This window comes from Pseudomonas sp. F3-2, from assembly GCF_038804275.1.
Lineage (GTDB): Bacteria > Pseudomonadota > Gammaproteobacteria > Pseudomonadales > Pseudomonadaceae > Aquipseudomonas.
The window spans coordinates 1,601,712-1,830,587 of record NZ_CP152388.1; the positions used below are offsets into that span (position 1 = coordinate 1,601,712).

Annotated in this window: 193 protein-coding genes, 9 tRNA genes, 3 rRNA genes and 3 pseudogenes (2 of these 208 running past the window's edge); 99 read left to right on the forward strand and 109 right to left on the reverse strand. The window is 60.5% G+C overall.

Annotated features, from left to right (window positions below; genetic code table 11):
- The 7 genes and pseudogenes from dkgB to AAGQ88_RS07340 form a co-directional block, all read right to left on the reverse strand.
- Window positions 1-645: the 5' portion of a 2,5-didehydrogluconate reductase DkgB gene (gene dkgB / locus AAGQ88_RS07310; RefSeq protein ID WP_285425030.1), read on the reverse strand. The gene continues 159 nt to the left of window position 1, outside the view; only the first 645 of its 804 coding nucleotides appear in the window; it begins with the start codon at window positions 643-645; its stop codon lies beyond the left edge, outside the window.
- A 245-nt stretch (window positions 646-890) separates the two neighbouring features.
- Window positions 891-1,013: pseudogene (locus tag AAGQ88_RS07315) on the reverse strand (acetyl-CoA C-acyltransferase); the annotation flags it as partial.
- A gap of 70 nt (window positions 1,014-1,083) precedes the next feature.
- Window positions 1,084-1,623, reverse strand: coding sequence for a PaaI family thioesterase (locus AAGQ88_RS07320; protein ID WP_342654867.1), 540 nt, complete (start codon window positions 1,621-1,623; stop codon window positions 1,084-1,086).
- A gap of 233 nt (window positions 1,624-1,856) precedes the next feature.
- Window positions 1,857-2,417, reverse strand: a complete 561-nt coding sequence (locus AAGQ88_RS07325) for a DUF1003 domain-containing protein (RefSeq protein ID WP_285425028.1) — start codon at window positions 2,415-2,417, stop codon at window positions 1,857-1,859.
- 127 nt (window positions 2,418-2,544) lie between these two features.
- On the reverse strand, window positions 2,545-2,751 hold the full coding sequence (locus AAGQ88_RS07330) for a hypothetical protein (RefSeq protein ID WP_093460533.1): 207 nt from the start codon (window positions 2,749-2,751) through the stop codon (window positions 2,545-2,547).
- A 120-nt stretch (window positions 2,752-2,871) separates the two neighbouring features.
- Window positions 2,872-3,354 carry a transcription elongation factor GreAB gene (locus tag AAGQ88_RS07335; RefSeq protein WP_342654868.1) on the reverse strand — a complete coding sequence of 161 codons (483 nt, stop codon included), beginning with the start codon at window positions 3,352-3,354 and terminating at the stop codon, window positions 2,872-2,874.
- Between the two features lie 26 nt (window positions 3,355-3,380).
- Window positions 3,381-3,776, reverse strand: a complete 396-nt coding sequence (locus tag AAGQ88_RS07340; protein WP_342654869.1) for a hypothetical protein — start codon at window positions 3,774-3,776, stop codon at window positions 3,381-3,383.
- A gap of 115 nt (window positions 3,777-3,891) precedes the next feature.
- Here AAGQ88_RS07340 and earP point away from each other — a divergent pair, with 115 nt between their 5' ends.
- Together earP and AAGQ88_RS07350 are read left to right on the forward strand one after the other, a co-directional pair.
- Window positions 3,892-5,040, forward strand: a complete 1,149-nt coding sequence (gene earP, locus AAGQ88_RS07345) for an elongation factor P maturation arginine rhamnosyltransferase EarP (protein ID WP_342654870.1) — start codon at window positions 3,892-3,894, stop codon at window positions 5,038-5,040.
- A gap of 87 nt (window positions 5,041-5,127) precedes the next feature.
- The gene (locus AAGQ88_RS07350) at window positions 5,128-5,697 is read left to right on the forward strand and encodes an elongation factor P (RefSeq protein WP_093460519.1); all 570 of its coding nucleotides are present in this window, start codon (window positions 5,128-5,130) and stop codon (window positions 5,695-5,697) included.
- Window positions 5,698-5,938: 241 nt separating this feature from the next.
- On the opposite strand, the gene AAGQ88_RS07355 is transcribed toward AAGQ88_RS07350, so the two are convergent.
- The 3 genes from AAGQ88_RS07355 to AAGQ88_RS07365 form a co-directional block, all read right to left on the reverse strand.
- A complete protein-coding gene (locus AAGQ88_RS07355) occupies window positions 5,939-6,958 on the reverse strand; it encodes an alpha/beta hydrolase (protein WP_342654871.1) in 1,020 nt (339 codons plus the stop codon).
- A gap of 25 nt (window positions 6,959-6,983) precedes the next feature.
- Complete coding sequence (locus AAGQ88_RS07360; RefSeq protein WP_093460513.1) at window positions 6,984-7,403, reverse strand: organic hydroperoxide resistance protein; 420 nt, start codon at window positions 7,401-7,403, stop codon at window positions 6,984-6,986.
- 470 nt (window positions 7,404-7,873) lie between these two features.
- A complete protein-coding gene (locus tag AAGQ88_RS07365) occupies window positions 7,874-8,347 on the reverse strand; it encodes a MarR family transcriptional regulator (protein WP_285425025.1) in 474 nt (157 codons plus the stop codon).
- Window positions 8,348-8,562: 215 nt separating this feature from the next.
- On the opposite strand from AAGQ88_RS07365, the gene AAGQ88_RS07370 reads away from it, so the two are divergent.
- Window positions 8,563-9,309, forward strand: coding sequence for a sulfite exporter TauE/SafE family protein (locus AAGQ88_RS07370; protein WP_285425213.1), 747 nt, complete (start codon window positions 8,563-8,565; stop codon window positions 9,307-9,309).
- Between the two features lie 7 nt (window positions 9,310-9,316).
- Here the strand turns inward: AAGQ88_RS07370 and AAGQ88_RS07375 are convergent, their stop codons facing one another.
- Entirely contained in the window at window positions 9,317-10,171 is an 855-nt protein-coding gene (locus AAGQ88_RS07375) for a LysR substrate-binding domain-containing protein (protein WP_093460503.1), read from the reverse strand.
- 97 nt (window positions 10,172-10,268) lie between these two features.
- On the opposite strand from AAGQ88_RS07375, the gene AAGQ88_RS07380 reads away from it, so the two are divergent.
- Both AAGQ88_RS07380 and AAGQ88_RS07385 read left to right on the forward strand, forming a co-directional pair.
- Window positions 10,269-10,502 (forward strand): DUF1127 domain-containing protein, encoded by a 234-nt coding sequence (locus tag AAGQ88_RS07380; RefSeq protein ID WP_093460500.1) that lies wholly within the window; start codon window positions 10,269-10,271, stop codon window positions 10,500-10,502.
- Window positions 10,503-10,594: 92 nt separating this feature from the next.
- Window positions 10,595-11,842: a winged helix-turn-helix domain-containing protein gene (locus tag AAGQ88_RS07385; RefSeq protein ID WP_342654872.1), complete on the forward strand. Its 1,248-nt coding sequence runs from the start codon at window positions 10,595-10,597 to the stop codon at window positions 11,840-11,842.
- 207 nt (window positions 11,843-12,049) lie between these two features.
- On the opposite strand, the gene AAGQ88_RS07390 is transcribed toward AAGQ88_RS07385, so the two are convergent.
- Complete coding sequence (locus tag AAGQ88_RS07390) at window positions 12,050-13,396, reverse strand: 3-deoxy-7-phosphoheptulonate synthase class II (protein WP_285425021.1); 1,347 nt, start codon at window positions 13,394-13,396, stop codon at window positions 12,050-12,052.
- A 125-nt stretch (window positions 13,397-13,521) separates the two neighbouring features.
- Here AAGQ88_RS07390 and AAGQ88_RS07395 point away from each other — a divergent pair, with 125 nt between their 5' ends.
- The gene (locus AAGQ88_RS07395) at window positions 13,522-14,277 is read left to right on the forward strand and encodes a spermidine synthase (RefSeq protein WP_285425020.1); all 756 of its coding nucleotides are present in this window, start codon (window positions 13,522-13,524) and stop codon (window positions 14,275-14,277) included.
- Here AAGQ88_RS07395 and AAGQ88_RS07400 read toward each other — a convergent pair whose 3' ends face one another.
- Window positions 14,278-15,069, reverse strand: a complete 792-nt coding sequence (locus AAGQ88_RS07400; protein WP_342654873.1) for a crotonase/enoyl-CoA hydratase family protein — start codon at window positions 15,067-15,069, stop codon at window positions 14,278-14,280.
- 382 nt (window positions 15,070-15,451) lie between these two features.
- Here AAGQ88_RS07400 and AAGQ88_RS07405 point away from each other — a divergent pair.
- Window positions 15,452-17,162: pseudogene (locus tag AAGQ88_RS07405) on the forward strand (DEAD/DEAH box helicase).
- 851 nt (window positions 17,163-18,013) lie between these two features.
- Here AAGQ88_RS07405 and AAGQ88_RS07410 read toward each other — a convergent pair.
- A complete protein-coding gene (locus AAGQ88_RS07410; RefSeq protein ID WP_342654874.1) occupies window positions 18,014-18,781 on the reverse strand; it encodes a class III extradiol ring-cleavage dioxygenase in 768 nt (255 codons plus the stop codon).
- A 103-nt stretch (window positions 18,782-18,884) separates the two neighbouring features.
- Between AAGQ88_RS07410 and AAGQ88_RS07415 the strand changes: the two genes are divergently transcribed.
- Window positions 18,885-19,541 carry a thiopurine S-methyltransferase gene (locus tag AAGQ88_RS07415; protein WP_285425016.1) on the forward strand — a complete coding sequence of 219 codons (657 nt, stop codon included), beginning with the start codon at window positions 18,885-18,887 and terminating at the stop codon, window positions 19,539-19,541.
- A gap of 125 nt (window positions 19,542-19,666) precedes the next feature.
- On the opposite strand, the gene htpX is transcribed toward AAGQ88_RS07415, so the two are convergent.
- Together htpX and AAGQ88_RS07425 are read right to left on the reverse strand one after the other, a co-directional pair.
- On the reverse strand, window positions 19,667-20,554 hold the full coding sequence (gene htpX, locus AAGQ88_RS07420) for a protease HtpX (protein WP_093460471.1): 888 nt from the start codon (window positions 20,552-20,554) through the stop codon (window positions 19,667-19,669).
- Between the two features lie 284 nt (window positions 20,555-20,838).
- Window positions 20,839-22,050 (reverse strand): pyridoxal phosphate-dependent aminotransferase, encoded by a 1,212-nt coding sequence (locus tag AAGQ88_RS07425; RefSeq protein ID WP_093460468.1) that lies wholly within the window; start codon window positions 22,048-22,050, stop codon window positions 20,839-20,841.
- Between the two features lie 193 nt (window positions 22,051-22,243).
- Here AAGQ88_RS07425 and msrB point away from each other — a divergent pair, with 193 nt between their 5' ends.
- Both msrB and AAGQ88_RS07435 read left to right on the forward strand, forming a co-directional pair.
- Entirely contained in the window at window positions 22,244-22,642 is a 399-nt protein-coding gene (msrB, locus tag AAGQ88_RS07430; protein ID WP_285425015.1) for a peptide-methionine (R)-S-oxide reductase MsrB, read from the forward strand.
- Between the two features lie 105 nt (window positions 22,643-22,747).
- Window positions 22,748-23,233 (forward strand): glutathione peroxidase, encoded by a 486-nt coding sequence (locus AAGQ88_RS07435; RefSeq protein ID WP_285425014.1) that lies wholly within the window; start codon window positions 22,748-22,750, stop codon window positions 23,231-23,233.
- A 42-nt stretch (window positions 23,234-23,275) separates the two neighbouring features.
- On the opposite strand, the gene AAGQ88_RS07440 is transcribed toward AAGQ88_RS07435, so the two are convergent.
- Window positions 23,276-25,597, reverse strand: a complete 2,322-nt coding sequence (locus tag AAGQ88_RS07440; protein WP_342654875.1) for an ATP-binding protein — start codon at window positions 25,595-25,597, stop codon at window positions 23,276-23,278.
- Between the two features lie 103 nt (window positions 25,598-25,700).
- Here AAGQ88_RS07440 and AAGQ88_RS07445 point away from each other — a divergent pair, with 103 nt between their 5' ends.
- Window positions 25,701-26,594 (forward strand): ATP-binding protein, encoded by an 894-nt coding sequence (locus AAGQ88_RS07445; protein WP_285425012.1) that lies wholly within the window; start codon window positions 25,701-25,703, stop codon window positions 26,592-26,594.
- Window positions 26,591-27,073: a GAF domain-containing protein gene (locus tag AAGQ88_RS07450; RefSeq protein WP_342654876.1), complete on the forward strand. Its 483-nt coding sequence runs from the start codon at window positions 26,591-26,593 to the stop codon at window positions 27,071-27,073. Before AAGQ88_RS07445 ends, AAGQ88_RS07450 begins: the two co-directional genes overlap by 4 nt.
- A 108-nt stretch (window positions 27,074-27,181) precedes the next feature.
- Here the strand turns inward: AAGQ88_RS07450 and AAGQ88_RS07455 are convergent, their stop codons facing one another.
- Window positions 27,182-27,955, reverse strand: coding sequence for a hypothetical protein (locus AAGQ88_RS07455; RefSeq protein WP_093460451.1), 774 nt, complete (start codon window positions 27,953-27,955; stop codon window positions 27,182-27,184).
- 264 nt (window positions 27,956-28,219) lie between these two features.
- Between AAGQ88_RS07455 and AAGQ88_RS07460 the strand changes: the two genes are divergently transcribed.
- The 6 genes from AAGQ88_RS07460 to AAGQ88_RS07485 all read left to right on the forward strand — a co-directional run bounded on the left by AAGQ88_RS07460 (window position 28,220) and on the right by AAGQ88_RS07485 (window position 32,232).
- Window positions 28,220-28,295: transfer RNA gene (locus AAGQ88_RS07460), tRNA-Glu, on the forward strand.
- A gap of 2 nt (window positions 28,296-28,297) precedes the next feature.
- Window positions 28,298-28,373 (forward strand) — tRNA-Gly (locus tag AAGQ88_RS07465).
- A 102-nt stretch (window positions 28,374-28,475) separates the two neighbouring features.
- Window positions 28,476-28,551: transfer RNA gene (locus AAGQ88_RS07470), tRNA-Glu, on the forward strand.
- Window positions 28,552-28,555: 4 nt separating this feature from the next.
- Window positions 28,556-28,631, forward strand: a tRNA-Gly gene (locus tag AAGQ88_RS07475).
- 285 nt (window positions 28,632-28,916) lie between these two features.
- Complete coding sequence (locus tag AAGQ88_RS07480) at window positions 28,917-29,900, forward strand: ABC transporter substrate-binding protein (protein WP_342654877.1); 984 nt, start codon at window positions 28,917-28,919, stop codon at window positions 29,898-29,900.
- Window positions 29,901-29,943: 43 nt separating this feature from the next.
- Complete coding sequence (locus tag AAGQ88_RS07485; protein WP_342654878.1) at window positions 29,944-32,232, forward strand: molybdopterin guanine dinucleotide-containing S/N-oxide reductase; 2,289 nt, start codon at window positions 29,944-29,946, stop codon at window positions 32,230-32,232.
- A gap of 33 nt (window positions 32,233-32,265) precedes the next feature.
- Here AAGQ88_RS07485 and AAGQ88_RS07490 read toward each other — a convergent pair whose 3' ends face one another.
- From AAGQ88_RS07490 to AAGQ88_RS07510, 5 genes are all read right to left on the reverse strand, one after another.
- Window positions 32,266-33,447 (reverse strand): acyl-CoA dehydrogenase family protein, encoded by a 1,182-nt coding sequence (locus tag AAGQ88_RS07490; RefSeq protein WP_342654879.1) that lies wholly within the window; start codon window positions 33,445-33,447, stop codon window positions 32,266-32,268.
- On the reverse strand, window positions 33,444-34,814 hold the full coding sequence (locus tag AAGQ88_RS07495; protein ID WP_285424521.1) for an LLM class flavin-dependent oxidoreductase: 1,371 nt from the start codon (window positions 34,812-34,814) through the stop codon (window positions 33,444-33,446). Before AAGQ88_RS07495 ends, AAGQ88_RS07490 begins: the two co-directional genes overlap by 4 nt.
- Window positions 34,815-34,835: 21 nt before the next feature.
- Complete coding sequence (locus tag AAGQ88_RS07500) at window positions 34,836-35,846, reverse strand: ABC transporter substrate-binding protein (protein WP_342654880.1); 1,011 nt, start codon at window positions 35,844-35,846, stop codon at window positions 34,836-34,838.
- A gap of 687 nt (window positions 35,847-36,533) precedes the next feature.
- Window positions 36,534-38,114, reverse strand: coding sequence for a rhodanese-related sulfurtransferase (locus AAGQ88_RS07505; RefSeq protein WP_342654881.1), 1,581 nt, complete (start codon window positions 38,112-38,114; stop codon window positions 36,534-36,536).
- Window positions 38,111-38,719 carry a cysteine dioxygenase gene (locus AAGQ88_RS07510; protein WP_342654882.1) on the reverse strand — a complete coding sequence of 203 codons (609 nt, stop codon included), beginning with the start codon at window positions 38,717-38,719 and terminating at the stop codon, window positions 38,111-38,113. The genes AAGQ88_RS07505 and AAGQ88_RS07510 overlap by 4 nt, the downstream gene beginning before the upstream one ends.
- Window positions 38,720-38,920: 201 nt before the next feature.
- Here AAGQ88_RS07510 and AAGQ88_RS07515 point away from each other — a divergent pair, with 201 nt between their 5' ends.
- Together AAGQ88_RS07515 and AAGQ88_RS07520 are read left to right on the forward strand one after the other, a co-directional pair.
- Window positions 38,921-39,826, forward strand: a complete 906-nt coding sequence (locus AAGQ88_RS07515; protein ID WP_342654883.1) for a LysR family transcriptional regulator — start codon at window positions 38,921-38,923, stop codon at window positions 39,824-39,826.
- Between the two features lie 140 nt (window positions 39,827-39,966).
- Window positions 39,967-40,767 (forward strand): class II aldolase/adducin family protein, encoded by an 801-nt coding sequence (locus tag AAGQ88_RS07520; RefSeq protein WP_285424516.1) that lies wholly within the window; start codon window positions 39,967-39,969, stop codon window positions 40,765-40,767.
- A gap of 108 nt (window positions 40,768-40,875) precedes the next feature.
- Here AAGQ88_RS07520 and AAGQ88_RS07525 read toward each other — a convergent pair whose 3' ends face one another.
- Window positions 40,876-41,964, reverse strand: coding sequence for an LLM class flavin-dependent oxidoreductase (locus AAGQ88_RS07525; RefSeq protein ID WP_342654884.1), 1,089 nt, complete (start codon window positions 41,962-41,964; stop codon window positions 40,876-40,878).
- Between the two features lie 296 nt (window positions 41,965-42,260).
- Here AAGQ88_RS07525 and AAGQ88_RS07530 point away from each other — a divergent pair, with 296 nt between their 5' ends.
- The gene (locus AAGQ88_RS07530; RefSeq protein ID WP_285424514.1) at window positions 42,261-43,310 is read left to right on the forward strand and encodes an ABC transporter substrate-binding protein; all 1,050 of its coding nucleotides are present in this window, start codon (window positions 42,261-42,263) and stop codon (window positions 43,308-43,310) included.
- Between the two features lie 45 nt (window positions 43,311-43,355).
- On the opposite strand, the gene AAGQ88_RS07535 is transcribed toward AAGQ88_RS07530, so the two are convergent.
- The 4 genes from AAGQ88_RS07535 to AAGQ88_RS07550 form a co-directional block, all read right to left on the reverse strand.
- Window positions 43,356-43,766 carry a PA2817 family protein gene (locus AAGQ88_RS07535; protein ID WP_093460416.1) on the reverse strand — a complete coding sequence of 137 codons (411 nt, stop codon included), beginning with the start codon at window positions 43,764-43,766 and terminating at the stop codon, window positions 43,356-43,358.
- Between the two features lie 64 nt (window positions 43,767-43,830).
- Complete coding sequence (locus tag AAGQ88_RS07540; RefSeq protein ID WP_093460413.1) at window positions 43,831-44,034, reverse strand: hypothetical protein; 204 nt, start codon at window positions 44,032-44,034, stop codon at window positions 43,831-43,833.
- Window positions 44,035-44,227: 193 nt separating this feature from the next.
- Window positions 44,228-44,980: a UDP-2,3-diacylglucosamine diphosphatase gene (gene lpxH, locus AAGQ88_RS07545; RefSeq protein WP_093460410.1), complete on the reverse strand. Its 753-nt coding sequence runs from the start codon at window positions 44,978-44,980 to the stop codon at window positions 44,228-44,230.
- Window positions 44,977-45,480: a peptidylprolyl isomerase gene (locus tag AAGQ88_RS07550; protein WP_093460407.1), complete on the reverse strand. Its 504-nt coding sequence runs from the start codon at window positions 45,478-45,480 to the stop codon at window positions 44,977-44,979. The genes lpxH and AAGQ88_RS07550 overlap by 4 nt, the downstream gene beginning before the upstream one ends.
- A 284-nt stretch (window positions 45,481-45,764) precedes the next feature.
- Between AAGQ88_RS07550 and AAGQ88_RS07555 the strand changes: the two genes are divergently transcribed.
- A complete protein-coding gene (locus tag AAGQ88_RS07555) occupies window positions 45,765-47,462 on the forward strand; it encodes a glutamine--tRNA ligase/YqeY domain fusion protein (protein WP_285424510.1) in 1,698 nt (565 codons plus the stop codon).
- A gap of 24 nt (window positions 47,463-47,486) precedes the next feature.
- Complete coding sequence (gene cysS / locus AAGQ88_RS07560; RefSeq protein WP_285424509.1) at window positions 47,487-48,869, forward strand: cysteine--tRNA ligase; 1,383 nt, start codon at window positions 47,487-47,489, stop codon at window positions 48,867-48,869.
- A 263-nt stretch (window positions 48,870-49,132) separates the two neighbouring features.
- Here the strand turns inward: cysS and AAGQ88_RS07565 are convergent, their stop codons facing one another.
- Window positions 49,133-50,995: a sigma-54-dependent Fis family transcriptional regulator gene (locus tag AAGQ88_RS07565; RefSeq protein ID WP_342654885.1), complete on the reverse strand. Its 1,863-nt coding sequence runs from the start codon at window positions 50,993-50,995 to the stop codon at window positions 49,133-49,135.
- Between the two features lie 343 nt (window positions 50,996-51,338).
- Between AAGQ88_RS07565 and AAGQ88_RS07570 the strand changes: the two genes are divergently transcribed.
- The 6 genes from AAGQ88_RS07570 to AAGQ88_RS07595 all read left to right on the forward strand — a co-directional run bounded on the left by AAGQ88_RS07570 (window position 51,339) and on the right by AAGQ88_RS07595 (window position 57,480).
- Window positions 51,339-52,433 (forward strand): ABC transporter ATP-binding protein, encoded by a 1,095-nt coding sequence (locus AAGQ88_RS07570; protein ID WP_093460394.1) that lies wholly within the window; start codon window positions 51,339-51,341, stop codon window positions 52,431-52,433.
- A complete protein-coding gene (locus AAGQ88_RS07575) occupies window positions 52,433-53,563 on the forward strand; it encodes an ABC transporter ATP-binding protein (RefSeq protein WP_342654886.1) in 1,131 nt (376 codons plus the stop codon). Before AAGQ88_RS07570 ends, AAGQ88_RS07575 begins: the two co-directional genes overlap by 1 nt.
- On the forward strand, window positions 53,556-54,422 hold the full coding sequence (locus tag AAGQ88_RS07580; RefSeq protein WP_093460387.1) for a sugar ABC transporter permease: 867 nt from the start codon (window positions 53,556-53,558) through the stop codon (window positions 54,420-54,422). The genes AAGQ88_RS07575 and AAGQ88_RS07580 overlap by 8 nt, the downstream gene beginning before the upstream one ends.
- Before the next feature lie 28 nt (window positions 54,423-54,450).
- Window positions 54,451-55,251: a carbohydrate ABC transporter permease gene (locus AAGQ88_RS07585; protein ID WP_093462481.1), complete on the forward strand. Its 801-nt coding sequence runs from the start codon at window positions 54,451-54,453 to the stop codon at window positions 55,249-55,251.
- A gap of 12 nt (window positions 55,252-55,263) precedes the next feature.
- Window positions 55,264-55,536 carry a DUF2160 domain-containing protein gene (locus AAGQ88_RS07590; RefSeq protein WP_274135013.1) on the forward strand — a complete coding sequence of 91 codons (273 nt, stop codon included), beginning with the start codon at window positions 55,264-55,266 and terminating at the stop codon, window positions 55,534-55,536.
- 171 nt (window positions 55,537-55,707) lie between these two features.
- Window positions 55,708-57,480: an ABC transporter substrate-binding protein gene (locus tag AAGQ88_RS07595; RefSeq protein WP_342654887.1), complete on the forward strand. Its 1,773-nt coding sequence runs from the start codon at window positions 55,708-55,710 to the stop codon at window positions 57,478-57,480.
- An 84-nt stretch (window positions 57,481-57,564) separates the two neighbouring features.
- Here the strand turns inward: AAGQ88_RS07595 and folD are convergent, their stop codons facing one another.
- The gene (gene folD, locus AAGQ88_RS07600; protein ID WP_342654888.1) at window positions 57,565-58,419 is read right to left on the reverse strand and encodes a bifunctional methylenetetrahydrofolate dehydrogenase/methenyltetrahydrofolate cyclohydrolase FolD; all 855 of its coding nucleotides are present in this window, start codon (window positions 58,417-58,419) and stop codon (window positions 57,565-57,567) included.
- Between the two features lie 308 nt (window positions 58,420-58,727).
- Between folD and AAGQ88_RS07605 the strand changes: the two genes are divergently transcribed.
- From AAGQ88_RS07605 to AAGQ88_RS07645, 9 genes are all read left to right on the forward strand, one after another.
- A tRNA-Arg gene (locus AAGQ88_RS07605) sits at window positions 58,728-58,804 on the forward strand.
- 61 nt (window positions 58,805-58,865) lie between these two features.
- Window positions 58,866-58,941, forward strand: a tRNA-His gene (locus AAGQ88_RS07610).
- 57 nt (window positions 58,942-58,998) lie between these two features.
- A tRNA-Leu gene (locus AAGQ88_RS07615) sits at window positions 58,999-59,083 on the forward strand.
- 374 nt (window positions 59,084-59,457) lie between these two features.
- A complete protein-coding gene (tig, locus tag AAGQ88_RS07620) occupies window positions 59,458-60,768 on the forward strand; it encodes a trigger factor (RefSeq protein ID WP_342654889.1) in 1,311 nt (436 codons plus the stop codon).
- A 90-nt stretch (window positions 60,769-60,858) separates the two neighbouring features.
- On the forward strand, window positions 60,859-61,500 hold the full coding sequence (clpP, locus tag AAGQ88_RS07625) for an ATP-dependent Clp endopeptidase proteolytic subunit ClpP (protein ID WP_093462477.1): 642 nt from the start codon (window positions 60,859-60,861) through the stop codon (window positions 61,498-61,500).
- A 106-nt stretch (window positions 61,501-61,606) separates the two neighbouring features.
- Window positions 61,607-62,890: an ATP-dependent Clp protease ATP-binding subunit ClpX gene (gene clpX, locus AAGQ88_RS07630; protein WP_093460373.1), complete on the forward strand. Its 1,284-nt coding sequence runs from the start codon at window positions 61,607-61,609 to the stop codon at window positions 62,888-62,890.
- A 183-nt stretch (window positions 62,891-63,073) separates the two neighbouring features.
- On the forward strand, window positions 63,074-65,470 hold the full coding sequence (gene lon, locus AAGQ88_RS07635) for an endopeptidase La (RefSeq protein WP_093460370.1): 2,397 nt from the start codon (window positions 63,074-63,076) through the stop codon (window positions 65,468-65,470).
- 139 nt (window positions 65,471-65,609) lie between these two features.
- Window positions 65,610-65,882: an HU family DNA-binding protein gene (locus tag AAGQ88_RS07640; protein ID WP_003183171.1), complete on the forward strand. Its 273-nt coding sequence runs from the start codon at window positions 65,610-65,612 to the stop codon at window positions 65,880-65,882.
- Between the two features lie 243 nt (window positions 65,883-66,125).
- Window positions 66,126-68,000 (forward strand): SurA N-terminal domain-containing protein, encoded by a 1,875-nt coding sequence (locus AAGQ88_RS07645; protein ID WP_342654890.1) that lies wholly within the window; start codon window positions 66,126-66,128, stop codon window positions 67,998-68,000.
- 273 nt (window positions 68,001-68,273) lie between these two features.
- Here AAGQ88_RS07645 and fabI read toward each other — a convergent pair whose 3' ends face one another.
- The 8 genes from fabI to gloB all read right to left on the reverse strand — a co-directional run bounded on the left by fabI (window position 68,274) and on the right by gloB (window position 79,219).
- Window positions 68,274-69,068, reverse strand: a complete 795-nt coding sequence (gene fabI, locus AAGQ88_RS07650) for an enoyl-ACP reductase FabI (RefSeq protein ID WP_285424501.1) — start codon at window positions 69,066-69,068, stop codon at window positions 68,274-68,276.
- An 18-nt stretch (window positions 69,069-69,086) separates the two neighbouring features.
- Window positions 69,087-70,697: an ABC transporter ATP-binding protein gene (locus AAGQ88_RS07655; protein WP_285424500.1), complete on the reverse strand. Its 1,611-nt coding sequence runs from the start codon at window positions 70,695-70,697 to the stop codon at window positions 69,087-69,089.
- A gap of 1 nt (window position 70,698) precedes the next feature.
- Window positions 70,699-71,718 carry an ABC transporter permease gene (locus AAGQ88_RS07660; protein ID WP_093460358.1) on the reverse strand — a complete coding sequence of 340 codons (1,020 nt, stop codon included), beginning with the start codon at window positions 71,716-71,718 and terminating at the stop codon, window positions 70,699-70,701.
- A gap of 1 nt (window position 71,719) precedes the next feature.
- A complete protein-coding gene (locus AAGQ88_RS07665) occupies window positions 71,720-72,793 on the reverse strand; it encodes a microcin C ABC transporter permease YejB (protein WP_093460355.1) in 1,074 nt (357 codons plus the stop codon).
- 1 nt (window position 72,794) lies between these two features.
- Window positions 72,795-74,675, reverse strand: coding sequence for an extracellular solute-binding protein (locus AAGQ88_RS07670; protein ID WP_342654891.1), 1,881 nt, complete (start codon window positions 74,673-74,675; stop codon window positions 72,795-72,797).
- Window positions 74,672-76,501, reverse strand: coding sequence for an extracellular solute-binding protein (locus AAGQ88_RS07675; protein ID WP_342654892.1), 1,830 nt, complete (start codon window positions 76,499-76,501; stop codon window positions 74,672-74,674). The genes AAGQ88_RS07670 and AAGQ88_RS07675 overlap by 4 nt, the downstream gene beginning before the upstream one ends.
- A 222-nt stretch (window positions 76,502-76,723) precedes the next feature.
- Window positions 76,724-78,340, reverse strand: a complete 1,617-nt coding sequence (locus AAGQ88_RS07680; RefSeq protein ID WP_285424496.1) for a LysM peptidoglycan-binding domain-containing protein — start codon at window positions 78,338-78,340, stop codon at window positions 76,724-76,726.
- Window positions 78,341-78,439: 99 nt separating this feature from the next.
- Complete coding sequence (gene gloB / locus AAGQ88_RS07685) at window positions 78,440-79,219, reverse strand: hydroxyacylglutathione hydrolase (RefSeq protein WP_342654893.1); 780 nt, start codon at window positions 79,217-79,219, stop codon at window positions 78,440-78,442.
- Window positions 79,220-79,330: 111 nt separating this feature from the next.
- On the opposite strand from gloB, the gene AAGQ88_RS07690 reads away from it, so the two are divergent.
- From AAGQ88_RS07690 to AAGQ88_RS07705, 4 genes are all read left to right on the forward strand, one after another.
- Window positions 79,331-80,089 carry a methyltransferase domain-containing protein gene (locus AAGQ88_RS07690; protein WP_093460343.1) on the forward strand — a complete coding sequence of 253 codons (759 nt, stop codon included), beginning with the start codon at window positions 79,331-79,333 and terminating at the stop codon, window positions 80,087-80,089.
- 42 nt (window positions 80,090-80,131) lie between these two features.
- Entirely contained in the window at window positions 80,132-80,584 is a 453-nt protein-coding gene (gene rnhA, locus AAGQ88_RS07695; RefSeq protein ID WP_285424494.1) for a ribonuclease HI, read from the forward strand.
- Between the two features lie 254 nt (window positions 80,585-80,838).
- Window positions 80,839-81,582, forward strand: a complete 744-nt coding sequence (dnaQ, locus tag AAGQ88_RS07700) for a DNA polymerase III subunit epsilon (protein ID WP_342655758.1) — start codon at window positions 80,839-80,841, stop codon at window positions 81,580-81,582.
- Between the two features lie 76 nt (window positions 81,583-81,658).
- Window positions 81,659-82,225 carry a GNAT family N-acetyltransferase gene (locus AAGQ88_RS07705; protein WP_342654894.1) on the forward strand — a complete coding sequence of 189 codons (567 nt, stop codon included), beginning with the start codon at window positions 81,659-81,661 and terminating at the stop codon, window positions 82,223-82,225.
- Between the two features lie 54 nt (window positions 82,226-82,279).
- Here the strand turns inward: AAGQ88_RS07705 and AAGQ88_RS07710 are convergent, their stop codons facing one another.
- Window positions 82,280-82,492, reverse strand: coding sequence for a hypothetical protein (locus tag AAGQ88_RS07710; RefSeq protein ID WP_093462469.1), 213 nt, complete (start codon window positions 82,490-82,492; stop codon window positions 82,280-82,282).
- Window positions 82,493-82,807: 315 nt separating this feature from the next.
- Between AAGQ88_RS07710 and AAGQ88_RS07715 the strand changes: the two genes are divergently transcribed.
- Together AAGQ88_RS07715 and AAGQ88_RS07720 are read left to right on the forward strand one after the other, a co-directional pair.
- Window positions 82,808-83,374, forward strand: coding sequence for an NAD(P)H-dependent oxidoreductase (locus AAGQ88_RS07715; protein ID WP_285424492.1), 567 nt, complete (start codon window positions 82,808-82,810; stop codon window positions 83,372-83,374).
- 166 nt (window positions 83,375-83,540) lie between these two features.
- On the forward strand, window positions 83,541-88,874 hold the full coding sequence (locus AAGQ88_RS07720; protein ID WP_342654895.1) for a DUF6543 domain-containing protein: 5,334 nt from the start codon (window positions 83,541-83,543) through the stop codon (window positions 88,872-88,874).
- Here AAGQ88_RS07720 and AAGQ88_RS07725 read toward each other — a convergent pair.
- The 4 genes from AAGQ88_RS07725 to AAGQ88_RS07740 form a co-directional block, all read right to left on the reverse strand.
- Window positions 88,862-90,013: an acyl-CoA dehydrogenase family protein gene (locus tag AAGQ88_RS07725; protein WP_342654896.1), complete on the reverse strand. Its 1,152-nt coding sequence runs from the start codon at window positions 90,011-90,013 to the stop codon at window positions 88,862-88,864. The genes AAGQ88_RS07720 and AAGQ88_RS07725 overlap by 13 nt on opposite strands.
- Window positions 90,014-90,016: 3 nt before the next feature.
- Window positions 90,017-91,111 carry an enoyl-CoA hydratase/isomerase family protein gene (locus tag AAGQ88_RS07730; RefSeq protein ID WP_342654897.1) on the reverse strand — a complete coding sequence of 365 codons (1,095 nt, stop codon included), beginning with the start codon at window positions 91,109-91,111 and terminating at the stop codon, window positions 90,017-90,019.
- Window positions 91,112-91,489: 378 nt separating this feature from the next.
- On the reverse strand, window positions 91,490-93,637 hold the full coding sequence (egtB, locus tag AAGQ88_RS07735) for an ergothioneine biosynthesis protein EgtB (RefSeq protein WP_342654898.1): 2,148 nt from the start codon (window positions 93,635-93,637) through the stop codon (window positions 91,490-91,492).
- Between the two features lie 170 nt (window positions 93,638-93,807).
- A complete protein-coding gene (locus tag AAGQ88_RS07740) occupies window positions 93,808-94,164 on the reverse strand; it encodes a DUF427 domain-containing protein (RefSeq protein ID WP_342654899.1) in 357 nt (118 codons plus the stop codon).
- 378 nt (window positions 94,165-94,542) lie between these two features.
- Between AAGQ88_RS07740 and AAGQ88_RS07745 the strand changes: the two genes are divergently transcribed.
- The 3 genes and pseudogenes from AAGQ88_RS07745 (at window position 94,543) to AAGQ88_RS07755 (ending at window position 98,836) form a co-directional block, all read left to right on the forward strand.
- Entirely contained in the window at window positions 94,543-95,718 is a 1,176-nt protein-coding gene (locus tag AAGQ88_RS07745) for an XdhC family protein (protein WP_342654900.1), read from the forward strand.
- 273 nt (window positions 95,719-95,991) lie between these two features.
- Complete coding sequence (locus AAGQ88_RS07750) at window positions 95,992-97,671, forward strand: MFS transporter (RefSeq protein ID WP_342654901.1); 1,680 nt, start codon at window positions 95,992-95,994, stop codon at window positions 97,669-97,671.
- A pseudogene (locus tag AAGQ88_RS07755) lies at window positions 97,668-98,836 on the forward strand (HlyD family secretion protein). Before AAGQ88_RS07750 ends, AAGQ88_RS07755 begins: the two are co-directional and overlap by 4 nt.
- 18 nt (window positions 98,837-98,854) lie before the next feature.
- Here the strand turns inward: AAGQ88_RS07755 and AAGQ88_RS07760 are convergent.
- Complete coding sequence (locus AAGQ88_RS07760; RefSeq protein WP_342654902.1) at window positions 98,855-99,397, reverse strand: cytochrome b; 543 nt, start codon at window positions 99,395-99,397, stop codon at window positions 98,855-98,857.
- Between the two features lie 675 nt (window positions 99,398-100,072).
- On the opposite strand from AAGQ88_RS07760, the gene AAGQ88_RS07765 reads away from it, so the two are divergent.
- The 6 genes from AAGQ88_RS07765 to AAGQ88_RS07790 all read left to right on the forward strand — a co-directional run bounded on the left by AAGQ88_RS07765 (window position 100,073) and on the right by AAGQ88_RS07790 (window position 106,141).
- On the forward strand, window positions 100,073-100,813 hold the full coding sequence (locus tag AAGQ88_RS07765) for an SDR family oxidoreductase (RefSeq protein ID WP_342654903.1): 741 nt from the start codon (window positions 100,073-100,075) through the stop codon (window positions 100,811-100,813).
- Window positions 100,814-100,855: 42 nt separating this feature from the next.
- A complete protein-coding gene (locus tag AAGQ88_RS07770; RefSeq protein WP_342654904.1) occupies window positions 100,856-102,043 on the forward strand; it encodes a hypothetical protein in 1,188 nt (395 codons plus the stop codon).
- A 138-nt stretch (window positions 102,044-102,181) separates the two neighbouring features.
- Window positions 102,182-103,099, forward strand: coding sequence for a DUF72 domain-containing protein (locus tag AAGQ88_RS07775; protein ID WP_342654905.1), 918 nt, complete (start codon window positions 102,182-102,184; stop codon window positions 103,097-103,099).
- A gap of 77 nt (window positions 103,100-103,176) precedes the next feature.
- Window positions 103,177-103,890, forward strand: a complete 714-nt coding sequence (locus AAGQ88_RS07780; protein WP_342655759.1) for an endonuclease/exonuclease/phosphatase family protein — start codon at window positions 103,177-103,179, stop codon at window positions 103,888-103,890.
- Window positions 103,887-105,137, forward strand: a complete 1,251-nt coding sequence (gene clsB / locus AAGQ88_RS07785) for a cardiolipin synthase ClsB (RefSeq protein ID WP_342654906.1) — start codon at window positions 103,887-103,889, stop codon at window positions 105,135-105,137. Before AAGQ88_RS07780 ends, clsB begins: the two co-directional genes overlap by 4 nt.
- On the forward strand, window positions 105,134-106,141 hold the full coding sequence (locus AAGQ88_RS07790; protein ID WP_342654907.1) for a lysylphosphatidylglycerol synthase domain-containing protein: 1,008 nt from the start codon (window positions 105,134-105,136) through the stop codon (window positions 106,139-106,141). The genes clsB and AAGQ88_RS07790 overlap by 4 nt, the downstream gene beginning before the upstream one ends.
- A 1,297-nt stretch (window positions 106,142-107,438) precedes the next feature.
- On the opposite strand, the gene AAGQ88_RS07795 is transcribed toward AAGQ88_RS07790, so the two are convergent.
- Together AAGQ88_RS07795 and AAGQ88_RS07800 are read right to left on the reverse strand one after the other, a co-directional pair.
- Entirely contained in the window at window positions 107,439-108,752 is a 1,314-nt protein-coding gene (locus tag AAGQ88_RS07795) for a PAS domain-containing methyl-accepting chemotaxis protein (protein ID WP_285424477.1), read from the reverse strand.
- A 224-nt stretch (window positions 108,753-108,976) separates the two neighbouring features.
- Window positions 108,977-109,900 (reverse strand): MurR/RpiR family transcriptional regulator, encoded by a 924-nt coding sequence (locus AAGQ88_RS07800; protein ID WP_285424476.1) that lies wholly within the window; start codon window positions 109,898-109,900, stop codon window positions 108,977-108,979.
- Window positions 109,901-110,133: 233 nt separating this feature from the next.
- On the opposite strand from AAGQ88_RS07800, the gene iolC reads away from it, so the two are divergent.
- From iolC to AAGQ88_RS07870, 14 genes are all read left to right on the forward strand, one after another.
- Complete coding sequence (iolC, locus tag AAGQ88_RS07805; protein ID WP_342654908.1) at window positions 110,134-112,071, forward strand: 5-dehydro-2-deoxygluconokinase; 1,938 nt, start codon at window positions 110,134-110,136, stop codon at window positions 112,069-112,071.
- A 52-nt stretch (window positions 112,072-112,123) separates the two neighbouring features.
- Window positions 112,124-113,044 carry a myo-inosose-2 dehydratase gene (iolE, locus tag AAGQ88_RS07810; RefSeq protein ID WP_285424474.1) on the forward strand — a complete coding sequence of 307 codons (921 nt, stop codon included), beginning with the start codon at window positions 112,124-112,126 and terminating at the stop codon, window positions 113,042-113,044.
- 2 nt (window positions 113,045-113,046) lie between these two features.
- Complete coding sequence (gene iolB, locus AAGQ88_RS07815; RefSeq protein ID WP_342654909.1) at window positions 113,047-113,856, forward strand: 5-deoxy-glucuronate isomerase; 810 nt, start codon at window positions 113,047-113,049, stop codon at window positions 113,854-113,856.
- A gap of 22 nt (window positions 113,857-113,878) precedes the next feature.
- Window positions 113,879-115,378: a CoA-acylating methylmalonate-semialdehyde dehydrogenase gene (locus AAGQ88_RS07820; protein ID WP_342654910.1), complete on the forward strand. Its 1,500-nt coding sequence runs from the start codon at window positions 113,879-113,881 to the stop codon at window positions 115,376-115,378.
- Between the two features lie 204 nt (window positions 115,379-115,582).
- On the forward strand, window positions 115,583-117,514 hold the full coding sequence (iolD, locus tag AAGQ88_RS07825) for a 3D-(3,5/4)-trihydroxycyclohexane-1,2-dione acylhydrolase (decyclizing) (protein WP_342654911.1): 1,932 nt from the start codon (window positions 115,583-115,585) through the stop codon (window positions 117,512-117,514).
- 161 nt (window positions 117,515-117,675) lie between these two features.
- Entirely contained in the window at window positions 117,676-118,695 is a 1,020-nt protein-coding gene (locus AAGQ88_RS07830) for a Gfo/Idh/MocA family oxidoreductase (protein ID WP_342654912.1), read from the forward strand.
- A 254-nt stretch (window positions 118,696-118,949) separates the two neighbouring features.
- Window positions 118,950-119,189 carry a hypothetical protein gene (locus AAGQ88_RS07835; RefSeq protein ID WP_285424468.1) on the forward strand — a complete coding sequence of 80 codons (240 nt, stop codon included), beginning with the start codon at window positions 118,950-118,952 and terminating at the stop codon, window positions 119,187-119,189.
- A 58-nt stretch (window positions 119,190-119,247) separates the two neighbouring features.
- Window positions 119,248-120,177 (forward strand): sugar ABC transporter substrate-binding protein, encoded by a 930-nt coding sequence (locus AAGQ88_RS07840; protein ID WP_342654913.1) that lies wholly within the window; start codon window positions 119,248-119,250, stop codon window positions 120,175-120,177.
- 83 nt (window positions 120,178-120,260) lie between these two features.
- Entirely contained in the window at window positions 120,261-121,829 is a 1,569-nt protein-coding gene (locus AAGQ88_RS07845; protein WP_342654914.1) for a sugar ABC transporter ATP-binding protein, read from the forward strand.
- 67 nt (window positions 121,830-121,896) lie between these two features.
- Window positions 121,897-122,919, forward strand: coding sequence for an ABC transporter permease (locus tag AAGQ88_RS07850; protein WP_093462452.1), 1,023 nt, complete (start codon window positions 121,897-121,899; stop codon window positions 122,917-122,919).
- 320 nt (window positions 122,920-123,239) lie between these two features.
- Window positions 123,240-123,644: a TraR/DksA C4-type zinc finger protein gene (locus tag AAGQ88_RS07855; RefSeq protein ID WP_093460262.1), complete on the forward strand. Its 405-nt coding sequence runs from the start codon at window positions 123,240-123,242 to the stop codon at window positions 123,642-123,644.
- Between the two features lie 176 nt (window positions 123,645-123,820).
- Window positions 123,821-125,425 (forward strand): methyl-accepting chemotaxis protein, encoded by a 1,605-nt coding sequence (locus AAGQ88_RS07860; protein ID WP_342655760.1) that lies wholly within the window; start codon window positions 123,821-123,823, stop codon window positions 125,423-125,425.
- A gap of 265 nt (window positions 125,426-125,690) precedes the next feature.
- Window positions 125,691-127,160, forward strand: coding sequence for a DUF2235 domain-containing protein (locus tag AAGQ88_RS07865; RefSeq protein WP_342654915.1), 1,470 nt, complete (start codon window positions 125,691-125,693; stop codon window positions 127,158-127,160).
- Window positions 127,161-127,280: 120 nt separating this feature from the next.
- Window positions 127,281-127,469: a hypothetical protein gene (locus AAGQ88_RS07870; protein WP_342654916.1), complete on the forward strand. Its 189-nt coding sequence runs from the start codon at window positions 127,281-127,283 to the stop codon at window positions 127,467-127,469.
- 27 nt (window positions 127,470-127,496) lie between these two features.
- On the opposite strand, the gene AAGQ88_RS07875 is transcribed toward AAGQ88_RS07870, so the two are convergent.
- The gene (locus AAGQ88_RS07875) at window positions 127,497-127,733 is read right to left on the reverse strand and encodes a DUF2789 domain-containing protein (protein ID WP_342655761.1); all 237 of its coding nucleotides are present in this window, start codon (window positions 127,731-127,733) and stop codon (window positions 127,497-127,499) included.
- A gap of 348 nt (window positions 127,734-128,081) precedes the next feature.
- Here AAGQ88_RS07875 and AAGQ88_RS07880 point away from each other — a divergent pair, with 348 nt between their 5' ends.
- A complete protein-coding gene (locus AAGQ88_RS07880; RefSeq protein WP_342654917.1) occupies window positions 128,082-128,549 on the forward strand; it encodes a hypothetical protein in 468 nt (155 codons plus the stop codon).
- Window positions 128,550-128,613: 64 nt separating this feature from the next.
- Here the strand turns inward: AAGQ88_RS07880 and AAGQ88_RS07885 are convergent, their stop codons facing one another.
- The 6 genes from AAGQ88_RS07885 to AAGQ88_RS07910 are packed head-to-tail and all read right to left on the reverse strand — an operon-like array spanning window position 128,614 to window position 134,698.
- A complete protein-coding gene (locus tag AAGQ88_RS07885) occupies window positions 128,614-128,979 on the reverse strand; it encodes a Na+/H+ antiporter subunit G (protein WP_342654918.1) in 366 nt (121 codons plus the stop codon).
- Window positions 128,976-129,254 (reverse strand): K+/H+ antiporter subunit F, encoded by a 279-nt coding sequence (locus tag AAGQ88_RS07890; protein WP_093460244.1) that lies wholly within the window; start codon window positions 129,252-129,254, stop codon window positions 128,976-128,978. Before AAGQ88_RS07890 ends, AAGQ88_RS07885 begins: the two co-directional genes overlap by 4 nt.
- Window positions 129,251-129,739 (reverse strand): Na+/H+ antiporter subunit E, encoded by a 489-nt coding sequence (locus AAGQ88_RS07895; RefSeq protein ID WP_342654919.1) that lies wholly within the window; start codon window positions 129,737-129,739, stop codon window positions 129,251-129,253. The genes AAGQ88_RS07890 and AAGQ88_RS07895 overlap by 4 nt, the downstream gene beginning before the upstream one ends.
- On the reverse strand, window positions 129,736-131,415 hold the full coding sequence (locus AAGQ88_RS07900; RefSeq protein ID WP_285424459.1) for a monovalent cation/H+ antiporter subunit D: 1,680 nt from the start codon (window positions 131,413-131,415) through the stop codon (window positions 129,736-129,738). Before AAGQ88_RS07900 ends, AAGQ88_RS07895 begins: the two co-directional genes overlap by 4 nt.
- Complete coding sequence (locus AAGQ88_RS07905; protein WP_081568723.1) at window positions 131,412-131,756, reverse strand: Na+/H+ antiporter subunit C; 345 nt, start codon at window positions 131,754-131,756, stop codon at window positions 131,412-131,414. The genes AAGQ88_RS07900 and AAGQ88_RS07905 overlap by 4 nt, the downstream gene beginning before the upstream one ends.
- On the reverse strand, window positions 131,756-134,698 hold the full coding sequence (locus tag AAGQ88_RS07910; RefSeq protein WP_285424458.1) for a monovalent cation/H+ antiporter subunit A: 2,943 nt from the start codon (window positions 134,696-134,698) through the stop codon (window positions 131,756-131,758). The genes AAGQ88_RS07905 and AAGQ88_RS07910 overlap by 1 nt, the downstream gene beginning before the upstream one ends.
- 206 nt (window positions 134,699-134,904) lie before the next feature.
- Here AAGQ88_RS07910 and tusA point away from each other — a divergent pair, with 206 nt between their 5' ends.
- A complete protein-coding gene (gene tusA / locus AAGQ88_RS07915; RefSeq protein ID WP_342654920.1) occupies window positions 134,905-135,159 on the forward strand; it encodes a sulfurtransferase TusA in 255 nt (84 codons plus the stop codon).
- A 75-nt stretch (window positions 135,160-135,234) separates the two neighbouring features.
- A complete protein-coding gene (pdxB, locus tag AAGQ88_RS07920; protein WP_342654921.1) occupies window positions 135,235-136,377 on the forward strand; it encodes a 4-phosphoerythronate dehydrogenase PdxB in 1,143 nt (380 codons plus the stop codon).
- Between the two features lie 81 nt (window positions 136,378-136,458).
- Here pdxB and AAGQ88_RS07925 read toward each other — a convergent pair whose 3' ends face one another.
- Window positions 136,459-136,632, reverse strand: coding sequence for a PA1571 family protein (locus tag AAGQ88_RS07925; RefSeq protein ID WP_177182088.1), 174 nt, complete (start codon window positions 136,630-136,632; stop codon window positions 136,459-136,461).
- Between the two features lie 323 nt (window positions 136,633-136,955).
- Here AAGQ88_RS07925 and AAGQ88_RS07930 point away from each other — a divergent pair, with 323 nt between their 5' ends.
- Window positions 136,956-138,734 carry an ABC transporter transmembrane domain-containing protein gene (locus AAGQ88_RS07930; protein ID WP_342654922.1) on the forward strand — a complete coding sequence of 593 codons (1,779 nt, stop codon included), beginning with the start codon at window positions 136,956-136,958 and terminating at the stop codon, window positions 138,732-138,734.
- 337 nt (window positions 138,735-139,071) lie between these two features.
- Here AAGQ88_RS07930 and AAGQ88_RS07935 read toward each other — a convergent pair whose 3' ends face one another.
- Together AAGQ88_RS07935 and AAGQ88_RS07940 are read right to left on the reverse strand one after the other, a co-directional pair.
- Window positions 139,072-139,359, reverse strand: coding sequence for a pyrimidine/purine nucleoside phosphorylase (locus AAGQ88_RS07935; RefSeq protein WP_285424454.1), 288 nt, complete (start codon window positions 139,357-139,359; stop codon window positions 139,072-139,074).
- An 88-nt stretch (window positions 139,360-139,447) separates the two neighbouring features.
- On the reverse strand, window positions 139,448-139,990 hold the full coding sequence (locus AAGQ88_RS07940) for an exonuclease domain-containing protein (protein ID WP_342654923.1): 543 nt from the start codon (window positions 139,988-139,990) through the stop codon (window positions 139,448-139,450).
- A gap of 304 nt (window positions 139,991-140,294) precedes the next feature.
- Here AAGQ88_RS07940 and AAGQ88_RS07945 point away from each other — a divergent pair, with 304 nt between their 5' ends.
- Window positions 140,295-140,927, forward strand: a complete 633-nt coding sequence (locus AAGQ88_RS07945) for a TetR/AcrR family transcriptional regulator (protein ID WP_342654924.1) — start codon at window positions 140,295-140,297, stop codon at window positions 140,925-140,927.
- Window positions 140,928-141,016: 89 nt separating this feature from the next.
- Window positions 141,017-141,847: an ABC transporter substrate-binding protein gene (locus tag AAGQ88_RS07950; protein WP_285424451.1), complete on the forward strand. Its 831-nt coding sequence runs from the start codon at window positions 141,017-141,019 to the stop codon at window positions 141,845-141,847.
- A 120-nt stretch (window positions 141,848-141,967) separates the two neighbouring features.
- Here the strand turns inward: AAGQ88_RS07950 and AAGQ88_RS07955 are convergent, their stop codons facing one another.
- Both AAGQ88_RS07955 and eat read right to left on the reverse strand, forming a co-directional pair.
- Complete coding sequence (locus AAGQ88_RS07955) at window positions 141,968-142,135, reverse strand: DUF2897 family protein (RefSeq protein WP_093469957.1); 168 nt, start codon at window positions 142,133-142,135, stop codon at window positions 141,968-141,970.
- Between the two features lie 171 nt (window positions 142,136-142,306).
- Window positions 142,307-143,671, reverse strand: coding sequence for an ethanolamine permease (gene eat, locus AAGQ88_RS07960; RefSeq protein ID WP_342654925.1), 1,365 nt, complete (start codon window positions 143,669-143,671; stop codon window positions 142,307-142,309).
- 442 nt (window positions 143,672-144,113) lie between these two features.
- On the opposite strand from eat, the gene pyrF reads away from it, so the two are divergent.
- Window positions 144,114-144,812, forward strand: coding sequence for an orotidine-5'-phosphate decarboxylase (gene pyrF / locus AAGQ88_RS07965; RefSeq protein WP_342655762.1), 699 nt, complete (start codon window positions 144,114-144,116; stop codon window positions 144,810-144,812).
- Window positions 144,813-144,923: 111 nt separating this feature from the next.
- Here the strand turns inward: pyrF and AAGQ88_RS07970 are convergent, their stop codons facing one another.
- Entirely contained in the window at window positions 144,924-146,063 is a 1,140-nt protein-coding gene (locus AAGQ88_RS07970) for a glycerophosphodiester phosphodiesterase (protein ID WP_342654926.1), read from the reverse strand.
- Window positions 146,064-146,491: 428 nt separating this feature from the next.
- Between AAGQ88_RS07970 and AAGQ88_RS07975 the strand changes: the two genes are divergently transcribed.
- The 4 genes from AAGQ88_RS07975 (at window position 146,492) to AAGQ88_RS07990 (ending at window position 150,081) form a co-directional block, all read left to right on the forward strand.
- Window positions 146,492-147,424 (forward strand): 2-hydroxyacid dehydrogenase, encoded by a 933-nt coding sequence (locus tag AAGQ88_RS07975; RefSeq protein ID WP_285424449.1) that lies wholly within the window; start codon window positions 146,492-146,494, stop codon window positions 147,422-147,424.
- Window positions 147,425-147,483: 59 nt separating this feature from the next.
- Window positions 147,484-148,248, forward strand: coding sequence for an SDR family oxidoreductase (locus tag AAGQ88_RS07980; protein ID WP_342654927.1), 765 nt, complete (start codon window positions 147,484-147,486; stop codon window positions 148,246-148,248).
- 141 nt (window positions 148,249-148,389) lie between these two features.
- On the forward strand, window positions 148,390-149,079 hold the full coding sequence (locus tag AAGQ88_RS07985) for a fumarylacetoacetate hydrolase family protein (protein WP_342654928.1): 690 nt from the start codon (window positions 148,390-148,392) through the stop codon (window positions 149,077-149,079).
- 96 nt (window positions 149,080-149,175) lie between these two features.
- Window positions 149,176-150,081 carry an AraC family transcriptional regulator gene (locus AAGQ88_RS07990; RefSeq protein ID WP_093469934.1) on the forward strand — a complete coding sequence of 302 codons (906 nt, stop codon included), beginning with the start codon at window positions 149,176-149,178 and terminating at the stop codon, window positions 150,079-150,081.
- Between the two features lie 49 nt (window positions 150,082-150,130).
- Here the strand turns inward: AAGQ88_RS07990 and AAGQ88_RS07995 are convergent, their stop codons facing one another.
- A complete protein-coding gene (locus AAGQ88_RS07995) occupies window positions 150,131-151,000 on the reverse strand; it encodes a LysR family transcriptional regulator (protein ID WP_342655763.1) in 870 nt (289 codons plus the stop codon).
- A gap of 104 nt (window positions 151,001-151,104) precedes the next feature.
- Here AAGQ88_RS07995 and AAGQ88_RS08000 point away from each other — a divergent pair, with 104 nt between their 5' ends.
- Together AAGQ88_RS08000 and AAGQ88_RS08005 are read left to right on the forward strand one after the other, a co-directional pair.
- On the forward strand, window positions 151,105-151,836 hold the full coding sequence (locus tag AAGQ88_RS08000; RefSeq protein WP_342654929.1) for a CTP synthase: 732 nt from the start codon (window positions 151,105-151,107) through the stop codon (window positions 151,834-151,836).
- Window positions 151,833-152,159 (forward strand): antibiotic biosynthesis monooxygenase, encoded by a 327-nt coding sequence (locus AAGQ88_RS08005; protein ID WP_285424444.1) that lies wholly within the window; start codon window positions 151,833-151,835, stop codon window positions 152,157-152,159. The genes AAGQ88_RS08000 and AAGQ88_RS08005 overlap by 4 nt, the downstream gene beginning before the upstream one ends.
- Here AAGQ88_RS08005 and AAGQ88_RS08010 read toward each other — a convergent pair.
- Window positions 152,147-153,718 carry an MFS transporter gene (locus tag AAGQ88_RS08010; RefSeq protein ID WP_342654930.1) on the reverse strand — a complete coding sequence of 524 codons (1,572 nt, stop codon included), beginning with the start codon at window positions 153,716-153,718 and terminating at the stop codon, window positions 152,147-152,149. The two genes, AAGQ88_RS08005 and AAGQ88_RS08010, sit on opposite strands and share 13 nt — an antisense overlap.
- Before the next feature lie 150 nt (window positions 153,719-153,868).
- Between AAGQ88_RS08010 and AAGQ88_RS08015 the strand changes: the two genes are divergently transcribed.
- On the forward strand, window positions 153,869-154,357 hold the full coding sequence (locus tag AAGQ88_RS08015) for a MarR family winged helix-turn-helix transcriptional regulator (protein WP_342654931.1): 489 nt from the start codon (window positions 153,869-153,871) through the stop codon (window positions 154,355-154,357).
- Between the two features lie 51 nt (window positions 154,358-154,408).
- Here the strand turns inward: AAGQ88_RS08015 and AAGQ88_RS08020 are convergent, their stop codons facing one another.
- The 3 genes from AAGQ88_RS08020 to AAGQ88_RS08030 form a co-directional block, all read right to left on the reverse strand.
- Window positions 154,409-155,827: a TIGR00366 family protein gene (locus AAGQ88_RS08020; protein WP_342654932.1), complete on the reverse strand. Its 1,419-nt coding sequence runs from the start codon at window positions 155,825-155,827 to the stop codon at window positions 154,409-154,411.
- Window positions 155,828-156,114: 287 nt separating this feature from the next.
- Window positions 156,115-156,771: a CoA transferase subunit B gene (locus tag AAGQ88_RS08025; RefSeq protein ID WP_285424440.1), complete on the reverse strand. Its 657-nt coding sequence runs from the start codon at window positions 156,769-156,771 to the stop codon at window positions 156,115-156,117.
- Window positions 156,772-156,915: 144 nt separating this feature from the next.
- Entirely contained in the window at window positions 156,916-157,617 is a 702-nt protein-coding gene (locus AAGQ88_RS08030; RefSeq protein WP_285424439.1) for a CoA transferase subunit A, read from the reverse strand.
- Window positions 157,618-157,865: 248 nt separating this feature from the next.
- On the opposite strand from AAGQ88_RS08030, the gene AAGQ88_RS08035 reads away from it, so the two are divergent.
- The 3 genes from AAGQ88_RS08035 (at window position 157,866) to AAGQ88_RS08045 (ending at window position 160,940) form a co-directional block, all read left to right on the forward strand.
- Window positions 157,866-158,750, forward strand: coding sequence for a LysR family transcriptional regulator (locus AAGQ88_RS08035; RefSeq protein ID WP_093469907.1), 885 nt, complete (start codon window positions 157,866-157,868; stop codon window positions 158,748-158,750).
- A 339-nt stretch (window positions 158,751-159,089) separates the two neighbouring features.
- Window positions 159,090-160,460: a gluconate:H+ symporter gene (locus AAGQ88_RS08040; protein WP_285424438.1), complete on the forward strand. Its 1,371-nt coding sequence runs from the start codon at window positions 159,090-159,092 to the stop codon at window positions 160,458-160,460.
- A 204-nt stretch (window positions 160,461-160,664) separates the two neighbouring features.
- Window positions 160,665-160,940, forward strand: a complete 276-nt coding sequence (locus AAGQ88_RS08045) for a hypothetical protein (RefSeq protein ID WP_285424437.1) — start codon at window positions 160,665-160,667, stop codon at window positions 160,938-160,940.
- Between the two features lie 96 nt (window positions 160,941-161,036).
- Here AAGQ88_RS08045 and ssuE read toward each other — a convergent pair whose 3' ends face one another.
- Complete coding sequence (gene ssuE, locus AAGQ88_RS08050) at window positions 161,037-161,618, reverse strand: NADPH-dependent FMN reductase (RefSeq protein ID WP_342654933.1); 582 nt, start codon at window positions 161,616-161,618, stop codon at window positions 161,037-161,039.
- Between the two features lie 108 nt (window positions 161,619-161,726).
- Here ssuE and AAGQ88_RS08055 point away from each other — a divergent pair, with 108 nt between their 5' ends.
- A complete protein-coding gene (locus AAGQ88_RS08055; protein ID WP_342654934.1) occupies window positions 161,727-161,999 on the forward strand; it encodes a hypothetical protein in 273 nt (90 codons plus the stop codon).
- Window positions 162,000-162,014: 15 nt separating this feature from the next.
- Here the strand turns inward: AAGQ88_RS08055 and AAGQ88_RS08060 are convergent, their stop codons facing one another.
- From AAGQ88_RS08060 to AAGQ88_RS08135, 16 genes are all read right to left on the reverse strand, one after another.
- Complete coding sequence (locus tag AAGQ88_RS08060) at window positions 162,015-163,097, reverse strand: polysaccharide biosynthesis/export family protein (protein WP_093469893.1); 1,083 nt, start codon at window positions 163,095-163,097, stop codon at window positions 162,015-162,017.
- 161 nt (window positions 163,098-163,258) lie between these two features.
- On the reverse strand, window positions 163,259-164,671 hold the full coding sequence (locus AAGQ88_RS08065; RefSeq protein WP_342654935.1) for an undecaprenyl-phosphate glucose phosphotransferase: 1,413 nt from the start codon (window positions 164,669-164,671) through the stop codon (window positions 163,259-163,261).
- Between the two features lie 13 nt (window positions 164,672-164,684).
- The gene (locus AAGQ88_RS08070) at window positions 164,685-165,908 is read right to left on the reverse strand and encodes a glycosyltransferase family 4 protein (protein WP_285424433.1); all 1,224 of its coding nucleotides are present in this window, start codon (window positions 165,906-165,908) and stop codon (window positions 164,685-164,687) included.
- Between the two features lie 99 nt (window positions 165,909-166,007).
- Window positions 166,008-167,048, reverse strand: coding sequence for an acyltransferase (locus AAGQ88_RS08075; RefSeq protein ID WP_285424432.1), 1,041 nt, complete (start codon window positions 167,046-167,048; stop codon window positions 166,008-166,010).
- Between the two features lie 9 nt (window positions 167,049-167,057).
- Complete coding sequence (locus tag AAGQ88_RS08080; RefSeq protein ID WP_342654936.1) at window positions 167,058-168,179, reverse strand: glycosyltransferase family 1 protein; 1,122 nt, start codon at window positions 168,177-168,179, stop codon at window positions 167,058-167,060.
- Window positions 168,180-168,282: 103 nt separating this feature from the next.
- Window positions 168,283-169,605, reverse strand: a complete 1,323-nt coding sequence (locus tag AAGQ88_RS08085; protein ID WP_285424430.1) for a hypothetical protein — start codon at window positions 169,603-169,605, stop codon at window positions 168,283-168,285.
- 101 nt (window positions 169,606-169,706) lie between these two features.
- The gene (locus AAGQ88_RS08090; protein WP_342654937.1) at window positions 169,707-170,960 is read right to left on the reverse strand and encodes a glycosyltransferase family 4 protein; all 1,254 of its coding nucleotides are present in this window, start codon (window positions 170,958-170,960) and stop codon (window positions 169,707-169,709) included.
- Window positions 170,957-171,958, reverse strand: coding sequence for a glycosyltransferase (locus AAGQ88_RS08095; RefSeq protein WP_342654938.1), 1,002 nt, complete (start codon window positions 171,956-171,958; stop codon window positions 170,957-170,959). The genes AAGQ88_RS08090 and AAGQ88_RS08095 overlap by 4 nt, the downstream gene beginning before the upstream one ends.
- Window positions 171,959-172,104: 146 nt before the next feature.
- Complete coding sequence (rfaH, locus tag AAGQ88_RS08100) at window positions 172,105-172,629, reverse strand: transcription/translation regulatory transformer protein RfaH (protein WP_342654939.1); 525 nt, start codon at window positions 172,627-172,629, stop codon at window positions 172,105-172,107.
- 6 nt (window positions 172,630-172,635) lie between these two features.
- Window positions 172,636-173,436, reverse strand: a complete 801-nt coding sequence (locus AAGQ88_RS08105) for a WbqC family protein (RefSeq protein WP_285424428.1) — start codon at window positions 173,434-173,436, stop codon at window positions 172,636-172,638.
- Window positions 173,437-173,463: 27 nt separating this feature from the next.
- Entirely contained in the window at window positions 173,464-175,683 is a 2,220-nt protein-coding gene (locus tag AAGQ88_RS08110; protein ID WP_093469862.1) for a polysaccharide biosynthesis tyrosine autokinase, read from the reverse strand.
- Window positions 175,684-176,136: a low molecular weight protein-tyrosine-phosphatase gene (locus AAGQ88_RS08115; protein ID WP_093469859.1), complete on the reverse strand. Its 453-nt coding sequence runs from the start codon at window positions 176,134-176,136 to the stop codon at window positions 175,684-175,686.
- On the reverse strand, window positions 176,126-177,055 hold the full coding sequence (locus AAGQ88_RS08120; protein ID WP_342654940.1) for a glycosyltransferase family A protein: 930 nt from the start codon (window positions 177,053-177,055) through the stop codon (window positions 176,126-176,128). The genes AAGQ88_RS08115 and AAGQ88_RS08120 overlap by 11 nt, the downstream gene beginning before the upstream one ends.
- 3 nt (window positions 177,056-177,058) lie before the next feature.
- Entirely contained in the window at window positions 177,059-178,573 is a 1,515-nt protein-coding gene (locus AAGQ88_RS08125) for an oligosaccharide flippase family protein (RefSeq protein WP_342654941.1), read from the reverse strand.
- Window positions 178,574-178,618: 45 nt separating this feature from the next.
- Window positions 178,619-179,740 (reverse strand): DegT/DnrJ/EryC1/StrS family aminotransferase, encoded by a 1,122-nt coding sequence (locus AAGQ88_RS08130; protein WP_342654942.1) that lies wholly within the window; start codon window positions 179,738-179,740, stop codon window positions 178,619-178,621.
- An 84-nt stretch (window positions 179,741-179,824) separates the two neighbouring features.
- Window positions 179,825-180,619 carry a hypothetical protein gene (locus tag AAGQ88_RS08135; protein ID WP_342654943.1) on the reverse strand — a complete coding sequence of 265 codons (795 nt, stop codon included), beginning with the start codon at window positions 180,617-180,619 and terminating at the stop codon, window positions 179,825-179,827.
- An 883-nt stretch (window positions 180,620-181,502) separates the two neighbouring features.
- Between AAGQ88_RS08135 and AAGQ88_RS08140 the strand changes: the two genes are divergently transcribed.
- Window positions 181,503-183,311, forward strand: coding sequence for an aminopeptidase P family protein (locus AAGQ88_RS08140; protein ID WP_342654944.1), 1,809 nt, complete (start codon window positions 181,503-181,505; stop codon window positions 183,309-183,311).
- A 60-nt stretch (window positions 183,312-183,371) separates the two neighbouring features.
- Here AAGQ88_RS08140 and AAGQ88_RS08145 read toward each other — a convergent pair whose 3' ends face one another.
- Both AAGQ88_RS08145 and rhtA read right to left on the reverse strand, forming a co-directional pair.
- Window positions 183,372-183,662 carry a hypothetical protein gene (locus tag AAGQ88_RS08145; protein ID WP_093469841.1) on the reverse strand — a complete coding sequence of 97 codons (291 nt, stop codon included), beginning with the start codon at window positions 183,660-183,662 and terminating at the stop codon, window positions 183,372-183,374.
- Between the two features lie 181 nt (window positions 183,663-183,843).
- Window positions 183,844-184,728: a threonine/homoserine exporter RhtA gene (gene rhtA, locus AAGQ88_RS08150; RefSeq protein ID WP_342655764.1), complete on the reverse strand. Its 885-nt coding sequence runs from the start codon at window positions 184,726-184,728 to the stop codon at window positions 183,844-183,846.
- 618 nt (window positions 184,729-185,346) lie between these two features.
- Here rhtA and AAGQ88_RS08155 point away from each other — a divergent pair.
- The 5 genes from AAGQ88_RS08155 (at window position 185,347) to rrf (ending at window position 190,548) form a co-directional block, all read left to right on the forward strand.
- A 16S ribosomal RNA gene (locus tag AAGQ88_RS08155) occupies window positions 185,347-186,883 on the forward strand.
- A 64-nt stretch (window positions 186,884-186,947) separates the two neighbouring features.
- Window positions 186,948-187,024: transfer RNA gene (locus tag AAGQ88_RS08160), tRNA-Ile, on the forward strand.
- Between the two features lie 26 nt (window positions 187,025-187,050).
- Window positions 187,051-187,126, forward strand: a tRNA-Ala gene (locus AAGQ88_RS08165).
- A gap of 256 nt (window positions 187,127-187,382) precedes the next feature.
- Window positions 187,383-190,275, forward strand: a 23S ribosomal RNA gene (locus AAGQ88_RS08170).
- A 157-nt stretch (window positions 190,276-190,432) separates the two neighbouring features.
- Window positions 190,433-190,548 (forward strand): 5S ribosomal RNA (gene rrf / locus AAGQ88_RS08175).
- The 16S, 23S and 5S rRNA genes sit together here with 2 tRNA genes alongside, the layout of an rRNA operon.
- A 129-nt stretch (window positions 190,549-190,677) precedes the next feature.
- On the opposite strand, the gene queD is transcribed toward rrf, so the two are convergent.
- Window positions 190,678-191,034 carry a 6-carboxytetrahydropterin synthase QueD gene (gene queD / locus AAGQ88_RS08180; RefSeq protein WP_285426063.1) on the reverse strand — a complete coding sequence of 119 codons (357 nt, stop codon included), beginning with the start codon at window positions 191,032-191,034 and terminating at the stop codon, window positions 190,678-190,680.
- A 101-nt stretch (window positions 191,035-191,135) separates the two neighbouring features.
- A complete protein-coding gene (locus tag AAGQ88_RS08185; protein ID WP_342654945.1) occupies window positions 191,136-192,218 on the reverse strand; it encodes a patatin-like phospholipase family protein in 1,083 nt (360 codons plus the stop codon).
- 154 nt (window positions 192,219-192,372) lie between these two features.
- Here AAGQ88_RS08185 and AAGQ88_RS08190 point away from each other — a divergent pair, with 154 nt between their 5' ends.
- The 6 genes from AAGQ88_RS08190 to AAGQ88_RS08215 all read left to right on the forward strand — a co-directional run bounded on the left by AAGQ88_RS08190 (window position 192,373) and on the right by AAGQ88_RS08215 (window position 198,041).
- Window positions 192,373-192,681, forward strand: a complete 309-nt coding sequence (locus tag AAGQ88_RS08190) for a PepSY domain-containing protein (protein WP_342654946.1) — start codon at window positions 192,373-192,375, stop codon at window positions 192,679-192,681.
- Window positions 192,681-193,010, forward strand: coding sequence for a PepSY domain-containing protein (locus AAGQ88_RS08195; protein ID WP_342654947.1), 330 nt, complete (start codon window positions 192,681-192,683; stop codon window positions 193,008-193,010). Before AAGQ88_RS08190 ends, AAGQ88_RS08195 begins: the two co-directional genes overlap by 1 nt.
- Window positions 193,010-193,678, forward strand: a complete 669-nt coding sequence (locus AAGQ88_RS08200; protein WP_342654948.1) for a response regulator transcription factor — start codon at window positions 193,010-193,012, stop codon at window positions 193,676-193,678. Before AAGQ88_RS08195 ends, AAGQ88_RS08200 begins: the two co-directional genes overlap by 1 nt.
- Window positions 193,675-195,030 carry an ATP-binding protein gene (locus AAGQ88_RS08205; protein ID WP_342654949.1) on the forward strand — a complete coding sequence of 452 codons (1,356 nt, stop codon included), beginning with the start codon at window positions 193,675-193,677 and terminating at the stop codon, window positions 195,028-195,030. Before AAGQ88_RS08200 ends, AAGQ88_RS08205 begins: the two co-directional genes overlap by 4 nt.
- A gap of 104 nt (window positions 195,031-195,134) precedes the next feature.
- Window positions 195,135-196,814: a methyl-accepting chemotaxis protein gene (locus AAGQ88_RS08210; RefSeq protein WP_342654950.1), complete on the forward strand. Its 1,680-nt coding sequence runs from the start codon at window positions 195,135-195,137 to the stop codon at window positions 196,812-196,814.
- Window positions 196,815-196,976: 162 nt separating this feature from the next.
- Window positions 196,977-198,041 (forward strand): AI-2E family transporter, encoded by a 1,065-nt coding sequence (locus tag AAGQ88_RS08215; protein ID WP_285426057.1) that lies wholly within the window; start codon window positions 196,977-196,979, stop codon window positions 198,039-198,041.
- Between the two features lie 66 nt (window positions 198,042-198,107).
- Here the strand turns inward: AAGQ88_RS08215 and nuoN are convergent, their stop codons facing one another.
- The 24 genes from nuoN to cspD form a co-directional block, all read right to left on the reverse strand.
- Window positions 198,108-199,565, reverse strand: a complete 1,458-nt coding sequence (gene nuoN, locus AAGQ88_RS08220; protein ID WP_285426056.1) for an NADH-quinone oxidoreductase subunit NuoN — start codon at window positions 199,563-199,565, stop codon at window positions 198,108-198,110.
- A gap of 7 nt (window positions 199,566-199,572) precedes the next feature.
- Window positions 199,573-201,105 (reverse strand): NADH-quinone oxidoreductase subunit M, encoded by a 1,533-nt coding sequence (gene nuoM, locus AAGQ88_RS08225; protein ID WP_342654951.1) that lies wholly within the window; start codon window positions 201,103-201,105, stop codon window positions 199,573-199,575.
- A gap of 52 nt (window positions 201,106-201,157) precedes the next feature.
- Window positions 201,158-203,005 (reverse strand): NADH-quinone oxidoreductase subunit L, encoded by a 1,848-nt coding sequence (gene nuoL / locus AAGQ88_RS08230; RefSeq protein WP_093466792.1) that lies wholly within the window; start codon window positions 203,003-203,005, stop codon window positions 201,158-201,160.
- A complete protein-coding gene (gene nuoK / locus AAGQ88_RS08235; RefSeq protein ID WP_093466794.1) occupies window positions 203,002-203,313 on the reverse strand; it encodes an NADH-quinone oxidoreductase subunit NuoK in 312 nt (103 codons plus the stop codon). Before nuoK ends, nuoL begins: the two co-directional genes overlap by 4 nt.
- Before the next feature lie 4 nt (window positions 203,314-203,317).
- Window positions 203,318-203,818 carry an NADH-quinone oxidoreductase subunit J gene (gene nuoJ / locus AAGQ88_RS08240; RefSeq protein WP_062380728.1) on the reverse strand — a complete coding sequence of 167 codons (501 nt, stop codon included), beginning with the start codon at window positions 203,816-203,818 and terminating at the stop codon, window positions 203,318-203,320.
- A 9-nt stretch (window positions 203,819-203,827) separates the two neighbouring features.
- Window positions 203,828-204,376 (reverse strand): NADH-quinone oxidoreductase subunit NuoI, encoded by a 549-nt coding sequence (gene nuoI / locus AAGQ88_RS08245; protein ID WP_042559871.1) that lies wholly within the window; start codon window positions 204,374-204,376, stop codon window positions 203,828-203,830.
- Window positions 204,377-204,387: 11 nt separating this feature from the next.
- Window positions 204,388-205,380: an NADH-quinone oxidoreductase subunit NuoH gene (gene nuoH, locus AAGQ88_RS08250; protein WP_093466798.1), complete on the reverse strand. Its 993-nt coding sequence runs from the start codon at window positions 205,378-205,380 to the stop codon at window positions 204,388-204,390.
- The gene (nuoG, locus tag AAGQ88_RS08255) at window positions 205,377-208,094 is read right to left on the reverse strand and encodes an NADH-quinone oxidoreductase subunit NuoG (protein ID WP_093466800.1); all 2,718 of its coding nucleotides are present in this window, start codon (window positions 208,092-208,094) and stop codon (window positions 205,377-205,379) included. The genes nuoH and nuoG overlap by 4 nt, the downstream gene beginning before the upstream one ends.
- Window positions 208,095-208,231: 137 nt before the next feature.
- Complete coding sequence (gene nuoF, locus AAGQ88_RS08260; RefSeq protein ID WP_342654952.1) at window positions 208,232-209,590, reverse strand: NADH-quinone oxidoreductase subunit NuoF; 1,359 nt, start codon at window positions 209,588-209,590, stop codon at window positions 208,232-208,234.
- Complete coding sequence (gene nuoE, locus AAGQ88_RS08265; RefSeq protein ID WP_093466804.1) at window positions 209,587-210,084, reverse strand: NADH-quinone oxidoreductase subunit NuoE; 498 nt, start codon at window positions 210,082-210,084, stop codon at window positions 209,587-209,589. Before nuoE ends, nuoF begins: the two co-directional genes overlap by 4 nt.
- Window positions 210,085-210,086: 2 nt before the next feature.
- On the reverse strand, window positions 210,087-211,868 hold the full coding sequence (nuoC, locus tag AAGQ88_RS08270; protein ID WP_342654953.1) for an NADH-quinone oxidoreductase subunit C/D: 1,782 nt from the start codon (window positions 211,866-211,868) through the stop codon (window positions 210,087-210,089).
- A 74-nt stretch (window positions 211,869-211,942) separates the two neighbouring features.
- Window positions 211,943-212,617, reverse strand: a complete 675-nt coding sequence (locus tag AAGQ88_RS08275) for an NADH-quinone oxidoreductase subunit B (RefSeq protein WP_007929186.1) — start codon at window positions 212,615-212,617, stop codon at window positions 211,943-211,945.
- 10 nt (window positions 212,618-212,627) lie between these two features.
- Window positions 212,628-213,041 (reverse strand): NADH-quinone oxidoreductase subunit A, encoded by a 414-nt coding sequence (locus AAGQ88_RS08280; RefSeq protein ID WP_062380742.1) that lies wholly within the window; start codon window positions 213,039-213,041, stop codon window positions 212,628-212,630.
- A gap of 488 nt (window positions 213,042-213,529) precedes the next feature.
- On the reverse strand, window positions 213,530-214,855 hold the full coding sequence (gene aceA, locus AAGQ88_RS08285; protein WP_093466808.1) for an isocitrate lyase: 1,326 nt from the start codon (window positions 214,853-214,855) through the stop codon (window positions 213,530-213,532).
- A gap of 86 nt (window positions 214,856-214,941) precedes the next feature.
- On the reverse strand, window positions 214,942-215,124 hold the full coding sequence (locus AAGQ88_RS08290; RefSeq protein ID WP_285426052.1) for a hypothetical protein: 183 nt from the start codon (window positions 215,122-215,124) through the stop codon (window positions 214,942-214,944).
- Between the two features lie 1,023 nt (window positions 215,125-216,147).
- Window positions 216,148-216,936 (reverse strand): secretin N-terminal domain-containing protein, encoded by a 789-nt coding sequence (locus AAGQ88_RS08295; protein WP_342654954.1) that lies wholly within the window; start codon window positions 216,934-216,936, stop codon window positions 216,148-216,150.
- 165 nt (window positions 216,937-217,101) lie between these two features.
- A complete protein-coding gene (locus AAGQ88_RS08300; RefSeq protein ID WP_342654955.1) occupies window positions 217,102-217,527 on the reverse strand; it encodes a GNAT family N-acetyltransferase in 426 nt (141 codons plus the stop codon).
- Window positions 217,520-218,686, reverse strand: coding sequence for a cupin domain-containing protein (locus AAGQ88_RS08305; protein WP_093466814.1), 1,167 nt, complete (start codon window positions 218,684-218,686; stop codon window positions 217,520-217,522). Before AAGQ88_RS08305 ends, AAGQ88_RS08300 begins: the two co-directional genes overlap by 8 nt.
- A gap of 84 nt (window positions 218,687-218,770) precedes the next feature.
- Complete coding sequence (purB, locus tag AAGQ88_RS08310) at window positions 218,771-220,141, reverse strand: adenylosuccinate lyase (protein WP_285425804.1); 1,371 nt, start codon at window positions 220,139-220,141, stop codon at window positions 218,771-218,773.
- Window positions 220,142-220,274: 133 nt separating this feature from the next.
- The gene (gene hflD / locus AAGQ88_RS08315) at window positions 220,275-220,895 is read right to left on the reverse strand and encodes a high frequency lysogenization protein HflD (protein WP_074755312.1); all 621 of its coding nucleotides are present in this window, start codon (window positions 220,893-220,895) and stop codon (window positions 220,275-220,277) included.
- Window positions 220,895-222,025, reverse strand: a complete 1,131-nt coding sequence (gene mnmA / locus AAGQ88_RS08320; protein ID WP_342654956.1) for a tRNA 2-thiouridine(34) synthase MnmA — start codon at window positions 222,023-222,025, stop codon at window positions 220,895-220,897. The genes hflD and mnmA overlap by 1 nt, the downstream gene beginning before the upstream one ends.
- 281 nt (window positions 222,026-222,306) lie before the next feature.
- Entirely contained in the window at window positions 222,307-222,747 is a 441-nt protein-coding gene (locus tag AAGQ88_RS08325) for an NUDIX hydrolase (RefSeq protein ID WP_285425801.1), read from the reverse strand.
- 202 nt (window positions 222,748-222,949) lie between these two features.
- Window positions 222,950-225,175: an NADP-dependent isocitrate dehydrogenase gene (locus AAGQ88_RS08330; RefSeq protein ID WP_342654957.1), complete on the reverse strand. Its 2,226-nt coding sequence runs from the start codon at window positions 225,173-225,175 to the stop codon at window positions 222,950-222,952.
- A 657-nt stretch (window positions 225,176-225,832) separates the two neighbouring features.
- On the reverse strand, window positions 225,833-226,108 hold the full coding sequence (gene cspD / locus AAGQ88_RS08335; RefSeq protein ID WP_285425798.1) for a cold shock domain-containing protein CspD: 276 nt from the start codon (window positions 226,106-226,108) through the stop codon (window positions 225,833-225,835).
- Window positions 226,109-226,324: 216 nt separating this feature from the next.
- On the opposite strand from cspD, the gene clpS reads away from it, so the two are divergent.
- Both clpS and clpA read left to right on the forward strand, forming a co-directional pair.
- The gene (gene clpS, locus AAGQ88_RS08340) at window positions 226,325-226,687 is read left to right on the forward strand and encodes an ATP-dependent Clp protease adapter ClpS (RefSeq protein ID WP_074755300.1); all 363 of its coding nucleotides are present in this window, start codon (window positions 226,325-226,327) and stop codon (window positions 226,685-226,687) included.
- 29 nt (window positions 226,688-226,716) lie between these two features.
- Window positions 226,717-228,876, forward strand: partial view of an ATP-dependent Clp protease ATP-binding subunit ClpA gene (clpA, locus tag AAGQ88_RS08345; RefSeq protein ID WP_285425797.1) — the 5' portion only. The gene runs 111 nt beyond the window's last position; the window shows 2,160 of its 2,271 coding nt (coding positions 1-2,160); its start codon is at window positions 226,717-226,719; its stop codon lies off the right edge, out of view.

Below are 228,876 nucleotides of genomic sequence, written 5' to 3' on the forward strand. Positions count from 1 at the left end.
ACCCAGCTGCATCGCCCAGGCCAGGGTGACCTGCGCCGGCGTCGCGTCATTGCGCCGTGCGATTTCCTCGATCACCGGGTCTTTCAAGACCTCGCCATAGGCCAGGGTCATGTACGAGGTGATTTTGATCCCGTGCTGTCTGGCGAAATCAGCCACGGTGCGATTCTGCAGGTACGGGTGCAGCTCGATCTGGTTGGTCGCGATGTGCTCGGCGCCGACCGCAGCGATGGCTTCCTTCATCAGCGCGACTGTGAAGTTCGACACGCCGATCTCGCGAGTCAGGCCCTGCTTTTTCGCCTCCAGCAGCGCGCCCATGAACTCGGTGACCGCGACCTTGCCTTGCGGCGAAGGCCAGTGGATGAGCGTCAGGTCGACGTAATCGGTTTTCAGTTTCGCCAGGCTTTCCTTCAGGCTGGGGATCAGCTTGTCGGCGGCAAAGTTGTCCGTCCAGATCTTGGTGGTGATGTAGAGCTGATCACGGGGCACACCGCTTTGCACGACGGCTTGACCGACCTCGGCCTCGTTGCCGTAGATCTGCGCGGTGTCGATTACGCGGTAGCCAAGTTCAAGGCCGGTGGTGACCGAGTCGATCACGACCTGGTCTTTCAATCGGAACGTGCCCAGGCCAAAAGCGGGAACAGTCATCGGGATTACTCCATTGCAAAGGTAAGAAATCTGAAGGCCAGTATCCCGGTTGGTTCCCCGCGGAAAAACCGTAAATCGGGAAAGGGACTTTTGATCGGGGATCATGAATGCCGTGGAGCGCAGGGCCGCTGTGGATCGGAGTGATCGGGAGGGGGGGCGATGGCGGAAGTTCTGTTGTCATCGCGAGCAGGCTCACGTCTGCAAGAGACGCGATCACCCTCAGGGGTGAGCTTGCTCGCGAATGATTGCCGAACACAGGCAATCGACTGGCTGGCAACGGCTTCAGTGATCTCCACCAGATCGATATCGCCGATGCTCGAGCCCGCACGTTGCAGCAGCTTGCGGGTCGCGTAGACAGGCCCCATGCCCGGCGATGATGATCAAAGGGGCTGAGGATTGCATGGTAAGTCTCCTGGGCTAAGGGGCGGTCGATGGCGATCAGCGGTTCATGTCGAGGATCATGCAGGTGGTGGTGCCGGTGGCGTACAGACGGCCATCGACGTCGTAAATCCGGCCTTCGGCCAGCGCCGTGGAGCGCCCGACATGCACCACAGTGCCTTCGGCGCGGATCGGCCCGGTCTTGTCGGTCAGCGCCCGGATGTAGCTGATGCGCAGATCGAGGGTCGTGTAGCCCTGGCCTTGTTGCAGGCGGGTGTGCACCGAACAACCCATGCACGAGTCAAGCAGCGTGGCTGCATAGCCGCCGTGCACGATGCCCAGCGGGTTGTAGTGCTGCGGCCCGGGCGTGCCTTGAAAAACGAAACTGCCGGGCGACCACTCGATCGGCACGAAATCCATCAGCTCGCCAATGGGCGGGTGCGGCAGCTCACCGTTACCGATGCCATCGAAGAACGCCTGCGGCGTCAGTTGCGCGACGTCGGTCAGGCTCATGCTGCCGGACTTGCCCAACCGGGCGCGGACGGTCTGTTCCTGCGCCAGCCAGAGGGCCAGTGTTTCTTGGCGAGAGGTGCTTTGCACGGGCATTCACTCCGCAAGCCGCATCCGACGGGGCGTCGGCGGGCGTTAAATTATGGTCATAATCTCGCTGTTCAATGACGATCGCAATACCATAAATGTCCACTGGTGGCCAAAGCGCTCAGTCAGTGAGGAGGGTAGCGAGCAAGGCAGGAAAAGAGGCGTGTGAATACCGCAGAATAAAGCGGAGCGCAGTCGTGGGATCGCCGCGCTCCAGTGGTCGACTGGCCGGCGGCTCAGGCATGCCCGTCCTTCTTGACGAAATGCTTGTGCATGTCGGCCGTCAGCGCTTCGACCCGTTCCGTCAGCAGCTTGGTCATCTCGGTCAGGCGTGTGTTCTGCTCCAGTAATTCCAGCATTTGCGCGGTGTTTTGCGCCGCCCGCGCCATGCGTTCTTCATTGGCCACGGCGAGCGCTTCGCGGTGCTGCGCGTCGGCATCGGAACTGGCTTTGTCGCGAGCGGCCTGGCGCGTCTGGGCAAGCAGGATCAGTGGCGCGGCATAAGCCGACTGCAGGCTGAACGCCAGGTTGAGCAGGATGAAGGGATAAACGTCGAACGTCACCAGGCCGCTCAGGTTGGCGCCAACCCACAGCAGCACAATGAGCGTCTGCGCGCCCAGGAACGTCGGCGTGCCGAAAAAGCGCGCGAAGGCTTCGGCCTTCAGTGCGAACGCATCGTTGCCGAACGTGGGCGCAAGGTGCGCATGGCGTTTATGAAAACGCAGATGATCGACAGGTGGCGAGGCGGGCAGGGCGGTGGCGTCCGGATTGACGGGTTCAGTCGGGGCAACGGGCATGGCGGCTTCCTGAGGGCAAAGACAGATGCCCACTATAGGCCCGAATGCCCGGGATTTAACGCAGCCCGTGACGGCGGCAGCGAGGTTGCGCGGGCACGTTGGTGCCCGCAGGCGTGAAAGCCGAGCGTCAGTCCACCGGATCGGGGTACAACGGCTTGGACCGATGCATGATGTTGGCGTAGTCGTAGACGTACTGGCGACCCGCGTGACTGGTCATGCGCAGGCGATCGATCAGTTGTCGCTCTTTCTTGTTCAGGTATCTCAACCCTTGGTGGTCACTGGACTTGAGGCGATCACGTTCATGGGCGTCAGGGAAAGTGATGACGTTCGTCATGAAATATCTCCTTGGTTGAATCCTTGTGCCCGGCTCCATATCCGGGTTCACCTTTATGGTGCGACCCCGCACCTTACCCACAAAAAGTCGACCCCTTCAACCCTGCAATGGATCAACGGATCACACCACCTGCACGATCTCGAACGATTGCCGGCTGCCGTTGACAACGATCTCGACCTCGTCGCCGTCGAACTTGCCCAGCAGCGTCTGGCCGAGCGGGGCTCTGGCGGTGATCACCGTGACAAGGCCTTCGTCCACGCTGACTTTCAGGCCCGCGGCATCCGGCCCGAGAAACAACTGCCGGGCGACACCGCTCGCCGATTCCAGCACGATCAGGTCGCCTGACTGAATGCCGCGCAGCTCATCGAAAGGCTTGAGCGTGAGGTTGCGGTACTCCATGAGCGACTGACGTATTTCCTCGACCCGGCGCGCCTGGCCGGCCGCCAGATACGACGCCTCCAGCCCCAGCGTGTCGTACTTGTTTTCGGCGATGTTCTCTTCATGCGTCGCGGTTTCGTAGGCCGTTTGCGCGGCGCGAATGGCGACGTCGAGATCGATTTCAAGTGTCTCGATGATCCGCTGCAGGACCCGTGGCTTGTTCATGAAAATGGCGTGTCTCGTCAAAGGGTTCAGCCGCAGAACTGATAGATCGCCGCGCGACTCTTCTCGCTGGGCGCGGTCTGGTTCTGCTGCATCCAGAACTGGCATTTCGGGCCATTGAAGTTGCGCTGCCGCTCGGCCTGTTCGACCTGTTCGGCCTGCCGCGCTTCGCCTTCGCGCAGGATCTGCCGGTATTGATCGAACATCGGATTGTCGCTTTCGGGATTTGCCTTAGCGGCTGGCGGGGTCGTCAACTCGCTGGCGGTGTTCTTCAGTGCCTGGGTCTGCTCGGCCGGTAAGGCTTTGTAGACCAGCCAGGCCGTCAGCAGCACGGCCAGAAAACCCAGCCAGATCCCGGCAGCAATGGACAGCACGAGCTTCAATGGATGGAGGGTGACGGACAATTCGCGACGGTTGACGTACATGGCAGACTCCGGGCTTGCGCAGTGTCGATGGCGGAATTGTCGCACGACCGGGGCTGGAGATTCTGCGCCGTTATGAAGGACAATTCGCTTTTTTGAACATCCTCAGGGGATCGGGATGAAAGCCTCTTGGGATATTTTCTGCACCGTTGTGGATAACTTCGGCGACGTCGGCGTGACGTTTCGTCTGGCCCGTCAACTGGTCGCCGAGCATGGCATGGACGTGCGTCTGTGGGTGGACGACCTGACGGCGTTCGCCCGTCTGTGTCCTGCTGCCGATCCGCAGGCGCCGCAACAGTGGCACGACGGCGTCAACGTGTGTTTCTGGCCGAAGGACTGGCGAGCTGCCGAGCCTGCCGACGTCGTGATCGAAGCGTTCGCCTGTCATCTGCCGCCGGCCTACATCGACGCCATGAAAGCGCGCACGCCGCGCCCACTCTGGCTGAACCTCGAATACCTGAGCGCTGAAGAATGGGTGACCGGCTGCCATGGACTGCCTTCGCTGCAGTCCAGCGGCATCCAGAAGTTCTTCTTCTTTCCGGGCTTTCGGAGCACCACGGGCGGCTTGTTGCGCGAAGCCGGGCTGATCGACCGGCGCCAAGCCTTCGAGCAGGATCCGGCCGCGCAGCAGGCATTCCTCGCCCGGCTGGGCGTTCACCCGGAGCACGACGCCACACAGACGCCGACGCAGTTGATCTCGCTGTTTGCCTACGAGCACGCTGGGCTTGGCTCCTGGCTGGACTGCCTGGCGTTTGCCGAGCGTAAAACCCACCTGTTGGTGCCGGAAGGGCGGATTCTGGGCGATGTTCAGCGCTGGCTTGCGGTCGATGAGCTCAAGGCCGGCGACCTGAACCAGCGCAATGCCCTGACCATTCAGGTGCTGCCATTCGTGCGTCAGGAGGACTACGACCTGCTGCTGTGGTGCTGCGATTTCAACGTGGTACGCGGCGAGGACTCTTTCGTGCGCGCGCAGTGGGCCGGCCGGCCGCTGATCTGGCACATCTATGAGCAGGACGACGACGCACACTGGGCCAAGCTCGATGCGTTTCTGGAGCTGTATCTGGACGGGTTATCCACAGGCGCGGCCCAGGCGCTGACCGATGTCTGGCGCAACTGGAACGCAGGGCAGGACATGGCGGCAAGCTGGACAACCCTGCAGGCACATCGCGCTGAACTGTCCCGGCATGCGCAACGATGGTGTCTGGAACAGGCCTTGCAGGATGATCTGACGACTGCGCTGGTACACTTTTACCGAAATTGGATATGATACGCGGCCTTGTATTAAGCCCTGTACGAAAAGTGGCTTTTCGTACAGGGCTTAGAAAGTACTTCCATCCAAATTCGGATATTCGTAATGAAAACTGGTAAAGAGCTTAAACCCGGTACCGTGATCCGTATCGACAACGATCCTTGGCTGGTTCAGAAAGCTGAATTCACCAAGTCCGGTCGTAACAGCGCGATCATGAAGACCAAGCTGAAGAACCTGCTGACCGGCTACAAGACTGAAACCGTCTACAGCGCCGACGACAAGCTGGACGACGTGATCCTGGACCGTAAAGAAGCCACCCTGTCTTTCATCAGCGGCGACTCCTACACGTTCATGGACACCACTGACTACACCATGTACGAACTGAACGCCGAAGACATCGAAAGCGTTCTGCCTTTCATTGAAGAAGGCATGACCGACGTCTGCGAAGCCGTTTTCTTCGAAGGCCGTCTGGTTTCCGTAGAACTGCCGACCACCATCGTGCGTCAGATCGACTACACCGAAGGTTCCGCTCGCGGCGACACTTCGGGCAAAGTCATGAAGCCAGCCAAGCTGAAAAACGGCACCGAGCTGAGCGTTGCTGACTTCATCGAAATCGGCGACATGATCGAGATCGATACCCGTGAAGGCGGTTCCTACAAAGGCCGTGCCAAGTAAGCACTGCTCGCGTAACGCCACACACGAAAAAGCCCGACCATTGAGTCGGGCTTTTTTGTGGGCGATGGTTTGGTTCGGTTACCAGTTCATGGCGTTCTTCTCTGGTCACTGAATCGTGTTGAACACACCGGCCTCATCGCGAGCAAGCTCACTCCTGCAGTGGGAGCGCAGTCTGTAGGAGTGAGCTTGCTCGCGATGAGGCCGGATCGATCAATGCAGATCTATCCGGCTGACATCTTTTTTACTTCAGATGAACCTTCAACTCTTGCGACGCCTGCAACATCGCCGAGCGCACTTCCGGCACCTGGCTGACCACGTTGAGCAGACCGTAGTCGTGGATCATGCCGTTGTAGCGCACGGCGGTCACCGGAACGCCAGCCTGATCCAGTTTGCGGGCATACGCTTCGCCTTCGTCACGCAGCACGTCGGCACCGGCGGTCTGCACCAGAGCAGGGGGCAGGCCTTTGAGCTGATCCAGTGTGGCGCGCAGCGGTGAAGCGTAAATCTCGGCGCGCTGCTTCGGATCGGTGGTGTAGTTGTCCCAGAACCACTTCATCATGTTGCGGGTGAGGAAGTGCCCCTCGGCAAACTGGTCATACGAACCGGTGTCGAAGTTGGCGTCGGTTACCGGCCACAGCAGCACTTGATAACGAATGGCCGGCGTGCCCTTGTCTTTTGCCATCAGGCTGACGACGGCCGCCATGTTGCCACCGACGCTGTTGCCGGCCACGGCCAGACGCTTGCCATCGACGTTGATCTCCTTGCCGTGCTCAGCCACCCATTTGGTGGCCGCGTAGGCCTGGTTGATCGCGGTCGGGTAATGCGCTTCAGGCGACGGCGTGTAGTTCACGAACACCGCCACTGCCCCCGAACCCTCGACCAGATCCCGCACCAGACGCTCGTGGGTCGGGTAGTCGCCCAGCACCCAGCCGCCGCCGTGGAAGAACATGAACACTGGCAAGGTGCCTTTCGCGCCAGCCGGACGCACGATGGTCAGGCTGATGTTCTGGCCGTCGGCCGAGATGGTCTTCTGGCTGACATCGGCTTTGGGCAGTGTCAGCTTGACCCCGGCTTGGGCGCCGGTCAGTACGGCCCGTGCATCCTTGGGCGAAAGCTGCTCGATCGGCTTGCCGCCGCCCGAGTTCAGCGCGTCGAGGAATGCCTGGGTGTTGTGCTCGACGCCGCTGTCGGTCGCCGCAAACGCGTTGCCGATGGACAGTGCGAGAAGCGAGCCCGCCAGAATCTTGCCAAATGTGTTCATGTTCTTCTCCTTCCTGGTCGAGGTGTCAGACGGTGACGTGCAGGCGAACGTCAACGTTGCCGCGGGTGGCGTTCGAGTACGGGCAGACCTGGTGAGCAGCGTCGACCAGTGCTTGAGCGTCGGCTTGTTCCAGGCCAGGCAGGCTGATGTGCAGATCGATGTCCAGACCGAAGCCGCCAGGGATCTGACCGATGCCGACGTGGGCAGTGATCGAGGCGTCGGCAGGGATGCTGCGTTTGCTCTGACCGGCGACGAATTTCAGCGCGCCGATGAAGCAGGCCGAGTAGCCGGCGGCGAAGAGTTGCTCAGGGTTGGTGGCTTCACCGCCAGCGCCGCCCAGTTCTTTCGGGGTGGCCAGTTTCACGTCGAGAATCTTGTCGCTGGAAACAGCACGGCCATCACGGCCACCGGTAGCGGTTGCAACTGCGGTATAGAGCGCTTTCATGATATTTCCTCACTTGAATGATGTTGGCCTGGGCCGGTTGTGTTTAGCGCTAAAATCTTGTGCGCTAAGCAAGTGGGATGAAATGTAATGCGCCAATGATTAGTGCGCAAGATAAATTTTCGAGATTTATCAAAAAAAACCGCGCTCTGTCGGTCATGTGTGATTTAACTGATTGATAAATAATGATTTATTTTCAATACGATTTTCCTCGCGAGGTCGAGGTTTTTAGCAGTCTGCCTGCTCGCGGAAGGATCCTTCGATCCATCAGCGCCACAAAGTGGTGTCGCTACCGCGCTATCGCCACCCGATTTGTTGGAGCGCGCTGCCCGCGTACGCATTCATGCAGGCACCCTCCTGATCTCTGCACGGACGCTTTCGCGGGCAAGCGGGCTCTTGCAGAAATCTGCGACAGGGTCTGGCGTAAATGAAAAGGCCAGCAACGAGGCTGGCCTGAAGTGAAGGGGGGGTAATCAGATGCTGCCGTGCAGATGCCCGCGCAGGCCGAGCAGGTCCTGTTGCAACGCTTTCAGTTGTTCCACCGTGATTCCGCTGGCCGCGAGAATGCATTGCGGAATCCGCTTGGCCTTTTCGTGCAGCGCTTTACCCTGATCAGTCAGTGTCAACAGCACCACACGTTCGTCTTCCTTGCTGCGCGTGCGCTTGATCAAGCCTTCGGTTTCAAGCCGTTTGAGCAGCGGCGTCAGTGAGCCCGGATCGGTCAACAATCGCGTGCTTACTTCTCCTACCGTCAAGCCGTCTCGTTCCCACAAGACCAGCATCGCCAGGTATTGTGGATAGGTCAGGTTCAGTTCCAGCAACAGCGGCTTGTAGACCTTGGTCATCATCAGAGACGTGGAATACAAGGCAAAACACAGCTGGTTGTCTAGCAGCAAGTCCTCGCAACTGCCAGCTCCAGCTGTCGCGGAGCTATCGTCGGCGTTCATGGGTGTTCCTCGATTGAACGAAATGACCACTAATTTAGTGTCATGATCTTTAATGCACCAGATAATTTCGGTAATCGCCGACAGGGTGTTTCTCTATCGAAGCGGACTGACGCCGATCGTGACCTTTATCGCCGCCTGCGGATTTCCCTGATTGCCGCGAGTGAGTAGGATGCGCGCGTTCCCATACCGCAACTGAAAACAGAGGATCGGGCGTGATTGTCGATGTAGTGATGTACCTGCTGCTGGGTGCTGCCATGGGCACCTTGGGCGGATTGTTCGGAATTGGCGGCGGGCTGGTGGCCATTCCGGCGCTGGGCGTGCTGTTCGGCCTCGATCAGCAACTGGCACAAGGCACCGCGTTGCTGATGGTGCTGCCCAATGTGTTGCTGGCGTTGTGGCGTTACAACCAGCGCAACAGGATATCGGTGCGCAACGCCATGTCGCTGATCGTGCCGAGCTTCATCATGTCGTGGCTGACGTCCTTGTGGGCCGTGCGGATCGACCCCCAGAGCATGCGCATCGGCTTCGTCGCGTTTCTCGTCGTCCTGACGCTGTTCAACGTGATTCAAATGTACTGGCGCAAAGGTCACTCAGGGCCGCAGCTTCGACATGGCCGGTGGCTATGGGTGCTGGGTCTGGGCTCCGGTGTGACCGCCGGAATGTTCGGCGTCGGCGGCGGGGTGATCGCAACGCCGATCCTGACCGGCATCTTCGGCGCCAGTCAGGTGGCCGCCCAAGGGCTGGCGCTGGCCCTCGCAGCCCCGGCGACCATTATCACGATGACCACTTACGCGCTGCATGGCCACGTCGACTGGCGGATGGGAATCCCGCTGGCCATCGGCGGCCTTGCCAGCATCAGTTGGGGCGTCGCGCTCGCCCACAGTCTGCCGGAGCGCTTGCTCAGATCGCTGTTCTGCGTGTTCCTGGTGATCTGCGCGATCATGCTCTGTTTCCGGGTCTGACCCATCGCTACAGCTTGAAGCCCTCGGCGATGTGATCGGCCAGGCACTCGGTGATCGGTGAGGGATTGTTCGGATTTCGCAGCAGGACGATGCTCGCCGACGGCAACTGCGGCAAGCCCTCCGCTTCGCCAAGCACGCGCAGATCAGGGGTGATCAGGCTCTGCAATTGCGCGGTCACGGCGAGCCCGGCACTGACCACGGCCATGATCGCCGACAGGCTGGCGCTGGTGTAGGCCACGCGATATTCGCGGCCGCCGGCGTCCAGCGCATTGACCGCCCACAGGCGGCAGAAACAGTCGTTGTTGAACATCGCCAGTGGAAGCGGCGTCTGTTCGTGCGGGCAGAACCCTGCGGCCTCTGCCCAGACGAAGCGTTCCTGACGCAGAATCTGGCCGATCTCCTTGCCGGGCTCGCGGGTCACGATGCTCAGGTCCAGGTCCTGACGCTGCAACAGTTGCGCCGATGATTCACAGTGCACTTCGACCTGCACCAGGGGATATGCCTGAGCGAAGCGCTGCAGGATGCCCGGCAGGAAACGCATTACGTAGTCATCCGGCGTACCGATTTTTACCGTGCCGACCATGTGCGGCTCACGCAGCGTGTTGAACACCTCGCTGTGCAGTTTCAGGATGCGCCGGGCATAACCCAGCAGCACCTGGCCCTCCGCCGTGAGGTTGAGCGTGCGGCCGTCCTTCAAGAACAGCGGCCGGCGGACGACGTCATCCTCAAGCCTTTTCATCTGCATGCTGACCGCCGACTGCGTGCGGTTGACCACCTCGCCAGCCTTGGTGAACCCGCCTTCGTCGGCAATCGCGACGAAGGTGCGCAGCAGTTCGCTGTCGATGCTTGGGTAGCTGGTCATACATCAATCTCCCAGATGCAGTGCATAAGAAACATTCGTTGGATTGATCTTAAGCCTGGCGAGAGAATCTGCCCATCCCCACTTGGAGGGCAAGACGATGAAAGGTCAAAAAGGTTACGTACTGGTGATGAAAACCCTGTCGCGGGAGTCGGGGCCTGAGCGTTGGTGGACTGCGGTGACGACGCAGATCGCCCGCTGGCGCAGGCTCCACCGCGAACGCAGGCAGCTGGCTGCATTGAGTGACGACGCGCTCAAGGACATCGGTCTGAGCCGGGCCGATGTGTACCAGGAAGCGGAGCGTCGTTTCTGGGATGACCCGATGAAGCATTGAGGCGACGGGCCTTGCAGTGCTCACGGCAGCCGGCGCGGTAGGCAGCGCGGGTCTTGATGAGGTAGTTTTGCGGATCGATCAGGAGGTCCTGAATGCCCGCAGAACTGCCGATTCAGCAAAAACTGTCCATCAAACAGGCGCGTCGTCTGGCGCTGGCTGCCCAGGGATTCAATGGTCGCCAGCGGCCGGCGACCATCAAGGCCAGCCATGTCACGCAGCTGATCGAGCGTCTCGGTGTGCTGCAGATCGATTCGGTCAATGCACTGGTGCGCTCGCACTATCTGCCTTTGTATTCGCGGCTGGGCAACTACCCGCAGAAGCTTCTGGATGACGCCGCCTGGAGCCAGGGCAGGCAACGCAAACTGTTCGAATACTGGGGGCATGAAGCGTCATTGCTGCCCGTGGATCTGTACCCGCTGATGCGCTGGCGCATGCAGCGTGCGGCTCAAGGTGAAGGTATCTATCAGCAGCTGGCCAGCTTCGGACGCGAGCAGCAGCCGACCATCGCGCGCGTGTTGCAGGCGGTGCGTGATCAAGGCGCGCTGGGGGCAGGCAGCCTCAGTACGCGTCAGGAGCGCGCGGGACCGTGGTGGGACTGGAGCGCTGAAAAGCTGGCGCTGGAATGGCTGTTTGCCGCTGGCGAGGTGACGGTTGCCGGGCGTCGCGGATTCGAGCGGCTTTATGATCTGCCCGAACGGGTTCTGCCCGACGCGATCATCCATCGCCCTGAACTGGACGAGGGCCAGGCCCAGCGCGGACTGCTCCTGCACGCCGTCGGAGCGCTGGGCGTCGGCACCGAAAAAGACATCCGTGACTACTTTCGTCAGGACCCGGCGCCCGCCAGGGCCGGGCTGGCTGCGCTGGTGGAAGAGGGTTGCATCAACGTGGTTCAGGTGCAAGGCTGGAAGCAGACAGCCTACGCATTGCCCGAGCTGAGCGTGCCACGCAAGGTGGCGACCAGTGCACTGCTTTCTCCGTTCGATTCCTTGATCTGGGAGCGTGCGCGCACCGAGCGCCTGTTCGATTTTCATTACCGCCTGGAAATCTACACGCCCGCCCACAAGCGTGTGTATGGCTATTACGTGCTGCCGTTTCTGTACAACGAACGCATCGCGGCGCGCATCGACCTGCGGGCCGAAAGGGCTGCCGGGAGGCTGGCCGTGCATGCCGTACACGAAGAACAGCCGGGGCTGGACGAGGAGGGCATGCATGCCCTGGCGCTGAACCTGCGACAACTGGCCAACTGGCTCGGCTTGCCCGACGTGTTGATCAATTGCCAACGCGCCAGTGCCGCGCGCCTGCGAGAGGCATTCGTCGCCAGCGGTTTTGATCACCTGTAACGAAACCTTCGAAACGTTCGAGGTCAGCCGGGAATGGTCCAGCGCAGACAGCCTCGATTCCATAATGTGAAATCCACGCCTTGCGCCGTCGTAGGACCGGCTTTAGCCGGGAACCCTCTGGCGCAGGCACTCTGAATTCCGGGGTGTGAAATCCGACGCCTTCCCGGCTGAACCATCCTGCAGAAACAGCGCGCCCGCTCGCGCGACTTACCGACGCACTTGCTTCAACGTCTCGGCAATCAAGAACGCCAGTTCCAGCGACTGATCTGCATTCATTCGCGGATCGCAATGGGTGTGGTACCGATCCGACAGCCCATCCTCGGTAATCGGTCGTGCGCCACCGATGCATTCGGTCACGTTCTGCCCGGTCATTTCGATGTGGATGCCGCCTGCGTAGGTGCCTTCGGCCTGATGCACCTGGAAGAACTGCTTCACCTCACCCAGAATCTGCGCGAAGTCGCGGGTCTTGTAGCCGCTGCTGGCTTTGATCGTATTGCCATGCATCGGATCGGAACTCCACAGCACCTTCTTGCCCTCGCGCTCCACCGCACGGATCAGGGCCGGAAGGTGGTCGCCCACCTTGTTGGCGCCCATCCGCGCGATCAGGTTCAGGCGGCCAGGATCGTTGTCGGGGTTGAGGATGTCGATCAGACGAATCAGGTCATCGGTGTTCATGCTCGGGCCGACTTTCACCCCGATCGGGTTTTTCACGCCGCGCAGGAATTCGACATGCGCGCCGTCGAGCTGGCGGGTGCGGTCGCCGATCCACAGCATGTGCGCCGAACAGTCATAGAAGTCGTTGGTCAGGCTGTCACGGCGCACGAAGGCTTCTTCGTAATTGAGCAGCAGCGCTTCGTGTGCGGTGAAGAAACTGGTCTCGCGCAATTGCGGTGAGGTGTCCATTCCGCAGGCGCGCATGAACGCCAGCGTCTCGTCGATGCGATCGGCGAGCTGGCTGTATTTGTCCGACAGCGCCGAATTGGCGATGAAATCAAGGTTCCACTGATGCACCTGATGCAGGTCGGCGAAACCGCCCTGGGCGAACGCGCGCAGCAGGTTCAGCGTGGCGGTCGACTGGTGGTAGGCCTGCAGCAGGCGATCCGGATCCGGAACACGGCTCTTTTCGTCGAAGCCGATGCCGTTGACGATGTCGCCGCGATAAGCCGGCAGCGTCACGCCATCTACGGTTTCGTCGTTCGAGGAGCGGGGTTTGGCGAACTGGCCGGCCATGCGTCCGACCTTGACCACCGGGCAGCCCGCCGCGAACGTCATGACGATTGCCATCTGCAACAGTACTTTGAAAGTGTCGCGGATCTTCGCGGCGGAGAACTCGAAGAAGCTCTCGGCGCAGTCGCCCCCTTGCAGCAAGAACGCCCGACCCTCGGTCACTTCGGCGAACTGTCGGCGCAGCTCGCGTGCTTCCCCGGCGAACACCAGCGGCGGAAAACTGCCCAGCGTCTGCTCGACACGCCGCACATGCTCGGCGTCAGGGTATTGAGGTTGCTGCTGGATAGGCAGGGCCCGCCAGCTGTCGGGACTCCAGGGTTGGCTCATGGTGAACTCGAGGTCAGTGCGATCGGACCGTCATGGTAGCAGTTCACCTGGATAATTTGCGTGACCTGCCGGTGCTGCATGCCTGACAATCCGCGCGCCAAACCTGATTGATCAAGAGAGCTGCAATGACCGAGGAGCGTGTTGAGCGCGTGCTGGCTGAGGTTCACGATGACTTCGGCATGATTCGCGTGCTGGAAGTGGCGGATTACCGCTTTCTGGAATTCGGCGACGCCATCGAGCAGAGCTGCACGTTCACCGCCGATCCTGCCTGGCTGGAGTACGACTACACCCGCGCCATGCTGATCGGAGCGCTGTGCCATGAGGCGCCGGAAAGTGCGCTGTTCATGGGGCTTGGCGCCGGAACGCTGACCCAGGCCTGCCTGAAATTCCTGCCCCTGGACGACGTCGAGGCCATCGAGCTGCGTGCCGACGTGCCACGTCTGGCGATGGAGTTCATGGGTTTGGCCGACGATCCGCGTCTGTACATCCGCATTGGCGACGCGCTGGAATTGCTGCCGACGGCGGAAAACGCCGACCTGATCTTCGTTGACCTGTACACCGACACCGGGCCCGCAGTGGGCCATCTGGCCTGGGGATTCCTGGAAAAGTGCCAGCAACGGCTGAACCCGGGAGGCTGGCTGGTCATCAATCAGTGGGCCTCGGACGACGGCAAACCCTTGGGCGCGGCGCTGTTGCGCGGCCTCTATCACCGTCATTACTGGGAGCTGCCGGTGAAGGAGGGCAACGTGATCCTCATCGTGCCTGCCGATCTGGATCAGACGCTGGACATGGATGCCCTGATCCAGCGTGCCGAAGGGCTGGCGCCGCAGTTGGGCTACTCGCTGCTGCCGCTGATCAAGACCCTGCGCCCGGCCACCTGATCAGCGCCCTTTGAAGTCCGCCGCGCGTCCCTCCCGCAGCGCGCTCAGGCCCTCGTCGGCGTCGTCGCTTTCAATCACTCGCCGCACCAGCTGCGGCAACGCGTGCGCGGCGGCGCTTTCACCCTCCAGAACCGCCTGGCGCGCAGACTCCAGCGTGGCGCGGATGCCTAGCGGCGCGCGGTCAGCGACATGCTGCGCAAGGCGCAGGGCGGCAGGCAGGAGGTCTTCCGGCGCCATGACTTCCTGCACCAGCCCCATGCGACAGGCCTCATGGGCGTCGAACTCGTCGCCGGTCAGCAGCCAGCGCATGGCGTTGCCCCACCCGGCGATCTGATGCAGGCGCAGCGTCGCGCCGCCAAACGCAAAGATGCCGCGCTGCACCTCCAGATGCGCGAAGCGGGCGTTGCTCGCACACAGATTGATGTCGGACGCGAGCATCAGCTCGATACCCAGCGTCAGGCAGTAACCCTGCGCCGCGACGATCACCGGCTTACTGACTCTTGGCCCGACGAACAGACCCCACGGGTCGTAGCCGCCTGGCGGCAGTTTCCAGCCGTCTTTGAGCGCGGGCCCTGCTTCGGCCAGATCGAGGCCTGCGGTGAAATGATCGCCATGGGCGAAGACCACGGCGACCCGCGCCTGATCGTTACGCTCGAATTCACCATAAGCCAGACTGAGCTGGTCGAGCATTTCCATGTCGAACGCATTGCGTTTGGCGACGCGGTCCAGTCCGATGAGCATGATGGCCCCTCGCTGTTCCCGGCTGACGTGGCCTTTGATGGAAGAGGTCATGTCCGAATTTCCTGCATGCTGAGTAGGAAGGGAGGGTGACTGCCTGACTGATGAGGTGAATCGTTTAAGCCCCCGCCGCCAGTAATACCGGGCTCTTGAAAAGTAGACACTGACTCAGGTTTGCGCAAAGCCTGTGACAGTTGGCCGCAAGGTGTTCTTTTACGGAAAAAAATCCTCACTTTTTTCAGCAATTCCGGTATAGTGCGCGCCGGCCTTTCATAGGGCCCTCGTCACGGTATGGGTTTGCGAAGCCTTCTTCACAAGCCGGTTCGGTTACGAACTATCCTTGACGATCCATTCATCAATACGTTTTCGCAAATCCCCGCCGACAAAGCAGCCAGGGTGACTCTAGGGTCTTACACGGCACGCGCAGCTTTGAAGCATGGGTCTTTGCGGATGCACTCAGAGGCAGACCCATGACCCAGGAAACCGGCGGCTTCGCCGCTCTCGACCTTCATCCGAATATTGTTGCAGCCGTTATCGCTACCGGCTACGAAGAGCCGTCGGCCATTCAGCAGCAATCGATCCCGATCATTCTTGCCGGTCACGACATGATCGGTCAGGCGCAGACAGGTACCGGTAAAACCGCCGCCTTCGCACTGCCTATCCTGAACCGCATCGACCCGGCAAAACGCGAGCCGCAAGCGCTGATCCTCGCGCCGACCCGCGAACTGGCCCTGCAAGTGGCCACCGCTTTCGAAACCTACGCCAAGCAAATGCCGGGCGTGACCGTTGTGGCTGTCTACGGCGGCGCGCCGATGGGCCCACAGCTGAAAGCCATCCGTAACGGCGCACAGATCGTCGTCGCCACCCCGGGCCGTCTGTGCGACCACCTGCGTCGTGACGAAAAAGTCCTGGCGACCGTGAACCACCTGGTTCTGGACGAAGCCGACGAAATGCTCAAGCTGGGCTTCATGGACGACCTGGAAGTCATCTTCAAGGCGATGCCGGAAACCCGTCAGACCGTTCTGTTCTCGGCGACCCTGCCGCAGTCGATCCGCGCGATCGCTGAACGTCACCTGAAAGACCCGAAGCACGTCAAGATCCAGAGCAAGACCCAGACCGTTACCGCGATCGAGCAGGCTCACCTGCTGGTTCACGCTGACCAGAAGACCTCTGCCGTTCTGAGCCTGCTGGAAGTCGAAGACTTCGACGCCCTGATCATGTTCGTGCGTACCAAGCAGGCCACCCTGGATCTGGCGAGCGCGCTGGAAGCCAAAGGCTACAAGGCTGCCGCACTGAACGGCGACATCGCCCAGAACCAGCGTGAGCGCGTCATCGACTCGCTCAAGGATGGTCGTCTGGACATCGTTGTCGCGACCGACGTGGCAGCTCGTGGTCTGGACGTTCCGCGTATCACTCACGTATTCAACGTGGACATGCCTTACGACCCTGAGTCCTACGTTCACCGTATCGGCCGTACCGGCCGTGCCGGTCGCGAAGGCCGTGCGCTGCTGCTGGTCACTCCGCGTGAGCGCCGCATGCTGCAGGTCATCGAGCGTGTCACCGGTCAGAAAGTGGCCGAGGTTCGCCTGCCGGATTCGCAAGCCGTTCTCGATGCCCGCATCAAGAAACTGACCAACAGCCTCGCGCCGCTGGTTGCCGACGCCGAAGCAAGCCATGGCGATCTGCTCGATCGTCTGACGGCCGACATCGGTTGCACCCCGCGTGCACTGGCTGCCGCGCTGCTGCGCAAGGCCACCAACGGTCAGGCGCTGACTTTGGCTGCGATCGAGAAAGAGCGTCCACTGGTGCCGAACAGCGCGCCGCGCGGCGACCGCGCCGATCGTCCATCGGGCGACCGTCCTGATCGTGGCGACCGTGAGCGTCGTGCACCGATGCCACCGGCTGAAGGTCGTGCTCGCTGCCGTACCGCGCTGGGCGCGCGTGATGGCATCGCTGCCAAAAACCTGCTGGGCGCCATCCTCAACGAAGGCGGTCTGGCTCGCGAAGCAATCGGTCGCATCCAGGTGCGTGACAGCTTCAGCCTCGTCGAGCTGCCGGAAGATGGCCTTGAGCGTCTGCTGGCCAAGCTGAAAGACACCCGCGTTGCCGGCAAGCAGCTGAAACTGCGTCGTTATCGCGAAGACTGATCAGCCTTGAGTTGATCGTCTGAAAAAAATCCCCGACTGGTTCGGGGATTTTTTTTGCCTTGAGCGTACCTGCGCAGTGGTACGCCTCACCAAAACACCGCAAACGCTGTAGCAGCGCGCTTGCCCGCGAAGGCTTCAGTCCAGCCAGCACATCTCTGCCAGCAGGAGCCTCCTTTTCGCGAGCAAGCTCGCTCCTACACTGAGATTTTTGGTGGGATCGGATCATTCGCTCAGGCACGACCACCTGTAGGAGCGCGCTTGCCCGCGAAGGCTTCAGTCCAGCCAGCACATCTCTGCCAGCAGGAACGGCCTCTTCGCGGGCAAGCTCGCTCCTACACTGGGATTTTGGTGGGATTGGATCATTCGCTCAAGCACGACCAGCTTGGGAGTGAGCCAACGTCTTGACGCCCTGTTCGATAGCGGCGTAACACCCGACGCCTTCCCGGCTGAAGCCGGTCCTACGAAAGGTTTGCAGCGTCAGTAGGACCGGCTTCAGCCGGGAAGAGGCCGGAGCATTCGCCGGAAATCAGCGTTCGCGAGCAAGCTCGCTCCTACACTGGGATTTTGGTGGGATCGGATTATTCGCTCAGGCACGACCAGCTTGGGAGTGAGCCAACGTCTTGACGCCCTGTTCGATAGCGGCGTAACGCCCGACGCCTTCCCGGCTGAAGCCGGTCCTACGAAATGTTTGCAGCGTCAGTAGGACCGGCTTCAGCCGGGAAGAGGCCGGAACATTCGCCGGAAATCAGCGTTCGCGAGCAAGCTCGCTCCTACCCGTCCTACGACGTGACACAGCCCAGCGAAACACCGCAAACCCTTGAAGACCTGTCACTCGGGCACACGCACAGCGCTCACCCGAACCTGTAGATGTCCATCCCGAGCGCGCCCATGGTGAAGCCTTGGTGGGCGACGCTGAATTCGCCGCCGGCGCCTCGGGCGAAGTACAGCGGCAACAGATGCTCGTCGGTCGGGTGGTTGCGCGCGGCGTTGGGAGCCTGTCTGCGATAGTCGTGCAGGGCTTCTTCATCGTTGGCGGCGAGTTTTTCGACCATCCAGTTGCGAAACTCCAGCGCCCACGTTTCCACACTTTCAGGACCTGCATGCCAGTCCAGTTCGCGCAGGTTATGGGTGATGCTGCCTGAGCCAACGATGAGCACGTGTTCTTCGCGCAGCTGTTTCAGTGCCTGACCCACGCGCGTTTGCATCGCGGGGCCCATTCGGGTGGGAAGCGAAACCTGAACGACCGGGACATCGGCCTGCGGGTACATCAATGACAACGGCACCCACACCCCGTGATCGAGCGGGCGGCGACTGTCCAGGCGGGCGGGCAACCCGGCGGCGGCCAGCAGATCCATGACACGCCGACTCATTTCAGGCAGGCCGGGCGCCGGGTATTGCACCGCGAACAAGGCGGGCGGGAAGCCGCCGAAGTCATGCCACGTCTCCGGCTGAGGGTTTGCGTTGACGAGCAGCTCGTTGCTTTCCCAGTGCGCCGAGACGATGACCACCGCTTTCGGCCGGGGCATGGCGTCTGCCAGACGCTGCAGTGCCGGGCCGCTTTCGCCGGGTTCCAGCGCGAGCATCGGTGAGCCGTGCGAAATGAACAGGCTGGGGAACATAACTGGCATCCTGAGCGTATAAGATGAGCCATCATCAGGCAGATCATCGATCTGAATCTAATATAAGTTTTCGTGCCATTTGATCGAATAATCAGGAGCATGTATGGAGCCGCAGTTTTGGCATGAGCGCTGGGCGATCAATCAGATCGGCTTCAATCAGGGTGAAGTGAATCCTTACCTCAAACAGTTATGGCCCGAGTTGAACCTCAAGCCCGGGGAGCGCGTGCTGGTGCCGCTTTGCGGCAAGAGCATCGACATGGCCTGGCTGGTCGATCAGCGCGCGCAGGTCGTGGGCGTCGAGCTCTCGGAGAAAGCCGTGCAGGACTATTTCGCCGAGCGTCAGCAGCAACCGGCCATCGAGCAGCGTGGCGGTTTCGCGGTGTACAGCCACGGCAACTGCGAGATCTGGTGCGGCGACTTCTTTGCCTTGAAAGCTTCGGACATCGGTAATTGCACAGCGCTGTATGACCGAGCGGCGCTGATCGCGCTGCCCGCCGACATGCGCTGGCGCTATGTCGAGCAGCTCAACCGGATCCTGCCCGCCGATTGCCGGGGGTTACTCGTTTCGCTCGATTACGAACAGGCGGAAATGGACGGGCCTCCCTTTTCGGTTTCTGAGGAAGAAGTCATGCAGCTGTTGTCGCCGGAATGGAGGGTGAAGCTGATCGCCGATCATGACGTCTTGCACAAAAGTCGCAAGTTTCTCGATGCCGGGGCCAGTCGCCTGATCGAGACGGTGTACCGGATGTATCGACGCTAGGGCGCCGGGTCGACGCAGCTCGTCAGGCGGGCGCAGGCGACTCGCGCTCAAAGGAACGCGCACGAGAAAGCGCGCGCAAAAGAAAAGGGCGACTCACGTCGCCCTTTCTCATGACTGCCGATTGATCAACCGCGACGGCGCAGTGCGTCGATGCGATCTTCCAGCGCCGGGTGGCTCATGAACAAGCCGGCCAGGCCGTGTTTCAGTCCGCCGTTGATGCCGAACGCGGTAAGGCTGTCGGGCATCTGCACAGGAACGCCCTGTTCGGAGCGCAGCCGCTGCAGCGCGCTGATCATCGCGCCGGTACCGGCCAGTCGCGCACCGGCGTCGTCGGCACGGTATTCCCGCTTGCGCGAGAACCACATGACGATGGCGCTGGCGAGGAAGCCCAGCACGATCTCCGCAAAGATCGTCGCGATGTAATACGCGATGCCCTGGCCTTCTTCGTTCTTGAAGATCACTTTGTCGACGAAGTTGCCGATGATCCGTGCGAAGAACATGACGAAGGTGTTGACCACGCCTTGTACCAGCGCCAGCGTGACCATGTCGCCGTTGGCCACGTGACCGATTTCGTGGGCCAGAACCGCTTTCACCTCATCGGGCGAGAAACGCTCCAGCAGGCCCTGGCTCACCGCGACCAGCGCGTCGTTCTTGTTCCAGCCGGTTGCGAAGGCGTTGGCCTCGTATGCCGGGAAAATACCCACTTCCGGCATTTTGATGCCAGCGTCGCGGGACAGTTGTTCTACGGTCTGCAGCAGCCATTGCTCATGACGGGTGCGGGGTTGGGTGATGATCTGGGTGCCCGTGCTCATCTTCGCCATCCATTTGGAGATGAACAGCGAGAACAGCGAGCCGGCGAAACCAAATACGGCGCAGAAGATCAGCAGCTGATTGAGGTTGAGATCAACCCCGTTGGCCGCCATGAACCCGTTGAAGCCAAAAAGGCTCAGGGTGATGCTGGCAATCAGCACGACCGCAAGGTTAGTGGCCAAAAACAGCAAGATGCGCATCATGGTTGAGAGTTTCTCCTCGTGAAGAATGTGTAACGTGTTGCGGGGTATATAAGGTGATGTCGGTGGGTATTCAACCGGGCGACTATTTCAAACTGTGTCGTTTGTCGTCACCAAGGCGATTATGGGCCGTTGGCGAGAGGGTTGGCGCAGAGCGATTGTTGCGCGATGGATTGTGACGACATGAATTGTAGGAGCGCGCTTGCCCGCGATTGCGCTCTGTCAGGCGATCATTACTTCACAGACAAACCGCTGTCGCGGGCAAGCGCGCTCCTACAGGAGCAGCATTACTGCTTGTACGACTTCAGGAAATTGCCGATCCGTCCGATCGCCTGCTCAAGGTCATCCACGCGTGGCAGTGTCACCACGCGAAAGTGGTCCGGCCATGGCCAGTTGAAGGCGGTGCCCTGAACGATCAGCAGCTTCTCCGACAGCAGCAGGTCCAGCGCGAACTTCTCGTCGTTGTGGATCGGGCAGATCTTCGGATCGATACGCGGGAAGGCATACAGCGCGCCCATTGGTTTGACGCAGCTGACACCTGGAATGTCGTTGAGCAGCTCCCAGGTGCGGTTGCGCTGTTCGAGCAGGCGGCCCGGCGGCAGGATCAAATCGTTGATACTCTGGTAGCCGCCCAGCGCAGTCTGGATCGCGTGCTGGCTCGGGACGTTGGCGCACAGGCGCATGTTGGCCAGGATATCGATGCCTTCGATGTAGCTCTGAGCGTTGTGTTTCGGGCCGGAAATGGCGATCCAGCCGGAACGGAAACCCGCTACCCGGTAGGATTTGGACAGGCCGTTGAAGGTCAGGCACAGCAGGTCCGGCGCCAGCGATGCGGTGCAGATGTGCACGGCATCGTCGTAGAGAATCTTGTCGTAGATTTCGTCGGAGAACACCACCAGATTGTGCTGACGGGCGATCTCCAGCATGCCCAGCAGGACTTCTTTGGAGTACACCGCACCGGTCGGGTTGTTCGGGTTGATGATCACCATGGCCTTGGTGTTCGGCGTGATCTTGGCCTTGATGTCATCCAGATCAGGCCACCAGTTGGCCTGCTCGTCGCACAGGTAATGCACCGGGTTTCCGCCGGACAGCGCCACCGCAGCGGTCCACAGCGGATAGTCCGGTGCGGGCACCAGCACTTCGTCGCCGTTGTTGAGCAGAGCCTGCATCGACATCACGATCAGCTCCGAGACGCCGTTGCCCAGGTAAATGTCTTCGATGCCGACGCCTTCGACCTGCTTCTGCTGGTAGTACTGCATCACCGCCTTGCGCGCGCTGAACAGGCCTTTGGAATCGCTGTAGCCTTGCGCGGTCGGCAGGTTGCGGATCACGTCCTGAAGAATTTCGTCCGGCGCCTCGAAACCAAACGGCGCCGGGTTGCCGATGTTCAGCTTGAGGATGCGATGACCTTCCTCTTCCAGGCGCTTGGCGTGCTTGAGCACTGGCCCGCGAATGTCGTAGCAGACGTTGGCGAGCTTGTTCGATTTGCTGAACTGCATGGTGATTGATCCCGAAAATATACGGCCCGCCGCGTGAGAAGAGGACGGACCGCTGAGCACTACGCCATCAAAATGGGTTTGTGTAGTCGAAACGTGGGTGACAGACTGGCGTCAAATGAAGGCGCAATCATACGTGCCACCCGATCAGTGGAAAAGACACAGATCGGGCTTTTTCAGTTGTGGAGGTGTACCTGTGGAAAAGCTGGAAAAAACCCTCGAAGAATGGAAACAGATGCTCGATCCGGAGCAATACAACGTCTGTCGCCTCAAAGCCACCGAGCGTCCTTTCACTGGCAAGTACAACAGCACCAAAACCGATGGCGTCTATCACTGCGTGTGCTGCAACGATCCACTGTTCGACTCGACCACCAAGTTCGATTCCGGCTGCGGCTGGCCCAGCTTCTACGCGCCGATCGAAGGCAGTGCAGTGGTGGAAGTGCGCGATGTCAGCCACGGCATGATTCGCACCGAAGTTGTCTGCGCCAAGTGCGATGCCCATCTGGGCCACGTGTTTCCGGACGGTCCGCCGCCGACCGGTCTGCGTTACTGCATCAACTCGGTGTGCCTGGACCTGGTCCCGCGCCAGGGCTGAGCCTGCGACACCTATTCTATGAGTCGATATCACCGATGATAATCAGATGGCGCGCCATTGATCGGCGCGCTAATTTGGCGGCTTAACTCTCTTCGAGGCATCGCCATGAGCGACAACCTGCTGAACATTCCGGTGCAGACGATCAAAGGCGAGCAGAAAACCCTCGCTGATTTCGCGGGCAAGGCGGTGCTGGTGGTCAACACCGCGAGCAAATGCGGCTTCACTCCGCAATACAAAGGCCTTGAGCAGCTGTGGCAGGGCTACAAGGATCAGGGGCTGATGGTGCTGGGCTTTCCGTGCAACCAGTTCGGCAAGCAGGAACCTGGCAACGAGGGCTCGATTTCGGAGTTCTGCGAGCTGAACTACGGCGTGACATTCCCGCTGTTCAAAAAGATCGAGGTCAACGGCGCCAATGCTCATCCGCTGTTCGTGCAGCTGAAAAAGCAAGCGCCCGGTCTGCTCGGTTCAGAAGCCATCAAGTGGAATTTCACCAAATTCCTGATCGGCAGGGATGGCAAGCTGGTCAAGCGTTACGCGCCGCTGACCAAACCCGAAGAGCTGAAATCCGATATCGAAGCATTGTTGAAATAGCAGCGTGCCCTCACGGGTCGCGCTTGCCCGCCAAGCCAGCCGTTAATGCGCTTGAACCACTGGAATCCACTGATCCAGCAAGTGGCTCAGTTCTTCCCGGTGAAACGGCTTGGCGAGGTAGTCGTTCATGCCGATGTTCTTGCAGTGCTCGCGTTCTTCCGGCATGGCGTTGGCGGTCAGGGCGATGATCGGCAGGTCAGGCCATTTCCCGCTCTGGCGGATCAGGCGAGTCGCTTCGTAGCCATCCATCACCGGCATGTTGCAGTCCATCAACACCAGATCGAATGAGCTGTGGTCCAGTTGCTGTAACGCTTCTGCGCCATTGCCGCTGACCACGACTTCGCAGCCCAGCTTGCCAAGCATGCCTTTGGCCACCAGTTGATTCACCGGGTTGTCTTCCACCAGCAGGATGCGCGCCCGGAAAGGCGAGGGCAGGCCGTCGCGGGGGCGTTCCGCGCGGATTTGCCCTTCCATGCGCAACGTGCGCGCCAGGCTCTGATGCAGCACGCTGCGTGACAGCGGACGGGCCTGTTGTTGCAAGGGCGCCAGTGCGGCGACCTGCTCGCCCGGCATGAAGTTGCCGTATGCGGTGACCAGCAGAATCGGACCGGTCGTTCCCGGGCGAATCCCGATCAGGCATTCCGGACAATCGGTGATGAGCAGGTCGGGTTGCTCGTCCGGCTGCGGATTGTCGGCCGAAAAGTGTCGGTAATCGATGCCCCACTCGGGCAGCAGTCGACTCAACATCTCCACCAGGCCACTGTGCGCCGGACTCACCACCACCACGCGTCCTTTCAGGGCAGGCCACTGCGGGGCGGGCGTGTGCGTCGGCAATGGCAGGTCGGCGCAGAACCGGCTGCCGACGCCCGCCGTCGATTCGATGCTCAAATGCCCGTTCATGGCATCGCACAGATTGTGCGTCAGGGTCAGGCCCAGACCGGTCCCGCCATACTGCCGCGTGATGGCAGCCTCGGCCTGGGTGAACGGCTGGAAGATTTTCGCCTGCGCGTCCTGAGCGATGCCGATGCCGGTGTCACAGACCTCGATCCGAACCTTGTCCTGGTGCTGACTGAGGCGCACGTCCACGCGACCGGCGCGGGTGAATTTCAGCGCGTTGGACAGCAGATTGCTGACGATCTGGCGAACCCGCGTCGGATCGCCCAACACCAGCGCAGGAAAGCGCGGATCGATCAGGCACGTCAGTTCGACCGCGGGCGCGGCGTTTTGCGACAGCAGGTTGGCGGTGTCCTCGATGAGGGTCGCGAGGTCGAACGGGATGCGCTCGAGCTCCAGTTGCCCGGCGTCGAATTTCGACAGATCGAGAATATCGTTGAGCAGCTCCACCAGGACCTTGCCCGAATCGTGGGCGATCAAGAGTTGCTGGCGTTGTTCGGCGCTCAGCGGCCCGTCCAGCGACAGCGCGAGCATGCCCAGCAGGCCGTTCAGCGGGGTACGGATTTCATGGCTCATGTGCGCCAGAAAGGCCGAACGCGCATGCGCCATGTCCAGGGCGGTACTGCGCGCGACCTGCAATTCCTCGTTGGACTGGCTCAGTCGCGCGTTGCTGGCCTTGAGCTCGACCGTGCGGGCAGAAACGATGTCTTCCAGTTCATTCAGGTGATCGGTGAGACGGTTTTCCGCGTCCAGCCGACGGCCGAATTCGCTGGCGACGTTTTCGAACTGCCGGTTCGCAACCTTGACCAGCACCCCGATTTCATCGTTCTCATGGCCGGGCGGGCAGGGCAGCGGGTTCTGCTTGGGGCTGCGCGGGTCGCGGCTGGCGAGCGCGCCGATGACCCCGGTCAGCGGCTTGGTCAGCGTGAGGTAAAACAGCCCCATCAGAATGCAGGCCAGCAGCAGGCTGCGGACGAAGCCATTGAGCAAGGTGATTTCCGCGCGCTGCAAAAAGTGGCTGCCGAAGGCGAAGGTGTCGACATCCAGAGACAGCGTGCCGATTGCCTCGTTGGGCATGTGGTCCAGGTGCAGGACATCGACGAATTCCCGGCTTCGGCCGAACAGGAAATCGCTGACCATGCGGTAGGGACTCTGCGCCACCGGCCGCGACACCGCCGCCAGCAGCACATTATTGTTGTCGCTCAGGCGTGCGCCGACCACAGCGGGCGAGTGCAGCAGACCCAGCGTCAATTCCTGGGCGAGTTCGGAGTCAATGTTGTAGGCGATGCGGGAGGCGGGGTTGTGACTGATTTGCAGCAAAGAGCGAATTTCACGATCGATGGACGCGTCTTCGCTGGCATAATCGATCGCAATCTGAAAGAGGCTGAGCAGGGTTCCCAGAATGAAGCCGATCAGCACAGTCAAACGGGCCTGTTTGAACGACAGTCGGTGGGTGATCGCTATATCCATGAGGGCGCCTGATCCGGTAGGGCACTTGCACTTCTTGTGTCCATCGCGGGCAAAGCATAGCTGATCGCAGACCGGCTTTAACCAGTTAAATCAAGGAGACATCGTGGATTCTCGGTTGAACGCTTTTCTGGAACGCGCCGAATCGGTTCTGGCGCGCCTCGAGCCTTTGTTGCCGGCGCTGCGCGAGCCGGTGGACTGGGAAAAGTCGCTGGCAGCGCGTTGGGTGCGGGAGGGACGTGCGGGGTATCTGATGCCGCTGGACGTGACGCTGGACATGCGCCTGAGTGACCTGATCGGCGTCGATCGGCAGCGCGAACAACTGGGTCGCAATACCCAGCAGTTCATCGACGGCCTGCCTGCCAACCATGCGTTGCTCTGGGGTTCGCGGGGCACCGGCAAATCGTCGCTGGTGCGCGCGTTGCTGGCCGAGCATGCCAAGGCCGGCCTGCGCCTGATCGAGATCGAGCGCGATCATCTGGGTGACCTGCCGCGGGTGGTCGAACAACTGCAAAAGCTGCCCCAACGTTTCGTGCTGTTCTGCGACGACCTGTCGTTCGAGTCCGGCGAGGGCGATTACCGCGTGCTTAAAAGTGTGCTCGACGGCTCGCTCGAACAGGCCCCGGACAACGTGCTGCTCTATGCCACGTCCAACCGGCGCCATCTGGTGCCGGAGAAAGAGAGTGACAACGCTCACTGGCAGCGCGGCGATGACGGCGAAATTCACCCCAGCGAAGCGGTGGAAGACAAGATCGCACTGTCGGACCGCTTCGGCCTGTGGCTGTCGTTCTACCCCTTCACTCAGGAGCATTTCCTCGACGTGGTGGAACATTGGGTCGGCGAGCTGGCGGACAAGGCCGGGCTGCCCTGGCAGCGAGACCAGGAACTCGAAATTCAGGCCGTGCGCTGGGCAACCGGCCGCGGCAATCGCAACGGCCGCTGTGCCTATCAGTTCGCCCGTTACTGGGTGGGTTTGAAAATGCTGGAGCAACATCCATGATCGATTTGAATGCAGCGGGCGAGGGCCTCGATGGCTACCGTCTGCTGGCTGCCCAACTGGAATCGCTGTTGGCCGACGAGCGCGACTTCATCGCCAATGCCGCGCAGTTTTCCGCGTTTCTTTATACCCAGCTGGACGATTTGAACTGGGCCGGCTTCTACCTCAATCGCAATGAGGAGTTGGTGTTGGGTCCGTTTCAGGGCCAGATTGCCTGCGTGCGGATTCCGTTCGGCAAGGGCGTCTGCGGCACCGCGGCGCAAAGCCGGGAAACCCAGCGGGTGCTGGACGTGCACGAGTTCCCGGGCCATATCGCCTGCGACAGTGCGTCGAACAGCGAGCTGGTCGTGCCGTTGGTCAAGGACGGGAAACTGATCGGCGTGCTGGACCTGGACAGTCCGAGCCTGGCGCGTTTCAGTGAAGAGGATCAGGCGGGCATCGAGCAGTTGGCGGCGATTTTCCTCAAGGCCACCGACTGCTGATTGGGTTGAACGGTGGGAGTGAGCGTGCTCGCCAATGTGCGAGTGGCTGAGGCAACGCCCTCGTGAGCACGCTCACACCCACAGGGGGAATCGCCTCGGATCAAGCCATCAGTCGTAGATGGCTTTTTTCTTCCATTCGGCATCGGCGTTATCGGCTTTCAGCCCTTCGGTCAGTTCATTGTTGTCGTCTTCGGTCGGCGCGATGGTGTCGAGCACCATGGCGTTGGCGCGTGCCAGTTGGCGCTCCATGGCCTGAAGATGGTTTTTCCACGGCGCAGGCTCTGCCTGATTCTTCAGGTACTGAACGCCACGCTCGAAGGCCAGACGCGCTTGACCGGGCTGCTCCTGATTCAGCGCCTGCTGACCCAGGTTATTGAAGAACTCGATGTGCAAGAGCACCAGCATGTTGCGGATCTCGCGAATCCAGTGCTTGGCTTCGGCGGTCTGCAGGAAACCGTCGTGGGCGGCGCGGGTCACCTGACCGTGCATCGCTTCGAGCAGAAAACGCACGTCTTTGGCCTTCGCTTCGGTCTGGATCGGGCTGGCGGGGTTGCTGACCTTGATGTTTTCCCCTTGCGCGACCAGGGCTTCGAGCTCGGTTTCGCGCTCTTGAATGCCAGGGTTGTTGCGTCTTTCCAGAGCGATCAGGCGCTTGATGACGTTCAGCTCCAGACGCACCAGCAACAGTTTGAGTGCTGGCGACATCAGCTGGCCGGGGAATGTCTCGGACAATTCGCTGCAGCGACGCAAGCGGTCATTGAGCTCGACCAGCGTGCGCGCACGCTCGACCTTCTTGGCTTCGGCCACGTGATTCAGATAGCCGATGGCGATGAGGATTACGATGCCTGCTACAACCATCAGGGTGATAATGAGTGGTGTCACCGTACTAGCCTCAATCAAGTTATGTGCGCCGAGTGTAGTGGCTATGCACTATCGCGGGAAGGTGTGGCTGTCGGCTGCTCTTATATAGCAATGCCCGCCGACAATCCTGTATCGGCCGTTCATTACCGAATTAGAGGGCGAAGTCATTGATTTGAATAAATTTTCACATGGGGGTTGACGACCCCTGCAACCATCCATAGAATGCGCGCCACTTGCAGCGTAAAGCACACAGCGAAGCGCGGCAGGGAGTGAATGTTGTAGCGTGTCCCCTTCGTCTAGTGGCCTAGGACACCGCCCTTTCACGGCGGTAACAGGGGTTCGAGTCCCCTAGGGGACGCCATTGCGGGAATAGCTCAGTTGGTAGAGCACGACCTTGCCAAGGTCGGGGTCGCGAGTTCGAGTCTCGTTTCCCGCTCCAATTTTAAGCAGCTTTGCTCTCGGGCGAAGTTGAGTGAAACCAGGAAGCATCTTCGGATGAATTTCTGGAACTGAAACACAACACCATGGTGTTTCAGGCAGTGTCCCCTTCGTCTAGTGGCCTAGGACACCGCCCTTTCACGGCGGTAACAGGGGTTCGAGTCCCCTAGGGGACGCCATATTGCGGGAATAGCTCAGTTGGTAGAGCACGACCTTGCCAAGGTCGGGGTCGCGAGTTCGAGTCTCGTTTCCCGCTCCAAATTCTCAAAAACGCCGCTCAACAGAGCGGCGTTTTTGTTTGCGTTCGATTTGCTCCCTCCTTCAAACCCGCTCATCAGCGCTGCTGAGACGATCACGTCGGCGCTGCAGATTTTGCATATTTAAATAGATCTATAATGAATTTATGTAATGTAAATTTCGGTGTTATGGTTCTAACGCTGAGACGGTCCCGATCACTCGAGGCCGTCCCGTCAGCAGAAAATCGGCAACCGCACAGGCGGACCGCGCTCATTCAATGATCCGGTTCCGATGGAGCCTTGTGGAGATGCCCGTGTCGATCAAGTCCCTTTTGTTGCGCACCGCCTTACCCGCGGTGTTGCTGGCTGCCTGCCTTGGCACCGCCCAGGCTGCAGACCTAGTGGTGGGCGATCAGAGTTATGGCGCGCGTACCGTGATGGAAGCGGCCGGCGTACTCGATGATTTGCCCTACACCCTGGAATGGAAACAATTCACCGCCGGATCACCGGTGGCCGAAGCTTTGAACACCGGCAGTCTCGACGTGGGCCTGTTGGGCGATGCGCCGGCATTGTTCCTCGGCGCGCTCGGTGCGCCGATCAAAGTGATCGGTGTTTCCCGGCAGAACCTTGAGGGTGTGGCGATCGTGGTCGGCAAGGATTCGCCGATCAAAACCATCAGCGACCTCAAGGGCAAGCGGGTGGCGATCTGGAAAGGCTCATGGAGCCAACAGTTGATGCTGACCGCGCTGGACAAGGCGGGTGTCCCGCGCAACGACGTGGACTACCGCTACCTGAGTGCACTGGATGCTTCCCATGCGCTGGACGGTGGTTCGGTCGATGCCATCGCGACGTGGGACCCCTACGTCATTCAGCAGGAGCGCCAAGGCGGGCGGGTGATCACCACGGCGACTGGCCTGATTCCAGCGCAGAGCTTCATTGTCGCCAACGATCGGGCGATCAAGGACAAGCGTGTGCAGATCAGCGATTTCCTGCAGCGTCTTCAAAAGGCCCGGGCCTGGTCCGTCGCCAGCAAGCAGAACACCGACGCCTATGCCAACGCCTGGGCGCAGCTTTCCAAAGCCGATGCCGAGGTTGCGCGACGCTGGTTCGAGCGTTCGGCCACCGTGGTGCTGCCGATTACCCCGCAGGTGATCGCGCAGGCGCAGCAGACCATCGATTTTTTCAACGGCGCCGGGCTGACGAAAGCCTATCCGGCTGGCACAGTGTTCGATGACTCGTTCACTCAAGTGCTGGACGGCGCTGGGCAGGCGTCGGCACAGGCGGCGCGATGATCCCGTCCATGCCGAAGTCGCAGACCATCAGGAGCACGCACCTATGAGTTTCACTTCGCTGCACTGGGGCGCTTATCGTCCGCGCGTGGACGCCGGGCGACTGGTGGGCATGGACCCGGTGGAGTGGGATGCCGACCCTTCACCCATCGGCGCGTCCATACCGGGCGCAATCGACTCGCCCACGCGGATCCGTCGGCCCGCCATCCGCCGCAGTTTTCTCGAGCGCTTTGCGGATCATCCAGCGCTGCGCCAGCCGCATCTGCGCGGTCAGGAAGCCTTCGTCGAAGTGTCCTGGGACACCGCGCTGGATCTGGTCGCAGCGGAATTGTCCCGGGTCAAAAGCGAGCATGGCAACCAGGCGATCTTCGGCGGCAGCTATGGCTGGGGCAGTGCTGGCCGTTTTCACCATGCACAGAGCCAGCTGCATCGATTCCTCAACGGATTTGGCGGCTACGTCTACAGCGTCGACAGCTACAGCCTGGGCGCCGGGCGGGTGCTGATGCCGCACATCGTCGGCAACATGGATTGGCTGCTGGCCGCGCATACGTCGTGGCAGAACATGGCGCGCCACTGCGAGCTGTTCGTGGCGTTTGGCGGGCTGCCCGTCAAAAACGCCCAGTGCAGCCCCGGCGGGGCGAGTGATCATCTGGTCAGTCAAGGGATTCAGGGCATGTCGGAGGCGGGCGTGCGCTTCGTCAATGTCAGCCCGCTGCGCAGCGATTTACAGGGCCCGGAACATAACGAGTGGCTGGCGGTACGACCTGGCAGCGATACCGCGTTGATGATGGCGCTGTGCTGGGTGCTGGTCGACGAAGGGCTGCACAATGAGGCATTTTTGCGTCGTTACACCGTTGGCCATGAGCGGTTCATCGACTACCTGTGCGGCAACGCCGATGGCGTGCCGAAAACGCCGGGGTGGGCGCAGGGCCTGACCGACATTCCCGCTTCGCGCATCGTCAGTCTGGCGCGTGAAATGGCGAGCAAGCGCACGATGATCAACGTCGCGTATTCGCTGCAGCGCTCGCAGTCTGGCGAACAGCCGTTCTGGATGACCGTCACGCTGGCGGCGATGCTCGGGCAGATCGGTATGCCGGGCGGCGGGTTCGGTCTGGGTTATGGCTGCATGAACAACACCGGCAGCGGTCGCAAGGCGTTTTCAGGGCCAAGGTTTTCTCAGGGCGTGAACCCGGTCAAGGACTTCATCCCGGTGGCGCGGGTCACCGACATGCTGCTCAATCCGGGCGCACCCTTCGATTACAACGGCCGACGCCTGCACTATCCGGACATCCGCCTGGTGTATTGGGCGGGCGGCAACATTTTCCATCACCATCAGGACCTCAATCGCCTGCTGAACGCCTGGCAACGTCCGCAAACGATCATCGTCCATGAGCAGTATTGGACGGCTCAGGCGAAATACGCCGATATCGTGCTGCCGGCCACTACCGCCCTTGAGCGCGATGACATCGGCAGCGCCGCCTCCGACCGTTTCATGATCGCGATGCGCAAGGCCATCGAGCCGATCGGCGAGGCGCGTGACGATTACTCGATCCTGGCGGCGCTGGCGCAACGTCTGCACTTCGAGCAGGTGTTCACCGAAGGTCGTGATGCCGCGCAGTGGCTGCGCTTCATCTATGAGGAGTCGCGTCAGCGCGCCGACAGTTTTGCAGTCACGTTGCCCGATTACGAACAGTTCTGGCGTGACGGCCTGTTCGAGGTGGATTACCCGGAAAGCGACACCGTACTGCTCAAATCCTTTCGTGATGATCCCGAGGGCAATCCGCTGCCGACGCCGTCCGGCAGGCTGGAAATCTTCAGCGAGACGATTGCGGGTTTCGGTTATCAGGACTGTCCCGGCCATCCGGTCTGGCTGGACAAGCCTGTCGGGTCAATGCCGCTGCACCTGTTGTCGAACCAGCCGAAAACCCGCCTGCACAGCCAGTACGATCATGGCGCTTACAGTCAGGCCTCGAAGGTGCAGGGGCGTGAGCCGTTGACCCTCAATCGGCAGGATGCGCAAGCGAGGGGGATCGACGAGGGCGACGTGGTGAGGGTGTTCAACCCGCGTGGGGCGTTTCTGGCAGGGGTCATCCTGTCTGATGACATTCGTCCCGGCGTCGCGCAGATTGCGACTGGCGCCTGGTTCGATCCGCTGAGCAAAAGCCACTCCCATAGCCTGGAAGTCCATGGCAACCCGAACGTCGTGACGGAGGATGTCGGCTCATCGAGCCTGTCTCAGGGCTGTTCGGCGCAGACAGCATTCGTGGAGGTCGAGAAGTGGCGCGGGCCGTTGCCCGCAATCACCGCGTTCGACCCGCCGCTGATACTGGACTGACTCGGCCCTCGACCGTGATCAGATGCGCAAGGCTCAGTCCTGAGCCTTGCGCGCAGCGAACGCGGCTTTCCCCACGCCTTGCAAAACCACATCGTTCTGGGGCGTGTGCACACGAGCGCACAGCACGTTGCGGTAATGCCGTTGCAAGGCATTGCTGCGCGACAGCCCAGGATTGCCGGTCGCTTCGATGGCCAGCTCGACCGCCCGGATGGCGTTGCTGGTCACCAGGTATTTGATCTGCGCGGCATGGCTTGCCGGGGTCAGGCCGTGGGTTGCCGAATCCAGCAGCGTGCGGTTGGCGAACAGCAAGGTGTCGATGTGGCCGAGAACCTCCTGAAAGCGCGGCAGTGTCGACAACGACGCGCCGAGGTTGGAGGGCTTGCGTTCTTCAAGGAACTGCACCAGCCAGTCCCGCGCCGATTGCGCGACACCGTCGTACACCGAAGCCATCAACACCGCCATCCAGAGCACGCCGTTGGCGTCCAGCTCCGGCTGCGGCGCCGTCCAAGGACTGGTGTTGACCGCGTGATCGAGCGGCACCAGCACGTCCTCGAAGATCACTTCATGGCTGCACGTGGCGCGCATGCCCAGATGATCCCAGTCTTCGACGATACGCACGCCGGGGCTGTCCTTGCGCACCAGCCAGACGCCGACGGCAGGGTCGGTATCGTCGCTGCGCGCCCAGACGTTGAACCAGGTCAGGCCATGGCTGCCGGTGGAGTAGATTTTCCGGCCGTTGATCCGCCAGCCCTCGGCGGTTCGATGCGCCACGGTGGCGGGCAGGCCGCCGCGCGAGGGTGAGCCCAGATCCGGCTCGACGCGCAGGGCATTGATCAGCGCGCCCTCGTTGACGGCGTCCAGCGCAACCCGCCGGCGCAGGTGCTCTGGCCAGTTTCTGACGTCGCGGATACGCGTGTGCTGGATGTACTGCATCACCAGAATCAGCGCTGTCGACGGTTCACCCCTAGCCACGGCGCTGATGACCCGCTGCGCCTGGCGCAAGTCGGCCGCGCCGCCACCGAGCGCGCTTTCGACGGTCAGGCCAAGCAGTCCGTGCTCATGCAGCAAACGGAAATTGTCGTGTGGGAACTCGCCTGTCTCGTCGTAATGCGCGGCGGTTTCTGCAAGCTGCCGGCTGATTCCCTGCAAACGCAGAAGGAATGCGTCATCGGACTCGACGCCTGCAGCTGTGGCCGGTTTCAATCCTGCGTTCATGCCGGAACCTGTGTGTGTCTGTCGGTGGTTTGCACAGGCGCAGTCGACGCTCGGGCGGCGGTATAGCGGTTGACCGGAAACGGCAGCCCGAAATGTTCGCGCAGGGTCGTGCCGGTGTAGTCGCTTCGCTGCAGTCCGCGTTTCTGCAGGACCGGGATGACCAGTTCGGTGAAGTATTTCAGGCCGTCGGGGAGCAACGAGTTGATGATGAAACCGTCGCTTGCGCCGTTCTCGAACCAGTGCTGAATCTGATCAGCCACCTGCTCAGGCGTACCGACGAATTCGCGCCGTGGTCGGGAAAAGTCGAGCGCCACCTGACGCAGCGTCAGATGATGTTCACGTGCCTGCTGCTTGATGCGATCGGAGCCGCCTTTCTGGCTGTTGGCCCCTAGATCACCCAACTCCGGGAACGGCGCGTCGAGCGGATACTGGCTGAAATCATGGTCGTTGAACGGCCGGCCGAGGGCGACAATGGCGTCCTCGATGCTCACCAGTTCAACGGCCTGTTGATAGCGATGCTCGACCTCTTCGGCGTTGCGCCCGACGATGGGGCGAATGCCGGGCAGAATCGACAGGGCGTCCGGGTTGCGGCCGAACGCTTCAGCGCGACGTTTGAGGTCGGCGTAATAAGCCTGGGCGTCTTCGAACGACTCGGCGTGCACGAAGATGGCATCGGAGTATTCGGCGGCAAAATTGCGCCCGTCCTCTGACGTGCCGGCCTGGAACAGAACCGGCTGGCCCTGCTTCGAGCGGGCGATGTTCAGCGGGCCTTTGACTTGGAAGAACTCGCCGCGATGATTCAGCGCATGCAATTTGTCGCGGTCGAAAAACTCGCCGGTCTGCTTGTTGCGGGTGAAGGCGTCATCTTCCCAGGAGTCCCATAGCCCTTTGACCGTCGATACATGTTCCTTGGCAATGCGGTAGCGCACCGCGTGAGGCGGATGTTCGGCCTTGCTGAAATTTTCGGCGGTGCCACTGAGCCACGAGGTGACGACGTTCCAGCCGGCACGTCCGCCGCTGATGTGATCCAGTGAAGAGAACTGCCGGGCGACCTGGTACGGTTCTGTGTAACTGACGGTGACCGTCGCCACCAGGCCGATCTTCGACGTGGTCGCCGCCAGCGCCGAAAGAATGGTCAGCGGCTCGAAGCGGTTGAGGTAGTGCGGGCTCGATTTCTCGTGGATATGCAGGCTGTCGGCGATGAAGACGAAATCGAACTTCGCGTCCTCCGCCAGCCTTGCCTGGCCTTTGTACCACTCGAAATGGGTGCTCGCGTCGGCCAGCGCATCCGGGTGGCGCCATTCGCCCCAGCCATGCCCCACGCCATGCACCATGGCGCCGAATTTGAGTTGACGGGAATTGCTCATCAGATGCGCTCCTTCGGTCGCTTAGCGCGCCGCTTGCGGATTGTTCTGCGTGGCGGCCTGTTCGGCGGCCAAGCGAATGGCGTTGAATTCGGGATCGAAGCCGTTGGACACGTAGACGTGCTTGTTGAGGATGCCCTCGCGCTCATAAATGTCGGCGGTGTTCTGCAAGCCCTTGATCACGCTGTCGTCGATGCTCACCCGTTCCATGTGGGTGTCCTGATTGACCGCCACGTGGACTTCCAGCGGCAGGCCGGTGACCTTGGCCTGTGCGGTGGCGTATTCCTTGGGATGGTCGTTGACCCAGCGATAGGCGCGATCCAGGCGGACGACGAAGTCATCCAGCTGCACGCGCTTTTCGGCGATGGCTTTGCTGGTGGCAGCGACGTAGGAATGGTTGGTCAGCAGGTCCGGGCCGTTGGGCAAAATACGCGCGCCATTCTGGGTGGCGACTGTGGTGTAGGGCGCCCAGGTCGCCCAGGCATCGGCGTCGCCGTTGTCGAGGATCAGCCGGGACTCACTCGGCAGTAGATAGACAAAACTGACATCGCTGGTTTTCAGTCCGGCTTCATTAAGCGCGCGAATGGCCAGGTAGTGCCCGATGGACCCGCGCCCGGTGACGATGCGTTTGCCTTTGAGATCGGCGACCGACTTGATCGGCGAATCGTTACGCACGATCAGCGCGGTGGTGTAGCGGCCGTTGACGTGGGTGATGCTGATGACCTTCAGCGAAGCGCCGGCGCCCAGTGCGAATACGTACGGCGCATCGCCCAGCGCGCCAACGTCCACCGCGCCTGCGTTGAGGGCTTCACCCAGCGGCGAGGCAGAGGGAAATTCAGAAAACTTGATCTCATACGGTACGTCTTTCAGTTCGCCGGACACTTCCAGCAAGACCTTGAGCGCCGACTTCTGATTGGCCACCAGCAGCGGTTGCAGGGCGTCGGCTGCGAAGGCGGCCTGGCTCAACGACAGGGCCAGCGCTGCGCCGAGCAACAGATGTCTGGCGCGCAGCAGGGATCGGGGGAGGGCGGACATTGGTAAGTGTCTCCAGGCTTGGATATGAAATTCGCAGCCTCCGCCTGGAGAAGGGGTCGGCTAGAGTTATGACCTTAAGCCTATAAGAAACTTATGAGAAGTATCTTTTGGTTATATGCTAATTATGTATTTGCGTGATTTTGTTTGATTGCAATATAAAAATATTGCATTTAATCAAGGGCTGGATATTCACGTCGCAGGGCTTTGCGCTGCGCGTATCGCGTTGTGCATAGAGTTGTAAATAAGCAACGCGCCTCTCCGCGATGCGAGCGAGCCAACTGTCTTTAACAGCCCCTCGATCAACGGCGTGACGCCCGACGCCTTCCCGGCTAAAGCCGGTCCTGCGAAAAGCACGCAGCGCCTGTAGGACCGGCTTCAGCTGGGAAGAGGCCAGTGCATGCTGTGGAGATGTAGCGTCTGGAAGTCAGCGTTCATGAGCAAGCTTGCCCCACAGGTTTTGTGGCCTGTCTCGATACCCGTCAGCCCCGCGTACCCTGTAGGAGCGCGCTTGCCCGCGAATTGGCCGGTGTGTCCGGCGGAGATGCTTCGGCTGGAAACCAGTCTTCGCGGGCAAGCGCGCTCCTGCGGGAGTTGAGCGTGCCCGGAGAGTTCGGGAATACCCGGAGAACTCTGTGGGAGTGAACCTCACATCGCGACAGGCGCTCATGCAACCTTTTGCTCAGGGCGTCAAATCACGTGGAAACCGTGTGTGCCGTCTCGACCCAGCTGCTCGACCAGACCGAACTCCCAGTCCAGATACGCCTGCATGGCTTCGCGGGGTGCCTCAGTGCCTTCATAGGGCCGACGATAGCGGTCGATGCGCGGGGAGGCCAGATGGGCTTCACCTTGTTCGAGCTCGAACCCGGCAGCAATCCAGCTGGCGGTACCGTCCTTGAGCAAAAAGACCGGCTTGCCCGTCAGCGCCTCGACTTCAGGCACTGCCAGACGCGCCAGCTTGCTGCTCCCGCACGTCAGGACGTAGCGCTCGGCCGCAGGAATTTTACGCAGGGCATTGGACAGGTCGGCGCGCAAGGTCCACCAGGCGCCGGGGATGTGCTGCTTCACGTAGTTGGCGCTGGCGGTGAAGTCGAGCACCGCCACACCGGCATGCTGCTGCCATTGGCGCAGGGTGTCGGCGGTAATTTCTTCCACTTGCCAAGGTGTGGGAACGGGCGCATTCCAGGCGCCTTTTTCGCCGAAGTCGCCTGCTCGCAGGTCATCGATCACGAACACTTCCCAGCCCAGTTGGGCCAGCCATGAGGCCGACATGTTCGCCCGCACGCCGTCGTCATCCACCAGCACGATACGTGCGCCGCGCACGCTGGCGTAGTGATCGGTCTCCTGCACCAGCTGCCCGCCCGGTGTCGAGCGCGCGCTCGGCACGTGACCGGCTTCATATTCTTCCGGCGTGCGCACATCGAACAGGTACGTGGTGCGCGCGGCGTCTGCCTGCCAGGCTTTCAGTTCGGCGCGGCTGGCGCGCTTGACGCCGGCACGGTCGGCGACATGACGCGCATCGGAACGCGCGGTTTGTCGGGTTGCCTCTTTGACCTCGGGGAAGCGGCGCGACTGGCCATGATCCAGTGTCTGGCCTGCCAGCAGCCAGCCGATGGTGCCATTGCGCAGCGCCGAGATCGGGTTGGGCAGGCCCGCGTTGACCAGCGACTGGGTGCCGATGATGCTGCGGGTGCGACCCGCGCAGTTGACGATGATCCGGGTCTTGGGATCCGGCGCCAGCTCGCGCGCGCGCAGCACCAGTTCGGCGCCGGGCACGCTGACCCCGGTGGGAATGCTCATGGTCTGGTATTCATCGAACCGGCGCGCGTCCAGCACCACCACATCGGCCTTGGCATCGAGCAGCTGTTTGACTTCTTCGGCCGCCAGCGACGGCGTGTGCCGGTGATGCTCGACCAGTTCGCCGAATGCCTTGCTCGGCACGTTGACGTCGATGAACAGCTCGCCGCCGGCGTCGCCCCAGCCCTGCAAGCCGCCCTCGAGCAGCTTCACGTTGCTGTAACCCAGCGATGTCAGCCGCTCCAGCGCCACCTCGGCCAGGCCTTCGCCATTGTCATAAACCGTGACGGCCGTGTCGCGACGAGGGATGCGGGAAAACACCTCCAGTTCCAGTTTGGAGAGCGGAATGTTGGCGGCAAACAGCGGGTGAGATTCGGCGAAAGGCGCCTCCTCGCGCACATCCACCAGCGCGACTTCCTCCCGCGCCAGCAGGGCTTTACGGATGTCGCTGAACGATCTTGTGCTTTGCGTCATTGGGCTTGGTTCTCTTTGGACAGATCCCATATGTTCGGGAGATAAGCGTTGGAATAGCCGGAAATAAACAGTTTTTCGCTGCCGTCGGGTTGGTAGACGGCACGCTTCACGGCGCCGATGTTGGCGCCATAGACGTGGATGCTGACGGACACCTGGTCGTCGAACGCGTTGCTCACCTGATGGATGTCATTGCTGCGAGGCGAGAGGGCTTCGACGTGGCCGGGTTCAAGGCGGATCGGCGCCCCTTCCTGTTCGAGCCGGCCATCGGCGCTGCGCGCAAAGCCTTGAGAATACTCAGCGCCGCGCAACATGCCGATCAGCCCCCAGACGCGATGGTCGTGAATCGGCGTGCTTTGACCCGGTCCCCAGACGAAACTGACAATGGAAAAGCGCTGGCGCGAGTCGGCGTGCAGCAAAAATTGTTGATAGCGCGCAGGGTCGGGCACGGCGAACTCGTCCGGCAGCCAGTCGTCGTGGCTGACCAGTTGCCCGAGCAGTTTGCCGCCGCGATGCAGCAGATCACCCTCACGGGGATTGCCATCGATCAATTCAGCCAGAGCGCCAATGAAGGCCCTGAGTCGTTCAGGGTGTCGAGGGTGAGTCATGTCGGCTCCGGGCAGTTGAGGATGATCAATATAAGCATAATCCACGAGCTTAATATGCTATTTATTGATGATTAGGTTATAACGAAAAGGCATTTGATAACCCTTGGGCAGGGTGTTCAAGGCGGGCCGCACTATCCAGAGGCCGCAATTGGAATTATGCTTTTTGCCTATCTCCTTTCTTATTTTCCATGTGCGATCCGAATGAAAATTGATGATATCGATGCCTTCGTGGCTGTGATTCGCTGCCAGTCGATCAGCCATGCCGCCGAGTCGCTGGACCTGACCCAACCTGCGATCACCCGTCGCGTGCAGAACTTCGAGCAAGCGTTGGGCGTCGAGCTGTTCGACCGCAACACCAAGCCGCTGAAGCCGACCCCCATGGGCACGCAGGTGTATCAGAAGTGTCTGGCGATCCTGCGGGAAATGGATTCATTGCGTGAGCTGGTGGCCAGTGACACGCCGCCCAGCGGCCTGTTGCGTCTTGGCGTGCCGCAGACCATCGGCGATGTGGTGCTGCTTGACGCGCTTAAACACCTGCGTGGGCAATTTCCGGACCTGCGTGCGCAAGTGGTCACCGGCTGGGGCAGCCATTTGATCGGCAAGATCGAGAACGGTGAGCTGGACGCCGCTGCGGCGCTGTTCCCGGCGGGCAAGATTTTCCCTGAGGGCATCATCGGCGAGTCCATCGGCAAGATGGAGCTGGTGGTCGTCTGCGCAAGGAGCGCCGTGCCGAAGAAGCCCGTCAAGCTGGCCGACTGTTACGAACAGGGCTGGGTACTCAATCCCGATGGCTGCGGATTTCGCGCAGGCCTGCAACGCACCCTGACCGATCAGGGGCTGAGTCTGAAGGTCAACCTGGAGACCTTCGGCACCGAGTTGCAGTTGGGGCTGGTGGCCGATGGCATGGGCCTGGGGCTGGTGCCGCGTCCACTGCTCGAACGCAGCGTCCACCGCGATCTGCTGGCGGTGCTGCCGCTCAAGGACTTCAAACCGGTCATGGACCTGTGGCTAATCTATCCGCGGTTTCTGGGTAACCTGCAAGGGCCGGTCGCCTCGTTCGGCAGTCTGGTGGCTGGCTCGCTGAAGCAATCGCGAGACGCAGCGTGACACTCTGCAGGCGGGTGAAGGTCCGCCGCATAATAAAAAATATTGATAATTAGCTTAGACTAAAATGTGATTTTAAAAGATTTTTCCAAGCGCTTAGGCTCCCTCGATACATCTGTATCGGATCATTCAGGGAGTCATGCATGAGCAACGTCAGTAGTTTGCCCGTCCAAGCCGGTTCAACCCATGTGCGTGACCGGGTCAGCGCCGAAGAGTGGGAGGTGCGCGTCAAACTGGCCGCCGCCTACCGCATCGCTGCGCTGAAACGCTGGACCGACCACATCTATACGCATTTTTCGGCGCGGGTTCCGGGGCCGGACGAGCATTTCCTGATCAACGCATTCGGGCTGCTGTTCGACGAAATCACAGCCTCCAATCTGGTGAAGGTGGATATCGACGGCACCATCGTCGATGACCCGACCGGTCTGGGCATCAACCACGCAGGCTACGTGATTCACAGTGCCATTCACGCAGCGCGTCCTGACCTGCAAGCGGTCCTGCACACCCACACACGAGATGGCGTTGCGGTGTCTGCGCAGAAAGACGGGCTGTTACTGATCTCCCAGCACTCGCTCGGTTTTTCGGGGCGCGTGGCCTATCACGGCTACGAAGGCATTGCGCAGGATCTGGGCGAGCGCGAGCGCCTGGTGGCTGACCTGGGCGACAAGAACGTGATGATTCTGCGCAACCACGGTCTGCTCACGGCCGGCCTGAGCGTGGAGCATGCGTTTCAGCTGCTGCATAACCTGGAATACGCCTGCAACATACAGATTGCCGCCCAATCGGCCGGCAATGCCGAGCTGATTTTCCCGCCGGAAGACGTGGTCAGGAAAGTCGAAGAACAAGCCAAGGTCTTTAAAAGCGGTACGGGCCCCGGCGTGGCACGCCACTGGAATGCCCTGATCCGCGAGCTGGATCGGCACGGCACCGCGTACCAGGAGTGAGCGAGTCGGGATTTGGGGCAGGCGACGAAAACTCCATCGCCTGACCTCCCGATTCGCAAATGTGTTCGCGCCAGAAACGGTCAGGGTCAGGCGATGGCGTGAATGCGGTTACGCCACCTTCTCGTTCTTCTCCCGGTCACGCTTGGCCACCAGTTCGCGGGTCAGCGGAATGAGCTTCTTGCCGTAGTCGATGGCATCGTCGAGCGGGTCAAAGCCGCGGATCAGGAACGTGGTGATGCCCAGGTCGTAATAATCGAGCAGCGCCTCGGCGACCTGTTCCGGCGTCCCGACCAGCGAGGTGGAGTTACCTTTGGCGCCCAGCAGTCCGGCGATTCCTGTCCACAGGCGCTTGTCGAGTCGCGCCCCTTTGGCGGCGGCGTCCAGCAACCGACGCGATCCTTCGTTGGCCGGCTCGCGGCGCTGAAAACCGGACGCTTGAGCTAAGGCTTTCGCCCGTTCGAGGATACTGTCGGCGCGGGCCCAGGCTTTTTCCTCGGTGTCGGCCAGAATGGGTCGCAGTGACAGGCTGAAACGTACCGTACGGCCGTGCTTGGCAGCCTCTGCGCGAACCTGTTTGACGATGTCTCTGACCTGCTCGTACGTTTCGCCCCACAACGCGTAAACATCGGCATGCTTGCCCGCGACTTCGATCGCCGCTTGCGATGCGCCGCCGAAATACAGCGGGATGTGCGGTTTCTGCGGGGATTTGACCAGCGAGTGCGCCCCCTCGAACTGGTAATAAGTGCCCTTGTGGTCAAACGGCTTTTCCGCTGTCCATTCCTGCCGCACCACGCTCAGGTATTCGTCGGTACGCGCATAGCGCTCGTCCTTGCCGATAAAGCTGCCGTCGGCGCGCAATTCCTGATCGTCACCGCCCGTGATGATGTGCACCGCGATGCGTCCGCCGTTGAACACGTCCAGCGTGGCGAATTGCCGGGCAGCGACGGTGGGCGAAATGAAACCGGGGCGGTGAGCGATGAGAAACTTCAGTTTTCGCGTCACGCTCGCGGCATGCGCTGCGACAAATGCGCTGTCGGGGCTGTTGGAGTGATAGGCGACCAGTGCGCGGTCGAATCCCGCTTCTTCGTGGGCCCGCGCAACCTTCTCCACGTATTCGGGTTGAATCGTCTCGCCACTGCGCGGGTGGATTTCCGATCCCGGTTGAGTGGCAATGTAGCCAATGAATTCGACGCTCATGAACGATTCCTTGTGCTGTGTTGGATTGACTGATGGCCGCACGCGCGGGCATTCGCGCGTGAGCATTCAAGCAACATAGGGGCACGCGGCAGCTGTGTGAAATTCGATTTGGCACTAAGCTAATTATAAAAATACCGCATTAAAAATGGTCATAAGATCAAAATAATTAAGCATTAGCTTATCTCCAAGGGGAATTTCACTTGGGTTTCTTATGCCATTACGCTGGCATTCCTTAACAGGGTCGGCGCCGTCTTGGGCCAGTCCTGCCTCTCCGCTGTCTGCAAGGAAGTCGATTCATGGGACCTTTCAACAGGGCGCAAGCCCGTCGCGCCATCGCCGTGCTGTGTTCGATCGCGCTCACGCTGCTGGCCGGATGCGACGATCCCGGGCAAAAGCAGGCGTCCGCCGCACAGGCCACTGACTGGTCGAAGGTCAAGCTGATCCTGGGCGATCAGGCCAAAGGCTTGCGCACCATCGTCGAAGCGTCGAAGGCTTTTGACGGAACGCCGTACCAGATCGAATGGGCCAATTTTCAGGGCGCTGCGCCCTTGTTCGAAGCCTTGCGCGCAGGCGCCGTCGATCTGGCGCCGGCTGGTGACACGCCGGTTCTGGCCGCGGCGACCGGCGGCACGCCGTTGCGGATCGTCGCGGTCAGGCGTGGACAGGGTCGCAGTATCGGCATCCTCGTGCCGCAGGATTCGGACATCAAAACGATCGCGGACCTCAAAGGCCGCAGCGTGTCCATTTCGTCTGCGCGAGGCAGTATTTCCCAGTACCTGCTGATTCGCGCGCTGGAAAATGCCGGGGTCAAGGAATCGGACGTGAACATCGGTTTCGTCATGCCCACCGACGCGCTGTCGGCGTTCCACGCCGGCAAGATCGATGCGTGGGCGACGTTCGGCATTTATCAGGCGTTCGCCGAAGAAAGCGGTGCGCGGCTCTTGCTGAGCGGGGAGGGGATCAACACCGGACTGACCTTCATCACCGCGTCCGACGCCGCTTTGGCCGATAAGGTCAAGCGTCAGGCGCTCAACGATGTGTTGCAACGCCTGGCCAAGGCATTCGAGTGGGCCAAAGCCAATCCCGAGCAATACGCCCAGGTCTTTTCCACGGCCAACAACGTGCCGCTGGCCGTGTCGCAGCGACTGCAGAGTTGGGGGATCGAATCACTGTTGCCGCTGGAACAGTCGGATATCACCGCGCTGCAGGGCGTGGATGATCTGTTCGTAGAAAAGAAGCTGTTCCCCAAGCCGGTGCAGGTGTCCGGGCTGGTGGACCGAGAGGTGTTTCCGAGTGCGCATGGGGTGCTGTTGAAGCAGGTTGCGGGAGAAGCAGGATCGCGTTGACCTCCCAGGTCGACGCGGCCCTGCCGAAATTCCCGGCGTTACGGATCAGTGTTTCGGCGCGTCCTGACCCATCGCCAGCAGTTGTTTTTCCTGATTCCAGTCGAACGGCTCCTCGTTCTGCTCGGCCTCGTAGCGACGCTCTTCCAGGGCCGTGTACAGGTCGATTTCTTCGTCAGGCATGAAATGCAGGCAGTCGCCGCCGAAATACCAGAGCAGGTCGCGGGGCACCAGATGCGCGATCTGCGGGTAGCGCTGGATCACCTGGCAAAGCAGGTCCTGACCCAGATACTGGCTTTCGATCGGCTCTTGCGGCAGCAGGCTGATCAATTCGTCATAACGCTCCAGAAACAGCGCATGACTTTCCTCGGGAACCTGTTCGGCTTCTCCCAGCGCGACCAGGATGCCGCGCAGGTGCGTCAGCAGGTTCAGAGTGTGGTCGAGATTGGCGTCGGCCATGATGAGGTCCTCAGAGACAAAAACAGGCGCGGGAGTATAGATCCCTGAGGAGCCTGCCGCTATCTCAATGCCACAACCCGGCCAGATATCGATGACCGGCTTCGGTCAGGGCAAGGTGGGCGAAGGTTCGGTCGCGGCTCGGTTGCCGGGTGACGAAACCGACGAGCAGAAGTGTTTGCAGGGTCTGGGTCGGTCTGCCGCTCTGAATGTCCTCCCCCGAGGCGATTTCAGCGAGCATGCAGCGATGAGTCATACGTTGATCGATCATGATGCGTCCCCTTTGTGTTTTCTTGTTGTTACCGGGGAGTGTAGGGCAATTCTTTGTGAAGTGCAGGCTAGAGCGTCGTTTTCGAGGTGCCGCTAATCGCCAAATTGACCGATCGACGTCGGTGCTCAGGCAAGCCACCGGCCTGACCGGCTGCAGGCCGGATCAGACGCAGTGCGGTGTGATGGCTTGCTGATCAGCTTGCCGGCAAGGCCAGCGGCTGTTGCGGCGCGAAGGCGAACGAGGTCAGCTGAAAGCCCTGCTCATCGACTTGCAGCGCCCATCCCTCACGGTCCCAGTCCCCGAGCACGATGCGCTGGGCGGTCTCGTCACCGATCTGCAGCTTGTGAATGGCAGGGCGATGGGTGTGGCCGTGAATCAACGTTTTCACGCCGGATTCACTCATGATTCGCGGGACTTCTTCAGGTGTCACGTCGACGATGTCATTGGCTTTCATGCGGGTCTGCGCGCGGCTTTCGCTGCGCAGCTTGCGCGCCAGCTTGTGGCGGGTGGCGAGCGGCAGGTGGCGCAGGATCCACAGCGTCAGCGGATTGCGCAGATAGCGGCGCATGCGCATGTACGCTTCATCGCGCGTACACAGGCTGTCGCCGTGCATCAGCAACACCGGCTCGCCGTTCAACTGGACCACGCTGGGATCGGGCAGCAACGTGCAACCGGCGGCCTTGCAAAACGCTTTGCCAATCATGAAATCGCGATTGCCGTGCATCAGGAACACCTGCGTGCCGCTGTCGCTCAGGGCGCGCAAGGCTTCGCAGATCGAGCGCTGGAAGGGTGACATGGCGTCGTCGCCGATCCAGGCTTCGAAGAAATCGCCGAGGATATAGAGCGCCTCGGCGCCACGCGCGCGATCAGCCAGCAGATCCAGAAACGCCCGGGTGATGTCCGGGCGTTCTTCTTCCAGATGCAGATCGGAGATCAGCAGTATCACTCAACGGTCTCGGCTTTCTCGATGATCACGTCTTCAGCCGGCACATCCTGATGACCCGCTTTGGACGTGGTGGCGACACCTTTGATGGCATCGACGACATCCTGGCCTTCGATCACTTCGCCGAAGACGGCATAGCCCCAGCCCTGAACGGTCTTGCCGCTGTGGTTGAGGAAACTGTTGTCGGCGACGTTGATGAAGAACTGCGCCGATGCCGAATGTGGCTCCATGGTACGGGCCATGGCCACCGAGTACTTCTTGTTCGGCAGGCCGTTGTCGGCTTCGTTCTGGATGCTCGGGCGCTTGTCTTTCTTTTCTTTCATGCCGGGCTCGAAGCCACCGCCCTGGATCATGAAGTTACCGATGACGCGGTGAAAGACCGTGTTGGTGTAGTGACCGGCGTTCACGTACTCAAGGAAGTTGGCGACCGTCAACGGCGCTTTTTCAGCGTTCAGTTGCAGGACGATCTCGCCCTTATTGGTGGTCAGTCTGACTTTGGACATGTTCGAAATCGCTCTTGTCTGATTCGTGGTGGACGTGTCGATCGTGGCGTCGGGCTACTTGAGCGTGGTTGCAGGTGCCGCCGATTCGACTCAGGCGCGCAGTTTACAGAGGGTAGCCGCTTGCCGGGTAGTCGCGATTGCGTCCGGCGGCCTGCACGGGCCGGGCGCCCCTCCCGGCAGTTTTGTCACAGCATGCTGTCAGGCTCTTGACAGGTTCGGCTATGATAAGCGCTTTGATTTATTCGGCCTACCCTGGCCAAGACAGTTAGGTTTTCAAGGATCCTATGAGCAAGCCCACTCAAGACGCCGCTGCGAATTCAAAGGCAGGCCCTGCAATTCCAACCAACTTCCTGCGCCCGATCGTGCAGGCGGACCTGGATTCGGGCAAGCACACCAAGATCGTGACCCGCTTTCCGCCTGAGCCCAACGGTTATCTGCACATCGGTCATGCCAAGTCGATCTGCGTGAATTTCGGTCTGGCTCAGGAGTTCGGCGGTGTCACGCATCTGCGCTTCGACGACACCAACCCGGCCAAGGAGGACCAGGAATACATCGACGCCATCGAAAGCGACGTCAAATGGCTGGGTTTCGAGTGGGCTGGCGAAGTGCGTTACGCCTCGCAGTATTTCGATCAGTTGCACGACTGGGCTGTCGAGCTGATCAAGGCTGGCAAGGCGTACGTCGATGACCTGACGCCCGAGCAGGCCCGCGAGTACCGTGGCACGCTGACCGAGCCTGGCAAGAACAGCCCGTTCCGCGAGCGCAGCGTCGAGGAAAACCTGGACCTGTTCGCCCGCATGAAGGCCGGTGAGTTCGAAGACGGCGCCCGCGTGCTGCGTGCCAAGATCGACATGGCCTCGCCGAACATGAACCTGCGCGATCCGATCCTGTATCGCATTCGCCATGCTCACCATCATCAGACCGGTGACAAGTGGTGCATCTACCCGATCTACGACTTCACCCATGGTCAGTCGGACGCCATCGAGGGCATCACTCACTCGATCTGCACCCTTGAATTCGAAAGCCATCGTCCGCTGTACGACTGGTTCCTCGACAACCTGCCGGTGCCGTGCAAGCCGCGTCAGTACGAATTCTCGCGCCTGAACCTGAACTACACCATCACCAGCAAGCGCAAGCTCAAGCAACTGGTCGACGAGAAACACGTCAACGGCTGGGACGACCCGCGCATGTCGACGCTGTCGGGCTTCCGCCGTCGCGGCTACACACCGGCGTCGATCCGCAATTTCTGCGAAATGATCGGCACCAACCGTTCCGACGGCGTAGTCGACTTCGGCATGCTCGAATTCAGCATCCGTCAGGACCTGGATGCCAACGCCCCGCGCGCCATGTGCGTGCTGCGTCCGTTGAAGGTCGTGATCACCAACTACCCGGAAGACAAGGTCGATCACCTCGAACTGCCACGTCATCCGCAGAAAGAAGAACTGGGCGTGCGCAAGCTGCCGTTCGGTCGTGAAATCTACATCGACCGCGATGACTTCATGGAAGAGCCGCCAAAGGGCTACAAGCGTCTGGAGCCCAATGGCGAAGTGCGCCTGCGTGGCAGCTATGTGATCCGCGCTGACGAAGCGATCAAGGACGCCGACGGCAACATCGTCGAACTGCGCTGCTCGTATGACCCGGACACGCTGGGCAAGAACCCGGAAGGTCGCAAGGTCAAGGGTGTGATCCACTGGGTCCCGGCCGCTGAAAGCATCGAGTGCGAGGTGCGTCTGTACGATCGCCTGTTCCGCTCTGCAAACCCGGAAAAGGCTGAGGACGGCCAGACGTTCCTGGACAACATCAATCCGGATTCCCTGCAGGTCCTGACCGGTTGTCGGGCTGAGCCGTCGCTGGGCGAAGCCGCGCCGGAAGACCGTTTCCAGTTCGAACGCGAAGGTTATTTCTGCGCGGACATCAAGGACTCGAAACCGGGCAAGCCGGTATTCAATCGCACAGTGACCCTGCGCGATTCCTGGACCTGATGCTGTACTTGTAAGGGGCACAACGTGCTGTCGATCTACAACACGCTCACCAAGAGCAAAGAAGTCTTCAAGCCGCTGGATGGCAACAAGGTACGCATGTACGTCTGCGGCATGACCGTTTACGACTACTGCCATCTGGGCCACGGCCGCAGCATGGTGGCGTTCGATCTGGTGACCCGCTGGCTGCGTTTCAGCGGTTACGACCTGACTTACGTGCGCAACATCACTGACATCGACGACAAGATCATCAATCGCGCTCGCGAGAACGGCGAGGCGTTCGACGCACTGACCGCGCGCATGATCGATGCGATGCACGAGGACGAAGCGCGCCTGAATATCCTCAAGCCGGACATGGAGCCGCGTGCCACCGACTACATCGGCGGTATGCATGACATGATCCAGAGCCTGATTGACAAGGGCTACGCCTACGCGCCGGGCAATGGCGACGTGTACTACCGCGTCGGAAAATTCCTCGGTTACGGCAAGCTGTCGCGCAAGAAGATCGAAGACCTGCGCATCGGTGCGCGGATCGAAGTCGACGAAGCGAAAGACGACCCGCTGGATTTCGTCCTGTGGAAAGGCGTCAAGCCGGGCGAGCCCAGCTGGGAATCGCCATGGGGCCCCGGCCGTCCGGGCTGGCACATCGAGTGCTCGGTGATGTCCACCTGCTGCCTGGGTGAGACGTTCGACATTCATGGCGGCGGCAGCGATCTGGAGTTTCCGCACCACGAAAACGAAATCGCCCAGAGCGAAGCCGCCACCGGCAAGACCTATGCCAATGCCTGGATGCATTGCGGCATGATCCGCATCAATGGCGAGAAGATGTCCAAGTCCTTGAACAACTTCTTCACCATTCGCGACGTGCTGGATAAATACCATCCGGAAGTGGTGCGCTACCTGCTGGTGTCGAGCCATTACCGCAGCGCGATCAACTATTCCGAAGACAGCCTGAAAGAATCCAAGGGCGCGCTGGAGCGGTTCTACCACGCACTCAAAGGTCTTCCGGCTGCCGAGCCTGCCGGCGGCGAAGCGTTCGTCGAGCGTTTCTCGGCGGCGATGGACGATGACTTCGGCACGCCCGAAGCCTGTGCGGTGCTGTTCGAAATGGTCCGCGAGATCAACCGCCTGCGCGACAGTGATGTCACCGCGGCTGCAGGTCTTGCGGCACGTTTGAAGCAACTGGCAAGCGTGCTGGGCGTGTTGCAGCTCGAAGCCGACGACTTCCTGCGCGCCGGTGCGGAAGGACGCGTCGATGCCGCCGAGGTGGAAGCCTTGATCGCCGCGCGCCTGCAAGCACGTGTCGACAAGAACTGGGCCGAATCCGACCGCATCCGCGATCAGCTCACCGCCATGGGCGTGGTGCTGGAGGACGGGAAGGGCGCAACGACCTGGCGATTGGCGGACTGATCGCTTGAATGGATCGCTCTGCAGTTGCGTGAGAGCGATCGCATTCTGTGTTTTTGATTCTGGCCGTAGGCCGTAGGAGCCTTGCTTGCAGGCGATCTGGCGCGAAGCGGCAGCAAATTCTGTATGCACGGTGTGCCTGACACTACCGAGGTGTCTGGTTTTACTGCCGCTTCGCGCCAGATCGCTGGCAAGCCAAGCTCCTACGCCCTTCGGGCAGAAACAAATTTGCGCGAGTCCAGCGTTTTCAGACAAAGGCGCAACTGTCAAACCTGCTGATCCTGCTCCCTCAGCCGCTTGTAGAGCGTATTCCGGCTCACCCCCAGCCGCTTGGCCAGCTGCGAAATATTCCCGCCCGCGGCCTGCAACAACTCGCTCAACTCCTCCGGCGTATTCAGCACGGCCTTGCGGTTGAAGGCCATCTCCGGTCCGTTGCCCTGGCTTTCCAGGTCCAGATCGGCAAGCTCTAAATCCGCAAAGAAGTCCTCTGGCAGATGCTCGGCAGAAATCGGCTGATCGTCAGCGAGCGCCAGTGCGACCTGAATAACATTACTCAGCTGACGCAGATTGCCCGGCCAAGGGTGTCGTTCAAACAACGCCAGCACGGACGGCTCAAAGCCCGCGGTCTGTTGCGGCTCACGATGCTGCTCCCAGATCGCCTGCACCAGCGCGATCTTGTCGGTGCGTTCGCGAAGGGGCGGCAATTCCAGGTTCAGGCCACTGATGCGGTAGTACAGATCCTGCCGGAAGCGCCCGCTCTGTACCTGTTCGCGCAGTGAGCAGTGGGTTGCGGAAATGATGCGGATGTCCACGGGGAACAGTTCGCTGCTGCCCAGCGGCTGCACGCATCGCTCCTGCAACACCCGCAGCAAACGCGCTTGCACGGCCAGGGGCATGTCGCCGATTTCATCCAGAAACAACGTGCCTTTGTCCGCCTTGCGGATCAGGCCGATGCTGCCTTTATGGTGCGCACCGGTGAACGCGCCTTTTTCGTAGCCAAACAGTTCGGCTTCCACCAGCTCAGACGGAATCGCCGCGCAGTTCACGGCAATGAACGGCTGATCGGCACGGGAACTGGCCCGGTGCAGCGTCTTGACGAACACCTCCTTGCCTGCGCCGGTCTCGCCGAGGATGAGCAGCGGGACATTCTTTTCCAACAGACGCTGGGCCTGGTTCGCAGCCTTCGCCACTTTCTCATCGCCGAAACCGGGTGTGCCGACGTCTTTGCCGTCGGGTTTTTTCGGGGTCGGCACCGGATGCAGTCTTAGCACGGGCGCCTTCGGACGCTTGAGCAGGCAGTGAAAGCGGTTGTGCCCGGACGCTTGCAGCGCGAAGGGCTGGCCTTCCGGCTGATCGAGCAAGTGCGTGACGGGCGCCTTGAACAGGTTTTCGATGTTGGCCTGCAACAGGCTCACCCCCAGCAGCGTATCGGCCCGGCGGTTGGCGCACAGAATGCGGCCGGACTCGTCGAAGACCAGCAGCCCGGCCCACTGGCTGTCCAGGTTGTTCAGCCCGGTGTTGAACGTCAGCTGAAAATGGCTGTGCTGAAACTGATCGAGGATCAGCCGGTTTTCAATGGTCTGGCTCATCATCTTCACCATCCCCAGCGTGTGGGACGGCGGCAGGAAGCTGTCGCTGGACACATCGAGCACGGCGATCATCCGCCGTGAAGCGTCGAAGATCGGCGCGGCGGAACCGGTCATGAAGCGGTTGGCCTTGAGAAAGTGTTCATCGTGTTCAATGTGAACGGCCTGCTCACACGCCAGCGCCGTCCCGATCGCATTAGTGCCCACGCCCTGTTCCAGCCAGCTGGCGCCAGCGACGAAGCCCATTTGCTGGTCGGCCTCGACGAAACGCTTGGTGCCCCACGAATTGAGCACCTGGCCTTGCTGGTCTGCCAGCAGAATCAGGCAATTGGAGTTGCTGAGGATGTTCTCGTAAAACGGCAGCACCTGTTGATGAGTGGTCTGCACCAGCGAGTGATGACGCTCCAGCAACTGGGAAACCTGATGCTGTGCAAGGCCGCCGAAAGCGGGACGGGACTGATGGTCGAGGCCGAACTGACGGCAGCGGGCCCAGGAGTCCTGAATGATGGTGTCGTGAGCGAGGGATGCGCCTGGTGTGGCCATGTAGATGGCTCCGTCCGAGTACTTTTATTGTTTTTGGGATACGGCGTTCATGCCGAGCATCCGTGCCCGAAACGTCCATCCATTGTTGTTCACGATTGTTCAAAGTCAATGTTCATTTTGTTCAGGTGTTCAGTATTTTCTGTTCACTTATGTTCACCAACGAATCACCATGCAGGGCGTTTTGCGCGGCGAAGGCTCTAGATCGTGGGCTTGGTTGTCTGGCGCGCTTGCGAACCTGGATTGGCACGATTGTCGCTATCCAACAAGCGGTCGACGAATGTCACGACCCGGCCAGTGGCCGAACAGCAACACCCCTGAACAAGACAAATAAAAAGGGCACGCCATGTCTCTCACGCTTGAGCACGTCAGCCGAGCCGTCGACGGTCAGATCTGGATCGACGATGCGTCGCTGAGCTTTGAACCCGGCTCATTCAACGTATTGCTGGGGCGCACCTTATCAGGCAAAACCAGCCTGATGCGCTTGATGGCCGGTCTGGACAAGCCAGACAGCGGCCGAGTACTGATGAATGGCAAAGATGTCACCCAGGTCGCGGTGCGTCATCGCAATGTCTCGATGGTTTATCAGCAGTTCATCAACTACCCGAGCATGACCGTGTTCGACAACATCGCCTCGCCGTTGCGTCAGGCGAAGATGTCGAAGGACGAAATCGACAGCCGCGTACGCGAAACCGCAAAGATGCTGCGCATCGAAAAATTCCTCGCGCGCTACCCCCTCGAACTCTCCGGCGGTCAGCAACAGCGCACGGCAATGGCCCGCGCGCTGGTCAAGGACGCCGAACTGATCCTGTTCGACGAGCCGCTGGTCAACCTCGATTACAAGCTGCGCGAAGAGCTGCGCCAGGAAATGCGTCAGCTGTTCGAGACCCGCAACACCATCGCCGTCTACGCCACCACGGAACCCAACGAAGCGCTGGCGCTGGGTGGGACCACGACCATCCTCCACGAAGGTCGGCTGATCCAGCACGGCAAGACGCCCGAGGTCTATCACCAGCCCAAGACCGTACTGGCTGCCGAACTGTTCTCCGAGCCGCCGATCAACCTGATGCCGGGGCGTATTGACGGTAACGAAGTCAGCTTCGCCAACTTCGTGCATTTCCCGCTCAACGTGGACCTGCGCAAGATCGGTGATGGCGAGTACCGTTTCGGCGTGCGCCCCAGCCACCTGAGTCTGGTGCCGTCCAACGATGACGATCTGGAGCTGGCGGTCACGGTCGAACTGGCTGAAATCAGCGGCTCGGAAACCTTCCTCCACGTGCGCAACGAGCACTTCTCGCTGGTGCTGCATCTGCCGGGCGTGCACGAGTACGACGTCGACACGCCGATTCGCGTGTACATCCCGACTCACAAATTGTTCGTATTCGATCAGCAGGGCGGCCTCATCCAGGCGCCGGGCCTGCGCATGGCGAGGGTTGCCTGATGGCCGAGATCCGCTTGCAACAACTCGCGCACAGTTACAGCGCTACGCCTTCGGGCCCGGAAGACTACGCCATCCGTGAGATGACCCACATCTGGGAGCAGGGCGGCGCGTATGCGCTGCTCGGGCCGTCCGGTTGCGGCAAATCGACTTTGCTCAACATCATTTCCGGCCTGCTCAGTCCGTCGGAAGGCAAAGTGATGTTCGACTCCACGGTGGTCAACGACATGTCGCCGGAGCAGCGCAACATCGCTCAGGTTTTCCAGTTTCCGGTGGTCTACGACACCATGACGGTGTTCGACAATCTGGCGTTCCCATTGCGCAATCAGGGCATGGCAGAAACGAAAATTCAGGCCAAGGTGCAGGAAATCGCCGACGTCCTCGATCTGCAACCGCTGCTGAAGAAAAAAGCCAAGGGCCTGACTGCGGACGAAAAGCAGAAGGTGTCGATGGGCCGCGGTCTGGTGCGTGATGACGTCTCGGCGATTCTGTTCGACGAACCGCTGACCGTGATCGACCCGCACCTGAAGTGGAAGCTGCGGCGCAAGCTCAAGCAGATCCACGAGCAGTTCAACATCACCATGGTCTACGTCACCCACGATCAACTGGAGGCGTCGACGTTCGCCGACAAGATCGCTGTGATGTACGGCGGCCAGATCGTGCAGTTCGGCACCCCCCGCGAGCTGTTCGAAAAACCCCATCACACCTTCGTGGGCTATTTCATCGGCAGCCCGGGCATGAACCTCATCGAGGTCAGGCCCGAGGCGGGCGGCGTCGGTTTTGGCGGCATCCATCTGCCCTTGCCCGACGCGCTGCAGCAAAAGCTGGCGGCGACCCAGTGGAGCACGCTCAAGGTCGGCATTCGTCCGGAGTTCGTCCACGTGTGGGACGGCCCGTTCGATGACGCGATGTGCGCCGACGTGACCTACGTCGAGGACCTGGGGACCTACAAGATCCTCACCCTCAACCTGGCCGGTCAGTCACTCAAGGTGCGTCTGCAGGAGGACAAACCGGTGCCGCAAGGCCAGGCCTGGATCAGCTTCCCGGCGCAGTGGCTGATGCTCTACGCCGATGAATTTTTGCTGGAAGTCGCCGCGACTCACGCGCAGGCCAGCGAGGTGCCCCATGAGTAAGGTCCAGAACAACAAAGCCTGGTGGCTGGTACTGCCGGTATTCCTGCTGGTGGCGTTCAGCGCCATCATTCCGATGATGACCGTGGTCAACTATTCGGTGCAGGACATCTTCGATCAGTCCAGTCGCTATTTCGTCGGCGCCGACTGGTTCAAGCAGGTGCTGCAGGATCCGCGTCTGCATGATTCGCTGCTGCGCCAGTTCATCTATTCGGGCTGTGTGCTGCTGATCGAGATTCCGCTCGGCATCGCCATCGCCCTGACCATGCCGACCAAAGGCCGCTGGTCATCGGTGTGCCTGATCGTGATGACCATCCCGCTGCTGATTCCCTGGAACGTGGTCGGCACCATCTGGCAGATCTTCGGCCGTGGCGACATCGGTCTGCTGGGCTGGTTTCTGAACAACATTCTGCACATCAACTACAACTATGCAGCCAACGCGTCGGACGCCTGGGTAACGGTGCTGGTGATCGACGTCTGGCACTGGACCTCGCTGGTGGCGCTGCTGTGCTACTCGGGTTTGCGGGCCATTCCGGACGTGTACTACCAGGCGGCGCGTATCGATCGGGCTTCGAATTGGGCAGTGTTCCGACACATTCAGTTGCCGAAGATGAAGAGCGTGCTGCTGATCGCGGTGATGTTGCGCTTCATGGACAGCTTCATGATCTACACCGAGCCTTTCGTGCTGACCGGGGGCGGGCCAGGCAACTCGACCACTTTCCTCAGCCAGACGCTGACCACCATGGCGCTGGGCCAGTTCGACCTGGGGCCGGCGGCGGCATTCTCGCTGGTGTATTTCCTGATCATTCTGTTGGTGTCGTGGGTGTTCTACACCGCCATGACCCACGGCGAAAAGAACTGAGGAGCGGCCCGTGAACAAGCGCGAAAAGCTGCCATTGAGAAAAATCATTCCGCTGTGGATCTACCTGCTGTTTCTGCTGGTGCCGATCTACTGGCTGGTGAACATGTCCTTCAAGACCAACACCGAAATCCTCGGCGGTCTGACCCTGTTCCCGCAGGATTTCACCTGGGCCAACTACAAGGTGATTTTCACCGACGAAAGCTGGTACAGCGGCTACATCAACTCGCTCTACTACGTTTGCCTGAATACCGTGATCTCGCTCAGCGTTGCGCTGCCAGCGGCCTACGCATTTTCACGCTATCGTTTCCTCGGCGACAAACACCTGTTCTTCTGGCTGCTGACCAACCGCATGGCGCCACCGGCAGTGTTTCTGCTGCCGTTTTTCCAGCTCTATTCGTCCATCGGCCTGTTTGACACGCACATTGCCGTTGCACTTGCGCACTGCCTGTTCAACGTGCCATTGGCGGTGTGGATTCTCGAAGGGTTCATGTCCGGTGTGCCGAAGGAGATAGACGAAACGGCCTACATCGACGGCTATAGCTTTCCCAAGTTCTTCGGCAAGATTTTCATCCCGCTGATTGGCTCGGGGATCGGTGTGACAGCGTTCTTCTGCTTCATGTTTTCCTGGGTCGAGCTGTTGCTGGCGCGGACCCTGACATCGGTCAACGCCAAACCGATCGCGGCGGTCATGACCCGCACCGTATCGGCGTCGGGGATCGACTGGGGCGTGCTCGCGGCAGCGGGGGTGTTGACCATCCTGCCGGGCATGCTGGTGATCTGGTTCGTTCGCAATCACGTGGTCAAGGGTTTTGCCCTTGGTCGTGTCTGAGGAGTCAGAAAAATGGAGTGGATGTCCTGGACACTGCCGACCGCGATCTTCTTCGGTTCCATCGCTGCCATTCTGGTTGCGATGACCGTCTGGGAGTTGCGCTCGGCAAGCATCGAACGTCGTGGTTTCCTGCCGATCGCCACCACCCGTGGCGACCGGCTGTTCATCGGTCTTCTCGGCAGCGCCTACCTGCACTTGCTGGTGATCGGCGCGACCGACTGGAGCATCTGGGTCGCCTCCGGGCTGTCCCTGGTCTGGCTGTTGGTGGTAATGCGTTGGGGTTGAAAGGAAATGAATGAACACTTGTAGGAGTGAGCTTGCTCGCGATAGCGATCCGTCAGCCACTGATGTGATTTCTGACAGACCGCCATCGCGAGCAAGCTCACTCCTACAGAAAAAGCGGTGCAAACGGTTTTGCAAAGCGGGACTACATAAGATTCAACACTGGAGGTGTCTATGTTCAATAAGAAAAACAAGCTGCGACATAGTGTGACGGTAGCGACGATGGTCATGCTCAGTGGCCTGAGCGTGTCGGCGTGGGCGGACCAGTACGAGGATGCCGCGAAGAAGTGGGCGGCCAGCGAGTTCAAGCCGACGACCCTGTCCGATGCTGACCAGCTCAAGGAACTGGAGTGGTTCATCAAGGCTGCCGAGCCGTTTCGCGGCATGGACATCAAGGTCGTTTCCGAAACCTTGACCACCCATGAGTACGAATCCAAGACCCTGGCCAAGGCCTTCACCGAAATCACCGGCATCAAAGTCACCCACGACTTGCTGCAGGAAGGTGACGTGATCGAGAAGCTGCAGACGGCAATGCAGTCGGACAAAAGTATCTATGACGGCTGGGTCAACGACTCCGACCTGATCGGTACCCATTTCCGTTACGGCAAAGCGCTGTCGCTGACCGATCTGATGAACAGCCCTGAAGGCGCGAAAGTCACGTCGCCTACGCTCGACATCAAAGACTTCATCGGCACCTCGTTCACCACGGCGCCGGACGGCAAGCTGTACCAACTGCCCGACCAACAGTTCGCCAACCTGTACTGGTTCCGTGCCGACTGGTTCGAGCGTCCTGACCTGAAAGAGAAGTTCAAGGCCAAGTACGGCTATGAGCTTGGTGTGCCGGTCAACTGGTCGGCGTACGAAGACATCGCCAAATTCTTCAGCGAAGACGTCAAGGAAATCGACGGCAAGAAAGTGTATGGCCACATGGACTACGGCAAGAAAGACCCGTCGCTGGGCTGGCGCTTCACGGACGCCTGGTTCTCCATGGCCGGCAGCGGCGACAAAGGCCTGCCCAACGGTCTGCCGGTGGACGAGTGGGGTATTCGCGTCGAGGACTGCCATCCGGTCGGCTCGAGCATCACCCGCGGCGGCGACACCAACGGCCCGGCGGCTGTTTACGCGACTCAGAAATACATCGATTGGCTCAAGGCCTACGCGCCGCCTGAAGCAGCGGGCATGACCTTCTCCGAATCGGGCCCGGTCCCGTCTCAGGGCAACGTCGCGCAACAGATCTTCTGGTACACCGCGTTTACCGCCGACATGACCAAGCCTGGCCTGCCGGTGATGAATGCCGACGGCACGCCGAAGTGGCGGATGGCGCCATCGCCTAAAGGGCCGTACTGGAAAGAAGGCATGAAGCTGGGCTATCAGGACGTGGGTTCGTGGACCTTCCTCAAGTCATCCGACGAGAAGAAGCGCAATGCGGCCTGGCTGTACGCGCAGTTCGTGACCTCCAAATCGGTCTCGTTGAAGAAAACCATCGTCGGCCTGACGCCGATTCGTGAGTCGGACATCAACTCCAAGGAGATGACCGCGCTGGCGCCGAAGCTCGGTGGTCTGGTCGAGTTCTACCGCAGCCCTGCGCGCGTGCAATGGTCGCCGACCGGCACCAACGTGCCGGATTATCCGAAACTGGCGCAGCTGTGGTGGAGCCATGTGGCCGAAGCCGTGACCGGCGAGAAAACCGCACAGGCGGCGCTCGACGGTCTGGCCAAGGATCAGGACGCGATCATGACCCGCATCGAGCGCTCCAAGGTTCAGGACGCCAGCGGTTGTGCGCCGAAGATGAACCCGGAAGCCAAGGCTGAAGAGTGGTACACCAAGGCCGAGAAGAGCGGCGGCAAGTTCCTCGCGCCACAACGCAAACTGGCCAACGAAAAACCGAAGGGCGAAACCATCGCGTATTCGGATCTGCTGAAGAGCTGGGAAGCAGCCAAGAAGTAAGCGGCTAAGCGGCTAAGCGGCTTATCTGAAGCAATAAAAAAACGGCACCTTCGGGTGCCGTTTTTCATGTGCGCAATGCTTCGATCAGCCGTGCAGCGTTTCCGCTGCATACAGGGTGTTCTCCAGCAGGCATGCGCGGGTCATCGGGCCAACGCCGCCTGGCACTGGCGTGATCCAGCCGGCGCGGGGCAGGGCGGTCTCGTAGACCACGTCGCCCACCAGCTTGCCGTCATCCTGGCGGTTGATGCCGACGTCGATGACGATGGCGCCTTCCTTGATCCATTCCCCTTTGACCAGACCCGGCTTGCCGGCGGCGACGACCACCAGATCGGCACGGCTGACGTGGCCCGGTAGGTCCTGAGTGAAGCGGTGGGTTACGGTCACGGTGCAGCCGGCCAGCAACAATTCCATGGCCATCGGGCGCCCGACGATATTGGAAGCGCCGACGACCACTGCGTCCTTGCCGTACAGATCGACGCCGGTGCTTTCCAGCAGCGTCATGATGCCTTTGGGTGTGCAGGGCCGCAGCAGCGGAATGCGTTGGGCCAGACGACCGACGTTATAAGGATGGAAGCCGTCAACGTCCTTGTCCGGGCGAATGCGCTCCAGCAGGCTGCTCGATTCGAGATGCTCGGGCAGTGGCAACTGCAGCAGGATGCCGTCGATGGCCGGATCGTCATTGAGGCTGTCGATCAAATCGGTCAGTTCGGTCTGGGTGGTTTCGCTGGGCAGGTCATAGGCGCGGGAGATGAAGCCGACCTCTTCGCAGTCTTTGCGTTTGTGCGAGACGTAAACCTGAGAGGCGGGGTCGCTGCCGACCAGAATCACCGCGAGGCCTGGCGTGCGCAGGCCTTGCTCGCGACGCTCGGCGACTCGTTGGGCGATCTGCTGGCGCAGGTTGGCTGCGATCGCTTTGCCGTCTATTAGTTTTGCAGTCATTACGCGTGATTAACCATCGGAAGGGAGGGAAAAAGAGCGCGCATTCTCGCATGACCTGACGCAAGGGCAAAGGCGATTGGTCCGCTTAATAAGCTAAGCCCTTTAATTAACTGAATTTTTTAGAAAAAAGTGTTGACGACCCCGGGGACCGTCTATAAGATTCGTCGCACTTGTCGGGCACAACCCCAGACACGATAAGCCGGAAGCGGTGAGTCAGGTCGAAAGGTTGATTAAGTCAGGTAGAGTTCAGATCGGCTCAGCGTGATTGAAAGCTCTTAATTTGTACTCGCAAGATGCAAATTAAATAAGCGCCCGTAGCTCAGCTGGATAGAGCATCCGCCTTCTAAGCGGATGGTCGCAGGTTCGAGTCCTGCCGGGTGCGCCATTAACGGCAGCTTTGGCACAAGTAGCACTCTGATGGAGTGTCTCGGTTACAACGCAATATGGTGGGCGTAGCTCAGTTGGTAGAGCACAGGATTGTGACTCCTGTTGTCGTGGGTTCGATCCCCATCGTCCACCCCATATTCGAAGAAGGCGCCAGATGCATAATCTGGCGCCTTTGCTTTAAGCGCTTCACACGCGGACGTGGTGGAATTGGTAGACACACTGGATTTAGGTTCCAGCGCCGCGAGGCGTAAGAGTTCGAGTCTCTTCGTCCGCACCAGCTACAGACCTTGATGGCGCCTCCAGTGTCCCAAGGTAAGAAAAAGCCGCCTCGTGCGGCTTTTTTTGTTTCGAGGTATTGGTTTCATCGCTGTGCGGGTCCGTCTTTTCTGTCGATAGCGGGCTCGTCCGGTATGTTTCCAGGGACTGGATCGACGTCCGGCCGCGCTTTCGCTTCCTTTATATAGGTGCGCATCAGCCGCGTTCCAGACAGCTCGCGAGGGTGGAATTTTCTGCCTGCACTTCTCTGGTTGCATTCCGCTGTATTTACCCTCCTTCGGTAGGGTGACTTCTTGAGTTTGACCCACTAGAATGCTTGCCCTTGATTCTGGGGTCGGAAACGGCCGGCTAACGTCTGTGCAACGAGGAATATCCATGCAAGTTTCTGTTGAAAACACTTCCGCTCTCGAGCGCCGCATGACCATTGGCGTGCCAGCTGAGCGCATCGAGACCGAAGTCAACAAGCGTCTGCAGCAGACCGCACGTAAAGCCAAGATCCCGGGCTTCCGCCCAGGCAAAGTGCCTATGAGCGTGATCCGCCAGCGTTACGAAGACGGCGCTCGCCAGGAAGCGCTGGGCGACCTGATCCAGGCGACCTTCTACGAAGCTGTCGTTGAGCAAAAGCTGAACCCGGCCGGCGCACCTTCCGTCGAGCCAAAATCCTTCGAAAAAGGCAAAGACCTCGAGTACGTCGCCACTTTCGAAGTGTTCCCTGAATTCTCCGTTGCCGGTTTCGAATCCGTTTCCGTCGAGCGTCTGTCGGCTGAAGTTGCAGATTCCGATCTGGACAACATGCTGGAAATCCTGCGCAAGCAGAACGTCAGCTTCGAAGTGGCCGACCGTGCTGCGCAGAACGAAGACCAGCTGAACATCGACTTCGTTGGCAAGATCGACGGCGAAGCGTTCGCTGGCGGTTCGGCCACCGGTACTCAGCTGGTGCTGGGTTCGGGTCGCATGATCCCTGGTTTCGAAGATGGCCTGGTCGGTGCAAAAGCCGGTGAAGAGCGCGTTCTGAACCTGACGTTCCCTGAGGACTATCAGAACCTGGAACTGGCCGGCAAAACTGCCGAGTTCACTGTGACCGTCAACACCGTTTCGGCGCCGACCCTGCCTGAGCTGAATGAAGCATTCTTCAATCAGTTCGGCATCAAGGAAACCGGCATCGAAGGCTTCCGCACCGAAGTTCGCAAGAACATGGAGCGCGAGCTGCGTCAGGCCATCAAGTCCAAGGTCAAGAATCAGGTAATGGACGGTCTGCTGGCCGCCAACCCGATCGAAGTGCCGAAGGCGCTGCTGGAAAACGAAGTGAACCGTCTACGCGTTCAGGCCGTTCAGCAGTTTGGCGGCAACATCAAGCCGGACCAGCTGCCAGCCGAGCTGTTCGAAGAGCAGGCCAAGCGCCGCGTCGAGCTGGGTCTGATCGTTGCTGAAGTGGTCAAGCAGTTCGACCTCAAGCCTGACGAAGCCCGCGTTCGCGAGCTGATCCAGGAAATGGCTTCCGCTTACCAGGAGCCAGAGCAAGTCGTCGCCTGGTACTACAAGAACGAACAGCAGATGAACGAAGTGCGTTCGGTTGTGCTGGAAGAACAAGTTGTGGATACTGTTTTGCAGAAAGCGAGCGTGACCGATAAAGCGGTCTCGTACGAAGAAGCTGTCAAGCCGGTAGAAGCTCCACAAGCCGACTGATCTTTTCTCTCGTTCGAAAACACCATAAGCCAGCCTTCGAGCTGGCTTATGCGTATTCAAGACATGACTATTTGGGAGTGAATGCAGGACATGTCCGGCAATTCTTATATTCAGCAGAACTCTGACATCCAGGCCGCTGGCGGCCTGGTCCCGATGGTTATCGAGCAGTCCGCCCGTGGCGAACGCGCCTATGACATCTACTCTCGCCTGCTCAAGGAGCGAGTGATCTTTCTGGTAGGCCCCGTAGAGGATTACATGGCCAACCTGATCTCGGCGCAACTGCTGTTCCTTGAAGCGGAAAACCCGGACAAGGACATCCATCTCTACATCAACTCTCCTGGCGGTTCGGTGACTGCGGGCATGGCGATCTACGACACCATGCAATTCATCAAGCCGGACGTTTCCACTACCGTAATGGGTCAGGCCTGCAGCATGGGCGCTTTCCTGCTGGCCGGCGGTGCCAAGGGCAAGCGTTTCGCATTGCCCAACTCGCGCGTGATGATTCACCAGCCGCTGGGTGGTTTCCAGGGGCAGGCGTCGGACATCGACATTCACGCCAAGGAAATCCTCTACATTCGCCAGCGCCTGAACGAGCTGCTGGCTCACCACACGGGCCAATCGCTGGAAAACATCGAGCGTGACACCAACCGTGACAACTTCATGAGCGCCGAACGCGCTGCTGAATACGGTCTGGTTGACGCTGTTCTCGACAAACGGCAAATGACCGCCTGACGGGCGCTTATCCCGGGTGGCGGGATTTACCCGCCACCTGCGGACTTGAAAAATCCAGCAATTGCCTTCATCTTGTGTTGCAAGCCTACCGGATTGGATCGATCGAATGACTGACACCCGCAACGGCGAGGACAACGGCAAACTGCTTTATTGCTCCTTCTGCGGCAAAAGCCAGCATGAAGTACGCAAGTTGATTGCCGGCCCCTCGGTATTTGTTTGTGACGAGTGCGTCGACCTGTGCAATGACATCATCCGCGAGGAGGTGCAGGAAGCACAGGCAGAAAGCAGCGCGCATAAATTGCCATCGCCGAAAGAAATCAGCGCCATCCTTGACCAGTACGTGATTGGTCAGGAACGTGCGAAGAAGGTTCTCGCAGTAGCGGTGTACAACCACTACAAGCGTCTGAACCAGCGCGACAAGAAAAACGACGATGTCGAACTGGGCAAGAGCAACATCCTGCTGATCGGCCCTACGGGCTCCGGCAAGACCCTGCTGGCGGAAACGCTGGCACGTTTGCTCAACGTACCGTTCACCATCGCCGACGCCACGACTCTGACCGAAGCCGGTTATGTCGGTGAAGACGTGGAAAACATCATCCAGAAGTTGTTGCAGAAGTGCGATTACGATGTGGAAAAAGCCCAGATGGGCATCGTCTACATCGACGAAATCGACAAGATTTCGCGTAAATCCGACAACCCTTCGATTACCCGTGACGTCTCGGGCGAGGGCGTGCAGCAAGCTCTGCTCAAGCTGATCGAGGGCACTGTGGCTTCCGTTCCGCCGCAAGGTGGTCGCAAGCATCCCCAGCAGGAGTTCCTGCAGGTGGACACGCGTAACATTCTCTTCATCTGCGGCGGCGCGTTCTCTGGCCTGGAAAAGGTCATCCAGAATCGCTCCACCAAAGGCGGCATTGGCTTCAACGCCGAAGTTCGCAGCAAGGAAGAGGGCAAGAAGGTGGGCGAGTCCCTGCGTGAGGTCGAACCTGACGATCTGGTCAAGTTTGGTCTGATTCCGGAATTCGTTGGCCGTCTGCCAGTACTGGCCACGCTGGACGAGCTGGACGAAGCTGCGCTGATGCAGATTCTGACCGAGCCGAAGAACGCGCTGACCAAGCAATACGGCAAGCTGTTCGAGATGGAAGGTGTGGATCTGGAATTCCGCACTGATGCGCTGAAATCGGTTGCTCGTCGTGCGCTTGAGCGCAAGACCGGTGCCCGTGGCCTGCGCTCCATCCTCGAAGGCGTATTGCTCGATACCATGTACGAGATCCCGTCGCAAACCGACGTGAGCAAGGTGGTGATCGACGAGAGCGTGATCGAAGGAACCTCCAAGCCGCTGTTGATCTATGAAAACAGCGAGCCACCTGCCAAGGCGGCTCCTGACGCGTAAGCCTTCGGGCAGCGCATCGGGCGACTGGAACAGAAAAGGGGCCCACGGGCCCCTTTTTGCATTTCAACGTCTCTTTCGCATTAACGCCAATAGACGCTTGTTTTTTTGGGTAGCTACCCCCATCTTGGTTTTCAGCTCATTTCTATCTGTCCATGGCCTTATGGCCGCCGTAGAGGCGAAATCATGAAGACGACCATTGAATTGCCTCTTTTGCCATTGCGCGATGTCGTGGTTTATCCGCATATGGTTATCCCACTGTTCGTGGGGCGCGAGAAGTCCATCGAGGCCCTTGAGGCCGCGATGACAGGTGACAAGCAGATCCTGCTGCTCGCGCAAAGAAACCCTGCAGACGATGATCCTGGTGAAGACGCTCTTTATAGCGTGGGTACGATTGCAACCGTGTTGCAGTTGCTCAAACTGCCTGACGGCACTGTGAAAGTGCTGGTCGAAGGCGAGCAGCGCGGCTCTGTCGAGCGTTTCATCGAGGTCGACGGCCATTGCCGCGCCGAAGTGGCGCTGATCGACGAAGTCGATGCCCCGGACCGTGAATCCGAAGTGTTCGTGCGCAGCCTGTTGGCGCAGTTCGAACAATATGTGCAGTTGGGCAAAAAAGTCCCGGCTGAAGTCCTGTCTTCGCTCAACAGCATCGATGAGCCAGGCCGTCTGGTCGATACCATGGCCGCTCACATGGCGCTGAAGATCGAGCAGAAGCAGGAGATCCTAGAAATCATCGATTTGCCGGCCCGCGTCGAACACGTGCTGGCGCTGCTGGATGCCGAAATCGACCTGCTCCAGGTCGAGAAGCGCATTCGTGGCCGGGTCAAAAAGCAAATGGAGCGCAGTCAACGCGAGTACTACCTGAATGAGCAGATGAAGGCCATTCAGAAAGAGCTCGGCGACAGCGACGAAGGCCACAACGAGATCGAGGAGCTGAAAAAGCGTATCGATGCCGCTGGCCTGCCAAAAGACGCCATGACCAAGGCCACCGCCGAGCTGAACAAGCTCAAGCAGATGTCGCCCATGTCCGCGGAAGCGACGGTCGTTCGTTCCTACATCGACTGGCTGGTCCAGGTGCCGTGGAAAGCGCAAAGCAAGGTGCGTCTGGACCTGGCGCGGGCTGAAGACATCCTCGATGCCGACCACTACGGTCTGGAAGAAGTCAAAGAACGCATCCTCGAATACCTCGCCGTGCAGAAGCGCGTGAAGAAGATTCGTGGCCCGGTGCTGTGCCTGGTCGGTCCTCCGGGCGTGGGTAAGACCTCGCTGGCCGAGTCGATTGCCCACGCGACCAATCGCAAATTCGTGCGCATGGCGCTCGGTGGTGTGCGTGACGAGGCCGAGATTCGCGGTCACCGCCGCACCTACATCGGTTCGATGCCTGGTCGTCTGATTCAGAAGATGACCAAGGTGGGCGTGCGCAACCCGCTGTTCCTGCTGGACGAAATCGACAAGATGGGCAGCGACATGCGCGGTGATCCCGCGTCTGCGTTGCTGGAAGTGCTCGATCCCGAGCAGAACCACAACTTCAACGATCACTATCTGGAAGTCGATTACGACCTGTCCGATGTGATGTTCCTCTGCACCGCGAACTCAATGAATATTCCTGCGGCCCTGCTGGACCGCATGGAAGTGATCCGTCTGCCGGGTTATACCGAAGACGAGAAGATCAACATCGCCACCAAGTACCTCTCGCCCAAGCAGATCGCTGCCAACGGCCTGAAGAAGGGCGAAATCGAGTTCGAAGAAGAGGCCATACGCGACATTATCCGGTATTACACACGTGAAGCCGGTGTGCGTAGCCTTGAGCGTCAGATCGCCAAGGTCTGCCGCAAGGCGGTCAAGGAACACGCCCACGAGAAGCGTTTCACTGTCGTGGTCACCGCCGCGATGCTGGAAAACTTCCTCGGCGTACGCAAATTCCGCTACGGTCTGGCTGAACAACAGGACCAGATCGGTCAAGTGACAGGTCTTGCCTGGACTCAGGTCGGGGGTGAGTTGCTGACGATCGAAGCGGCCGTCGTGCCGGGTAAGGGTCAGTTGATCAAAACCGGTTCGCTGGGCGATGTGATGGTCGAATCGATCACTGCTGCGCTGACGGTCGTGCGCAGTCGTGCCAAGAGTCTGGGCATTCCTCTGGACTTCCACGAGAAGCGCGACACGCACATCCACATGCCGGAAGGCGCGACGCCTAAAGACGGCCCTAGCGCGGGTGTAGGCATGTGCACGGCGCTGGTTTCAGCGCTGACACAGATCCCTGTTCGTGCGGATGTCGCAATGACGGGTGAAATCACCCTGCGTGGTCAGGTTCTGGCAATTGGCGGTTTGAAGGAAAAACTGCTGGCCGCTCACCGTGGTGGAATTAAAACGGTGATCATCCCGGAAGAAAACGTACGGGATTTGAAAGAAATTCCGGACAATATCAAGCAGGATCTGCAGATCAAACCGGTTAAATGGATTGACGAAGTCCTGCAAATTGCGCTGCAATACGCGCCGGAGCCCTTGCCGGATGTGGCTCCGGAGATGGTTGCAAAGGATGAAAAACGCGAGTCCGATTCCAAGGAAAGAATTAGCACGCATTAGTCTGGGGGGCCTTCCTTGACAGCTTTTTAGAGCCCTTGTTATAAAGCGGCTCTTCAAGCCTCATCAGGCCATACAGTGTTCGTTTGGCTACACCAAAAAACTTAGAAATATACTCAATATAGACATAAGGGGACTTAGAGTGAACAAGTCGGAACTGATTGATGCTATCGCCGCATCCGCTGACATCCCGAAAGCTGCTGCTGGCCGTGCGCTGGACGCAGTAATCGAATCCGTCACTGGCGCTCTTAAGGCTGGCGACTCTGTTGTACTGGTTGGCTTCGGCACTTTCTCCGTGACTGATCGTCCTGCTCGTACCGGCCGTAACCCACAGACCGGTAAGACTCTGGAAATCCCGGCTGCCAAGAAACCAGGCTTCAAAGCCGGTAAAGCTCTGAAAGAAGCAGTCAACTAAGTTTCTTTTTTACCTTTGCCCGCCCGCAACAGGGTTATTCTGTTCGGGTCGTGAAGCGGCAAGTGCGGTTGGTCAAGCGCTGGCCTGTCACCTCAGGGGACGCAATTGCGAACCCTGTCCGCTTTACACGTAAGTTACGAGAAGGCGCATCCTCGGATGCGCCTTTCTTCTATCCGGATTTCACCCACGCTCCGCTCCGTGTGTCGCAGCTTTGAGAGTCGAGTACAACCCTCTGGGGGACGCATGCTGCAGAATATCAGGGACAATTCACAAGGCTGGATTGCCAAGACTATTATCGGGGTCATCATGGCCCTGATGGCGCTGACGGGTTTCGATGCCATTTTCAGGGCCACGGGCCATTCTCAGGATGCCGCGAAGGTCAATGGCGACGAGATCACACAGGTCGAGTTGGGCCAGGCCGTTGAAATGCAGCGCCGTCAGCTGATGCAACAGTTGGGCAAGGATTTCGACCCGGCGATGCTCAACGAGCAGATGCTGCGTGATTCGGCCCTCAAAGGCCTGATCGATCGCAAGTTGCTGCTGCAGGGCGCAGCCGACGCCAAGTTCGGCTTTTCCGAGGCCTCGCTGGATCAGCAGATCCTGTTGACGCCCGAGTTTCAGGTGGACGGCAAATTCAACGCCGATCGTTTCGACCAGGTCGTGCGTCAGCTGGGCTACAGCCGCATGCAGTTCCGCGAGATCCTCGGTCAGGAAATGCTGATCGGTCAGGTGCGCGCCGGCATTGGCGGCAGTGCCTTCGTCACCGATGCTCAGGTGGATGCCTTCGCGCGTCTGGAGAAGCAAACGCGCGACTTCGCCACGCTGACGCTGCCTGCCGATCCGTCGAATGTGAAAGTCGCCGACGACGAGGTCAAGGCGCACTACGACCAGCACGCCAAAGAGTTTCTGAGCCCTGAACAGGTCGTTCTCGATTACATCGAGCTGAAGAAATCCTCGTTCTTCGACAAGGTGTCGGTGAAGGACGAAGACCTGCAAGCGGCCTATCAGAAAGAAATCTCCAACCTGGCCGAACAGCGTCGCGCTGCGCACATCCTGATTGAAGTCAACGACAAGACCAGCGATGCGCAGGCGAAAGCCAAGATCGAAGAGATTCAGCAGCGTCTGGCCAAAGGCGAGGATTTCGCCGCGCTGGCCAAGGAGTTTTCGCAGGACCCGGGCTCGTCGAGCAAAGGCGGTGACCTGGGTTACGCCGGTAAAGGCGTTTACGATCCGGCCTTCGAAGACGCACTGTACGCGCTGAACAAAAATCAGGTATCGACCCCGGTTCGCAGCCAGTTCGGCTGGCACCTGATCAAGTTGCTGGGTGTCGAGGCACCATCGGTTCCGTCGTTCGCCAGTCTGAAGGACAAACTGACTCACGACCTGAAGTCGCTGCAGGTTGAGCAGAAGTACGTCGATGCCAGCAAGAAGTTGCAGGACGCCGCGTATGAAGCTTCCGATCTGGTACAGCCGGCTCAGGACCTGGGCCTGAAGGTTCAGACCACTGCGCCGTTCGGCCGTGAGGGCGGGGAAGGCATCGCAGCCAATCGCGCCGTGATCCAGGCCGCTTTCAGTCAGGAAGTGATGGAAGAAGGTTCCAACAGTTCCGCGCTCGAGCTTGATCCTGAGACGGTGGTTGTCGTGCACGTGAAGGAGCATCGTCAGCCTGAGCAGTTGCCACTGGAGGCGGTCGCTGCGCCTATCCGCGCGCAATTGACCAAAGACCGCGCCAGCGAGGCTGTAAAGGCCAAGGGCGAGGCGCTGCTGGCAGGTCTGCGTGACGGCAAGGTTCCGTATGCGGCGACCAAGCAGGAAGGTCAGAGCTGGAAGGTCGTGGAAGCGGCTTCGCGCAGTCAGGAGGGCGTTGATCCTCAGGTCTTGCAGGCGCTGTTCCGCATGCCCAAGCCTGAAGGCAAGGACAAGCCGGTCTATGGCAGTCTGACGGCCGCCGATGGAAGCTTCGTGATTGTGCGCCTCAATGGCGTGAATCAGGCAGCGCCGGCGACCGATGCCGAGAAGACGCAGTACCGTCGCTTCCTCGCGTCCCGCGAGGGCCGTCAGGACTTCGAGTCGTATCAGGCGCAGTTGCAATCGGCGGCGAAGATCGAGAAGTATTGATCGTCGCGTCCCGCTGAAAATCAAAAGCCCCGGCTCGTGAGAGTCGGGGCTTTTTGTTTACAGGTGATTGCAGTGGCTTTGCGACGATGCAGGACCGTTCAGCCGAAGCCAGTTCCAGTGAGCACTGCCGACAAACCGAAGGACCGGCTTTAGCCGAAAAGCCACCGATCCTGACATCCAAAAAAAACGGCAGGCCATTCAGCACATCGCTGACTGACCCACCGTCATCGCCGGCGAGCCGGCGTCTACAGGAACGGCACTGACGCTAATGCATCAACCTTCCAGATCACCCATCGCCGTGGTGTTGAAGCCACCGTCGACGTACATGATTTCACCGCTGACACCGGACGCCAGGTCCGAGCACAGGAATGCGCCGGCGTTGCCGACTTCATCGATGGTCACGTTACGACGCAGAGGCGTCTGCGCTTCGTTGGCGTCGAGCATCTTGCGGAAGTTCTTGATGCCGGAAGCGGCGAGGGTACGGATCGGACCTGCCGAAACCGCGTTGACCCGAGTACCGTCCGGGCCCAGGCTGCGTGCCAGGTAACGTACGCCCGCTTCCAGGCTGGCTTTGGCCATGCCCATCACGTTGTAGTTCGGCATGGTGCGCTCGGCGCCCAGGTAAGACAGGGTCAACAGGCTGCCATTGCGGCCTTTCATCAGTTCGCGGCCAGCCTTGGCCAGGGCCACGAAGCTGTAGGCGCTGATGTCGTGAGCGATACGGAAACCATCACGGGTGGTGGCTTGGGTGAAGTCGCCATCCAGCTGGTCGCCTGGTGCAAAGCCGACCGAGTGCACGATGCAGTCCAGGCCGTCCCACTTCTTGCTCAGCTCTTCGAAGACCTTGGCGATTTCTTCATCGCTGGCCACGTCGCAAGGGAAGCACAGTTCAGCGTTCGAACCCCAGCCAGCAGCGAATTCTTCCACGCGGCCTTTGAGTTTTTCGTTCTGGTAGGTGAAGGCAAGCTCAGCGCCCTCGCGATGCATGGCGGCAGCGATGCCGGATGCGATGGACAGTTTGCTGGCGACACCGACGATCAGGACGCGCTTACCGGCGAGAAAACCCATGGTTTGTTCCTCTTCAGGTTAATCGACAGCTGCCGGCGCCAGGAAGGCGGCCTCCAGCAGCTGCTGTGTATAAGGATGTTGCGGTGCGGCGAAGATGTCCTCTGCCACACCCTGTTCGACCACTTGGCCTTGTTTGACCACCATCAGTTGGTGGCTCAACGCTTTGACTACCGCCAGGTCATGGCTGATAAACAAATACGTCAGGTTGTACTTGGTTTGCAGGGAGCGCAAAAGCTCCACCACTTGACGCTGAACGGTGCGGTCGAGGGCCGAAGTCGGCTCGTCCAGCAAAATCAGCGCCGGTTTTAACACTAATGCCCGGGCTATGGCGATCCTTTGCCGTTGCCCACCGGAAAACTCGTGGGGATAGCGGTGCCGGGTTTCCGGGTCCAGACCGACCTCCTTGAGCGCCGCAACCACCGCCGCCTCCTGTTCCACCGGCGTGCCGATCTTGTGGATGCGCAGGCCCTCGCCAACGATGTCACACACCGACATGCGCGGGCTCAGGCTGCCGAACGGGTCCTGAAACACCACCTGCATCTGCCGCCGCAGCGGTCGAACCTGATGCTGATTGAGCGTCGACAGCGACTGACCATGAAAGCGTATCTCGCCCTCACTGCGAATCAACCGAAGAATCGCCAGACCCAGCGTCGATTTGCCCGAGCCGCTTTCACCGACAATCCCCAGCGTCTGGCCCTTGGGCAGACTGAAGTGGATGCCGTCGACTGCTTTGACGTGATCGACGGTCCGCTTGAACACGCCTTTCTTGATCGGGAACCAGACTTTCAGGTCCTCGACTTCCAGCATTGGCGCGCCCGGCGCATTGTCCGAAGGTCCGCCCTTGGGCTCGGCGCTGAGCAGCTCGACGGTGTACGGATGCTGCGGTGCGCGGAACAGCTCCTCGCACGATGCCTGTTCGACGATGCAACCGCGCTGCATGACACATACTCGGTCAGCTATTTGTCGAACCACGTTCAAATCGTGACTGATCAGCAACAGCGCCATGCCCAGCCGGCCCTGTAATTCTTTCAGCAGCTTGAGGATTTTCAGCTGAACGGTGACGTCCAGCGCGGTCGTCGGTTCGTCGGCGATCAGCAGCTCAGGCTCATTGGCCAGCGCCATGGCAATCATCACGCGCTGTCGCTGGCCGCCGGACAATTCGTGAGGCAACGCCTTGAGCCGCTTCAACGGTTCGGGAATGCCGACCAGTTCAAGCAGTTCAAGGGTGCGACGCGTCGCCGCTTTGCCGGTCAGGCCTTTGTGCAGGCCGAGGACCTCGTTGATCTGCTTTTCGATGGACTGCAGCGGATTGAGCGACGTCATCGGCTCTTGAAAGATCATCGCGATGCGATTGCCGCGAATCGCCCGCATGCGTTTCTCGCTGGCGGTCAACAGGTCGTGGCCACCATACCGGATCGTGCCGGACGGGTGCCGGGCCAGCGGGTAGGGCAGAAGTCGCAGAATCGAATGGGCGGTGACCGACTTGCCCGAACCGCTCTCGCCGACGAGCGCCAGGGTCTCGCCCTTACGGATATCGAAGCTGATGCCTTCGACCACGCGCTGAGTGTTCTGGCCTGCGACGAACTCGACGGCCAGGTCGCGGATTTCGATCAGATTGTCCTGATTCATCTCATTTCCTCGGGTCGAATGCGTCACGGGCGGATTCGCCGATGAACACCAGCAGACTCAACATGATCGCCAGCACGGCAAAGGCACTGATGCCCAGCCACGGCGCCTGCAGGTTGGATTTGCCCTGCGCGACCAGTTCGCCCAGCGAGGGGGAGCCGGCGGGCAGGCCGAAACCCAGGAAGTCCAGCGCGGTCAGTGTGCCGATCGCGCCGGTGAGGATGAAAGGCATGAAGGTCATGGTCGAGACCATGGCGTTGGGCAGGATGTGGCGGAACATGATCGCGCCGTTCTGCATCCCCAGCGCTCGCGCCGCGCGCACGTACTCCAGGTTGCGACCACGCAGGAATTCGGCACGCACGACATCCACCAGGCTCATCCAGGAGAACAGCAGCATGATGCCCAGCAGCCACCAGAAATTGGGCTGTACGAAGCTGGCCAGGATGATCAGCAGATAAAGCACGGGCAGGCCGGACCAGATCTCCAGAAAGCGCTGGCCGACCAGATCGACCCAGCCACCGTAGAAACCCTGCAGGGCGCCGGCGATGACGCCGATGATGGAGCTGAGCACGGTCAGCGTCAGGGCGAACAGCACCGACACCCGGAAGCCATAGATCACCCGCGCGAGCACGTCACGTCCCTGATCATCGGTGCCGAGCAGGTTATCCCGCGACGGTGGCGCAGGCGCCGGGACTTTCAAGTCGTAGTTGATGCTCTGATAACTGAACGGGATCGGCGCCCACAGTGTCCAGCCGCCCTTGGCCGCGAGCAGCTCCTTGATGTACGGGCTCTTGTAGTTGGCCTCCAGCGGGAATTCCCCGCCGAACGTGGTTTCCGGGTAGCGCTCGAACACCGGGAAATACCACTGACCGTCGTAACGCACGGCGAGCGGCTTGTCGTTGGCGATCAACTCGGCGCCCAGGCTTGCGCCGAACAGGATCAGGAACAGCCACAGCGACCACCAGCCGCGTTTGTTGGCCTTGAAGCGTTCGAAACGGCGTCGATTGAGAGGGGACAACGTCATATCAATGATCCCTGCGGTCGAAGTCGATACGTGGGTCAACCAGCGTGTAGGTCAGGTCGCCGATCAGCTTCACCACCAGGCCCAGCAAGGTGAAGATGAACAGGGTGCCGAACACCACCGGGTAATCGCGGTTGATCGCGGCTTCAAAGCTCATCAGGCCCAGGCCGTCGAGGGAAAAGATCACTTCGACCAGCAACGAGCCGGTGAAGAAAATGCCAATGAATGCCGACGGGAAACCAGCGATCACCAACAGCATCGCGTTGCGGAATACGTGCCCGTACAGCACGCGGCGCTGGGTCAGCCCTTTGGCTTTGGCGGTGATCACGTACTGCTTGCCGATTTCATCGAGGAAGCTGTTTTTGGTCAGCAAGGTCATGGTGGCGAAGTTACCGATCACCAGCGCGGTGATCGGCAGCACCAGGTGCCAGAAGTAGTCGCCCACCTTGCCCAGCCAACTTAATTCGTCGAAGTTGCTGGAGGTCAGGCCGCGCAGCGGGAACCAGTCGAAATAGCTGCCGCCGGCAAATACCACGATCAACAGGATGGCGAACAGAAACGCTGGAATCGCGTAGCCGACGATGATTGCCGAACTGGTCCAGACGTCGAAGTGGCTGCCGTGACGCGTGGCCTTGGCGATGCCCAGCGGAATCGACACCAGGTACATGATCAGCGTGCTCCACAGTCCCAGTGAGATCGAGACCGGCATCTTCTCGACGATCAGATCGATGACCTTGGCGTCGCGAAAGAAGCTGTCGCCGAAGTCCAGGCGGGCGTAGTTCTTGACCATGATCCACAAGCGTTCCGGCGCCGACTTGTCGAAGCCGTACATGTGCTCGATTTCCTTGATCAGCGCCGGGTCCAGCCCTTGTGCGCCGCGATAGGTCGAGCCCGCCACCGAGACCTCGGCGCCGCCGCCGGCGATGCGGCTGGTGGCGCCCTCGAAGCCTTCGAGCTTGGCGATCATCTGTTCCACCGGGCCGCCCGGTGCGGCCTGGATGATCACGAAGTTGATAAGCAGAATGCCGAACAGGGTCGGCACGATCAGCAGCAAGCGCCGCAGGATGTACGCCAGCATGTTATTGCTCCGTGCCCTTGGAGGGTTCCGCTTCAGGCGAGGTCGGCCCGGCGTCGGTCTGCACTGGAATGGCCGGCGTCGCATCCGGCTTGACCCACCAGGTCATCGTGCCGATGTCGTACAGCGGCGACTTGGCCGGATGGCCCAGATGGTCCCAGTAAGCCAGACGCCAGGTCTTGATGTGCCAGTTGGGGATCACGTAGTAGCCCCACAGCAGCGCGCGATCCAGCGCGCGGGCGTGATCGATCAGGCTTTGCCGGGAGTCGGCATTGATCAGGCCGCTGACCAGCGTGTCGACTGCCGGATCCTTGAGCCCGATCAGGTTATAGCTGCCCGGCCGGTCCGCCGCCGACGAGTCCCAGTATTCGCGCTGTTCGTTGCCGGGCGAACTGGACTGCGGGAAGCTGCCGACAATCATGTCGTAGTCGCGCGAGCGTCGGCGGGTGATGTACTGCGACACGTCGACGCGACGGATTTCCAGATTGATGCCGATGTCCGCCAGGTTGCGCTTGAACGGCAGCAGCACACGCTCGAATTCGGTCTGGGCCAGCAGGAACTCGATGCTGACCGGCTTGCCTTCGGTGTCGACCATCTTGTCGCCGACGATCTTCCAGCCGGCTTCCTTGAGCAGGGCGAACGCCTTGCGCTGCTGCTCGCGAATGATCCCGCTGCCATCGGTGACCGGCAACTTGAATTCTTCGGTAAACAGCGGCGCAGGCAATTTGTCGCGCAGCGGTTCGAGGATCTTCAGCTCGGCGGGCGAAGGCAGGCCGCGGGAGGCCATGTCGGAGTTGTCGAAATAGCTCTTCGTGCGCGTGTAAGTGCCAAAGAACAGCTGTTTGTTGGTCCATTCGAAGTCCAGCAGCAGGCTCAGCGCCTGACGCACGCGGGCATCCTGAAACATCGGTTTGCGCAGGTTGAAGATGAAACCCTGCATGCCCTGCGGGTTGCCATTGGGAATCTCTTCCTTGACCAGCCGGCCTTCCTTGACCGCCGGTACGTCGTAGGCAGTCGCCCAGTTCTTGGCGGTCATCTCCTGCCAGAAATCGAATGCGCCCGCCTTCAGCGCTTCCAGGGCAACCGTGTTGTCGCGGTAATAGTCAGTGGACAGCTTGTCGAAGTTGTAAAAACCCTTATTGACCGGCAGGTCCTTGCCCCAGTAATCCTTGACCCGCTCGTAGCGCACCGAACGTCCGGCCTTGACCTCGGCGACCTTGTACGGCCCGCTGCCCAGCGGGATTTCAAGATTGCCTTTGCTGAAATCACGGGTGGCCCACCAATGCTTGGGCAGCACCGGCAACTGGCCGATGATCAACGGCAGCTCGCGGTTATCGGTGTGTTTGAACTTGAACAGCACCGTCAGCGGGTTTTCCGCGACGGCCTGATCGACATCGGCGTAATAGCTGCGGTAGAGCGGGGAGCCATCCTTGATCAGGGTTTCGAAGCTGAAGACCACGTCTTCGGCGCGCACCGGGTGGCCGTCGTTGAATTTCGCCTGAGGCCGCAGATAGAAACGTACCCAGCTGTTATCGGGGGCTTTTTCGATTTTCTCGGCGATCAGGCCGTATTCAGTGAAGGGTTCATCCAGGCCCTGGCGCATCAGCGTGTCGTAGATCAGGCCGATGTCATCGGCGGGCACGCCTTTGCTGATGAATGGGTTGAGACTGTCGAAACCACCGAAGCCTGCGCTGCGCAGAATCCCGCCCTTTGGCGCATAGGGATTCACATAATCGAAATGCTTGAAGTCGGCCGGGTATTTGGGCGCTTCGTTGTAAAGCGTGATGGCGTGTTGCGGCGCCGCCTGCGACGGGCAGGCCACGCCGAGCAACAGCGGGGCGAGCAGAAACAGGCCGCCAGCCCGCAGTGAGCGCAAGGCAGTCATGGGTTTTTCTCCGAAGGCTTGAGCCACCACGCGCGCAGCCCCAGCGTATAGGGCGGGGTGGTGACCATGGCAAACCGGTTGCGGTAGGCCAGACGATGATTGTTGAGGTACCAGTTGGGGATCATGTAATGCTGCCAGAGCAACACCCGGTCCAGGGCTTTGGTCGCCGCCACCTGGTCATCGCGGGTTTTTGCGGCCAGCAGCCGGTTGAGCAGGTTGTCCACCACAGAATTGGCGACGCCGGCGTAGTTCTTGCTGCCTTTGACATTGGCCTGACTGGAATGGAAATACTGCCACTGCTCAAGGCCCGGGCTGAGCGTCTGGTTCAAAGTCATCAGAATCATGTCGAAATCGAACTGGTCCAGGCGCTGTTTGTATTGAGCGCGATCAACCGTGCGCAGATGCGCGTCGACGCCGATTCGCGTGAGGTCTTCGATGTAGGGCTGCAGGATTCGTTCTAGATTCGGATTGACCAGAAGTATTTCGAAACGCAACGGCTGGCCATCGCGGTTGGTCAGGCCTCGGTCGGTGAAATGCCAGCCGGCCTCGGCGAGCAGACCCAGGGCTCTGCGAATGGTGTCGCGCGGCACGCCGCCGCCATCGGTTTTCGAAACCGTGAATGGCTGCGTGAACAATTTGGGCGGCAGTTGCTCGCGATAGGGCGCAAGTTCCAGAAACTCGCGACCGGCCGGCACATCGGTGGCGGAAAATTCGCTGTTGGGGTAGTAACTGGTCGAGCGCTGGTAGGCGTTGTTGAACAGCGTGCGGTTGGTCCACTCGAAGTTGAACATCAGCCCCAACGCCTCACGTACCCTGATGTCGGCGAAGTTGCCGCGGCGGGTGTTCATGAACAGACCCTGAGTCTGGGTCGGGATCTGATGGGCGATCTGCGCCTTGATCACGCTGCCGCTGGCCACGGCCGGAAAATCGTAGCCGGTGAACCAGTTCTTGGCCTGATGTTCGATGTAGATGTCGAATTCACCCGCCTTGAATGCCTCGAAGGCAACGTCCGCGTCGCGGTAAAACTCGACCTCGACCCGGTTGAAATTGTACTTGCCGCGGTTGACCGGCAGGTCTTTGCCCCAGTAATCCTTGACCCGCTCGAACACCAGGCTGCGGCCCGGACGCACCTGAGTGATGCGATAAGGGCCGCTGCCCAGCGGCGGTTCGAACGTGGTCGCCTTGAAATCGCGATTCTTCCAGTAATGCTGCGGCAGCACGGGCAGCTCGCCGAGGCGCAGAATCAGCAATGGATTGCCGGACCGCTTGAACACGAAACGGATGCGGTGACGGTTGAGAATGTCCACACGCTGCACTTCCTGAAGCGCCGTGCGGTATTGAGGGTGACCGTCTTTCAGCAGCGTTCTGTAGGAAAAGGCGACGTCGTAGGCCGTGATCGGCTTGCCGTCATGGAAGCGCGCCTCAGGTCGCAGGTTGAAGACGACCCAGCTACGGTCCTCGCTGTACTCGACGGACCTGGCGATCAGGCCATAACTGGATGTCGGCTCGTCGCCGGAAGGGTCGTACTGGCCGGTGCCGACCATCAGCGGCTCGTTCAGCTCATTGACGCCATACTGGCCGAAATTCGGCGTCGAGATCGGGCTGCTGCCCTTGAAGGTGTAGGGGTTAAGCGTGTCGAAGGTACCGTTCGCCATGATTCGCAAGGTGCCAGCCTTCGGCGCCTCGGGATTGACCCAGTCGAAGTGAGTGAAGCTGGCCGGATACTTGAGAACGCCGAACTGTGCATAACCATGGCTTTCGCTGATGGTCGCGGCGGCTGTCGTGCTCAAGACCAGGCTGAAAATCAGCAGCAGGGTGCGTATCAAGTCGGCGTTCGATCCAGGCAGCGGTCGGTCACAGTAACAGCTTGTATGGGCTGGAAAAAGGGTCGTCTTGGATGCTCGCCTGTAGCAGCGCGCTTGCCCGCGAACACGATATGCCTGTGACACATCTGTCGTTTGACACACCGCAATCGCGGCAAGCGCGCCTCTACAAAGAGACCGTTCTGCGCGCGGGCAATCGGTAAATGCTGTTCGGTGTTGCGCCAATCAATGCGGCAGATAAACCGTCAGCGTCTGGCCCGGCTTCAGCGCCTGTCCGCTGCGTGGATTCCAGCGCTTGAGGTGCTGCATTTCAACGTTGAACCGCTTGGCCACCAGATACAGCGAGTCTCCTTTCTGGATCTTGTACTGCATGGATTTCTTGTCGGCGTCCTCGCCCTTGGCAGTGCCGGTGTCGGCTTTGGCGACCGCGCGGGTGCTGGCTTTGGCTGGCTTGCTGTTGTCTTGCATCACCAGCGTCTGACCGACTTTCAGGTTGTAGCCGGACAGTTTGTTCCAGTGCTGCAGATCCTTGACTTCAACCTTGTTGATCCGGGCGATCTGCCCGAGGTTGTCGCCCTTTTTCACTTTATAGGTGCGGGTGCGCGCAGGCTTTTCATCGACTTCGGCGACTTCTTCGAACACCGGCAGCGTGGTTTTCATGCCCGGCTGGACCGGAATGGTCAACGCCATGCCACGCTTGAGGTGGTTGCTGGACAGCTTGTTCAGGTCCTTCAGCGTGCCGGTCGAGACTTTATAGCGACTGGCGATGCTCGCCAGGCTGTCGCCCGGACGTACGCGGTACTGCTGCCAGTCCACCAGCTCTTCGGGTTTCATGTTCGACAGGCTGGCGGTCAACAGCTGCGATTTTGACGTCGGCACCAGCAAGTGCTGCGGGCCGTCGATGGTCAGGCGTTTCTTGAAGGCGGGGTTGAGCTGCATCAGCTCGTCTTCGTCGATGTCGGCCATTTGCGCGACCTTGGTCAGGTCCATGCGCTGGTTCAGCTCGACGACTTCGAAGTAAGGCTTGTTGTCGATGGGGTTCAGGTTGACCCCGTAGGCCTGCGGCGACATCACCACCTGCGACAGCGCCAGCAGTTTTGGCACGTAGTCACGGGTTTCCTGCGGCAGCGGCAGGTTCCAGTAATCGGTGGGCAGGTTGAGCCGTTCATTGCGCTCGATGGCGCGGCTGACCGTGCCTTCACCGGCGTTGTAGGCCGCCAGGGCCAGCAGCCAGTCGCCGTTGAACATGTCATGCAGCTTGGTCAGGTAATCCAGCGCCGCAGTGGTGGATGCCGTGATATCACGACGGCCATCGTAGAAGTTGGTCTGGCGCAGGTTGAAATAGCGACCGGTGGACGGGATGAACTGCCAGATACCGGCGGCATCGCTGCGCGACAGGGCCATCGGGTTGTAGGCGCTCTCGATCACCGGCAGCAGCGCCAGCTCCAGCGGCATGTTGCGTTCTTCCAGGCGCTCGACGATGTAGTGCATGTACAGGCTGCCACGCTCACCGGCTGTTTCGAGAAACGACGGGTTGTTGGCAAACCACAGGCGCTGCTGGTCGATCCGCGGGTTGAGGTCGTTGCCGTCCTGCAATTGAAAGCCCTGGCGCATGCGTTCCCAGACGTCATGGGGCGGTGCCAGTGGCGCAGGCTTGCGCGCCACGAAAACCGGTTTTGGCTTCGGTACGGCAGGGGAGTGGGAAGCGTTCGTGGAGCCGGCAGGCTCCAGGCTGCTGGTGGTCTGGCAGCCCGCCAGAGTGGCGCTCGCGACCACCGCGATCGCCTGCGCTAACCGAGTCAATGCGTCGGAATTAAAGGTTCTGCGTATAGATGACGACATTGGCTGGGGGATAGTTCCAGTCGAAAATGTCGGGCGATTCTAGAAAGCGTCTTGAGAACGGTCAACCTTTCAGAATTTTCGTACCGATTCGCCACCCGTTTAGAACTTATCTTTCCATGCGCGCAGGGCCGCAAAAACCGCTGCAGGCGATGCGTTGTCTGTACCGGTCCGTTCGTCCGCTTTTTGTTTCACAGCGTCGATCGACACGCGTAGAAACGGATTGGTCTTGCGCTCGAGGGCAAGGTTCGATGGCAGGGTGATGCGGTTTTGTTCACGCAGCCGCGTGACCTCCTCGAAACGCCCCGTGACGTCGGGGTTTTCTGGCTCGACCGCGACGGCAAAACGCAGGTTGCTGAGCGTGTACTCATGGGCGCAGTACACCAGGGTGCTGTCGGGCAGCGCGCCCAGACGACCGAGGGAGTGGTGCATCTGCTCCGGCGTGCCCTCGAACAGGCGACCGCAACCGGCCGCGAACAGGGTGTCGCCACTGAACAGCAAAGGCTGTCGTGGATCGTCGTGATAGAAAGCGATGTGACCCAGGGTGTGGCCAGGAACCGCATGGACGACGAAGCCCAGGCCGAGTACGGTGAGATGATCGTTGTCGGACAGTGCGACATCCCTGGCCGGGATATTCTCGTTGGCCGGACCGTAAACGGTGGCGCCCGTCTGGCGCTTGAGCTGTTCGACACCGCCGGTATGGTCGGCATGATGATGGGTGATCAGAATGTCGCTCAACTGCCACTCCGGATTGCGCTGCAGCCAGGCCTGCACGGGCGCTGCATCACCGGGATCGACCACCGCGCAACGCTTGCTGGCATTGTCTTGTAACAACCAGATGTAGTTATCGTTGAAAGCGGGCAGGGCATCGATCTGTATCATGGCGCGGTTCGCTCGGCTGGAAACAATGAGAGGCATCTTAGAGTCTGAACAGATTCCAGGCGAGCATCTCGCACGGGATCAACTTGCGGGACTACCTCATGGAGACCGGAAATGACCGATGAAGCGTTCGCCCAGGCCGACCCTGAATGGCTTGAGTTGATCAGCGCGGCCCGTGAATGGTTGTCCGGGCCGTTGGGGCAACTGTTGCTGGAAGAAGAGCGGCGGGTTCTGGAAGAAGAGCTCGAGCGATTCTTTGGCGGCTATCTGGTGCATTACGGGCCTTCGGCGCAGACGCCGCCCGCCGCCAAACAAGTGCAGCGCAACGTGCGCCTCGGTGCCCCGTTGCCGGGCGTTGAAATCGTCTGCGAAGAGCAGGCCTGGCCGTTGAGTGAACATGCCGCCGACGTGGTGGTGATGCAACACGGGCTGGATTTCTGCCTGTCTCCGCATGGCCTGTTGCGCGAGGCGGCCAGCAGCGTGCGTCCCGGAGGCCATCTGCTCATCATCGGAATCAACCCCTGGAGCACGTGGGGCGTGCGTCACTTCTTCACCAATGATGCCTTGCGCCGGGCTCGTTGCATCTCGCCGTCGCGCGTTGGCGACTGGCTGAACCTGCTGGGCTTCGCGCTGGAGAAACGTCGCTTCGGGTGCTATCGTCCGCCGCTTGCTTCGCCCAAGTGGCAGTCCCGGCTGTCCGGTCTGGAGCGCCTTGCCGATGGCTGGCAGAGCCCGGGCGGCGGCTTCTATTTATTGGTAGCGCGCAAGCTGGTGGTCGGTCTTCGCCCCGTGCGCATGCCCCGTCGCGAACCGATGGGCAAGTTGTTGCCGCTGCCGATGGCCAAGGTCAACCGGCGCAGTCCCGAGCCTTAGTCCCGGTGCTGCGCGCGCTTTCTCACATCTGGAAAATCCGTAATGAGCGATACCGTAGAACTCTTCTCCGACGGCGCCTGCAAGGGCAACCCCGGTCCCGGCGGCTGGGGCGCCTTGCTGGTGTGCAAAGGCGTGGAAAAGGAACTCTGGGGGGGTGAAGCCAACACCACCAACAACCGCATGGAGCTGCTCGGCGCGATTCGTGGCCTGGAAGAGTTGAAGCGCCCGTGTGAGGTGACGCTGGTGACGGACTCGCAGTACGTCATGAAGGGCATCACCGAGTGGATGCCCAACTGGAAGAAGCGTGGCTGGAAGACGGCGGCCAAGGAGCCGGTGAAAAACGCCGACCTCTGGATGCAACTGGACGAGCAGGTCAACCGCCACAAGGTCACGTGGAAATGGGTCCGCGGTCATATCGGCCATCCTGGCAACGAGCGCGCAGACCAACTGGCCAACCGTGGCGTGGACGAGGTTCGCGGGATCAGGCACGGCTGATGGCCATCGCCGATGCGTGGTCCGCGCTGGGATGTCTGCTGTAGCCGGCCATCACGCGCCGGCTGCTGTGGGAATGAGCCGGCTCACGAACGGGCCACTCGCGCCAGCGGATGCACGTCGCTGAGTTCGGCCTTCTTGGGCACGCGCACCTCAGGTCCTGCATCAGTCAATCGCCGGCGCGCACATCCCGAAAACTCCCATGCTAATATCCGCGCCTGAAGCTGAGGCGGTAGGCAATGACTGTACAAAATATCATCACTGAACGACGGGTCGTCCTCGACACCGAAACCACCGGTATGCCTGTCACTGACGGCCATCGCGTGATCGAGATCGGTTGCGTCGAAGTCATCGGCCGGCGGTTGACCGGGCGGCATTTCCACGTGTACCTGCAGCCGGACCGGGAAAGTGACGAGGGCGCTATCGGCGTCCACGGCATCACTGACCAGTTCCTGATCGGCAAACCTCGTTTCGGCGAAGTGGCTGACGAATTCTATGAGTTCATCAAAGGCGCGCAGCTGATCATCCACAACGCGGCGTTCGACGTCGGCTTTCTCAACAACGAGTTTGCCCTGATCGGCCAGCATGATCGGGCTGACCTGGCCAGTTATTGCTCCATCCTCGACACCCTGGCGATGGCCCGCGAACGCCATCCGGGGCAACGCAACAGCCTGGATGCGCTGTGCAAGCGTTACGATGTCGACAACTCCGGTCGCGAGCTGCACGGCGCTTTGCTCGACTCCGAGATCCTCGCGGATGTCTATCTGGCGATGACCGGTGGCCAGACGACGCTGTCGCTGGCAGGGAATAACGATGGCGAGGGTGGCGCGGACCGGCCGACGGAAGTGCGCCACATCCTCAATCGCGCGCCGGGCCGTATTGTCGTGGCGAGCGAAGCGGAGCTGGCCGAGCATGAAGCGCGTCTGGCCGTGATTGCCAAGTCGGCGGGCGCTCCGGCGTTGTGGACGCAGTTGCTCGAGGCTCAGAGCCAGGCTCAGTGATCTCCAGGCGGCGGGCGGCGTGCAGGTCGTCCGACGCGCGTGATGTGATCTTTCATCGATGGCGCAGGAGCGCAGGATGACAATGTCGACGCCGACCCTGAGCATTCGTGTCGCTGACGAATGCTTCGAGGATTACATCCTCAACAGCGAATTCACCTTCATGGTCAGCGGCTATGCCCAGGTGCAACTTGGGCAGCCCGTGGCGCAATGGCGCATCGACCCGGTCGAACCCTATCTGAAGAATTACGGCATCGATTCCGAAGAGTTCTGCAACTACCGCGACGCTGCCGACAGCACCGTACTGGTGGCCTGGCTGGACGAAGAACCGGTGGGGCACATCGTCATCAGCAAGCACTGGAACGGTTTTGCGCACATTGACGAGCTGGCAGTGGACGCGACCGCGCGGCGCAACGGCATCGCACGCAAGTTGCTCGACGTGGCGCAGTTCTGGAGTCGCAAGCACCATTTGCCGGGGATCATGCTGGAAACCCAGAACAACAATCTGGCCGCGTGCAAGCTGTACGAGGGATATGGATTCGTGGCGGGAGGTGTGGATTATCTGCGCTACCGCGCCATTGATCCGACGACCGAAGAAGCAGCGATATTCTGGTATTTGATGCTTGGCGACGAGGTCGCCGTCTGAAGGCTGCAAGCCTCACGTGGTGCGCAGCAGTGTGTGGTGGCTTGCAGCGGCGGTTCAGCTGACCCGGGTCAGTTTGATTCCCGATTGCAGCAGTTCGAATTCGTCGCCGCCCAAATGGTTGACGCGGTCGCCAATGGCCAGGCGATAGGTGGAAACGGGCTCCTTGCCGTCAGCCTCATCGGGCTGTGATTCACGGAATTCATGCACCGGGTAGATACGGCCTTCCGCATCTCTGGCATGAAACTGCCCAACTAGAACTGAAGCCATTTGCTTTGTAACCTCTGGAAATAACTGCTCGTTTTCGCTCGCATCGTAACACTGCAAGCCGATGATCCGCGTCCGCTTGTAAGGTAATTCTGTCAGGCGGGTCGGTACCTTCGTCGCTCAAGGCTCTCAGACCGCCATTTTGAAGGGTAGTTTTCGGCCGCGGGAAAAATAGTCGCGACCAACGGTATAACGGCAATGGACGCCAGAAGGAAGAACATCGACCTATTCGATGATTCGCAACTGAAAAACAGCGGGGAATGTTTCGCGTCTTTCATCTATAACTGTGCATTCCTACAACAGAAGAAGGTCAGCTTCATGAGCCAGGTTCATTCGATTGCAGTGATTGTCGGCAGCTTGCGCAAAGACTCCCTCAACCGCAAAGTGGCCCGCGCACTCGCCGAGCTCGCACCGCCCAGCCTGAAACTGAGCATCGTCGAAATCGGCGATTTGCCGCTGTACAACGAAGACATCGACCTTGACTCCCCACCGGCCGCCTACACCGCGTTCCGCCAGGCCCTGCAAGGCGCAGACGGCTTTCTGTTCGTCACACCCGAATACAACCGTTCAGTGCCAGGCGCGTTGAAGAACGCCATCGACGTGGGCTCGCGGCCGTACGGCAAAAGTTCGTGGGGCAAGGCCAAGCCGGCCGCGGTGGTCAGCGTCTCGCCTGGCGCCATCGGCGGGTTCGGCGCCAACCAGCACTTGCGTCAGAGCTTCGTGTTCCTCGACGTGCTTTGCATGCAGCAGCCCGAGGCGTATCTGGGCAACGCCGGCACGTTCTTCGACGAGCAAGGCAAACTGAGTGAAAAGACCCGGCCGTTCTTGCAAGGCATCATCGACGCTTTTGCAGCGCACGTGGCGCGTACCGTCAAGGCCGTATGAGCCGGGCAAAACGGCCGTAGCGGCCCTTCCAGTCAACCCGAAATTGCCGTGGCTTTGTGCAGCGTTATGTAACGCAGCCACCGGCGGATTTCTCCGTAGGCTCCTTGCCTTTCTTGCCCCGACCGGTCGATTGCCGGGCGGGGCTGTTTGTGCATGAGGAGCTGTAATGTCCACCGCAATAGCCGATTACTTTCACACCACGGCGCTCAGGCAGCGCTTCATCGATGACGTAGAAGCCGCGCTTATCGCCGGCGCGCTGAATGCTGACGAGCGACAGTGGCTGCTGTCGCTGAACCATCGCCCGACTCTCGACAATCCTGACCCTGTGCGGGTCGACCGCCTGCTGTTCGATGACGGACGCGCTGCGCCTTTCGACATGTCCACCGCGAGGATGCTCAGTCATACGACTGCCACCCATCCGCGCGTGTACCTGCACAGCCTGGCGGCGGGTCTGGAATCCTTCACCGATCGCCGCGCGCTGCTGGCCGCCCTGTCGGCGCGCTTTGCCGAAGGCCAGGCAAACGCTCCGTTCGAGTACGAGCGAATCGAAACGGATCCGTTTCAGGCGCAGATGTTCGCGATTCTGGATGCGCAGGCCCAGACCGTGAGTCAGCTGACCGGGCAACTCAAAGACTCGCCGTTTTTGATCAATGCGACCACGGCGGCGCTCGAACGAACCTTGAGCAAGACCTTGCCGCGCTTCAAGCAGGACCCGGCGCAGCATCTTTTGCAGATCGTCCAGACCGCGTCCGGCGACAATCCGGAGCGGGTGCTGGCAACGCAGTCTTTGGCCCAGTGCGCGTTCGATGACTACTGCAAGAACGGCCTGATGGAGGGGATCGAGCGACGTTTTCTCGATGTCGATGGGCGCGTCGTGGATGCAGAAGAGGCGGCGCGACTGGCGCAGGCGCTGAGTGATTCGGTGGGGCTGGTTGCCGCGCAGTTTGGCGAACTGCTCGACTCATTCTGGCTAGACACAAGAGAGGGCGTGCAGAGTCGACGCGACCTGGCCGTCGCGAACTTCAACAACAGCGTTGTTCACGAGCTTTATCGCTGTCAGCAGAGTGGTCAGCTCACGCCGGAGGAGTTCAAGGCGCTGCGGCCGCTCCTGCAATCGCTCGCTGGCACGCTGCCCAACGGGTACGGCGTGCAATGTCAGCGGCTGTCGATCCGCGCAGGCAGTGGCACGCGCCATGCGTTGGCAGCCACGTTCGTCTTGCGCCTCGGGCTGTCGGGCGACAGCGCGGTCTGGTGGTTCACGCCAGCGCACAGCCTGCACCGCTTCAATGATCCCGTGTCCTTCGGCGCCCACCTGAACAGTGCGCCGGGGCGTGAGCAGCTGCGTGGGGCGCTGGCCATCGAGCAGCAGTCGCTGCTGACCGGCAGCGATGCGTTGAACGTCACGCTCGAAGACATCACGGGGGCGGTATTCGCTGACCGTGTTGATTCGATCATCGCCTTGCAGCAAGCCAACCTTGCTTATGCAGCGCGCTTGTCGAATGCCCCGGATGCGATGTCATCGATGTTCGACGATGCACTGGACGTGCGTGCCTTGCTCGACCCGCGCCTGTTGCCGTTCGGCAGCGGTCGCTGGCGTCAGGCGGCGCCTTTCGATTTTACCGGGATCTGGCAGTTCGATGCCGAGGGCCAGGCGCTGGTCGCCGTGTCGCCGCCGGATGAGGAGGATGGGCTCGCCGAGCAGGAAGACGACATCTCGCAAGCCTCCGCGCGGGCGATGTTCACCCCTTCATGGCGTGAGCAGACGCGGATCGCCGATTGGCTGGCCGGCGAGCTGCACGAGCAGAACCAGGGCTTGTACGAGTACGCCGAGCTGGCGTTGCAGCGCCGTCTGTGCGTGCTGACGCCACTGGCGGTCAGGGCCGGAGAGGTCAGTGTGCAATGGCGGGAAGCCGCGGCCGGGGCCGATGGGCTGGAGGACGCGAGCGGCGCCACGGCGACGGTCACGCGCACGTCGGACCTGCTGTCGTTGCTGCTGGAGCGCGTCAGCGGGCTGCGTCCGACAACGGTTGGCCTGTCGGGCTTGACGTATTCGCCTGCGGCGGTCGCCCGGGCACTGTCCGGCGAAGGTGTGCTCGAGCATGTGCTCGAGCGCGCTGCACAGGACTTTACCGCGTCGTACCTCGGTTATTTCCGGCAGTCAAAGACCTCCATGGCCCGGACGAATGACAGGCATTGGCAGCCGGTCATCGTGGCGGCTAATTTGCGCCACGACACCGCGCGTATCGACCTTGCGCTGGCCGAGCGTCTGGCGAGCATCGCGCCGGCCGGCGTGGGTATCGCGCGGCAGGTGCTGGACCGTCCCGTGCGCGCTCAGCGAATCGACAGCCCAGGCCCGACCACCGAGGTGTTTTCTATTTCGCTGCTGTACGGCAGTCAAGCGGTGGCTCAGCTCAGTGACACGATGGTGGTGTCGCAACCGGCTCAGACCGGCGCCGGGCTGATGCTTTGGAGCAGCCTGCACGGCTGGCGACATTATCGTTCCCTCGAACATCTGCAAACGCGACTGCAAGCGCATTTTCACGGACGCTACAGCGAGTTATGGCTGGGATTGGTGGGCGAAACGCAGCGCGCTCCGTTGCGCGTGCATCTGCACAAAGCCACCGACAGCTCGTTGCGCCTGCGTCTGGATCGGGTCGACGGACACGCCTTCGAAGCATTGCAGGGCGGCGTCCTGCGCAGGCAAGAGCTGAATCTGCAAGCGCTGTGCGAACGTGCCGTGCGCTGCCGCTTTGATGCGCGGTTGTTCCTGGGCCTGGCGAGCGCCGCGCAATTGGACGAACAGCTGGACGGTATGCTCGACGGCCTGTCTCTGGGCATCAGCCGCACCTTGTTCGAGGCCATGCTGCCGCCCTGGCTGACCGCGGCATCACTCGACCAGTTGTTTGTCTACGTGGAACTCTGGCGCCGTTTGTATCGGGCGAGCGAAGGCGGGGAAGATTTCCTCTTTGGCATTCCCTCGCTGTTCGAGTTCGCCCACGCGCAATTGGTGGCCCAGCTCAAACTGGATTTCATCGACCAGACGCTCGATCCCGACCTGATCACGGTGACCGCCCGACACTTCGTTGCCGCGCCAGTGCTGGCGGGGCAGACGCCGTCAGGGATACCGGCGGCGACCATCATTCGCAAGGAGTCGCTGACCGAATACTCGGCCAATCGCTTCGTCGACCTGCAAGACGCCGTGCTGAGCATCGACTCGGTCGAGCAGGCCGAAGCGGTCAAGTTGCTGACTCCGGATTACCTGCGCAAGCTGGTCAGAAAGCTCGATGTCGGCGCAGGCTTCATGACTTTGCTGCGTGACGGTCTGAATCAGGACGGCGCTGACTACGCGCGTCGCCAGCGGCTGTTCATCAATCAGTTGCCCACGATGATGCAGGTCGTTGCCTATCAACTGAAACTGGAAAAATCCCTGAGCGACACCGCGTTTCAATTCATCGCTCAGGTCGGTGACATGCCCGACGGCATCGCCCGGGAACCTGTAGGTCACACCCGCGTCATCATCAGCCCGTTGCAACTGGTCGCCGATGCGGGGATGAGCCCTGACCGATGCCTGGGCCTCTACCTCATCGTGTCGGCGGATGCGCAAGCGGGGCCCGTTATTTTGTACGCGTTGCAAAATTCCGGCTTTACCTTTCGCGAATTCGACAGCCGCGATGCAGTGGTCCAGGCCATTCGGACGGAGACCGAACTTCAGTCGCTGCTGCTGGCGCGCATGGACCCCGACGTGCGCAAGCGCTACGACAATGGCGGGTTCAACGAGCCGCATTTGCCGTTCTACGCCGCGAGCATGGGTGATGTGCCGCTGCGCAAACCTGGCCCCGTGACCCTGGCCGTGGAGGAGGTGCGCGGCAACGCACTGCTGATGCTGTTCACGGACACCTGTGAATTGCTCCTGGACATCGGCATGAGCAATTCGGTGACGACGCTTGAAGCCGACGCGGCGTCCAGACGTTTTCTCATGACGCTGGGCATGGAACAGGCACTGAGCCTGTTGCCTGGCAAACTCGCGGCACTGGTGTCGCTGTGGCAGAGCCACTCGCTGGTGCGGGCATCCTTCAATTCGGCTTCCGGAAAACGCTGGGGCGAGGCGTTGTCGGAGTTTTCCGCGGCGCTGGGTGTGATGGCGACCGCCCGTGGCCAGGCGCTGGATGAACAGGTCAGAGAAGAACTGGCGTCCGACCAGCCGCATACGGCGAGGGTCACGGAAGAGGAAAAGGCGGCGACCAACCTTGGCTGGTCCGGCGCAAACCTGTCGGGCGAGCAATTGCGGCGCCTGCAAGCGCTGGAAGTGAAAAACGTCGCGCTCAACGATCTGCGTCGCGACGAGTTGCTGAGCTTGTACCGCGACCCGCGCAGCGATGCGACCTACGCCGCAGTGAATGGACGCATCTATCGGGTCTCGCGCAACGACCGGGAAGGACGCTGGATGATCGTCGGCAGCGATGGCGCGGCGGGACCGCGACTGACCCTCGACGACGACCAGCGCTGGCAGATGGATCTGAGCGTTGGCCTTAAAGGTGGCGGAGGTTTCGTCAGCCGGCTTCGCGAAAGTTATACGACCGTCGATGCGAGCGACGTCATGGTGATCGAAGCCGAGGGCATGCCGCAGATTCGCGCGCTGTTTCGTGACAAGGCGCGACGCATCGGTCAGGCGCATTTGCGCGCCAAGCGCTACCTTGAAACGTGCCTGGACAATCTCAATGCGCATCAGCGCACAGAACCGCTGGACCCGCGCGTGGCGGCGATTCTCACTGAGTTCTACGGCACCCGCACGCTCGACCGGCCGTTGCTGGAGCGAACCGAGCAGGCGATCAAGGCGCTGTTCAACGCGCTCATGGACGCTTCGCTGGCGCCATTCTCGTCGTCGCGTTTCGTCGTCGGCACCAACCGGCCCGGTGCCCAGACCACCATCGGTTTCGTCTACAAGACCGACCCGCAGAAGCGAATCTTTCTGACCGAGTGCTTCTTTCAGGTGCCGGCGTATCGGCTCAATGCCCGCGCTGCCGCGGAAGGGTTCGATCTGGGGCCGCATTACCGCGCTGCCACCTTGCTCCACGAGTTGTCCCACCTGGCGCTGAACACGCACGACATCGCGTATCTGGAGAGCTCGGCGCCGTATGCGGACCTGATCGCGGAGGACGACGCGAGCAATGTCCGATTAAAAGCGGATATCGAGCGTTTTCAGACCCGCGAGCTGTCCGGCCAGAGCGATCGCCGGGCGCTGTTTCTGATGCTCGACGGCGGGCAATGGCGCGACATCGGACCGGACGACAACCGGGGTTACGATACGATATTGCAGCTGACCGAATCAGAGAGTCTGGACGAGGCCCGGCATGTGTTTCTGACGGATGTGGCTAAACGCAGCCAGGTCATGCTCAGCAATGCCGACTCGTTGACGCTGCTGATTCTGCGGCTCGGGCGGCGCAATTTTGTGGTGCCGACGCCTGAGGCTTCGGCACCACAGCCCGGTCAGAGCGCGTAGTTGCGCAGCTCGCGGGCGATGAGCAGGCGCTGGATCTCACTGGAGCCTTCGTAGATCTGGGTGATACGCGCGTCCCGGTAGAATTTCTCCACCGGGTAGTCCTCCAGATAGCCGTAGCCGCCGTGAATCTGTACCGCTTTGGAACAGACCCACTCGGCCATTTCCGAGGCGAACAGCTTGGCTTGCGACGCCTCCGACAGACAGGGCTTGCCCGCCGTGCGCAAGCGTGCGGCGTGCAGCACCAGCAGACGTGAGGCATTGATGCGCGTGTGCATGTCGGCCAGCAGGTTGGAAATACTCTGGTGTTCGATGATCGGCTTGTCGAACTGCACCCGCTCGCGGGCATACGCCAGCGCCGCTTCGAACGCGGCGCGCGCGATACCCAGCGCCTGGGCGGCGATGCCGATCCGGCCGCCCTCCAGATTGGACAGGGCGATTGCCAGGCCTTTGCCGCGTTCGCCCAGCAGGTTGTCGGCCGGGATGCGGCATTCGTTCAGGGTCACCGCGCAGGTGTCCGAAGCGCGAATGCCCATCTTGTGTTCCATGCGGTCGACGCTGTAGCCGGGGTTGTCGGTGGGCACCAGAAAAGCCGACAGACCCCGTTTGCCCAGCTGCGGATCGGTCACCGCAAAGACGATGGCGAGCTGCGCGCGCTTGCCGTTGCTGACAAATTGCTTGGCGCCGTTGAGCACCCATTGGCCGTCCTTGAGTTCGGCACGGGTGCGCAGGTTATGGGCTTCGGAACCGGCGTGGGGTTCGGTCAGGCAAAAACAGCCGATGGCCTTGCCGCTGGCCAGCTTCTCGAGCCACTGCTGCTTTTGCGACTCGCTGCCGTAATTGAGGATCGGCCCACAGCCCACCGAGCTGTGCACGCTCATCAAGGTGCCGGTCGCAGCGTCGGCGGCGGAGATTTCTTCCACCGCCAGGGCGTACGCCACGTAGTCGATGTACGTGCCGCCCCATTGCTCCGGCACGATCATCCCCAGCAGGCCCAGCTCGCCGAGTTTGTCGACCAGATCGTCGTCGATCCAGCCGGCTTTCTCCCAGGCGTGGGCATGGGGAGCGATTTCATTGCGCGCAAATTCCCGCGCCATGTCGCGGATCATTACCTGTTCTTCGGTCAGTTCGAGATCTTGCATAGGTCACGCCTCATGACCGCTGAAAAAACTCGCCACATGCTCGGCCTCGAGGCTCTGCACAGTGGACGGGTTCCATTGCGGTTTCTTGTCTTTATCAACGATCAGGGCACGTACGCCCTCGATCAGGTCGCCCCGTTCGAACCATTGTCGATCAAGGTGTAACTCCAGATCGAAGCAGGTCTCGAGCGGCAGGTGACGACCACGCCGCAGCAACTCCAGCGTGACCGCCATCGCCAGTGGCGAACGGGTGTTCATCAGGTTAGCGGTATCGACGGCCCAGCGGTGGCTGTCGATGACGTTCACCTGCAGCAGCTGTTCGATAATGCTCGGGATATCCGGAAGCGCGAAAAAGTGATCGATGGCCGGGCGCAATTTCTCCAGCGGCGGCTCGGGCAATTGCTGCACTGCCAGTTTCGCCAGCACGCCTTGCAGATCCTTGAGCGGCGTCAGGCTCCACTTCAGCAGGTCAAGCTGACGATCCAGTTCATCGAGCCGGGCGCTGTCGATGCACCAGTCCGCCAGGCCGCAGTACAGCGCGTCTGCCGCCTGAATCTGCACGCCGGTCACGCCCAGATAAATGCCCAGTTCGCCTGGGACGCGGGGCAGGAAATAACTGCCACCGACGTCAGGGAAATAGCCGATGGCCACTTCCGGCATCGCCAGACGGCTGCGTTCGGTGACCACGCGCAGGTCAACGCCCTGCGCCAGCCCCATGCCGCCGCCCAGCACGAACCCGTCCATCAGCGCCATGACCGGTTTGCGGTAATGATGCAGGGTGAGGTCCAGCGCATATTCTTCGGCGAAGAAGTCCAGATGTTCGGTGTGACCGCCTTTGAAGCTGTCGTATATCGAGCGAATGTCGCCACCGGCGCAGAACGCTTTCTCGCCAGCGCCGCGCAAGACCACGGCATAGACTTTCTCGTCCCGCGCCCATGCGTCCAGCTGGTATTGCAGCTGGCGAACCATGTCCAGGTCGATGGCATTCAAGCCCTGCGGGCGGTTGAGGGTGATGTGACCGATATGATTGCGTACTTCGGACAGAACGGTGTCGCAGGCCGGTTGGCCTGAAGACTGGGCCGATACTACCTGTGCCGTCATCGCTGACTCCCTGTTACTTTTTGTTTTGCTCATTCATCGACCGAAAACGGCCGTGATCCGTGACGGTGCTCACGGATGCTAACAGCGCAATTTTGCAAATGACAATGAAGAATCCTGCAGCGCCGTTGTGCAGTAATGCATGGCCATTTGCCTGATTTCGCAGGCGGACGCCTGCTGACTGAGGTTTGCAGCCATGACGCAAGCGGGAAAGGGGCTGTGACGTCAGTGCAACGACGACGTGACGACGCTGCGCAGGCTTTACAGTGCCGATAACTGACGCTGCGCCTTGACCAGCAACGAAAAAGGCGACCGGATGGTCGCCTTTCGTTGATCTTCAAGGCCTGCCGTGACCAGCATGCCTGGCACGCCGTTCGCGAATCATGCCTGCAGGCTGAACAACGCCACCTCGGGCGCATCGCTCACCCAGTGCTCACTGACCGTCCAGCCCGCCCGTGCCGCCAGATCGGTGAAGGACTGCACGGTGAACTTGTGCGAGTTCTCCGTGTGCAAACGCTCACCGGCAGCGAAACGGAAGCTGTGCCCGGCCACGCTCACCACCTGTTCCTGACGGCTGACCAGATGCATTTCCATGCACGCCTGTTGCGCATTCCATACGGCCAGATGATCGAACGCATCGACGTTGAAGTCGGCGTTCAACTCGCGATTGATTCGCGTCAGCAGGTTTTTGTTGAAGCGCGCCGTCACGCCTTCGGCATCGTCGTACGCCGCCACCAGCGTGTCGGCATCCTTGACCATGTCGACGCCAACGATGAAGTGCGCGTTTTCGCCCAGCACGTCGTGGGCGGCGTGAAGGAAATCCACCGCCTGCTGATCGGTGAAGTTACCGATCGTCGAGCCGGGAAAGAATCCGACGCGCGTGTGCCCATCGGCTTCCTTGGGCAAGGTCAGGACCCGGGTGAAATCGTCCACCTGCGGCGCGACGGTCAGTGCCGGGTATTGCAGGCGAAGCGACTGCGCGGCCTTGTTCAGCGCCGTGGCGCTGATGTCGATCGGCACGTAGACGGCGATGTGCGGGGCCGCGTCCAGCACCAGTCGGGTCTTTTCGCTGGCGCCGCTGCCGAACTCCACCAGCGTCGCGCCTTCGGGAATCGTCGCGGCAATCTGCCCGGCGATGCGCGTCAGCAGTCCGGTTTCGGCGCGAGTGGGGTAATACTCGGCGGTCTCACAGATGGCCTCGAACAGGTCGGAGCCTGCCGCATCGTAGAAGTATTTTGGCGACAGGCTTTTCGCCGGCGCCGACAGCCCGGCTAGCACGTCGCGGGCGAACTCGCTGTCGTGGGGATTGACCACGCCGGGTTGGCGGCTGTCCCGTGCCAGGCGCAGGCCAGCCACCATCCAGCGCTTGTCCGGCTGGAAAAAGTTGCGGTAGGTCAGTCGGCAATGATTCGGCGAGGTCACGCTGGCGCCGCCACGCAGGACCATCTGGTTGATCATGAACTTGCCGTTGTATTCACCCACAGCGCCGGCGGAGGGTTTGAAGCCCGGGTAGGCGCTGTAGGCGCTTTGTGTCCACTGCCAGGCGACGCTGTCCACTTGTTCCAGCAAGCCGGCGCTTGCGGCGGCTTCCCACTCAGCCTCGGTGGGCAGACGCGCATCGGCCCACGTCGCGAACGCCGCCGCTTCGTAATAGCTGATGTGAGTGACCGGGGCAGCCGGATCGATGTCTTCCAGCCCGCGCAGGCTCATGCGCTTCCAGCCATTGTCGTCGTGGTACCAGTACAGCGGAGCGTTCCAGCCGTTTTCCTGTATCAACGTCCAGCCTTCGGACAGCCAGAGCGCGGCCGTGTGATAACCGCCGTCGGCAATGAAGCTCAGCCATTCGCCGTTGGTGACCAGGCGATCGCTGATTTCGAAAGACTGCAGATACGTGGTGTGGCGTGGACCTTCGTGATCGAAGGCGAAGCCGCTGCCGTCATGACCGATCTGCGTCAGGCCCGCGCTCAGCGGCTTGAACCGCCCGCGGCGACCGCCAGCGTCTTTCGGCCAGCGCGGGCTGTAAGCCGGCTTGAGCGAGGACAGGCTGAACAGGTGCAGGATGTCCATCAGCAGCAGTTCCTGATGCTGCTCTTCGTGGGCCAGCCCCAGCTCGATCAGGCTCGCCATGTCATCGGACACCTCAGTCATCAGCAACGCTGCCATGTGCTCATCGACATGTTTGCGGTACGCCAGCACCTGATCGACGCTGGGCCGCGTCATCAGGCCGCGCTGCGGGCGCGGATGACGGGGGCCGACGGCCTCGTAATAGGAGTTGAAGAGGTAGCCGAAGGTCGGGTCGAACGGGGTGTAATCGTCGACGTTCGGTGCCAGCAGGAAGGTCTCGAAGAACCAGGTGGTGTGCGCCATGTGCCACTTGGCCGGACTGGCGTCAGGCATCGACTGCACGACCATGTCTTCGGCGCTGAGCGGCTCGACCAGATGTTCGGTACGGTCGCGAACCGTTTGATAGCGCTGATACAGCACGTGGGTGACAGGGGTGTCGCGTAGCTGGCGTGAATGGCGCGTCATCGGGCGTTCTCCGGAGTTTGCCGACGCCCGGTGGGCTGATTTCCATGCAGCCAGGCGGTACGGCTTTCCTTCATTCTTCTCATGACCGGGCCACAACAACGCTGTTGCAGCCCGGATTCGTGTTGCCAAAGCGGTGGAGCGACAGGGCGGTGGACTGCTTCGACGTCGAATCAATGAACTTCGAGGGTCACTTTGTCGGGGTAAAACGCGACATGGCCTTCGATTTCCTTGACCGACGGATACGCCTGTTCGTAGGTCCAGACAGCGTTTTCAGCGACCTCGCCATTGGCGTTGAGGCTGAAATAACTGGCGTCGCCCTTATAAGGGCAATGGGTTCGATGCTCGGATCGCGCGTAATGTTCAATCGAAATATCCGAACGCGGGATGTATATAACCGCAGGGTATGAAGCCTCCTTGAGTTCCAGCGCTTTGTCGCTTTGCGCCACGCGCACGCCCTTGAACTGGACGGTGACGCGCCCAGTGACCGGGGCGATGGTGATGGGGTGATCAGGACCTGGGGTTTTCATGGCGATGAATCCTTTTATTCACAGGGATCGAGTCGACCGTTCAGGCACCATACCTGCGGACAGATGGCCGAGGCGAACAGCCAGTGTAGTATTCGCCCCACGCCGGGAACGAGCGTATTACAAACGGGCCTTTGAATGCTGGGGCTCATATTATTGTGTTTCCGGGCATCTGCACGGCGCTCACGCCGCGTGGCTGACCAACGGAGCTCGCGCAACGGACTGCGTTTAATTGTTTTGACCTGCCGCCACGACTGTCGAAAGCCTGAACCTGAGGCGTCACTGACAGTCGCAACAGAGGCGCCGCCGTACCACACACGGGGCCTTTTAACGTCAGAACTGGCCATGCCAGCGTGAATGAGTCAGTTTTCGGGGGCACACATGAATGACTTATCCAGCCTGCTCGAGGCGCTCGATGTCGCGCAGTCCGGGCAGCAGGAAGCAGTGATCGCCACGGTGGTCAAGGTCGAGGGTTCGGCCTATCGCCGTCCGGGCGCGCGCATGATCATCATGCCGATGGGCGAGGCTACGGGCACCGTCAGCGGCGGTTGTCTGGAAAGCGATGTCAGCAAAAAAGCCTGGTGGCTGACCGCAACCGGCAAACCTTCGATGCGCAGCTACACCACCGGCGAAGACGACGATGAGCTCGAAGACGCCGAGCTGAGTTTCGGTCTGGGCTGCAACGGCACGGTGCACATCCTGTTCGAGCGCATCCACCCTCAGACACCGAGTCTGGTGGTGGATGTCCTGCGTGCGGTCAAGGCCAGCGGGCGCGATGCGGCACTAGCAACTGTGATCGGCTCGGCCAGCGAGCGTCATGTGGCGTTGGGTGAGCGAGTGGCCATTTCGCCGTCCAGCGGTGTGCAGGTGCAGATGCGCGAGCGCTGGCTGGCAGCGGCCATTGCCGAGGATCTGCAAACGGTGCTGGATGTCCGCCGCTCGGCAACGAGCACCTACGAAGGCCCGGACGGGCCGGTCGAAGTCCTGCTCGAATACATCGCCGCGCCTCGCCGTCTGGTGGTGTTTGGCGCAGGCCATGACGCCATGCCGCTGGTGAACATGGCCAAGGTGCAGGGCTGGCACATCAGCGTGATCGATGCCCGCAGTCACTTTGCCCGGCCGCAACGTTTTCCCGACGCTGACGATGTGCTGGCGTTGCCGCTGGAGCCGTTGCCGGCACTGGCGACCCTGGTGGAAGACGCGGCGGTCGTGGTCATGACCCACAGCCTGACGCAGGACCGCCACTGGCTTGGGCAAGTTTTGCAGCACGCGCCGCGCTACATCGGGCAATTGGGCCCGCGCAGTCGCACCGAGCGGCTGCTGGACGAGTTGCCGCCATCGCTGCGCGACACCGATGCGTTTGCGCGGCTGCATTACCCGGTCGGGCTGGATCTGGGCGGCGATGCACCCCACAGCGTGGCGCTGTCGATCCTTTCCGAGGTCAATGCGGTGTTCAACGGCCGCGCCGGCGGCATGCTCAAACACCGCCAGGCCAGTATTCACGCCGTCGACGTGACGCTCGATGCACAAGAACCTCGTGTGAAGATGATCGGATAGTCCCGACGCGACCTTCCAGCCCGCCGCGCCTCGGTGCGTCGGGCTGCACACGCCGTCTTCAGGCAACATGCCTGCAGCACAGCCATGGGCAAAGTCTGAAGAAGTGGCGCCCGCCACAAAGTCGCTAGAATCAATTGCGTTGGTCACGCCCGTCGAAAGCCTGACGTGAGTTTTCGGCGCGACAAATGTTCGTTGACGCTGCGTGAGCTGACCGTCTCGTGAGTAATATCGTTCTGCCCATGGTCTCAGCACGGAATCCACCAGGTCCGCTCGATGAACGACAAGTACACACCCCACGACTGGGCGCCTCATGAGCGACCGACGCTGCCCGGTTCTCCCTCAACGCCGCTGCATCCGGTGCCCAAGCGCTGGGCATTCGCGATCGTCGGGGTCATCGTCGCGCTGACCGGCGGACTCGGCAATGCGCTGGTGGTCGCCAACCTTCAATACCTGCAGGGCGCGCTGGGCGCGACGCAGGCGGAGATTGCCTGGCTGCCCGCCGCGTATGTCATGACCAACGTCTCGATGAACCTGCTGCTGGTCAAGTTCCGTCAGCAGTTCGGGTTGCGCGCCTTCACCGAAGTGTTTCTGGTGTTGTATGCCCTGGTCACCTTCGGCCATCTGTTCGTCAATGACATCGAATCGGCCATCGCCGTGCGCGCCGCTCACGGCATGGTGGGGGCAGCGCTCAGTTCGCTGGGTCTGTACTACATGATTCAGGCCTTTCCGCAGAAATGGCGAATGAAAGCGCTGGTGCTCGGCCTCGGCACGGCGCAACTGGCGACGCCGCTGGCGCGCCTGGTTTCGGAAGACTTGCTGCAGATCGCCGAGTGGCGTGGCCTGTATCTGTTCGAGCTGGGCATGTGCCTGCTTTCCCTGGGCTGCGTGCTGATCCTCAAGCTGCCGCCGGGCGATCGCTTCAAAGCGTTCGAAAAACTCGACTTCCTGACCTTCGCGCTGCTCGCCTCAGGCTTCGCCGCGTTGTGTGCGGCGCTGTCGCTGGGGCGGATCGAATGGTGGCTGGAAGAGCCCTGGATCGGCATTGCGCTGGCGTCATCGATCGTGCTGATTCTCGCCGGGCTGGCGATCGAACATAACCGCACCCGACCGCTGCTGATTACCCGGTGGTTGGGCAGCGGACGAATGATCCGCTTCGCCATGGGCGTGCTGCTGACGCGCATTGTGCTGTCGGAGCAGTCCACCGGCGCCGTGGGTTTTCTTCAGGGCATGAACCAGGGCACCGAGCAGTTGCACACCTTGTACTTCTTCATGCTGCTGGGCAGCGTCGCCGGGTTGTTGGTCAGTGCCATGACGATCAACCCGCAGCATCTGTTCAAGCCGCTGATCATCTCGCTGGCGCTGATGGCAATCGGTTCGACGATGGACAGTTTTTCCACCAGCCTGACCCGCGGACCGCAGATGTATTTCAGCCAGTTTCTGCTGGCATTCGGGGGGACCTTCTTTCTCGGCCCGACGCTGGTGCTGGGCATCAGCGGGGTGATCAGCAACCCGCGCAACATGGTCAGCTTTTCCGTGCTGTTCGGGATCACCCAGAACGTCGGCAGTCTGATCGGCTCGGCGCTGCTGGGCACTTTTCAGGTCTGGCGCGAGAAGTTTCACTCAGCGCACATCGTCGAGCACGTCACGCTCCTCAACGCGCAGGTCCAGTCGCGCCTGCAAAGCGCCAGCGGCGCGTACATTTCCGCCATCGCCGATCCGTCGGCACGCACCAATCAGGGCATTCGCTCGCTGGCCACGGCGGCCACGCGCGAGGCCAATACGCTGGCCTACAACGACGTCTTCATGCTGATTGCGCTGATCGCCGTGCTGACAGCGATCTGGATCACCAGCCGGGCAACCTGGCTGTGGATCACCACCGAGCCGGTCGCGCCTTTTACACCGGCGACGCCAGGCGCATCTCCCGTTCAACCCTCTGGTACTCCTTCTTCATGACTGAACCTGGCAATCCTTCTGGCAGCACTTCCGGCGCTTCGTCGGCGCCCAATCAGGCAGCGTCGGCGGGGCCGGCTCCGGCCCCGGCGGTCATGCCGGCCACGACCCAGCCTCGGTCGGCACGCATCAGGCTGGTGTCATCGATTCTGTTCGGCGGCGTTGCGCTGGCCGGCGTGCTGATTGTGCTCTACGCCTGGCAGCTGCCGCCGTTCAGCAGCCCCATCGAAAGCACCGAAAACGCACTGGTGCGCGGTCAGACCACCCTCATCGGTCCGCAATTGAGCGGTTACGTCTACGAGGTGCCTGTTCAGGATTTCCAGTGGGTGAAGGAGGGCGACCTGCTGGTCCGGATCGACGACCGGATCTATCAGCAGCATCTGGACCAGGGGCTGGCGCAGCTGGGCATTCAGAAAGCTGCGCTGGACAATAACCTGCAGCAACGTCGCAGCGCCGAAGCGACCATCGTTCAGCGCCAGGCCGCGGTCGCCAACGCGCTGGCACAGAGCGACAAGGCCGCGGCGGATCTGCGTCGCAGCTCGGCGCTGGTCACGGACGGCTCGGTGTCGAAAAGCGAACTGGACGTCACCCGTGCCGCCGACGCTCAGGCCCGCGCGGCGCTGGCCGAAGCGCGTGCGTCGCTGGAAATTTCCCGCCAGGACCTGCAGACAGTGATCGTCAATCGCGGCTCGCTGGAGGCGTCGGTGAAAAATGCCGAAGCGGCGATCGAGCTGGCGCGTATCGACCTCAGCAACACGCGGATCACGGCGCCGCGCGACGGTCAGTTGGGGCAGATTGGCGTGCGCCTGGGCGCGTACGTCCACGCTGGATCATCGCCAACATGAAAGAAACCCAGATGGCCAACGTGCGCCTTGGACAGCCGGTGAGCTTTACGGTCGATGCGCTCGAAAACCGCAAGATGCGAGGGCGGGTGCAACGAATCTCGCCTGCGGCAGGCTCCGAATTCAGCCTGTTGCCGGCCGACAACGCCACCGGCAACTTCGTCAAGATCGCCCAGCGCATTCCGGTGCGCATCACGATCGACAACGATCAGGACGATGTCGATCGGTTGCGCCCGGGGATGTCGGTGGTGGTCAGCATTGACACCAGCCAGGATGGGCCAGTGCCACCGGACCCGGTCGACGGCACGGTGGATTCGCCGCGCTGATCGTCCGGCACGGTCGGGCTAGACCATGCGTCGCACCGTGTTGTCTTTGCGCACGAAGTGGTGCCAGATCGCGGCGATCACGTGCAGGCCGATCACGTAGTAGAAGATCGTCCCCAGCAGCACGTGGTAGTGCTCCAGGTTTTCGGCGGTCTCTTTGGAGATGTCGAACGGCGCCGGGATCGCCAGTGAAGTGAGCGGAACCGGCAACGCGCCGCGCTCCAGCAGGACGGTAAAAAGCCCCAGCAAAGGCTGCGCGAACAGAAAGGCATAAAGCAGATAGTGCGACAGCGTCGCGGCCAGCCGCAGCGCACCTTCCAGAGGCGGAGTGATGCCCGGAGGTGTGTGGCGGTGGCGCTCGGCCACGCGGAAAAACGCCATGATCAGCACCACGATGCCCACCCAGAAATGCGTCTGCACGACGAACGTGCGCGGGTCGCTGCCCCGGGCAAACTGGCTGCGGCTGAGGATCAGGGCATAGGCCAGCACAATCAGGATCGCCATGACCCAATGAAACCAGCGGGCTTTGTAACTGTAGCGTTCGGGGTTGGAAGGTGTACTCACGGTCAGGCCTCTCGTTTTGATTTTTCTGGTTCTGCTGTGCCGTTGATAACCCAATGCCATGGCGCTGTCGAGCCGGCGGGGAGTTAGCGTCGACTTTGCAAGCTGCCAATGATACAAATTGTTTCGAACGATACATGAGATGTATCATCCAACTAAGCATGTATCAGTCAGCGCTTGCGAATATCTCAGTCCATTGTTCTGTCTGTTCGATAGTTTGATGAGGGTCCTAACTTTCACCCGTTTGAAGTTATCCGAATAACGACTGTTAATGTTTTAAAGGACCTTTATCGGGAGAACGATGAACCGTTAGGCAGACCGCGTTATTAATCAGTGAAAATCACTCGATTCGGATTTGACAGCGCATCCGCATGGATCCATCTTTATCCCCCGAAGGCTGGAAAGTCCCAGCATGGCAGTCCATTCGGGCTGGCAGTTTGCCTGCTTTTTGCCAGAGTTTTCGCTTAAGTTTCGTACGATCAAAAGGCGCTTCGACATGGAAGTTTCGGTATTTGTTCGTCTGCAAGAAAGTATCTGTACAAGACGGTTTGTACGCCGGTTATTTTCGTTCAATGAATCGCGCTTTTATAAAACCCGTCACCGGCAGCCTGACGTTCACTTCGTGACGGGCCACCGGAGATGGCAGTGCATGTCCCCGTTCGCCCGGAAAGTTTGCGTATGAAAAAAGTCGTCATCACCGGTGCCGGGAGTGGAATCGGCATGGCTACGTCGATTGCCTGCGTCAGTGCAGGTTTCTACGTGATTGCGGCAGACAGCGACCGGTTGGGGCTCAAAACGTTACAGGCGCAGCTGCCGGTCCATCGGCTGGAAACCCATCTGGTCGACTTGTCCGGCACGCAGCTCAGCCAAGGGTTCATCAGCGATCTCTACGCCACCCACAAACATCGCACGCTGCATGCGCTGGTCAACAATGTCGGCGCGCAAACTGGCCAGGGCCGCGCGGCGTACAGCGAGCAGGACATTGCGGCGTTGCATGAGGTGAATTTTACTTCTCTGATGAATCTGTCATCCGATTTCGCCCGACAGGAACCCGATGCCCCGCATACGCGCAGCATCGTCAACATCAACGCTGCGAGCGATGGCGCGGGCGAGGAGGCCTTTTATCATGCAACCGGGGCCCGGATGATCGACCTGACCCGCGCCAACGCTTGGAGTTTCGGGCCCAGGGTGCGCGTCAATGCGGTTTCTTCGCTGAAGACTCCGGACGCCTTCGCGGCGAAGCACAGCGTCGAAAACTCGCTTGGGCAACCTGCGTACGCGCACGAGCGACAGCGACTCGCCACTGACCCCTTCCAACCAGGCGCCGTGGCCGATGCGGTCATGTTCCTGCTGTCCGAGCACAGCCACCCACTGACGGGAAAAGTCATTGTCGCGGGCAATGCCACTCACCCTTTCTAGCGATCAGGAACCCGAGGCCCCTCGGATTTCAGGGAGAACACCATGCAACGCAAAAAGCTGCTTATCGTTGGAGCAGGCAGGCTGTGCCTGCAGATCCTGCAGGTCCTGGCCCCGCGCAATCAGTTCGAATTTCACGTGGCAAGCCGCGATCTGGAACAGGCCACGCGGCTGTGCAATCTGGTACGCCAGGCGGCGTTGCAGCTGAATGTGGTGGTTCAGATTCGCGGCTGGGCGATGGACCTGCGCGACGCCTGCATAGGCTGTAATGCCGAAACGCTCTCGAAGATCAAACCGGACATCGTCCTCAACTGCGCCTCGCTTCAGTCGACATCCGAGCTCACGGCCCTGAACAAGGAAAAATTCGACGCGCTGGACCAGGCCGGCTTCGGGCCCTGGCTGCCGTTGCATCTGGCCCCGGCCTACGCCTTGATGCGTGCAGTCAAACAGTCTTGCCCCAAGGCATTGGTGGTCAATGCTGCGTATCCGGACGCTGTCAACGCTGTACTTTACAAGGTCGGCATGGCCCCGGATGTCGGTATCGGCAACATCGCCAATCTTGTTCCCGCCACCCGTTGCGCCATCGCTCGTCTGTCTGGCTCCGATCCGGTGAAGGTGTGCGTCAAGCTGGTCGGTCACCACTATTTCAGCCAGTACGTGCCGCGCTTCGGGCTGCCGGTTGATGCGCCGGAGCAGGGTTGCAGCCTGAGTTACTGGATCGACGGCCACGAATACACGGACGAATGGAGCGAGGAGGTGATCTTCGGTTGCGTGGCCGACGAATTTCGACGACTGGGCGGTGTGGACGCCCATTACCTGACAGCGATGTCGGCCGTCGCAGTGCTGGAAAACCTCTATTCGGACATCGAGGTGCGCGTCCACGCGCCAGGTCCGCACGGATTGCCGGGCGGTTACCCAATTAAGGTCGGCATGGGCAAAGTGTTGCTGGATCTGCCATTCGGGGTGCGTCGCGAGGAGGCGATTCAGGTCAATGAGGCCGGCCAGCGACAGGACGGCATCCAGTCGATCCTGGCCGATGGCACGGTTGTGTTCGGCGACAAGCAATGCGAACTGATGCGCAAGTTGTTGAATTTTCGCATGACGGACATGAAGGTCGGTGATGCGGCCGAGTGGGCGCGGGAACTGGCCTGCAAATTCCGCGCGTATGCCCAGGATTCGCGACAGACCGCCAGCCACCTCCCGGTTGGCGGCTCCCCTGCATTTGCCCGGTGAGCGATGAACGCCGAATCATTCGGATCGGCGCGCCGCAAGACGCAAAAAACCATGGAACCTGGCCCGGTCTCAAGCTTCTTATCTCTTGTTCAGGATGATTGCGGCAGGTGTCGCGGCAGAACATGAGAGAGCCCTTGCATGAGCGATATCCACATCGGCATTTCCGGCTGGCGCTATGAGCCGTGGCGAGGCGACTTTTACCCTGAAGGCCTGGCCCAGAAGAACGAGCTGAAGTTCGCCTCGCGGGCGGTCAACAGCATCGAAATCAACGGCTCGTTCTATTCCCTGCAGTCGCCGGACCTGTACGCGCGCTGGTATGCCGATACCCCCAAGGGGTTTGTCTTCAGTGTGAAAGCCCCTCGGTACATCACCCATGTTCGCCGCCTGAAGGACATCGAAGAGCCCTTGGCGAACTTCTTTGCGTCGGGCATTTTTCGGCTGCGCGAGAAACTGGGCCCGATTCTCTGGCAATTCCCGCCGGCGTTCAAATTCGACCCCGAACGTTTCGAGACCTTCCTCAGCCTGCTGCCCCATGACGGCAAGTCCGCCAAGGCCCTCGCCAAAAAGTGTGCGGCGCGGATGGAGAAGCCGGGGTATCTGGACATCCCGGCCAAAGCCAGGCTGCGCCACGCGGTGGAAATCCGTCACGAAAGTTTTGCCGTGCCGGCGTTCATCGAGCTGCTGCGCAAGTACAAGGTCGCGCTGGTGGTGGCCGACACCGCCGGCAAATGGCCGTATCTGGAAGACCTGACCAGCGATTTCGTTTACCTGCGTCTGCACGGCGACAAAGCGTTGTACGCCAGCGGTTACACACCTTCAGCGTTGAAACACTGGGGTGACCGGATCGACACGTGGCGCCAAGGCGCGCAGCCCGAAGACGCGCACGTAGCGCTGGACAACGCGCCTAAGGCGCGCAAATCCCGAGACATCTACTGCTATTTCGACAACGACCTCAAAGTCCGCGCACCTTACGACGCGCACACCTTGCTGGAGCGTTTCGAGCTGGCCGATGCATTGGAAGTCTCGCCCGGCGATCTACGAGGAGTGAGCTTTTGACCAGTGCCCTGATTCCTGACGAGATCGGCGGTCGACGTCAAAGTGCCTCGACCGTCGTCACGCTCAATATCCTGACCATGAACATGCACATGGGCTTTGGGTTTCTCAATCGGCGGTTCATTTTGCCCGAGCTGCGCGATGCCGTGCGCAGCGTGTCGGCCGACGTGGTGTTCCTGCAGGAGGTCCATGGCGAGCACCAGGATCATGCGCAGAACGTAAAGAACTGGCCGACCACCTCGCAGTACGAATTCCTCGCCGACAGCATGTGGAAGGATTTCGCTTACGGACGCAACGCCGTTTACCCACACGGCCATCACGGCAACGCGTTGCTGTCCAAGTACCCGATCGTGCGCCATGAAAACCTCGACATCTCGATTCTCGGCACCGAGGAACGCGGCCTTCTGCATTGCGTCCTGCAGGTCCCGCACTTTGGCGAGGTGCATGCGGTCTGCGTGCATCTGGGGCTCAAGGAACATCATCGCCAGCAACAGCTCACTCTGCTTGCCGAACTGGTCGGTCGCCTGCCGCCAGAGGCGCCGGTGATCATCGCTGGCGACTTCAACGATTGGCGCAAGAAGGCCGATGCCGTGTTGACGCCCACGGGGCTGCGCGAAGTGTTCGTCGAGGCGTTCGGGGCGCCTGCGAAAAGTTTTCCGGCACGGTTCCCCTTGCTGCGCCTGGACCGTATCTACGTGCGCAATGCGCGAATCAGGACGCCCAAGGTTCTGTCGAACCGGCCCTGGTCGCATCTTTCCGATCATGCGCCTTTGGCGGTGGAGGTGACGCTATGAAGGCTTTCAGTGACATGTGTGGCGTCTGGCAAGACGGCAATTCGGTGGAGTTGCTGATCAATGGCGAGGACTTCTTCGCCCGGGTCTTCGACAGCATTCGCGCTGCCCGGCAGGAAGTCCTGCTGGAAACCTTCATCATTTTCGAAGACCGGGTCGGCGAGGGCCTGCAACAGGCGGTCATCGAGGCGGCTCGTCGTGGGGTGCGCGTGGTCATTACCGTCGATGACTACGGCACCAGTGATCTGAGCTCTGAGTTCGTCGCGCAGATGATCGAGGCGGGCGTACAAATCCAGTTGTTCGACCCGCGCCCCAAACTCATGGGCATGCGCACCAACCTGTTCCGCCGCCTGCACCGCAAGGTCGTGGTCATCGACGCCGAACTGGCGTTCATGGGCGGCATCAATTACAGCGTCGACCACATGGCCGACACCGGCATCACCGCCAAGCAGGACTACGCCGTGCTCGTGCGCGGGCCGATCGTTGCCGACATTTACCGCTCGACGTTGAACATGCTCGGCCCGGCCGTGCGCAAGACGTTCACGCCGCTCAAACCGGTGACCCGTCAGGCGGGCAGCGCGCGGATGCTGATGGCCGAGCGTGACAACCGCCGACACACCACCGACATCGAAGAGCAGTATTTGCTGGCGATGCGCAACGCGACCCAGCGCATCACCATCGCCAACGCCTATTTCTTCCCCAGTTACCGCTTCCTGCGTGAGCTGCGCAACGCCGCGCGGCGCGGGGTGAAAGTCACGTTGATTCTGCAAGGTCAGCCCGACATGCCGTTGGTGCGCATGTGCTCTCGGCTGACCTACACCTGGCTGCTGCGCGAAGGCGTGGTGATCCATGAATACAAACAGCGCGCGTTGCATGGCAAGGTCGCACTCATCGATCACGAGTGGTCGACGGTGGGCTCCAGCAATCTTGACCCCTTGAGCCTGGCGCTGAATCTGGAAGCCAATCTGTTCATTCGCGATCACGCACTCAATCAGCGCCTGCACGAGCACTTGCGGGATCTGGCCCTTGCGCACAGCAAGCAGGTCAATCTCAAAGGCCTGGCCAAGGGGCAGTGGTGGCGCGCGCCGATGATTTTTTTCAGCTTCCACTTCCTGCGCCACTTTCCTGCGATTGCCGGGCTGTTTCCGGTGCATGGCCCACGCCTGAAGCCGGTGCGGGCGCCGGAGGTGATTCCAGAAGCGGCGGAATTGAAAAACGAGCTGTCGGCCGATCAGGAGAAGTCGCTATGAATGGAGTCTCACAAGCTCCGACCCGCGAACAGAATCAGGAGCACAACGGCAAGAACAGGCCATGGCTGACGTGGGCCAAGCGCGGGGTGACGGTGTTTTTCTTCATTGCGGTGCCGGTCCTGCTGTTCACCCTGATGAAGAATCTGGACTGGAAAGAGGTCAGCCATGCGCTGCAGTCCTACAAGGCGAGCACGCTGGTGCTGGGCTTTCTGATTGCAGCGGGCAGTTACCTGACCTATTGCGGTTTCGATGTGCTGGCCCGGCGTTACACCGAGCACAAACTGTCGGTCTCTCAGATCGTTCCGGTGACGTTCGTCTGCTACGCCTTCAACCTCAACCTCAGTTCATGGGTAGGCGGCATCGCGTTGCGTTATCGGCTGTATTCGCGGCTCGGGCTCGACGTGCCGACCATTACGCGCATTCTGAGCCTGAGCCTGATCACCAACTGGTTGGGCTACATGCTGCTGGCAGGCTTCGTGTTCGCCGGTGATTTCATCGATCTGCCCGATGGCTGGAAGATAGGCGACACGACGTTGCAATTGATCGGCTTCGTGTTGCTGGCGGTGTGTTTCAGCTATTTCCTCGCCTGCCGTTTTTCGAAGCGCAGGACCTGGACCATTCGCAAGCAGCAACTGGTCCTGCCGTCACTCAATCAGGCGCTGCGTCAGGCGTTGCTCGGCGCGCTGAACTGGGGACTGATGGCGCTGCTGATCTACGTGCTCCTGCCGGAAAAAGCATTCTATCCCGCTGTGTTGGGGATTCTTCTGATCAGCAGCATCGCCGGGGTGATCGCCCACATTCCTGCGGGGCTCGGCGTGCTTGAAACCGTATTCATCACGCTGATGCAGCATCAGTTCAGCAAAGGGCAACTGCTCGCCGCGCTGATCGGCTACCGGGTGATCTACTTCCTGATCCCGCTGATGCTGGCGGTGGTGGTGTATCTGGTGCTGGAAAAGCGCGCCAAAGCGATGCGCAGCAATAACGAAGCACGCCGGGGGGGATGACTGCGAAACGCCTGACACGCGGCGGTCAGGCTTGTGGGCCAGCTTGCTCGCGATGACTATATTCCGGTTATTGCAGGTGCGGCGGATGTAACGGCCTCTTCGCGAGCAAGCTCACTCCTACACGAATCTGCGGGCATTCCCGAGTTCTCCGGCCATACACAAATCCTGTAGGAGCGAGCTTGCTCGCGACGACCATATTCCGGTCATTACATGTGCATCGGACACACCGGCCTCTTCGCGAGCAAGCTCACTCCTACAGGGATCTGCGGGCACTCCCGAATGCTCCGGCCAGACACAAATCCTGTAGGAGCGAGCTTGCTCGCGATGACTGACTTCCAGCCGTTGCCTCTCTACCGGACACACAGGCCAATTCGCGAGCAAGCTCACTCCTACACGGATCTGCGGGGATTCCCGAGTTCTCCGGCCAGACACAAATCCTGTAGGAGCGAGCTTGCCCGCGATGACTATATTCCGGTGATTACCTATGCATCAGACACATCGGCCTCTTCGCGAGCAAGCTCACTCCCACAGGGATCTGCGGGCATTCCCGAGTTCTCCGGACATACACAAATCCTGTAGGAGCGAGCGCGCTCGCGATCACTATATTCCGGTCATTACCTATGCGTCGGACGTACCGGCCTCTTCGCGAGCAAGCTCACTCCTACAGGGGGCTGGGGCATTCCCGAATGCTCAGGCCAGACACAAATCCTGTAGGAGCGAGCTTGCTCGCGATGACCATATCCCGGTCATTACATGTGCATCGGACACACCGGCCTCTTCGCGAGCAAGCTCACTCCTACAGGGATCTGCGGGCACTCCCGAATGCTCCGGCCAGACACAAATCCTGTAGGAGCGAGCTTGCTCGCGATGACTATATTCCGGTCATTACATGTGCATCGGATGTAACGGCCTCTTCGCGAGCAAGCTCACTCCTACAGGGATCTGCGGGCATTCCCGAGTTCTCCGGCCAGACACAGAACCTGTAGAAGCGAGCTTGCTCGCGATGACTATATTCCGGTCATTACATGTGCATCGGACACACCGGGCTCTTCGCGAGCAAGCTCACTCCCACTGGGATCTGCGGGCATTCCCGAGTTCTCCGGCCAGACACAGAACCTGTAGGAGCGAGCTTGCTCGCGATGACGATATTCCGGTCATTACCTATGCATCGGACACATCGGCCTCTTCGCGAGCAAGCTCACTCCTACAGAGATCTGCGGGCAGTCCCGAATTCTCCGGCCAGACACAAATCCGTGGCGGCAGCTTGCTGGCGCCACAATGGACCGGGTCACCGCGATCAGTCCTTGCCTGCAAACATCCTCACCGCATCCACCGCGTCATTGGTTCCGGCGCTGATCTGCACGATCGCGCTGCCGGCCTGATCCGCAAGGTCCACGCCCTTGGCCGCGTTGGTCCGGGTGTTGTCCATGCTGACGATGGCCTGGCGCGTCTCGTTCTGGATGACCTGAATCATTTCAGAGATCTCCTGCGTCGAGCGACTGGTGCGGCCTGCCAGTTGGCGAACTTCATCGGCCACCACGGCGAATCCGCGCCCCTGATCGCCTGCCCGCGCGGCTTCGATCGCCGCGTTGAGGGCGAGCAGGTTGGTCTGGTCGGCAATGCCGTGGATGGTGTTGACGATGGCCGTGATCTGCTCTGAGCGCTCGCCCAGTTGACCGATTATTCGCGATGAATCATCGATGTTCTGCGAAATCTGGCGCATTTCGCTGGCGGCCTGCTGGATCACCTGCGTGCCTTGCTCAGCGTATTTCTGGGTCTGCACCGAAATGTGATACGCCTGCGCCGCGCTGTGGGAGTCCTGCTCGTGTTTCTCGATACGTGCCGTGACGTCAGAGGCGAACTTGACGACTTTGCACAGCTTTCCGCAGGCGTCATACACCGGGTTGTAGGACGCTTCCAGCCAGAGTGTCTGACCATGCTTGCCGACGCGCTTGAACTGGCCGCTGAAGAATTCGCCTTTGTTCAGCTGACGCCAGAAATCCTGGTATTCGCCGCTGCTGACCAGTTCGGCGGGGCACAGGATCCGGTGGTTTTTGCCCAGCAGTTCCTGACGGCTGTAGCCCATCAGCCGCAGCAGGTTGTCGTTGGCCGCGATGATCTGACCATCAAGGCCGAACTCGATGACCGCCATGGCCCGGTCAATGGCCTGGAGTTTGTTCTGCGACTCGCGCTCGTTCTGAAGTTTTTCCGTCACGTCCACGGCGTATTTGACGATCTTGATCACCTTGCCCTCGGCATCCTTGATCGGGTTATAGCTGGCCTCCAGCCACACCGTGCGTCCGTCACCCGCCACCCGTTGAAAGGTCGCCGACACGAACTCGCCCGTGCGCAGCCGCGCCCAGAGCTGCGAATACTCGCTGCTGCGCACGTATTCGGCGGTGCAGAAGATGCGATGTTCCTTGCCGATCACCTGCTCGGGGCGGTAGTGCATGACGCGGTAGAAGTTGTCGTTGGCGCTGAGCACAACCCCGTGCAGGTCGAACTCGATGCTGGCCATCGAGCGGTTGATCGCTTCCAGCAGGCTGGTTTGATGGGAGACAGTGTGTTGCAGGGTCTGGATGACTTTATTCTTGGACGAGTCGAAAAACATGATGGCGGCTCTCGCAGGTGGAACGACGGAGCGGTCGTGTTCCCTGACCCTGTGAGCGCGGTGATGGCTCAACTGCCGTTTCCGTGAGCAGCGCAGATATCATCACAAACGTGATATCAAAAAGCTACTTAAATCTTGTACAGCTCGTCGGTTTTGTACAAGGTTGGTCAAGCGTCGAATTCTGCACCCGCCATCCTCATCGAGCTGGCCGAGCGCTCGGCTGTTCAGTCCTCGAAACCCACCTGTTCCGACATCTCGTCCACTTTCAACTCAAGCCGGTACGCCACGGCGATGAACAGTGCCTGGCACAGGCACAGCGTGGCGCTCAGGGAGCGGAAGGCGAACGAGCTGCCTTCGTTGACCAGCAGCACCGAGTTGGCGCGCTTGGCCAGCGGCGACAGGTTGCTGTCGGTAATGATCAGCGTCTTGGCCTGATGGTGTTGCGCGATGCGCAGGCAGTGCTGGGTTTCCTTGCCATACGGCGTGAAGCTGATGGCGATGACCAGATCGTTGGCGCGCACGCTGCGCATCTGCTCGCGGTAACTGCCGCCGAGTCCGGAAATCAGGTGAATGCGTTTGTTGGTGTGCTGCAGGTTGTAAACCAGGTAATCGGCCACGGCGAACGATCGGCGCACGCCGACCACATAGATGTTGTCGGCATTGACGACCAGGTCGACGGCCTTCTCGAACGCTTCGTCGTCCAGTTCCAGCGCCAGCCGCTCGAGCCCGGACAGCGTGGCGTTCACGCATTCGCGCGCCAGGTCGCCGCCGCTGGCTTTCTGCGATTTGTTGGCGATCATGCTGCGAATACGCTGTTGGTAGTTCTGCACCGGCGTTGCCTTGTGCGTATACGCCTCGCGGAACAACGACTGCATTTCGCTGAAACCGCTGAAACCGAAGCGCTGGGAAAACCGCACGATGGCCGACGGATGCACCTCGCATTCACGGGCAATGTCGCTGATGCGGTCGACCATGATCCGATCACTCTGCTGGCTCATGTAACTGGCAATCCGCTTGAGCTGACGAGGCAGACTTTCGTACTCGGCGGTGATCAGCTTGAGCAAGGCGTCAGCCGTGTCCGGCGCGATGATGGGCGACGCAGCGCTGTCGTCGGTCTCGGGCAGGGAGGGCTGATCGGTGCGAGGCATACGGATGGATCCTTTGGCTTGTTCTTGTAAACGCGGCTGGCAGTTTAGCGTGGCTTGGCTGCGACTTGCCTCTGTTTAGCACGAAGGATGGGCATTTGCGCAAAGTGGAAAAAATATTCTACTTGAAAAAAATATAGAAAAAATCATTGCTCCTTGTCTTGCAGCGTTCTAGTCTGCATTCACGAACAGGGCTTCTCGCAAGCCCGGGCTTAATAAAAATAAAAGGAGCCAGCATGGGCCAGACTCGTTTTGCCAGCGCACGCCAACTGGACGTGATTTGCCTCGGACGTCTGGGCGTCGATCTTTACGCACAGCAGATCGGCGCGCGTCTGGAAGATGTCGGCAGCTTCGCCAAATACCTGGGTGGATCGTCGGCCAACATTGCGTTCGGCACCGCACGGCTGGGCGTCAAGTCGGCCATGCTGACCCGCGTCGGCAATGACCACATGGGTCGCTTCCTCGTCGAATCCCTGGCCCGCGAAGGCTGCGACGTCAGCGGCATCAAGGTCGACCCCGAGCACCTGACCGCGATGGTGCTGCTCGGTATCAAGGATCGCGAAACCTTTCCCCTGGTGTTCTACCGGGAAAACTGCGCCGACATGGCGCTGCAGGCCGAGGACATCGACGAGGCGCAGATTGCCTCGAGCAAAGCGTTGCTGATCACCGGCACGCATTTCTCCACCGATCAGGTGTTCAAGGCCAGCAGCCAGGCGCTCGATTATGCCGAGAAGCACGACGTCAGGCGTGTGCTGGACATCGACTATCGGCCGGTGCTGTGGGGCCTGACCGGCAAGGCCGATGGTGAGACCCGGTTCGTGGCCGACCAGAAGGTCAGTCAGCACGTGCAACGTATCCTGCCGCGCTTCGACCTGATCGTCGGCACCGAGGAAGAATTCCTGATCGCTGGCGCAGCCACCGATCTGCTGACCGCATTGCGCACGGTGCGCGGGCTGACCGACGCAACACTGGTGGTCAAGCTGGGGCCGCAAGGCTGCACGGTGATCCATGGCGCCATTCCATCACGACTGGAAGACGGCGCGATTTACCCCGGTGTGCGTGTGGAAGTCCTCAATGTGCTTGGCGCCGGCGATGCCTTCATGTCGGGGTTTCTCAAGGGCTGGCTCAACGAAGACAGCGACGAGCGCTGCTGCCAGTTGGCCAATGCCTGTGGCGGCCTGGTCGTGTCGCGCCATGCCTGTGCGCCGGCGATGCCGACCCTGGCCGAGCTGGATTATCTGTTCAGCAGTCCGGTGCCGATCACCCGGCCTGATCAGGACGCGGTGCTGCAGCGTCTGCACCGGGTCAGCGTGCCACGCAAGCAATGGCAGCAGCTGTTCATTTTTGCGTTCGATCATCGTGGGCAATTGGTCGAGCTCGCCCAGAAGGCCGGGCGCGACCTGGCCTGCATCGGTCAGCTCAAGCAATTGTTCATTCAGGCGGTCGAGCGCGTTGAAGCGGATCTGCGCAAGCGCGGCATCACCGCCGATGTCGGTCTGCTGGCGGACCAGCGTTTTGGTCAGGACTCGCTCAACGCCGCCACCGGCCGGGGCTGGTGGATCGCCCGGCCGGTCGAGGTGCAGGGCTCGCGGCCACTGGCGTTCGAGCATGGCCGCTCGATCGGCAGCAACCTGCAGACGTGGCCCCAGGAGCAGATCGTCAAATGCCTGGTGCAATACCACCCGGACGACGAACCGATGTTGCGCCTGGAGCAGGAAGCGCAGTTGATGGGCCTGTATCAGGCGTCTCAGGCCAGCGGTCATGAATTGCTTCTGGAAGTCATTCCGCCCAAGGATCACCCTTCAACGCACCCGGATGTGATCTATCGCGCGATCAAGCGCCTCTACAACCTCGGCATCTACCCGGCGTGGTGGAAGATCGAATCCCAACCCGCGCATGTCTGGGAGCAACTCGATGCGCTGATCCAGGCGCGTGATCCGTACTGCCGCGGCGTGGTGCTGCTGGGGCTTAATGCGCCGGCGGAAACCCTGGCCGCGGGTTTTCGTGAAGCCAGCCAAAGCACCACGTGCCGGGGATTTGCCGTGGGCAGGACGATTTTTCACGAGCCCAGCCGTGCGTGGCTGGAAGGCGAAATCGACGACGCCGGGCTCATCAGTCGGGTGCAGAGCACGTTCGGTTTCCTGATCGAGTCCTGGCGTGATGCGCGGGCGTGAGCCGGGCGCAGTCGGTATTTTCAATACGAGATAACAACAAAAAGGTGCAGCCATGCCCGCTTCCGCAATCCGAATTGGCATCAACCCGATTTCCTGGAGCAACGACGACCTGCCCGCGCTGGGAGGAGAAACACCGTTGAGCACGGCGCTGAGCGAAGGCAAGGAAATCGGCTATGCAGGCTTCGAGCTCAACGGCAAGTTCCCCAAGGACGCCAAGGGCGTGGCCGATGTGCTTCGGCCTTACGGTCTGGCGCTGGTCTCGGGCTGGTATTCGAGCCGGCTCGCCAGCCGCTCGGTGGCCGAAGAGATCGAAGCCATCGCCAGCCATGTCGAGCTGTTGAAGCACAATGGCGCCAGCGTGCTGGTGTATGGCGAAGTCGCCGACTCGATCCAGGGGCAACGCATCCGGCTGGTCGAGCGCCCGCGCTTTCACAGTGACACCGCCTGGCAAGTGTACGCCGACAAGCTGACCGAGCTTGCGCGCTTCACGCTGTCGCAAGGCGTGCGTCTGGCCTATCACCACCACATGGGTGCGTACGTCGAATCACCCGATGACATCGATCAATTGATGGCCCGCACCGGCAGCGAGGTCGGGCTGTTGTTCGATTCGGGCCATTGCTACATGGGCGGCGGCGATCCGCTGCAAGTGTTGCGCAAGCACATCGACCGGGTCTGTCACGTGCATTTCAAGGATGTGCGCAAACCCGTCGTGCAACTGGCGCGCAACAACCTCTGGAGTTTCCCGGACTGCATCGTCAACGGCACGTTCACGGTGCCCGGCGATGGCGACATCGATTTCGCTGCGTTGCTCGAGGTGTTGATGCAGGCCCGTTACGAAGGCTGGCTGGTGGTCGAAGCCGAGCAGGATCCGGCCGTTGCGCCCAGTTACGTGTACGCGAAAAAAGGCTTCGAGACGCTGCGCAATCTGCTGGCCGCCGCACACGAACACAACCCTGCACAAAGGAGCCTGTGAGCATGAATCTTCTGGTCAAGAGCAAGGCCGAAGGCCGCGATGTCGTGGCGCTGGCCGAGGGCGTGCTGGAATACGTCGGTTTTTCTGCCCATCGCCTGACGGTGGGCGAACGGCTGCCGGTCAGCTGCGGTGACAAAGAAATCTGCCTGGTGTTGCTCAGCGGACGTGTCAGCGTCAGCGGCGAATCGCCGGGGCAGGGCAGTTTCAGCTGGGAGAACATCGGTGATCGGCAGTCGGTGTTCGAAGAAAAATCGCCCTTTGCCGTTTATCTGCCGCCTGACAGCCAGGCGCAGGTCACGGCGCTCAGTGCCGTTCAGATTGCGGTGTGCGCAGCGCCCGGCGATCGTTCCAAGGGGTTGCCAGCACGGCTGATCCGGCCTGAAACCATGAAGCGCAGTGTGCGCGGCAAATCGGCGAACACCCGCTACGTCTGCGACATCCTGCCCGACAGCGAGCCTGCGCATTCGCTGCTGGTGGTGGAAGTGCGCACCCCGTCCGGGCACTCGTCCAGCTACCCGCCGCACAAGCACGACAAGGACGATCTGCCCCACGAAAGTTTTCTGGAGGAAACCTACTACCACCAGATCAGCCCGCCCCAGGGCTTCATTTTTCAGCGCGTGTACACCGACGATCGCAGCATCGATCAGGCCATGGCAGTGGAAAACAATGATCTGGTGACCGTGCCCAAGGGGTATCACCCGGTCAGCGTGCCCTATGGCTACGAGTCGTATTACCTGAATGTGATGGCGGGGCCCAAACGCGCCTGGCAATTTCACAACGATCCCGAGCATCAGTGGTTGCTGGATCTTTAACGCTATTTTTCAAGGAGCCACCATGAGCAACGCCCCGATTATCGGCCACTACATCAACGGCCAGGTGCACGACGCCAGCGAGCGTTTCAGCGATGTGTTCAACCCGGCCACAGGCGCAGTCCAGGCGCGGGTGGCGCTGGCCGAGCCGGTCACCATCGATCAGGCCGTGGCGGCGGCGCAGGCGGCGTTTCCGGCGTGGGCCGATCAGTCATCGTTGCGTCGCGCGCGGGTCATGTTCAAGTTCAAGGAACTGCTCGATCAGCACCACGATGAGCTGGCTGAGATTATCTGTCGCGAGCACGGCAAGGTGTTTTCCGATGCCAAGGGCGAGGTGGTGCGCGGCATTGAAATCGTCGAGTTCGCCTGTGGCGCGCCGAGTCTGTTGAAAAGCGATTTCAGCGACAACATCGGCGGCGGCATCGACAACTGGAACCTGCGTCAGCCGCTGGGCGTGTGCGCAGGCGTCACACCGTTCAATTTTCCGGTCATGGTGCCGCTGTGGATGATCCCCATGGCCCTGGTCACCGGTAACTGTTTCATCCTCAAGCCGTCCGAGCGCGACCCATCGGCGTCGTTGCTGATGGCGCGCCTGCTCCAGCAGGCGGGGTTGCCGGACGGCGTGTTCAACGTCGTTCAGGGTGACAAGGTCGCGGTGGACGCCTTGCTGCAGCACAAGGGCATCGAAGCGATTTCCTTCGTCGGCTCCACGCCGATCGCCGAGTACATCTACCAGCAAGGCACCGCTCAGGGTAAGCGCGTACAGGCGCTGGGCGGGGCGAAGAATCACATGATCGTCATGCCTGATGCCGATCTGGATCAGGCGGCGGATGCGCTGATCGGCGCCGCCTATGGTTCGGCCGGCGAGCGCTGCATGGCGATTTCCATTGCCGTGGTGGTGGGCGATGTCGGGCAGAAACTGATCGACGCGCTGCTGCCGCGCATCGATGCGCTCAAGGTCGGCAACGGCATGAACGCCGATTCCGACATGGGCCCGCTGGTCACGGCGGCGCACAAGGCCAAGGTGCAGGGCTACATTGATCAGGGCGTGAAAGAGGGCGCGAAGCTGATCGTCGACGGCCGCCCGTTCAATGTGCCGGGCGCCGAGAGCGGCTTTTTCGTCGGCCCGACGTTGTTCGATGACGTGACCCCGGACATGACTGTTTATAAGGAAGAGATTTTCGGTCCGGTGCTGGGCATCGTCCATGTGGCGGATTTCGCCGCTGCGGTCGAGTTGATCAACGCTCACGAGTTCGGCAATGGGGTGTCGTGTTTCACCCGCGATGGCGGCATCGCCCGGGCGTTCGCTCGCAACATCAAGGTGGGCATGGTGGGCATCAATGTGCCGATTCCGGTGCCGATGGCCTGGCATTCGTTCGGCGGCTGGAAGCGCTCGCTGTTCGGCGACCACCACGCCTACGGCGAAGAGGGCCTGCGCTTTTACAGCCGCTACAAAAGCGTCATGCAGCGCTGGCCGGACAGCATCGCCAAAGGCGCAGAATTCAGCATGCCGACGGCGAAGTAAGCGTCTGAGCAGCGAATCGCTCTCGCTGCAGGTGTACATTTCTCTGTGGGAGTGAGCTTGCTCACGAAGACGTTGGCTGACGCACCGAAGTTTCAGCGGATGTGACGGCCCTTTCGTGAGCAAGCTCACTCCCACAAGGGATCGTCGATAGGCCGCTGTATATGTGCGTCGCCTCATCACCTCCAATAAAAACAAGGTGCAAGCATGACCACGACACGACTGACCATGGCCCAGGCTTTGGTGAAGTTTCTCGATAACCAGTACGTCGAAGTCGACGGCGTGCAGAGCAAATTCGTCGCCGGGGTGTTCACGATTTTCGGCCACGGCAACGTACTGGGTCTAGGCCAGGCGCTGGAGCAGGACAGCGGCGATCTGGTCGTGCATCAGGGCCGCAATGAACAAGGCATGTGCCACGCCGCCATGGGGTTCGCCAAGCAGCACCTGCGGCGCAAGATCTACGCATGCACCTCGTCGGTGGGCCCGGGTGCCGCGAACATGCTCACCGCTGCGGCCACGGCGTCGGCCAACCGCATTCCGTTGCTGTTGCTGCCCGGCGATGTCTACGCCAGTCGTCAGCCGGATCCTGTGTTGCAGCAGATCGAGCAATTCCACGACCTGAGCATCAGCACCAACGATGCGTTCAAGGCCGTCAGCAAATTCTGGGACCGCATCAACCGGCCCGAGCAATTGATGAGTGCCGCACTCAATGCCATGCGCGTGCTCACCGACCCTGCCGAGACCGGGGCGGTCACCCTCGCGCTGCCGCAGGACGTGCAAGGCGAGGCCTACGATTACCCCGATTCGTTTCTGCAAAAACGCGTGCATCGCATCGATCGCCGTCCAGCCACGGAGGCGATGCTCGCCGACGCCGTCTCGCTGCTCAGGGGCAAACGCAAGCCATTGTTGATTTGCGGGGGCGGCGTGCGTTACTCCGGCGCGGCGGCCGAATTGCAGGCGTTCGCGGAGCGCTTTGATATTCCGTTCACTGAAACCCAGGCGGGCAAGAGCGCGATTGTGTCCGCGCATCCGCTCAACATGGGCGGCATTGGCGAAACCGGTTCGCTGGCGGCCAATACGCTGGCGAGCGAGGCTGACCTGATCATCGGTGTCGGCACCCGTTACAGTGATTTCACCACCGGCTCGAAGTCACTGTTCCAGAATCCCGACGTGCAGTTCCTCAACCTCAATGTCGGCGCGTTCGACGTGCAGAAGCTCGACGGCGTGCAGGTGCTCGCCGACGCGCGCCTGGCGCTGCGCTCGATCGCCGGGCACATGGGCGATTATCGTGCGCAGTGGGGCGATCAACCTGCGCGGGCAAGGGCGGCGCTGGATGCGGAGGTTGATCGTTTATACGCCGTGGACTATCAGACCGAAGATTTCGAGCCTGAAGTCAGCGGCCATCTGGACCCGCAAGTGCTGCGCGATTTCATCGAGATGACCGGGTCGTGCCTGACCCAGAGCCGCGTGCTTGGCGTGCTCAACCAGCACCTGCCGGACGATGCGGTGATCGTTGCGGCGGCCGGAAGCCTTCCGGGCGATCTGCAACGGGCGTGGCGCAGCATGAGCGTGGACAGCTATCACGTCGAATACGGCTATTCGTGCATGGGTTACGAGGTCAATGCCGCGCTCGGCGCCAAGATCGCTGCGCCCGAGCGCGAGGTGTACGCACTGGTCGGCGACGGTTCCTACATGATGCTGCACTCCGAGCTTGCGACGTCGATCCAGGAGCGGCGCAAGATCAATGTGGTGCTGCTGGATAACATGGCGTTCGGCTGCATCAACAACCTGCAGATGGGCAACGGCATGGGCAGCTATGGCACTGAATTTCGCTATCGCAATCCGCAGACCGGGCAGCTCGACGGCGACTTCGTGCCGGTGGACTTCGCCATGAGTGCAGCGGCGTACGGTTGCAAGACCTACACGGTCAAGACCGTCGAGGCGCTGGAGGCGGCGCTGGCCGATGCGCGCAAGCAGACGGTGTCGACGCTGATCGACATCAAGGTCCTGCCCAAGACAATGATCCATGGGTATTTGTCATGGTGGCGCGTGGGCGTGGCCGAGGTGTCGACCAGCGATAAGACCGCTGAGGCGCACGAGCGGCAAAAAGCGATGCTGGCAAAAGCCCGAAAATATTGATGAGTGGTCGGTCGCGGGTAAGGCTCAACATTGTTTGCCGACTGACTCGGCCTCTTCCGGGCTGAAGCCGGTCCTACGAAAAGCGTGCAGCGTCTGTAGGACCGGCTTCAGCCGGGAAAAGGCCGGTGCATGGCGCAGATGCAATGTACAAAGGAGATCTCATGAAAATCGGACTCATCGGCTACGGCAAGGGCGGGCGCTATTTTCACGCACCCTTGTTGGCCAGCCTGAACGGCGCAACGTTCGCGGGCGTGGTCACTCGCTCGCCCGAGCGTCGGCAGGACCTGCACAAGGACCATCCCAAAGTGCCGGCCTTCGACAGCCTGGCCGACATGGTGGCGGCCGGCATTGATGCGGTGGTGATTTCCACGCCGCTGGCTTCCCGGCGCGCGTTGATTCTGGAAGCCATCGAACTCGGCGTGCCCGTGGTCAGCGACAAGCCCTTCGCCCCGGATGCCCGGCAGGCACAGGAGTTGGTGGACGCTGCCGAGCGGCGCGGCGTGTTGCTGGCCGTCTACCAGAACCGCCGCTGGGACTCGGATTTTCTCACCGTACGCAAACTGATCGATCAGGGCGTGCTGGGTCGGATCAGTCGGTTTGAATCCCGGGTCGAGCGTTATTCGCCGGGCTCGGTTGGCAAGGAGAGCGGCGGAGGCATTCTGCGCGACCTGGGCAGTCACCTCGTCGATCAGGCGCTGCTGCTGTTCGGTCCGGTTACGCGGGTGTATGCCGAGCTTGAATTCGCCACCCCGGAGCAGAAGGTCGATCACGGCTTTTTCGTGTCGCTGACCCATGCCAGTGGTGTGATCTCGCATTTATGGGGCAATTGCCTGCAAAACGCCAAAGGTCCGCGTTTTCGGGTCAACGGCTCACAGGGCTGCTATACCGTTGAGGGCCTTGACGGTCAGGAAGAGGCCGCGCTGGCGGGGTTGTCGCCTAAATCCGAAGGCGATCGCTGGGGCGTTGAAGAGCACCGGCGCTGGGGCTGGTTCGAGCAGGGCGAACACCGTGAACGGGTGCCTTCGGAGCGCGGTTGCTGGCCGGAGTTCTATCGGCAATTGCAGGATGCCGTGATGAGCCAGGGCCGCAATCCGGTGGATGCCCGGGATGCCGTGGCGTCGGCCCGCGTCCTCGACGCCGCGCGGACCAGTGCGCTGGAGGGCAGGGCCGTAGCGCTGTAGCGGCGCTCAGCGGTCTGGATCGTCGACCGCAGCGGGCCCGTGCCTGCTGCCGGATCGGGCGAATGCACTTCGGAAAATGGAAATAGAAATAAATTCTAAAATCTGTTGAATTAGAAATTATTTTCCAATACAGTCATTTCCAGGTTGCCGACTATCGACGTCCAGGCCCGGTGACGGAGCTGTTTCCAAGCCCACCGCATCAGGCTCGACGAGCGACACAAAAACAAGAAAGTCACAGCAGACAGGTACCGTCGATGAACATTCTCAAACATGCCACCCAGGCTTGCCGTTCAACCTCACACGCCGCTAGCGCCATCCTCCGCGCCGCCTCCCGCGTCACCGTCATCACTGCTCCTTTGCTCGATCGCGCGCTTGCCGCCGCTGCCCGAGTGCTGTGCGTCGAAAGCCACGGCGTGATGGTTTGCGGCGCGTCCGCCGCCTCGGTCGCGCACTTCACGAACCCGCATTTTTCCAGTCCGCAACAGTCGCTCTGAACACCAGCAGTCGTTAGCCAATTCACTACAACAACAAGAATTTGGAGAAAGACCGTTCATGAACATCAAGCTTAGCTTCACCTCCCTCGCACTGGCCCTGATGCTCGGCAGCGGCGTTACGCTGGCGGCCGATCTGAAAATCGGCGTGGCCATGTCGCAGTTCGATGACACTTACCTCACCTACATGCGCGAGGACATGGGCAAAAAAGCCAAGGCCATGGGCGGGGTCGATCTGCAGTTCGTCGACGGCCGCAACGATGTGAACAAACAGCTGGATCAGGTTCAGGAACTCATCGGCAAGAAAGTCGATGCCCTGATCGTCAACCCGGTCGACACCGCAGCGACTGCGCGCATCACCAAAGCCGCCACCGCGGCCGGTATTCCGCTGGTCTACGTCAATCGCCGCCCTGATGATCCGAAGCTTCCGGCGGGCGTGGCCTCGGTCACCTCCGACGACAAGGAAGCCGGTCGCATGCAGATGGAGTACCTGGCCAAGAAGCTGAACGGCAAGGGCAACATCGTGATTCTGCTGGGCGAGCTGTCGAACAACTCGACTCGCGACCGCACCGAAGGCGTGAAAGAAGTGCTGAAAAAATACCCCGACATCAAAGTGGCTGAAGAGCAGGAAGGCGCGTGGGGTCGGCAGAAAGGCATGGACATCACCAATAACTGGCTGACCCAGGGCCGTGATTTCAGCGCCGTCGTCTCCAACAACGATGAGATGGCCATCGGCGCATCCATGGCCTTGAAGCAGGCGGGCAAGAAACCCGGTGACGTCCTGGTCGCGGGAGTGGACGGCACGCCGGACGGGTTAAGTGCGGTGAAAAAAGGCGACCTGACGATTTCGGTGTTCCAGGACGGCAAAGGCCAGGGCGAAGGCTCCATCGATGCCGCCGTGAAACTGGCCAGAAAAGAGACGTTGCCCGAGCAGGCCATCGTGATCCCGTTCAGGCTGATCACCCCGGAAAACGTCAGCACGTTCAAGTAACCGCTCACCCGACGACGACTGACAGAATGCAGAGGGCGGCGCGCCGTCGCTCTGCTGCCGATGTCACCTGAGGAGCCTGGACCATGTTCGCTTCCGCTACTGCTTCGACCGCTCCGCGCAGCGATGCCCCGATGGAGTCGACGATCGTCGACGCCGAGCATCCGTATTTGCTGGAAATCACCAATATCAGCAAAGGATTTCCCGGTGTGGTGGCGCTGGACAACGTGCAACTGCGCGTGCGGCCCGGCAGCGTACTGGCGCTGATGGGCGAGAACGGGGCGGGCAAGTCCACCCTGATGAAAATCATCGCCGGCATTTACCAGCCCGACGCCGGCGAGATCTTCCTGCGCGGCAAGCCGGTGGTGTTCGACACGCCGCTGACGGCGCTGCAGTCGGGCATCGCGATGATTCACCAGGAACTCAACCTGATGCCGCACATGACCATCGCCGAGAACATCTGGATTGGTCGCGAGCAGCTCAACGGCCTGCACATGGTCGACCATCGCGCCATGCACCGCTGCACCGCGCAACTGTTGGAACGCCTGCGCATCAACCTGGACCCGGAGGAACAGGTCGGCAATCTGAGCATCGCCGAGCGGCAGATGGTCGAGATCGCCAAGGCGGTGTCCTACGATTCCGACGTGCTGATCATGGATGAGCCGACTTCGGCCATCACCGAAAAAGAAGTCGCCCACCTGTTTTCGATCATTGCCGACCTGCGTGCGCAGGGTAAGGGCATCATCTATATCACCCATAAAATGAACGAAGTGTTCGCCATCGCCGATGAGGTGGCGGTGTTTCGCGACGGCGCGTACATCGGCTTGCAGCGCGCCGACAGCATGAACGGCGACAGCCTGATCTCGATGATGGTGGGCCGCGAATTGACCCAACTGTTCCCCGAGCGCGAAACGCCGATCGGCGATCTGTTGCTGTCCGTGCGCGATCTCTCACTGCAAGGCGTGTTCGAAGGCGTGTCGTTTGACCTGCATGCCGGCGAAGTGCTTGGCATCGCCGGCCTGATGGGGTCGGGGCGCACCAATGTCGCCGAGACCCTGTTCGGCATTACGCCCAGCACGGCAGGGGAAATCATCCTTGACGGCGCGCCGGTCAGGATCGGCGACCCGCACCTGGCGATTGAAAAAGGCTTCGCGCTGCTCACCGAGGACCGCAAGCTCAGTGGTCTGTTTCCCTGTCTCTCGGTGCTGGAAAACATGGAAATGGCCGTGCTGCCGCATTACGTCGGCAACGGTTTCGTGCATCAGAAAGCGCTGCGCGTGCTGTGCGAAGACATGTGCAAGAAACTGCGGGTCAAGACGCCATCGCTTGAACAATGCATCGACACCTTGTCAGGCGGCAATCAACAGAAAGCCCTGCTGGCGCGCTGGCTGATGACCAACCCCCGCGTGCTGATTCTCGACGAGCCGACCCGGGGCATCGACGTGGGCGCCAAGGCCGAGATCTACCGGCTGATTTCCCTGCTCGCCAGCGAAGGCATGGCCGTGATCATGATTTCTTCGGAATTGCCGGAAGTGCTCGGCATGAGTGACCGGGTGATGGTCATGCACGAGGGCGAAATGATGGGCACCCTGGACCGCGCTGATGCGACTCAAGAGCGTGTCATGCACCTGGCGTCCGGTAACGCTCTCCACTGAGCGGCGCACCCGCCGACTGCCGACGGCCCGTTTCGGGTCCGAACAAGAACAAGAGGCACGAATGAAGATGAACGCGATCCTGGAAAACAAACCCGCGCTGGCGCCCAATCGACATAAACGCCGGTGGCCGACCGAACTGAGCATTTTCCTGGTGCTGATCGGCATCGGCCTGATCTTCGAGGTCTTCGGCTGGGTGGTGCGCGACCAGAGCTTTCTGCTCAACTCTCAGCGTCTGGTGCTGATGATTCTGCAGGTGTCGATCATCGGCATGATCGCCATCGGCGTCACGCAAGTGATCATCACCACCGGCATCGACCTGTCATCGGGCTCGGTGCTGGCGCTCACGGCGATGATTGCGGCGAGCCTTGCGCAGTCCTCCGACTACAGCCGCGCGGTGTTTCCGTCGCTGACGGACCTGCCGGTCTGGATACCGGTGATCGCAGGGCTGGGCGTCGGCTTGCTGGCCGGTGCGATCAACGGCAGCATCATTGCCATCACCGGCATTCCGCCGTTCATCGCCACGCTGGGCATGATGGTGTCGGCACGCGGACTGGCGCGCTTCTATACCGGCGGTCAGCCGGTGAGCATGCTCAACGATTCCTACACCGCCATTGGTCAGGGGGCCATGCCGGTGATCATTTTCCTGGTGGTGGCGGTGATCTTTCACATCGCCCTGCGCTACACCAAGTACGGCAAATACACCTACGCGATCGGCGGCAACATGCAGGCGGCGCGCACGTCGGGAATCAACGTCAAGCGTCATCTGGTGATCGTGTACAGCATCGCCGGGTTGCTGGCGGGCCTGGCCGGTGTGGTTGCCTCGGCTCGTGCGGCCACGGGGCAGGCCGGCATGGGCGTGTCCTATGAGCTGGACGCCATCGCCGCTGCGGTGATCGGCGGCACCAGTCTGTCAGGCGGGGTCGGGCGGATCACGGGAACGGTGATCGGTGCGCTGATTCTGGGCGTGATGGCCAGCGGATTTACCTTCGTGGGTGTCGATGCCTATGTACAAGACATCATCAAAGGGTTGATCATCGTCGTCGCGGTGGTCATCGACCAATACCGCAACAAGCGCAAACTCAAGCGCTGACGCCAAGATGAAGAGTGAAAAGGGCCTGGTTTCAGGCCCTTTTTGTTTTGCTGCGGATTTGAACCGAAGGTGAGGCGACCGGTCAGAGACCGTCGGTGCGAAAATGCCCCGGACACCGGTTTCACTCAATGCCGCCGGGGATTGCGGGGCTTGTTGAGCGAATCCTGATCAATTATGTTGCCGAGTACGGAACCCGGCCTTAGACTGCCGCCCCTCGTAAATTGAGTGCCAGGTGGCGCTTGGAGACTATGGCGCTTTCGTCGTTACGCTGAGGCGCTCCTTTAATTCGCCTTAATGCACGTTTTTTTATAGAGAAATCAATGACCAAGGAAAAGTTGCTGGCGATGCCGGCCGATGACTACATGAACGCCGAGCAGCACGCTTTCTTCACCGCGTTGCTGCAAGACATGAAAGTGGAAATCCATGAGCGCATCGAGCAAAGCCGTATTGCGATTGAAAGCCTGGACACCCCGGCCGATCCTGCCGATGCCGCTTCTGTGGAAGAAGAGCGCCACTGGCTGGTGAACGTGATCGATCGCGATCAGCGCATGCTGCCACAGCTGGAGATGGCCCTGACGCGCATTGCCGAAGACACCTTTGGCTGGTGCGACGACAGCGGCGAGCCCATTGGCCTCAAGCGCCTTCTGATCAGCCCGACCACCAAATACTGCATCGAAGCTCAAGAGCGTCACGAGCAGATCGATCGCCACCAGCGTCAGGCCTGACGATCCGGGTTCGGCTGCCCTATCCGCGCAGTCGAACCGCATGAACGGCCGCTTCCAGCCCGGAAAAATCCGACCGACTACCACCAACGGTTGATAGCGCATGGCCGCTATCTGGCGTTTAATGCTTTCAAAATAATGATAAGCAGGGTGGGTCAGGTATGGCTGCTGATGGAAGTATGGACACGTTCGCCCCGCAACCGGCCGCTGGCCGGCACACCGCCAGAGCCTGGCTGACGCCGACGCTGCAAAGTCTGGCCGTCGGCCTGTCGTTCATGGCCATGATCCAGGCCGACGCCCCTGTTTATCTCGCGCTGCCGTTGGCCTTGCTGGCGATCTGGCTGCCGCGTTTTTTCACGCCGCAGGCACCCGTCGTCGAGCACGGCGATGGCGAAGAGGCGATCAACCGCCTGACCCGCGATCTTTCCCGCAGCACCAGCCACAATGCCTTGTCGGCGGCCGCCGTGGCGTTTTCCGTCAGGCAACTGGCGAGCAAGTTGCAGTCCCAGGTGGACGCGGCTGAACAGATCGTCAGCAGCGCCGATGTGATGATCGCCACCGAGCGCGCAACCTCCGCACTGAGCCGGCAGGCGCTGGGCGCCGCCAGCCAGGCCCGGGAAAGCAGCGACGCCGGGCTGGCCGTGCTCAACCAGTCGATCGAGCTGATGCATCAGCTCAGCCAGCGCGCCGATGACAGCCGCCAGTTGATCGAGGCGCTCAGCCAGCGCAGCGAGGACATTCAGCGGGTGACGGCCGTCATTCAGTCTATCGCCAGCCAGACCAACCTGCTGGCGCTGAACGCCGCCATCGAAGCCGCTCGCGCGGGCGAACACGGTCGCGGTTTTGCGGTGGTCGCCGACGAGGTGCGGGGGCTGGCGGGACGCACCGCAACGGCCACTGGTGAGGTCGGTGCGATGGTTGCCGATATCCAGCAGCGTACCGCTCAGGTGGTGGAGCAGATCCGTCAGTTGTCCGGCGATCTCGATGGCGGCGTCGCGCAGGTCGAAACCACCGGCCAGCAACTGGGCAGCATTGCCCGGCTGGCCGTGGACGTGGAAAGTCAGGTCGGCGAAATCGCCCGCGGGGCCCAGACCAATCAGGAGCAACTGAGCAGCCTGTTCGTGGCCGTCGAGCAGATGCGCAGCGACCTTGCCATCAGTGACGACCAGACCCGGCGTCTGGCGCAGTCGGCGGTGCAGATGGAAGGGCAGGCCGAGACCATCAGCGAACGGCTCGCCCAGGTCGGTCTGGATGATTATCACCAGCGCATCTACGATCTGGCCCGTGAGGGCGCCGGGCAGATCGCGCACCAATTCGAGCAGGATATCGACCAAGGGCGCGTGGCCCTCTCGGATCTGTTCGATCGCAGTTATCAACCGATCGCCAACACTTCGCCGGTCAAGTATCAGACCCGTTTCGACCGCTACACCGATCAAGTCCTGCCCGCCATTCAAGAGCCTTTGCTGTCTCGACACGAGGGGTTGGTGTTTGCCATTGCCTGCACGCAGCAAGGGTATGTGCCTACGCACAATCAGGCGTTCAGCCGCCCACTGACCGGCGATGTCGCCGTCGATACGGTACAGAATCGCACCAAGCGTAAATTCGACGACCGCACGGGAATCCGCTGCGGCAGCCACCAGCAGCCGGTTCTTCTGCAAACCTACACCCGCGACACCGGCGAACTGATGCACGATCTGTCAGTGCCGATCATGGTCAAGGGACGCCACTGGGGCGGCTTGCGCCTGGGGTATCGGCCAGAAGCCAGTGTCGCCGGCAAGGTTTGAGCCCAGGCGTTTTGGGCGGCGGTGAAATCTGAGCGGGGCTCAACGTGAGTCCGTTCAATTTCTATTCCAAGTGTTTAACACGGTGGATAAAGCGCTGGGGTTTGTAGGTTGAACAGCCTATGAGCGCTTTATCGGTCTGAGATTCGAGTGGGAAGTTTCTGAAACGTTGTCTGGCCAATTGACGATGTTTCGAGTGCGAGCATTCTGTGGGTATGTGTCCGGATATGTAGGTCCGGGCGGGATCCAGTACTCAAGGATGACTCTCATGAAAACCACCCCTTTGACGCCGCACGCTGACGCGACCTTGCTCAACGCCCTGGAGGTCACTGTGCGGATCGGCCTGTTCTTCGATGGAACCGGCAATAACCGCGTCAACAGTCAGATCGGCGCCGATTGTCAGGCGATGTCTGAAGTGTATGCCAATGCCCACATCAAGGAATGCGGCGGGCGCCACAGCGACCCCGACAGCAGTTACGCAAACGATCTCACCAATATCGCCAGGCTGGCGGCGCTTTACCGTGATCAGCCTCGCGCCCATAACGCGGGCGATGGGCTGAAAGTCTATCGGTCGATTTATATCAGCGGCGTCGGCACGACGTCGGGCGGTAGAGACTCAAGACTCTCCGGCCAGGGCTTCGGTCGCGGAACGACCGGCGTCGTCGCAAAGGTGTCCAGAAGCATCAAGAAGGTCGCCGATGTGCTTGCCACCTTTCGCGGCGACAATCCCGGTTGCGTCATCGCCGCGCTCGAGTTCGACATCTTCGGTTTCAGCCGGGGCGCGGCGTCGGCGCGTCACTTTGCCAATGAAGTGCTCAAGCAGGCCAAAGGCGCGCTCGACGGGGTGCTCGACGCCCGCAAGTTGCCGTTGGTGCCTGACTTTTCCTGGTCCGCCGGCCATGTGCGGCTCAAGGTCATCGGCCTGTTCGACACCGTGGCGGCAGTGGGCGGGTTTTCCGATCTGGGCAATGTCCGGGACAGCGTGAATAACCGGGTCAACCTGTTTTTACCTCCCGGATGCGCGCAGCAGGTGCTGCATCTGGTCGCGGCCGATGAGCATCGGCGAAATTTCGCCCTCAACAGCATCAAGCCGCACTGGGAAATGGAGATCGTTCTGCCCGGCAGCCATTCGGATGTGGGGGGAGGGTATCAACCCCAGGTGTTTGAACGGGTTGCCCTCAGCCGGCCACTGCGCAGTCTGGTCAGCGCCGATACACCGTTCGACACCACTGAGGCCTGGCTGCAGGCCCATGCGCAGCTCTCCGGGCTGAACGCCCAGCGCTGGCTCGACCCCGACGACGACAGCGCTTGCCTTGGTGTCGAGTGCATCGAGCGGGTAGGGCAGCGGGTGCGTGGCATGAAGACCGTCGTGGCCACGGTCATGCTCGAACGGCGGGTGTTTGGCCATCTGTCACGGATTTACCTGAGGCTCATGCACGCGCTGGCGTGTGCGCAAGGCGTGCCCTTCGAGGCGATCGTGGATTCACCGGAAACCAGCCTGCCGCCGGAGCTGCGCGGGATCGCCAGCCGACTGATCGCTTTCGGCCTGGGCGAAGCCCCGCCGCTCGACGAGGCGGACATGACGATCCTGTACCGACGCTACATCCACTGCTCGGCCCACTGGAACAACTCGTTAGGCAGTCGTGATTCCCTGATGGGCAACCTGTTCGTGCACGCGCCCGGCGACAATGGCCGACAGGCTTTCATGAATGTCGGGCAGCCCGGTTATCCACATTGAGGCCCGTAAGTTTGTTACCGATCATGCAAGTCACCTATGCCGGGGATAGCTTTTTCCGACGCCGGGCCGCCCTTATCATGGCGCCATCGCTGAATGCTCAAGAGATCCCCGGAGGATGGCATGCGAAGCAATATCGATATCGCGGTGATGATCGGTCAGGGCGTGCCCCCGTCGTTTCGCAAGCGAGGCCTGCGCGTCTGTTGGGTCGTGCTGATCAACGGAGAGCGGCGCGGCACGGCGTTCGAAAGCCGTGCGGAGGCCGAAGAGTGCCGCAGTGCGTGGATGCGACAACTGACAATGGCGGCCTGACCGCGCCGCCATTGTTTTTACGCCTGCTTACTTTTTCGGGTGAAGCCGCTCGTTGAGGTCATCGACGATGGGCGCCCAATCGCCGTCGGCGCGCAGCTCTTCCTTCAGGTACCTGGCCTGTTGCGGTGTCCAGAAATCCGCGTCGATCAGCTTCACATCGTCCGGCAACTGATGCGCGGCGACGAATGCGTCGATGCTGGCCTCGTCCGAATCCAGTCCCAGCTGTTCGAACAGCGCTTCAAGTGTGGGTTGAGTCATGTCCATGTCTTTCTCCTCGATGGGCTCGACGCCCGAAATGTACTGAGTGATTGGCGTCATCGACTCCGTGCATATGTGAGTATCGGGGAGCGACAAGAGTTCTAACGATCTGCCGTATCGATTCAGCCTCGAACGGCCGCACGCATGGAACTGATTGCACACAGGGTGTCGGTGACATTCGTGTACAAAATCAGCGAGATTACGGACGAAAGGCATATATCCCGTATAGACTCACTGCCGGTAGAATCCACGTTCATGCCAGCGCCCGGCTTCAGGGGCGCACTTTTTTCATGTCGATTTCTCCTTGCCTGGCCCTTGGCCGGGCAAGTTCATATCAGGTTGGGAGTTTGTACATTGGCAGTAAGTAATCTGGATACCCATGCGTTATTCGTGCTGGGAGATTTGCGCGCGAAGTTGGTGAAGCAATTCCAGGCACGTTTCGTTTACGTTATCGAGCAGTCCCCCGAAGGCATTTACATGTCTGAAATCGACACCGAGACGGCTCTGGTGGTTGACGACAAGCCACGTCTGGAATTGAAAGTGGGTGACCATTTCCGCGCCTCGGTACTGCCCAGCCGTGAAGGCGGCAAGTTTGAAATCAGGTTCCGCGACATCAAGATGACCATTTATGGCCTGGGCGAATACGCGTTCGTTGAAGTGCCGGAAGGCCACGGCATCGTGTTCAAGGAATCTCAGAGCGTGTTCATGGTATTTGCCGCCCATGAGCAGATTCAGACCGGCCTGAGCAAAGTGCTCAAGTCCGCTACCGCCAAGGCCGCCAAGTGGCGCAAAGGCGAATTGGTGTTCAAGGCCAGCGAGTAAGGCACGTCGGCGGAGCGTGTGATCCTGGTTCAGGTCGGGCAGCGCGCGGCGTTGCCACTGACGATCATTTCCCCTCGTTGCGCCCTTCGGAAACTTCCGGCGGTACGTCGTCACCGGCCATGCGCTTGCGGAACAAGCCGGTTCTGGCCAGCAGCAGCGTCGTCACCGGCACCGTGATCGCCAGCAGAATCGGGATCAACCAGGCGTGCAGCACCGGCGCGCTCTTCATCGCCGAGAAGTAGATGATCGAGGCGAGTGCCACGCACCAGGCGCCGAGCGTCGACGCCAGCGCCGGCGGATGCATGCGCTGGAAAAAATCCTTCATCCGCAACAGCCCGATCGCACCGATCAGCGCGAAAAGGCTGCTCAGCACCAGTAACACTGCCGTCAGTACCTCAACCCAGAACGGCAACACGTACAGCGAATTCATTCGATCACCTCGCCACGCAAGAGGAATTTGGCCAGCGCGAACGAGCCGACGAAGCCGAACAAGGCGATCAACAGCGCGGCTTCAAAGTAGGTATCGCTGGCGTAGCGGATGCCCAGCACCAGCATCATCAGCATCGCCAGGATGTACAGATAGTCCAGCGCCAGTACGCGGTCTTGCGCCGAAGGCCCCTTGAACAGGCGGATCAGGGTGAGGACCATGGCGAACGCGAACACCGACAGGCTGAAGAGGATCGCTTGAGTGAGCAGGCCGCTCATTGAAAAATCTCCATCAAAGGGCGTTCGTACGTGGTCTTGAAGTGTTCGATGAACCGGGCTTCGTCAGTCAGATCGAAGACATGCATCAGCAGAACGCTGCGGTCCAGCGCCAGTTCCGACCATACGGTGCCGGGCACCACGGTGCAGATCATCGACAGGGCCGCCAGGCCGTTGGCGTCGCGCAGGTCCAGCGGCACCTTGACGAAGGCTGAGCGTGGCGGCCGGCTGCGCGCGCGTAGAATGCCCCAGGCCACGGCGAGGTTCGACGACACGACGTCGCGGCCCACCTGCACAAACAGTCTGATCGCCACGAACGGTTTGCGAATTCTCACCGGCAGCGGCCGCAGCGGGGCGAACATCAACGGCGCGACGAGCCCCAGCAGCAGGCCGAGCAGCAGGTTGCCGGCGCTGAGGGACAGGTTGAGCAACAACCACAGGGCACAGAGCGACAGCGACAACAGCGGAGCGGGGAACAGGCGCTTCATGGCTGCACCTCCGACGTCGCGGTGATCGGACCCGGCACCGGTTTAGCGGCCATGACCGACAGCACGTATTGCTGTGGGTCATGCAGCGCCTGCGCGGTGTCCTCGGTGTAATGCAACAGCGCCTGAGCCTTGAATGTCAGCACGATCGAGCAGCCAAGCAGAATCGCGATGGGGATGCACTCGTTCAGGCGCAACAGCGGCGAAGGGCGTTCCTGCGGGGTCCAGAAGCGCTTGATGCCGACGCGCACAAAGGCGAACAGCGACGCCAGACCCGAAACGATCAACAGCGCCACCAGCGTCCAGCTGTCACCCCGGATGGCCTCGTCTTTCGCCACATCCAGGCCCAGCGGATTGAGCAGGGCGCTGATCAGCGTCAGTTTGCCGAGGAAGCCCGACAGCGGTGGCATGCCGATGATCAACAGCGCACAGGCAATGAAACTCAGGCCCAGAAAAGCCATCGTCCAGGGAATCACCTGACCGACCAGCGCTTTCTGTTCATCGTCCAGGTTGGTGCCGGGCACGGGATGCAGCGATTCCAGCGCCTTGGGCAACTGGTCGGCGTCCTCTTCCAGCGCGATGTCGTTGGCCGAGCGCGAACGCTCGATCAGCTCGGCCAGCAGGAACAGCGCGCTCAATGCCAGGGTCGAGCTGACCAGATAGAACAGCGCGCCGGCCGTGAGACTTGGCTGGGCGAAGCCGACGGCCGACAGCAGAATCCCTGCCGAAACCAGAATGCTCAAGCTGGCCATGCGCTCAAGGCGCTGGGCGGCCACCACCGAAACGGCTGCCACGGTCAGCGTCGCCATCCCGCCCCAGATCAGCCACTGACCGCCAAAGAACGCCGATGCGCCCGCTTGCCCGGAAAACATCAGCGTCCACAGACGCAACAATGTGTAGGCGCCGACCTTGGTCATGATCGCGAAGAGCGCCGCCACCGGCGCGCTGGCGGCAGAATAGGCCGGCACCAGCCAGAAGTTGAGCGGCCACATGCCGGCCTTGGCGAGAAACGCCACGGCCAGAATGGCAGCGCCGGCGTGCAGCAGGCCCAGATCAGCGTCCGGCACCTGCGGAATCTTCACGGCCAGGTCGGCCAGATTCAGGGTGCCGGTGACGCCGTAGATCAACGCCGCACCGATCAGAAACAGCGACGAGGCCAGCAGGTTGATGGTGATGTAATGCAGGCCCGCCGACACCCGCGCGCGGCCCGACCCGTGCAGCATCAGGCCGTAGGATGCCGCCAGCAGCACCTCGAAGAACACGAACAGGTTGAACAGATCGGCCGTCAGAAACGCGCCGTACAGGCCCATCAGTTGGATCTGGAAAAGCGCGTGAAAGCTGGCGCCGGCCCGGTCCCAGCGTGCGAGGGCGAACAACAGCGCGCAGAAGGCGACGATGCCCGTCAACACCAGCATCAGCGCCGAGAGATGATCGACCACCAGCACGATCCCGAAGGGCGATTCCCAGTTGCCTGGCAGGTACACGCCGATCGATCCGGTGGTGCCGGTTTTCTGCACCCACATCATCAGCGTGATGGCGATTCCCAGGCCCAGCGCGGTCGAGAGCAGATTGATGCGCGCCTTCAACGGCCTGTGTTTTTCCCCCAGCCAGAGCATCAGCGCAGCGGTCAACACCGGCAACAGGATCGGCGCGACGATCAGTTGATTCATGAAGCTCATTCACTGCTCTCCCGGCCGTCCACATGGTCGTTGCCGGTCAGGCCACGAGAGGCCAGCAGCACCACCAGGAACAGCGCGGTCATGGCGAAACTGATGACGATGGCCGTGAGCACCAGCGCCTGGGGCAGCGGGTCGGTGTAGTTGAGCAGGTCCTGCGGCACGCCGTCCTTGATGATCGGCTCCTTGCCGATGAACAGACTGCCCATGCTGAAGATGAACAGGTTGACGCCGTACGACAGCAGGCACAGGCCCATGACGACTTGAAAGGTCCGCGGGCGCAGGATCAGCCACACCCCGGAAGCGGCGAGCACGCCGATGGCAATGGCAATGACTTCTTCCATCAGATGGCTCCTTGGGAAACGGGACTGGCCGGTTCAGCCGGTTCGATCGGCTGCGGCAGCGAGGTCGGACGATGACTGCGCACCGACTGGTGAGCCAGCGCGGTCAGAATCAGCAGGGTCGAGCCGACCACCACGGCGTACACGCCGATGTCGAAAAACAGCGCACTGGCGACGTGAACATCGCCCAGCAGCGGCAGATGCAGGTGCGCGGTGTGGGTGGTCATGAACGGATAACCCAGCGCCATCGAACCCAGCCCGGTCGCCAGGGCGAAAAACAGCCCGGTTCCCATCCAGCGCAGCGGGCGCAGGCTCATGTTCGCCTCGACCCACTGAGTGCCGGCGACCATGTACTGGAGAATGAACGCCACCGACATCACCAGCCCGGCGACGAAGCCGCCGCCCGGCTGGTTGTGGCCGCGCATGAACAGGTACATCGACACCACGAACGCGACCGGCAGCAGCAGGCGCACCAGCACCGCGGGCACCATCATGAAGCCCAGCGCGGTGTCTTTGGCGTTACGCGGGTTCACCAGATCGGTGACCACATCGCGGGCCAGCAAGCGTTGCTGCGCGGGCAGGGCGATGCTCTCCTTGGGCGGGCGGAAACGTCGTAACAGGGCAAAGACCGTCAGCGCCACCACCGCCAGTACGGTGATTTCGCCGAACGTATCGAAGCCGCGGAAATCCACCAGCATGACGTTGACGGCATTGGTGCCGCCGCCCTGTGACAGCGCGCGACTCAGATAGAACTCGGAAATCACGTTGGGCGTCGGGCGCGTGAGCATGGCGTAGGACAGCAGCGCCATGCCGCCGCCGACCGCCACGGCCAGGATGAAGTCACGCACGCGTCGTGCCCGGGCGCGGTTGCGCGAGCGAGTCTTTGGCGCGACGTTTTCATTGCGTCGTGGCAGCCAGCGCAGACCCAGCAGAATCAGGACCGTGGTCACCACCTCCACCACCAGTTGGGTCAGTGCCAGATCCGGCGCGGAAAACCAGACAAACGTGACGCAGGTCATCAGGCCGCAGACGCTGACCATCGTCACGGCTGCGAGGCGGTGATACTTGGCTTGCCAGGCCGCGCCGAGGGCGCAGGCAATCGCGATCAGCCACAGCATGACGAACACGCCGGAGCCCGGAATCTTCGGCCGCTCGCCCCAGGTCAGCCCGCCGTCGTACATCGGCACGAAGCCTGCCACCAGCGCGGCGAGCACCATCAGAAACAGCTGGGCCTGCAGCCGCCGGGTCGTCAGCAGGCGCTCGAACAGGCGCGCGGTGCGCAGCATGTTCACCAGCGAGCGCTCGAACAGGCGCTTGCCGTTGAGTCGCCACATCAGCGGCGGACCCTTGAAACGGTCGCGCTTGAAGCGCGGCCGCAGCAGCAGATACAGGACGATGCCGGCGCCCATGGCGATCAGGCTCATGATCATCGGCGCGTTCCAGCCGTGCCAGATCGCCAGGCTGTATTCGGGCAGCGCGCCGCCGACTACCGGTTGTGCGGCGGCGGCCAGCAGCGGGCCAACCGACTGCGCAGGAAAAATCCCGACGATCAGGCACGCCAGCACCAGCAGTTCGACCGGCACGCGCATCCAGCGAGCCGGCTCGTGGGGCGTGTGCGGCAGGTCGGTGGCTTTCGGGCCGAAGAACACGTCGACCGTGAAACGCAGTGAATAAGCGACGCTGAAGGTGCCGGCGATGGTGGCAATGATCGGCAAGGCCGTCTCCACCCAGGCAGTGGAGGTGATGAAAACGGTCTCTGCGAAGAACATTTCCTTGGACAGGAAACCGTTGAGCAGCGGCACGCCAGCCATTGCCGCACTGGCCACCATGGCCAGGGTCGCGGTGTAGGGCATCAGCCTGATCAGGCCGCTGAGTTTGCGAATGTCCCGCGTGCCGCTTTCGTGGTCGATGATCCCGGCCGCCATGAACAGCGAGGCTTTGAATGTGGCGTGGTTGAGAATGTGAAACACGGCAGCGACAGCCGCCAGCGGGCTGTTCAGCCCCAGCAGCAAAGTGATCAGACCCAGATGGCTGATGGTCGAATAGGCCAGCAAGCCTTTGAGGTCGGTCTGGAAGATCGCCGAATACGCGCCGATCACCAGCGTGCAGGCGCCCGCGCCACTGACGATCCAGAACCACTGTTCACTGCCGGACAGTGCAGGCCATAGCCGCGCCAGCAGGAACACCCCGGCTTTGACCATGGTCGCCGAATGCAGGTACGCGGAGACCGGGGTCGGCGCGGCCATGGCGTGAGGCAGCCAGAAATGGAACGGGAACTGGGCGCTTTTACTCAGCGCGCCAATCAGAATCAGGGTCAGCAGAACGGGGTAGAGCGCGTGGGCGCGAATCGCATCGCCGGACGCCAGCACGCGATCCAGATCGTAGCTGCCGACGACGTGGCCCAGCAGCATCACGCCGACCAGCAGCGCCAGACCGCCCGCGCCGGTGACCATCAGTGCCATGTAGGCGCCGCGTCGGGCGTCGGCGCGATGGTGCCAGTAGCCGATCAGCAAGAACGAGAAGACGCTGGTCAGTTCCCAGAAAAACACGATCTGAATCAGGTGCCCGGACATCACAAGGCCAAGCATGGCGCCCATGAACGCCAGGAAAAACGAGAAGAATCGCGGTACGGGGTCGTCCGGAGACATGTAGTAGCGGGCGTACAGCGACACCAGCGTGCCGATGCCCAGCACCAGCATGGAAAACAGCCAGGCAAACCCGTCCAGACGCAACACGAAGTTCAGGCCAAGGCTGGGCAACCAGAAAAATTCTTCGCGAATGACCCCGCCGTGGGCGATCTGCGGATACCACAACGCCACCTGCACGGCGCCGATCAGGGCGATCAGGCCGGCGAGGAGGGATTCGGTGTTGCGTGCGTTGTGCGGCAAAAGCGCCGCCAGACAGCTGCCGATGAAAGGCAGAAGCAGTAGAACTATCAGGGACATAGGTTTCTAATCTGCGCAAAAATGTCAAGGATCATACGTGCCGGGTGGAGCATCACCAACCACCAAGATGTCGCAGAATCCTACAAAGTCAGTAGGCAGCAGCGTAGTTGACCTGCGTGAACAGGCGTCAGGCGCGCTCAAGACCGGTAACGATTGGCTCATTAATTCATTTAAGCGACAATGCCCGCCAGTTTCCGGAGCGCCTCATGTCTGAATCCATCGAAAGCCTTTGCGCTGATGCCGTCCTTGACGCCACAGGTCTCAATTGCCCTGAGCCGGTCATGATGCTGCATCAGAAAGTGCGCGACCTGCCGGCCGGTGGCTTGCTCAAGGTCATCGCCACCGATCCGTCGACCCAGCGCGACATTCCAAAGTTCTGTGTTTTTCTCGGCCATGACCTGATCGAGAATCAGGCCGGCGACGGCGTTTTCCTCTACTGGATCCGCAAGAAGCAGGATTGAGCCCCGTCGCTGACGCATCAGGCTGGCTGCGCGGTGCTCTAGCGCCTACACTGCCGCGACTCCAGGAGCCCTGACATGCGCATAGTTGCCGACGAAAACATTCCACTGCTCGACGCCTTTTTTTCCGGCTTCGGTGATATCCACCGCTATCCGGGGCGCACCCTGGATCGCGCCGCGGTCGCCGATGCCGATATTCTGCTGGTGCGCTCGGTGACCAGAGTCACCCGCGAACTGCTCGAAGGCACGCCGGTTCGCTTCGTGGGCACCTGCACCATCGGCACCGATCATCTCGATCTCGATTATTTCCATCAGGCCGGCATTCAGTGGTCCAGCGCCCCTGGCTGCAATGCCCGCGGGGTGGTGGACTACGTGCTGGGCAGCCTGTTGACCCTGGCGGAAATCGAAGGCGTTGAGCTTGCTTCGCGCACATATGGCATCGTCGGCGCGGGGCAGGTCGGCGGTCGACTGATCAAGGTGCTGCGCGGCCTGGGCTGGAATGTGCTGGTGTGCGACCCGCCGCGTCAGGCCGCCGAGGGTGGCGACTACGTCAGCCTTGACGAGATCGTCGCGCGCTGTGACGTCATCAGTCTGCACACGCCTCTGAACAAGACCGGCGATCTGCCGACCTGGCATCTGTTCGACCGGGCGCGTTTGCAGCAGCTGAAACACGGCGCCTGGCTGATCAACGCCGCGCGCGGCCCGATCGTGGACAACAGCGCCCTGCGCGAGGTGCTGCTTGAGCGCGAAGACCTTCAGGCCGTACTCGACGTCTGGGAAAAAGAGCCTGTGGTGGATGTCGAACTGGCCGAGCTGTGCGTCATCGGCACGCCGCACATCGCCGGTTACAGCCTCGACGGCCGCCAGCGCGGCACTGCGCAGATCTATCAGGCGCTGTGCGCGCACCTCGGACAACCGGCGACGATCGAACTCGCCGATCTGCTGCCCCGGCCCTGGCTGGCGAACGTCACGCTCGATGCGGCCACCGACCCGGCCTGGGCGCTGAACATGCTCTGCCGCGGCGTCTATGACCCGCGCCGCGACGACGCCGACTTGCGCCGCAGCCTGGTGGGCGACGTCAACAGCCAGCGTCTGGCGTTCGATGCGCTGCGCAAGCATTACCCGCCGCGTCGGGAAATCGATGCCCTGCGCGTGAGCATCAATGGCGAGTCCGCCGCGTTGACGCAGATCGTTCAGGCGCTGGGGGCTTCGCTGATTTAACGGCATCGCGGCGGACTTCCCGGCCGTCTGGCGGGCATAAAAAACCCGGCTGATGCGCCGGGTTTCAAGTGAGCCTGATCATCACTCTTGTTTTTCGGGTTTGACCCAGTACTTTTCGCATTCCTGACATGCGGCCTGAACCATTTCTTCAGTAATCAGGACTTCTTTCCCGTCCTTGTCGAGAATGGCGCCACCCAGCTGAAGCTTGGGTTGGGCCCGGACGACGGGTTCTTGACTGCTGCTGTGCAAGCTCATGGCCTGTCTCCTCATCAGGTTGTGCGCTTCATTTACCCACGCTTGCATGATCGCGCCATGACATCCTTGAGCGCCGAAAGCGTTGACTCAGTGCACCAGAATCCGCCTTGGATCTCCAGCCTTCGGTTAGATCGATTGCTTATACCGAATGCCTTCACCGTTCCACCGACAGACGCTGTCGTAGTTCATGACGCGGCTCAAGTAGCAGCGTGGGCACCCAGTAGATGACTGGGTCGGACGCGATGAGTTCAGCGAAACACGACGAGCGTAGCAAGGATGGGCGGTGTAGGCTTGGCGGCTGGCTCGTCTTGTGGGTGCATCAAATGGCTTCAGTATTTTCCGGGCGTCAGCGCCATGCCATCCGTCTGGCGATGCGCATGCTCGCGCCTTACCGCCGACAGGCCATTGCCGCGCTGGTGGCGCTGATCGTCACTGCAGGCATCACGTTATCGATGGGCCAGGGCATTCGACTCATGGTCGATCAGGGGTTCATGACCCGCTCGCCGACGCTGCTCAACGAAACCATCGCACTGTTCATGGTGCTGGTGCTGGCCCTTGCGGTGGGGACGTTTACCCGTTTCTATCTGGTGTCCTGGATCGGTGAGCGAGTGGTTGCCGATCTGCGCAAGCAGGTGTTCGACCATCTTGTCAGCCTTCATCCGGGCTTTTACGAGAACAACCGCAGCTCGGAAATCCAGTCCCGCCTGACCGCGGACACGACGTTGCTGCAATCGGTGATCGGATCGTCGCTGTCGATGTTCCTGCGCAACGCGCTCATGGTGATCGGCGGCGTGATACTGCTGTTTTTCACCAATCCGAAGCTGACCAGCATCGTGGTGATCGCCTTGCGGCTGGTGGTCGCACCCATCCTGATCTTCGGGCGTCGGGTGCGCAGCCTGTCGCGGGAAAGCCAGGATCGGGTGGCCGACGTTGGCAGTTACGTCTCCGAAGCGCTCGGGCAGATCAAGACCGTGCAGGCCTACAACCATCAGCAAAAGGATCGCGAGCGATTTTCGCGTACCGCCGAGGACGCGTTCGACACGGCACGCAAACGCATTCTGCAACGTTCCTGGCTGATCACGCTGGTGATCGTACTGGTGCTCGGCGCGGTCGGCGTGATGCTGTGGGTCGGGGGCATGGACGTCATTGCGGGCCGGATCTCCGGCGGCGAGCTGGCAGCTTTCGTGTTCTACAGCCTGATTGTCGGCAGCGCGTTCGGCACCCTCAGCGAGGTGATCGGCGAGATGCAGCGAGCGGCCGGTGCGGCGGAACGCATCACCGAGCTGTTGCAGGCGCGCAGCGAAATCACCGCGCCCCCGGCTGACCTGCTGACGCTGCCCAAACGCATCAGCGGGCAACTGGCGCTTGAAAACGTCAGTTTTGCTTATCCTTCCCGGCCTGAACGCAATGCCGTCGACGGCCTGACCCTGACCATCCAGGCGGGTGAAACGCTGGCCTTGGTCGGACCGTCCGGGGCGGGTAAATCCACGCTGTTCGATTTATTGCTGCGTTTCTACGATCCGCAGCACGGGCAGGTTCTGATCGAGGGCCTGCCGGCGCAGCGTCTGGACCCGATCGACCTGCGTCGCTGCTTTGCCTGGGTGTCGCAGACGCCCGCGCTGTTCTTCGGCAGCGTGGAAGACAATATTCGTTACGGCAACCCCGCCGCGAGTGTCGAGCAGGTCGAAGCGGCGGCGCGTACCGCCCACGCCCACGAATTCATTCAGCTGCTGCCGCAGGGCTATCAGACCCATCTGGGCGATGGCGGCATGGGCCTGTCCGGCGGGCAGCGTCAGCGACTGGCCATTGCTCGCGCGCTGCTGGCCGATGCACCGGTTCTGCTGCTCGACGAGGCCACCAGCGCACTGGATGCGCAAAGTGAACACCTGATTCAACAGGCGCTGCCGACCCTCATGCAAGGTCGCACCACGCTGGTGATCGCTCACCGTCTGGCGACGGTACAGAACGCTGACCGGATTGCGGTGATGGACCAGGGAAGGTTAGTGGCGGTGGGGACCCATCAGGAGTTGATTGCCAGCAATCCGCTGTATGCGCGGTTGGCGGCGTTGCAGTTCAATGCGGGAGCGGAGCGGGTGGGGTGATGATGTTTTGCCTGTGAAAGTGAGGTTGCTGCTGGGGGCCGACATCGGACGCAGACTGATGCCCAACCACTCCATCTGCACAGCCTGAACCGGCCTCTTCCCGGCTGAAGCCGGTCCTACGGACATTGCAGGCTTTTCGTAGGACCGGCTTTAGCCGGAAGGCCGGTCATACGGACGTTGCACGCTTTTCGTAGGACCGGCTTCAGCCGGGAAGACCGGTCATACGGATGTTGCAGGCCTTTCGTAGGACTGGCTTTAGCCGGGAAGATCGGTCCTACGGACATTACAGGCTTTTCGTAGGACCGGCTTCAGCCGGGAAGGCTCGCGTTTAGCCCGATCAGTCCTTGCGGTATTCGCACAGGTAGGCGGTTTCGACGCTGACTTCCAGGTCGAACTTGCTGTTGGCCGGTACGCGGAACTGGTCGCCCGCCTCGAAGGTTTCCCAATCGTTGCTGCCTGGCAGCAGAACCTTCAGCGATCCCGAGATGACGTGCATGATTTCGCGATCAGCGGTGCCGAAGTTGTATTTTCCGGGAGCCATGACGCCGATGGTCGCCGCACCTTCGGCTTGCTGGAAGGCGATGGACTTGACGGTGCCGTCGAAATACTCGTTGACCTTGAACATGGCTGATCTCCTTGGAAGGGGTGCAAAAGGTCGGACAGTATGCCCAACGTACAAAAGGCCGTCATCCGCTTTGATAATTGCGTCACACCTAGCCCGGAATCACTAACGGTAACAACCGTGCGGTATTGCGCGCGTCCGACAACGCTCGGTGCTGCTGACCGTTGAAATGCATCCCTGCCAGCTGCAGCGCGGCATTCAGGCCGCAGGGTTTGCTCAACTGGCGTGCCTGCGCAAAGCGCTGCTTGAGATTGATGTGCGCAAGCCGTGAAAGCTCGCTGCTCAACTGGTGCTGCTGCCATTCCACTTCCAGTTGCTGACGGTCGTAGTCGCCCCAGCTCGTCCAGCCCACCAGCCGCGCACGATGATGACTGAGCCAGCGCTCGAACTGCGGCCAGACCGTGGTCAGTGGCGACGCGGTGTCGATGGCGCTCTGCTGGATGTGCGTCAGCTCCCGGCAGAACGGCGTCAGTTGCGGCCTGCGCGCAGGCCGCACGAAGCGCTCGAAGTGGTCGACCTCACGCCCGGTCTGATTGACCACCGACGCGCCGATCTCAATGATCTCCATTTCTGCCACTGGCCATCCGCCCTCTTCGGTGGTGGCCTCCAGATCTATCACCAACCAGTGGGGCATCTCTAACTCCAGTCTTTTAACCCGTGGCGCCGCCATGGAGCGTAGTCATATTCGGTCCGGACGGTAAGAAAACTGTCTTTGTCCGTCCCGCATCGGGACCGGCGAAAGAGGCTCGGCGACGCGGAAAGACCCAGTCTGGGACTCGCGCGGCAGGCGATTGTTTGCTCCGTGTGGGAATTATTACCACGAACAACGCGCCAGTGGTCGCCCGAGCGCTTGCTTGGTTGACGCGCTCAGCATAAATTGCCGCGCGACCCTTGCTGTTTCTGTCAGAAATTTCCTTCGCCATTTCCGGGGGCTCACGGTGGACGAACACAGTGCCTGGACGGTCATGCGCGACCTGGTCGAGCAGGGTCTGATCACGGATCCCGACAGCGCCCGCGGCAAGCTGCTGCAGGTGGCGGCGCACCTGTTCCATCAGAAGGGCTACGAGCGCACGACCGTGAGGGATCTGGGGGCCGCGGCGGGTATTCAGTCCGGCAGCATCTTTCATCACTTTCGCAGCAAGGACGAGATTCTCTGCGCGGTGATGGAGCAGACGGCAATCTACAACACGGCGCTCATGCGCGCCGCGCTGGAAAAAGCCACCGGAGTCCGGGCGCGCGTGCTGGCGCTCATCAAATGCGAGTTGCAGTCGATCATGGGCGGTACCGGCGAGGCCATGGCCGTGATGGTTTATGAGTGGCGCTCGCTGTCCGCCGATGGGCAGGCGAAAATTCTGGTGCTGCGCGACGCGTACGAGCAGGTGTGGCTGCAGGTGCTGGGAGAAGCCGAGGAAGCTGGGCTGATTGCCGGTGATGTGTTCGTCACCCGGCGGTTTCTGACCGGGGCGTTGTCCTGGACCACCACCTGGTTTCGCACCGGCGGCAGCCTGACGCTGGAACAACTTGCCGAGCAGGCACTGATGTTGCTGCTCAAAGAAGCAAGGTGTGAATAAATGTGATTTTTACGTCTTTTTGACCGTTGTCTAATTGTTCGCAAACGCATAGCTTACGTACTCCGATTCGCATGAGGTGCCTTGTCTTGATGTCTACGCCGGTGCGGATGGCTTTTAAAACGCTGCTGTTGGCGACCACGACCCTGTGGGCCTGGCAGGCGGGGGCGGCGCAGGTCGTGCGCATTGGTGCCGCGCACTTTCCGCCTTATACGATTCGCCCTGAACGCGGGGAAGACACCGGGCTGCTGCCGCAGATGGTCAGTGCGCTCAACGCCATGCAGAGCGATTACCGGTTCGAGATGGTCCCCACCTCGATCCCGCGTCGGTTCCGCGACTTTCAGCAGGCGCGATTCGACATGGCCATTTTCGAAAACCCCGCCTGGGGCTGGAAGGGCATCGCTCACGAGGATGTCGACATGGGCCTTGAGGACGCCGAAATCTTCGTGGCCCACAAGATTCCCGGACGCACTCAGGCGTTTTTCGACGATTTGCACGGCAAGCGGCTGGCGCTGTTCAGCGGCTATCACTATGCGTTCGCGGATTTCAACGCCGATCCCAAATTCCTTGCCGAGCACTACAACGCGTCGCTGACGTATTCCCACGACAGCAACCTGTTGATGGTGATGCGTGATCGCGCCGATGTCGCGTTGGTGACCCGTTCCTACCTCAGCACGTTCATGGCCAACAATCCCCAGGACGCCGACCAGTTTCTGGTGTCGGACCGCGTGGATCAGGTCTACCGCCACTTCGCGCTGTTGCGCCCGAATGCGCCGATCACCGGCGAGCAGTTCAGCCTGCTGCTCAACCAACTGCGCGAGAACGGGCAGATGTTCAAGATCTTCCAGCCGTTTCGCATCGCCGTGACGCCACAGGCCACGCATCACTCCATCGCGCTGGACAGCTCAGGCGACGGCGACTGAGAGGGTAAATGGCGAGGGGGTGACTCAGGGTGGCGACTGCGCTGGCCCGAGCAGTGATCGATGAGGGGTGCATCGCAGCGAGGTGAGTGGGAGCGCGGTCTTGCGCTCCCACACGGTTCATCAACGGTCCCGCGCTTCCTTGGCGTCCATTTCAGCGTTGCGCTCATGGACACGCTTGAGTTGTTCTTCGGTCAGGGGCAGTTTTTTTGCTGAATCCTTGAGCATCAGCAAACCGCCGACGATCGAGCCGATTGCAACTACCAGAATTAACCAGGCATACCAGGGCATAGGGCTCTCCTTCTTGTGATACCGGTTGGAGCAGCGGCGCTGTCCAGTGGTTCAATTGTAGGAGATGTCCGGCCTGACCACGGAAGTCACTTCAGTGGCCGGCAGGAGGCGTCGCTGTGGCACGGCTTGCCGTCAGTTGCACAAGCCGTGCTGCTGCGGTGGGCTGTCGATTCAGACGCCGGTCAGCATCGAGTCGGCAGGCGCCGCCGAACGCGCGCGTCCGGTCATGCCGAAGTAGATGAAACCGGCGGCCATGAACCCCAGGAAGATCAGCCCGATCAGCGCGTTGAACCAGGCCATCGCGATCAGGCAGACCACCGCCAGCACCAGCGCGATCCCCGGCACGATCGGGTAGCCGGGCGCGCGGAAGGTGCGCTCCAGCAGCGGCTCGCTCTTGCGCAGCTTGAACAGGCTCAACATGCTCATGATGTACATGACAATGGCGCCGAACACGGCCATGGTGATCATGGCCGCTGTCAGCGTCATGCCGCTCAGATTGATCAGGCCGTCGCTGTAGATCGCCGCGATGCCGATCAGGCCACCGGCGATGATCGCCCGATGGGGCGTCTGGAAGCGCGACAGCTTCGCCAGCGAAGCGGGCAGGTAACCTGCACGGGCCAGCGCGAAGAACTGCCGCGAGTAGCCCAGAATGATGCCGTGGAAACTCGCCACCAGACCGAACAGGCCGATCCACACCAGCATGTGCAACCAGCCCGAGCTTTCGCCGACGACTGCTTTCATCGCTTGTGGAAGCGGGTCGTTGATGTTCGACAGGGCTTTCCAGTCACCCACGCCGCCTGCGAAGAACATCACGCCCATCGCCAGCAAAACCAGGGTAATGATGCCGCTGATGTAGGCTTTCGGAATCGTGCGCTTGGGGTCTTTGGCTTCTTCTGCCGCCATCGCCGCGCCTTCGATCGCAAGGAAGAACCAGATGGCGAACGGAATGGCCGCGAACATTCCGGCAATGGCCGGGGCGCCGAAGCTGTCCGAACCGGCCCAGCCGTTGAGGGCGAAGTTGGAAAAGCTGAATGCAGGCGCGACCACGCCCATGAACACCAGCAGTTCAATGACGGCGAGGACGCAGACGACCAGTTCGAAGGTCGCGGCCAGTTTGACGCCCAGAATGTTCAGGGTCATGAACACGATGTAGGCGCCGACGGCTGCATGTTTAGGGTCCAGGGCGGGAAACTGCACGTTCAGGTAGGCGCCGATCGCCAGGGCAATGGCCGGCGGCGCGAAGACGAACTCGATCAGCGTGGCCAGGCCTGCGATCAGGCCGCCTTTCTCGCCGAACGCACGTCGGCTGTAGGCAAACGGTCCGCCGGCATGGGGAATGGCGGTCGTCAGCTCGGTGAAACTGAAGATGAAACAGGTGTACATCGCCGCGACCATCAGCGACGTCAGCAGAAACCCGAGCGTTCCGGCCACTCCCCAGCCGTAGCTCCAGCCGAAATATTCACCGGAAATCACCAGACCGACAGCGATCCCCCACAAATGCAGCGTGCCCAGCGTGGGCTTCAGTTGCGTATTCATGCGTCACTCCCTGGATTGATTGGATCATCGGGAGGTAGCGCGTTGCAGCGGTCATGCCAGTGGCCGGAAGCGATGTCGCAATGTTTCCAATCGGGTCGCTTACGGGATGGTTATTCGGCGATTTCGGGGCCATCGTGCGCGATTTGTGAGCAGAATGCCGCGGCGTGGCTGCTTAAGAGGCACTGAAGCCTGCGGCGCTCGCAGGCACCAATTGACTCGTGGACGGTCGTGCGCACGTGCACAGTAAACCGTTCATGCAGGCCAATCGCCAATCAGCTCGCCCCACAGCAGACTTCGCGAGCCGCAGCGTCTGGACGGTATCGGCGATGAGGTGCACCCGACGGCGGCAGATTCCTTGCGCCATTTACCGATCACCGGGTCCCGTCTCAGGGCTGGTTCAGCTACAATGCGCGCCGATTTCGACTTGCCAGAGAACCCGCTCATGTCCGCTTGCCAGACCCCCATCATCGTCGCCCTGGATTTCCCGACCCGCGAAGCCGCGTTGAAACTGGCTGATCAACTGGACCCGAAACTGTGCCGGGTCAAAGTGGGCAAGGAGCTGTTCACCAGCAGCGCGTCGGGCATTGTCGAAACCCTCAACGACAAGGGCTTCGAAGTGTTTCTGGACCTGAAATTCCACGACATCCCCAACACCACGGCGATGGCGGTCAAGGCCGCCGCCGAGATGGGCGTGTGGATGGTCAACGTGCACTGCTCCGGTGGCCTGCGCATGATGGCCGCGTGTCGCGATGTGCTGGATCAGCGCAACGGTCACAAGCCGCTGCTGATCGGCGTGACGGTGCTGACCAGCATGGAGCGTGAAGACCTGGCGGCGATCGGTCTGGACATCGAGCCGCAGGAGCAGGTGCTGCGTTTGGCGGCACTGGCGGAAAAGGCCGGCATGGACGGCCTGGTGTGCTCGGCGCTGGAAGCCCAGGCGCTGAAGAGCGCGCACCCGTCGCTGCAACTGGTGACGCCGGGTATTCGCCCGGCAGGCAGCGCGCAGGACGATCAACGCCGCATCCTGACGCCTCGTCAGGCGCTGGATGCCGGCTCCGATTATCTGGTCATCGGCCGTCCGATCAGCCAGGCCGCCGACCCGGCGAAGGCGCTGGCGGCGGTGGTGGCCGAACTGGCGTGACGCTGGCGCAACGCGGGCATTCAGCAGCCGCTTGATGCCGCTGTCCGGCCAATCGTCAGCCAGCGCACGGCCGCGTCGTCAGCACAGACGGGTGCGCTGCACCCGTTGCCGTCAGTAGCCGATCCGCTTCAGGATCGACTCCATGCTTTCCTTCGACGGCCGACCGTAGAACTTCAGCAGTTCCGAGGTGCGGTTGGTAAAGAAGCCGTCCACGCCGTTGGCACTGATCGCCTTGAAATCCACCGCGTCGTCCACGGTGTAGGGATGGATGATCAGGCCTCGGTCATGAGCCATCTTGTTCATCCACGGTTTCACCAGGTCCATGTAGCTCTGATCCCCACCGTTTTTCAGCGCAGAGGCGGGGCCGGTGCCTATGGCTCCGTGTTCCTTGGCCCAGTCCATCCAGGCAGCAAACTCCTCTTTCGACTTCACCTGCTGGCTCGCATAAAAGCTCGCCTTGTCCTTGGCCCCGGAATCCTTGAAGGACGTCTCGGAAGCAGCGGCAATCGAGCCATCGCCCAACCAAAGCAGCAGCACTTTAGGCGTGTCGGGCATGCTCTTCTGCAGCAACTCCAGACTCGATTTCTCGAACGTCTGCAGCACGACCCGGCCGGGCAGGTGGGCGACGTTGACATGGCCTTTTTCCGCAGCCGGACGCTCACTCAGCCAGCCGCGCTGATCGAGTTTCTTTTTCAGGTCTTCTTCGATGCCGGGAAACTGCGTCGGCACTTTGGTTTCGATGTACAGGCCGGGTTTGTTCTTGCCGCCCTCGGCGATGTCGATCACTTCATCCAGGGTCAGAATCTTCAGCCCGGCGTAGCTCGCTCTGGCGCGGTCCGGGTAGGCCTTGTTGAACCAAGAGCCAGCGTCCAGACGCTTGAGTTCATCAAGGGTGAAGCTGCTCACCGGCTGAGTCGCCCGGTCCGGAAAGACCTCGTTGATGTTGGTGGTGCGTTGCAGCGTGTCGTCATGCAGCGCGATCAGCACGCCGTCCTTGGTGCGCTGGATGTCCATTTCCAGATAGTCGGCGCCCAGTTCGCGGGCCAGCGTGTAAGAGGGGATGGTTTCCTCAGGCGCGTTGAACGAGGCGCCGCGGTGGGCGATGACCGCAGGCCAGGGCACACCTGCCTTCGCGGCCAGGGCCTTGCCCGGGTTGCTGGCCGGCTCGCTGGCGGCGAGCGCCATCCCTGACGACAACATCACACCGGCAATGGCGGCGGTGCTCAACGTTCTGGTTATTCCTTTCAACATGGTTTTGACGTTCCTTTTGTGCATGTTCATTCATGGCGCAGTGAGATCGGGCACTGCATGGCACATCGTTGTCGCAACTGATCGTTCAGCCCATCGCTGTGACCAATAACAGCTGGCGTCGGTGCGGGCAACCCGGCTGTCGTTGACGCAGACACGTTGTCGTAATGGGAGATGGTCTGTGCAGTGTCGGTGTTTTTCATGACGCTAAAACGTCCGGCCGCGACTTTTAACCCTCAAGCGTGCCTGCGCATGACGCATCGCTGATTCACCGCTGCCCTCGCGGCGCAGGCCGTCCGGATCGCCTCGCAGCCGCTGTGCCAGACGCTTGCGCGTGCGGGGCGGCGAGTGACGCAAATCGAGATCAGGGGTGAAAACCGCGGGGAGTCACGCTACTGTCTGTCCATCCCAATGTGCGCAGCGGAGTGAAGATGAAGACGGTGTTGGTGCTGGTCGAAAGCGTGAACGAGTATTTGCCGATTCTGGAAGACAGCGGGTTTCGCCTGATTCTGGCCCCGACCCCGGCGATGCGGGCGCAAGCGGTGGCCAGCGGGGGCGACGAGATTGACGCGGTGCTGACCCGTGGGCCGCTGGGATTTACCGCCGAGGAGATGGCCGCGCTGCCGCGACTCGGGATCATCTGCGTCCTCGGTGCCGGCTACGAGCAAGTCGATCTGGCGGCCGCCGAGGCGAGGGGCATCACCGTGACCAACGGCGCCGGGGTCAATGCGCCGAGCGTCGCCGATCACGCCATGGCGCTGTTACTGTCACTGGTGCGCGACATCGCGCAGAGCGACGCGTCGGTACGTCGCCATGAATGGCGCAAAGTCTCGCGGCCGTCCTTCGCGGGCAAACGCCTGGGCATTCTTGGTCTGGGTGCGGTGGGCATGGCCATCGCCCGGCGGGCGCTGGGCTTCGACATGGTGATCCATTATCACAGCCGCTCGGCGCGAACGGATGTCGATTTCAACTACTGCGCGACGCCTCTGCAACTGGCCCACGACTCCGATTTTCTGGTGGTCGCAACGCCGGGTGGCGGCTCTACCCGACATTTGATCGACGCTGCCGCCATCGAGGCGCTGGGCCCCGAGGGCTTCATCGTCAATATCGCGCGGGCCAGCGTGGTAGACACCGAGGCGCTGATCGACGCGTTGCAGCACGGCCGCCTGGCCGGGGCGGCGCTGGATGTTTTCGACGACGAGCCTCAGGTTCCCGATGCATTGAAAACCCTGAACAACGTGGTGCTGACGCCGCATCTGGCGGGCCTGTCGCCTGAGGCCTCGCGGGACACCGTGCAGATGGTCGCCAACAACCTGCTGGCGTTCTACGCGGGCAAGCCTGTGCTGACGCCTGTTTACAGCTGACGCTGCGCACGCGTCCGTTCGCAATCGGATGCTCACTCTTACAACAAAAGGAAACGTGTATGTCTGCTTCAGCCGTGTTGAAAGTCGCCCTCGTCACCGGTGCCGGCAGCGGGATTGGCCGCGCCGTGGCGCTGCAGTTGCTGTCCGACGGTTTCGCGGTGGTGCTGGCCGGGCGACGTCCCGAACCGTTGCAGGCCTTGGCGGACCAAGCGAAAGCGGCGGGGCAGCAAGCCCTGGCGGTGCCCACCGATGTGCGCGATCCGGCCAGTGTCGATGCGTTGTTCGCCGCCATCGAACACACCTTTGGCCGACTGGATGTCTCGTTCAACAACGCCGGCATTGGCGCGCCTGCGGTGCCGATGGATGAGCTGTCGGTCGAGCAGTGGAAGAACGTCATCGATACCAATGTCACAGGGATGTTTCTGTGCGTGCGCGGTGCATTCGGCCTGATGCGCCGGCAAGTGCCGCAGGGCGGGCGGATCATCAACAACGGCTCGATTTCGGCGCACACCCCGCGTTTGTTCAGCTCGCCGTATACCTCCAGCAAACATGCGGTGCACGGGCTGACCAAAAGCACGGCGCTGGATGGCCGGCCTTACAACATCGCCTGCGGTCAGATCGACATCGGCAATGCGCTCACCGAGATGACCGATCGCATGACCAAAGGCGTGTTGCAGGCCAACGGGACGCTGGAGGTCGAGCCGACCATGAACGTCCAGCATGTGGCAGACGCCGTGAGCTACATGGCCGCGTTGCCATTGTCGGCCAACGTGCTGAACATGACCGTCATGGCCAGCAGCATGCCGTTCGTGGGGCGTGGCTGAGGCAGCGGGCGCAGGCAGCCGCCCGCCGTAAGCTCACCCACCGTTGTTTCGTCCAATATCCTGTGGGATCTGTCCAACCCGGTCGATCCATGTATGCGCAGAATGGCGCCATGCCGATCCACTTCAAACGAGGACATGATCATGAGTGAATTCGTCATCGCACCGGTCGCCACGCCATCGCTGGCGGTGGCCGGGACCACCAGCCGCTTTCCGATCCGCCGCGTATTCTGCGTCGGTCGCAACTATTCCGAGCACGCTCGGGAAATGGGTCACGATCCTGATCGCGAGCCGCCGTTCTTTTTCATGAAGCCGGCCGATGCCGTGGTTCCGGCCGAAGGCAGCATTGCGTATCCGCCGCTGACCGAAGACCTGCACCATGAGATCGAGCTGGTCGTTGCCATCGGCAAGGACGGCGTGAACATCAGCCCGGAGGATGCGCTGAGCCATGTATGGGGCTATGGCGTGGGTCTGGATCTGACGCGCCGCGATCTGCAGGCGCAAGCCAAGAAAATGGGGCGTCCGTGGGAATGGGCCAAGGCCTTCGATGCGTCGGCACCCGCCACGGCGCTGCTGCCGGTGAGCAAGGTCGGCCATCCGGAATCCGGCGCAATCTGGCTCGACGTGAACGGCCAGAGCCGCCAGCGCGGAGACCTGGCCGACCAGATCTGGCCGGTCAAGGACGTCATCGCTTACCTGTCGCAATCGATTGGCGTCAAAGCCGGTGACCTGATCTACACCGGCACGCCGGCGGGCGTCGGCGCGCTGCAGCGCGGTGATGTAGTGACGGCCGGGATCGAAGGCATCGCCGAGTTGAGCCTGACCCTCGGCTGACCGCCACGCACCTGCCGTGACACAACAATCGCTTGGTTCGACGGCCGCACGTGCCCTAACATGCGGCGGTTCGAACCGGCGACTCAGGTGTCCGCGATGGCCAACCCTTCCCGCATCCAGACCTACGGCATGCAGCAGCGCAGCGACCGCATGGATTTCTATATCCGTGACAAGTCGGCGCGACCGGCTTTGACCGCGCCCCATCGCCACGAATACTTCCAGATCCAGATCAACCTCGGCGGCGACACCGTGCAGCACATTGGCGGCGCCATCCGGCCGTTCCCGCGCAACACCCTGGCATTCATCCTGCCGCACCGGCTGCACGTCATCCCGCATCCGGAGGACGGCAATTTCGTGCTGATCAACTTCTCGCAGGAGTTTCTCCTGCAACATCTGCAGTGCGATCCGATGGACCTCGAAGACGTCTCGCTGGCCGAGGCGCCGGAATTGGCACCGTTCCGCTTTCAGGAACATCTGGATTTCATTCTCGACGACGCTGACTTCGCCGACGTGACGGCGTTGCTGACCCAGATGCGCGAGCTGGATCAGACGCGCCAGCTGGGTTCCGGATCGATTTTGCGCGGCTGCCTGCTGCAACTGATCGGCAAGGTCTGCAACCTGTTCGAGGCGCCGTTGCTGGCGCTGTCGGCGAACAAGGCCGAGCGCAGAGGGCGCCGCGACGCCATGGGCAGGGTCATGGCGTACATCCGCGAGCACATCGCCGAGCCGACGATGACCCTGACCGATGCCGCGGCGGCCGCGTTTCTTTCGCCCAATTACCTGACGCACCTGCTGCGCAAGGAAACCGGCAGCACGTTTTCAGAGTTGGTGCTCGAACGCCGGATGCGCTTGGCGCGCACGCAACTGATGAACAGCGACAAGCCCCTGAGTCACATCGCTGACACCTGCGGCTTTGCGGACGAAGCGTATTTCTCCCGACGTTTTCGCAAGGCCCATGGCGTCCCGCCCGGCCAGTTCCGGCGCGAACATCGCGGCGTCTGACGCCTGTTGCCTGCCATCGGATAGCTCAGCCTGAACCGCCACAGCCCGGTCAGTCGTGCAGTCGAATCGTTCGGGCCAATTCGCTGAACAGCGCCGACACAGATCGCAATGCCCGACAGTCCGGTCGCGTCAGTACCCACAGCGCGGTGTCATAACCTTCCAGCGGCCCGCTCAACTGCTGCAAGCCTGCGTCGCGCAACATGAAGTCAGGCAGCGCCGCGACGCCCATGCCTGCACGCGCCAGTTGCGCCACCGCCAGCATCGAGCTGCAGCGATAGGCGAGCTTGACCTCCGGCAATCGTTGTCGGCGCCAGGTCACGGTCGGGTGATCGGGCAGGAAATCATCCGGGGCGATCCAGTGCAGGTTCTCCAGCGCCAGATCGTCCTGACGGGCCACATAGTCTTCGCTGGCACACACGCGGTACGACACCGTCCCCAGGCGCGTGCCCACCAGATGCTGCGGGGGCGCGTCGGTCAGCCTCAGCGCGATGTCCGCATCGCGGCGGCTGAGGTTGGCGAAGGTGCTGGACGTATTGAGTTCCAGCTGCAGCCCGGGATAGTTCGGCATGAACCGCGTGAGTGCAGGCAACAACAGGCTTTGCAACACCGCTTCGGTGCAGGTCAGGCGAACCGTGCCGCTGACGATGTGCTGCCCTTGCTCGAGGCTGATCTGCGCCAGCGTCAACGCCTGCTCGGCGCTTTCGGCCTGTTGCGCCAGCGCGATCGCGGCGCTCGTGGGTTGATAGCCGGCGCGGCTTTTGTCGAACAGTGCCGTGCCCACCGCTGCCTCGAGCCGACGCACTGACCGGAACACGGTAGACACGTCGACGGCGAGCAGTTCGGCAGCGCGGGACAGGGTCTTGCCGCGCACCAGCGCGAGGATCAACGTGAGGTCGGCATGATTGATTCGATAGTGCATCGCTGCATTGATCACTTGCTTGAGCGCCCATTCTGATTGCAAGGCTGCAAGCTTATAGTGCCGTTCAGCCACACGGCAAAGCGTTTTGACATCAAGGAGCGGTCATGGAGCAGCAACAGGCTATTCGCATTGCATTGGTCGGCGATTACGACACGAACGTACCCGCGCATCAGGCCATTCCGGTCGCGCTGGACAGGGTCGCGGCGGAGTCAGGGACGCGTCTGACGTATCAATGGGTGCCGACTCCAGAGGTGGCTGACGGCGCGTTGTTAGAGGCCTTCGATGGCATCTGGTGCGTACCGGCCAGCCCCTATCGCGACATGAACGGCGCGCTGACCGCCATCGGTTTCGCTCGCACCCGGCGCGTGCCGTTTTTAGGCACCTGCGGCGGCTTTCAGCATGCCTTGCTCGAGTACGCACGCAATGAGCTGGGCTGGACGGACGCCGAGCACGCCGAGACAGCGCCGGATTCCGAGCAGGCGATCATCACGCCGCTAAGCTGTTCGCTGGTGGAAGCGTTCGCGCCGATCCGGCTGTTGCCGGGTTCGCGCATCGCCCAGGCTTATGGCGCGCAGGAAACCCGGGAGCGCTACCGCTGCCGCTACGGTTTGCGCAAGTCGCTGGAGGCCGCAATGTTCGCCGGGCCGCTGAAGGTGTGCGGCTACGACGCCGACGACGAGGTTCGGGCGATTGAACGGGATGATCATCCATTCTTCCTCGCCACACTGTTCCAGCCTGAACGCGCAGCGCTGGCAAGCGACACCGTGGCGGCCACGACGCCGCCGCTGGTCAAGGCCTTCGTCATGGCCTGTGCCGCCTTGAGGGCAACACGATGATCACCGACACCTTCGACCGACCGTATTACGCGGTGATTTTCACCTCGGTGCGCACGACCGCGGACGATGAGGGTTATCAGCGCGCGGCGTTGCGAATGCTTGATCGGGTGCGCGAGCAGCCGGGTTTCCTCGGCGTGGAGTCGGCGCGGGGTGAAGACGGGCTTGGCATCACCGTCTCCTACTGGTCGAGCGAGGAGGCGATTCTGGCCTGGAAGCAACACCCCGAGCACCGTGCGATTCGTGAGCTGGGCCGCTCGACGTGGTACCGCAGCTGCACCACGCGGGTGAGCAAAGTCGAGCGTGATTACCGCTATTCCACCTGAGTCGCAATGACGCTGGCGCTGCTGGCATGACGTGGCGTCGGCGCGGTGTCGTGGCTGCGCACCAGCAGCCAGGTCAGCAGGGCCGCGCTGAAGGCGATTGCTGCGCCCACCCACAGGATCGCCTGATATCCGCTGCCGAAACTGTGCAGCGCCAGCGCGTGCAGGTCGATGCCGGGGAGCATCGCCTGCTGGCCGGCGGACAGATCCCCCGCCGCGATGCTGCGCGTGAGTGCCACCGGGTCGATGTCCGAACCTGGCGGCAGACTCTCGGCGAGGGTCGCCGAAACCCGTGAGAACAGAATCGCGCCCAACGCTGCAAACCCCACGACGATGCCGCTGAACCGCACCGTACCGGAGACGCCGGACGCCATGCCGGCACGCTCGGGCGGAATCACCGACATGCTCACCTTGGCGGTCTCGCCGTTGAGAATGCCCGCGCCCACCCCCGCGATCAGCAGTCCTGCCGACATGGACGCGTAATCGAACTGCAGCGCTTGCATCGCCAGCCATGACAGGCCGACGCCGATGGTCGCCAGGCCGACCGTCAGCAATGCCCGGCCACTGAAACGGTGTGTCAGCCAGGTGGCGACAATGCGCGGCACAATGAACAACGGCAGGGCGATGGGCAGCATGAGCAGTCCGGCTTTCTGCGGGCTCAGGCCCAGGCCGCTCTGAAAGTAGATCGGCAAGTAGGTGAACATGGTCAGCAGACCGCCGGCATAGGCCAGCCCTGCGATATTGGCGCCGATGTAGGTGGGCCGGCGGAAGAAGCTCAGGTCGAGCATCGGACGTTGCTGCCTGGTTTCCACCAGCAGAAACAGTACGAACAGCGCGCCGGAGCAGGCGAATTCCAGAACAATCCCGTTGCTCCCCCAGCCTTCGTGGTTGCCGGTGATCAGTGCCAGCGTCACCAGGAACAGGCTGCTGGAAAACGTCAACGAGCCCGGCACGTCGACCTTGCGTGCGTGCGGATCGCGTGACTCATCGACAGCGTAAAGGGTCAGCGCGAACATCGCGGCGCCGATCGGGATGTTGATGTAGAACACCCATTGCCAGCCGAAATGCTGAGTGATGAACCCGCCGGCCACCGGCCCCAGCGAGGTCGCGATGCCGATGACCGAACCCCAGAAGGCAAAGGCTCTGGCCCGATGTGCGCCGCGGAAGGTATGGGACAACGTGGCCAGCGCCGAACTCAGCAAGATCGCCGCGCCGACGCCCTGCAGCGCCCGCGCGCCGTTGAGCAGCAGCACATCGCCCGCTGCACCACAGACCAGGGAGGCGCCGGTGAACACGATGAGGCCGATCAGCAGCATGCGTTTACGCCCGTATCGATCGGCAAGTGCGCCGGCCGGCATGACGCAGGATGCGAAGGTCAGCGTGTAGGCGCTGATCACCCATTCGATGTCGGCGAAGTCGGCATGCAGTGACTGGGCGATGGAGGAGAGCGAAACCGCGACGATATTGGAGTCCAGGTTGATCATGAAGGACGGAACCGACACGCACAGCAGGATCAGGATTCGGTGCAAGCCCTCGGCGGGCGACAGATGTTCGGTGCTCATTTCCAGTCTCGATGACCTGCAATCTACCAATTAGCGGTATATGCTCCTTTTTCAATTTGCGGGGATATGCCAGCATTGGTCAAGGCATTTTTTTGATAGCACGATCGTGTGCTGGACCGGTGCGTGCGCCCATGGCTCGAAGGAAGGTTCATGAACGACAGACAGAAACGCAGCGTCGCGGTACCGGAGGGCCTGAACATCCCGCCACAAGCGACCTGCCACGCCACTTACCTGCGCAAGGCGACCCGACGCATCACCTTGCTGTACGACGCATTGCTGGCGCCATCGGGCCTGCGCTCGACCCAGCGCTCGATCCTGATGCAGATCGCTCGCTGCGAGGTGGCGAGCATGTCGGAACTGGCGGCTTTGCTGCTGATCGACCGTTCGGCGCTGGCGCAGAACCTCAAGCCGCTGGAGCGCGAAGGTTGGGTGCAGGTGCAGGTGGATCCGGCGGACAAGCGCAGCCGTCTGGTCAGCCTGACGCGGGCGGGCATGGATAAATTGCTGGAGACTCAGCCGCTCTGGCAGCAGGCGCAAGCCAGTTTTGAAAAGACCTACGGCGCCGAACGTGCCGTGGCGTTGCGCCAGGCGCTGATCGATGTGGCAGCAGGCGAATATGAAGGCGCCGATCCGGTGTGATCGACGCCAGGTGTGCAGCAGGCGGGGAACAAGCCCTGCTGCATACTCGTTTTACGGCATCACTGGCGGGATGTAGGCCAGTGTCGTGCCCAGCGCCCACAGCAGGAACAGCACCAGCGGCGTGTGAACCAGCAGTTGCACGAACGAGAAGCCGATCAGATCACGCGCCTTGATGCCCAGCACGCCCAGCAGCGGCAGCATGTAGAACGGGTTGATCAGGTTCGGCAGCGCTTCGGCGGCGTTGTAAATCTGCACAGCCCAGCCCAAGTGGTATTTGAGATCGTTGGCCACTTGCATGACGTACGGCGCTTCGATGATCCACTTGCCTCCACCGGACGGAATGAAGAACCCGAGAATCGCCGAGTACACGCCCATCAGCAGCGCGTACGTGTCGTGGGAGGCGATGCTGGTGAAGAACGTCGAGATGTGATGCGCGACGGTTTGTGCGTCGCCGCCCTTCACCGTGGTCAGCAGCGCGGCAATCGAGCCGTACAGCGGAAACTGGATCAGCACGCCGGTGGTGGTTGGCACGGCGCGTGCGACCGCATCCAGAAAGCTGCGCGGGCGCCAGTGCAACAGCGCACCGACCATGATGAACAGGAAGTTATAGGTGTTCAGGCCGGAAATCGCGGTGATCGCAGGCTTGGTGCTGAACTCGTTGTACAGCCATCCCGACGCCAGAATCACCATCAGAATGATCAGCAGCGGGCTGTATTCCAGCCACTCGCCAGGGCGGGTGCGCGGTGGCAGCGGCGGTAGGCTGAACGCAGGATCCACGCCGCATTCCTTGGCTTCCCGGGCGTTGGCCGGGCCAGGTGCCGTGGCGTAGGCGACGATGATCGAGATCACCACCAGCGCCAGCAGCATCACGCCTGACTGCCACAGGAAGATGGTCTGGGTGAACGGGATCATCCCGGTGATGGCCAGAATCGAAGGCGGCAGACTCGCCGGGTTGGCCTGCAGCTGTGCAGCCGACGACGACAAGCCCAGCGCCCACACGGCGCCCAGACCCAGATAAGCGGCAGCACCGGCTGCGCGATAGTCCATTTTCAGATCGGTGCGACGGGCCAGCGCGCGTACCAGCAGCCCGCCGAAAACCAGCGACAGGCCCCAGTTCAACAGCGAGGCGACCATGGAGATCAGCGCGACCCAGGCGACCGCCGAGCGGCCATTCTTGGGGATGCGCGCCAGACGGTCGATCAGCTTGACCGCCGGAGGCGAGCTGGCGACGACGTAGCCGCCGATGACCACGAAGGCCATTTGCATGGTGAAGGGGATCAGGCTCCAGAAACCGTCGCCGAACGCCTTGGCGGTGTCGGCAGGTTTCGCGCCGATGGCCAGCGTTGCCAGGGTGACGATGACGACTGCCAGGGCGGCGAACACCCAGGAGTCGGGGAACCAGCGTTCTGCCCACTTGGCACAACGCAGGGCAAATCGGGCGGAGCGGCTTTCTTCAATATCGGCGGCCACGTTTTCTACCTCTTGGAGTTATTGTCAGGTGCTATTCGAATAGCTGTTTTTAGTGTTGGCAGTGATGCGAAAAGTCAGGCGCTAGATACAGCAAAGCCCCTTCACGGATGAAGAGGCAATATGGCACAACGATATGACGCAGGTGTAACGACAGACTCGGGCGGACGCGTACCCTGTAGGAGCGCGCTTATCCGCTAAGCGATTGTTCAGACACTGCGTGGGTGACTGAACGGGCTTTGATCGCGGGCAAGCGCGCTCCTACAGGGGAACGCGGCCACTCAGTGCGCTCAGAACTTCATCTCGACCACATCGTCCGGGACGATGAGTTTGCCGGCGGTCTTGGCGATAATCTCCTCGACGGTCACGCCCGGCGCGGTTTCGCGCAGGATGAACGCGCCGTTCTCGATCTCGAGGTAGGCCAAGTCGGTCAGCACTTTCTTGATGCAGCCAGCGCCCGTCAGCGGCAGGCTGCACCGCGACAGCAGTTTCGATTCGCCGTCTTTGGACGCGTGGGTCATGGTGACGATGATGTTGTCGGCACCGGCGACCAGGTCCATCGCGCCGCCCATGCCCTTGACCAGTTTGCCGGGGATCATCCAGGAAGCGATGTTGCCCTCGACATCGACCTCGAATGCGCCGAGCACGGTCAGGTCGACATGGCCGCCGCGAATCATCGCGAACGACTCGGCCGAGGAGAAAATCGACGCGCCTTTGCGCGCGGTCACGGTCTGCTTGCCGGCGTTGATCATGTCGGCGTCGATGGTCTCTTCGGTCGGGAATTCGCCCATGCCCAGCAAGCCGTTTTCCGATTGCAGCATCACGTCGATGCCGTCCGGTACGTAGTTGGCGACCAGGGTTGGAATGCCGATGCCCAGGTTCACATAGAAGCCGTCTTGCAGTTCGCGCGCTACGCGCTGTGCCATTTGTTCGCGGGAGAGTGCCATGATCTTGGGTCTCTTTTATTGTGTCCGGTGACCGATTCCGTCGCAGGCAACTGGCGCGGGCGTGGCCCTGCATCAGTTGCGACCGGCGCACCGGCCTGCCACGGATGAATGGGCTGCCGGTCGATGGAAGACCGGCAGCAGGCGTCAGGCTTTCTTGATGGTGCGCTGTTCGATGCGCTTCTCGAACGTGCCCAGAATCACGCGATCCACGTAAATGCCGGGCGTGTGGATCTCGGTCGGCAGCAGGACACCGGGTTCGACGATTTCTTCGACTTCCACCACGGTGATCTTGCCAGCGGTGGCCACGACCGGGTTGAAGTTCTGCGCGGTGTGGCGGTACACCACGTTGCCGAAATGGTCGGCTTTCCAGCCTTTGACGATGGCGAAGTCGCCGGTGATGGCTTCTTCCAGGATGACGTTGCGCCCGTTGAACTGACGGGTTTCCTTGCCTTCGGCCACAGGCGTGCCGTAACCGGTCGCGGTGTAGAAAGCAGGAATGCCGGCGCCGCCAGCGCGCATCTTCTCAGCCAGCGTGCCTTGCGGCGTGAGTTCGACTTCGAGTTCGCCGCTGAGCAACTGACGCTCGAACAGGGCGTTTTCACCCACGTAAGAAGCGATCATCTTACGGATCTGCCGGTCTTCCAGCAGGATACCCAGCCCAAACCCGTCGACACCGCAGTTGTTCGAGACAACGGTGAGGCCCTTGACGCCACGGCGCTTGATTTCGGCGATGAGGTTTTCCGGAATACCGCACAGACCGAAGCCACCGGAAAGCACGGTCATGTTGTCGGTCAGCCCGGCAAGGGCTTCTTCGTACGTTGCAACTCGCTTGTCGAGTCCAGCCATGGTGATATCCCGCCTTGTTATATTTATGTCCGACAATCTGTCGCCAGGCGCCTGAAACCACTGCATGGGGACACGGCTACGAACGGGCTCGTTCAGGAGCCTGGGCTCCGCTTTTCGCCTGTTCTTGCGTTGTCTTCCCTGCGCCGTGAGGTGCTCATGCTGCCTGGAGGTTGTTCACCGCATCTTCTCTCGCACTCAGTGATTTGTTAATTTTGTTTTTTTCATGGATTGATAAGAAAACCAAATATATGAACGTCAAACAGCTGCGTGCGTTTCTGGCCGTTGCCCAGTGCCTGAGCTTCGCCCAGGCAGGGGAGCGGCTGCATCTGTCGCAACCCGCGCTGAGCCTGACCATCAAGGCGCTGGAAGACGATCTGGGCGGCCAACTGCTGACCCGCACCACACGCAATGTCAGTCTCACGCCCGAAGGCGAGGCCCTGTTGCCGCTGGCCCGACAGCTGCTGGCCGACTGGGACAACACCGAAGAGCTGCTGCGTCAGCGTTTCACGTTGCAGATGGGCAAGGTCACCATCGCGGCCATGCCGTCGTTTGCAGGCAATCTGCTGCCGATCGCGCTCAAGGTTTTTCGCGAGCGCTATCCGCGGGTCAACGTGGCTGTGCACGACGTCATCAACGAACAGGTGCTTGAGATGCTAGACCATCGACGGGTCGAGCTGGGTGTCGGGTTCGAGCCGGAGTCGAGCAACAACCTGACGTTCACCCCGTTCTACATGGACCGTTTCGTGGCGGTGGTGCCGATGGATTCGCCATTGGCCGAACGGGGCGTGGTCGCATGGGACGAGCTGTTGCGTCACGACTTCATCACCCTTCAGCGACCGTCGGCGGTGCGGCTGCTGCTGGAACAGGATCTGCACACGCAACACGGCAAATTGTCGGTGGCGTTCGAGAGCCATCAGCTTTCGACGGTCGGGCGCATGGTTGCCAACGGCCTGGGCGTCAGCGCCGTGCCGTCGTTGTGCATCAGCCAGATGGAAGAACTGGGCGCAAGGTGCATCGCACTGGAAGGCCCGCGCATCGAACGCCGGATCGGACTGATGACCCAGGTCGATCACAAACTCTCGGCGGCCGCGCAGGCATTGCGCGACGTGTTGATCGAATGCGCGCAAGCGTGATCTGGCGACCCTTCATTCACCGGTGACATTACGGTTTCTATGGGCGTGAATCAACGGTCATTAACGCCCCCTTCCATCGACGGCGCGACACCCGACGCCTTCCCGGCTGAAGCCGGTCCTACGAAAAACTTGCGGCGCTTGTAGGACCGGCTTTAGCCGGGAAGAGGCCCGTGCGGAACGCAGATTCATTTAAATGAATGGATGAATGGCAGGCCGTTTCGGCCACTTTCTACGAAAAAATCACTGCGACGTCTTGCCGCATCCGGTATCGTTTGGCCACCTGAAACAAATTGTTTCAGGTCAACCTTCAATAAGAATCGAACGATAAGGGGTTCCGCATTGGATTTATCGTCTGCTGCGTGGGTGTTCCATGACACCCGTCTGATCATCTGCTGCCTGATCGCCATTGCCACGATTATCGTGCTGATCAGCGCTACCAAACTCCCGCCATTTCTGTCGATTCTGGTGGGGACTTTCATCGCAGGGATAGGCGCAGGATTGCCAGCGGAGGCTGTAGCGAAAGCGTTCAGCAAGGGCGCGGGCGGGATTCTTGGGGAAGCGGGGATCATCATTGCGCTGGGCGCGATGCTCGGCGCGCTGATGGCCGAGTCAGGTGCGGCTGATCGCATCGCCTCGACCCTGCTTGGCCTTGGCAAGGGCAAGACATTGCCGTGGGTCATGGCGCTGGTGGCGATGGTCATCGGCCTGCCGCTGTTCTTCGAAGTGGGCCTGGTGATGATGGTGCCGATCATCTTCGTCATGGCACGGCAGTCGGGCCAGCCGCTGCTCAAGATCGCCATTCCGGCGCTGGCCGGCATGACCACGCTTCACGCCCTGATGCCTCCGCATCCAGGCCCCTTGATTGCCGTGAGTGCGTTGCACGCCGATCTCGGATTGACCATGTTGCTGGGCTTCTGCATTGCGGTGCCGGCGGTGATCCTCGCAGGTCCCCTCTACGGCAACTGGCTGTCCAGGCGGTTGCACATTGAGGAACCGGCTGAGCTGGGTGAGCTGTTCTCGGCCAAGTCCACCGTGACCCGCCAGCCGGGTTTCGGCATTTCGCTGTTGATCATTCTGCTGCCCGTCATCCTGATGCTCGGCAGCACGCTGGCCAAGGTGGCCATGGAACCGGAAAGCAACGCGGCGCTGGCGCTGAAGTTTCTCGGCGAGCCTTTGGTGGCGTTGGGCATCGCCGTGCTGGCGGCGACGGTCTGTCTGGGTTGGGCCAATGGCATTTCCCGCGAGCGGGTGGGCAACACGCTGCGTAAAAGCCTGGCGCCGATTGCCGTTCTGTTGCTGACCATCGGTGCCGGTGGCGGCCTGAAACAGACGCTGCTCGATGCCGGCGTCAGTCAGACCATCAGTAAGGTGGCCGAGGGCGCGCACATGCCGTACCTGTTGCTGGCATGGCTGATCGCGGTTGCGCTGCGTCAGGCGACAGGCTCGGCGACGGTCGCGACCACCACCACTGCGGGCATTCTTGCGCCGATGATGGCCGGCCTTGCACCAGTGGAAGCGTCATTGGTGGCGTTGGTGATCGGCGCGGGTTCGGTGTTCTTCTGCCATGTCAACGATGCGGGCTTCTGGATGGTCCGCGAGTATTTCGGCTTGCAGCTGAAGCAGACCCTCTGGGTCTGGTCGGTATTGCAGACCATCGTATCGGTGGTCGGCCTGATCGGCACCTCGCTGCTGTGGCATTGGTTGGTGTAAACCTTGCCGTTGTGTGCACAGATCCCGCAAGGAAGCGGGTGTTCTGCCGAAGGACCAACAGAAGACAATCACAGGACAACGCGCGAACAGCAGTGCTAACCGTTTGCGCAGCCGATACCGACTATCAAGACGACTGATTTCTGCTGGAAAGGGCCGGGGCGTAGCCTTGGCTTCATTCCAGAAACGAGCCGAATGGAGGCTCCCATGAACCGTCTTCTTGCCCTCGCCATGTTGCTTTCAGTCGCCGTTCTCTCAGGCTGTGCCGCTGGCAATCACCCCGAATTGCGTCCCTACACCGCTGAGGAAACCCACCAGCTGGCCCTCGAAGACCTGAACCGTCGCGGTCTGTCATACGACGAATACCAGGTTCGCAAAGCCCAACTGATGGCGCAGCCTCAGATGCAACAGGCCCATGAGTTCGATAACCGGGGTGAAGTCAGCGCTGAAGTCAGCACCGCATCGCCAGCCCGCCAGGGTTAAGGCGCCAGCCGCGACACTTCGCAGTTCGACACTTCCCGGTTCGACCCTTCAAGACGACGAGGACTCTTCACGAGTCCGTCCGTAGACGATCAGCGCTTACAACGCCAGCTTCAAATGCCCGCCTGCTTCCTTGTGGCGCGCATTCATCCGGTGTTGCAGCCCCAGATGAAAATGCTCAAGCCCGTCGTGCAGACGCTGGGTCAGCAATTCGTCCAGTTCTCCCCCCAGTTCGTTCTCGCCGTAGCTGATCTGGCTGTCGATGGCGAATACGCCGTGCAGCACTTCCTGGCATTTGAGCGCGGACAGCACCGGTTTCAGCGCGTAATCCACCGCCAGCATGTGCGCGATGCTGCCGCCTGTTGCCAGCGGCAATACCACTTTGCCGTGCAGCGAGCGTTCCGGCAGCAGATCGAGCAGGGTTTTCAGCGCGCCGGAAAACGACGCCTTGTACACCGGCGTGCCGATCAGCAGGCCGTCAGCCTTGGCAACGGCCTCGATGAAGGCGACCACTTCGGGGCTGTCGAAGCGGGCGTACAGCAGATCCTCGGCTTTGAAATCCTGAATGCGCACGCTCTTCACATCGACGCCGCGATCCTTGAGCCACTGCGCGGCGTGCTTGAGTACCACACCGGAGCGCGAGCGGGTTGAAGGACTGCCTGAAATTGAAACTACCAACATGCCTTGATTCCTTGGGGTCAGTCACCCGAGGTGCATCAGCACCGTGCAGGTCGCGAGTAACGCGATGGTGATGGGGCGGATAGACCCTTATGACAGCTTCAAAGCAGCATGCGTGCCAGCGTCATCAATGTATCCGACGGCCTGCGAAACCGGGTGTCGCGCCTGAATTCGCTCAGCGTGCTCAAGCCGGCCGAGCTGACCTGCAACGGGGTATCTGTTGATCGACTGTTGCGTGGGCAACACTTGAACGGCGATTGCGCGCAGGCCAGGCCTGATGCTTTTCCCCGCCCGAGCGAATTCGATTGCCGGATGCCGGGCAAAAAAAATCCCCGCAGCCGGCCGCTGCGAGGATTTTGTTTTTGCTTTCAGCTGACCGCGTGAAGCTTGCGGCCGGCGTCAGTTCCGGAACATGGCACCGGTCTGGATCAGGTTGTTCGAACCCAGCAGTTGGCTCACGTAACGGCTCCAGCGAGTGATGTTCGCAGGGCCGACGAAGACCACGTCCTGCGCAGCCAGCTCGAAACCCTTGGCCAGCGCATAACTGGTCGGCTTCTTGGCGTTCAGGTGATACACCGTGGCGGCGCGGTTACCCTCCATCGCGCGGATCACATACACCGCTTCGCCGTCAGCGGCGTCCGGGCTCAGACCGCCCGAGGTGCCGAGCGCTTCAAGCAAGGTGACGCTGGTGGTGCTGAAGGAAATCACTTGCGGACGCTGAACCTCGCCGAGCACGTAGATCTTGTTCTTCGAGTTGCTGTTCAGGTGCAAGTAGTCGCCGTCCTTGAGGTAGATCTTGCTCAGCTGCGAGTCCTTGCGGTTGAGCGCGTCGACGTCGATGACGTAATCCTTGCCATCGCGACGCAGTGTCAGTCCGGCCAGGTTGGCGTCAGTCAGATCGAGCCCGGCCTGGCTGATGGCCTGCACCAGTGTCAGCGGAATGTTGGTGATCGGTTGCGGGCCGGGTGTCTTGAACGAGCCGGACAGCAAGACGCGGCGGCTGTTGTAACGCAGCACTTTGACGTCGACCTTGACCTCGGTGTACTGGGGCAGCAAGCCCATGCGCAGTTGCTCGCGAATCTCGGCGACAGTCTTGCCCGCTGCCTGCACGCGGCCCACATACGGGAAGAACACAGTGCCGTCATTCAGCACTTCGCGGCTGTTGGCGTCGAGCTGGTCCTGCGAGCCGGGGGCGGTCAGTTCAGGGTGTTCGAACACTGTCACCAGCAGGGTGTCGCCAGGGCCGACGATGTACTCCGAAGGCCGGTAGGTGAACAACTCAGGGGCGATGGGTCTTGCCGTCGCGGCGGCGTTTTTCTCTTGCTGGGCGAGGGTGGTCGGCGTGATATTGACCAGCGTGACATCCGGACCGTCCGGGTCCTTGTCCGTGACATCACTGAGCGACATGTATTGACCCGGGGCGAATGCGCAGCCTTGCAAAATGAGACTGGAAAGCAGCACTACCGCTAACGTTACTTTCATATGAATGTTCCTTCTAATCCTAAAAGGTGCGTACTGGCACCGCAGTGATTTCGTTGCATCCCTTACCAACACCGAACAGCGGATTAACTTCTTTCACACACCCATGCACCTCCTGCCGAGCGTCTCTGGCCCGGTCTTTTTTCGTTGGCAGATGTTGTTATTCAGAAAGCGTTTTTGTTGACGAAGCCTTTGAAGAGCGTCAGCAGGATGATTTTCATGTCCAGCCAGACCGACCAGTGCTCGATGTACTGCAGGTCGAATTCCACGCGCTTTTGCATCTTGTCCAGCGTGTCGGTTTCGCCACGCCAGCCGTTGATCTGCGCCCAGCCGGTGATGCCCGGCTTGACCTTGTGTCGCAACATGTAGCCCGACACCTGCTTGCGGTATTGCTCGTTGTGCGCCACGGCATGGGGGCGGGGGCCGACAATCGACATGTCGCCGCGCAGCACGTTGAAGAACTGCGGCAGTTCGTCGAGCGAGGTGCGTCGCAGAAAAGCCCCCAGCGGCGTGATGCGACTGTCATTACGCGTGGCCTGCGTCACCACATCGCCGTTTTCCTGCACGCTCATGCTGCGAAATTTCCAGACCATGATCGGTCGTCCGTCCAGCCCGTAACGACGCTGTCGGAACAGCACCGGGCCTGGCGAAGTGAGCTTGATCGCCAGGGCGATGAGCATCAGCGGCAGGGCGATCATGGTCAGGATCATGCTCGACAACACGATGTCTTCGACGCGTTTGACCATGCTCCAGGCGCCGTCCATGGGCGAGTCGAAAATGCTGATGCTGGGCAAGCCGTTGATGCTTTCGCTGCGCGCATGCAACAACTCGAACATGAACACATCCGGGATCACGTACACCGACGCCGTGGTGTCGCTCAGGCCTTTGATCAGTTCCTGCAACCGGGCCTGGGCGCCCAGCGTGAGGGTGATGTAGACCTTGTCGATCTTGCCGTCGCGGGCGTCCTGAATCAGTTGATCCAGATCGCCGAGCACCGGAATGCGCCGACCGATGCGCGCCAGGTCCATCTGCTCCGGCGACTCGTCGTAAAAGCCCAGCAGATTCAGGCCCATCCACGGCGCGCTTTCGATCGACATCGCCAGACGCTCGCCGCAGTGCCCGGTGCCCACCACCGCCACGCGGCGGGTGTTGAAACCGTGGCTGCGCAGCGCATGAAGCAGGCTGCGAATCGCCAGCCGATACCCGCACAGCCCGACCAGGACCGTGGCGAACCATGCCATCTGACTGTCATTGGCGAGGTCGTCCGGTTGCAGCAGCATGTAATCGACGAACAACAGCAGGACGAACGCCAGGCCCCAGTAATTGGCCACCTTCAGCACCTCGCGCAGGATGCGTTCCCCGCGCCAGGAGCCGTACAGCTGGTGGTATTCCGCCAGCCAGTGAAACGCCACGGTCGCCAGCAGGATCTGCATCCAGGCTTCAGTGCCCATCGGCACGCCGGTCAACACGTTGATGCCATAACCGCCAACGGCGATGACCGCCAGATCGAGCAGGCGATGGGCAACGGACAGCGATGACTGATGAGCGTGCAGGATGCCGCGTAATGGTGTGCTCATGTTCAAGGCTCGCTCAGACGGATTTGATCGGAACAACGCGGGCGGAGAGTTCGTTGGCGACCAGCGCGGGGCTGATCTGAATGGTCCGGATCGGCACCGGATGACGGGTCTGGCGCGCCGCAGTCAGGCGCACTTCGACGAACTGGCGCATTTCGAGCTCGAAGCGCGCTTCGCTGAACCGTTCGGCATTGGCCCGGCACGCCTGGGCGGTGATGCGTGAGCGGTTGGCCTCGAAGGTCTCGACGGCGGCCATCAGCGAGGGCACGGTCTGTTCGGGATAGAACACGCCGGTCGGTTGCGGGTGGTCCAGGCCGCAGACGGTCTCCAGCACGCCACCCTTGCCGAAGGCAATGACCGGCGTGCCGCAGGCTTGCGCTTCCACCGGGCTGATGCCGAAGTCTTCTTCGGCCGCGAACACGAACGCCTTGGCGTTGCTCATGTGCTGCTGCAGCACCGCGAAAGGCTGAAAGCCCAGCAGCGTGACATTCGGCGCATGGGCGGCGACGGCTTTGGCTTTTTCCATTTCGGGGCCTTCGCCGACCACCACCAGACGCTTGTCCGGCATGGCTGCGAAGGCTTCGATGATCATCGGCATGCGCTTGTACGGGACCATGCGCGAGGCCGTGAAGTAGTAGTCCTGCTTGTCTTCCTGCAGGGTGAAGCCGCGGGTGTCCACAGGTGGATAGATGACGGTGGATTCGCGACGATAAGACTTGGTGATGCGCGCGCCGATGAAGTGCGAGTTGGCGATGAAGTCATCGACGCCGGCGGCGGTGCGCTGATCCCACATGCGCATGTAGTGCAGGATCATCCGCGCGACCTTGCCTTTGAGGCCCATGCTCATGTTGGCCTCTTTGAGGTATTGATGCTGCAAGTCCCAGGCATAGCGGATCGGCGAATGCACGTAGCTGATGTGCAGTTGGTCAGGCCCGCACAGCACGCCTTTGGCCACGGCGTGGCTGCTGCTGATGATCAGGTCGTAACCGGAAAGATCCAGTTGCTCGATGGCCATCGGCATCAGGGGCAGGTAGCGCTGATATTTGGTGCGTGCCTTGGGCAGGCGCTGAATGAAGGTGGTCTTGGCGACCTTGCCGCCCAGTTGCGCGCGGTCCTGATCGCTGAGGAAGTCGATGACGGAGAACAGATCCGCCTCGGGCCAGATTTTGATCAACGATGCCAAAACCCTTTCGGCACCGGCATACGTCACCAGCCAGTCGTGGACGATTGCTATTTTCATTGGAATTCTTCTCTGCATTAACGGCTGAAGGAAACCCGGCACATCGAGCGAAGCTCGCAGGGGTGTTCTCAAAGCCTTTCCATTTGCGCAGGCGCTACTTCAGACGCTGATCGGCTGCGTCTTGGCTTTGCGATTGTTGAGGCGTTTTCCAAGCTGGATGAAGGGATGTTCGATATAGCGAAAGCACAGGTGAGCGGCGCCCAGTGTCAACAGCGTGGCGCACAGCGCGATCACCAGCGCCGACGCTCCGGTCTTGCCCAGCAGTAATTCACTGAGCATGCCCATCGACGGGTGCAGCAGGTACAGCGAGTAACTCACCGCGCCCAACCACACCAGCGCGGGGTGGTCCAGGCGCACGCTGCGGGTCAGCAACAGAAAACTGCTGATGGCCACGGCGTAGGTGAAGCAATAGCGACCCCAGGTTTCCCCGGTGCCCATGTCTTTGTTGTAAGCCATGATCAAGGTCGGCGGCAGCAACACCGCGAACGCGATCAGCAGCCTCTTCAGCTGTCGGGTCAGCGTCGGGCTGTGTTCGGCGAGCAGCCACTGGCGCCAGACCGAGCCGAAAAACATCAGCGACAAGGCCAGTGGCAAGGCCACCGGCAGCTTGCGTTCGGTCACTTCGCGCACCGCGGCCATCGCCAGACCCAGCAGCAGAAACGCCAGCGAGCAGCGCGCGCGAAACACCAGGTCGTACAGCTTGCCGGCCAGAAAAAGCGCCAGGCACAGTGCGTAAAACACCAGCTCGATGAACAGCGTCCAGTACAGCCCGACGACATCATCAAAGCCCAGTGCCGCCTGCACCATCGTCAGGTTCGCCACGATCTGCGGCCAGGACGGCAACGTCGCCCCGCTGAGTTTGAGCATCAACACAAACAGTAAAAGTGAAAGCCAGTAGGCCGGGTACAAGCGCATGAAGCGCGAGATCAGAAACCGCTGGGCGCCGTCCGCAACCGGCTTGAGGCTGTACGGAATCACCACGCCGCTGATCATGAAAAACCACAGCACGCCCAGTTTTCCGGGATCGATCAGGTTGTCGAACACCCAGACGTGGCCAACGACCGGCACGAACAAATGGGTGAACACCACCAACAAGGCGGCGATGCCGCGGAGCGCATCGAGATAAGCCAGGCGATTCATGGGCGTGCCTCAAAGCTTGCTGGAAGATTCACGACGCAGAGCGTCACTGCTCGTACTGCTGCGGCGGTCGCGAGACTGGCTCAGCAAGGCATCGATGCGCTGGGAAACACGACGTGCCGATTCATCCCAGGAAAACCGCGTCACGTTGTTCAGGCCTCGGCGACGCAGTGACTGGCGCAGCGGCAGATCCGTGAGAATGCGTTCCATGGCGGCGGCCATGTGGCTGACGTCCAGCGGGTCGAAATACAGGGCGCTGGCTTGCAGCACTTCGGGAATCGACGCCGCGTTGGCCGCCAGAACCGGGCAACCACAGGCTTGCGCTTCAAGGGGCGGGATGCCGAATCCTTCGTAAAGCGACGGGAACACGAACGCGGTGGCGCCCTGGTATTCGCTGATCAACTGGTCATCGCTCAGACGTCCGAGGAAGCGGATACGCGGATCGCGACTGGCCAGGCGTTGCAGGTTGTCGTCGGAAAAGATGTCGCTGGCGCCGCCGACGATGTGTAACTGCAGATCATCGTGATTGCGCAGCATCAGGAACGCCTGAATCATGCGGCTGAAGTTCTTGTGCGCGCTGGGCGAGGACACCGCCAGCAGATAGTCCTGTTTATCCTTGAGCGGCGGTCCGGGCTGAAACGCCTCGCTCACGGCGTTCGGCACCACGAAGATCTTCTTTTCCGGGTAGTTGTAGAACTGCGCGATTTCGCCTCTGGAGAAGTTGCTGACCGTGATCAGCGCCTTGATCCGCGACAGCATGATCGGCGTCATGGTCCGATACAGCAGACGAAAGGTGCGGGTGTAGCTTTCCGGGTGACGGACGTACGTGACGTCGTGATGGGTGGCGATCTGGTTGCCGTAGAACAACGGCGCGGTGCTGCACAGTGACACCAGCAGCGGGTTGCCGTGGCGACGCAGGTACAGCGGCAGGTCCACTTGTTCCCACAGATGGCCGCTGTTGCGGCCGATGCATTGCACGTCCAGGACGCGCGCCGTGTCGTGCATTTTGATGCCATGCGGCGCGACGAATACCACATCGTCCCGCAGTTGCCTGAGCGCCAGACAGGTCTGTTCCGCGAAGCGCTGAACGCCGCGCAGTTCCTGAGTAAGAAAGCGTGCATTGATCACAATCATTGTGGTCGACCTGTTGAAGAGGTGAAGGGCTCGTGCACAAGGTCCGGGAGCACGGCGAATGACCGGTGCTCTGTGCTGCGGACCGCGAATCGGTGAAGCGAGATCAGGGCAAGGCGAACAATGCCGGGCGGGTGCCCAGGCTGATTATTTTCGGGAAATCGTCGATCGGCACTTGTGCCGAGCAACGCCCCTCGTTGCAGTTCCACGGGATGCCGCTGTCCACCACGCCGCTTTGCGGCTGGCGGGTGTCCAGGTATTGCACGTTGCCGTGCAGCACGCTGCTGGCTTCGACCTTGATCGATCGGGGCAGGCCGGCAGTCCAGGCAACGATGATCTGCTCTGAACCCTTGGCGAAACGCAGCAGGTATTGCGAGTCGATTTCCCGGCTCTTTTCGGCGTCGTAACGGTATTGATGCAAGGTAGGGCTGATGGCCTTGAGCGTCAGATATGCCTGTTTGATGCTGAGGTCCTGATTGAGCAGACCGAAATTCTGCTCCGGGTCGCTGTCGTCGGGGCCGTCATTGAGCAGGCCGTTCCACCACATGCCCTTGATATTGGGCATCGTCTGGACCAGAAAGAAGCTGCGTGCCAGAAACGCCGCCTGGGTTTTTTCATCGCCGCCGCAACGTCCGTCGTTGCTCGGCCAGCCCATTTCCGTCAAGTACAGCGGCACCGGGCTTTTGTTTCTGCTCTTGTCCTTGAGGTCTTCGCTGATCCGTCGCAGCCAGGCGATCCAGTTTTCCGGCGTGTTGCGCTCGTCGGAGCGGCAGTGCACATACGGGTGCAGCGACAGGCCGTCGACATGATTGAGAATCCCTGACTCCACCAGCCGGTCGGCAAACCCCAGGTCCATCCCCTGACTGGTGACGGCACCGGCCAGGATCACCATCGGCCGTTGATTGGTACGAATGCGCCGGGACGTCTCTTCGATCAATACGCTGTAGTCCTTGGCGAAGGCCGGATCGACAGGGTTTTCCTTGTCCCACTCGTTCCATATTTCGTAAAAATCCACGCTGTCGGTGAGTTGCCGGGTGACGAAGCTTGCATAGTTGCCGTAAGCGTCGCGCACCGAGGGTTTTCGTGGCTTGGCGTAGTTGTCATAAAACGGGTTGCCGTAGCCCAGCACCAGCAAAGGCCGCAAATGATGCTCTTGCGCTTTGCTCAAATAGGCCTGCCAGGCCGGTTCAATCCTCATGACCCCTCGTCGGGGCTCGGCGCTGGACCAGTAGGCGTCATCGCGAACCGAATCCACGCCCGCCGCTTCGAGCAATTGCAGGGCTTTTGCCGAGGTGGTGTTTTTATTCATCAGGTGCGTGTCGACCCCGATGATGAATGTTTCGTCGGCAATAGCGGAGCAACTGATGAATGAGCCCAGCAACAGGACCGTCAATGGTCGTCGTAACCTTGTCAGGTGTTTGATGGGCATGGTTTGTCTCAATGAAGAGGCACGGTCCGGAGCGCTTGCTCAGGTAGGTCTCGGGCCGTCGGGTATCGGTGTGGCATCGCGTCCAGGCATGCCGGCCATCTTCAGACGGGATGCGGCATGACGTTCTGGTCGCGCTGGGCAAAGTTGTCCAGCACGGTCTGGGCGAAGATGCTTTCGTAACTGTCGAGCATCAGTTCCAGGTCCAGCAGCGCCGCGACGCTCACCCGCGCCTGACCGCTCAGGCGGGCCAGCAACTCCGGCTGCTGATGCAACCTGAGCATGGCGTGGCCCAGTGAATCCGGGTCATCGGGGCTGCACAGCAGACCATTGAGCGGGTCCTGAATGATTTCCGGCAGGCCACCCATGCGGCTGGCGATCACCGGGACCGAATGGGCGCAGGCCTCGACCGCGACCATGCCGAACGGCTCGTTCCACACCGACGGCACGACGGCCACGTCGATCTGGCTGTAGAACGCTTCGGGCTTCTGGTAACCCACGAAACGGATGTTCGGTGAGGTGGCCAGTGCCTTGAATGCGGCCTCGTCTTCAGCCTGTCCGCGTCCTGCGATCTGCAGCGTGGCGTCGAACGGCAGACGCTGGAACTGCTCGATCAGCCAGCGCACGCCTTTCTGCTGGGACAACGTGCCCATGTAGCCGAAGCGCAACGGCGCCTTCTTCAGCGCAGGATCGCGCTGGCGCTGCTTGTACGGCGCGTTGTGAACCGGCGTGTAGGGGCTGGCGTTGTGCACCACGTAATTTTTCGCGGCGCTGAAGTAGCCACGCTTTTGCAGCTTGTCGAGGATGAACTGGCTGACCCCGACCACGGCCGATACCTGAGCCGAGCGGGCGTCATGGTTCTTGCGAAAGGACTGGCAGGTGCCGCATTGCTGCTGGCAGCACTGGCCGCGCTTGAACATGTTGCTGCTGGGACACATCAGGTACATGTCGTGCAGCACCTGAACGATCGGCAGCCCTGCGGCGGTGATTTCGTCCCACACCGACACCGACCAGCCTGCCAGGTTGTGGCAGACGACCAGTTGCGGTTGTTCGTCGTTGATGACCTCCTTGACGTAGCTGCGCATCGCGCCGTTGTAGCGATCACGCAGGTGCCAGCCCAGGCGCGCCAGACGCCCGGGGCGCTGGGCGCTGAACTGCCAGTAGAAGTTATGCAGACCGGCGCGGTAGACCTTGACGCCGTTGACGGTGTCGACGGCCAGGCCCGCGTCGGGACCGGTCACCAGCACGCTGACCTGACAGCCGCGTTGCTGCAGCCCTTCGACCGTGCGCTGAAGGATGATTTCCGCGCCGCCGCCGACGTGGGGTGAGTACAGGCTGCTGATGAACAGTATTTTCATAATGGATACGACTGATTCAGACCCAGTACGCCGGACTCACCGTCACGGATGGCTTTTTCGATCAGACCCAGACGCTCTTCGGCGCCGCGCCGCTTGGCGATGAGCCTGAGCAGGCGGAAGAACACCCAGCGGTTGAGGCTGTACAGCAGCGAGGAGTTGGCCCAGATGTTTTTGTCGAACCAGGCCTGATTGCGCGCGCCGTAATAGGCACGCAGATCAGAACCGCCCAACAGGAAGCTTTCGTAGATGTTGTTGGTGCGCGCCTTGATGTTCCACGAGTTTTCCAGATCGTCGAGCAACGCGTCGGGGACCAGGAAAATCCGTCCGCCACCGGCCGTGATGCGCCAGGTGTACTCGCTGTCGTCGGCGTAGAGCATCAGTGCGTCCAGCGGCAGGCCGATGCGCCGGTACAGGTTGCGATGGGCCAGCAAGCCGCCGTAAGTGGCGAACGGCAGCTGCACCATCGGCAGTTTGCTGTGCGGGCTCTGCGGCGCGCCCCACGGCAGGCGACGCCAGATCTTGTAAGGCAGCTGCGCGATGTGGAAACCGAAGAAGCTCGACCGCCGCTGAATGGCGAAACGCTCGGGCACACCGGCTGCGATGTCGGCCTGATGGGTCGGACGAAAGCCCAGTACCGCGGCCTTGTCTTCGCCGTCGAGGCGTTTGCGCTCATCGAGCACCTGATGCAGCGTGGCGATGGCATTGATGGTCGGCGCATTGTCGTCGTCCATCAGCCAGATGTGCTCGGCGCCGGCATCCAGCGCCGCCTGGATACCCACCGAATAACCGCGTGCCGAGCCGGTGTTCTCGTGCATGTAGATGACACTGACCTGGTCCGGCCAGGTGCGGCGCAGGGTGTCCAGCGGCGACGTGGACGCGTTGCTGACAATGATCACGCGATCGATCAGCGGGCTTTCCAGCGAACGGCTGACCAGCGTGTGCAGGTAGTTGAAACGGTCACCATAGGTGAGCGTCACCAGAGTCGTTTTATGGGTCATGGTGAGTTCCGGGCAAAGAGGGTTCAAGAGGCTGAAAGCGTCAGCCTTGGGAAGTCAGGTCTGGTGGATCAGGGGAGCGTAACGGCGGGCCGTTGCAGGAGCGCCAACCCGGCGGCTCCTACCGTTGGAGCGCGGTGAATCTCGGATCAGGCCCGCGCTTCCATCCGCGTCAGGCTGCTGACCGGCAAGGTCACTTTCTGTTCGCGGTGCAACAGGTTGAGCAGAATCACGGCGCGTTCATCACCGTCGCACGCCAGGAAGATCGCCTCGACTTCGTTGAACCCGTCTGCGGTGATGCGCACCGCTTCCCCTTGCTGGAACTCGACTTTGGCGGGTGGCGCGAGCAAGCGTTCGCGAATCTGCTCGATCAACTCGTCCTTGACCGGAATCGGCAGGCCGCCGAACGTCACGATGCGGGCAACGCCACGGGTGGAACGGATCGGATACCAGTTGTCGCTGGTCTGGTCCATGCGAATGAACAGGTAGCCAGGGAACAGCTCCTCTTCGGCGGGGGCTCGCGAACCTCGTTTCTTCTCGCCGTGCTTGACCGGCCGGTAGCACTCGAAGAACTGGCGTTGCAGATGCTCCTGGGCGCGGGCTTCCTGACGGGGTTTGGTCTGGATCAGGTACCAACGCGCTGGGTTGGTTGAAGGGCTGGCGGCTTGAGGCATGTCCATTTACTCCACTGCAATCCGGTTTGACAGAGTTGAAACAACGTCAGGGTATTGCGCCATCCTGCACATCGCGCCGGGTTCGGTCTGCGGTGGATGCTTGTCCAGCTGATACTCGGTCAGCATCTGCTGCACCTGCTCGACGCAGTTGAACATCAGTACGTCGATAATCGATAAGTTCGCGACGAAAGGTTGCCTGAACTGCCGATACTCCACCGGATCCATCCGGAAAAACCTGATCAGCAGCCGGTTGCGCGCAAAGTGATCGCGGTCATAGACCACCGAACCGCCTTCTGGCGTGATGAACGTCGTCGCCTCGAACGTGTGCGCGATGCGGATGATGCGCTCCTGCTTGTCGACGGGGTTGCCGAGAATCAGGTCCGAACTGCGCATGATCGGTGTGACGATGTGTAGATAAGCACACAATTCGCGAATCGCATGCTCGGCGTACAGCGCGATGTTCTGTTGCGGAAAACGGATCAGCCGCTCGATCAGAGGCATGACCTGAGCGAAGTAGGGCGCTTGCTCGTAACACTCGGCGATCAGCCGGATCAGTTTTTCGGCCTCGTCACTGAAGTGATCGCACAATTGCCGCTGATTGATTTGCAGCTGGAAGCGATCTTTCTTCAGGGGAAAGGTGATCAGCCGAGCTTCGTTGTTCTGCAGAATGCGGTTGCGGTTGACCCAGCCCGACCGCACATATTGCAGATCGTCTCCCAGGACGAAGACGTCTGCGGCCGCGATGAGCTGGAAGTAGCCCAGGTACGGAAATAAATAAGGTTGCATCACTGCGATGGTCCTGGCCATTTAAGTCTCCTTTACTTCGGAACAGGTTTACTTGCGAACCGTGGTGTAGTCGTATCCATACGCTGCGCAGTCGTAGTCGGCGGTCGAAGCCTTGCGCAGCACACCGTTGAAAATCGCCCCTTTGATCACGATGCCGTTGTGCATCAGGCGGCGTTTGCAGGCTTCGATTTCCTTGGCCGTGCTCAGGCCGAAGCGGGTCACCAGCAAACAGGTGCCGGACTGGCGGCCCACCAGCGTCGCGTCGGTCACCGCCAGAATCGGTGGGGTGTCGACGATCACCAAGTCGTACAGCGGCGAAAGATCGGAGATCAGCTTGTTGAAGTTGTCGTGCATCAACAGCTCCGACGGGTTTGGCGCCGCGAAACCGCAGGAAATGAAATCCAGGTTGCGCACTTCGGTGTGGTTGATCACTTCCTTGCTGGTCAGGCGCGCCGCCAGCGTGTCGGACAGGCCGTGCTTGGGCGTCAGGTTGAACATCTTGTGCAGGTAACCCTTGCGCATGTCGGCGTCGATCAACAGCACGCGCTTGCCGGTCTGGGCAATGATCACCGCCAGGTTGCTGGAGACGAACGACTTGCCCACGCCCGGCGTCGGGCTTGAGATCATCAGCACGTTGTTGCGCGCTTCGAGCATGGCGAAATGCAGGCTGGTGCGCAGGCTGCGCAATGACTCGATGGCCAGTTCCGTCGGCGCGCTGACACTCAGCAGGCGAGGTTCCTTGTTCGCCGAGCGGTTCTGCGCGACCGCTTTGTCCATGCGTTCCTGATGGCGCGAGTACGGCAGCGAGGCATAGACCGGCATGCCGAGGTTTTCGATGACTTCAGGGTTGTCGACGCCGCGATAGAACGCCTGGCGCACGAACACCGTGGCAACCGCCAACAGCAGACCCACCAGCGCCGCCACCAGCACGATGATTTTTTTCATCGGCTTGACCGGTTCTTCGACATTGGCGTCCGCGTTGTCGATGATGCGCACGTTGCCGATGCTGCCGGCGCGAAGAATGTCCTGCTCCTGACTCTTGTCCAGCAACAGGGTGTAAGTCTGCGAGGTCACCTGCATGTCTCGGTTCAGACGTAGCAGCTCTTGTTGCGTGGCGGGCAAGGCTTCGATTTTCTTCAGCAACGCCGCCTTCTGCGCTTCGACCTGACCGATCTGCGCCATCAGGCCGCGGTAGGTCGGGTGTTCCGGCGTATACAGGCGCTCGACGTCGACGCGCTTCATCTTCAGGTCCGACAGCGTGCCTTCCAGCTTGACCACCTGGTCGAGCACCGATTTGGTCTCCACGCTCAGGTCGACCGATTTGGCGCCCATCTGGAAGTTGTTCAGCGCGATTTCCGACTGTTCCAGCTGCTTGCGCACGGCGGGCAATTGCGAGCGCAGGAACTCAAGGCGCTGCGCGGCTTCGGCCGAGCTGCGCTCAACGTTCTGACGCACGTACAGGCGGCTGACTTCGTTGAGGATGCGTTTGGCGAGGATCGGGTCAGCGTCCTGAATCGACAGGTAGACGATCCCCGAGTCCTTGCCGGCTTCCATGATTTTCAGGCGGTCCTGATATTCCAGCGCGGCAGTCAACGTGCGTTGACGGGTCACGATGAACTCGGTCCCCGGGCGACCGTTGAGGGCGGCGACCTGAATCTTCACGCCACTGCCTTCGACCGTTTCACCGACCGGGCCGCTGAGCAGTTTGTTGTGATCTTCGTCGTACAGGCTGAAGCTGCCGGGCTTGTCGACGACCATCGTCAGCTTCTCGCCGAGCAGTGCGTCAGGCACTTCCAGCTGGAAGATGTCGATCTTCTCTCCACCCCACGCGAAGCTGTTCAGACCGAACAGCGGCTCGGCCTGAGCGCCCTCGCGTTCGGGCTTGAAGCGGCGCGCCATGAAAGGCCCGATGCCCGGAATGTACTTGGGCTTCTGCACGATATAGAGCTTGAGGTCATCGACGACCTTGCCCAGCACGGCGCGGGATTTGATCAGCTCGATTTCAGTGGTGGCCTGAGACACCGACAGCGGTTTGGTGCTGATCTCGGTGCGGCCCTCAATGCCGATTTTCTTGGGTTCGATCTGGATCATCGCGTTGGCCTGATAGATCGGCGTGGCGAGGATCGCGTAGGTCAGTCCGAGCAGGACGCAGAGGCCGACGATCGATGCAATCAATCCTTTGTGATCGAAAAGTGTGCGCAAGATAGTTGCCAAATCGATCCGGGAGTCCTGGACCTCGTCCAGGGAAGTACGGTTCATAGCGGTCATTTATCTTGGATCTCCTGACTGAAGATAAGGAAGCCAGTCGTCGACGCAACGCGAGAGCTGCTCGTAGGTCTGTTCAAAGGCTAGTTTCGGGCGCCGGTAGGGATCGGCGATTTCCAGCTCTTGTTGCCATTTGCCGATCAGAAACGTCTTGCCGCGCACTTCGGGCGCCAGCTTGAGCACGCTTTGGGCCTGGCGATGCTCCATGAGCAGAATCAGATCTGCGTCGTGGAGCATCTGCCGGTCGATCTGTCGGCTTCGATGCTTGTGGGCGGGCACGCCGTTGACTTGCAACACGGCCTGCGCCAGTGGGTCCATGGTCGAACTGAGCATGGCGTGGGTCCCGGCTGAGGAGAACGTCACGCCTGTGTCGATCGCGCGTTGGCGGAACATGGCTTCGGCCATGGGGCTGCGACAGATGTTGCCGACGCAGACCACCAGCACGTTACTGAACATGACCTTTACGCAAGGGAGTCATCAGTCTTTTGCTGATGTTGGCGCTGAAGTTCTGCCCGACCGCCAGCAGCGTCTGCATCTTGCGTTTGGGCGTGATGGCCGACAGCGAATACTCCACCAGCTCCATCAGGAAGTGTTCGTACAGCTCCTGATTACCCAGCCGGTTGTAGTAATTGGCCAGGGCGCCGGAGGTCTGCAGCGCCATGTGCAATTTGCGTTTGTTCGAGCGCATCGAAAACACGCCGCCGGGGTGCAGGCGGTAGGCCGCAGGCTTGATTTCACCCATGAACTTGCCTTTGCCGTAGGCGCCCAGCAGCGACCACCAGACCAGGTCATTGAGCGGCGCCGCCTGCAACTCCTTGGGCAAGGTGTCGAAGACATTGCGGAACACCGTCGTCAGGGTCGAGATCGGCCGCGCTTTCTGCAGCTCGAGGGCGGTGGCGTCGCCCCGCAGCTTGCCTTGCAGCTGAATCGGATATTGGCCATTGGTGTCGAACGGGATGGCGTCGTGATAAGTCAGCACGTAATCGGGGTGGCTTTCGAGGAAGTCCACCTGGATCTGCAGTTTGCGCGGATCGGTCCAGTAATCGTCGGCTTCGCAGTAAGCGATGTAGCGGCCGCGGGCTTCGCCGAACAGACGCGGCACCGACGGATTGCCTTGCGAGTACTGGTTCGTCTCGTGATAGAAGGGGCGGATCAGCGTCGGGTAGCGTTTGACGTAATCGGCAATGATGCGGGCGGTGCCATCGGTCGAGGCGTCGTCGTTGACCAGGATTTCGAAGTCGAAGGTCGTTTGCTGTATCAGGAAACCTTCCAGCGTCTGAGTGACGTAGGCTTCCTGGTTGTAGGCTGGGCAGACGATGCTGACCAGGGGCGCGGCAGCCGGCGCGTCGCTCGTGTTTTTGCTGTTGGCATCCATGGCTCAAGTACTCGCTTTGCTGAACAAGACGGAAATTTTCGTCACCAGTGGCTTGTAGCTTGCTGCTACCACCATCAGCGTGATCAGGCCGCTGACGGCCAGACCCATAAACAGGTTGAAGCGGTTTTCGTTAGCGATCAGGCGCATGACCGGCTCGCTGATCGCCAGCCCCACGGCGGTCATCACGCAGATGCGCAGGATGTCGCGCAGCCATTGGCTGTGAATGCCCGGCGCCAGTCGCTGATGCACGATCATCGGCCAGATGGCGAAGGACACGGCCCGCAGCACGAACCAGGCCAGTGCCGCGCCCAATGCACCGGACTCGCGAATCGCCAGGAACATCACCGGCACCGTGATCAGCGCCGACACGACGCTGTACCAGACATGCAGTCGCATCTGCCCGTAGGCGTACTGCAGATAGAACTGAAACGCACTGACGGCCATGATTGCGCTGCCCAGCGAATACCAGGGCAGAATCGAACGGCTCCAGGCGGCGGCCGACTCATCCCCCGACCAGGCGAACACCATGTCATGCGGGTGCAGGGCAATCAGCGCGGCCAGCGGAAACATGAACGTGCAGACGAACCGGTTGGCGGCCAGAAACAGCGTGTGCATTTCGTCGCGACGACCTTCGGCCATCAACACCGTCAGGCGCGGCAGCAACGTCTGCGCCAGCGGGTTGCTCAACATCATGATCCCGGTGGTGATCAGGGCCACCAGCGAGAAGTAGCCGTATTCATTGAGCGGCAGCAGCTCGGAGAGCAGGACTTTGTCGATCTGTGTCAGCACGATCCACAGCACCGCGGTGCCGGACATGCTCACCGCAAACGGGATGATCGGCTTGACCAGATGCCAGTCGAAGCCTGTCAGCCAGGACGGCGTGGGCATCTGTTGATAGGCGCGGGCCGCGAAGAGCGCTGTTTCGACCACGCCGACCAACACCTGAAACTGGAAGAACGTCACCGGATCGTTGGAGATCGTACTGACCAGCACCAATCCACCGAAGTAGCGCAGCGTGGCGATGAGCACGTTGGCGATGTTCAGCCAGACATGCTGTTCCAGCCCTTGAATGCCGCTTTTATAAAGCGTCGAGTACAGCCGCAACGCGATCACAATGCCCATCAGGCCGATGCACTCGACCAGCGTCTGGGTCGACAGCTCCTTGGCGTTGAGCCAGTGCACGGCGATCCATTGGCTGCCCACGTACATCGCGATGCAGCACAGCGCGGCCAACGGCAGAAAAATGATCTCGAACGAACGCAGCAACCGTCCTGAATAACGGTCCAGCCGGTCGCTGCCCTGCTGGTGCGCGACGGCCCGCACCAGGCTTGGGGACAGTCCTGCGTCCAGCAGTTGCAGCCAGGCCTGGACCACCGAGAAGAACCCGATCAGGCCGTAGGCCTCGGCGCCCATATGGCCAAGGTAAAACGGCATGATCAGAATCCCGATCAGCAGCGTGTAGGCCTGGCCGGCATAGCTCAACGCAGTGTTGCGTATGACTGAGCGCTTGGTCTGCATGGGATGTCCTTTTCGCCAGAACGTGAGCGTAAGTGCAGTCGGGCGTCAGATGACCTGGGCCAGCGACGGTACGCGGTATGGCATGCAGTTCGTGGCGCATTCGGCGATCACCGTGTTGATCACGCGTTCCTGATCTTCCGGCAGCAGGCCCGGATAAATCGGCAGGCACAGCACGCGTTCGCTCAATGAGCGCGAAGCGGTTTGCGCCGCCTGCGGTTGCAGGTATTCGAGGGTGTCCAGCGACGGGTAAAAATAACGCCGAGGATTGATCCCGTTGGTGTTCAGCGCCGAACGCAGACGCAGCAGCTGTTGTTCGTCGCTCAGCGCGATCGGGTAATAGCTGTTGTTGAGCTGACTGTCGTTTTCCGCTTTCTGCAGGTCGACGTAGTCGTTCAGGCGAGTGGTGTAGCGGTGGGCGATTTCCGCGCGCTGCTGAAGAATGTTCTCGATATCGTCGAGGATGCACAGACCCATTGCAGCGGAGAATTCGTTGAGCTTGGCATTGATGCCGATGCCGTCGATCTTGTCGACGTCGACGATGCCGAAGTTGCACAGCAGGTGAACACGACGCGCCAGTTCGTCATCGTTGGTGATGATCGCGCCACCTTCGATGGTGTGAAACAACTTGGTCGCGTGGAAGCTCAATGTGCTGATGTCGCCCCAGTTCAGCACTGACTGACCGGCATGGCGCACGGCGAAGGCATGGGCGCCGTCGTACACGACTTTCAGATTGCGCCGACGCGCGATCTCTTCGATGCGCTCGACCGCACAGGGATTGCCGAACACGTGGGTGCCGACGATGGCCGTGGTGTCGGAAACGATGCGGCTCTCAATGTGCTCCGGCGAAATGTTCCAGGTCTGCGCGTCGATGTCGGCGAAGATCGGGCGGATGCCTTCCCATTGCAACGAGCTGCTGGTGGCCACGAAGCTGAATGGCGTGGTGACCGCGCTGCCGCTCAGGCCCAGTGCGCGATATGCGACTTGAAGCGCCAGCGTGCCGTTGTTGGTGAGGATCACATGCTTGACCCCCAGATAATCCTTGAGCCGTTGCTCCAGCTCACACACCAGTGGCCCGTGGTTGGTCAGCCAGCCACGCGCATAGATGCCTTCGACGTACGTCTTGAACTTGTCGATATCGCCCAGGTAAGTCTTGGTTACGTTGATCATCGAAGTCTCCGTTTCTGATGTAATGCTTGAGAGCTTTCACGGCAGGGGCATGCGAAGCAGTGAGGTGCAGCAACGTGCAGCGGCTCAATCGGTGTGCGTGGGCGTCGAAGCGGGCGGCGGGTTGCCCGCCTTGTTGCTCATTCGGCGCGCCCGGCTCTGGTTGATTCTGAGAATCAGGCGTGTCGCCAGGCTGCCGGTGTGCGGGTCACCGAAATGGAACAATGCCGTGGCGCGCTTCAGGCCCGGGCTGCATGCCTGGTTGGCGTGCAGGGTGCGATAGCCCCAGAAGAAGTAAACGTTGCCGGGCTCCAGACGCAGCACGTAAGGCTTGAGCCAGTTGCGCTGCATGCCTTTGATGATCCAGCTGCGGGTGATCTTGTTTTGCAGCAAGGCCTTCTCGATCACGTTGAACAACACCCAGGCGCGCACGCGCCGAATGTTGGGGAAGAGCATCAGATCGCCACGCTCCTCGCCCTCGGTGGGGATGAACACGGGAATCAGCGCAGTGACCAGGCTCGCGTCGTAATGGAAGCTATTGGACTCGCGCTTGCCTTGATTGCCCTGTACGCAACGCAGCACCGGGAAGATCCGCTCGCTGGCGGCATCGCGTCGGGCGGCATGCTTATAAAGGCGGCCTAGCAGCGCCTTGAACTGGGGGTCGCTCCAGTAGCTGGCCAGCAAGCTGTCGCCCAGACTGGCCTCGCCGTGGTAGGCGAAATATTCGCCGTGGTGCTTGCGCGCCTGCTCATCGGTCCACAGCCGCAACTGCTGCAAGTCAGACTCGCTGACTGCACCGGTCATCTTCGCAAAGCCGTTGGTATCGATTTCGTCAGCCAGGCGTCGGGCCAGCTGCTCATCCATGTCGAAAGATAAAGGCATTGCGTTGCGTCCTCGCATCAAGTGGACCGTTGCAGCCGGGTATCGGGCGCCAGACACGCTACCGCCCGAATCTGCAGATCCTGCCGTTGTATCCAGAAGGGTGATGCTCGTCGGCCATGCGCCGGAAACCGAGCGTTGAAAACCGTTGGGCAAAGCTACCGCCCCGCCGAGCACTTTCAGCAATTCGAAAAACATTTCTTGAACCCAAGAAGTGCCCACCGGCGCAGGACACACACCGTTCAGGTCATTAACTTCTTTGGCAGGTACATCGTGATGAAGTCGAAATGTCTTCCGCACGCGGCTCTTTGGCTGCGCTGATAAAACGGGAAAACATTGGACACGCCTATATATCGACGGCGGCGCAGTTCCTGTCAAATTATTTCGCCAACATTCTGTTAAGTTTTTGATAAGCGGGCCGAATGCAATCGTAACTAATTGATTTTTAATGCAGTCAAAAATCCAGCGGAGTGCTCGCACGGCTAAATGACGTTTTTCCGCTGGGTGCCTGGTGGCGCCGGCAGCGCCGGAAAAGGGCCTGAGAGGCATTTTTCTAACGTCAGAAGTCGGACGCGACAGGGGAGTAACAAAATTATGGCGTTCAATAATTGAACGGTTGGCGAGGGCGTTAGTTGTCTTAATTCGAGCAGTCGTAATAGCCAGCAGATTGAAAACTTAACCGTGGTTCATATGAATGTTGCAGATTGATATAAACCGTCCGTATTTATTTAATATTCATGACCGGGTCGTAAACTTTCCCTTGAGTCGAGGGTCGGGGAGCGCAGTCGTGACTTCCCGGGTTGCGTCGCTGCGGTTGCTCAGCCTTCATGCCTGCTCCATTATCGGGGCCGTGCGACGCAAATATTTCGGGTCAGCAGGAGATTCAATGAATACGCAGTCCAAACCCACTGGAGTGGTGGCGCAACGCTTGGCGCAGGCACGTGAGCTGATGAGTCGTGAAGGCATCGACGCCTGGCTGGTGCCCTCGGCCGATCCTCATCTCTCCGAATACCTGCCAGGTTACTGGCAAGGTCGGCAGTGGATGTCGGGCTTCCACGGTTCGGTCGGCACCCTGATCGTCACCCAGGATTTCGCAGGCGTCTGGGCCGACAGTCGTTACTGGGAGCAGGCCAGCAAAGAACTCGCTGGCAGCGGCATCGAGCTGGTCAAACTGCAGCCGGGGCAGGGCGGTCCGCTGGAATGGCTCGCCGAGCAGGCGAAGACCGATTCGGTGGTTGCAGTGGACGGTGCGGTGCTGGCCGTTGCATCGTCCCGCACATTAGCGAGCAACCTTTACGCCCGCGGCGCAAGATTGCGTACCGATCTCGATCTGCTGACGCAGTTATGGGACGACCGCCCGCAACTGCCAAACCAGCCTGTTTATGAGCACGTCGCACCTCAGGCCACGGAGCTTCGCAGTGAGCGACTGAGTCGCCTGCGCACGGCGTTGAGCGAGAAAGGCGCGGACTGGCATTTTCTCGCAACCCTGGATGACATCGCCTGGCTGTTTAACCTGCGCGGCGCAGACGTTTCCTACAACCCAGTGTTCATTGCCTTCGCGTTGATCGGGCCCGACAGCGTCAACCTTTTCGTCGCGTCGGACAAAGTCGATCCGCAGCTGCGCAAGGTGCTCGAAGACGACGGCATCACGCTGCATGAATACACCCGCATCGGCGCTGCCTTGCGCGAAGTCCCTCGTTATGCCCGGCTTTTGGTGGATCCTGCACGGGTTACCTGCGGTTTGCTCGATTATCTGGACAGCGAGGTCACGCTGGTCGAGGGCTTTAATCCGACCACCTTGTTCAAGTCGCAGAAAAGCGAGGCCGATGCGCGGCACATACGCAAGGCCATGGAACAGGACGGTGCAGCGTTGTGCGAATTCTTCGCCTGGCTGGACTCCGCGCTAGGCCACGAGCCGGTCAGTGAACTGACGATCGATGAAAAACTCAGCGCGGCTCGCGCCCGCCGGCCTGACTACATTTCCCAGAGTTTCGCCACCATCGCCGGCTTCAATGGCAACGGTGCGATGCCTCACTACCGCGCCACCGAGCAGGAACACGCGCAGATCGAGGGCGACGGGCTGTTGCTCATCGATTCCGGCGGCCAGTACCTGGGCGGCACCACCGACATCACACGCATGGTCCCGATCGGGAATCCTGCGCCAGAGCAGAAACGCGACTGCACGCGGGTGCTCAAGGGTGTGATCGCCTTGTCGCGGGCGCATTTTCCGCGAGGCATTCTGTCGCCTCTGCTGGACGCCATTGCGCGCGCGCCGATCTGGGCCGAGGGCGTCAATTACGGCCACGGCACCGGCCATGGCGTCGGTTATTTCCTGAACGTGCACGAAGGGCCGCAAGTCATCGCCTATCAGGCACCGGCGACACCGCAAACCGCGATGCTGCCGGGCATGATCACGTCCATCGAGCCGGGTACCTATCGTCCGGGGCAGTGGGGCGTGCGCATCGAGAATCTGGTGATCAACCAGCCGGCGGGTAAAACCGAGTTCGGCGAATTCCTCAAGTTCGAAACCTTGACCCTCTGCCCGATCGACACGCGCTGCCTGGAAATTGACCTGCTCACTGCAGAAGAGCGTGGCTGGCTGAATGACTATCACGCAGAGGTCAGGAAGCGTCTGTCGCCACTGCTCGACGGTGTCGCGCTTGACTGGCTGAACCTTCGCACAACGGCTGTCTGATCCTGGTCGTTCACCACCGCCTTCCCGGCGGTGGTGCTCAGCCTATGAAGGGCTCAAGGCTCAGGGCTTCGCCGGTTTCTTGCAGATGATGATCATGCTGCGGCTGGTGTATCCGGCGGGGTTAAGTCCCAGCGGGTATTCGCCCGGGTCTTCGGCTGCGTCGCCGGATTTGGCAATCACACGGTATTGCTTGGATTCGCAGGAATTGGTCGCCATGTCGTAGCACTGGCTCCACGAGGAAGACAGGCCGGAACAGTTGATGTGAATGCCTCGCTTGCCCTTGACCGGTTTAGACGTAGCCGCACAGCCCGCGACAGCCAGCGCTGCCAAGATGATCAAAAAGTACTTCATTCACTTCCTTACCTGAGCGGGGAATTCCGTTCAGTCTCTAGCCTGAATTCGCTCACATGCCCAAAGCCTGACAATCGCGTCCGTTCCTGGTGAGGCTTCATAATGGAGAGGCGTACAGGCGTAAACATGGCGCAATGGCGTTACAAATGCTAGTGACATCGTGTAACGAATGAAAAACAGGCTAGTCTGCGGGAACCAGCGTGACCGGTTCAGGGCGGGTCGTCAGGGTGGCGCCTACCGATGCAACGATAATCGCGCCGATGGCCAGCCACTGGGTCAGCGACAGGCTTTCATGCAAGAACATCATCCCGGAAAGTGCGCCGACCGCGGGCTCCATGCTCATTAACGTGCCGAATGTCCGAACGGGCATGCGCGTGAGAGCGATCATTTCCAGCGTGTAAGGCAGCGCGGTGGACAGTAAAGCAACGCCGAGTGCTACCGGAATCAGCGTAGGGTCGAGCAGAGCGCTGCCAGCGTAGGTCGCCCCGATGGGCGCCATCACGATCGCGGCGATCACGACGCCAAGGGCAGCCGTCTGCACGCCATGATCTGCGCCGGCTTTCTGTCCGAACAGAATATAGGCCGCCCAGCAGATCCCGGCCCCCAGTGCATAAAGAGCGCCGGTCATATCCAGACCGCCTGCCTGTCCGATCGGGATCAGCAGCGCCAGGCCCGTAACAGCCAGGGCGATCCATATGAAATCAGTCGCTTTGCGAGAGTGATACAGCGCGACCGCCAGAGGGCCGGTGAACTCCAGCGCAACACCAATGCCCAGCGGAATCGTGCGGATAGCCATATAGAAGAGGAAGTTCATGCCACCGAGCGCGATCCCGTATATAAGCACCGTGCGCAGTGAGCTCGCGGTGAACGTGGTGCGCCATGGACGCAGAATCAGGACCATCAACACGCTTGCGAACGTCAGTCGCAGTGTTGTCGTTCCTTGGGCGCCAATCAGTGGAAACAGCGACTTGGCCAGTGATGCACCGGTCTGTACCGACGCCATGGCGATAAGCAGCATGCCGACCGGCAAAACGATCGAACTCAGGCTGCGTTGTTTTGCATTCATTGCTTGGTTGTAATCCGTATAGAAGGGGGAAAGTCGGGAAGCGACGCGCATGATGCTGAAGAATGAACGGATGAGCAATATAGTGCTCAATAATCTTATTCTCGCCGATTTTGAAATTAGGGGTTGACGCCCCTCTCAATGTCTCTATAATTCGCCCCACTTCCGGCGCAGACGAAACGGAAAACTCCTTGAGATTCAACGAGTTAGACGAAGTAAGCGGCGCGGAGGGGCTTCGATTCAGGTCACTGAATCGGCAGCGGTGAAAAAGGTGGTTGACAGCAGGTTCTAACGCTGTAGAATTCGCCTCCCGCTGACGTGAGACGCCAAGTCGAACGAAGCGCAAGTGGTTGAAGTTGCAAAGGAAACTTTGAAAACTTCTGAAAATAACCGCTTGACAGATGATGAGGACGCTGTAGAATGCGCGCCTCGGTTGAGACGAAAAGCTCTTAACCAACCGCTCTTTAACAACTGAATCAAGCAATTCGTGTGGGTGCTTGTGTCGTAAGACTGAAGTCGCAAGATTATCAGCAACGCAAGTTACTCCACGAGAAATCATGGTTTAACCAACGATTGCTGAGCCAAGTTTATAGGGTTTTCTCAAAACCTGATTGCAGTATTGAACTGAAGAGTTTGATCATGGCTCAGATTGAACGCTGGCGGCAGGCCTAACACATGCAAGTCGAGCGGATGAAGGGAGCTTGCTCCCTGATTCAGCGGCGGACGGGTGAGTAATGCCTAGGAATCTGCCTGGTAGTGGGGGACAACGTCTCGAAAGGGACGCTAATACCGCATACGTCCTACGGGAGAAAGTGGGGGATCTTCGGACCTCACGCTATCAGATGAGCCTAGGTCGGATTAGCTAGTTGGTGAGGTAATGGCTCACCAAGGCGACGATCCGTAACTGGTCTGAGAGGATGATCAGTCACACTGGAACTGAGACACGGTCCAGACTCCTACGGGAGGCAGCAGTGGGGAATATTGGACAATGGGCGAAAGCCTGATCCAGCCATGCCGCGTGTGTGAAGAAGGTCTTCGGATTGTAAAGCACTTTAAGTTGGGAGGAAGGGTTGCTGATTAATACTCTGCAATTTTGACGTTACCGACAGAATAAGCACCGGCTAACTCTGTGCCAGCAGCCGCGGTAATACAGAGGGTGCAAGCGTTAATCGGAATTACTGGGCGTAAAGCGCGCGTAGGTGGTTTGTTAAGTTGAATGTGAAATCCCCGGGCTCAACCTGGGAACTGCATCCAAAACTGGCAAGCTAGAGTAGGGCAGAGGGTGGTGGAATTTCCTGTGTAGCGGTGAAATGCGTAGATATAGGAAGGAACACCAGTGGCGAAGGCGACCACCTGGGCTCATACTGACACTGAGGTGCGAAAGCGTGGGGAGCAAACAGGATTAGATACCCTGGTAGTCCACGCCGTAAACGATGTCAACTAGCCGTTGGAATCCTTGAGATTTTAGTGGCGCAGCTAACGCATTAAGTTGACCGCCTGGGGAGTACGGCCGCAAGGTTAAAACTCAAATGAATTGACGGGGGCCCGCACAAGCGGTGGAGCATGTGGTTTAATTCGAAGCAACGCGAAGAACCTTACCAGGCCTTGACATCCAGTGAACTTACCAGAGATGGTTTGGTGCCTTCGGGAACACTGAGACAGGTGCTGCATGGCTGTCGTCAGCTCGTGTCGTGAGATGTTGGGTTAAGTCCCGTAACGAGCGCAACCCTTGTCCTTAGTTACCAGCACGTTATGGTGGGCACTCTAAGGAGACTGCCGGTGACAAACCGGAGGAAGGTGGGGATGACGTCAAGTCATCATGGCCCTTACGGCCTGGGCTACACACGTGCTACAATGGTCGGTACAGAGGGTTGCCAAGCCGCGAGGTGGAGCTAATCCCACAAAACCGATCGTAGTCCGGATCGCAGTCTGCAACTCGACTGCGTGAAGTCGGAATCGCTAGTAATCGCGAATCAGAATGTCGCGGTGAATACGTTCCCGGGCCTTGTACACACCGCCCGTCACACCATGGGAGTGGGTTGCACCAGAAGTAGCTAGTCTAACCCTCGGGAGGACGGTTACCACGGTGTGATTCATGACTGGGGTGAAGTCGTAACAAGGTAGCCGTAGGGGAACCTGCGGCTGGATCACCTCCTTAATCGAAGACTCAGCTTCTTCGCAAGTTCCCACACGAATTGCTTGATTCATTGAAGAAGACGATTGGGTCTGTAGCTCAGTTGGTTAGAGCGCACCCCTGATAAGGGTGAGGTCGGCAGTTCGAATCTGCCCAGACCCACCAATTACCGGTGCACCCTGTAGCGATACGGGGCCATAGCTCAGCTGGGAGAGCGCCTGCCTTGCACGCAGGAGGTCAGCGGTTCGATCCCGCTTGGCTCCACCATTACCGGTGTTCGGTGGTACCGCGGTACAGACAGTTGTCCTGTGTAGAGCTTAGAAATGAGCATTTGCCTCGCAAGAAGGCGGAATGTTGATTTCTGATCTTTGTCAGAATCGTTCTTTAAAAATTCGGGTATGTGATAGAAAGATAGACTGTGATCCACTTTCACTGGTGGTGATCAGGCTAAGGTAAAGTTTGTGAATGCAAACTTTCGGCGAATGTCGTCTTCACAGTATAACCAGATTGCTTGGGGTTATATGGTCAAGTGAAGAAGCGCATACGGTGGATGCCTTGGCAGTCAGAGGCGATGAAAGACGTGGTAGCCTGCGAAAAGCTTCGGGGAGTCGGCAAACAGACTGTGATCCGGAGATGTCTGAATGGGGGAACCCACCTAGGATAACCTAGGTACCTTGCACTAAATACATAGGTGCATGGAGCGAACCAGGGGAACTGAAACATCTAAGTACCCTGAGGAAAAGAAATCAACCGAGATTCCCTTAGTAGTGGCGAGCGAACGGGGACCAGCCCTTAAGTTGATTTGAGATTAGCGGAACGCTCTGGAAAGTGCGGCCATAGTGGGTGATAGCCCTGTACGCGAAAATCTCTTGTCAATGAAATCGAGTAGGACGGGGCACGAGAAACCTTGTCTGAACATGGGGGGACCATCCTCCAAGGCTAAATACTACTGACTGACCGATAGTGAACCAGTACCGTGAGGGAAAGGCGAAAAGAACCGCGGAGAGCGGAGTGAAATAGATCCTGAAACCGTATGCGTACAAGCAGTGGGAGCCCACTTTGTTGGGTGACTGCGTACCTTTTGTATAATGGGTCAGCGACTTATTTTCAGTGGCGAGCTTAACCGAATAGGGGAGGCGTAGCGAAAGCGAGTCTTAATAGGGCGTCTAGTCGCTGGGAATAGACCCGAAACCGGGCGATCTATCCATGGGCAGGTTGAAGGTTAGGTAACACTGACTGGAGGACCGAACCGACTACCGTTGAAAAGTTAGCGGATGACCTGTGGATCGGAGTGAAAGGCTAATCAAGCTCGGAGATAGCTGGTTCTCCTCGAAAGCTATTTAGGTAGCGCCTCATGTATCACTGTAGGGGGTAGAGCACTGTTTCGGCTAGGGGGTCATCCCGACTTACCAAACCGATGCAAACTCCGAATACCTACAAGTGCCGAGCATGGGAGACACACGGCGGGTGCTAACGTCCGTCGTGAAAAGGGAAACAACCCAGACCGTCAGCTAAGGTCCCAAAGTCATGGTTAAGTGGGAAACGATGTGGGAAGGCTTAGACAGCTAGGAGGTTGGCTTAGAAGCAGCCACCCTTTAAAGAAAGCGTAATAGCTCACTAGTCGAGTCGGCCTGCGCGGAAGATGTAACGGGGCTCAAACCATGCACCGAAGCTACGGGTATCACCTTCGGGTGATGCGGTAGAGGAGCGTTCTGTAAGCCTGTGAAGGTGAGTTGAGAAGCTTGCTGGAGGTATCAGAAGTGCGAATGCTGACATGAGTAACGACAATGGGTGTGAAAAACACCCACGCCGAAAGACCAAGGTTTCCTGCGCAACGTTAATCGACGCAGGGTTAGTCGGTCCCTAAGGCGAGGCTGAAAAGCGTAGTCGATGGAAAACAGGTTAATATTCCTGTACTTCTGGTTATTGCGATGGAGGGACGGAGAAGGCTAGGCCAGCCTGGCGTTGGTTGTCCAGGTTTAAGGTGGTAGGCTGAAATCTTAGGTAAATCCGGGGTTTCAAGGCCGAGAGCTGATGACGAGTGTTCTTTAGAACACGAAGTGGTTGATGCCATGCTTCCAAGAAAAGCTTCTAAGCTTCAGGTAACCAGGAACCGTACCCCAAACCGACACAGGTGGTTGGGTAGAGAATACCAAGGCGCTTGAGAGAACTCGGGTGAAGGAACTAGGCAAAATGGCACCGTAACTTCGGGAGAAGGTGCGCCGGTGAGGGTGAAGGACTTGCTCCGTAAGCTCATGCCGGTCGAAGATACCAGGCCGCTGCGACTGTTTATTAAAAACACAGCACTCTGCAAACACGAAAGTGGACGTATAGGGTGTGACGCCTGCCCGGTGCCGGAAGGTTAATTGATGGGGTTAGCTAACGCGAAGCTCTTGATCGAAGCCCCGGTAAACGGCGGCCGTAACTATAACGGTCCTAAGGTAGCGAAATTCCTTGTCGGGTAAGTTCCGACCTGCACGAATGGCGTAACGATGGCGGCGCTGTCTCCACCCGAGACTCAGTGAAATTGAAATCGCTGTGAAGATGCAGTGTATCCGCGGCTAGACGGAAAGACCCCGTGAACCTTTACTATAGCTTTGCACTGGACTTTGAATTTGCTTGTGTAGGATAGGTGGGAGGCTTTGAAGCGTGAACGCCAGTTTGCGTGGAGCCATCCTTGAAATACCACCCTGGCAACTTTGAGGTTCTAACTCAGGTCCGTCATCCGGATCGAGGACAGTGTATGGTGGGTAGTTTGACTGGGGCGGTCTCCTCCTAAAGAGTAACGGAGGAGTACGAAGGTGCGCTCAGACCGGTCGGAAATCGGTCGTAGAGTATAAAGGCAAAAGCGCGCTTGACTGCGAGACAGACACGTCGAGCAGGTACGAAAGTAGGTCTTAGTGATCCGGTGGTTCTGTATGGAAGGGCCATCGCTCAACGGATAAAAGGTACTCCGGGGATAACAGGCTGATACCGCCCAAGAGTTCATATCGACGGCGGTGTTTGGCACCTCGATGTCGGCTCATCACATCCTGGGGCTGAAGCCGGTCCCAAGGGTATGGCTGTTCGCCATTTAAAGTGGTACGCGAGCTGGGTTTAGAACGTCGTGAGACAGTTCGGTCCCTATCTGCCGTGGACGTTTGAGATTTGAGAGGGGCTGCTCCTAGTACGAGAGGACCGGAGTGGACGAACCTCTGGTGTTCCGGTTGTCACGCCAGTGGCATTGCCGGGTAGCTATGTTCGGAAAAGATAACCGCTGAAAGCATCTAAGCGGGAAACTTGCCTCAAGATGAGATCTCACTGGAACCTTGAGTTCCCTGAAGGGCCGTCGAAGACTACGACGTTGATAGGTTGGGTGTGTAAGCGCTGTGAGGCGTTGAGCTAACCAATACTAATTGCCCGTGAGGCTTGACCATATAACACCCAAGCAATCTGCGACTCGGACGAGCACAGATTGCGGTGACTGTGAAGACGACACGCACCGAAAGTTTGCAGCACACAAGCACGAAACACCTGATCACATACCTGATTAGCTGAAGCGCGGCCCCTGGCCACGGTTCGGTACCCGAATTTCTTGACGACCATAGAGCGTTGGAACCACCTGATCCCATCCCGAACTCAGAAGTGAAACGATGCATCGCCGATGGTAGTGTGGGGTTTCCCCATGTGAGAGTAGGTCATCGTCAAGATTAAATTCCAGAACCCCATTTGCGAAAGCAGATGGGGTTTTGTTTTTGCGTGTGAAAAATCTGCGGCCCCGTTAAAAATCCCACCTACAAAAAAACCACCCGAAGGTGGTTCTTTTACTTCATCGCCGATCAGTCTCCGCGATACACGCAACCGCTTGTACATGTCTCGTGGATACGGATGGCCGACAGTTCGGGTAACAGCGGCTTCAATTCATTCCAGATCCATTTCACCAGCACTTCACTGGTTGGGTTCTCCAGACCGGGAATGTCATTCAGATAGTTATGGTCCAGGCGCTCGTACAGAGGCTTGAAGATGGTTTTGATTTCTGAAAAATCACGAATCCATCCGGTATGAGGGTCGGGTTCGCCTTGAAGGTAAATGGCAATGCGGAACGAGTGACCGTGCAAACGCCCACACTTGTGGCCTTCCGGTACGTGGGGGAGGCGATGGGCGGATTCGAACGTAAATTCTTTAAAAATTTCCACGATGTGAACCTTAAAAAGTGGCGATCGCCAGAGCGATAAATGCAGAACGCGAGTTTACCAGCAATGGTTTCCCAAGGGACAGGCGGAACCTGACCGCTTGGTTAAACCAATGGCTGAAGCCGTTCTGCCAATCGGCCGGTATCCACCAGCTCCACAAACTCATCCCCCAGTCGCTGGCTGTTTTCCATTGCGGTGCACCAATAACGCTGGCGTTCTGCGTCTTTACCCATGAACCGCTTGAAGTCGCTTCGATCAGGCAGCTTTCCAAACGGCAAGGTCGACAGATATTCACGAGAAGGCGCTAGCAGCAATACATCCTGCAGGCGGTTCAAGTCGCCTCGACGCCAAGGCAGGGCTTTGTCGAACCAGCCCGGTATGATTTTGTCGGTGAAGTGCGGATACAGCACGATGTCGCTGCCGCTGTACGGCAGATCGAGGTGGTAATCCAGAAGTCCCCCGTCCCGGAAGGTGCCGGGTCCGACGCCCGGGATGTCCATCACGCCCTGCATGACCATGGGAATGGAGCCCGACGCCAACAGCGCCTGACGCAAGTTTGACGTTTCCAGATGCAGACACCGTGAAGGGAAGTCGGTCAATGCCAGCAGGGGAGGGGCACGACGCGCATCGTGGAGGATCAGGCGCTCAAAATGCCTCGAAAGCCGGTCGCGGCCCAAAAGGTTGCTGGCGATGACCGAAGACAATCCCAACCCCAGTCCACGTCGATCATCCTGCGCAAGCAGCCCGTAACTTTTAACGATCATGATATTCAGGCGATAGTCAGGGTTGCTGAGCACGTTCGCATCGCGCCCTTGCAACAAATCATCGAGCATTTTGACGCAGCTCTGGCTCACCTGTGCCATCGTCACGCCTTTGGCGAAACTCTGCTCGTTATACAGCTGGCCGAGCCGCTTGAGGCCTTCGACAGGATCAGGCAGACAGGCGCTTGCGAAACGCCACGAGCCGATCGACGCGCCGATCAGCGAGCGTTCGCGTTTGGCGCGGGGAAGCCATTCGCCAAACAGCGCCAGGTCAAGTCCTTGAATACCTAGTGCCTTGGGGCCGCCCGCGGCGCCGGGAATGATGCCGACGTCTTGCGGAGCAAGGCCCTGATCGCGGATGCGGGCGATGGCTCTCTTGCCGGCCTTTATCGTGAGCGCCGGCGTTTTGATGTGAATGGCGCTCATGGATGCTCCTTGGAGGACGGCGCAAAGTGAATGATCTGAGGAGCCGGGGCAGCGGCAAGCGGTGATGGCACGTAGCCAGATAAATTCAGTTTTAATTAAGTTCGTGCGTTTATCGTAAAGGTCGTAAACATTACTACGAGAACGGAGAACCACGATGAAAACGTTAACTGCTATTTTCGCTGCATCTGCCCTTACTGTCGCGGCCGGTTACGCTCAGGCGCGGGATCTTGGTCCCGATGAGGCGCTGCGTCTACGCGATGCAGGTACTATTCAGTCTTTCGAAAAACTCAACGCCGCGGCGCTGGCCAAGCACCCCAAAGCGAACATCACCGAGACCGAGCTGGAAGAGGAATATGGCAAATACGTTTACCAGGTTGAGCTGCGCGACCCGCAAGGCGTCGAGTGGGATGTCGAGATCGACGCGGTCAGCAGCCAGATCCTCAAAGATCATCAGGACACCTGATGATCGCCAGTAAGCGCCCCGGCACATGTGTCGTTCACTGTTTGCTGGCAACCTGCGCCGTCATGTTCTCCATGATGTGCGCGGCGCGGGACCTGGATCAGGATGAGGCGCTGCAATTGCGCAGGCAAGGCGTCATCCTGCCCCTGGAGCAATTCATCGAACAGGCACTGGGGCGCTATCCCGGTTCAAAGCTCCTGGAAGCGGAGCTCGAAGAAAAGCATGACGTGCTGGTGTACGAAATCGAGTTGTTGACCTCGGATCACGTGGTCCGCGAGCTCAAATTCGATGCCAGCGACTGTCGTCTGCTGGAAGACAAGGAAGATGATTGATGCGTTTGTTACTGGTTGAGGATCATGTTCCGCTGGCCGACGAGCTGATGAGCACATTGAACCGCCAAGGCTATGCGGTGGACTGGCTTGCCGACGGCCGAGACGCGATTTATCAGGGGGCCAGCGAGCCTTACGACCTGATCGTGCTTGATCTGGGGCTGCCGGGCATACCGGGCCTGGACGTGTTGCAGAAGTGGCGTGCGGACGGGTTGGCGACTCCGGTTCTGATTCTGACGGCTCGTGGGTCATGGGCTGAGCGTATCGAAGGCCTGAAAGCCGGTGCCGATGATTACCTGACCAAACCCTTTCATCCCGAAGAACTGCAATTGCGCATTCAGGCCCTGTTACGCCGCGTCAGGGGGCTGGCCAATCAACCGACATTGCAAGCCGCCGGCCTGCATCTGGATGAAGGACGGCAGTGCGTCAGCAGGGAGGGCGAGGAGATTCAGTTGACGTCCGCGGAGTTTCGCCTGCTGCGGTACTTCATGCTGCACCCTGAGCAGATTCTTTCCAAAACTCATCTGGCCGAGCATCTCTATGACGGCGAGAGTGAGCGTAATTCCAACGTGATTGAGGTGCACGTCAACCACCTGCGGCGCAAGCTGGGTCGAGCCGTCGTGGAGACGCGGCGAGGTCAGGGTTATCGGTTTGGCGGGGCAGGCGGGTGAGGTCGATCCAGCGCCGCCTGAGTCTTGGCTTGATCAGTGTTCTGCTGATCGTCGGGCTGGTTCTGGCGCAGATCAGCCTTTGGCTGTTCGAGATCGGTCTGCAGCGCTACCTTGAATCCGGCCTGCGCAACGACAGTGAGTCTTTGCTGGTCGCCGTCGTTCGAGGTCCGGATGGCCTGCAACTTGATGAACACCGCCTTTCGCCGGGGTATCAACGTCCGTATTCCGGTCATTATTTCCGCATTGATTTTGACGGCGGGCACTGGCGTTCAAGGTCGTTATGGGATCTGGAACTGCCACAGCCTGAACATCCCGGGCTGCATGCCAACCTTGAATTGCAGAAGAGTCATCAGTCGCTGTTGCTGCTGCATACCGAATACCGCAAATTCGGCCAGAAGATCGCCATCACGGTGGCTCAGGACTACACGCCAGTCCAGGCCAGCTTCGCTCTCGTCAAACAGATCGGTTTAGGCCTTGGCCTCGCTGCACTGGTGCTGATTCTCATCCTTCAGCGAGTGACGGTGAGGCGTGCCCTGAAGCCTCTGGAAACCGCTCGCGAGCAGCTATTTCAGCTCCAGCAAGGGCAGCGTTCGCAGCTTGACGAAACCGTGCCACTCGAACTTGCCCCCCTCGTCGCGCAGATCAACCATCTGCTGGCTCACACTGAGGACAGCCTCAAGCGCTCGCGCAACGCGCTGGGTAACCTGGGGCATGCGCTGAAAACCCCGCTGGCTGTTTTGATGAGTCTCGCCGAGGGCCAGGCGCTGGAGCAGCAACCGCACGTGCGCGCTACTTTGCGTGATCAGTTGCAGCAGATTCAGCAGCGTCTGGAGCGCGAACTCAATCGCGCGAGATTGTCAGGCGATGCGTTGCCCGGGGCGCGTTTCGATTGTGGCGCCGAGTTACCGGGGTTGTTCTCCACGCTGCGCATGATTCATGGCGAACACCTTGATCTCAGCGCCCAGGTCGCGCAAGAGCTGATCCTGCCCTGGGACCGTGAAGACATCCTCGAGCTGCTGGGCAATCTGATGGACAACGCCTGCAAATGGGCCGACAGCCAGGTCCGGCTGACGATCATCCGGGACGCTCAGGGCTACAGCCTGATGATCGATGATGACGGCCCCGGCATTCCCGAATCCCGTCGCGACGAAGTGCTAGAACGTGGCAATCGTCTGGACGAACAGGTGAACGGCCATGGGCTGGGCCTTGGGATCGTCAAAGACATCGTCGAAGCCTGGGACGGGGTGATTCAGTTGTCGGGCAGCTCCCTGGGCGGCCTTCTGGTTCGAATCGATCTGCCTGAGCGCCATGCGCCGCAATCCTTGCGCTCTGAACCGTCTGAATCGCTCTGATTGAGCGACCCTGTTGTGTGACCTCAACTTTCGTGGCGCCGGGCCGTTAACCGAAGAGGAGCCCCACGGCGTAATGCACACAACAATAAAGGGTCACGACTTCTATGCGGCTAAATCTAAAAGCCAGGTTACTTTCGCTCGCGGTATTGCCCGTGTTGCTGTTCGCGCTGATCGTCAGTGCCAGTACGGTATTCATGTTGCGCGAGCAGGCGCGGCGCGACGTTGAAGAAACGCGACAGCACTTGCTCGCCGAAGCCAAGACGACATTGCAGAGTTACGTGGCGGTCGCGATGGGCACCATCAAGCCGCTGTATGACGCGTCGGCTCCGGGCGACATGGAGGCCCGCGCGCAGGTCATTAAAATGCTCTCTCAGGTCAATTACGCCAAAGACGGCTACTTCTTCGGCTACGACTCGCAAGCCGTTCGCCTGTTCAAGGGCAGCAGCCCCGATGGCATCGGCAAGAGCTTCAAGGATGCCCGCGATCCTAACGGCGTTTACGTCAACGCAGGTCTGGTCGAGGTCGCGAAAGCAGGCACTCATTATCTGGAATATTCGTCTCCGTTGCCCGGCTCAAGCGATCTGGTGCCCAAGCTGGGCTATTCCGAGTACCTGCCCAAATGGGACATGGCGGTCGGTTCCTCGGTCAACCTGGACAACATCGACGCCAAGGTCGCCGAGGTTCGCAAGAACGTTGCCGAGCGCATGCAGAGCATGTTGGTCAGCATCATCGGTATCACGCTGCTGGTCCTGGCCGTCATCGCGGTAGTCGGCGTCTGGATGGCGGGGAGTATCTTGCGCCCGTTGCGACTGATGAAGGCCAATCTGGACGATATTGCTGCCGGGGAGGGCGACCTGACGCGACGTCTGGCGGTGTCGTCGCAGGATGAACTGGGCGAGCTGGCGAGCTCGTTCAACCGTTTTGTCGACAAGATTCACGGGCTGGTGAAGCAGATCGCCGAGATGACCGGGCAACTGACCGGGCTCGTCAGCGATGTCACTCACCAGGCGCAGCGCTCGGAACAGGCGATGGAGCGTCAGCGGCACGAGACAGATCAGGTCGCGACCGCGATCAACCAGATGTCGGCCGCCGCGCAGGAAGTCGCGAAAAGCGCGCAGGGTGCCTCGGTGGCGGCACAGCAGACGGATGCGCAAGGGCAGGCCGCCAAGCGGGTGGTCGATGGCAGCATTCAGCAGATTCACGCGCTGGTGAATGACATCCGCCACAGCGGCACCTCGCTGGACAGCCTGCAAAACGATGTGTCATCGATTGTCGGCGTGCTGGGTGTCATCCGTTCCATTGCCGAGCAGACCAATCTGCTGGCCCTCAACGCCGCCATTGAAGCCGCTCGAGCGGGTGAAGCGGGGCGCGGGTTCGCGGTGGTCGCCGACGAGGTTCGTGCACTGGCCAGTCGCACTCAGCAAAGCACCCAGGAAATCCAGGGCATGATCGACCGGCTGCAGCAAGGCACGCAAGGCGCGGTGGCCGCGATGCGACGCTCAAGCGATGCCGGAGACGGCACGTCGGCACAGGCCAATGAGGCCGGAGCGTCCCTGGACACGATCGGTCAGTTGATCGGCACGATCAATGCGATGAACGCACAGATCGCCAGCGCGGCGGAAGAGCAGACGGCGGTGGCCGAGGAGATCAATCGCAGCGTGCATCAGATCGCGGTGGCGGTTGAAAGCGTCGCGGAAGAAACCCGCCATGGCGCCACGACGTCGCGCAACCTGACCGCGCTGAATCAACGGCTCGGCCAGTTGGTAGGACAGTTCCGAATCTGAGGTTCAAAAAGCGGATGGAGACGGTGGGCTTATCGGGTCCGCCGCCCTCATCGCGCGGCTTTCATGTCTGTTAGCGCAGCGTTACAGGTGGCACTCCTGTGGCGATTGGCGGACTAATAATCAGGCCGTGCGCTCAGCGCGGCTCGATGACATGGAAGAGACATGAACGAGACTTCGCTACAAAACAAAACCCTGATGCTGCTGTTGGTGCTGGTGACCATCGCCTTCATCTGGATACTGCTGCCGTTCTACGGCGCCGTGTTCTGGGCCGTCGTGCTGGGCATCATCTTTGCGCCGCTGCAGCGACGACTATTGGCGCGTTTCGGCTGGCAACGCAACCTCACCTCATTGTGCACGTTGATGGTGTGTCTGGTGATTGCGATCCTGCCGGTGATCATCATCGGCATGTTGATGGTTCAGGAAGGCGCGGCGCTCTACAAAAGTGTGGAAAACGGTCAGCTGGACGTTGCCAAGTACCTGGCGGAATTCAAGGCTCTGCTGCCGCCATCGCTGCAGCACTGGCTCGATCGTCTGGGCATGGGCGATTTCAAAGGGCTGCAGGACAAGATCTCGAAGACGGCCATGCAAGGCAGTCAGTACCTCGCCACCCAGGCCTTCAGCTTCGGTCAGGGCACCTTCGACTTCGTGGTGAGCTTCTTCGTGATGCTCTACCTGTTGTTCTTTTTCCTGCGCGATGGGCAGGACCTGACGCGCAGGATCCGCATCGCCATTCCGCTCGCTGAGCCGCAGAAGCGTCGTCTGCAGCTCAAATTCACCCGTGTGGTGCGTGCGACGGTCAAAGGCAATGTCGTGGTGGCCATCACTCAGGGAGCATTGGGCGGGCTGATTTTCTGGATTCTGGACATCCCGAGTGCACTGCTCTGGGCTGTGCTGATGGCATTTTTGTCGCTGCTGCCGGCAGTAGGCGCCGGCATCGTGTGGGCCCCGGTCGCGGCGTATTTTCTATTGAGCGGCATGGTCTGGCAGGGCGTGGTGCTGGGTCTGTTCGGTGTTTTCGTGATCGGGCTGGTGGACAACGTCCTGCGCCCGATTCTGGTGGGCAAGGACACGCGGATGCCGGATTACCTGATTCTCATCTCGACGCTGGGCGGCATGGCCGTGTTCGGCCTGAACGGGTTCGTGATCGGTCCGATGGTCGCGGCGTTGTTCATGTCGACGTGGGGTTTGTTCGTGGGGGCCAAGAAAACGGTGCGGCTGCCGGGGTAACCACTTATTCCTGACCATAAAAAAACCCTGCTCCAGCGCAGGGTTTTTTTATACCTCAGCCGACCATCAGAGTCCGGCGTGTTGCACCAGGCTCAACAGCGGCTGTGGGTAGACGCCGAGGAAGAACGCCAGCAGCGTAATGCCCAACAGCATCACACCACCGGCACGCTGCGCCCAGTTGAACGGAGCATCGTGGCGCTGGATCTTCGAGTCCTGCAAATACAACGTGACCATCACCCGCAGGTAGTAGAACACGCCGATCGCACTGCCGATGACCAGCGAGGCCGTCAGCCACCACAGGTGCGCTTCGACACCCGTCGCGATGATGTAGAACTTGCCGATGAAACCTGTGGTCAGCGGGATACCGGCCAGCGACAGCATCATCACGGTCAGTACAGCGGTCAGGTACGGACGACGCCAGAACAGGCCGCGGTACTCAAACATCGCATCCGCGTCGCGGCCGCTGTAAGGCGAGGACATCAGCGTGACCACGCCGAACGCGCCCAGGCTGGTCAGCACGTACGTCACCAGATAGACACTGATCGCCTCGACCGCCAGGCCCTTGCTGGCAACCATTGCGATCATCAGGTAACCGAAGTGAGCGATGGACGAGTAACCGAGCAGTCGCTTGAGGTTGCTCTGGGTCAGCGCCAGCAGGTTGCCGATGATGATCGACGCCACGGCGATGACCGCCATCACGTCGGAGAGCACGCCACTGGTGGCTGCGGGCGAAATCTGGAACAGGCGGACCAGCACGCCGAACACGGCGACTTTGCTCGCGGTGGCCAGGAATGCGGCGACTGGCGCAGGGGCACCTTCGTACACGTCCGGCGTCCACAAGTGGAACGGCACCAGCGACAGCTTGAAGCCCAGGCCGATCAGCATCATGCCCAGACCCAGGCTGGCGATCGGGCTCGGCAGGCCGGTGGCCGCGATGGCCTTACCGATTTCGCTGAAGCCCAGGCTGCCGGCTTCGGCGTACAACAGCGCCATGCCGAACAACAGAAACGCCGATCCCGCCGCCGACAGCACCATGTACTTGATACCGGCTTCCAGCGAGCGCTTGTTGAAGAACGCGTAAGCCACCAGGCCGTAGACCGGCACCGACAGCAGCTCAAGGCCGATGAACAGGCTCGCCAGGTGTTGCGCGGCGACCAGCACCATGCCGCCAGCGGCTGCCATCAGGATCAGCAGATAGAGCTCTTCGCGGTTGCCCGGATAGCCGGCCTTGCCTTCACCCAGGTAGGCGTGCGCCAGGGTGACACACGCCAGCGTCGAGACAAGGATGATGCCGATGTACAGAAGGGCAAAGCTGTCGATCTGCAGCAGGGGAGTGACCACTAGCGGCGCGACTTTGAGAGCCGGGTAGATCGACAGTAAGGCCAGGTTGAGTCCTGCCACGGTCAGCAGGAACGATTGTGAGTGGTTGCGACGCCATGCGATACCGAGCATCACCACGACAACGGTGAGGCTGGTGATCAGCAGCGGCGCCAGCGCAATAAAGTGTTGAATCGTCAGGTCCATAGCGCTCTTACCGGGCCGAAGCGAGTTGAGTGAAGGCGGTGCCGAGCCATTGCTGCACGCCATGCATGGTCGCCGAGGAAGTGTCCAGGATCGGCTGCGGGTAAATACCCAGCAGAACCAGCAACACGGCCAGGCCCAGCACCATGATCATTTCCCGTCCGTCCATGCCTTTGTAGACCGCATCGGTCTTGGCAGGACCGAAGTAGGCGCGGTGGATCATGATCAGCGAGTAGACCGAACCGAACACCAGACCGGAGGTGGCAATCGCCGTGATCCATGGCGCACTGACGAAGCTGCCGATCAGGATCAGGAACTCGCCGACGAAGTTGCCGGTGCCCGGCAGACCCAGAGAAGCGGCCGCAAAGAACAGGCTGATGGCTGGCAGATAAGCGATCTTGTTCCACAAGCCGCCCATCTCACGCATGTCACGGGTGTGCAGACGCTCGTACAGCTGGCCGCTGAGGATGAACAGCGCCGCGGCTGACAGACCGTGTGCCAGCATCTGAACCACGACACCCTGCAGCGCCTGCTGGCTGCCGGAGTAGATACCGATCAGCACGAAGCCCATGTGCGAGACGCTGGAGAACGCGATCAGACGCTTGATGTCGGTCTGGGCGAAGGCCAGGAAGGCACCGTAGAAGATCCCGATCAGGCCCAGGATCATCGCGATCGGGGCGAATTCCGCCGATGCGTTCGGGAACAGCGGCAGGGCGAAACGCAGCAGACCATACGCAGCGGTCTTGAGCAGAATACCCGCCAGATCCACCGAACCTGCGGTCGGCGCCTGGGCGTGAGCGTCAGGCAGCCAGGAGTGCAACGGCACGATCGGCAGCTTCACCGCGAATGCGATGAAGAAGCCCAGCATCAGGATGTACTCGGTGCCATTGGACAGCTTGGTCTTCAGCAGGTCGGCGTAGCTGAACGTGATCACGCCGGTCTGGTTGAAGTTAACCAGCACCAGACCCAGGATCGCCACCAGCATGATCAGACCACTGGCCTGAGTGAAGATGAAGAACTTGGTCGCGGCATAGATGCGGGTCTTCTTGCCGTCTGCCGAACTGTGACCCCAGAGCGCGATGAGGAAGTACATCGGCACCAGCATCATTTCCCAGAAGAAGAAGAACATGAACAGGTCGATGGCCAGGAACACGCCAACGACGCCGCCCAGGATCCACATCAGGTTCAGGTGGAAGAAGCCGACGTTACGCTGGATCTCTTTCCACGAGCAGAGTACCGAGAGGATACCCAGCAGGCCGGTCAGCAGGATCATCAGCAGCGACAGACCGTCGAGCGCCAGATGCACGCTGATGCCGAAGCGCTGGATCCACTGGGCCTTGAATTCGACCGCCCAGGTCGGATCGACGCCGGGAGCCGGTGCGTAGCTATACGTACCGGTGCTCCACAGCCACAGACCCAATGCGGTCAGGAGGGACATCGTAACCAGCGCAATCCAGCGCGGCAGGGTAGGGCCGAAGCGCTCACCTTGCCAGCACAGCAGGCCGCCGATAAAGGGGATCAGGATTAGCCAAGGCAGAATCATGACGGGCTCAATTCCTTTCGCAAAGTCGCAAGGTTCATGTCAGATCGACTCATCAGACCAGCACAATCGCGCCGAGTACCAGTACGGCACCTGCAGCGATCGAAGCGGCGTACCAGCGGAGCTGACCGGTTTCAGTACGGCTCATCAAGCCGTTACCGGCTTTGACCAGACGCGGGATCAGGCCGATTGTGTGGTCGAGCGGATCGCCACGCAGAATGCGGCTGATAGCCAGGTACGGTTTGACGAACAGCACGTCGTAAACCCAGTCGAAGCCCCATGCCGCAAACCACCAGGCAGACAGGAAACGGCCCGGTCCGCTGTTGGCGATGGCAGTGACCAGACGACGCTTGCCGAGGAACAGCAGCGCTGCCAGCAGGATCCCGGCCAGGGCGATGGCGCCCGAGGCGATTTCCAGGCTGTGCTTGGCTTCGCCGCCCGCATGACCCGCGCTTTCCGGCAGTACGCCGGCCAGTGGCGGATGAATCCAGGCGCCGATGAAAGTCGACAGCACGATCAGCACGCTCAGCGGCAACCAGTGGGAGATCCCGTGGCCGGCGTGAGCTTCGGTCTTCGCTTCGCCGTGGAAGGCGATGAAGATCAGGCGGAAGGTGTACAGCGAGGTCATGAAGGCACCGACCAGACCTGCGTACAGCAGATACTGATGGCCGCTGGCGAAGGCTTCCCAGAGAATTTCATCTTTGGAGTAGAAGCCCGCAGTGACCAGAGGCAATGCCGCCAGGGCCGCGCCGCCGACGATGAAGCTGGCGTAGGCCAGTGGCAGTTTTTTCCACAGGCCGCCCATCTTGAAGATGTTCTGCTCGTGGTGGCAGGCAACGATGACCGCGCCCGAAGCAAGGAACAACAGGGCCTTGAAGAACGCGTGCGTCATCAGGTGGAAGATCGCGCCTTCCCAGGCGCCCACACCCAGCGCCAGGAACATGTAGCCGATCTGGCTCATGGTCGAGTAGGCGAGGATACGTTTGATGTCGGTCTGAACCAGTGCCGCGAAACCGGCCAGCACCAGGGTCACACCGCCAACGATGCCGACCAGGTGCAGGATGTCCGGCGCCAGGGCGAATAGACCATGGGTACGGGCGATCAGGTAGACGCCGGCGGTCACCATGGTTGCCGCGTGGATCAGTGCGGAAACCGGGGTAGGACCGGCCATCGCATCCGCCAGCCAGGTCTGCAGCGGCAGTTGCGCGGATTTACCGACAGCGCCGCCCAGCAGCATCAGGGTCGCCAGCACGATCCAGAAATCGCCGACCTTGAAGTGCTGCGGTGCACGGACCAGCAGCTCCTGAATGTTCAGCGTGCCCAGTTGCTGGAACAGGATGAACAGGCCGATGGCCATGAACACGTCGCCGATGCGGGTGACGATGAAGGCTTTCAGTGCCGCGTTGCCGTTGTTGCGGTTGCTGTAATAGAAACCGATCAACAGGTACGAGCACAGGCCCACGCCTTCCCAACCGAAGTAGATGAACAGCAGGTTGTCGCCCAGGATCAGGAACAACATGCTGGCAATGAACAGGTTGGTGTAGGCGAAGAAGCGCGAGTAGCCGTCTTCACCGCGCATGTACCAGGACGCGAACAAGTGGATCAGGAAGCCCACGCCGACCACGACGCCCAGCATGGTGATGGACAGGCCATCCACATACAGCGCGAAGTTGGGGTCGAAGCCGTCCACCGACATCCATTGCCACAGCACCATCGTCAGGTGGCCGCCTTCAGGCGGTGCGACGTTGAACTGGAAGATCACGTAGGCGGCGACGATGGCCGACAGACCAATGGAGCCGACGCCTACCAGGGCCGAGAGGTTTTCCGACCATTTGCCGCGAGAGAACGACAGCAGCAGGAAACCGATCAGGGGGAATACGAAAGTCAGAAAGAGTAGGTTCATCCGCGCATCTCGCTGGCAGCGTCGATATCGAGAGTGTGGAAGCGGCGATACAGTTGCAGCAGGATCGCCAGGCCGATACTGGCCTCGGCTGCGGCAAGGCTGATCACCAGAATGAACATGATCTGCCCGTCAGGCTGCGCCCAGCGGCTGCCCGCCACGACGAAAGCCAGCGCGGACGCGTTCATCATCACTTCCAGGCTCATCAACACGAACAGAATGTTGCGGCGTACCAACAGGCCCGCCAGGCCGAGGCAGAACAGGATGCCGGCTACTGCCAGCCCGTGTTCCAGAGGAATTTGTGCATGCATGGGATTACTCCTTCGCCTCGTTGCGGCCGACATGGAACGCCGTCACCGCTGCCGCGAGCAGCAGCATCGAGGCGAGTTCGACAACCAGCAGGTAAGGACCGAACAGGCTGATGCCGACCGCCTTGGCGTCCACGGTGGTATGACCGATACCGGCACCGGTGGAGTTGGCGAACAGCACGTACAGCAGCTCTGCCAGCAGCAGGCCGCCCAGCAGGATCGGGCCCAGCCAGATACCGGGTTTGAGCCAGGCGCGTTCTTGCTGAACCGAGGCCGGGCCCAGGTTCAGCATCATCACCACGAACACGAAAAGCACCATGATGGCGCCGGCGTAGGCGATCACTTCCAGCGCACCGGCGAACGGCGCGCCGAGGCTGAAAAAGGTCATGGCCACGGCAATCAGCGAAATGATCAGGTAGAGCAGGGCGTGCACCGGGTTCGTGTTGGTGATCACCCGCAGGGTGGCCACAACAGCGATGCCGGATGCGAAATAGAAAGCGAATTCCATCTTTCTTCCTTAAGGCAGCAAGCTCTTGACGTTGATGGGCTCGGCTTCGTTTTGGGCAGAGCCTTTAGGCTTGCCAGCGATCGCCATCCCCGCAACGCGGTAGAAGTTGTAGTCAGGGTTCTTGCCGGGGCCGGAGATCAGCAGATCTTCTTTCTCGTACACCAGATCCTGACGTTTGAACTCGGCCATTTCGAAATCCGGCGTGAGCTGGATCGCGGTGGTCGGGCAGGCTTCTTCACAGAGACCGCAGAAGATGCAACGCGAGAAGTTGATGCGGAAGAAGTCCGGGTACCACCGGCCGTCTTCGGTCTCCGCTTTCTGCAGCGAGATGCAGCCGACCGGGCAGGCCACGGCGCACAGGTTGCAGGCCACGCAGCGCTCTTCGCCATCGGGGTCGCGAGTCAGGACGATGCGGCCGCGGTAGCGAGGCGGGAGGTAAACCGCTTCTTCCGGATATTGCAGGGTGTCGCGCTTACGGAAGCCATGGCCGAAGACCATGATCAGGCTGCGCAGCTGGGTACCCGTACCCTTAACGATGTCGCCGATATATTTGAACATGGGTCAAATCCTCACTGAGCCGCCAAGACGACCGCAGCGGTCACTAGCAAATTGATCAGGGTCAGTGGCAGGCAGAACTTCCAGCTGAAATCCATCACCTGGTCATAACGCGGACGCGGAATGGAAGCGCGCAGCAGGATGAACAGCATGATGAAGAACGCGGTTTTCAGGACGAACCACATGAACGACAGTTGCGGCAGGATGTTGAACGGGCCGTGCCAGCCACCGAAGAACAGGGTCACCAGCAGCGCCGAGATCAGGATGATGCCGATGTACTCACCGACGAAGAACATGCCCCACTTCATGCCGGCGTATTCAATGTGGTAACCGTCGGCCAGTTCCTGTTCCGCTTCCGGCTGGTCGAACGGGTGACGGTGAGTCACGGCGACGCCAGCGATGAAGAAGGTACAGAAGCCGAAGAACTGCGGAATGATGAACCACAGATGATCGGCCTGGTACTGAACGATGTCGCCCATGTTGAACGAGCCGACCTGAACGATGATGCCCATCAGGGACAGGCCCAGGAACACTTCGTACGAGACGGTCTGCGCCGAGGCCCGCAAGCTGCCGAGCAGCGCGTACTTGTTGTTCGACGACCAGCCGGCGAACAGCACGGCGTAGACCGAAAGACCGGCCATGGCGAAGAAGAACAGCAGGCCGATGTTCAGGTCCGCGACGACCCAGGTCTGGGTGACCGGGATGATCGAGAACGAGATCAGCAGCGCGCTCATGGCCACGACTGGCGCCAAGGTGAAGATCATCTTGTCGACGAAGGGAGGGTTCCAGTCTTCCTTGAAGAACATCTTCAGCATGTCGGCGGCAATCTGGAACATACCGAACGGACCGACGCGGTTGGGACCGTAACGGTCCTGCCACCAGCCCAGCAGGCGACGCTCGACGAAGCTGAGCAGGGCGCCGCAGACCACCACGGCCAGCAGCACCACGATGGCCTTGATGACGGCGATGATCGAGTCGATCACCTCAGGGGTAAACCATGTGGTCATTGTGCTGCCTCCTGCAGACCTTCAACGGTTTTCCCGGCCAGTGCCGGAGGAATGCCCGCCAGACCCGATGGCAGCGCCACCAGACCGGCGCCCAGTTCTTCATTGATGCGCAGTGGCAGACGCAGGGTCTGGCCGGCAACGTTGAGGCTGAGCATGGCACCGTCGTTGACGCCCAGGCGGTCCGCTTCGGACTTGGCCAGTGCGACGTAGGCAGCCGGAATACGTTCCTGAACCGGCGCGGCTTTGGACGAGTTCTCGTCGCTGCCGAACAGGTGGTAGAACGGCACGACCTGCCAGGTCCCTTGAGCAGGGGAGAATGCGCGCGGCACGCTGGCGAACCAGCTCAGGTTGTCGCCGCTGCTTTCGATCAGGCGCACGCCCGGATCGCCCGCACGCAGATGACCACCGACTTCGTCCTGGAACTTGTTCCAGGCCTGTGGCGAGTTCCAGCCCGGCGACCAGGCGAATGGCACCTGAGAGCGAGGCTCTGCCGAGCCCGAATAGCCTTCCATCGAGAACGAGAACGCGGTGTCCTTGTCTTGCGAGGTGCGCGGTTCATGCACGCTGATGTTGGCGCGCATGGCGGTACGGCCACTGTAGCGCAGCGGTTCACGGGCCAGTTTCAGACCCTTGATGCGGAACGCAGCGGACGGTGCGGCACCGACGATGCCGGCCAGTTGCGCGTTGCTCGCAGCACAGGCTTCGGTGACGTGGTCCAGTTGAGTCCAGTCGACCGGCTTGTTCAGCAGGGTTGCGCGCAGGGCATGCAACCAGCGCCAGCCTTCATGGATCTGGATGCTGGCGTCCAGGTAAGTCGGATCGTAGACCTGGAAGAAGCGCTGAGCGCGGCCTTCCTGGCTGACCAGCGTGCCGTCGCCTTCCGCGAAGCTGGCGGCCGGCAGCACGAGGTGCGCACGATCGGTGGTCGCGGTCTTCTGGTGATCGGCAACGATCACCACTTTCGCGGCCTTCAACGCAGCCTCGACCGTCGCGGCATCGACGCGGGTGAACAGATCGTTCTCCAGCACGACGATGGCGTCGGCCTTGCCCGAGATCACCGCTTGCAGCGCGTCATCGACCGAATCGCCACCGAACAGGGTCAGGCCCATGCTGTTGGCTTCCGGCACGACCAGGCTGAGAGAGCCGTTCTTGTCGCGCAGCTTCAGGGCCTTGGCGATGTTCGCGGCCGCTTCGATCAGCGCGTCTGAACCCAGCGAGGCACCGGAGACGATCAGCGGACGCTTGGCTTCGAGCAGGGCAGTGGCGATGCGCTGAGCGAGTTCCAGCGCTTCGCTGTCCAGACCCACGACCGCCGGTGCGCTCGGGTCGATAGCATGCGCCACGGCAAAACCGATGCGCGCCAGGTCGTCAGGGGCGGCATGCACGCATTCCTCGGCGATGTCGTCCAGACGGGTTTCAGCCAGACTGGCGATGAACAGCGGGTTCATCTCGTGCTGACCGATGTTTTTCACCGCAGCGTCGAGCCATGGCTGGACTTTCATCGCGGCGGCCATGTCTTCGGCCTTGTTCTTCACCAGCTGACGCAGGCCGAGGGCCATGCGCGCTGCCGTCTGAGTCACGTCTTCGCCAAGGATGAACACGGCATCGTGCTCTTCGACTTCGCGCAGGGTCGGGATGGGCAGCGGGCTGTCCTTCAGGACCTGGGCGATCAGGCGCAGACGCGCAAGCTCACCGGCTTCGATGCCCGAGTAGAAATGCTCGGCACCGACCAGTTCGCGCAGGGCGAAGTTGCTTTCGAGGCTGGCGCGAGGCGACCCGATGCCGACGATGTTGCGACCGCGCAGCATGTCGGCGGCCTTGTCCAGCGCAGCGTCCAGGCTCAGTTTGACGTTGCCTTCGGCCAGCAGCGGCTGACGCGGACGGTCCTTGCGATTGACGTAGCCGTAGCCGAACCGGCCGCGGTCACAGAGGAAATACTGGTTCACCGAACCGTTGTAGCGGTTCTCGATACGGCGGATTTCGCCATAGCGTTCGCCCGGGCTGATGTTGCAGCCGCTGGAGCAGCCGTGGCAGATGCTCGGCGAGAACTGCATGTCCCACTTACGGTTGTAACGCTCGGAGTGCGTCTTGTCGGTGAATACACCGGTCGGGCAGACCTCGGTGAGGTTGCCGGAGAACTCGCTTTCCAGCGTGCCGTCTTCGACGCGACCGAAGTACACGTTGTCGTGGGCGCCGAAGACGCCGAGGTCGGTGCCACCGGCGTAGTCTTTATAGAAGCGCACACAGCGATAGCAGGCGATGCAGCGGTTCATCTCATGCGCGATGAACGGCCCCAGCTCCTGATTCTGGTGGGTGCGCTTGGTGAAGCGATACCGGCGCTCGTTGTGGCCGGTCATCACGGTCATGTCCTGCAGATGGCAGTGACCGCCTTCCTCGCAGACCGGGCAGTCGTGAGGGTGGTTGGTCATCAGCCATTCGACGACGCTGGCGCGGAACGCCTTGGATTCTTCGTCGTCGATGGAAATCCAGGTGTTGTCAGTGGCAGGCGTCATGCAGGACATGACGATACGACCACGGGTGTCGTTCTCGTCGGTGTACTGCTTGACCGCGCACTGGCGACAGGCGCCAACGCTGCCAAGGGCTGGATGCCAGCAGAAATAAGGGATGTCGAGCCCCAGCGACAGACAGGCCTGTAACAGGTTGTCTGCGCCATCGACTTCGAGCGCTTTGCCGTCTACGTGGATAGTAGCCATGGTTCAAAGTTCTTCGTTGGCCCGGTGTCAGCGGGCGTGGCTAATGGAATCTCGGTGCTGCTCCGATTCAGTCAGCCCGGTGGGCGCAATCGGAGCGAAGGTCAGGGGCCTTGCGGGCCACTGACCGGTCTGTCTTTTTATGCGCCCGCGATCGTCGGGCTCTTGACCTGATTGAGGTCGCCAGCCCGTGCAGGTGCGATGCCTGCTTCAAATTCCGGACGGAAGTATTTGATCGCGCTGCCCAGAGGTTCCACGGCGCCCGGTGCGTGAGCGCAGAACGTCTTGCCTGGGCCTAGGAAGTTGACCAGCCCCAGCAGCGTCTCGATATCGCCCGGTTGACCCTGGCCTTTTTCGAGGGCGCGCAGCATTTTCACGCTCCATGGCAGACCGTCGCGGCAAGGCGTGCAGAAACCGCACGACTCCTGAGCGAAGAACTCTTCCATGTTGCGCAGCAGCGAAACCATGTTGACCTTGTCGTCCACCGCCATCGCAAGGCCTGTACCCATCCGGGTGCCGACCTTGGCCACGCCGCCAGCATAGAACTGGCAATCGAGGTGTTCAGGCAGAAGGAAACCGGTACCGGCGCCGCCTGGCTGCCAGCATTTGAGCTTGTAGCCGTCGCGCATGCCGCCTGCGTAGTCTTCGAACAGCTCGCGCGCGGGCAGGCCGAATGGCAGCTCCCAGATGCCCGGGTTCTTCACCTTGCCGGAGAAGCCCATCAGCTTGGTGCCATGGTCTTCGCTGCCTTCGCGGGCGAGCGACTTGTACCAGTCGTTGCCGTTGTTGACGATGGCCGGGACGTTGCACAGGGTTTCGACGTTGTTCACGCAGGTCGGCTTGCCCCACACGCCGACGGCGGCAGGGAAGGGCGGCTTGGAGCGTGGGTTGGCGCGGCGGCCTTCCAGGGAGTTGATCAGTGCGGTCTCTTCACCGCAGATGTAACGCCCGGCGCCGGTGTGGACGAACAGCTCGAAGTCGAAGCCGGTGCCCAGGATGTTCTTGCCCAACAGACCCGCGGCCTTGGCTTCGGCCACGGCGCGATTCAGATGTTTGGCGGCGGTGACGTACTCGCCACGCAGGAAGATGTAGCCGCGGTAGGCCTTCAGCGCGCGGGCGCTGATGAGCATGCCTTCCACCAGCAGATGGGGCAGTTGCTCCATCAGCATGCGGTCTTTCCAGGTGTTCGGTTCCATCTCGTCCGCGTTGCACAGCAGGTAGCGGATGTTCAGGGATTCGTCTTTGGGCATCAGGCCCCACTTCACACCCGTGGGAAAGCCTGCGCCGCCACGGCCCTTGAGGCCGGAATCCTTGACCGACTGAACGATTTCGTCAGGCGATTGCTGGGCGAACGCTTTGCGGGCAGCGGCATAGCCGTCTTTGGCCACGTACTCGTCGAACCACACCGGCTCGCCGTCGTCGCGCAGACGCCAGGTCAGCGGGTGAGTTTCCGGCGTACGGGTAATCAGGTTGGCCGGGCCGAAGGAAGTGATGGTCATACGTAACCCTCCAGCAGCTGGGCAACGCCCGCCGGCTGCAGATTGCCGAAAGTATCGTCGTCGATCATGACCGCCGGTGCCTTGTCACAGTTGCCCAGGCAGCAGGCCGGCAGCAGCGTGAAACGGCCGTCGGCAGTGGTCTGGCCCAGGCCGATGCCCAGCTTGCTCTGGATTTCGCCGACGATGTCTTCGTGACCGGCGATGAAACAGACCATGCTGTTGCAGACACGGATGATGTGACGGCCAACCGGTTGACGGAAGATCTGGCTATAGAACGTGGCAACGCCTTCAACGTCACTGGCCGGGATGCCCAGCACTTCGCCGATCGCATAGATGGCGCCGTCCGGCACCCAGCCGCGTTCTTTCTGAACGATCTTCAGGGCTTCGATGGACGCCGCGCGCGGGTCCTCGTAGTGATGCATTTCGTGCTCGATGGCCGAGCGCTCGGATTCGCTCAGGGCGAAACGGTCTGTCTGGATAAGCGTGCTGTTCATGCTTAGCGGTCCACGTCGGCCATAACGAAGTCGATACTACCCAGGTACGCGATCAAGTCCGCGACCATGCTGCCTTTGATCACCGAAGGGATCTGCTGCAGGTGCGGGTAGCTTGGGGTGCGAATCCGGGTACGGTAGCTCATGGTGCCGCCGTCGCTCGTCAGGTAATAACTGTTGATGCCCTTGGTCGCTTCGATCATCTGGAAGGATTCGTTGGCCGGCATGACCGGACCCCACGAAACCTGCAGGAAGTGCGTGATCAAGGTTTCGATGTGCTGCAGCGTGCGCTCTTTGGGCGGCGGCGTGGTCAGCGGGTGATCCGCCTTGTACGGGCCTTCCGGCATGTTGCGCAGGCACTGGTCGATGATCCTGATGCTCTGGCGCATCTCTTCGACGCGGACCATGCAGCGATCATAGGCATCACCGTTGTGCGCCAGCGGCACCTCGAATTCGAAGTTCTCGTAACCGGAGTAAGGGCGTGCCTTGCGCAGGTCGAAGTCGCAGCCGGTCGAGCGCAGGCCGGCACCGGTGACGCCCCATTCCAGCGCTTCTTTGGTGTTGTAGGCGGCAACGCCGATGGTGCGACCTTTGAGGATGCTGTTCTGCAGCGCAGCCTTGGTGTATTCGTCCAGGCGCTTGGGCAGCCATTCGACGAAGTCCTTGACCAGTTTGTCCCAGCCGCGGGGCAAGTCGTGTGCGACCCCACCGATGCGGTACCAGGCCGGGTGCAGGCGGAAACCGGTAATCGCTTCGATCACCGTGTAGGCTTTCTGCCGGTCGGTGAAGGTGAAAAACACCGGCGTCATCGCGCCCACGTCCTGAATGTAGGTCCCCAGGAACAGCAGGTGGCTGGTGATGCGGAAGAACTCGGCCATCATGATGCGGATGACGTCGACCTTCTCGGGCACCTTGATGCCGGCCAGCTTCTCGACCGAAAGCACGTACGGCAGGTTGTTCATCACCCCGCCCAGGTAATCGATACGGTCGGTGTACGGAATGAAGCTGTGCCAGGACTGACGCTCGGCCATCTTCTCGGCACCACGGTGGTGGTAGCCGATGTCCGGAACGCAATCGACGATCTCTTCACCGTCCAGCTGCAGCACGATACGGAACGCACCGTGGGCCGATGGGTGGTTCGGGCCCAGGTTGAGGAACATGTAGTCCTCGTTGGTACCGGAACGCTTCATGCCCCAGTCTTCCGGACGGAAACGCGCGGCTTCTTCTTCCAGTTGCTGCTTGGCCAGCGTCAGGCTGTACGGGTCGAATTCGGTGGCGCGGGCAGGGTAGTCCTTGCGCAGCGGGTGACCTTCCCAGGTCGGCGGCATCATGATGCGGCTCAGGTGCGGGTGACCCGGGAAATCGATCCCGAACATGTCCCACACTTCACGCTCGTACCAGTTGGCGTTCGGCCAGATGCTGGTGACGGTCGGCACGCTGAGGTCGCCCTCGGACAGCGCGACCTTGATCATCACGTCACTGTTACGTTCCACCGACAGCAGGTGGTAGAACACGGTGAAGTCGGCGTCCGGCAAGCCACGGCGCTTGGTACGCAGGCGTTCGTCAACGCCGTGCAGGTCGTACAGCATCGAGTACGGCTTTGGCACATTGCGCAGGAACGTCAGGATTTCGAACAGTCTTGCGCGCGCCACCCACAGCACCGGCATGCCAGTGACGGTGGACTGGGCGGTGAATGCCTCGGCGCCAAAACGGTTGTGTAGTTCAACGACGACATCTTGGTCGTCAGCCTTGTAAGGCGGGATGTACAGAGCGGTGTCTGCAGTCATAGGTCTCGATCGCTATCGGTCAACGTACAGAATGAACCCAGGTTCAGGCTTCTTTTTGTAAAAGAAAACCTGGATCAGACTTCGTCGGGGCTGCGCAGGTTTGTGACCTGAATACGCTGTTCGCGGCGCTGTTCCTTCTGCGACGGCATCTCGGCGCGGTACACGCCTTGGTCGCCGACGACCCAGGAAAGAGGGCGACGCTCCTGGCCAATGGATTCCTGCAGCAGCATCAGGCCTTGCAGAAATGCCTCTGGACGGGGCGGACAGCCGGGCACATAGACATCCACAGGCAGGAACTTGTCCACGCCCTGCACAACAGAATAGATGTCGTACATGCCACCGGAGTTGGCGCACGAACCCATGGAAATGACCCATTTAGGCTCGAGCATTTGCTCGTAGAGACGCTGGATGATCGGCGCCATCTTGATGAAGCAGGTACCGGCAATAACCATGAAATCCGCCTGACGCGGCGATGCCCGTATCACTTCGGCGCCGAAGCGCGCGATGTCGTGGGGCGCCGTGAAGGCGGTGGTCATTTCCACGTAGCAGCAGGACAGACCGAAGTTGTACGGCCAAAGGGAGTTTTTGCGACCCCAGTTGACGGCACCGCTCAGCACGTCCTCGAGCTTGCCCATGAAGATGTTTTTGTGGACTTGATCTTCTAACGGATCGGAAACGGTTTCCCGTTCGCCGATGGGGTACTGCTCGTTAGGAGCATCCGGGTCGATCCTGGTGAGATTGTATTGCATTGCCAAAGCCTCATTGTTTTAGCTTCGCCTGCCGGTTACGACGACCAACGGGAGCCCAATCGAGCGCCCCTACCCGCCATAGGTAGACAAGACCTGCCAACAGAATTGCTATGAAAACGAGAGCTTCGGCGAAGCCGGTCCAGCCACTTTCGCGGACGGACACAGACCAGGCGTACAGAAAGAGGGCTTCGATATCGAAAATCACGAACAGCATCGCGACCAGATAGAATTTTGCGGAGAGCCGCAGGCGGGCGCCGCCTGTAGGCAGCATGCCGGATTCGAACGGCTCGTTCTTGCTTCGGCCCCAGGCTTTGGAACCCAGCAGGCTAGAGAGACCGAGCATGAAGGCACAGAGGCCGATGACGCCCAAAAGGAAAATGGCGAAGCCCCAGTTGTGGGCAATCAAACCTGTCGATTCGGGCATGCTGGCAGTCCTTAACAGAGAGCAAAGGTCTCTGAGCTTGAAAAGAAGTAGAAGCAGTGACGATATGTCGCAGTGCGATCAATTCCGGGATTTTATGTGCAAAAGGTGGGCAAGTAAATTTTCTGCATCAAATTTATTCGTAGGATTAATGAGATAAGTCATGGTTTTGGTGCGCGGGGCCCGATGGGACGGGCATTAGGGGCCGTTTTGTTAATTATGTTTCACACATACGGTAATGAAAGTTTTGCCTGTTAAATGATAATTAATATCATTTGAGGCGGATTATGCGTCGGTCACTGGGATGTGACGAAGTTGGCGTTAATGCAGCCCGTTGAATAGAGGAATATATGTGGGCGGGGTTAATTAACTTGCGCGCGTTGATTCGGTGTGTCTATCAGGTAATGGTTGACTGATTAAGTAGGCCATTGCGTTTCCCGTCCCAAACAGAAAGCCGCCCGAAGGCGGCTTTCTGGCGTTGCGTGCAGTGCTTAGTGGAACTGCTCTTCTTCCGTCGAACCGGTCAACGCGGTCACCGAGGACTGACCGCCCTGGATCACGGTGGTCATGTCGTCGAAGTAGCCGGTGCCCACTTCCTGCTGGTGCGCCACGAACGTATAGCCCTTGGCCGCATCGGCGAACTCCTGCTCCTGCAGTTTCACGTAGGCCGTCATGTCGTTGCGAGCGTAGTCGTGCGCCAGGTTGAACATGCTGTGCCACATGTTATGGATGCCTGCCAGCGTGATGAACTGATGCTTGTAGCCCATTGCCGACAGCTCGCGCTGGAATTTGGCGATGGTCGCGTCGTCCAGGTTCTTCTTCCAGTTGAAGGAGGGTGAGCAGTTGTAGGACAGCAGTTGGTCCGGGTATTCCTTTTTGATCGCTTCGGCGAAGCGGCGGGCTTCGTCCAGATCCGGTTTTGCGGTTTCACACCAGATCAGGTCTGCATAAGGCGCGTATGCCAGGCCACGGGCGATGGCCTGATCCAGACCCGCGCGCACTTTATAGAAGCCTTCGGGCGTTCGGGTGCCGGTCACAAACGGTTTGTCATACGGATCGCAGTCGGACGTCAGCAAGTCGGCGGCGTTGGCGTCGGTCCGCGCCAGGATGATCGTCGGAACCCCTGCAACGTCGGCGGCCAGTCGTGCGGCGACCAGCTTCTGCACGGCTTCCTGGGTCGGGACCAGCACCTTGCCGCCCATGTGGCCGCATTTCTTCACCGAGGCCAGTTGGTCTTCGAAATGCACGCCGGCAGCGCCTGCTTCGATCATGCTCTTCATCAGCTCGTAAGCGTTCAGCACGCCGCCAAAGCCGGCTTCGGCGTCAGCTACGATTGGGGCGAAGTAGTCGATATACCCTTCGTCACCTGGGTTCTTGCCGGCTTTCCACTGGATCTGGTCGGCGCGACGGAAGGAATTGTTGATGCGCTTGACCACGGTCGGAACCGAATCCACCGGGTACAGCGACTGATCGGGATACATCGACTCCGCAGAGTTGTTGTCGGCGGCCACCTGCCAGCCCGACAGATAGATCGCCTGAATCCCGGCTTTGACCTGTTGCACCGCTTGACCGCCGGTCAGGGCGCCCATGCAGTTGACGAAGTCTTTGTCGGGACGGAAGGACGGCTTGGCGCCTTGAGTCACCAGATTCCAGAGCTTTTCAGCGCCCATTTTCGCCAGTGTATGTTCAGGCTGGATCGAGCCACGCAGGCGGACGACGTCAGCAGCGGAGTAGGTGCGGGTTACGCCTTTCCAGCGTGGATTCTCGGCCCAGTCTTTCTCGATGGCTGCAATTTGTTGTTCGCGTGTCAGTGCCATGGGGGTAAACCTCGTCGCTTGGTCTTGTGGGTCTTGAGGTGAAGCGCCTTGCTCCGCCGAAGGCCTTGCATTTATTCAAGGCGCACTTATGGCTGCTCACTGGGCAGGAAAGCATGTGGATTGCCTGAATTCTTTTCGCGGTCACGGTGGTGAAGCGATGACGCCGCCTTTTGGGCGAAAGTGATACAAACCGGCTCAATCTTGTTGAGTTTGAGCACGATCGTGAGGCTTTCTGCAAAGCCTCCTGTCAGTGGGAGCGATGTCATCATGCCTCGGCATTCCTGCCTCGTCAAACACTTTGTAGTGCTTTTTTAGTCGTACTACATTTTTTGACGAAAACGACTCGCCAGTCAGATTCGGGCTTCCAGGTCTGGATCGCGCAAGTCAGCTACAGGACTGGCCGGTCACGCGATTGAAGGGATTATGTAGTGCCTGAATGCGCACTACATAACAGGCTGGAATCCGGTCGGTTGCGTGGCGGGGAAATAGGACTTTTGCTATGGCGGAAAATGCAGCCGCATTGGTGTGGAAGTGAGTTTGCTCAGGAAGAGGCCGGTGCATCCGCTGGAGATGCGGTGACAGGTCGTCAGTCATCGCGAGCAAGCTCACTCCTACGAGATCTGTGTCTGACTGGAGGGTTGTAGGACCGGCTTCAGCCGGGAAGAGGCCGGTGCATCCGCCGGAGATGCGGTGACAGGTCGTCAGTCATCGCGAGCAAGCTCGCTCCCACGATATCTGTGTCTGACTGGGGGGTTGTAGGACCGGCTTTAGCCGGGAAGAGGTCGGTACATCCGCCGGAGAGGCTGTGACAGATAGTCAGTCATCGCGAGCAAGCTCGCTCCCACGGGATTCGTGTCTGACTGGAGGGTTGTAGGACCGGCTTCAGCCGGGAAGAGGCCGGTGCATCCGCTGGAGATGCGGTGACAGGTCGTCAGTCATCGCGAGCAAGCTCGCTCTTACGAGATCTGTGTCTGACTGGAGGGTTGTAGGACCGGCTTCAGCCGGGAAGAGGTCGGTGCATCCGCTGGAGATGCGGTGACAGGTCGCCAGTCATCGCGAGCAAGCTCGCTCCTACGAGATCTGTGTCTGACTGGAGGGTTGTAGGACCGGCTTCAGCCGGGAAGAGGTCGGTGCATCCGCTGGAGATGCAGTGACAGGTAGTCAGTCATCGCGAGCAAGCTCACTCCTACAGGTTTGAGTGTCAGCTCGGATGCCAGGTAATGCCGCAGCGCTCTGGTGAGAGCGTCAGCTCAGTTGCCGGGTGATGCTGCGACATCCTGGTGGGTGTGGGCTCAATCGAGGCTGTCGACTTTCACGCGCAGGGTCATGTCGTCACGGCCTTGAGTGGAATAGCGCTGGGTCACGCCCTGTTCGTTGGCGCGGGACTGATCGCTCACCCCGGCCAAGGTGATCCATTCGCCCAGTCGACCACTGACCTGAGTGTCGGTGCTCTGCACCTTGATGGCGTCGGCGCGCTGTTGGCTCATGCGGTCGTTGTTGGTGGTGATGCTCAGGTGAACGGTGTCGCCGGTGACGTTGGCGGTGACGTAGAAACCTTGCGTGACGTTGCGATATTGCGTGTTCGTCTGCGGGTAGCCATAGCCGTCCGATTGCACGGTGGTGATGGGAATGCTCTGGCCCACCTGAATCAGTGCAGGCGTGCCCTCGTTGGCCTGAACCTGTTGCTGGCCGCCATCACGGCTGGCCGTGCCGTAGTTGATGATGCGCGTCTGACCGTTGACGCCGGTGCGCCCGTTTTGCGACCGAATGGTGCCGTTGACCGAATAACCCTGATCGTTCTGCACAGTGCTGTCGCTGGTGTCCACCGTGATCAGCAGGCGCCGCGGCGCGGTGTCCAGTTGAGACAGCAGGTCGCGCAACTCACTGATCTTGCCCGGCTCGGCGTTGACGATCAGCTTGTTGCCGTAAGCATTGACGGTGCCTTCGTTGCCCAGAAAGGATTTCACCGTCGGCATCAGATCATCGCTGGTGCGATTGTTCAGGGGGATGACTTCAGTGGCGGCAACTGCCGCGAAGCTGCAAGCCAACAGCATTGAAGCGAGCAGGGTGCGTAACGACATCGGTGGATTCTCCGCGAGGGCACATCAAAGCAGTGAGTTTGCCAGTTTGTCGGCCTGGACATGACCAAATTGAATCGCAGACAGCAGAACGCCCCGGCGTTCTTGTATCAGCATAGCCAGCTGAGGCAAGAACGACGGGGCGTTCAAAGGCGGCAGCGCCCTTGCTTATGCCGAATGCCGGACCATGTCCACGTGCGGCAGGCCGGCTTCGAGGAACTCTTCGCTGATCAGGGTGAAGCCAAAGCGCTCATAGAACGCCGTTGCATGAACCTGAGCGCTGAGCTTCTGCTCTTTCAGATCACGATTCTCCGCTTCGCTGATCACCGCGGTCAGCAAGGCGTCGCCCACCTTCAGGCCGCGCCAGTCCTTGAGAACGGACAGCCTGCCGATCTCGCCATCGGGTAAAAGCCGCGCCGTCCCGACCGGGTAATCGCCTTCGTGAGCGAGAAAGTGCAGGGCACCTGCATCCTCGGCGTCCCACTCAAGCTCCGGCGGAACCGATTGCTCGGCAATGAACACGGCTTCGCGAATGCGCCGGATGTCGGCGTTATCTTTCTGCCAGTCGGCTACCCGTACGCGGATCTTATTCATCGGCAAACCCCAGACTTCCTTGTTTGACCAGCTCGCAGAGCAGGTTGCGACCGTCGTCATCTGCCAGCCACTGGCCCAGATTATCGAAATGCAGTGCATCGGCGGCGCAGATCATTTTCAGCAGCTCGCGCAAATGGCCTGGCAGCAGGCGGCTCTGGCCGCTGGCGAACAGTAACAGGTCGTCGTCGACTTCGGACCACGCCAGGCGCGCGCTTGGGTTGCGGATCAGTACGGCGCCCTGTTCCAGGCTGTCGAGCAGTTCGGTGTCGTCCAGTTCAGGGCCGACGACCAGTTCAGGGTAACGCGGCTCGGTCATGAACTGGCCAAACCAGGTCAGCAGCAGGCGTTCGTCGCCCATGTGTTCGGCCAGCAACGCTTTAAGCCGGTCCAGCGCGTCGTGCTGAATCTGATGCGGATCGCTGACCGGCTGGGCGTCGGCGTCGGTGTAGCGCTCTTCATCCGACATGAACTGGCTCAGGAAATCGGTGAAGTGCGTCAGGACTTCGGCCGCGCTCGGGGCGCGGAAACCAACCGAGTACGTCAGGCAGTCGTCCACTGCAACACCCCAGTGAGCCAGGCGCGGCGGCAGGTACAGCATGTCGCCCGGCTCCAGCGTCCACTCTTCGCCGCCTTGGAAGTCAGCGAGAATGCGCAGGTCGGCGTGCTCCAGCAGAGGGCTTTCGGTGTCGCACATCTGGCCGATTTTCCAGTGGCGCTTGCCGTGGCCCTGCAGCAGGAACACATCATAGTTATCGAAGTGCGGGCCGACGCTGCCGCCCGGCGCCGCATAGCTGATCATCACATCGTCGATGCGCCAGCTGGGCAGAAAGCGGAAGTGCTCCAGCAGCTCGCCGACTTCAGGGACGAACTGGTCGACGGCCTGAACCAGCAGCGTCCACTCGGTTTCCGGCAGCTTGCTGAATTCGTCTTCCGCAAACGGACCACGACGCAGCTCCCAGGGGCGCTCGCCGTTCTCGATGATCAGGCGCGACTCGACTTCTTCTTCCAGCGCCAGACCCGCCAGTTCGTCAGGGTCGATCGGGCTTTGAAAGTCCGGAATCGCCTGGCGGATCAGCAGCGGTTTCTTCTGCCAGTAGTCGCGCAGGAATTCGCGAGCCGAGATGCCACCGAGCAACTGAAGAGGAGTATCAGGATTCATGTGTAACCTATTGAAAAAAGGTATTTTTCAGACCGGAATAAAAACGCCCGGCTCAGCCGGGCGTTCAGAGCGTGTAGGGTGCGATCAGATGCGCTTGGCTTGAGCCACGGCGTTGCCGATGTAATTCGCAGGCGTCAGCTTTTTCAGCTCGGCCTTCGCTTCGGCAGGCATGTCGAGGCCGTCGATGAACGTCTGCAGCGCTTCCGGGCTGATGCCCTTGCCGCGGGTCAGCTCTTTGAGCTTCTCGTACGGGTTCTCGATGTCGTAGCGGCGCATGACGGTCTGGATCGGCTCGGCCAGTACTTCCCAGCAGGCGTCCAGGTCGGCGGCGATCTTCTGCTCGTTCAGCTCCAGCTTGCCAATACCTTTGAGGCTCGCCTCGTAGGCAATCACGCTGTGAGCGAAGCCCACGCCGAGGTTGCGCAATACGGTGGAGTCGGTCAGGTCGCGCTGCCAGCGGGAGATCGGCAGCTTGCTCGCCAGATGCTGGAACAGCGCGTTGGCGATACCCAGGTTGCCTTCGGAGTTTTCGAAGTCGATCGGGTTGACCTTGTGCGGCATGGTCGAGGAGCCGATTTCGCCAGCGACGGTCTTCTGCTTGAAGTAACCCAGGGAAATGTAGCCCCAGATGTCGCGGTCGAAGTCGATCAGGATCGTGTTGTAACGCGCGATCGCGTCGAACAGTTCGGCGATGTAGTCGTGCGGTTCGATCTGGGTGGTGTAAGGGTTGAAACCCAGGCCCAGCTCGTCTTCGATGAAGGCGCGTGCGTTGGCTTCCCAGTCGATGTCCGGGTAGGCCGACAAGTGTGCGTTGTAGTTGCCGACAGCGCCGTTGATCTTGCCGAGCAGCGGAACCGCGGCGACCTGCGCGATCTGGCGCTCCAGGCGGTAGACGACGTTTGCCAGTTCCTTGCCCAGTGTGGTCGGCGAAGCTGGCTGACCATGGGTGCGCGACAGCATCGGTACGGCAGCGAAACGGATCGCCAGCTCGCGGATCGACTCAGCGATCTGACGCATCAGTGGCAGCAGCACGGTGTCGCGGCCTTCGCGCAGCATCAGGGCGTGGGACAGGTTGTTGATGTCCTCGCTGGTGCAGGCGAAGTGGATGAATTCGCTCACCTTGGCCAGTTCAGGCAGCTTGGCGGCCTGTTCCTTGAGCAGGTACTCGATGGCCTTGACGTCGTGGTTGGTGGTGCGCTCGATCTCTTTCACACGCTCGGCGTGCTCCAGCGCGAAGTCATCGGCCAGCGCGTCGAGAATGGCGTTGGCTTCGGCGGAGAAGGCCGGGACTTCAGAGATTTGCGGGTGAGCCGCCAGGCGTTGAAGCCAGCGAACCTCGACGAGGGCGCGAAAACGGATCAGGCCGTATTCGCTGAAAATAGGGCGCAGGGCCTGGGTTTTGCCGGCGTAGCGGCCGTCTACAGGGGAAACCGCAGTGAGCGAAGAAAGCTGCATGGGGTGTTCTCGGACAGTCGGGCAACTAAAAGGGGCGCGTATCATACATGAAAATTCGGTCCAGCCGAGGCCGGGTTACCGCCATGGAGGGCGCCGTGAAGGGTAAATCCTGTATAGCGCAGTGCTCGCCGGATCAGCCGTGGAGCAAGGGATACAGTTCTTTCAATAACTTGCGACGGCTGATGACCAGTTGCCAGCGATGCCCGCCCACTTGTCGCCAAAGTCGCGCACAGCGTATTCCGGCCAGCAGCAGCGCACGGATTTTCGAGGCGTTGTTCGGCTGTTGCAGGTTGCGCATGTCGCCATGCACCTGAATGCGCTGGCGCAGTGTGCTCAACGTGTCCTGATACAGCGCGCCACTGGCAGCGATGACGTTCTCGTGAACGATCCCGAAGTGTTCGACCTGGGACTTGATCTGCGGCAGACGCTTGCCGATGGTGTCGAGCATGTCGTCGCGCTTGGACAGTTGACGCTCCAGCCCCAGCATCGCCAGGGCATAACGCAGTGGCTCGCGCTGCAGGGTGCCGGGGTCACGCTCCAGAGCGCTGGCAAGGGCGCGATAGCCTTCGCGCAGGTTCAGGTCGTCGCCGCCGAACACATCGAGTGTGTCCTTGGGGTCCATCACCAGCAGTCCGCCCAGCAGGCAGCCGACCGCCGCCTCGCTGGCCTGACCGGTCTTGGCGATGCGGTCCACCAGCACCGCGGCCTGAAACACGCCGCCCAGGGCGGTCAGTTGCTCTTGGATCGGACTCATCAACGAGCGTCCTTGCTGTGCCAGGGTTCGGCGGTTTCGATGACGCCGCCGCCCAGGCAGACTTCGCCGTCGTAAAACACCACGGACTGACCGGGCGTGACCGCGCGCTGTGGCTCGTCGAAGGTGGCGCGGTAGCCGGTGGCGGTGCGTTCCAGCGTGCAGCTCTGGTCGCTCTGCCGGTAACGCACTTTGGCAGTCAGCTGGCGCGGCGTGCTGAGGTCGACCGGGTTGACCCAGTAGATCTCCGAGGCGAGCAGGGCGCGGGAAAACAACCATGGGTGCTCGTTGCCCTGGCCGACGATGAGCTCGTTGTGTTCCAGATCCTTGACCAGCACATACCAGGGTTCATCCCCGGCATCCTTCAGTCCGCCAATGCCCAGTCCCTGACGCTGACCGATGGTGTGGTACATCAGGCCCGCGTGGCGCCCGATGACTTCGCCTTCGGTGGTTTTGATTTCGCCCGGCTGCGCAGGAAGGTACTGCTTGAGGAAGTCGGTGAAACGACGTTCGCCGATGAAGCAGATGCCGGTAGAGTCCTTTTTCTTCGCGGTCGCCAACTGGTATTTCTCGGCGATGGCGCGCACTTCGGGCTTCTCCAGTTCGCCGACCGGAAACAGGGTCTTGGCGATCTGTTCGCCGCCGACGGCGTGCAGGAAGTAGCTCTGATCCTTGTTTGGGTCCAGGCCCTTGAGCAGTTCGGTACGGCCATCGATGTCGCGACGGCGCACGTAATGACCGGTGGCGATCAGGTCGGCGCCGAGCATGAAGGCGTAGTCGAGAAAGGCTTTGAACTTGATTTCGCGGTTGCACAGGATGTCCGGGTTCGGCGTGCGGCCGGCCTTATACTCCTCGAGGAAGTGCTCGAAGACGTTATCCCAGTATTCGGCAGCGAAATTCACGGTGTGCAGCTTGATGCCGATCTTGTCGCACACCGCCTGAGCGTCCGCGAGGTCGTCCATGGCGGTGCAGTATTCCGTTCCGTCGTCTTCTTCCCAGTTCTTCATGAACAGGCCTTCCACCTGATACCCCTGCTCCATGAGCAGAAGGGCGGAGACCGAAGAATCCACGCCGCCGGACATGCCGACGATGACGCGCTTCTTTTCTGTGTTGGAAAAGGCTGAATCAGACATAGGAATTCGATGGGTAGTCTGGAAAAGGACGCGATTCTATCAGGGAGTCGGCGTCAAGGCTAAAAGCTATTCAGTTGCGCTGACGCAATGCATGGGAATAGAGGAACGGCTTCAGCCGAGAACAGGGCTGAGTGAGCAGTCTGAATGTTGTGGTGTGAAACCGGACGCCTTCCCGGCTAAAGCCGGTCCTACGATGACGTGCGCATGTCGGTTCCCGGCTAAAGCCGGTCCGGCGGGAGTATGCGTTTCAGTAGGACCGGCTTTAGCAGGGAAGGCGCCGTTCAATCGCGCACGACATCCATGCTGTGAACCGGGCCGGCCAGGTAATCGTCGATGCATTGCAGCACCAGTTCGCTGCGCCAGCGTTCGGGCTGGCTGACCAGTTCGTCGCGGGTGAGCCACGGGGCGCCGACGATGCCGGTGTCCAGCGGCTGATCGAGATGATGATTGATCGCCTTGGCCGAAAAACACACGCGCTGATAGGTCACGCCATTGCTGGGCGCGGTGTACAGATAGATGCCGACGACACCGGTCAGCTCGACGTCCCAACCCGTTTCTTCGAACGTTTCACGGATGGCGGCTTCGCGCAGGGTTTCGTTGGCTTCCAGGTGACCGGCGGGTTGGTTGAGCACCAGCTTGCCGTTTTTCAATTCTTCGACGAACAGGAAGCGGCCGTTGTCTTCGATGACGGTTGCGACCGTGATGTGGGGTTGCCAGGTCATTCGAGATCTCCTCGGTTGATGTAGGAGCAATCCGAGTTTACGAGGGTCGCGATCGCGGTTTTCCTGACACGCCGCATCGCGACCGTCGTAACCTCCGATTGCTCCTACAGGGAATCGTGTGCATCACGAAAAAAGAAAACCCCGACACATGGCCGGGGCTTTCATGATGCGTTCGGCGGGGTGAACCGCCGACCTGGCAACCTTACTTCAACGCGTTGATCGCGTCGTTCAGGGTTTTGCTAGGACGCATGGCTTTGCTGGCCAGTTCTGGCGTGGCGAAGTAGTAACCGCCGATGTCCAGTGGCTTGCCCTGAACGCCGTTCAGTTCGGCAACGATGGTTGCTTCATTGTCGGCCAGGGTTTTCGCCAGTTGGGTGAACTTGGCTTGCAGCTCTTTATCTTCGGTCTGAGCGGCCAGGGCCTGAGCCCAGTAGGTCGCCAGGTAGAAGTGGCTGCCACGGTTGTCGATACCGCCAACCTTGCGCGATGGCGACTTGTTGTTGTCCAGGAACTGGCCGGTGGCTTTGTCCAGGGCAGTGGCGAGTACCAGCGCTTTCGGGTTGTCGTAGACGTTGCCCAGGTGCTCAAGGGAAGCCGCCAGTGCCAGGAATTCGCCCAGCGAGTCCCAGCGCAGGAAGTTCTCTTCGTTCAGCTGCTGAACGTGCTTCGGAGCCGAACCGCCGGCGCCGGTTTCGAACAGGCCGCCGCCGTTCATCAGCGGAACGATCGACAGCATTTTAGCGCTCGTGCCCAGTTCCATGATCGGGAACAGGTCGGTCAGGTAGTCACGCAGGACGTTGCCGGTCACCGAGATGGTGTCCTTGCCGGCGCGGATACGCTCCAGCGAGGTTTTCATCGCGTCGACAGGCGACTTGATGGTGATGTCCAGGCCGCTGGTGTCGTGGTCTTTCAGGTACTTCTCGACCTTCTTGATCATCACGGCGTCGTGCGCGCGCTGTGGGTCCAGCCAGAAAATGGCCGGGGTGTTGCTCAGGCGCGAACGGTTGACGGCCAGTTTGACCCAGTCCTGGATCGGCGCGTCCTTGGTCTGGCACATGCGCCAGATATCGCCCGCTTCGACGTTCTGTTCCATCAGGACCTGGCCCTTGTCGTCGGTCACGCGGACCACGCCGTCGGTTTCGATCTGGAACGTCTTGTTGTGCGAGCCGTACTCTTCGGCTTTCTGCGCCATCAGGCCAACGTTCGGCACGCTGCCCATGGTGGTCGGATCGAAGGCGCCGTTTTTCTTGCAGTCTTCGATCACTGCCTGATAGATGGTGGCGTAGCAGCGATCCGGGATCACGGCCTTGGTGTCCTGCAGGACGCCGTCGTTGTTCCACATCTTGCCGGAATCACGAATCATCGCAGGCATCGAGGCGTCAACGATGACGTCGCTCGGCACGTGCAGGTTGGTGATGCCCTTGTCGGAGTTGACCATCGCCAGAGGAGGGCGGGTGGCGTAAACGGCATTGACGTCCGCTTCGATCTGCGCCTGCTGATCGGCTGGCAGATTCTTGATGCGGGCGTACAGGTCGCCGATGCCGTTGTTCAGGTTGAAGCCGATTTCCTTCAAGACTTCAGCGTGCTTGTTCAGCGCGTCCTGATAGTACTCGGCGACGATCTCGCCGAACATGATCGGGTCAGAGACCTTCATCATGGTGGCTTTGAGGTGAACGGAGAACAGCACGCCCAGCTTCTTGGCGTCTTCGATTTCCTTGGCGACGAATGCGCGCAGCGCTTTCTTGCTCATGACTGCGCAATCGATGACTTCGCCAGCCAGCACCGAGGTCTTGTCCTTCAGCACGGTGGTGCTGCCGTCTTTGCCGATCAGTTCGATCTTCACCGCACCTGCGGTTTCGATCAGGGAAGACTGCTCGCTGCCGTAGAAATCGCCATTGTCCATGTGGGCAACGTGGGATTTGGAGTCGGCAGCCCAGGCGCCCATTTTGTGCGGGTGCTTGCGGGCGTAGTTCTTCACCGAAAGCGGCGCGCGACGATCAGAGTTACCTTCACGCAGAACCGGGTTCACGGCGCTGCCTTTTACTTTGTCATAGCCAGCCCGGGCTGCCTTGTCGGCTTCGGTCACGACTTCATCCGGATAGTCCGGCACGTCGTAGCCCTTGGCTTGCAGTTCCTTGATCGCGGCCTTCAGTTGCGGAACCGATGCGCTGATGTTCGGCAACTTGATGATGTTGGCTTCCGGCGTCGTCGCCAGCTCGCCCAGCTCTGCCAGATCGTCGGAAACCTTCTTGTCGCCCAGCTGCTCGGGGAAGCTGGCCAGAATACGGGCTGCAAGAGAGATGTCGCGGGTTTCGACGGTGATGTCGGCGGAGGAGGTGAAGGCTTCGATGATGGGAAGCAGTGAGTAGGTGGCGAGGGCAGGCGCTTCGTCGGTGAAGGTATAGATGATCTTCGAGCGGTTGGACATTTTTGGGATAACTCTCTTCTTTGCTGAGCGTACACAAAATTTCGATATGCGCAGGGTAGGCACTTTCGCCCAAAGTATCGATGAGCCGAAAGTCGAGAATTTCGTCGCGTGATATGGGGTAGATCAGTCGAGCATCAAGCAGCCGGGCTGCGGTAACAGCGCGGCTTGTCGAGGGCTGAAAGTCTCGTTCCAGATGGCTCGGCCCCCAATGACCCTATGGTCACCGGCGCGAGTATATCACCGGTCCCGACCATTGATACGATACCCGCGTGAACGCGTAGCGCTCGCAGCGATTGGTTCAGTGCCGTCGGTCGGGCCTTGAAAATCCTCGCTGATCGCCACAGGCCACGGCCTGCTTGCCCTGCGTCAACCTGACGCAGTCCGGATGGTGCAGTGTCGGACACTCGGATTGCAAGTCGGATTTCGACTAAAGGAGCATTCGATCCGCGCGGGTTTCAAGCTGTCGGCGGATGGAAGGGACATGCACAAAGCTTAGGCAGCAGGCTTGGGCCGTTAGCCAGGCCAGAGTGGTGTCTTTGTCGGCCGCGCCTTCCGTGTCACCTTATTTATAGGCAGGGCAAATCGTGCAGACGAAAAAAAGCCGGTCGGCTTTCGTGGGCCGACCGGCTTTAAGGTCTCGCGCGTGAACGGTCCGGCTCAGGCGTGATCTTTGCTGTGTTCGTGATGCGTTTCGTGCTGATCGATCGTCTCTTTGGTGGCGGATGGGTGCGCAGTGATGTCCACTGCATGCAGCCCTTTGGGACCCTGGGTGATATTGAACTGAACCGGTTGCCCGGCCTTTAGGGTCTTGTAGCCGTCCATTTTGATCGCCGAGTAATGGGCGAACAGGTCTTCGGACTTGCCGTCCTCAACGATGAAGCCATACCCCTTGGCGTTGTTGAACCACTTGACCTTACCGCTTGACATAGTCACATCCCTCTGCAAAGGACTCCGATGGGAGTATCATCACCTCTCATCCGCCGGACCTAAAAAATTTTGGTTGACTGCGCGGACCCTTTTTACCCAATGTGGGTTCTATTGTTTGTAACACCGATTAGCCGATAGTCAAGGTCACGCAGCGGTCCAGTTGAAAACCGGTATGACTGCGACTACTTATTTCAATTACGTCCCCTGTGAACCTTCTTTACCATGCATGCAATCAGCAAGATTCGACTAACATTCAATCAGGATGATCCGCAATCCCATGAGGACGACGCGGCGGGCATCGCTGTACAGGAAGCCAAGCCGACATTGCAGGTGCCACCGATGTACAAGGTGGTTTTGTTCAACGATGACTACACCCCGATGGATTTCGTTGTCGAAGTGCTCGAGGTGTTTTTCAACCTGAATCGTGAGCTGGCCACCAAGGTCATGCTGGCCGTCCATACAGAGGGACGGGCAGTCTGTGGATTGTTTACCCGCGACATCGCCGAGACCAAGGCAATGCAGGTCAACCAATACGCCAGGGAAAGCCAGCATCCGCTACTCTGTGAGATCGAGAAGGACGGTTAACGCCGGACACTTGGGTATGAGGTGAAGCTATGTTAAACCGTGAGCTCGAAGTCACCCTCAATTTGGCTTTCAAAGAGGCCCGCTCCAAACGTCATGAATTCATGACGGTCGAGCACCTCCTGCTGGCCCTATTGGACAATGAGGCTGCCGCCACTGTTCTGCGTGCCTGCGGCGCAAACCTCGACAAACTCAAACACGACCTCCAGGAGTTCATCGACTCCACCACGCCGCTGATCCCCGTACACGATGAGGATCGCGAGACCCAACCCACTCTGGGCTTCCAGCGTGTGCTGCAACGTGCCGTGTTTCATGTGCAGAGTTCCGGCAAGCGTGAAGTCACCGGCGCCAACGTGCTGGTGGCAATTTTCAGCGAACAGGAAAGTCAGGCGGTGTTTCTGCTCAAGCAGCAGAGCGTTGCCCGTATCGATGTCGTCAACTACATCGCTCATGGCATTTCCAAGGTGCCTGGGCATGGCGATCACTCTGAAGGTGAGCAAGATATGCAGGACGATGAGGGCGGTGAGTCTTCTTCCTCAGGCAATCCTCTGGATGCCTATGCCAGCAACCTGAATGAACTGGCTCGTCAGGGCCGCATCGATCCGTTGGTAGGCCGTGAGCTTGAAGTCGAGCGCGTCGCTCAGATTCTCGCGCGTCGTCGCAAGAACAATCCTTTGCTGGTCGGTGAGGCAGGCGTGGGCAAGACTGCCATCGCCGAAGGCCTGGCCAAACGCATCGTCGACAACCAGGTGCCGGATTTGCTGGCCAACAGTGTCGTCTATTCGCTTGATCTGGGTGCCCTGCTGGCGGGGACCAAATACCGTGGTGATTTCGAGAAGCGCTTCAAGGCCCTGCTGGGCGAATTGAAGAAGCGTCCGCAGGCGATCCTGTTCATCGACGAAATCCACACCATCATCGGCGCCGGCGCTGCATCGGGCGGTGTGATGGACGCGTCCAACCTGCTCAAACCGCTGCTGTCTTCGGGTGATATCCGCTGCATCGGTTCGACCACGTTCCAGGAATTCCGCGGCATCTTCGAAAAAGACCGCGCGCTGGCCCGTCGCTTCCAGAAAGTCGACGTGTCCGAGCCTTCGGTCGAGGACACCATCGGCATTCTGCGTGGCCTCAAAGGTCGCTTCGAGCAGCACCACAACATCGAGTACAGCGATGAAGCCCTGCGTGCAGCGGCCGAACTCGCATCGCGCTACATCAATGATCGTCACATGCCCGACAAGGCCATTGACGTGATCGACGAGGCGGGGGCTTTCCAGCGTCTGCAGCCTGTGGAAATGCGCGTCAAGCGCATCGAAGTGGCTCAGGTCGAGGACATCGTCGCCAAGATCGCGCGGATTCCGCCGAAACACGTCAACAGCTCCGACAAAGAGCTGCTGCGCAACCTTGAGCGCGACTTGAAGCTCACGGTCTTCGGTCAGGACGCGGCGATCGATTCGCTGTCGACGGCGATCAAGCTGTCGCGAGCTGGCCTGAAGTCACCGGACAAGCCTGTCGGTTCGTTCCTGTTCGCAGGTCCGACCGGTGTCGGTAAGACCGAAGCGGCGCGTCAGCTGGCAAAAGCGCTGGGCATCGAACTGGTTCGTTTCGACATGTCCGAGTACATGGAGCGCCACACCGTGTCGCGTCTGATCGGTGCGCCGCCGGGCTATGTCGGTTTCGATCAGGGCGGTCTGTTGACCGAGGCGATCACCAAGCAACCGCATTGCGTGCTGCTGCTCGATGAAATCGAAAAGGCGCATCCGGAAGTCTTCAACCTGCTGTTGCAGGTGATGGACCACGGTACGCTCACCGATAACAACGGCCGCAAGGCGGACTTCCGCAATGTGATCGTGATCATGACCACCAACGCCGGTGCCGAAACCGCTGCGCGGGCTTCGATTGGTTTCACCCATCAGGACCACTCGTCCGATGCGATGGAAGTCATCAAGAAGAGCTTCACGCCGGAATTCCGCAACCGCCTGGACACCATCATTCAATTCGGTCGCCTCAGTCACGAGGTCATCAAAAGCGTGGTGGACAAGTTCCTTACCGAACTTCAGGCGCAACTGGAAGACAAGCGTGTGCTGCTCGAGGTGACCGATGCGGCCAGAAGTTATCTGGCGGAAGGCGGTTACGACGCGGCCATGGGCGCGCGTCCGATGGCACGTCTGATTCAGGACAAGATCAAGCGTCCACTG

What these genes read in the sequence shown, in the direction of transcription:
- AAGQ88_RS07325 (WP_285425028.1), bottom strand. Translation starts at nt 2,417, where the DNA reads ATGCCCGTTGCCCCGACTGAACCCGTCAATCCGGACGCCACCGCCCTG.
- AAGQ88_RS07330 (WP_093460533.1), bottom strand. Translation starts at nt 2,751, where the DNA reads ATGACGAACGTCATCACTTTCCCTGACGCCCATGAACGTGATCGCCTC.
- AAGQ88_RS07335 (WP_342654868.1), bottom strand. Translation starts at nt 3,354, where the DNA reads ATGAACAAGCCACGGGTCCTGCAGCGGATCATCGAGACACTTGAAATC.
- AAGQ88_RS07340 (WP_342654869.1), bottom strand. Translation starts at nt 3,776, where the DNA reads ATGTACGTCAACCGTCGCGAATTGTCCGTCACCCTCCATCCATTGAAG.
- earP (WP_342654870.1), top strand. Translation starts at nt 3,892, where the DNA reads ATGAAAGCCTCTTGGGATATTTTCTGCACCGTTGTGGATAACTTCGGC.
- AAGQ88_RS07350 (WP_093460519.1), top strand. Translation starts at nt 5,128, where the DNA reads ATGAAAACTGGTAAAGAGCTTAAACCCGGTACCGTGATCCGTATCGAC.
- AAGQ88_RS07355 (WP_342654871.1), bottom strand. Translation starts at nt 6,958, where the DNA reads ATGAACACATTTGGCAAGATTCTGGCGGGCTCGCTTCTCGCACTGTCC.
- AAGQ88_RS07360 (WP_093460513.1), bottom strand. Translation starts at nt 7,403, where the DNA reads ATGAAAGCGCTCTATACCGCAGTTGCAACCGCTACCGGTGGCCGTGAT.
- AAGQ88_RS07365 (WP_285425025.1), bottom strand. Translation starts at nt 8,347, where the DNA reads ATGAACGCCGACGATAGCTCCGCGACAGCTGGAGCTGGCAGTTGCGAG.
- AAGQ88_RS07375 (WP_093460503.1), bottom strand. Translation starts at nt 10,171, where the DNA reads ATGACCAGCTACCCAAGCATCGACAGCGAACTGCTGCGCACCTTCGTC.
- AAGQ88_RS07380 (WP_093460500.1), top strand. Translation starts at nt 10,269, where the DNA reads ATGAAAGGTCAAAAAGGTTACGTACTGGTGATGAAAACCCTGTCGCGG.
- AAGQ88_RS07385 (WP_342654872.1), top strand. Translation starts at nt 10,595, where the DNA reads ATGCCCGCAGAACTGCCGATTCAGCAAAAACTGTCCATCAAACAGGCG.
- AAGQ88_RS07390 (WP_285425021.1), bottom strand. Translation starts at nt 13,396, where the DNA reads ATGAGCCAACCCTGGAGTCCCGACAGCTGGCGGGCCCTGCCTATCCAG.
- AAGQ88_RS07395 (WP_285425020.1), top strand. Translation starts at nt 13,522, where the DNA reads ATGACCGAGGAGCGTGTTGAGCGCGTGCTGGCTGAGGTTCACGATGAC.
- AAGQ88_RS07400 (WP_342654873.1), bottom strand. Translation starts at nt 15,069, where the DNA reads ATGACCTCTTCCATCAAAGGCCACGTCAGCCGGGAACAGCGAGGGGCC.
- AAGQ88_RS07410 (WP_342654874.1), bottom strand. Translation starts at nt 18,781, where the DNA reads ATGTTCCCCAGCCTGTTCATTTCGCACGGCTCACCGATGCTCGCGCTG.
- AAGQ88_RS07415 (WP_285425016.1), top strand. Translation starts at nt 18,885, where the DNA reads ATGGAGCCGCAGTTTTGGCATGAGCGCTGGGCGATCAATCAGATCGGC.
- htpX (WP_093460471.1), bottom strand. Translation starts at nt 20,554, where the DNA reads ATGATGCGCATCTTGCTGTTTTTGGCCACTAACCTTGCGGTCGTGCTG.
- AAGQ88_RS07425 (WP_093460468.1), bottom strand. Translation starts at nt 22,050, where the DNA reads ATGCAGTTCAGCAAATCGAACAAGCTCGCCAACGTCTGCTACGACATT.
- AAGQ88_RS07435 (WP_285425014.1), top strand. Translation starts at nt 22,748, where the DNA reads ATGAGCGACAACCTGCTGAACATTCCGGTGCAGACGATCAAAGGCGAG.
- AAGQ88_RS07440 (WP_342654875.1), bottom strand. Translation starts at nt 25,597, where the DNA reads ATGGATATAGCGATCACCCACCGACTGTCGTTCAAACAGGCCCGTTTG.
- AAGQ88_RS07450 (WP_342654876.1), top strand. Translation starts at nt 26,591, where the DNA reads ATGATCGATTTGAATGCAGCGGGCGAGGGCCTCGATGGCTACCGTCTG.
- AAGQ88_RS07480 (WP_342654877.1), top strand. Translation starts at nt 28,917, where the DNA reads ATGCCCGTGTCGATCAAGTCCCTTTTGTTGCGCACCGCCTTACCCGCG.
- AAGQ88_RS07485 (WP_342654878.1), top strand. Translation starts at nt 29,944, where the DNA reads ATGAGTTTCACTTCGCTGCACTGGGGCGCTTATCGTCCGCGCGTGGAC.
- AAGQ88_RS07490 (WP_342654879.1), bottom strand. Translation starts at nt 33,447, where the DNA reads ATGAACGCAGGATTGAAACCGGCCACAGCTGCAGGCGTCGAGTCCGAT.
- AAGQ88_RS07495 (WP_285424521.1), bottom strand. Translation starts at nt 34,814, where the DNA reads ATGAGCAATTCCCGTCAACTCAAATTCGGCGCCATGGTGCATGGCGTG.
- AAGQ88_RS07500 (WP_342654880.1), bottom strand. Translation starts at nt 35,846, where the DNA reads ATGTCCGCCCTCCCCCGATCCCTGCTGCGCGCCAGACATCTGTTGCTC.
- AAGQ88_RS07505 (WP_342654881.1), bottom strand. Translation starts at nt 38,114, where the DNA reads ATGACGCAAAGCACAAGATCGTTCAGCGACATCCGTAAAGCCCTGCTG.
- AAGQ88_RS07510 (WP_342654882.1), bottom strand. Translation starts at nt 38,719, where the DNA reads ATGACTCACCCTCGACACCCTGAACGACTCAGGGCCTTCATTGGCGCT.
- AAGQ88_RS07515 (WP_342654883.1), top strand. Translation starts at nt 38,921, where the DNA reads ATGAAAATTGATGATATCGATGCCTTCGTGGCTGTGATTCGCTGCCAG.
- AAGQ88_RS07520 (WP_285424516.1), top strand. Translation starts at nt 39,967, where the DNA reads ATGAGCAACGTCAGTAGTTTGCCCGTCCAAGCCGGTTCAACCCATGTG.
- AAGQ88_RS07525 (WP_342654884.1), bottom strand. Translation starts at nt 41,964, where the DNA reads ATGAGCGTCGAATTCATTGGCTACATTGCCACTCAACCGGGATCGGAA.
- AAGQ88_RS07530 (WP_285424514.1), top strand. Translation starts at nt 42,261, where the DNA reads ATGGGACCTTTCAACAGGGCGCAAGCCCGTCGCGCCATCGCCGTGCTG.
- AAGQ88_RS07535 (WP_093460416.1), bottom strand. Translation starts at nt 43,766, where the DNA reads ATGGCCGACGCCAATCTCGACCACACTCTGAACCTGCTGACGCACCTG.
- AAGQ88_RS07540 (WP_093460413.1), bottom strand. Translation starts at nt 44,034, where the DNA reads ATGATCGATCAACGTATGACTCATCGCTGCATGCTCGCTGAAATCGCC.
- AAGQ88_RS07550 (WP_093460407.1), bottom strand. Translation starts at nt 45,480, where the DNA reads ATGTCCAAAGTCAGACTGACCACCAATAAGGGCGAGATCGTCCTGCAA.
- AAGQ88_RS07555 (WP_285424510.1), top strand. Translation starts at nt 45,765, where the DNA reads ATGAGCAAGCCCACTCAAGACGCCGCTGCGAATTCAAAGGCAGGCCCT.
- AAGQ88_RS07565 (WP_342654885.1), bottom strand. Translation starts at nt 50,995, where the DNA reads ATGGCCACACCAGGCGCATCCCTCGCTCACGACACCATCATTCAGGAC.
- AAGQ88_RS07570 (WP_093460394.1), top strand. Translation starts at nt 51,339, where the DNA reads ATGTCTCTCACGCTTGAGCACGTCAGCCGAGCCGTCGACGGTCAGATC.
- AAGQ88_RS07575 (WP_342654886.1), top strand. Translation starts at nt 52,433, where the DNA reads ATGGCCGAGATCCGCTTGCAACAACTCGCGCACAGTTACAGCGCTACG.
- AAGQ88_RS07580 (WP_093460387.1), top strand. Translation starts at nt 53,556, where the DNA reads ATGAGTAAGGTCCAGAACAACAAAGCCTGGTGGCTGGTACTGCCGGTA.
- AAGQ88_RS07590 (WP_274135013.1), top strand. Translation starts at nt 55,264, where the DNA reads ATGGAGTGGATGTCCTGGACACTGCCGACCGCGATCTTCTTCGGTTCC.
- AAGQ88_RS07595 (WP_342654887.1), top strand. Translation starts at nt 55,708, where the DNA reads ATGTTCAATAAGAAAAACAAGCTGCGACATAGTGTGACGGTAGCGACG.
- folD (WP_342654888.1), bottom strand. Translation starts at nt 58,419, where the DNA reads ATGACTGCAAAACTAATAGACGGCAAAGCGATCGCAGCCAACCTGCGC.
- tig (WP_342654889.1), top strand. Translation starts at nt 59,458, where the DNA reads ATGCAAGTTTCTGTTGAAAACACTTCCGCTCTCGAGCGCCGCATGACC.
- clpP (WP_093462477.1), top strand. Translation starts at nt 60,859, where the DNA reads ATGTCCGGCAATTCTTATATTCAGCAGAACTCTGACATCCAGGCCGCT.
- clpX (WP_093460373.1), top strand. Translation starts at nt 61,607, where the DNA reads ATGACTGACACCCGCAACGGCGAGGACAACGGCAAACTGCTTTATTGC.
- lon (WP_093460370.1), top strand. Translation starts at nt 63,074, where the DNA reads ATGAAGACGACCATTGAATTGCCTCTTTTGCCATTGCGCGATGTCGTG.
- AAGQ88_RS07645 (WP_342654890.1), top strand. Translation starts at nt 66,126, where the DNA reads ATGCTGCAGAATATCAGGGACAATTCACAAGGCTGGATTGCCAAGACT.
- fabI (WP_285424501.1), bottom strand. Translation starts at nt 69,068, where the DNA reads ATGGGTTTTCTCGCCGGTAAGCGCGTCCTGATCGTCGGTGTCGCCAGC.
- AAGQ88_RS07655 (WP_285424500.1), bottom strand. Translation starts at nt 70,697, where the DNA reads ATGAATCAGGACAATCTGATCGAAATCCGCGACCTGGCCGTCGAGTTC.
- AAGQ88_RS07660 (WP_093460358.1), bottom strand. Translation starts at nt 71,718, where the DNA reads ATGACGTTGTCCCCTCTCAATCGACGCCGTTTCGAACGCTTCAAGGCC.
- AAGQ88_RS07665 (WP_093460355.1), bottom strand. Translation starts at nt 72,793, where the DNA reads ATGCTGGCGTACATCCTGCGGCGCTTGCTGCTGATCGTGCCGACCCTG.
- AAGQ88_RS07670 (WP_342654891.1), bottom strand. Translation starts at nt 74,675, where the DNA reads ATGACTGCCTTGCGCTCACTGCGGGCTGGCGGCCTGTTTCTGCTCGCC.
- AAGQ88_RS07680 (WP_285424496.1), bottom strand. Translation starts at nt 78,340, where the DNA reads ATGTCGTCATCTATACGCAGAACCTTTAATTCCGACGCATTGACTCGG.
- gloB (WP_342654893.1), bottom strand. Translation starts at nt 79,219, where the DNA reads ATGATACAGATCGATGCCCTGCCCGCTTTCAACGATAACTACATCTGG.
- AAGQ88_RS07690 (WP_093460343.1), top strand. Translation starts at nt 79,331, where the DNA reads ATGACCGATGAAGCGTTCGCCCAGGCCGACCCTGAATGGCTTGAGTTG.
- rnhA (WP_285424494.1), top strand. Translation starts at nt 80,132, where the DNA reads ATGAGCGATACCGTAGAACTCTTCTCCGACGGCGCCTGCAAGGGCAAC.
- AAGQ88_RS07705 (WP_342654894.1), top strand. Translation starts at nt 81,659, where the DNA reads ATGACAATGTCGACGCCGACCCTGAGCATTCGTGTCGCTGACGAATGC.
- AAGQ88_RS07710 (WP_093462469.1), bottom strand. Translation starts at nt 82,492, where the DNA reads ATGGCTTCAGTTCTAGTTGGGCAGTTTCATGCCAGAGATGCGGAAGGC.
- AAGQ88_RS07715 (WP_285424492.1), top strand. Translation starts at nt 82,808, where the DNA reads ATGAGCCAGGTTCATTCGATTGCAGTGATTGTCGGCAGCTTGCGCAAA.
- AAGQ88_RS07720 (WP_342654895.1), top strand. Translation starts at nt 83,541, where the DNA reads ATGTCCACCGCAATAGCCGATTACTTTCACACCACGGCGCTCAGGCAG.
- AAGQ88_RS07725 (WP_342654896.1), bottom strand. Translation starts at nt 90,013, where the DNA reads ATGCAAGATCTCGAACTGACCGAAGAACAGGTAATGATCCGCGACATG.
- AAGQ88_RS07730 (WP_342654897.1), bottom strand. Translation starts at nt 91,111, where the DNA reads ATGACGGCACAGGTAGTATCGGCCCAGTCTTCAGGCCAACCGGCCTGC.
- egtB (WP_342654898.1), bottom strand. Translation starts at nt 93,637, where the DNA reads ATGACGCGCCATTCACGCCAGCTACGCGACACCCCTGTCACCCACGTG.
- AAGQ88_RS07740 (WP_342654899.1), bottom strand. Translation starts at nt 94,164, where the DNA reads ATGAAAACCCCAGGTCCTGATCACCCCATCACCATCGCCCCGGTCACT.
- AAGQ88_RS07745 (WP_342654900.1), top strand. Translation starts at nt 94,543, where the DNA reads ATGAATGACTTATCCAGCCTGCTCGAGGCGCTCGATGTCGCGCAGTCC.
- AAGQ88_RS07750 (WP_342654901.1), top strand. Translation starts at nt 95,992, where the DNA reads ATGAACGACAAGTACACACCCCACGACTGGGCGCCTCATGAGCGACCG.
- AAGQ88_RS07765 (WP_342654903.1), top strand. Translation starts at nt 100,073, where the DNA reads ATGAAAAAAGTCGTCATCACCGGTGCCGGGAGTGGAATCGGCATGGCT.
- AAGQ88_RS07770 (WP_342654904.1), top strand. Translation starts at nt 100,856, where the DNA reads ATGCAACGCAAAAAGCTGCTTATCGTTGGAGCAGGCAGGCTGTGCCTG.
- AAGQ88_RS07775 (WP_342654905.1), top strand. Translation starts at nt 102,182, where the DNA reads ATGAGCGATATCCACATCGGCATTTCCGGCTGGCGCTATGAGCCGTGG.
- AAGQ88_RS07780 (WP_342655759.1), top strand. Translation starts at nt 103,177, where the DNA reads ATGAACATGCACATGGGCTTTGGGTTTCTCAATCGGCGGTTCATTTTG.
- clsB (WP_342654906.1), top strand. Translation starts at nt 103,887, where the DNA reads ATGAAGGCTTTCAGTGACATGTGTGGCGTCTGGCAAGACGGCAATTCG.
- AAGQ88_RS07790 (WP_342654907.1), top strand. Translation starts at nt 105,134, where the DNA reads ATGAATGGAGTCTCACAAGCTCCGACCCGCGAACAGAATCAGGAGCAC.
- AAGQ88_RS07795 (WP_285424477.1), bottom strand. Translation starts at nt 108,752, where the DNA reads ATGTTTTTCGACTCGTCCAAGAATAAAGTCATCCAGACCCTGCAACAC.
- AAGQ88_RS07800 (WP_285424476.1), bottom strand. Translation starts at nt 109,900, where the DNA reads ATGCCTCGCACCGATCAGCCCTCCCTGCCCGAGACCGACGACAGCGCT.
- iolC (WP_342654908.1), top strand. Translation starts at nt 110,134, where the DNA reads ATGGGCCAGACTCGTTTTGCCAGCGCACGCCAACTGGACGTGATTTGC.
- iolE (WP_285424474.1), top strand. Translation starts at nt 112,124, where the DNA reads ATGCCCGCTTCCGCAATCCGAATTGGCATCAACCCGATTTCCTGGAGC.
- iolB (WP_342654909.1), top strand. Translation starts at nt 113,047, where the DNA reads ATGAATCTTCTGGTCAAGAGCAAGGCCGAAGGCCGCGATGTCGTGGCG.
- AAGQ88_RS07820 (WP_342654910.1), top strand. Translation starts at nt 113,879, where the DNA reads ATGAGCAACGCCCCGATTATCGGCCACTACATCAACGGCCAGGTGCAC.
- iolD (WP_342654911.1), top strand. Translation starts at nt 115,583, where the DNA reads ATGACCACGACACGACTGACCATGGCCCAGGCTTTGGTGAAGTTTCTC.
- AAGQ88_RS07830 (WP_342654912.1), top strand. Translation starts at nt 117,676, where the DNA reads ATGAAAATCGGACTCATCGGCTACGGCAAGGGCGGGCGCTATTTTCAC.
- AAGQ88_RS07835 (WP_285424468.1), top strand. Translation starts at nt 118,950, where the DNA reads ATGAACATTCTCAAACATGCCACCCAGGCTTGCCGTTCAACCTCACAC.
- AAGQ88_RS07840 (WP_342654913.1), top strand. Translation starts at nt 119,248, where the DNA reads ATGAACATCAAGCTTAGCTTCACCTCCCTCGCACTGGCCCTGATGCTC.
- AAGQ88_RS07845 (WP_342654914.1), top strand. Translation starts at nt 120,261, where the DNA reads ATGTTCGCTTCCGCTACTGCTTCGACCGCTCCGCGCAGCGATGCCCCG.
- AAGQ88_RS07850 (WP_093462452.1), top strand. Translation starts at nt 121,897, where the DNA reads ATGAACGCGATCCTGGAAAACAAACCCGCGCTGGCGCCCAATCGACAT.
- AAGQ88_RS07855 (WP_093460262.1), top strand. Translation starts at nt 123,240, where the DNA reads ATGACCAAGGAAAAGTTGCTGGCGATGCCGGCCGATGACTACATGAAC.
- AAGQ88_RS07860 (WP_342655760.1), top strand. Translation starts at nt 123,821, where the DNA reads ATGGACACGTTCGCCCCGCAACCGGCCGCTGGCCGGCACACCGCCAGA.
- AAGQ88_RS07865 (WP_342654915.1), top strand. Translation starts at nt 125,691, where the DNA reads ATGAAAACCACCCCTTTGACGCCGCACGCTGACGCGACCTTGCTCAAC.
- AAGQ88_RS07870 (WP_342654916.1), top strand. Translation starts at nt 127,281, where the DNA reads ATGCGAAGCAATATCGATATCGCGGTGATGATCGGTCAGGGCGTGCCC.
- AAGQ88_RS07875 (WP_342655761.1), bottom strand. Translation starts at nt 127,733, where the DNA reads ATGGACATGACTCAACCCACACTTGAAGCGCTGTTCGAACAGCTGGGA.
- AAGQ88_RS07885 (WP_342654918.1), bottom strand. Translation starts at nt 128,979, where the DNA reads ATGAATTCGCTGTACGTGTTGCCGTTCTGGGTTGAGGTACTGACGGCA.
- AAGQ88_RS07890 (WP_093460244.1), bottom strand. Translation starts at nt 129,254, where the DNA reads ATGAGCGGCCTGCTCACTCAAGCGATCCTCTTCAGCCTGTCGGTGTTC.
- AAGQ88_RS07895 (WP_342654919.1), bottom strand. Translation starts at nt 129,739, where the DNA reads ATGAAGCGCCTGTTCCCCGCTCCGCTGTTGTCGCTGTCGCTCTGTGCC.
- AAGQ88_RS07900 (WP_285424459.1), bottom strand. Translation starts at nt 131,415, where the DNA reads ATGAGCTTCATGAATCAACTGATCGTCGCGCCGATCCTGTTGCCGGTG.
- AAGQ88_RS07905 (WP_081568723.1), bottom strand. Translation starts at nt 131,756, where the DNA reads ATGGAAGAAGTCATTGCCATTGCCATCGGCGTGCTCGCCGCTTCCGGG.
- AAGQ88_RS07910 (WP_285424458.1), bottom strand. Translation starts at nt 134,698, where the DNA reads ATGTCCCTGATAGTTCTACTGCTTCTGCCTTTCATCGGCAGCTGTCTG.
- tusA (WP_342654920.1), top strand. Translation starts at nt 134,905, where the DNA reads ATGTCTGAATCCATCGAAAGCCTTTGCGCTGATGCCGTCCTTGACGCC.
- pdxB (WP_342654921.1), top strand. Translation starts at nt 135,235, where the DNA reads ATGCGCATAGTTGCCGACGAAAACATTCCACTGCTCGACGCCTTTTTT.
- AAGQ88_RS07925 (WP_177182088.1), bottom strand. Translation starts at nt 136,632, where the DNA reads ATGAGCTTGCACAGCAGCAGTCAAGAACCCGTCGTCCGGGCCCAACCC.
- AAGQ88_RS07930 (WP_342654922.1), top strand. Translation starts at nt 136,956, where the DNA reads ATGGCTTCAGTATTTTCCGGGCGTCAGCGCCATGCCATCCGTCTGGCG.
- AAGQ88_RS07935 (WP_285424454.1), bottom strand. Translation starts at nt 139,359, where the DNA reads ATGTTCAAGGTCAACGAGTATTTCGACGGCACCGTCAAGTCCATCGCC.
- AAGQ88_RS07940 (WP_342654923.1), bottom strand. Translation starts at nt 139,990, where the DNA reads ATGCCCCACTGGTTGGTGATAGATCTGGAGGCCACCACCGAAGAGGGC.
- AAGQ88_RS07950 (WP_285424451.1), top strand. Translation starts at nt 141,017, where the DNA reads ATGTCTACGCCGGTGCGGATGGCTTTTAAAACGCTGCTGTTGGCGACC.
- AAGQ88_RS07955 (WP_093469957.1), bottom strand. Translation starts at nt 142,135, where the DNA reads ATGCCCTGGTATGCCTGGTTAATTCTGGTAGTTGCAATCGGCTCGATC.
- eat (WP_342654925.1), bottom strand. Translation starts at nt 143,671, where the DNA reads ATGAATACGCAACTGAAGCCCACGCTGGGCACGCTGCATTTGTGGGGG.
- pyrF (WP_342655762.1), top strand. Translation starts at nt 144,114, where the DNA reads ATGTCCGCTTGCCAGACCCCCATCATCGTCGCCCTGGATTTCCCGACC.
- AAGQ88_RS07970 (WP_342654926.1), bottom strand. Translation starts at nt 146,063, where the DNA reads ATGTTGAAAGGAATAACCAGAACGTTGAGCACCGCCGCCATTGCCGGT.
- AAGQ88_RS07975 (WP_285424449.1), top strand. Translation starts at nt 146,492, where the DNA reads ATGAAGACGGTGTTGGTGCTGGTCGAAAGCGTGAACGAGTATTTGCCG.
- AAGQ88_RS07980 (WP_342654927.1), top strand. Translation starts at nt 147,484, where the DNA reads ATGTCTGCTTCAGCCGTGTTGAAAGTCGCCCTCGTCACCGGTGCCGGC.
- AAGQ88_RS07985 (WP_342654928.1), top strand. Translation starts at nt 148,390, where the DNA reads ATGAGTGAATTCGTCATCGCACCGGTCGCCACGCCATCGCTGGCGGTG.
- AAGQ88_RS07990 (WP_093469934.1), top strand. Translation starts at nt 149,176, where the DNA reads ATGGCCAACCCTTCCCGCATCCAGACCTACGGCATGCAGCAGCGCAGC.
- AAGQ88_RS07995 (WP_342655763.1), bottom strand. Translation starts at nt 151,000, where the DNA reads ATGCACTATCGAATCAATCATGCCGACCTCACGTTGATCCTCGCGCTG.
- AAGQ88_RS08000 (WP_342654929.1), top strand. Translation starts at nt 151,105, where the DNA reads ATGGAGCAGCAACAGGCTATTCGCATTGCATTGGTCGGCGATTACGAC.
- AAGQ88_RS08005 (WP_285424444.1), top strand. Translation starts at nt 151,833, where the DNA reads ATGATCACCGACACCTTCGACCGACCGTATTACGCGGTGATTTTCACC.
- AAGQ88_RS08010 (WP_342654930.1), bottom strand. Translation starts at nt 153,718, where the DNA reads ATGAGCACCGAACATCTGTCGCCCGCCGAGGGCTTGCACCGAATCCTG.
- AAGQ88_RS08015 (WP_342654931.1), top strand. Translation starts at nt 153,869, where the DNA reads ATGAACGACAGACAGAAACGCAGCGTCGCGGTACCGGAGGGCCTGAAC.
- AAGQ88_RS08025 (WP_285424440.1), bottom strand. Translation starts at nt 156,771, where the DNA reads ATGGCACTCTCCCGCGAACAAATGGCACAGCGCGTAGCGCGCGAACTG.
- AAGQ88_RS08030 (WP_285424439.1), bottom strand. Translation starts at nt 157,617, where the DNA reads ATGGCTGGACTCGACAAGCGAGTTGCAACGTACGAAGAAGCCCTTGCC.
- AAGQ88_RS08035 (WP_093469907.1), top strand. Translation starts at nt 157,866, where the DNA reads ATGAACGTCAAACAGCTGCGTGCGTTTCTGGCCGTTGCCCAGTGCCTG.
- AAGQ88_RS08045 (WP_285424437.1), top strand. Translation starts at nt 160,665, where the DNA reads ATGAACCGTCTTCTTGCCCTCGCCATGTTGCTTTCAGTCGCCGTTCTC.
- ssuE (WP_342654933.1), bottom strand. Translation starts at nt 161,618, where the DNA reads ATGTTGGTAGTTTCAATTTCAGGCAGTCCTTCAACCCGCTCGCGCTCC.
- AAGQ88_RS08055 (WP_342654934.1), top strand. Translation starts at nt 161,727, where the DNA reads ATGCGTGCCAGCGTCATCAATGTATCCGACGGCCTGCGAAACCGGGTG.
- AAGQ88_RS08060 (WP_093469893.1), bottom strand. Translation starts at nt 163,097, where the DNA reads ATGAAAGTAACGTTAGCGGTAGTGCTGCTTTCCAGTCTCATTTTGCAA.
- AAGQ88_RS08065 (WP_342654935.1), bottom strand. Translation starts at nt 164,671, where the DNA reads ATGAGCACACCATTACGCGGCATCCTGCACGCTCATCAGTCATCGCTG.
- AAGQ88_RS08070 (WP_285424433.1), bottom strand. Translation starts at nt 165,908, where the DNA reads ATGAAAATAGCAATCGTCCACGACTGGCTGGTGACGTATGCCGGTGCC.
- AAGQ88_RS08075 (WP_285424432.1), bottom strand. Translation starts at nt 167,048, where the DNA reads ATGAATCGCCTGGCTTATCTCGATGCGCTCCGCGGCATCGCCGCCTTG.
- AAGQ88_RS08080 (WP_342654936.1), bottom strand. Translation starts at nt 168,179, where the DNA reads ATGATTGTGATCAATGCACGCTTTCTTACTCAGGAACTGCGCGGCGTT.
- AAGQ88_RS08085 (WP_285424430.1), bottom strand. Translation starts at nt 169,605, where the DNA reads ATGCCCATCAAACACCTGACAAGGTTACGACGACCATTGACGGTCCTG.
- AAGQ88_RS08090 (WP_342654937.1), bottom strand. Translation starts at nt 170,960, where the DNA reads ATGAAAATACTGTTCATCAGCAGCCTGTACTCACCCCACGTCGGCGGC.
- AAGQ88_RS08095 (WP_342654938.1), bottom strand. Translation starts at nt 171,958, where the DNA reads ATGACCCATAAAACGACTCTGGTGACGCTCACCTATGGTGACCGTTTC.
- rfaH (WP_342654939.1), bottom strand. Translation starts at nt 172,629, where the DNA reads ATGCCTCAAGCCGCCAGCCCTTCAACCAACCCAGCGCGTTGGTACCTG.
- AAGQ88_RS08105 (WP_285424428.1), bottom strand. Translation starts at nt 173,436, where the DNA reads ATGGCCAGGACCATCGCAGTGATGCAACCTTATTTATTTCCGTACCTG.
- AAGQ88_RS08110 (WP_093469862.1), bottom strand. Translation starts at nt 175,683, where the DNA reads ATGACCGCTATGAACCGTACTTCCCTGGACGAGGTCCAGGACTCCCGG.
- AAGQ88_RS08115 (WP_093469859.1), bottom strand. Translation starts at nt 176,136, where the DNA reads ATGTTCAGTAACGTGCTGGTGGTCTGCGTCGGCAACATCTGTCGCAGC.
- AAGQ88_RS08120 (WP_342654940.1), bottom strand. Translation starts at nt 177,055, where the DNA reads ATGGATGCCAACAGCAAAAACACGAGCGACGCGCCGGCTGCCGCGCCC.
- AAGQ88_RS08125 (WP_342654941.1), bottom strand. Translation starts at nt 178,573, where the DNA reads ATGCAGACCAAGCGCTCAGTCATACGCAACACTGCGTTGAGCTATGCC.
- AAGQ88_RS08130 (WP_342654942.1), bottom strand. Translation starts at nt 179,740, where the DNA reads ATGATCAACGTAACCAAGACTTACCTGGGCGATATCGACAAGTTCAAG.
- AAGQ88_RS08135 (WP_342654943.1), bottom strand. Translation starts at nt 180,619, where the DNA reads ATGCCTTTATCTTTCGACATGGATGAGCAGCTGGCCCGACGCCTGGCT.
- AAGQ88_RS08140 (WP_342654944.1), top strand. Translation starts at nt 181,503, where the DNA reads ATGAATACGCAGTCCAAACCCACTGGAGTGGTGGCGCAACGCTTGGCG.
- AAGQ88_RS08145 (WP_093469841.1), bottom strand. Translation starts at nt 183,662, where the DNA reads ATGAAGTACTTTTTGATCATCTTGGCAGCGCTGGCTGTCGCGGGCTGT.
- rhtA (WP_342655764.1), bottom strand. Translation starts at nt 184,728, where the DNA reads ATGAATGCAAAACAACGCAGCCTGAGTTCGATCGTTTTGCCGGTCGGC.
- AAGQ88_RS08185 (WP_342654945.1), bottom strand. Translation starts at nt 192,218, where the DNA reads ATGAGCGCCATTCACATCAAAACGCCGGCGCTCACGATAAAGGCCGGC.
- AAGQ88_RS08190 (WP_342654946.1), top strand. Translation starts at nt 192,373, where the DNA reads ATGAAAACGTTAACTGCTATTTTCGCTGCATCTGCCCTTACTGTCGCG.
- AAGQ88_RS08195 (WP_342654947.1), top strand. Translation starts at nt 192,681, where the DNA reads ATGATCGCCAGTAAGCGCCCCGGCACATGTGTCGTTCACTGTTTGCTG.
- AAGQ88_RS08200 (WP_342654948.1), top strand. Translation starts at nt 193,010, where the DNA reads ATGCGTTTGTTACTGGTTGAGGATCATGTTCCGCTGGCCGACGAGCTG.
- AAGQ88_RS08210 (WP_342654950.1), top strand. Translation starts at nt 195,135, where the DNA reads ATGCGGCTAAATCTAAAAGCCAGGTTACTTTCGCTCGCGGTATTGCCC.
- AAGQ88_RS08215 (WP_285426057.1), top strand. Translation starts at nt 196,977, where the DNA reads ATGAACGAGACTTCGCTACAAAACAAAACCCTGATGCTGCTGTTGGTG.
- nuoN (WP_285426056.1), bottom strand. Translation starts at nt 199,565, where the DNA reads ATGGACCTGACGATTCAACACTTTATTGCGCTGGCGCCGCTGCTGATC.
- nuoM (WP_342654951.1), bottom strand. Translation starts at nt 201,105, where the DNA reads ATGATTCTGCCTTGGCTAATCCTGATCCCCTTTATCGGCGGCCTGCTG.
- nuoL (WP_093466792.1), bottom strand. Translation starts at nt 203,005, where the DNA reads ATGAACCTACTCTTTCTGACTTTCGTATTCCCCCTGATCGGTTTCCTG.
- nuoK (WP_093466794.1), bottom strand. Translation starts at nt 203,313, where the DNA reads ATGCATGCACAAATTCCTCTGGAACACGGGCTGGCAGTAGCCGGCATC.
- nuoJ (WP_062380728.1), bottom strand. Translation starts at nt 203,818, where the DNA reads ATGGAATTCGCTTTCTATTTCGCATCCGGCATCGCTGTTGTGGCCACC.
- nuoI (WP_042559871.1), bottom strand. Translation starts at nt 204,376, where the DNA reads ATGTTCAAATATATCGGCGACATCGTTAAGGGTACGGGTACCCAGCTG.
- nuoH (WP_093466798.1), bottom strand. Translation starts at nt 205,380, where the DNA reads ATGACCACATGGTTTACCCCTGAGGTGATCGACTCGATCATCGCCGTC.
- nuoG (WP_093466800.1), bottom strand. Translation starts at nt 208,094, where the DNA reads ATGGCTACTATCCACGTAGACGGCAAAGCGCTCGAAGTCGATGGCGCA.
- nuoF (WP_342654952.1), bottom strand. Translation starts at nt 209,590, where the DNA reads ATGACCATCACTTCCTTCGGCCCGGCCAACCTGATTACCCGTACGCCG.
- nuoE (WP_093466804.1), bottom strand. Translation starts at nt 210,084, where the DNA reads ATGAACAGCACGCTTATCCAGACAGACCGTTTCGCCCTGAGCGAATCC.
- nuoC (WP_342654953.1), bottom strand. Translation starts at nt 211,868, where the DNA reads ATGACTGCAGACACCGCTCTGTACATCCCGCCTTACAAGGCTGACGAC.
- AAGQ88_RS08275 (WP_007929186.1), bottom strand. Translation starts at nt 212,617, where the DNA reads ATGCAATACAATCTCACCAGGATCGACCCGGATGCTCCTAACGAGCAG.
- AAGQ88_RS08280 (WP_062380742.1), bottom strand. Translation starts at nt 213,041, where the DNA reads ATGCCCGAATCGACAGGTTTGATTGCCCACAACTGGGGCTTCGCCATT.
- aceA (WP_093466808.1), bottom strand. Translation starts at nt 214,855, where the DNA reads ATGGCACTGACACGCGAACAACAAATTGCAGCCATCGAGAAAGACTGG.
- AAGQ88_RS08290 (WP_285426052.1), bottom strand. Translation starts at nt 215,124, where the DNA reads ATGATGACATCGCTCCCACTGACAGGAGGCTTTGCAGAAAGCCTCACG.
- AAGQ88_RS08295 (WP_342654954.1), bottom strand. Translation starts at nt 216,936, where the DNA reads ATGTCGTTACGCACCCTGCTCGCTTCAATGCTGTTGGCTTGCAGCTTC.
- AAGQ88_RS08300 (WP_342654955.1), bottom strand. Translation starts at nt 217,527, where the DNA reads ATGAATAAGATCCGCGTACGGGTAGCCGACTGGCAGAAAGATAACGCC.
- AAGQ88_RS08305 (WP_093466814.1), bottom strand. Translation starts at nt 218,686, where the DNA reads ATGAATCCTGATACTCCTCTTCAGTTGCTCGGTGGCATCTCGGCTCGC.
- purB (WP_285425804.1), bottom strand. Translation starts at nt 220,141, where the DNA reads ATGCAGCTTTCTTCGCTCACTGCGGTTTCCCCTGTAGACGGCCGCTAC.
- hflD (WP_074755312.1), bottom strand. Translation starts at nt 220,895, where the DNA reads ATGAGTCCGATCCAAGAGCAACTGACCGCCCTGGGCGGCGTGTTTCAG.
- mnmA (WP_342654956.1), bottom strand. Translation starts at nt 222,025, where the DNA reads ATGTCTGATTCAGCCTTTTCCAACACAGAAAAGAAGCGCGTCATCGTC.
- AAGQ88_RS08325 (WP_285425801.1), bottom strand. Translation starts at nt 222,747, where the DNA reads ATGACCTGGCAACCCCACATCACGGTCGCAACCGTCATCGAAGACAAC.
- AAGQ88_RS08330 (WP_342654957.1), bottom strand. Translation starts at nt 225,175, where the DNA reads ATGTCCAACCGCTCGAAGATCATCTATACCTTCACCGACGAAGCGCCT.
- clpS (WP_074755300.1), top strand. Translation starts at nt 226,325, where the DNA reads ATGCATGCAATCAGCAAGATTCGACTAACATTCAATCAGGATGATCCG.